Origin of the sequence: Segatella copri (assembly GCF_949820605.1) — a bacterium.
Taxonomy (GTDB): Bacteria; Bacteroidota; Bacteroidia; order Bacteroidales; family Bacteroidaceae; genus Prevotella.
This window is the reverse complement of record NZ_CATKVU010000006.1, coordinates 2,005,928-2,236,613: the sequence shown is the minus strand read 5'-3', so window position 1 is coordinate 2,236,613 and position 230,686 is coordinate 2,005,928. Positions and strand designations below refer to the sequence as shown.

At 46.3% G+C, this 230,686-nt stretch carries 186 protein-coding genes, 2 tRNA genes and 5 pseudogenes (2 of these 193 cut by a window edge); 118 read left to right on the top strand and 75 right to left on the bottom strand.

Annotation, left to right across the window (positions count from 1 at the left end):
• The 6 genes from xylE to RCO84_RS10485 form a co-directional block, all read left to right on the top strand.
• On the top strand, positions 1-189 hold the 3' portion of the coding sequence (gene xylE / locus RCO84_RS10510) for a D-xylose transporter XylE (RefSeq protein ID WP_144153745.1). Its footprint begins 1,263 nt before the window's first position; 189 of the gene's 1,452 nt are visible here — the last part of the coding sequence; its start codon lies beyond the left edge, outside the window; its stop codon occupies positions 187-189.
• Between the two features lie 950 nt (positions 190-1,139).
• Positions 1,140-1,721: an HU family DNA-binding protein gene (locus tag RCO84_RS10505; RefSeq protein ID WP_317585040.1), complete on the top strand. Its 582-nt coding sequence runs from the start codon at positions 1,140-1,142 to the stop codon at positions 1,719-1,721.
• 25 nt (positions 1,722-1,746) lie between these two features.
• On the top strand, positions 1,747-1,851 hold the full coding sequence (locus RCO84_RS10500; protein WP_181977238.1) for a smalltalk protein: 105 nt from the start codon (positions 1,747-1,749) through the stop codon (positions 1,849-1,851).
• Positions 1,852-1,861: 10 nt separating this feature from the next.
• On the top strand, positions 1,862-2,290 hold the full coding sequence (locus tag RCO84_RS10495; protein ID WP_144153688.1) for an N-acetylmuramoyl-L-alanine amidase: 429 nt from the start codon (positions 1,862-1,864) through the stop codon (positions 2,288-2,290).
• Between the two features lie 379 nt (positions 2,291-2,669).
• Positions 2,670-2,930, top strand: coding sequence for a hypothetical protein (locus RCO84_RS10490; protein WP_144153686.1), 261 nt, complete (start codon positions 2,670-2,672; stop codon positions 2,928-2,930).
• Positions 2,927-3,340 (top strand): type II toxin-antitoxin system VapC family toxin, encoded by a 414-nt coding sequence (locus RCO84_RS10485; RefSeq protein ID WP_317585037.1) that lies wholly within the window; start codon positions 2,927-2,929, stop codon positions 3,338-3,340. Before RCO84_RS10490 ends, RCO84_RS10485 begins: the two co-directional genes overlap by 4 nt.
• Before the next feature lie 248 nt (positions 3,341-3,588).
• Here RCO84_RS10485 and RCO84_RS10480 read toward each other — a convergent pair whose 3' ends face one another.
• Both RCO84_RS10480 and RCO84_RS10475 read right to left on the bottom strand, forming a co-directional pair.
• Complete coding sequence (locus tag RCO84_RS10480) at positions 3,589-3,966, bottom strand: helix-turn-helix domain-containing protein (protein ID WP_106812019.1); 378 nt, start codon at positions 3,964-3,966, stop codon at positions 3,589-3,591.
• Positions 3,967-3,968: 2 nt separating this feature from the next.
• The gene (locus tag RCO84_RS10475; protein WP_287829867.1) at positions 3,969-4,265 is read right to left on the bottom strand and encodes a type II toxin-antitoxin system HigB family toxin; all 297 of its coding nucleotides are present in this window, start codon (positions 4,263-4,265) and stop codon (positions 3,969-3,971) included.
• Positions 4,266-4,432: 167 nt separating this feature from the next.
• On the opposite strand from RCO84_RS10475, the gene RCO84_RS10470 reads away from it, so the two are divergent.
• The 3 genes from RCO84_RS10470 (at position 4,433) to RCO84_RS10460 (ending at position 6,079) form a co-directional block, all read left to right on the top strand.
• Positions 4,433-4,636, top strand: a complete 204-nt coding sequence (locus RCO84_RS10470) for a hypothetical protein (protein ID WP_317585035.1) — start codon at positions 4,433-4,435, stop codon at positions 4,634-4,636.
• 101 nt (positions 4,637-4,737) lie between these two features.
• Complete coding sequence (locus RCO84_RS10465; protein WP_264902519.1) at positions 4,738-5,364, top strand: hypothetical protein; 627 nt, start codon at positions 4,738-4,740, stop codon at positions 5,362-5,364.
• 1 nt (position 5,365) lies between these two features.
• Complete coding sequence (locus RCO84_RS10460) at positions 5,366-6,079, top strand: DUF3307 domain-containing protein (RefSeq protein WP_264902521.1); 714 nt, start codon at positions 5,366-5,368, stop codon at positions 6,077-6,079.
• Positions 6,080-6,342: 263 nt separating this feature from the next.
• Here RCO84_RS10460 and RCO84_RS10455 read toward each other — a convergent pair whose 3' ends face one another.
• Positions 6,343-6,486 (bottom strand): hypothetical protein, encoded by a 144-nt coding sequence (locus RCO84_RS10455; protein ID WP_186292272.1) that lies wholly within the window; start codon positions 6,484-6,486, stop codon positions 6,343-6,345.
• Positions 6,487-6,508: 22 nt separating this feature from the next.
• A pseudogene (locus RCO84_RS10450) lies at positions 6,509-7,588 on the bottom strand (BspA family leucine-rich repeat surface protein); the annotation flags it as partial.
• A gap of 589 nt (positions 7,589-8,177) precedes the next feature.
• Between RCO84_RS10450 and RCO84_RS10445 the strand changes: the two are divergent.
• Positions 8,178-9,425 carry an ATP-binding protein gene (locus tag RCO84_RS10445; protein ID WP_144153678.1) on the top strand — a complete coding sequence of 416 codons (1,248 nt, stop codon included), beginning with the start codon at positions 8,178-8,180 and terminating at the stop codon, positions 9,423-9,425.
• A gap of 361 nt (positions 9,426-9,786) precedes the next feature.
• On the opposite strand, the gene RCO84_RS10440 is transcribed toward RCO84_RS10445, so the two are convergent.
• Entirely contained in the window at positions 9,787-10,479 is a 693-nt protein-coding gene (locus tag RCO84_RS10440; RefSeq protein ID WP_144153676.1) for a DUF4840 domain-containing protein, read from the bottom strand.
• A 430-nt stretch (positions 10,480-10,909) separates the two neighbouring features.
• Between RCO84_RS10440 and RCO84_RS10435 the strand changes: the two genes are divergently transcribed.
• Positions 10,910-11,794, top strand: a complete 885-nt coding sequence (locus RCO84_RS10435; protein WP_144153674.1) for a DNA/RNA non-specific endonuclease — start codon at positions 10,910-10,912, stop codon at positions 11,792-11,794.
• A gap of 82 nt (positions 11,795-11,876) precedes the next feature.
• On the opposite strand, the gene RCO84_RS10430 is transcribed toward RCO84_RS10435, so the two are convergent.
• From RCO84_RS10430 to RCO84_RS10420, 3 genes are all read right to left on the bottom strand, one after another.
• A tRNA-Lys gene (locus RCO84_RS10430) sits at positions 11,877-11,949 on the bottom strand.
• Between the two features lie 78 nt (positions 11,950-12,027).
• On the bottom strand, positions 12,028-13,155 hold the full coding sequence (locus RCO84_RS10425) for an AI-2E family transporter (protein WP_144153672.1): 1,128 nt from the start codon (positions 13,153-13,155) through the stop codon (positions 12,028-12,030).
• A gap of 14 nt (positions 13,156-13,169) precedes the next feature.
• Positions 13,170-13,754 carry a thymidine kinase gene (locus RCO84_RS10420; protein ID WP_144153670.1) on the bottom strand — a complete coding sequence of 195 codons (585 nt, stop codon included), beginning with the start codon at positions 13,752-13,754 and terminating at the stop codon, positions 13,170-13,172.
• Positions 13,755-13,849: 95 nt separating this feature from the next.
• Between RCO84_RS10420 and rsmI the strand changes: the two genes are divergently transcribed.
• Complete coding sequence (gene rsmI, locus RCO84_RS10415) at positions 13,850-14,614, top strand: 16S rRNA (cytidine(1402)-2'-O)-methyltransferase (protein WP_117587406.1); 765 nt, start codon at positions 13,850-13,852, stop codon at positions 14,612-14,614.
• Positions 14,615-14,684: 70 nt separating this feature from the next.
• Positions 14,685-15,536, top strand: coding sequence for a Cbp1 family collagen-binding glycoprotein adhesin (locus tag RCO84_RS10410; RefSeq protein WP_144153668.1), 852 nt, complete (start codon positions 14,685-14,687; stop codon positions 15,534-15,536).
• Here the strand turns inward: RCO84_RS10410 and RCO84_RS10405 are convergent, their stop codons facing one another.
• Entirely contained in the window at positions 15,537-15,983 is a 447-nt protein-coding gene (locus RCO84_RS10405; protein ID WP_117587405.1) for a nucleoside deaminase, read from the bottom strand.
• 103 nt (positions 15,984-16,086) lie between these two features.
• Between RCO84_RS10405 and RCO84_RS10400 the strand changes: the two genes are divergently transcribed.
• Genes RCO84_RS10400 through pyrH form a run of 3 tightly spaced genes read left to right on the top strand, consistent with a single transcriptional unit; the run spans position 16,087 to position 18,006 of the window.
• Positions 16,087-16,464: a YraN family protein gene (locus RCO84_RS10400; RefSeq protein ID WP_144153666.1), complete on the top strand. Its 378-nt coding sequence runs from the start codon at positions 16,087-16,089 to the stop codon at positions 16,462-16,464.
• Positions 16,465-16,498: 34 nt separating this feature from the next.
• Positions 16,499-17,236 (top strand): biotin--[acetyl-CoA-carboxylase] ligase, encoded by a 738-nt coding sequence (locus tag RCO84_RS10395; RefSeq protein ID WP_317585028.1) that lies wholly within the window; start codon positions 16,499-16,501, stop codon positions 17,234-17,236.
• Positions 17,237-17,295: 59 nt separating this feature from the next.
• Positions 17,296-18,006, top strand: a complete 711-nt coding sequence (gene pyrH, locus RCO84_RS10390) for a UMP kinase (RefSeq protein WP_006847854.1) — start codon at positions 17,296-17,298, stop codon at positions 18,004-18,006.
• 135 nt (positions 18,007-18,141) lie between these two features.
• Here the strand turns inward: pyrH and pssA are convergent, their stop codons facing one another.
• Both pssA and RCO84_RS10380 read right to left on the bottom strand, forming a co-directional pair.
• The gene (pssA, locus tag RCO84_RS10385) at positions 18,142-18,870 is read right to left on the bottom strand and encodes a CDP-diacylglycerol--serine O-phosphatidyltransferase (protein ID WP_264902543.1); all 729 of its coding nucleotides are present in this window, start codon (positions 18,868-18,870) and stop codon (positions 18,142-18,144) included.
• A gap of 71 nt (positions 18,871-18,941) precedes the next feature.
• Positions 18,942-19,634, bottom strand: a complete 693-nt coding sequence (locus RCO84_RS10380) for a phosphatidylserine decarboxylase family protein (RefSeq protein ID WP_317585026.1) — start codon at positions 19,632-19,634, stop codon at positions 18,942-18,944.
• A 165-nt stretch (positions 19,635-19,799) separates the two neighbouring features.
• Between RCO84_RS10380 and dnaE the strand changes: the two genes are divergently transcribed.
• Positions 19,800-23,510: a DNA polymerase III subunit alpha gene (dnaE, locus tag RCO84_RS10375; RefSeq protein ID WP_144153658.1), complete on the top strand. Its 3,711-nt coding sequence runs from the start codon at positions 19,800-19,802 to the stop codon at positions 23,508-23,510.
• Between the two features lie 36 nt (positions 23,511-23,546).
• Positions 23,547-23,861: a thioredoxin gene (trxA, locus tag RCO84_RS10370; protein ID WP_118066009.1), complete on the top strand. Its 315-nt coding sequence runs from the start codon at positions 23,547-23,549 to the stop codon at positions 23,859-23,861.
• Between the two features lie 70 nt (positions 23,862-23,931).
• Here the strand turns inward: trxA and tsaE are convergent, their stop codons facing one another.
• Positions 23,932-24,342: a tRNA (adenosine(37)-N6)-threonylcarbamoyltransferase complex ATPase subunit type 1 TsaE gene (gene tsaE / locus RCO84_RS10365; protein ID WP_022122095.1), complete on the bottom strand. Its 411-nt coding sequence runs from the start codon at positions 24,340-24,342 to the stop codon at positions 23,932-23,934.
• 50 nt (positions 24,343-24,392) lie between these two features.
• Positions 24,393-25,946, bottom strand: coding sequence for a T9SS response regulator signal transducer PorX (gene porX / locus RCO84_RS10360; RefSeq protein ID WP_317585024.1), 1,554 nt, complete (start codon positions 25,944-25,946; stop codon positions 24,393-24,395).
• A 315-nt stretch (positions 25,947-26,261) separates the two neighbouring features.
• Here porX and RCO84_RS10355 point away from each other — a divergent pair, with 315 nt between their 5' ends.
• Entirely contained in the window at positions 26,262-26,573 is a 312-nt protein-coding gene (locus RCO84_RS10355; RefSeq protein ID WP_022122090.1) for a LysO family transporter, read from the top strand.
• A complete protein-coding gene (locus RCO84_RS10350; protein WP_317585022.1) occupies positions 26,570-27,172 on the top strand; it encodes a lysine exporter LysO family protein in 603 nt (200 codons plus the stop codon). Before RCO84_RS10355 ends, RCO84_RS10350 begins: the two co-directional genes overlap by 4 nt.
• A gap of 118 nt (positions 27,173-27,290) precedes the next feature.
• Here RCO84_RS10350 and RCO84_RS10345 read toward each other — a convergent pair whose 3' ends face one another.
• The 3 genes and pseudogenes from RCO84_RS10345 to RCO84_RS10335 form a co-directional block, all read right to left on the bottom strand.
• Entirely contained in the window at positions 27,291-27,386 is a 96-nt protein-coding gene (locus RCO84_RS10345) for a smalltalk protein (RefSeq protein ID WP_153092469.1), read from the bottom strand.
• 137 nt (positions 27,387-27,523) lie between these two features.
• Positions 27,524-28,087, bottom strand: coding sequence for an HU family DNA-binding protein (locus RCO84_RS10340; protein WP_317585021.1), 564 nt, complete (start codon positions 28,085-28,087; stop codon positions 27,524-27,526).
• Between the two features lie 448 nt (positions 28,088-28,535).
• Positions 28,536-29,512, bottom strand: a pseudogene (locus RCO84_RS10335) (IS982 family transposase).
• 402 nt (positions 29,513-29,914) lie between these two features.
• On the opposite strand from RCO84_RS10335, the gene RCO84_RS10330 reads away from it, so the two are divergent.
• The gene (locus RCO84_RS10330; protein ID WP_317585020.1) at positions 29,915-30,826 is read left to right on the top strand and encodes an Rpn family recombination-promoting nuclease/putative transposase; all 912 of its coding nucleotides are present in this window, start codon (positions 29,915-29,917) and stop codon (positions 30,824-30,826) included.
• An 82-nt stretch (positions 30,827-30,908) separates the two neighbouring features.
• Positions 30,909-31,052: a hypothetical protein gene (locus RCO84_RS10325; protein ID WP_217756644.1), complete on the top strand. Its 144-nt coding sequence runs from the start codon at positions 30,909-30,911 to the stop codon at positions 31,050-31,052.
• Between the two features lie 99 nt (positions 31,053-31,151).
• On the opposite strand, the gene RCO84_RS10320 is transcribed toward RCO84_RS10325, so the two are convergent.
• On the bottom strand, positions 31,152-31,670 hold the full coding sequence (locus RCO84_RS10320; protein ID WP_317585019.1) for a hypothetical protein: 519 nt from the start codon (positions 31,668-31,670) through the stop codon (positions 31,152-31,154).
• Between the two features lie 307 nt (positions 31,671-31,977).
• Between RCO84_RS10320 and RCO84_RS10315 the strand changes: the two genes are divergently transcribed.
• From RCO84_RS10315 to RCO84_RS10280, 8 genes are all read left to right on the top strand, one after another.
• Positions 31,978-32,208 (top strand): helix-turn-helix domain-containing protein, encoded by a 231-nt coding sequence (locus tag RCO84_RS10315; RefSeq protein WP_317585018.1) that lies wholly within the window; start codon positions 31,978-31,980, stop codon positions 32,206-32,208.
• Positions 32,209-32,216: 8 nt separating this feature from the next.
• Positions 32,217-33,230, top strand: coding sequence for a DNA cytosine methyltransferase (locus RCO84_RS10310; RefSeq protein WP_317585017.1), 1,014 nt, complete (start codon positions 32,217-32,219; stop codon positions 33,228-33,230).
• A 283-nt stretch (positions 33,231-33,513) separates the two neighbouring features.
• Entirely contained in the window at positions 33,514-34,749 is a 1,236-nt protein-coding gene (locus tag RCO84_RS10305; RefSeq protein ID WP_317585016.1) for a hypothetical protein, read from the top strand.
• Positions 34,746-35,342, top strand: coding sequence for a hypothetical protein (locus RCO84_RS10300; RefSeq protein ID WP_218434695.1), 597 nt, complete (start codon positions 34,746-34,748; stop codon positions 35,340-35,342). The genes RCO84_RS10305 and RCO84_RS10300 overlap by 4 nt, the downstream gene beginning before the upstream one ends.
• Before the next feature lie 265 nt (positions 35,343-35,607).
• Positions 35,608-36,111, top strand: coding sequence for a spore coat protein (locus tag RCO84_RS10295; protein ID WP_317585014.1), 504 nt, complete (start codon positions 35,608-35,610; stop codon positions 36,109-36,111).
• 18 nt (positions 36,112-36,129) lie between these two features.
• Positions 36,130-38,799, top strand: a complete 2,670-nt coding sequence (locus RCO84_RS10290; protein WP_317585012.1) for a hypothetical protein — start codon at positions 36,130-36,132, stop codon at positions 38,797-38,799.
• A 13-nt stretch (positions 38,800-38,812) separates the two neighbouring features.
• Complete coding sequence (locus RCO84_RS10285) at positions 38,813-39,373, top strand: DUF5675 family protein (protein WP_317585011.1); 561 nt, start codon at positions 38,813-38,815, stop codon at positions 39,371-39,373.
• Between the two features lie 61 nt (positions 39,374-39,434).
• The gene (locus RCO84_RS10280; RefSeq protein WP_317585009.1) at positions 39,435-40,433 is read left to right on the top strand and encodes a phage antirepressor; all 999 of its coding nucleotides are present in this window, start codon (positions 39,435-39,437) and stop codon (positions 40,431-40,433) included.
• Positions 40,434-40,602: 169 nt separating this feature from the next.
• Here the strand turns inward: RCO84_RS10280 and porW are convergent, their stop codons facing one another.
• From porW to RCO84_RS10255, 5 genes are all read right to left on the bottom strand, one after another.
• Positions 40,603-43,728, bottom strand: coding sequence for a type IX secretion system periplasmic lipoprotein PorW/SprE (porW, locus tag RCO84_RS10275; RefSeq protein ID WP_317585007.1), 3,126 nt, complete (start codon positions 43,726-43,728; stop codon positions 40,603-40,605).
• Between the two features lie 48 nt (positions 43,729-43,776).
• Entirely contained in the window at positions 43,777-44,577 is an 801-nt protein-coding gene (locus tag RCO84_RS10270) for a metal ABC transporter permease (protein WP_022122084.1), read from the bottom strand.
• Between the two features lie 66 nt (positions 44,578-44,643).
• Positions 44,644-45,027 (bottom strand): hypothetical protein, encoded by a 384-nt coding sequence (locus RCO84_RS10265; protein ID WP_317585004.1) that lies wholly within the window; start codon positions 45,025-45,027, stop codon positions 44,644-44,646.
• A 61-nt stretch (positions 45,028-45,088) separates the two neighbouring features.
• The gene (locus tag RCO84_RS10260) at positions 45,089-46,333 is read right to left on the bottom strand and encodes a 3-phosphoshikimate 1-carboxyvinyltransferase (RefSeq protein WP_317585002.1); all 1,245 of its coding nucleotides are present in this window, start codon (positions 46,331-46,333) and stop codon (positions 45,089-45,091) included.
• A 41-nt stretch (positions 46,334-46,374) separates the two neighbouring features.
• Positions 46,375-47,562, bottom strand: coding sequence for a zinc-dependent metalloproteinase lipoprotein (locus RCO84_RS10255; RefSeq protein WP_317572671.1), 1,188 nt, complete (start codon positions 47,560-47,562; stop codon positions 46,375-46,377).
• A 382-nt stretch (positions 47,563-47,944) separates the two neighbouring features.
• On the opposite strand from RCO84_RS10255, the gene RCO84_RS10250 reads away from it, so the two are divergent.
• Positions 47,945-48,451: a VCBS domain-containing protein gene (locus RCO84_RS10250; RefSeq protein WP_144153627.1), complete on the top strand. Its 507-nt coding sequence runs from the start codon at positions 47,945-47,947 to the stop codon at positions 48,449-48,451.
• 231 nt (positions 48,452-48,682) lie between these two features.
• Here the strand turns inward: RCO84_RS10250 and RCO84_RS10245 are convergent, their stop codons facing one another.
• From RCO84_RS10245 to RCO84_RS10225, 5 genes are all read right to left on the bottom strand, one after another.
• Complete coding sequence (locus RCO84_RS10245; protein WP_317585001.1) at positions 48,683-49,435, bottom strand: exodeoxyribonuclease III; 753 nt, start codon at positions 49,433-49,435, stop codon at positions 48,683-48,685.
• Between the two features lie 23 nt (positions 49,436-49,458).
• The gene (gene folE / locus RCO84_RS10240; protein ID WP_117727317.1) at positions 49,459-50,052 is read right to left on the bottom strand and encodes a GTP cyclohydrolase I FolE; all 594 of its coding nucleotides are present in this window, start codon (positions 50,050-50,052) and stop codon (positions 49,459-49,461) included.
• 109 nt (positions 50,053-50,161) lie between these two features.
• Positions 50,162-50,809, bottom strand: coding sequence for an SPOR domain-containing protein (locus RCO84_RS10235; protein ID WP_144151955.1), 648 nt, complete (start codon positions 50,807-50,809; stop codon positions 50,162-50,164).
• 145 nt (positions 50,810-50,954) lie between these two features.
• On the bottom strand, positions 50,955-53,048 hold the full coding sequence (locus tag RCO84_RS10230) for a BT_3928 family protein (protein ID WP_317584999.1): 2,094 nt from the start codon (positions 53,046-53,048) through the stop codon (positions 50,955-50,957).
• Positions 53,049-53,057: 9 nt separating this feature from the next.
• Complete coding sequence (locus tag RCO84_RS10225) at positions 53,058-53,606, bottom strand: DUF1599 domain-containing protein (RefSeq protein ID WP_228112588.1); 549 nt, start codon at positions 53,604-53,606, stop codon at positions 53,058-53,060.
• A gap of 187 nt (positions 53,607-53,793) precedes the next feature.
• Between RCO84_RS10225 and RCO84_RS10220 the strand changes: the two genes are divergently transcribed.
• The 17 genes from RCO84_RS10220 (at position 53,794) to RCO84_RS10140 (ending at position 79,222) form a co-directional block, all read left to right on the top strand.
• Entirely contained in the window at positions 53,794-55,236 is a 1,443-nt protein-coding gene (locus tag RCO84_RS10220) for a CCA tRNA nucleotidyltransferase (protein ID WP_022122075.1), read from the top strand.
• A 174-nt stretch (positions 55,237-55,410) separates the two neighbouring features.
• Positions 55,411-56,622 (top strand): efflux RND transporter periplasmic adaptor subunit, encoded by a 1,212-nt coding sequence (locus RCO84_RS10215; RefSeq protein WP_317584997.1) that lies wholly within the window; start codon positions 55,411-55,413, stop codon positions 56,620-56,622.
• A gap of 33 nt (positions 56,623-56,655) precedes the next feature.
• A complete protein-coding gene (locus RCO84_RS10210; protein WP_144151944.1) occupies positions 56,656-59,922 on the top strand; it encodes an efflux RND transporter permease subunit in 3,267 nt (1,088 codons plus the stop codon).
• A 27-nt stretch (positions 59,923-59,949) separates the two neighbouring features.
• Positions 59,950-61,344 carry an efflux transporter outer membrane subunit gene (locus RCO84_RS10205; protein ID WP_264902606.1) on the top strand — a complete coding sequence of 465 codons (1,395 nt, stop codon included), beginning with the start codon at positions 59,950-59,952 and terminating at the stop codon, positions 61,342-61,344.
• Between the two features lie 30 nt (positions 61,345-61,374).
• Positions 61,375-62,157 carry an acyl-ACP--UDP-N-acetylglucosamine O-acyltransferase gene (gene lpxA / locus RCO84_RS10200; RefSeq protein WP_118139306.1) on the top strand — a complete coding sequence of 261 codons (783 nt, stop codon included), beginning with the start codon at positions 61,375-61,377 and terminating at the stop codon, positions 62,155-62,157.
• 284 nt (positions 62,158-62,441) lie between these two features.
• Entirely contained in the window at positions 62,442-63,320 is an 879-nt protein-coding gene (locus RCO84_RS10195; RefSeq protein WP_144151940.1) for a cell division protein FtsX, read from the top strand.
• A gap of 26 nt (positions 63,321-63,346) precedes the next feature.
• Positions 63,347-63,577 carry a DUF3098 domain-containing protein gene (locus RCO84_RS10190; RefSeq protein WP_317584994.1) on the top strand — a complete coding sequence of 77 codons (231 nt, stop codon included), beginning with the start codon at positions 63,347-63,349 and terminating at the stop codon, positions 63,575-63,577.
• A 29-nt stretch (positions 63,578-63,606) separates the two neighbouring features.
• A complete protein-coding gene (locus RCO84_RS10185) occupies positions 63,607-64,452 on the top strand; it encodes an undecaprenyl-diphosphate phosphatase (protein WP_144151938.1) in 846 nt (281 codons plus the stop codon).
• 9 nt (positions 64,453-64,461) lie between these two features.
• The gene (truB, locus tag RCO84_RS10180) at positions 64,462-65,178 is read left to right on the top strand and encodes a tRNA pseudouridine(55) synthase TruB (RefSeq protein WP_153100972.1); all 717 of its coding nucleotides are present in this window, start codon (positions 64,462-64,464) and stop codon (positions 65,176-65,178) included.
• 13 nt (positions 65,179-65,191) lie between these two features.
• A complete protein-coding gene (gene queA / locus RCO84_RS10175) occupies positions 65,192-66,376 on the top strand; it encodes a tRNA preQ1(34) S-adenosylmethionine ribosyltransferase-isomerase QueA (protein ID WP_144151936.1) in 1,185 nt (394 codons plus the stop codon).
• A 93-nt stretch (positions 66,377-66,469) separates the two neighbouring features.
• Positions 66,470-66,877 (top strand): 2-amino-4-hydroxy-6-hydroxymethyldihydropteridine diphosphokinase, encoded by a 408-nt coding sequence (gene folK / locus RCO84_RS10170; RefSeq protein ID WP_144151934.1) that lies wholly within the window; start codon positions 66,470-66,472, stop codon positions 66,875-66,877.
• Positions 66,878-67,105: 228 nt separating this feature from the next.
• Positions 67,106-68,605, top strand: a complete 1,500-nt coding sequence (locus RCO84_RS10165; RefSeq protein WP_144151932.1) for a DUF3575 domain-containing protein — start codon at positions 67,106-67,108, stop codon at positions 68,603-68,605.
• A gap of 102 nt (positions 68,606-68,707) precedes the next feature.
• Positions 68,708-70,405: an Mfa1 family fimbria major subunit gene (locus RCO84_RS10160; protein WP_317572665.1), complete on the top strand. Its 1,698-nt coding sequence runs from the start codon at positions 68,708-68,710 to the stop codon at positions 70,403-70,405.
• Positions 70,405-71,457 (top strand): FimB/Mfa2 family fimbrial subunit, encoded by a 1,053-nt coding sequence (locus RCO84_RS10155; RefSeq protein ID WP_317572664.1) that lies wholly within the window; start codon positions 70,405-70,407, stop codon positions 71,455-71,457. Before RCO84_RS10160 ends, RCO84_RS10155 begins: the two co-directional genes overlap by 1 nt.
• Positions 71,457-72,320 carry a hypothetical protein gene (locus RCO84_RS10150; RefSeq protein ID WP_317584992.1) on the top strand — a complete coding sequence of 288 codons (864 nt, stop codon included), beginning with the start codon at positions 71,457-71,459 and terminating at the stop codon, positions 72,318-72,320. Before RCO84_RS10155 ends, RCO84_RS10150 begins: the two co-directional genes overlap by 1 nt.
• 208 nt (positions 72,321-72,528) lie before the next feature.
• Positions 72,529-73,941, top strand: coding sequence for a hypothetical protein (locus RCO84_RS10145; protein WP_317584990.1), 1,413 nt, complete (start codon positions 72,529-72,531; stop codon positions 73,939-73,941).
• Position 73,942: 1 nt separating this feature from the next.
• The gene (locus RCO84_RS10140; RefSeq protein WP_317584988.1) at positions 73,943-79,222 is read left to right on the top strand and encodes a hypothetical protein; all 5,280 of its coding nucleotides are present in this window, start codon (positions 73,943-73,945) and stop codon (positions 79,220-79,222) included.
• A 21-nt stretch (positions 79,223-79,243) separates the two neighbouring features.
• Here RCO84_RS10140 and RCO84_RS10135 read toward each other — a convergent pair whose 3' ends face one another.
• Entirely contained in the window at positions 79,244-79,429 is a 186-nt protein-coding gene (locus RCO84_RS10135) for a hypothetical protein (RefSeq protein WP_317584986.1), read from the bottom strand.
• Between the two features lie 86 nt (positions 79,430-79,515).
• The gene (rpsO, locus tag RCO84_RS10130) at positions 79,516-79,785 is read right to left on the bottom strand and encodes a 30S ribosomal protein S15 (protein ID WP_022122065.1); all 270 of its coding nucleotides are present in this window, start codon (positions 79,783-79,785) and stop codon (positions 79,516-79,518) included.
• Positions 79,786-79,969: 184 nt separating this feature from the next.
• Between rpsO and typA the strand changes: the two genes are divergently transcribed.
• Positions 79,970-81,772 carry a translational GTPase TypA gene (typA, locus tag RCO84_RS10125; protein ID WP_144151912.1) on the top strand — a complete coding sequence of 601 codons (1,803 nt, stop codon included), beginning with the start codon at positions 79,970-79,972 and terminating at the stop codon, positions 81,770-81,772.
• A gap of 6 nt (positions 81,773-81,778) precedes the next feature.
• Positions 81,779-82,741, top strand: coding sequence for a transporter (locus RCO84_RS10120; protein ID WP_317584985.1), 963 nt, complete (start codon positions 81,779-81,781; stop codon positions 82,739-82,741).
• Between the two features lie 21 nt (positions 82,742-82,762).
• On the opposite strand, the gene RCO84_RS10115 is transcribed toward RCO84_RS10120, so the two are convergent.
• The 3 genes from RCO84_RS10115 to RCO84_RS10105 all read right to left on the bottom strand — a co-directional run bounded on the left by RCO84_RS10115 (position 82,763) and on the right by RCO84_RS10105 (position 85,021).
• Positions 82,763-83,248, bottom strand: coding sequence for an S-ribosylhomocysteine lyase (locus RCO84_RS10115; protein WP_144151906.1), 486 nt, complete (start codon positions 83,246-83,248; stop codon positions 82,763-82,765).
• Between the two features lie 101 nt (positions 83,249-83,349).
• Positions 83,350-84,048 (bottom strand): 5'-methylthioadenosine/adenosylhomocysteine nucleosidase, encoded by a 699-nt coding sequence (locus RCO84_RS10110; RefSeq protein WP_317584983.1) that lies wholly within the window; start codon positions 84,046-84,048, stop codon positions 83,350-83,352.
• A 295-nt stretch (positions 84,049-84,343) separates the two neighbouring features.
• Positions 84,344-85,021, bottom strand: a complete 678-nt coding sequence (locus RCO84_RS10105; protein WP_317576328.1) for an outer membrane beta-barrel protein — start codon at positions 85,019-85,021, stop codon at positions 84,344-84,346.
• A 238-nt stretch (positions 85,022-85,259) separates the two neighbouring features.
• Between RCO84_RS10105 and RCO84_RS10100 the strand changes: the two genes are divergently transcribed.
• From RCO84_RS10100 to RCO84_RS10075, 6 genes are all read left to right on the top strand, one after another.
• The gene (locus tag RCO84_RS10100; RefSeq protein WP_317584981.1) at positions 85,260-87,767 is read left to right on the top strand and encodes a YfhO family protein; all 2,508 of its coding nucleotides are present in this window, start codon (positions 85,260-85,262) and stop codon (positions 87,765-87,767) included.
• A gap of 15 nt (positions 87,768-87,782) precedes the next feature.
• Positions 87,783-88,604, top strand: a complete 822-nt coding sequence (locus RCO84_RS10095; protein ID WP_317584979.1) for a GSCFA domain-containing protein — start codon at positions 87,783-87,785, stop codon at positions 88,602-88,604.
• Positions 88,605-88,631: 27 nt separating this feature from the next.
• Positions 88,632-91,109: a bifunctional UDP-N-acetylmuramoyl-tripeptide:D-alanyl-D-alanine ligase/alanine racemase gene (locus RCO84_RS10090; protein ID WP_317584977.1), complete on the top strand. Its 2,478-nt coding sequence runs from the start codon at positions 88,632-88,634 to the stop codon at positions 91,107-91,109.
• 236 nt (positions 91,110-91,345) lie between these two features.
• Positions 91,346-92,701 carry a PTS galactitol transporter subunit IIC gene (locus RCO84_RS10085; RefSeq protein ID WP_117695507.1) on the top strand — a complete coding sequence of 452 codons (1,356 nt, stop codon included), beginning with the start codon at positions 91,346-91,348 and terminating at the stop codon, positions 92,699-92,701.
• 27 nt (positions 92,702-92,728) lie between these two features.
• Positions 92,729-93,694: a 5-dehydro-4-deoxy-D-glucuronate isomerase gene (kduI, locus tag RCO84_RS10080; RefSeq protein WP_117695506.1), complete on the top strand. Its 966-nt coding sequence runs from the start codon at positions 92,729-92,731 to the stop codon at positions 93,692-93,694.
• A 111-nt stretch (positions 93,695-93,805) separates the two neighbouring features.
• The gene (locus tag RCO84_RS10075) at positions 93,806-95,269 is read left to right on the top strand and encodes an MFS transporter (RefSeq protein WP_287578254.1); all 1,464 of its coding nucleotides are present in this window, start codon (positions 93,806-93,808) and stop codon (positions 95,267-95,269) included.
• Between the two features lie 103 nt (positions 95,270-95,372).
• Here RCO84_RS10075 and RCO84_RS10070 read toward each other — a convergent pair whose 3' ends face one another.
• Positions 95,373-96,110, bottom strand: coding sequence for a nitroreductase family protein (locus tag RCO84_RS10070; RefSeq protein ID WP_317584976.1), 738 nt, complete (start codon positions 96,108-96,110; stop codon positions 95,373-95,375).
• A 370-nt stretch (positions 96,111-96,480) separates the two neighbouring features.
• Between RCO84_RS10070 and RCO84_RS10065 the strand changes: the two are divergent.
• From RCO84_RS10065 to dnaA, 5 genes and pseudogenes are all read left to right on the top strand, one after another.
• A pseudogene (locus RCO84_RS10065) lies at positions 96,481-96,939 on the top strand (adenosylcobalamin-dependent ribonucleoside-diphosphate reductase); the annotation flags it as partial.
• Between the two features lie 66 nt (positions 96,940-97,005).
• Positions 97,006-97,383, top strand: a complete 378-nt coding sequence (gene folB / locus RCO84_RS10060; RefSeq protein ID WP_022121401.1) for a dihydroneopterin aldolase — start codon at positions 97,006-97,008, stop codon at positions 97,381-97,383.
• 55 nt (positions 97,384-97,438) lie between these two features.
• The gene (locus RCO84_RS10055; protein WP_317584975.1) at positions 97,439-98,740 is read left to right on the top strand and encodes an N-acetylmuramoyl-L-alanine amidase family protein; all 1,302 of its coding nucleotides are present in this window, start codon (positions 97,439-97,441) and stop codon (positions 98,738-98,740) included.
• Positions 98,741-98,790: 50 nt separating this feature from the next.
• Complete coding sequence (locus tag RCO84_RS10050; RefSeq protein WP_144151875.1) at positions 98,791-99,690, top strand: MlaD family protein; 900 nt, start codon at positions 98,791-98,793, stop codon at positions 99,688-99,690.
• Between the two features lie 310 nt (positions 99,691-100,000).
• Complete coding sequence (gene dnaA, locus RCO84_RS10045; RefSeq protein WP_153082260.1) at positions 100,001-101,416, top strand: chromosomal replication initiator protein DnaA; 1,416 nt, start codon at positions 100,001-100,003, stop codon at positions 101,414-101,416.
• Between the two features lie 145 nt (positions 101,417-101,561).
• On the opposite strand, the gene pnuC is transcribed toward dnaA, so the two are convergent.
• Positions 101,562-102,155: a nicotinamide riboside transporter PnuC gene (gene pnuC / locus RCO84_RS10040; RefSeq protein WP_144151870.1), complete on the bottom strand. Its 594-nt coding sequence runs from the start codon at positions 102,153-102,155 to the stop codon at positions 101,562-101,564.
• 12 nt (positions 102,156-102,167) lie between these two features.
• Entirely contained in the window at positions 102,168-104,528 is a 2,361-nt protein-coding gene (locus tag RCO84_RS10035) for a TonB-dependent receptor (RefSeq protein WP_317584974.1), read from the bottom strand.
• Between the two features lie 308 nt (positions 104,529-104,836).
• On the opposite strand from RCO84_RS10035, the gene RCO84_RS10030 reads away from it, so the two are divergent.
• From RCO84_RS10030 to RCO84_RS09980, 11 genes are all read left to right on the top strand, one after another.
• Positions 104,837-106,159: a RagB/SusD family nutrient uptake outer membrane protein gene (locus tag RCO84_RS10030; protein WP_317584973.1), complete on the top strand. Its 1,323-nt coding sequence runs from the start codon at positions 104,837-104,839 to the stop codon at positions 106,157-106,159.
• A 500-nt stretch (positions 106,160-106,659) separates the two neighbouring features.
• A complete protein-coding gene (locus tag RCO84_RS10025) occupies positions 106,660-107,811 on the top strand; it encodes a helix-turn-helix domain-containing protein (RefSeq protein WP_317584972.1) in 1,152 nt (383 codons plus the stop codon).
• Between the two features lie 117 nt (positions 107,812-107,928).
• A complete protein-coding gene (locus RCO84_RS10020) occupies positions 107,929-108,189 on the top strand; it encodes a hypothetical protein (protein ID WP_317584970.1) in 261 nt (86 codons plus the stop codon).
• A 64-nt stretch (positions 108,190-108,253) separates the two neighbouring features.
• Entirely contained in the window at positions 108,254-110,002 is a 1,749-nt protein-coding gene (locus RCO84_RS10015; RefSeq protein ID WP_317584969.1) for a BspA family leucine-rich repeat surface protein, read from the top strand.
• A gap of 24 nt (positions 110,003-110,026) precedes the next feature.
• Positions 110,027-110,194: a hypothetical protein gene (locus RCO84_RS10010; protein WP_317584968.1), complete on the top strand. Its 168-nt coding sequence runs from the start codon at positions 110,027-110,029 to the stop codon at positions 110,192-110,194.
• A gap of 134 nt (positions 110,195-110,328) precedes the next feature.
• The gene (locus tag RCO84_RS10005; RefSeq protein ID WP_317584967.1) at positions 110,329-111,204 is read left to right on the top strand and encodes an Rpn family recombination-promoting nuclease/putative transposase; all 876 of its coding nucleotides are present in this window, start codon (positions 110,329-110,331) and stop codon (positions 111,202-111,204) included.
• Positions 111,205-111,544: 340 nt separating this feature from the next.
• Positions 111,545-114,523, top strand: coding sequence for a SusC/RagA family TonB-linked outer membrane protein (locus tag RCO84_RS10000; protein WP_317584966.1), 2,979 nt, complete (start codon positions 111,545-111,547; stop codon positions 114,521-114,523).
• Positions 114,524-114,535: 12 nt separating this feature from the next.
• Positions 114,536-116,062 (top strand): RagB/SusD family nutrient uptake outer membrane protein, encoded by a 1,527-nt coding sequence (locus RCO84_RS09995; protein WP_317584965.1) that lies wholly within the window; start codon positions 114,536-114,538, stop codon positions 116,060-116,062.
• Positions 116,063-116,120: 58 nt separating this feature from the next.
• A complete protein-coding gene (locus RCO84_RS09990) occupies positions 116,121-117,668 on the top strand; it encodes a glycoside hydrolase family 30 protein (protein ID WP_317584964.1) in 1,548 nt (515 codons plus the stop codon).
• Between the two features lie 42 nt (positions 117,669-117,710).
• Positions 117,711-119,066, top strand: coding sequence for a DUF5121 domain-containing protein (locus RCO84_RS09985; protein WP_317584963.1), 1,356 nt, complete (start codon positions 117,711-117,713; stop codon positions 119,064-119,066).
• Positions 119,067-119,338: 272 nt separating this feature from the next.
• Positions 119,339-121,012: a DUF6377 domain-containing protein gene (locus tag RCO84_RS09980; protein ID WP_317584962.1), complete on the top strand. Its 1,674-nt coding sequence runs from the start codon at positions 119,339-119,341 to the stop codon at positions 121,010-121,012.
• A gap of 58 nt (positions 121,013-121,070) precedes the next feature.
• On the opposite strand, the gene RCO84_RS09975 is transcribed toward RCO84_RS09980, so the two are convergent.
• Positions 121,071-122,357 (bottom strand): M18 family aminopeptidase, encoded by a 1,287-nt coding sequence (locus tag RCO84_RS09975; RefSeq protein WP_144153017.1) that lies wholly within the window; start codon positions 122,355-122,357, stop codon positions 121,071-121,073.
• A 125-nt stretch (positions 122,358-122,482) separates the two neighbouring features.
• Between RCO84_RS09975 and RCO84_RS09970 the strand changes: the two genes are divergently transcribed.
• From RCO84_RS09970 to uxuA, 9 genes are all read left to right on the top strand, one after another.
• Complete coding sequence (locus RCO84_RS09970; RefSeq protein WP_317584960.1) at positions 122,483-126,616, top strand: hybrid sensor histidine kinase/response regulator transcription factor; 4,134 nt, start codon at positions 122,483-122,485, stop codon at positions 126,614-126,616.
• A gap of 178 nt (positions 126,617-126,794) precedes the next feature.
• Positions 126,795-128,015: a glycoside hydrolase family 5 protein gene (locus tag RCO84_RS09965; protein WP_317584959.1), complete on the top strand. Its 1,221-nt coding sequence runs from the start codon at positions 126,795-126,797 to the stop codon at positions 128,013-128,015.
• A gap of 28 nt (positions 128,016-128,043) precedes the next feature.
• Positions 128,044-131,220, top strand: a complete 3,177-nt coding sequence (locus tag RCO84_RS09960) for a SusC/RagA family TonB-linked outer membrane protein (protein WP_317584957.1) — start codon at positions 128,044-128,046, stop codon at positions 131,218-131,220.
• Positions 131,221-131,278: 58 nt separating this feature from the next.
• Complete coding sequence (locus RCO84_RS09955) at positions 131,279-133,054, top strand: SusD/RagB family nutrient-binding outer membrane lipoprotein (RefSeq protein ID WP_317584956.1); 1,776 nt, start codon at positions 131,279-131,281, stop codon at positions 133,052-133,054.
• A 72-nt stretch (positions 133,055-133,126) separates the two neighbouring features.
• Positions 133,127-134,116, top strand: a complete 990-nt coding sequence (locus RCO84_RS09950; protein WP_317584954.1) for a hypothetical protein — start codon at positions 133,127-133,129, stop codon at positions 134,114-134,116.
• Positions 134,117-134,167: 51 nt separating this feature from the next.
• Positions 134,168-136,486 carry a glycoside hydrolase family 3 N-terminal domain-containing protein gene (locus RCO84_RS09945; protein ID WP_317584952.1) on the top strand — a complete coding sequence of 773 codons (2,319 nt, stop codon included), beginning with the start codon at positions 134,168-134,170 and terminating at the stop codon, positions 136,484-136,486.
• A gap of 192 nt (positions 136,487-136,678) precedes the next feature.
• Positions 136,679-137,992 (top strand): DNA recombination protein RmuC, encoded by a 1,314-nt coding sequence (locus RCO84_RS09940; RefSeq protein ID WP_317584951.1) that lies wholly within the window; start codon positions 136,679-136,681, stop codon positions 137,990-137,992.
• A 210-nt stretch (positions 137,993-138,202) separates the two neighbouring features.
• Complete coding sequence (locus tag RCO84_RS09935; protein ID WP_317584950.1) at positions 138,203-139,792, top strand: mannitol dehydrogenase family protein; 1,590 nt, start codon at positions 138,203-138,205, stop codon at positions 139,790-139,792.
• Positions 139,793-139,825: 33 nt separating this feature from the next.
• The gene (gene uxuA, locus RCO84_RS09930; RefSeq protein WP_317584948.1) at positions 139,826-141,097 is read left to right on the top strand and encodes a mannonate dehydratase; all 1,272 of its coding nucleotides are present in this window, start codon (positions 139,826-139,828) and stop codon (positions 141,095-141,097) included.
• A gap of 108 nt (positions 141,098-141,205) precedes the next feature.
• Here the strand turns inward: uxuA and RCO84_RS09925 are convergent, their stop codons facing one another.
• Both RCO84_RS09925 and RCO84_RS09920 read right to left on the bottom strand, forming a co-directional pair.
• Positions 141,206-141,625, bottom strand: a complete 420-nt coding sequence (locus RCO84_RS09925) for a hypothetical protein (protein WP_317584946.1) — start codon at positions 141,623-141,625, stop codon at positions 141,206-141,208.
• Between the two features lie 900 nt (positions 141,626-142,525).
• Positions 142,526-145,021, bottom strand: coding sequence for a GH36-type glycosyl hydrolase domain-containing protein (locus RCO84_RS09920; protein ID WP_153093248.1), 2,496 nt, complete (start codon positions 145,019-145,021; stop codon positions 142,526-142,528).
• A gap of 159 nt (positions 145,022-145,180) precedes the next feature.
• On the opposite strand from RCO84_RS09920, the gene RCO84_RS09915 reads away from it, so the two are divergent.
• Genes RCO84_RS09915 through RCO84_RS09905 form a run of 3 tightly spaced genes read left to right on the top strand, consistent with a single transcriptional unit; the run spans position 145,181 to position 152,642 of the window.
• Entirely contained in the window at positions 145,181-150,643 is a 5,463-nt protein-coding gene (locus tag RCO84_RS09915; RefSeq protein ID WP_317584944.1) for an alpha-2-macroglobulin family protein, read from the top strand.
• A 33-nt stretch (positions 150,644-150,676) separates the two neighbouring features.
• Positions 150,677-151,741: a DUF1573 domain-containing protein gene (locus tag RCO84_RS09910; RefSeq protein ID WP_317584943.1), complete on the top strand. Its 1,065-nt coding sequence runs from the start codon at positions 150,677-150,679 to the stop codon at positions 151,739-151,741.
• 13 nt (positions 151,742-151,754) lie between these two features.
• Positions 151,755-152,642 (top strand): 4-hydroxy-3-methylbut-2-enyl diphosphate reductase, encoded by an 888-nt coding sequence (locus RCO84_RS09905; RefSeq protein ID WP_144153077.1) that lies wholly within the window; start codon positions 151,755-151,757, stop codon positions 152,640-152,642.
• Positions 152,643-153,054: 412 nt separating this feature from the next.
• Here RCO84_RS09905 and cmk read toward each other — a convergent pair whose 3' ends face one another.
• Positions 153,055-153,747, bottom strand: a complete 693-nt coding sequence (cmk, locus tag RCO84_RS09900; RefSeq protein WP_317584941.1) for a (d)CMP kinase — start codon at positions 153,745-153,747, stop codon at positions 153,055-153,057.
• A 41-nt stretch (positions 153,748-153,788) separates the two neighbouring features.
• Positions 153,789-154,736: a type IX secretion system protein PorQ gene (gene porQ / locus RCO84_RS09895; protein ID WP_317584939.1), complete on the bottom strand. Its 948-nt coding sequence runs from the start codon at positions 154,734-154,736 to the stop codon at positions 153,789-153,791.
• Positions 154,737-154,838: 102 nt separating this feature from the next.
• Here porQ and RCO84_RS09890 point away from each other — a divergent pair, with 102 nt between their 5' ends.
• The 9 genes from RCO84_RS09890 (at position 154,839) to RCO84_RS09850 (ending at position 160,669) form a co-directional block, all read left to right on the top strand.
• Positions 154,839-155,564, top strand: a complete 726-nt coding sequence (locus tag RCO84_RS09890; RefSeq protein ID WP_317584938.1) for an energy transducer TonB — start codon at positions 154,839-154,841, stop codon at positions 155,562-155,564.
• A gap of 48 nt (positions 155,565-155,612) precedes the next feature.
• Complete coding sequence (locus RCO84_RS09885) at positions 155,613-156,587, top strand: polyprenyl synthetase family protein (protein WP_118416478.1); 975 nt, start codon at positions 155,613-155,615, stop codon at positions 156,585-156,587.
• Positions 156,588-156,620: 33 nt separating this feature from the next.
• Entirely contained in the window at positions 156,621-157,457 is an 837-nt protein-coding gene (locus RCO84_RS09880) for a TatD family hydrolase (RefSeq protein ID WP_317584937.1), read from the top strand.
• Positions 157,458-157,597: 140 nt separating this feature from the next.
• Positions 157,598-157,685: transfer RNA gene (locus tag RCO84_RS09875), tRNA-Ser, on the top strand.
• Between the two features lie 74 nt (positions 157,686-157,759).
• Positions 157,760-158,422 (top strand): MotA/TolQ/ExbB proton channel family protein, encoded by a 663-nt coding sequence (locus tag RCO84_RS09870; RefSeq protein WP_006847787.1) that lies wholly within the window; start codon positions 157,760-157,762, stop codon positions 158,420-158,422.
• A gap of 12 nt (positions 158,423-158,434) precedes the next feature.
• Positions 158,435-158,947, top strand: a complete 513-nt coding sequence (locus RCO84_RS09865) for a hypothetical protein (protein WP_264898516.1) — start codon at positions 158,435-158,437, stop codon at positions 158,945-158,947.
• A gap of 43 nt (positions 158,948-158,990) precedes the next feature.
• The gene (locus RCO84_RS09860; RefSeq protein ID WP_317584936.1) at positions 158,991-159,608 is read left to right on the top strand and encodes an ExbD/TolR family protein; all 618 of its coding nucleotides are present in this window, start codon (positions 158,991-158,993) and stop codon (positions 159,606-159,608) included.
• Positions 159,605-160,069 carry an ExbD/TolR family protein gene (locus RCO84_RS09855; RefSeq protein WP_144153054.1) on the top strand — a complete coding sequence of 155 codons (465 nt, stop codon included), beginning with the start codon at positions 159,605-159,607 and terminating at the stop codon, positions 160,067-160,069. The genes RCO84_RS09860 and RCO84_RS09855 overlap by 4 nt, the downstream gene beginning before the upstream one ends.
• 81 nt (positions 160,070-160,150) lie before the next feature.
• The gene (locus RCO84_RS09850) at positions 160,151-160,669 is read left to right on the top strand and encodes an Lrp/AsnC family transcriptional regulator (RefSeq protein WP_144153056.1); all 519 of its coding nucleotides are present in this window, start codon (positions 160,151-160,153) and stop codon (positions 160,667-160,669) included.
• A gap of 37 nt (positions 160,670-160,706) precedes the next feature.
• On the opposite strand, the gene RCO84_RS09845 is transcribed toward RCO84_RS09850, so the two are convergent.
• Positions 160,707-161,246 carry a dihydrofolate reductase gene (locus RCO84_RS09845; RefSeq protein ID WP_317584935.1) on the bottom strand — a complete coding sequence of 180 codons (540 nt, stop codon included), beginning with the start codon at positions 161,244-161,246 and terminating at the stop codon, positions 160,707-160,709.
• Between the two features lie 60 nt (positions 161,247-161,306).
• On the bottom strand, positions 161,307-162,722 hold the full coding sequence (locus RCO84_RS09840) for a methyltransferase RsmF C-terminal domain-like protein (protein ID WP_317584933.1): 1,416 nt from the start codon (positions 162,720-162,722) through the stop codon (positions 161,307-161,309).
• A 133-nt stretch (positions 162,723-162,855) separates the two neighbouring features.
• Here RCO84_RS09840 and RCO84_RS09835 point away from each other — a divergent pair, with 133 nt between their 5' ends.
• The 3 genes from RCO84_RS09835 to RCO84_RS09825 all read left to right on the top strand — a co-directional run bounded on the left by RCO84_RS09835 (position 162,856) and on the right by RCO84_RS09825 (position 164,658).
• Positions 162,856-163,590, top strand: coding sequence for a DUF6249 domain-containing protein (locus RCO84_RS09835; RefSeq protein ID WP_217313534.1), 735 nt, complete (start codon positions 162,856-162,858; stop codon positions 163,588-163,590).
• 86 nt (positions 163,591-163,676) lie between these two features.
• A complete protein-coding gene (locus RCO84_RS09830; RefSeq protein ID WP_317584932.1) occupies positions 163,677-164,216 on the top strand; it encodes an RNA polymerase sigma factor in 540 nt (179 codons plus the stop codon).
• Positions 164,206-164,658 (top strand): DUF5056 domain-containing protein, encoded by a 453-nt coding sequence (locus tag RCO84_RS09825; RefSeq protein ID WP_317584930.1) that lies wholly within the window; start codon positions 164,206-164,208, stop codon positions 164,656-164,658. Before RCO84_RS09830 ends, RCO84_RS09825 begins: the two co-directional genes overlap by 11 nt.
• A 66-nt stretch (positions 164,659-164,724) precedes the next feature.
• On the opposite strand, the gene RCO84_RS09820 is transcribed toward RCO84_RS09825, so the two are convergent.
• Both RCO84_RS09820 and RCO84_RS09815 read right to left on the bottom strand, forming a co-directional pair.
• Positions 164,725-164,817: a smalltalk protein gene (locus tag RCO84_RS09820; RefSeq protein WP_186292259.1), complete on the bottom strand. Its 93-nt coding sequence runs from the start codon at positions 164,815-164,817 to the stop codon at positions 164,725-164,727.
• Positions 164,818-165,036: 219 nt separating this feature from the next.
• A complete protein-coding gene (locus tag RCO84_RS09815) occupies positions 165,037-165,588 on the bottom strand; it encodes an HU family DNA-binding protein (protein WP_317584928.1) in 552 nt (183 codons plus the stop codon).
• Positions 165,589-165,956: 368 nt separating this feature from the next.
• Here RCO84_RS09815 and RCO84_RS09810 point away from each other — a divergent pair.
• The 7 genes and pseudogenes from RCO84_RS09810 to RCO84_RS09780 form a co-directional block, all read left to right on the top strand.
• Positions 165,957-166,070: pseudogene (locus RCO84_RS09810) on the top strand (transcriptional regulator); the annotation flags it as partial.
• On the top strand, positions 166,067-167,236 hold the full coding sequence (locus RCO84_RS09805) for a helix-turn-helix domain-containing protein (RefSeq protein WP_317584927.1): 1,170 nt from the start codon (positions 166,067-166,069) through the stop codon (positions 167,234-167,236). The pseudogene RCO84_RS09810 and the gene RCO84_RS09805, both read left to right, overlap by 4 nt.
• 116 nt (positions 167,237-167,352) lie before the next feature.
• Positions 167,353-167,598: a hypothetical protein gene (locus RCO84_RS09800; RefSeq protein ID WP_317584925.1), complete on the top strand. Its 246-nt coding sequence runs from the start codon at positions 167,353-167,355 to the stop codon at positions 167,596-167,598.
• 149 nt (positions 167,599-167,747) lie between these two features.
• Positions 167,748-168,401 carry a hypothetical protein gene (locus RCO84_RS09795; RefSeq protein ID WP_317584924.1) on the top strand — a complete coding sequence of 218 codons (654 nt, stop codon included), beginning with the start codon at positions 167,748-167,750 and terminating at the stop codon, positions 168,399-168,401.
• A gap of 51 nt (positions 168,402-168,452) precedes the next feature.
• Complete coding sequence (locus RCO84_RS09790) at positions 168,453-169,658, top strand: IS256 family transposase (RefSeq protein ID WP_287870909.1); 1,206 nt, start codon at positions 168,453-168,455, stop codon at positions 169,656-169,658.
• Positions 169,659-169,824: 166 nt separating this feature from the next.
• Positions 169,825-172,119 (top strand): BspA family leucine-rich repeat surface protein, encoded by a 2,295-nt coding sequence (locus RCO84_RS09785; protein WP_317584922.1) that lies wholly within the window; start codon positions 169,825-169,827, stop codon positions 172,117-172,119.
• Between the two features lie 22 nt (positions 172,120-172,141).
• Positions 172,142-172,285, top strand: coding sequence for a hypothetical protein (locus RCO84_RS09780; RefSeq protein ID WP_200757134.1), 144 nt, complete (start codon positions 172,142-172,144; stop codon positions 172,283-172,285).
• Positions 172,286-172,616: 331 nt separating this feature from the next.
• Here RCO84_RS09780 and RCO84_RS09775 read toward each other — a convergent pair whose 3' ends face one another.
• The 4 genes from RCO84_RS09775 to RCO84_RS09760 form a co-directional block, all read right to left on the bottom strand.
• A complete protein-coding gene (locus tag RCO84_RS09775; protein ID WP_144152810.1) occupies positions 172,617-172,826 on the bottom strand; it encodes a DUF4248 domain-containing protein in 210 nt (69 codons plus the stop codon).
• 352 nt (positions 172,827-173,178) lie between these two features.
• A complete protein-coding gene (locus RCO84_RS09770; RefSeq protein ID WP_317584920.1) occupies positions 173,179-173,448 on the bottom strand; it encodes a hypothetical protein in 270 nt (89 codons plus the stop codon).
• A gap of 183 nt (positions 173,449-173,631) precedes the next feature.
• Entirely contained in the window at positions 173,632-173,865 is a 234-nt protein-coding gene (locus tag RCO84_RS09765; RefSeq protein WP_317584918.1) for a VapE domain-containing protein, read from the bottom strand.
• Positions 173,852-174,256 carry a BT4734/BF3469 family protein gene (locus RCO84_RS09760; RefSeq protein ID WP_144152814.1) on the bottom strand — a complete coding sequence of 135 codons (405 nt, stop codon included), beginning with the start codon at positions 174,254-174,256 and terminating at the stop codon, positions 173,852-173,854. The genes RCO84_RS09765 and RCO84_RS09760 overlap by 14 nt, the downstream gene beginning before the upstream one ends.
• 177 nt (positions 174,257-174,433) lie before the next feature.
• Here RCO84_RS09760 and RCO84_RS09755 point away from each other — a divergent pair, with 177 nt between their 5' ends.
• From RCO84_RS09755 to RCO84_RS09745, 3 genes are all read left to right on the top strand, one after another.
• Positions 174,434-174,571 (top strand): hypothetical protein, encoded by a 138-nt coding sequence (locus RCO84_RS09755; RefSeq protein ID WP_317572611.1) that lies wholly within the window; start codon positions 174,434-174,436, stop codon positions 174,569-174,571.
• A 485-nt stretch (positions 174,572-175,056) separates the two neighbouring features.
• Positions 175,057-175,224: a hypothetical protein gene (locus RCO84_RS09750; protein WP_317572610.1), complete on the top strand. Its 168-nt coding sequence runs from the start codon at positions 175,057-175,059 to the stop codon at positions 175,222-175,224.
• A complete protein-coding gene (locus RCO84_RS09745) occupies positions 175,224-175,736 on the top strand; it encodes a DUF6169 family protein (RefSeq protein WP_317584916.1) in 513 nt (170 codons plus the stop codon). The genes RCO84_RS09750 and RCO84_RS09745 overlap by 1 nt, the downstream gene beginning before the upstream one ends.
• 123 nt (positions 175,737-175,859) lie before the next feature.
• On the opposite strand, the gene porE is transcribed toward RCO84_RS09745, so the two are convergent.
• On the bottom strand, positions 175,860-177,842 hold the full coding sequence (porE, locus tag RCO84_RS09740; RefSeq protein WP_317584914.1) for a PorE family type IX secretion system protein: 1,983 nt from the start codon (positions 177,840-177,842) through the stop codon (positions 175,860-175,862).
• Positions 177,843-177,848: 6 nt separating this feature from the next.
• Positions 177,849-180,008 (bottom strand): DNA topoisomerase 3, encoded by a 2,160-nt coding sequence (locus RCO84_RS09735; RefSeq protein WP_317584912.1) that lies wholly within the window; start codon positions 180,006-180,008, stop codon positions 177,849-177,851.
• Positions 180,009-180,478: 470 nt separating this feature from the next.
• On the opposite strand from RCO84_RS09735, the gene RCO84_RS09730 reads away from it, so the two are divergent.
• From RCO84_RS09730 to RCO84_RS09720, 3 genes are read left to right on the top strand one after another with little or no spacing between them, the layout of a single operon-like run.
• Complete coding sequence (locus RCO84_RS09730; protein ID WP_144152820.1) at positions 180,479-181,216, top strand: (Fe-S)-binding protein; 738 nt, start codon at positions 180,479-180,481, stop codon at positions 181,214-181,216.
• Entirely contained in the window at positions 181,213-182,586 is a 1,374-nt protein-coding gene (locus RCO84_RS09725) for a lactate utilization protein B (protein ID WP_317576369.1), read from the top strand. The genes RCO84_RS09730 and RCO84_RS09725 overlap by 4 nt, the downstream gene beginning before the upstream one ends.
• The gene (locus RCO84_RS09720) at positions 182,583-183,161 is read left to right on the top strand and encodes a LutC/YkgG family protein (protein WP_287587554.1); all 579 of its coding nucleotides are present in this window, start codon (positions 182,583-182,585) and stop codon (positions 183,159-183,161) included. Before RCO84_RS09725 ends, RCO84_RS09720 begins: the two co-directional genes overlap by 4 nt.
• A 49-nt stretch (positions 183,162-183,210) precedes the next feature.
• Here the strand turns inward: RCO84_RS09720 and RCO84_RS09715 are convergent, their stop codons facing one another.
• The 5 genes from RCO84_RS09715 to RCO84_RS09695 are packed head-to-tail and all read right to left on the bottom strand — an operon-like array spanning position 183,211 to position 187,902.
• Complete coding sequence (locus RCO84_RS09715) at positions 183,211-184,179, bottom strand: GNAT family N-acetyltransferase (protein WP_234564011.1); 969 nt, start codon at positions 184,177-184,179, stop codon at positions 183,211-183,213.
• Positions 184,142-184,552, bottom strand: coding sequence for a sugar 3,4-ketoisomerase (locus RCO84_RS09710; RefSeq protein ID WP_317584911.1), 411 nt, complete (start codon positions 184,550-184,552; stop codon positions 184,142-184,144). Before RCO84_RS09710 ends, RCO84_RS09715 begins: the two co-directional genes overlap by 38 nt.
• Positions 184,553-184,554: 2 nt before the next feature.
• Positions 184,555-185,736 (bottom strand): formate-dependent phosphoribosylglycinamide formyltransferase, encoded by a 1,182-nt coding sequence (gene purT / locus RCO84_RS09705; RefSeq protein WP_144152827.1) that lies wholly within the window; start codon positions 185,734-185,736, stop codon positions 184,555-184,557.
• Positions 185,737-185,790: 54 nt separating this feature from the next.
• Positions 185,791-186,414 (bottom strand): cytidylate kinase-like family protein, encoded by a 624-nt coding sequence (locus RCO84_RS09700; protein ID WP_287863140.1) that lies wholly within the window; start codon positions 186,412-186,414, stop codon positions 185,791-185,793.
• A gap of 33 nt (positions 186,415-186,447) precedes the next feature.
• Positions 186,448-187,902, bottom strand: a complete 1,455-nt coding sequence (locus tag RCO84_RS09695) for an MATE family efflux transporter (RefSeq protein WP_287863143.1) — start codon at positions 187,900-187,902, stop codon at positions 186,448-186,450.
• Positions 187,903-188,173: 271 nt separating this feature from the next.
• Here RCO84_RS09695 and RCO84_RS09690 point away from each other — a divergent pair, with 271 nt between their 5' ends.
• From RCO84_RS09690 to RCO84_RS09665, 6 genes are all read left to right on the top strand, one after another.
• A complete protein-coding gene (locus tag RCO84_RS09690) occupies positions 188,174-189,628 on the top strand; it encodes a S8 family peptidase (RefSeq protein WP_373690123.1) in 1,455 nt (484 codons plus the stop codon).
• A 49-nt stretch (positions 189,629-189,677) separates the two neighbouring features.
• Complete coding sequence (gene xseA / locus RCO84_RS09685; protein ID WP_317584909.1) at positions 189,678-190,976, top strand: exodeoxyribonuclease VII large subunit; 1,299 nt, start codon at positions 189,678-189,680, stop codon at positions 190,974-190,976.
• Between the two features lie 30 nt (positions 190,977-191,006).
• Positions 191,007-191,201, top strand: a complete 195-nt coding sequence (gene xseB / locus RCO84_RS09680) for an exodeoxyribonuclease VII small subunit (RefSeq protein WP_006847759.1) — start codon at positions 191,007-191,009, stop codon at positions 191,199-191,201.
• Positions 191,202-192,486: 1,285 nt separating this feature from the next.
• On the top strand, positions 192,487-193,251 hold the full coding sequence (locus tag RCO84_RS09675) for a type IV toxin-antitoxin system AbiEi family antitoxin domain-containing protein (protein ID WP_317584907.1): 765 nt from the start codon (positions 192,487-192,489) through the stop codon (positions 193,249-193,251).
• Positions 193,238-193,444: a hypothetical protein gene (locus tag RCO84_RS09670; RefSeq protein ID WP_287798329.1), complete on the top strand. Its 207-nt coding sequence runs from the start codon at positions 193,238-193,240 to the stop codon at positions 193,442-193,444. Before RCO84_RS09675 ends, RCO84_RS09670 begins: the two co-directional genes overlap by 14 nt.
• A 97-nt stretch (positions 193,445-193,541) precedes the next feature.
• Positions 193,542-196,094, top strand: coding sequence for an outer membrane beta-barrel family protein (locus RCO84_RS09665; RefSeq protein WP_317584904.1), 2,553 nt, complete (start codon positions 193,542-193,544; stop codon positions 196,092-196,094).
• Positions 196,095-196,535: 441 nt separating this feature from the next.
• Here the strand turns inward: RCO84_RS09665 and RCO84_RS09660 are convergent, their stop codons facing one another.
• The 13 genes from RCO84_RS09660 to RCO84_RS09600 all read right to left on the bottom strand — a co-directional run bounded on the left by RCO84_RS09660 (position 196,536) and on the right by RCO84_RS09600 (position 217,117).
• Entirely contained in the window at positions 196,536-197,279 is a 744-nt protein-coding gene (locus RCO84_RS09660; protein ID WP_287851809.1) for a hypothetical protein, read from the bottom strand.
• 48 nt (positions 197,280-197,327) lie between these two features.
• Positions 197,328-197,939 carry a polysaccharide deacetylase family protein gene (locus RCO84_RS09655; RefSeq protein WP_117694445.1) on the bottom strand — a complete coding sequence of 204 codons (612 nt, stop codon included), beginning with the start codon at positions 197,937-197,939 and terminating at the stop codon, positions 197,328-197,330.
• 73 nt (positions 197,940-198,012) lie between these two features.
• The gene (locus RCO84_RS09650) at positions 198,013-201,447 is read right to left on the bottom strand and encodes a glycosyltransferase family 117 protein (protein WP_288575427.1); all 3,435 of its coding nucleotides are present in this window, start codon (positions 201,445-201,447) and stop codon (positions 198,013-198,015) included.
• A 167-nt stretch (positions 201,448-201,614) separates the two neighbouring features.
• The gene (locus tag RCO84_RS09645) at positions 201,615-202,331 is read right to left on the bottom strand and encodes a metal ABC transporter ATP-binding protein (RefSeq protein WP_317584900.1); all 717 of its coding nucleotides are present in this window, start codon (positions 202,329-202,331) and stop codon (positions 201,615-201,617) included.
• A 27-nt stretch (positions 202,332-202,358) separates the two neighbouring features.
• Positions 202,359-203,264, bottom strand: a complete 906-nt coding sequence (locus RCO84_RS09640) for a metal ABC transporter solute-binding protein, Zn/Mn family (protein WP_317584899.1) — start codon at positions 203,262-203,264, stop codon at positions 202,359-202,361.
• Positions 203,265-203,317: 53 nt separating this feature from the next.
• Positions 203,318-203,770, bottom strand: a complete 453-nt coding sequence (locus tag RCO84_RS09635) for a YqaA family protein (RefSeq protein WP_264953405.1) — start codon at positions 203,768-203,770, stop codon at positions 203,318-203,320.
• On the bottom strand, positions 203,767-204,714 hold the full coding sequence (locus RCO84_RS09630) for a hypothetical protein (RefSeq protein WP_317584897.1): 948 nt from the start codon (positions 204,712-204,714) through the stop codon (positions 203,767-203,769). Before RCO84_RS09630 ends, RCO84_RS09635 begins: the two co-directional genes overlap by 4 nt.
• Before the next feature lie 118 nt (positions 204,715-204,832).
• The gene (gene purD, locus RCO84_RS09625) at positions 204,833-206,101 is read right to left on the bottom strand and encodes a phosphoribosylamine--glycine ligase (protein ID WP_006847735.1); all 1,269 of its coding nucleotides are present in this window, start codon (positions 206,099-206,101) and stop codon (positions 204,833-204,835) included.
• 74 nt (positions 206,102-206,175) lie between these two features.
• Positions 206,176-208,467, bottom strand: a complete 2,292-nt coding sequence (locus RCO84_RS09620) for a S9 family peptidase (RefSeq protein ID WP_373690150.1) — start codon at positions 208,465-208,467, stop codon at positions 206,176-206,178.
• A 125-nt stretch (positions 208,468-208,592) separates the two neighbouring features.
• Positions 208,593-210,173, bottom strand: coding sequence for a THUMP domain-containing protein (locus RCO84_RS09615; protein WP_317584895.1), 1,581 nt, complete (start codon positions 210,171-210,173; stop codon positions 208,593-208,595).
• Positions 210,157-211,098, bottom strand: a complete 942-nt coding sequence (locus RCO84_RS09610; RefSeq protein ID WP_287860900.1) for a serine O-acetyltransferase — start codon at positions 211,096-211,098, stop codon at positions 210,157-210,159. Before RCO84_RS09610 ends, RCO84_RS09615 begins: the two co-directional genes overlap by 17 nt.
• 162 nt (positions 211,099-211,260) lie before the next feature.
• Positions 211,261-215,700: an acyl-CoA dehydratase activase-related protein gene (locus RCO84_RS09605; RefSeq protein WP_317584893.1), complete on the bottom strand. Its 4,440-nt coding sequence runs from the start codon at positions 215,698-215,700 to the stop codon at positions 211,261-211,263.
• Between the two features lie 49 nt (positions 215,701-215,749).
• Positions 215,750-217,117 (bottom strand): MATE family efflux transporter, encoded by a 1,368-nt coding sequence (locus RCO84_RS09600; protein WP_287798338.1) that lies wholly within the window; start codon positions 217,115-217,117, stop codon positions 215,750-215,752.
• 173 nt (positions 217,118-217,290) lie between these two features.
• On the opposite strand from RCO84_RS09600, the gene RCO84_RS09595 reads away from it, so the two are divergent.
• A complete protein-coding gene (locus RCO84_RS09595) occupies positions 217,291-218,442 on the top strand; it encodes an N-acetyltransferase (RefSeq protein WP_287860905.1) in 1,152 nt (383 codons plus the stop codon).
• Between the two features lie 269 nt (positions 218,443-218,711).
• Here the strand turns inward: RCO84_RS09595 and RCO84_RS09590 are convergent, their stop codons facing one another.
• The 7 genes and pseudogenes from RCO84_RS09590 to RCO84_RS09560 all read right to left on the bottom strand — a co-directional run bounded on the left by RCO84_RS09590 (position 218,712) and on the right by RCO84_RS09560 (position 229,160).
• On the bottom strand, positions 218,712-219,917 hold the full coding sequence (locus tag RCO84_RS09590) for an IS256 family transposase (protein ID WP_287870909.1): 1,206 nt from the start codon (positions 219,915-219,917) through the stop codon (positions 218,712-218,714).
• 143 nt (positions 219,918-220,060) lie between these two features.
• Positions 220,061-220,243 (bottom strand): annotated as a pseudogene (locus tag RCO84_RS16940) (multidrug ABC transporter permease); the annotation flags it as partial.
• A 130-nt stretch (positions 220,244-220,373) separates the two neighbouring features.
• Positions 220,374-222,482 (bottom strand): TonB-dependent receptor plug domain-containing protein, encoded by a 2,109-nt coding sequence (locus RCO84_RS09580; protein WP_317584890.1) that lies wholly within the window; start codon positions 222,480-222,482, stop codon positions 220,374-220,376.
• An 84-nt stretch (positions 222,483-222,566) separates the two neighbouring features.
• Positions 222,567-223,283: a DUF5036 family protein gene (locus RCO84_RS09575; protein ID WP_144154182.1), complete on the bottom strand. Its 717-nt coding sequence runs from the start codon at positions 223,281-223,283 to the stop codon at positions 222,567-222,569.
• A gap of 182 nt (positions 223,284-223,465) precedes the next feature.
• Positions 223,466-225,079 (bottom strand): hypothetical protein, encoded by a 1,614-nt coding sequence (locus tag RCO84_RS09570; RefSeq protein WP_317584889.1) that lies wholly within the window; start codon positions 225,077-225,079, stop codon positions 223,466-223,468.
• Positions 225,080-225,829: 750 nt separating this feature from the next.
• The gene (locus RCO84_RS09565) at positions 225,830-226,468 is read right to left on the bottom strand and encodes a response regulator transcription factor (protein WP_287840135.1); all 639 of its coding nucleotides are present in this window, start codon (positions 226,466-226,468) and stop codon (positions 225,830-225,832) included.
• 88 nt (positions 226,469-226,556) lie between these two features.
• On the bottom strand, positions 226,557-229,160 hold the full coding sequence (locus RCO84_RS09560) for a DUF5686 and carboxypeptidase-like regulatory domain-containing protein (protein ID WP_260849711.1): 2,604 nt from the start codon (positions 229,158-229,160) through the stop codon (positions 226,557-226,559).
• 430 nt (positions 229,161-229,590) lie between these two features.
• On the opposite strand from RCO84_RS09560, the gene RCO84_RS09555 reads away from it, so the two are divergent.
• Both RCO84_RS09555 and RCO84_RS09550 read left to right on the top strand, forming a co-directional pair.
• Positions 229,591-230,133: a phosphatidylglycerophosphatase A family protein gene (locus RCO84_RS09555; protein WP_144154176.1), complete on the top strand. Its 543-nt coding sequence runs from the start codon at positions 229,591-229,593 to the stop codon at positions 230,131-230,133.
• A 74-nt stretch (positions 230,134-230,207) separates the two neighbouring features.
• On the top strand, positions 230,208-230,686 hold the 5' portion of the coding sequence (locus RCO84_RS09550) for a CDP-alcohol phosphatidyltransferase family protein (protein WP_317584885.1). It continues 190 nt past the right edge of the window; only the first 479 of its 669 coding nucleotides appear in the window; it begins with the start codon at positions 230,208-230,210; the stop codon falls past the right edge of the window.

Sequence of the window (230,686 nt, the reverse complement as noted above, 5' to 3'; positions counted from 1 at the left end):
TTCCAGTGGATTTTCAACTGGATTGTTTCTACCTCTTTCGTTCCGATGGCTAACAGCCTGGGCTATTGGTTCACCTATGGCCTGTATGGTGTTATCTGTATCCTCGCTGCCATCTTTGTATGGAAGCTCGTTCCTGAGACCAAGGGTAAGACGCTGGAGGATATGACCAAGCTTTGGAAGAAAAACTAAGTTCTTATTCTGTGAAATATCAAGACCGCCAGGCGTAGAAAGAAACGCCTGGCGGTTTTTCTTTATGCCCCCGGCTCGTCAGCTTAATCCATACCATGATATGATTTAATTTTTCCATTTTCGTTTTTCTCTTTAAATTGTTAGTGGCCTACCGATTGGGGCAAGCTCGGTGTCCTTCATCGGGAGGAGAATCACATTCTCCGCGCTTTCATGTTGCAAAAGTAATATTTATTTCAGACTTATGCAATTTTTTGAAGAGAAAAAATGCATTTTAATAGCTGATTTGTTGAAAAAAAATCTTTTTCCTCACGTATTACGTATAATGTAAAAAATGTAAACGTATATATATAATATACTTGGTATAATGTAGGGAAGAAAAACTAGCACCTAACTACCTGATATTCAGTGTTTTGTATTTTAAAGATTCTATCTGGTAGTCATTCGGGCATATTAGAAGACACAAGATTGGCTCTGATGGTACCTATTATTGAATCTGGTAGTCATTAAAAAAGGGTAATTCTCTCTGGTAGTCATTGCCCACCCAAATGAGGTGAAAAAATGATGTTCTTCCGTTTACCAACTGAAGCGGTTGCGTCGGGTTAAGGATATGGCTGCACTGGGTTACGCAGACGGCTGGACAAGGTTAAGGATTCGACTGCATCGGGTTAAGGATTCGACAACGTAGGCTAACGGAGTCGTATCCGTCGATTTATCGAGACGTCTTGACTCGCTGACAGAACCATCTGGAGTAGCTGACTGAACCATATCAGTATTCTGCTGCATACGCTTGCGTGCAAAAGTATACATAATTGAGCCAAATAGTGCACAACTGGTACTTATCGTACCAAAGTGGACAAGTGGGGCTCCGCCGATGTTGTATCTTTGTATCAGCATTCGGGAAGAGACCGGTGCACAACATGATTATTCACATTTTTAAAATTTTATGTATTATGGCAATTAATTACAGTTTAGTAAAGCTTGCGTCAAAATTTGGTGACAAAGCAGGAGTTCCTAAGTTCTATGCACGTGCTCAGATGAACGAGTCTATTTCGCTCAAGAAGTTTGCGAAGTTGATCGCTATGCAGACCACTGTATCCTATGCGGATGTAACAGCCGTTCTGATCAGTTTGCAGGAGAACATGGTCATCGAGTTGCAGCGAGGCAACCAGATTGATTTCGGCGAGTTGGGCAAGTTCCGCCTCCAGCTTACCAGTGAGGGTGCTGCAACCGCAGCCGAATTTAAGAGCGACATCAACATCAAGGGTGTGAACATCCAGTTTATCCCGGGCAGCGATCTTGCCAACATCTTCGTAGGTATGGAGTTTGAGCAGGTTGCATCACGTGCCGTACAGAAGGCTGCCCTCAAGGCTGAGAAGGAGGGTGCCAAGACCCTCGACATCGAGGAGGCTAAGAAAAAGCCTGCCAAGGACAATGCTTCTTCAGGCGGCGATACCACGGGTGGCAACACCTCAGGCGAGCAGACCGGCGGAACAGGCAGCACTGGCAACGGTGACACAGGCGGATTAGAATAATTAACCTTTTAAAACAGAATAGATTATGACAGAAAAGAACAAGCAGAAATGGAATGAGATTATCAAGTTTGCAGTAACCGTACTGACAGCTCTCCTCGGGGCGTTGGGCGTTTCGGCAGGTGGACTTTAGAAGGATGCCTATGAGAGATATCGATATGATAGTGGTGCATTGCAGCGGTAGCCGCTGCGATCACCGTTATACGATGAAGATGCTGCGCTACGACCATGTGCATAACAACGGCTGGACTGACATCGGCTACCATTTCTACATCACGCTGGATGGAGTGGTGCATGCCTGTCGCCCGGTAGAGCGTATGGGCTCTCATGCCCTCGGTTACAATGCGCACAGCATAGGCATCTGTTACGAGGGTGGTCTTTCGCCATCGGGCTGCATCAGCGACACCCGCACTCCTAAGCAGAAGGAGTCGATGAAGCATCTGATTCAGGAACTTCACCACCGTTTTCCGGGCATCCGTACCATCCTGGGTCATCGCGATTTGCCTGGCGTTCAGAAAGCCTGTCCGTGTTTTGATGCCACGAAGCTCCAGTACCTTCTGGATGCTTCCTGATTCTCTTCCATTAAGAGGGTTTTTCAAGAGCAGAATCCCTCCGATTTTATTTAACAAGTTAGGGCGCATTCAATCCGGATGCGCCCTTTTTCTTTGTCGTCATATTTCTTTCATTCAACACTCAATATTTAACATTAAAAAGCCCCATCTATCACCTCGTATAGATGCTCTTACTCTCATAGAAAGTGATTGCATCAGACATGCTATGTCCAAGAGCTGGCAATGTCTGTGTATAAGTATCGCCAAAGACAGCCTTGGTGTCATTCTGTTTAAAATAGCCAATTAGATTTCACATTCAATTAAAATAATCAGCAAAATTCTTGGCTGTTTTAAATAAAAGTTGTAGTTTTGCATTTGGAATAATATAAATATGTATGATATGACAACATTAGCTATTTATAAATTGTGGAGTTTCTTGCAGTCCCTTTCTTTGACAGCAAGTAATGAGCGTTGGTTGGCCGAACGTCTGTTGGAGTCAGCTAATGCTAAGTCTGTTACAACTGTAAAGGAGCAAGAGAATGCGTGGGCTAACTATCAGCTTTCGCCCGAAATACTTAAGATGACGCTTAAGAATCGTAAGCAAGTTTCAGATGCGATAGATGACTCATTGTATGAATCTTTAGAAGAAAAATACAAATGAAAGTATTCTTAGATACCAATATAGTCATAGATTTCTATGATCAGCGAGGTGATTTTTATTATCCCGCTGCCGTTATTTTTGACCTAGCCCATAAGAGAAAAATTCAACTTTATGTTTCTGCTATAACATTTGTCAATGCATTTTTTATCTTGCGCAAATCTTATTCTCGGGAAGAGTTGTATCAATCTATGTTAGGTCTTGCGTCTCTTTGTGAAATAACGAATGTGGATAAGGAGATTATAAAGAAGTGTCTATCATTTGAACGTAAAGATTTTGAGGATAGCGTGCAATATGAGTCTGCTTTGCTCCATCAAGTAGATGTGATAGTAACAAGAAATGTAAAGGACTTTAGGGATTTTGCAGAAAATGTGCAGACTCCTGCTGATTTTTTAGAATCGATATTAGTTTAAAATAAAAAACTGAGCCCCTTTTTAAAGTGGGCTCAACACTCAACATTTACCTCTCAACATTCACCATTCTCTAACTTTTTCAGAAACTTTTCCTAGAAAACTCTTGCAGATATGAAAATAAAACCGTAAGGATGTGGGTGATTTCTGATAAAAAGAGGGTGCGCCATAGACTTATGACACACCCTCCTCTTTTTCTTTGTCGCCATATTTCTTTCATTCAACACCAACATTTAACATTCACCATTAAACTATCCCAATACAACATTGGCAGGAACGCCGAGGTTGTGGTATATGTTTCTTGCAACATCAAAATTAATTGCACGACGTCCATGGAGAATATCACTTAATGCGGTTGTTGACACGCCTATAGCTTTTGCAGCCTCCTTTTGCTTGTAGCCTTTTTGGCGAAAAGCAACTTTGATGGCAGCTATGAGTGAAGGCTTAACTCGCCATGGATGGGGATCAACTTCGCATTCCCAATCGTAAGCAGCTTCGCTGAGGACCTTTAATTCTTCCTTTTCTACTTCGCTGAGAAAGTCCATGCCGCCCAATTGGGTGCCCTTTGCAAGCAGAGCCTCCATTCGCTCTTCAATTTCATTATATGTTTTTTCGTCTTTAATAGTCATAGTTATATATTTTTGATATCCTTAATCTTGTCATATTCAGCATGAGTTCCAACAAATCTAATATGTAGAAATCCTTGAAAGAACACAACGATAGTTACAAGCCTAAATTTATTGCTTGATATGTTGAAGACATATCTGTCATTCCCGACATAATCTGCCGAAGGAAATGCTTGCTTTAATTCTGCATGGCTTTTCCATTCTGTCTTTTCAACAAACTCTGCCCAGCGCATGAGCGGATCTGCTGCATCAGGATGTTTCCTTGCAAAATCTTTCAGCAATTTGAACTTTAATATCTTCATAATCGTTTATTTTTGCTGCAAAAATAGCGAAAAGTTCTCGATACAGAGAACTTTTCGCAAGAAAAGAAATAAATGTTTGCAATATTTAACTTATACGTACAGAAATCTCTTGCGGGTTTGAAAATAAAGTCGTAACTTTGCGCTATATAATTTTAAAACAGATGGTTATGAAGTACTTAGATCCTAAGGCAGACCTCACGTTCAAGAAGATATTCAGGAATCATCCCGATCGATTGAAAAACCTTCTGAATACCCTTCAGTCACTCAATGAAGATGAACTGATACAACAGCAACAATATCTGCCGACAACAGAAGAACTGGAGATTTCCGGCTTTGACGGGGCTGACGGCAGAGAAAATCAAATAAAATAGCTTGATTACGCAAAATCAAGGCAATATCTTTGATTTTTTAAAAGAAAAATATTATCTTTGCATCAGATTTAATCAAACTATTCAAGTTTATGATAAAAAGCGTGATTACAGGAGATCTAGTAAACTCCACAAATATTGCTGCAAAATGGAGGCAAACGGTATTGGATACATTGAATGTATGCGCTGCAGATTTTCAGCCTCTAACTCTCTGCAATTTGGAAATGTATCGTGGTGATAGTTTCCAAATAGTTGTTGATAAACCAGACTATGCCTTGGCTGTAGCTATTGCGCTAAGAGCAAAACTTAAAGCAATGACTCCAGGCAAACAGCAGCTTTGGGATGCTAGATTATCCATTGGTATTGGTGACATTTCTTTTGAAAGCGACAATATTGTAACTAGTGATGGAGAGGCTTTTAGATTATCTGGCCGTTCGTTTGACAATATCGGGAAAAAAAGACTGAGCATATCGACTACATGGCCTGATTTTGATAAATACATGGAGCTGGTCACTCGTTTTGCTGATGACGTAATTACGTCATGGACTGCTAAACAGGCAAAAGTAGTCTATCAGGCAATACTCTTTCCTAAACTTCAGAAAGACCTTGCTGAGGATTTGGGCATGACAAGACAAAACTTTAATTATCACTGGAGTTCTGCTAAGGGTCAGCTAATTCTTGACTATGTGGAATATTTCAAATCGTTAATTTCAAAATACAATAAGCAGTAACATGGAATCAATCATCATTTTTATAAAGTTACTCTGCGCCCATCTATGTTCTGATTTTATACTTCAGACTGATAGTATCAATAATGGGAAGCGCAAACCTGGTATTAAGGGGATTGGTTATCTGTTACTTCATAGTACCATACATGCATGTGTGGCATATATGTTGGTGGCGGATTGGTTATGCTGGCTTGTACCTTTGGTCATTTTTGCCAGCCATTTTATAATAGACTTGATTAAATGTAGGTGCTATCAGGATTCTCTTTCTACATTTCTTGCAGATCAGTTTTTACACATTATAATAATTGGAGTATTATGGTTCTTTTTCTACGGAGATGGTACCATTCTTTCATATATTGAGAACCATTGTTCTGCAAATGTTTGGTTGACCGTCGTGGCATATATATTAATGTTAAGACCATCTTCTATCTTATTGGGGTTGTTTCTTAATAAATGGACACCTGTATCTTCTAACGCACAGAGTTTACCTAATGCCGGACAATGGATAGGTTATATTGAAAGGATCATGATTCTGACATTCGTCCTTGTTGGCAGTTTCGAAGGAGTCGGCTTCTTGCTGGCAGCAAAGTCTGTTTTCCGTTTTGGTGAATTAAACAAAGCCAAGGAAATTCGCACAACTGAGTATGTGTTGATAGGCACTTTTTCTAGCTTCACTATAGCAATTCTTACAGGAATAGCAATAAAAAGTTTATTATAAGCATCCCTGATTCACAAAAAAAAGGTCTATATGTCACGATGCAGAGTGGCATATAGATCTTTTTGGGATGTTAATGCATGTAAAGAAAATCTAATTATCTGTTAGGGATAAGTTTCAGAAGGACCGCCCCTGGGCTAGGAGCTTTTGGGCCTTCAGCCCGTACTTGAACTACATACGAAAGTTCTGTGTTTAATGGTAAAAGCCCCCGAAGCGTATAGCACCAGGGGCTTCCTGAATTTTGCCGTTAGGCGTTATAATGACTGTTACTCACCATAATACCAGCCTTCTTCCAATTCTGGTTTATCATCGTCAATGCCTCCTTGACCCATAGTCGAGGCCGCGAGGAGGGTGCAAGAGGTGATATTTACCACCTGCATCTCTGGCTTTGTATATTCTTTCTTTTTCATATCCTTTTGATTTTAAAATTCTTTACTTAACCATGATTTTATAAGTCTTGCTGCCACGCTTCACGATGTTCAGACCCTTCTGCAGACCATTGGTACGACGACCATTCGCATCATAGTATTCTGTATTGGCATCGTTGCTGATAGCGTTGAGGTTGTCAATGGCAGTAATGCTATCACCCTTTCCGATGCTCAGCATGGCTGCTCTTGCCTGATATTCATTGACAGGATGGATGTATGCACGCATCGGTTTGATGCCCACACCCTTTCCACCCGTCAAGTCAGAGACACGCCAGAACTTATCCTTACCAATGATGTAGTCGTTTTCTGCAAGACCCTGATTGCCATTGCCGCCAATCTTGGTGAATGAACCTACGAGTTTGACATCTGTGTTTGTTCCAGCTACTGTTGGGGCAGTTGCAATTTCTGCATTGCTTGCAGAAAGACTAAGTGATGTCTTACCCTCATTCATCTTGAAGAGCACCGGAGTGCCGGCAGGGATTATGCCTTCTTCGCTACTCTCAAGAGTGATGCATTTATTATCCGCATTAATACCAGTAAGACTATAGAACTTACATTCTGTTTCTTGGCTCCGGTCAATGGCGAAAGGCAAGCAGGGCGTTCCCCAGGTGGAACCTTTAGGGATATCTCGGCAGTAAGATGCATCCTTGGCTGCGAACTGCTCATAAGCCACGAAGTCCTTGCCGTCTTCAAGAATAAGATTCTCCGCAGCAAGAGTTTCTCCCGCTGCTCCTATCATCTCCTCACCATTTTTACCTACCAGCTTGGTGAAGTAGCCAGTCTTGTAGTTGGCGTAGTGGTGGTCGATTTTGTCTGAGTTATTCATATAATCTATAAAACCTTTAAGGTTTGTGCAGCCAGAGAACATATCAGAACCATTTTTTACTTTTATTGTAACAAACTTGTCGCCGGCGTAGATGGTTGTAAGAGCGGAGCATGCATGGAACATGCTTTTCATATACCGCACCTTCTTTGTATTGAAATTAGAGAGGTCGAGCGAAGAGAGAGCTGAGCAGCCATAGAACATGTTTACCATACTCTCCACCTTCTCTGTATTGAAATGCGACACCTTTTTTAACGTATTTTTTTCATTTCTCGATGCGTTTTCCTGGTATTTATCGAAAAATGGTTAATCCTGCTTTTTATCATCTGGGGCTACATTTTCAGTCATTTTCTCCCGCCATTCGGCAGGAGTACAACCTTCTTTTAACTTGAAAATGCGGTACAGATAGGTGCGGGTAGAGAAGCCACAAAACGTACCTCGGCAAGCCTGAGGCGGAAGGTGGAGTTTAGGCATGAAGTGAAGTAGCGTGCCAATTCATCCTTGGAAATATCCAGCGAGCGCGACATGGTAACCATGATTCAATATGGTATCCCCCCGCCGGCGCACCAGTCTTCCAGTTTCTCTCACTTCTCCTTCCGGAGTCTTTCAGAAAGCTTCGGGTGTAAAGTCTTTTCCTTGTCAGTATATTCAAGTAACTTGCGAAACTTTAGTCACCATATAATCAAGGGTCTATACGCCACCTGTTCATCGTGGCATATAGACCCTTGCTGTTTTTTATTCATTTTATCCATCGTATTGAATAAAATCAGTACTTTTTTATTCAATACGAATGATATATTGAATATTTTTTGTATCTTTGCCCCTGTTTAATCAATTCATCTGAAGAGAAATGAGAACAATTATCAATAACCAGAAAAAGGAACGGGATATTCTGCTTTCCCGTCCTTATCTTACACGTCATACCCAATATGATGTGGATGAACTGTTGGCAAGCAAGCAAATCAAGTTGATAACGGGACCTAGAAGAACCGGCAAATCGACAGAGGCTTTGCTGATGCTGAAAGGCAGGAACTTTGCTTATCTGAATTTTGATGACGGCAAACTCCTGAGTACATGGGACGATGATTTGGTTTGGGAAACGCTACGTGCCGTTTATCCCGACTTCGAGTATCTTCTGCTCGATGAGGTTCAAAATCTGGATGGTTGGGATTTGTGGGTCTCCAAGCTTTACCGCATGGGAATCAACATGGTCATTACGGGAAGCAACGCCAAATTGCTGAGTAGCGAAATGGCAACATTGCTCACAGGCAGATATATACAGATAGAGATGCTGCCTTTCAGTCTTTCAGAATTCTTTATCTGGAACCACCGGAATCTTTCGGAAGTATCAGAGATGAAAGATAGCGCATCCGACCTCTCGCTTATAGCTGACTATCTGCACCATGGTGGTTATCCTGAGACTGTAGCAGCAAGAAGCCTGACCCAAAACTATCTCTCCACACTCTTCGATTCCATCATTTGGAAAGACATTGCCAAGCGCCATAAAGTACGCAATGTGGAGGATTTGAACAACCTGGCCATGTATCTGGTTTCTAACTTCTGCAATCCTTTCAGTGCCAACGAACTGACAGAAGCGCTGGGATTTTCGAGCGTAGCAACCACCAAGAAGTTCATGGGATTTTTAAGAGAATCCTATCTCCTGTATTATCTGCCACGTTACAACAACAAGTTGAAAATGATGAAGAAAGCTCCACAGAAAGTATATGTGGTTGACAATGGTTTTGTAGAAGCCAAGGCTTTTAGTGTGAGTGAGAACTTAGGCAGGTTATTGGAGAATCAGGTTTTTATCGAGTTGGTTCGTAGGGGATATCATGCAGAAACATCGCTTTTCTATTATCGCTCCCGTAATGACAAGGAAACTGATTTTGTTACAAGACAGGGTGCTCATGTAGAAAGTCTTATACAAGTATGTTATGACCTCTCTTCCGAACGAACACTCAAGCGGGAGATAGATAGCATCATAGAATGTGCGGGAGAACTCAAATGCTCCAATCTGATTATTGTCACGATGAATGAGGAAAGGGTAATTGAGAAAAATGGATATAAGGTCAAGGTTTTGCCTATATATAAGTTTTAACATTCTCTTGCGTTTCCGCATTTCAATCATAATCATATAGATGAGCCCACTTGAAAAAGTCATTTTTACGAAACGTACCATTGGTTGTCAATAAGTTACAAAGACAAAAAATATGATTCGGGACTTTTTTAAGTGGACTCAGTTAATAAAAACAAATAATAAAGTGTTTCGCAAGATTTTCAACTGAACTTTCATGAGTAATAAAAGCGTTCTTTGTATATATGCAACAAGGCGCAACCTTCTCACGAAGACTGCGCCTCTAATAGTTTTCTTTTTTTGTTTAATTTTTAAGAGAGTATTAACATATATATATATTTGTAAGTGTAAGTTTCTTACTTCTTTATTTCTTTTGCTCTGAGCTTTATGGCTCGAAGAACTTAATCTGTGTTCCATTTGACAACTGGGTTCCTGCCATATTAAAGTTGAATGCTGTAGGATTTGGTTTCTTCTCATCCTTTGGATCAACTTCGTAACCATAAACAACCAAATAAGCTTCAACCTTGCTTTTATCCTTGGTAACTTGTCCGAAAGTATATCGGCTGTTTCCGCTAGAATAGCAATAGAACTTAACCTTATGTTTAGCACCACCATATTCCAAATTTACAGAAATAGCATCTGGGTAGAGCATGAACTGGATAATTGGTGTCACTGTATAGTAATATACAACACTCTTGAAGCTAACCGGCATCTCATATTTCTTCAATGCTTCCTTCAGTTCTTTCGTGTCAGCATTTTCAGGAATATAACGGGCGAAGACCTTTACAGGGAAGTTGTTAACAGTCATTACAGTATCTTTGCCTTCTCCGTGGATAGATGTAACGACATCTAATGTGTCGTAATATTCCTTTTTTCCGTCTTTTGCTGTAACATGTTCATCGCTCATATAAGCGAGTTTGCGCATGCGGCTACCTGCTGTCTTGGAATAGCAGTTCTGCTTTTCTGCTTGTGTGAGCGGCTGATAATAGCTGTTGTTATCATCGCCTGTATTACAAGAAGTGAATGCGAAAGCTGCAACGAAGGCAGCTACAATTGAGAATAATTTGATTTTTTTCATTTTGCTATTATGTTTTGATTCTTATTTTTCTCATATTTCTCAGCCTAAATGTCCCCCGATATGGTTGCCCGAGGCTCTTCAGTCCTTGTATAAAACAAGAAAAGGCGGGAAACTTGCATCACTTTTAGTTAATTCCTGTTAATGTTCATCACTTGTCCATTTCATAGAGCACTTTTGCCAATGTATCGTAACCTCTGACTTTCAGTTCTTAGTTTTTTGAGCTTTTTACTGTGTTAAGTCTAGGTTTGTCCTACATAGCGATGCAAAGTTAGTGTTTTATTTTGAATTACGCAAGAAATTTATGTTTTTCTTTCTCTTTTTCGCATAAAAATACTACTTTTGTGGAGATTTTAGGGATTATTCACCTAAAAGCGGAATGAACAGTGTAGACTCTGAGTCTCATGGAAAATGAATTAATGATGAATCTGATATGAAAAAGAAAGTAGGTACATTTAAGATTTGGCTGTTGGCGATAGCCGCAGTAGTGGCGTTTTCTGTCTTGCCGAAGGTTTCTTCGCTGGCAACAGAAGATCAGGCACTTGTTGTAAAGGAGAATAAGCTGGAGACTGCTGATGCTGCGGGCGATGAATCGTCTGCAGAGAATAAGCAGGAAACTGCTGGAGAGCGTGCGAATCTGGAGGCGCAGGGCCTGGAGATTCCGGTATCTAAGGTTAAGGTATCTGAGACCATCAAGCATCGGCTGGCTTATACGGTATCTTATAATCATGATACGCGACAGCCGAATTGGGTAGCCTGGGCGCTGACGGGGGAGCATGCATCTGGTAAGTTGCCGCGCGGTAAGTTTGCTGATGATGAGGAGATGCCGGCACCCGTGGGTACTTTGGCGGATTATTATAACAGTGGATTGGACAGGGGACACATGTGTCCGGCTGGTGACAACAAATGGAGTCGGCAGGCGATGGATGAATGTTTCCTGATGACCAATATGTGTCCGCAGAACCACAGTCTGAATGCGGGGGTATGGAACACGATAGAGCAACAGTGCCGCAACTGGGCGAAGCAGTATGGTAAGGTTTATATTGTCTGCGGACCGATATTTCTGAATAAGGAGCATCGCAAGTTGGGTAAGAACAAGGTGGTAGTGCCTGATGCCTTCTTCAAGGTGGTTCTTCATACGGGCAAGAATCCGCAAGCCATCGGCTTTATCTGCCGTAACCAGTCGCAGAAAGGCAGAAAGAAGACTGAATTCGTAAATTCTGTAGATGAAGTGGAGCGTATCACCGGCTATGATTTCTTCCCTCAGCTTCCGGATGATGTTGAGAAGAAGGTAGAGGCTAAGGCTGAAATGTTTTAAAAAGGAATTTCTGCAGTATCTAGTAATAGGATATAACAAAAAAAGGCTTTCCGTAATGGAAAGCCTTTTCCTTGAAGATCTGTGACTCGCATGGGGCTCGAACCCATGACCCCAACATTAAAAGTGTTGTGCTCTACCAGCTGAGCTAGCGAGTCAATCTTCTGCTTTATGTTTCAAAAGCGATTGCAAAGGTACGGCAAAAATCTGAAATAACCAAATATTTTGCCATATTTTTACTGATTTTCTTCATTTTTATCCGAAATCGGGACATTTTCGCCCGTTTCTTCATGATATTGCGGCTTCTCCTTCGTTACATACCGCTGCCAGTAGGCTATGATGAGCGTTGTGAGCGGAAGGGCTACAATCAATCCCAGGAAGCCCAGAAGTGCACCCCAAACCGAGAGACTCAAGAGGAGAATGGCTGGGTTCAATCCCATCGCCTTACCCATAATCTTCGGGGTAACTACCATGTCGGTGATGATCTGTACCACACAGAACACCAAAAAAGCGAGACCGAATACCAGCCAGAAGTTCTGACCTGTGTCGGCAGCCTTCAGCATGGCAAGGAATGCCGTAGGGATGAGGGCGAAGGTATGGAGATACGGAACCAGATCCATGATGCCGATGAGAATGCCCAGACCTATCGCCATCGGGAAACCGATGATGGTAAAACCGATGCAGAACATGATGCCCATACAGAGCGCTACCAGTCCCTGACCACGGATATAATTGTTGAGCTCGCGCTCCACATCCTTCATCAGCACACTCCAGAACGGACGGTTCTTCTTAGGGAAGATTCTCACCCAGTTGGCTGTCAGCGTCTCGTAATCGAGCAGGATGAAGAACATATATAATAAGGTAATCATCGATGCTACGATACTCATCAGTACCGTTGCCGTCTGGCTGACTACCGAGAAGACCTTAGGCATGGTGGCCTTGATGGCATCGCTGAAGTCCTTGCTTTTCAGAAAATGCTCTATCTGCTCCTGGTTGGTCTGCAGCCAGTCTTTGATCAGCGCCGTCAGGTTGTTGGTATGAGTCGTCTGATGCAGCCATCGTGTCAACACTTCACCGAGTTTGTCAAACTGGTCAATCATCGGAGGGATGATGAGCCACAGCACGCCTCCTATAACAGCGATAGCCGTTCCCATGGCGATGAGGATAGACAGCGCACGTATTTTGATGTGGAGTTTGTTTTCGATAAACTTCACGACCGGATAGAGCAGGTAAGCGAAAAACCATGCAATGAAGAATGGCAGCAGTACGCTGCTCAGATAATTGGTCATGTAGAGCACGGCCAGTACGATGAGGGTAACCCCCGCCCATCTTATAAATTTATCAAATGTAATCTCCTTTCCCATAACTGTTCCTTTTGTTATAATTTTTCGTTAAGAATCGCTTTCTGGTAGCATTCTCTGCAGAGCGGCTCGTATTCATCTTTCTCGCCCAGAAGCACCCGTTTGTCGTTATTGATCAACCGGTGGCTCACATAGGCAACCGATCCGCACTTTACGCAGATGGCATGAACCTTGGTCACCTCGTCGGCGATGGCACAGAGCGCAGGAATCGGACCGAAGGGAACTCCCTTGTAGTCCATATCCAGTCCAGCCACGATGACTCTCACGCCACGGTTGGCGAGTTCGTTGCATACCTCTACGAGCCCATTGTCCAGGAACTGGGCTTCATCGATACCCACCACGTCGATATCAGAAGCCAATAGCAGTATCGATCCAGAGGACTCAATAGGAGTAGACCGGATAGAGTTCTGATCATGGCTCACTACATCTTCCTCGGAGTAACGAGTGTCAAGCGCCGGCTTAAAGATTTCCACCTTCTGCTTGGCGAACTTCGCACGCTTCATTCTTCGGATCAATTCCTCTGTTTTTCCGGAGAACATCGATCCGCACACCACTTCAATTCTTCCGGGACGGTGTGCCTCCCCAATTAGATTTTCTGTCATTTCGGGGGCAAAATTAATAATAAGGTTTTAAAAAATGCAAAGAAATGCGTTTTTTTTTTGCTAAGAAAGATTAATTAACTACATTTGCGGTCAGTATGGGCACATTATACATCGTTCCGACTCCAGTTGGTAACATGGAGGACATGACAATGCGAGCCATTCGCATACTGAAAGAAGCGGATTTGGTACTCGCTGAGGACACTCGAACATCGAGTGTTCTGCTGAAGCATTTCGATATCAGAAATCGATTAGTGGCTCACCATAAGTTTAACGAACATGGCACATCTTCTGCCATCGTAGAGCGACTGAAGGGTGGCGAAACCATTGCCTTGATCAGCGATGCCGGAACACCGGGTATCAGCGATCCTGGTTTTTACCTCGCCCGCGAGGCAGCCAAGGCAGGCATCACGGTGCAGACTTTGCCTGGACCTACGGCATGCATACCGGCCATCGTTTCATCGGGTTTGCCATGCGACCGTTTCTGCTTCGAAGGATTCATTCCGCAGAAAAAGGGCAGACAGACCTATCTTGAATCATTGAAGGATGAGGTGCGCACCATGATTTTCTATGAGTCGCCTTATCGTGTGGTGAAAACCTTGCAGCAGTTTGCCGAGGTTTTCGGGGATGATAGACAGGTGAGCTGTTGTCGTGAAATATCCAAACTCCACGAGGAGAGTGTGAGGGGTACGCTTGCCGAGGTTATCGCTCATTTTGAGGAGACAGAACCAAGGGGCGAATTTGTCATCGTATTGGCAGGAAAAGATCCTAAACAGCTCAAGGAGGAGATGAAGGAAAAGAAGCGTGAAGAGCGCCGGCAGAAGAAAAACGGGGCTCGCAGGGATGAAGACAGTAATGAATAATGTATAGGAAGCGACGCGTTTTACGCGAAAAGATAATTTTTTAAATCAAACATTAAAAAAGAAAATGATTATGAAAAAGCTATTATTTGCGGCATGTTTAGCTGCTTTTTGCTTGACCAGTTGCAACAACGGCAAGAACAACACCCAGGATTTGGCAAATCAGCAGAATGATTCGCTGAATAGTATCATCGCTCAGAAAGATAGCGAAATTAACGATATGATGGGTACATTGAATGAAATCCAGGACGGTTTGAACCAGATTAGTGAGGCTGAACACAGAGTAACTATTCTGAAGAACAGCGAGGGTGCCAGCAAGACACAGCAGCTTAAGGAGGATGTACAGTTCATCGCTACCCGTATGCAGCAGAACCGCGAACTTCTGGCTAAACTGCAGAAGCAGATGGCTAACAGTTCTTTGCAGGCTGATCAGTTGAAGAAGGCCATCGCAAACCTGCAGAAGCAGATTGCCCAGAAGGATAAGGAACTCCAGACGCTTCGCGAGGAGTTGGATAAGAAGGATATTCATATTGCAGCGCTCGACGAGACTATCAACAATCTGAATACAAAGACCTCTCGTCTTACTACTGAAAGCAGCCAGAAGACAGAGACAATCAATGCACAGGACAAGCAGCTCAACACTGCCTGGTACGTATTCGGTACCAAGAAGGAGTTGAAGGAGCAGCATATCATGGAAGATGGTAAGGTAATGACCGGTAATTTCAACAAGAGTTATTTCACCAAGGTTGATATCCGCAACATTTCTGAAATCAAGTTGATGTCAAAGTCGGCTAAGTTGCTCACTACCCACCCATCCAGTTCTTATGCATTGGTACGTGATGCCAATAAGCAGTATACTCTCCGCATCACCAATCCACAGATTTTCTGGAGCACCAGCAAGTATCTTGTAGTGCTCGTTAAGTAATTATCTCTTTCTCTGAAAGAAATCCTGCATGAGTGCGCGGCACTCATCTTCCAATACGCCCGATGTAACTGTCGTCTTAGGATGCAGTGCATCGGGCGCATATTTTGTATACCCCCTTTTCTCGTCGCTGGCACCATATACCACGCGGCTGATCTGTGCCCATCCCAGCGCTCCGGCGCACATCACGCAGGGCTCTACCGTAACGTAGAGGGTACAGTCTTTCAGGTATTTTCCTCCCAGCATGTTGGCTCCCGAAGTAATGGCCTGCATTTCGGCATGAGCCGTAACATCGGTCAGCATCTCCGTAAGATTGTGGGCACGCGATATGATCCGGTCTTTACAAACGATGATGGCGCCTACCGGAATCTCGTCTTCATCGAATGCCGCCTGAGCCTCCATCAGGGCACGGCGCATGTATGCTTCGTCTTTATTCTTAATATCTTCCATTGTTTTTCGTGCAAAATTACATAAAAAAGTTTGAAGTGTGGACTTTTTTTATTATTTTTGCAAGGTAAAAGCATCTTTTGATGCAAAATAAAGGAAATAGACTATGGCAGAGCATAATGAATTAGGCAAATGGGGAGAAGACGAGGCTACTCTCTATCTCGAGAATGAAGGCTATGTTGTCATCGACAGAGACTGGAAAGCCGGCAAGCGGGATCTGGATATCCTTGCCGTTTCGCCAGATGGTAAGACGCTGGTTGTGGTAGAGGTCAAGACCCGTTCGGGTGAAGAATACCAGCAGCCCGAGGAAGCCGTAGATGCCAGGAAGATGCGTAATCTGGCAATAGCCGCCAATACTTACGTCAAGGAACAGAAGGTGGGAAAAGAACTTCGCTTTGATATTGTTACCGTGGTAGGGGTAGGGCATCAGGTGAAACGCATCGAGCATCTTGTGGATGCCTTCAACCCGTTGCTGATTGGATAACCCGTTGTGATTCGCTATACATTATTATATAGACATGGAAAAGAAGATTATACGATTACAGGAAGTGGATTCCACGAATGCCTTCCTGAAGAATTTGGATACTTACGATGAAGATGCGCTGACCATTGCCATTGCTGATTATCAGACATCGGGCAGGGGACAGGGCGTGCATACCTGGGAGAGTGAGCCGGGTAAGAACCTCCTCTTCAGTATGATGATGTGTCCTAAGTGGGTACCTTTGCGCCAGCAGTTCCTCCTTTCCGAGGCTGGTGCGCTCGCCGTGAAGGACGCTCTTGATTCCTATACGGGCGGCATTACGCTGAAATGGCCGAATGATGTGTACTGGTATGACAAGAAGATTAGTGGCACGCTGATAGAGACTGTCATCGACTCCAAGGGCATCAAGCGCTGCATCTTCGGTATCGGCATTGATGTCAATCAGACTGAGTTCCACAGCGATGCGCCCAACCCTGTATCTCTGGCTCAGATTCTGGGACATGAGGTGGATAGGGAAGAGGTGCTGCAGAAGGTGATAGAGTCTTTCTGCAAATACTACGAACTTCTGCGTCGTGCCGACTATATGGATGTGTCGGGCATCTATCATCTTTCGCTCTACCGTCGCAAGGGTTACCATTGGTATGAGGATAAGGACGGTAAGTTCGAGGGTGCTTTCGTTGAGGTGGAGGACGATGGTCATCTCATCCTTCATGACAAGAAGGGAGTGATACGCTCGTATGCATTCGGAGAAATCAAGTTCCTAGTTAATAGTTAATAGTTAATAGGAGGCTACGCCCTATAAACTGTTAACTGTAAATTGTAAATTAAAATAAAATGGCAAAGTTTAAAAGAATTCTTTTGAAATTGAGCGGCGAGAGTCTGATGGGCAAGCAGAGCTTCGGCATCGACCCAGAGCGCCTGAGTGATTATGCTAAGCAGATAAAGGAGGTCCATGAGATGGGCGTTCAGATAGGCATTGTGATTGGTGGTGGTAACATCTTCCGCGGTTTGAGTGGAAGCCAGAAGGGTTTCGACCGTGTCAAGGGCGACCAGATGGGGATGTGTGCTACCGTTATCAATTCCCTGGCATTGAGCAGCGCACTCGGAGCCTTGGGCGTTAAGAACAAGGTGCTTACTGCCATCCGCATGGAGCCTATCGGTGAATTCTATACCAAGTGGAAGGCGATTGAGGCGATGGAGGCAGGCTATATCTGCATCTTCTCTGCAGGTACAGGTAGTCCATACTTCACTACCGATACCGGTTCTTCTCTCCGTGGTATCGAAATCGAGGCTGACGTGATGCTCAAGGGTACCCGTGTAGACGGCATCTATACCGCCGACCCAGAGAAGGATCCTACAGCTACCAAGTTCAAGGACATTACCTATGATGAGATTTATACCAAGGGCTTGAAGGTAATGGATTTGACTGCTACCACCATGTGTAAGGAAAACAACCTTCCTATCTACGTGTTCAATATGGATGTTGTAGGTAACCTCAAGAAGGTGATGGATGGTGAAGAGATCGGTACGCTCGTACACAACTAACCCTCTCTCAGCAGGTAGAAAAAGCAAATGCGACTGGATTCACATCTAGCCGCATTCTTTTTTTAAACAACTTTTTTTTCAAACAACAGTTTTAAAAAATATCCCAATAATCAACTTAAAATCGGGGAATTCTTCTTATTTCTTCTTCAGATAAATAATCGCCGAGATGATGACGTATGCCACGATGACAAGCCACCAGCCGGTGAGGAAACCGGTCAGACCATCAAGTGCTACCGAAGTAGCGAGGATGATGAGGGTGAGCGCGGCAAAGCCATATTTCACCTCATTGCCCTTGAACCCCCACTGCTTGAACTTCAAGGCGAAAAGAGGCATCTCGCAAACCAGCAGATAGCTGGTGATGAGAATCAGAGCCAGAATGATGAATACCGACCACGCATATCCTTCGAGCCAGCTTGGATTGAACACAATCAGCGAACCCCAGAACAGGGCGTTGGCTGGTGTAGGAACACCGATGAAAGAGGTAGTCTGGCGCTCATCAAGATTAAACTTAGCCAGTCGCAATGCCGAGAAGGCTGCGATGATGAAGGCTGCGTAAGGCAGCCATGGGCGCAAAGGCTCCAGAAAACCCGGATATTCCATCACAAAGAGTTGTGAGAATACGATGGTGGCAGGAGCCACACCGAAGGTTACGTCATCTGCCAGCGAATCAAGCTCCTTGCCTATTGGCGATGAAACGTGCAGCAGGCGGGCGCTCATGCCGTCAAAGAAGTCGAATACGGCTCCGATGATAATCCATAACAATGCCATCTTTGGGTTACCGCCGAAGGCAAACGATGTTGCGATGCAGCCCGAAACCAGGTTGCAGCAGGTTATCGTATTTGGAATATGTTTCTTGATACTCATTTCTTTCCAGTATATTATGATAGAGTGAAAGCCTGAAGTATGTTCCGGCTTGCCCTCTATCTGTCAATATGTTATTTCAATTTAGCGATGATGGTCTGGTCGCCAGTAGTTGACTGTCCCATCTTTACGCATACTTCTGTACCTACAGGCAGGTAGACATCCACGCGTGAACCCAGCTTGATGAATCCCAGGTGCTCGTCGATGAAGCATTCTTCCCCTTCCTTGGCATAGGTTACGATGCGGCGTGCTACTGCACCGGCAATCTGTCGGCAGAGTACATCCACTCCCGCAGGTGTGGTAATCATCACGTCGGCATGCTCGTTTTCCTCGCTAGCCTTAGGCAGCCATGCCTTGTGGTAGTTGCCGTCAACATGCTTCACGAATTTCACCTTTCCGTCTACCGGAAACCAGTTGGCATGAACATTCCAGAGGCTCATGAAGATGGAAATCATCAGGCGGCGGTCACCGAAGTAGGGAGCATTCTCCACCTCTTCTATCACCACAATCTTTCCGTCGGCTGGTGCTACTACCAGTTTCGAAGTATCCTCTACGTTGAGGTATCTGGTAGGACAACGGTAGAAGTTGAGCACGATACCATATACCGTACCGAACACAACAACAAAAGCCCAGAACGGAATCTTGTTGTCTAAGGTTGTCCACAATATAGCCGCAATGGCTACTAACGCTATCGCTCCGGTTACCAGCTGATCGGTACCTTCGCGGTGCAATCTTATCTTTTTTAATTTCTTTATTTTCTGTCCCATATAGTAGGATTAAGTTTTTATTGGTGCAAAGGTACGTCATTTTTATCACTTTTGCAAATTTTTTGTGGGTTTCTTTTACCTTTTTCAATATTTTCGCATATTTCTTTTGGCTTTTTCAATATTTCGCCGTAACTTTGTTGTCAAAATTCGAATTTTAAACAGATAATGGAAGATTTTGTTCATTTGCATGTACACACCCAATACTCCATCCTCGACGGTCAGTCGAAGATACCGCATCTGGTAGATAAGGCCATCAAGGACGGCATGAAGGGTATGGCGGTAACCGACCACGGTGTGATGTTCGGCATCAAGGAACTTACCGACTATTGCGGCAAGATTAATAAAGACCGCAAGAAGGAGGGACTCGAACCTTTCAAGCCTATCATAGGCTGCGAGATGTATGTGGCACGCCGAACCAAAGCCGACCGAGAGAAGGATAAGGGCGATATGAGCGGTTATCACCTCATTGTACTTGCCAAGAATTATAATGGATACAAGAACCTCATCAAGCTGGTGAGCAATTCGTGGGTGGATGGTTACTACATGCGCCCACGAACCGACCGTGCCGATCTGGAGAAGTATCACGAAGACCTCATCGTCTGTTCGGCATGTATTGCAGGCGAGGTGCCATCCAAGATTCTGCATGGTGACCTGGAAGGAGCCCGCGAGGCTTGCCAGTGGTACCACAACCTCTTTGGCGATGATTACTATCTCGAGCTCCAGCGCCATAAAGTGCCCGATGATCCAAGTCTGCTTGCCAACCGCGAGGCTTACGAGTTGCAGCAGCGTGCCAACAAGGAACTTATCAAGATGGCAAGGGAGTTTAACATCAAACTGGTGTGCACCAACGACTGCCACTTCGAGGATAAGGAGACTGCCGAGGCTCACGACCATCTGCTCTGTATCGCTACCGGCAAGGATCTCGACGACCCTAACCGTCTGCGCTATTCCAAGCAGGAATGGTTCAAGACCCGCCAGGAGATGAACGAGGTGTTCTCGGATATCCCCGAAGCACTTTCCAATACCCTCGAAGTATTAGATAAGGTGGAGATTTACAGCATCGACCATGGTCCTATCATGCCTTTCTTCCCGATTCCGGAGAGTTTCGGTACCGAGGAGCAGTTGCGACAGAAGGTATCAGAAGAAGACCTCTACAAGGAGTTTACCACTGATGAGAACGGCAAGAACCCGCTGCCACCAGAGGAAGGTCAGAAGGTAATCGACCGATTGGGCGGTTACGATAAGATATACCGTATCAAGTTTGAGGCAGAATATCTTCGCCACCTTGCCTACGAGGGAGCCAAAAAGCTTTATGGCGACCCGCTGCCCGAGAATGTTGACGAGCATGTAAACTTCGAGCTCCACGTGATGAAGACCATGGGTTTCCCGGGCTACTTCCTCATCGTATCAGACTTCATCAGGGCGGCGCGCGAGGAACTCGGCGTGATGGTGGGCCCGGGACGTGGATCTGCGGCAGGTTCGGTGGTGGCTTACTGCTTGGGCATTACCAAGATTGACCCATTGAAGTACGACCTCCTGTTTGAGCGTTTCCTGAACCCAGACCGTGTGAACCTTCCGGATATTGATACCGACTTTGATGATGACGGCCGAGGCAAGGTGCTGAGATGGGTAATGGATAAGTACGGTCATGAGAACTGTGCCCATATCATAACCTATGGTTCCATGGCGACGAAGAACTCCATCAAGGACGTGGCGCGTGTAGAGAAGTTGCCGTTGGATAAGGCGAATGCACTCTGCAAGGCTATCCCGGACCGTTTGCCTGACGGTGCCAAGATGAACCTGCCCAATGCCATCAAATATACCCCAGAGCTGCGCGAGGCTGAGTTCTCCAACGATCCCCGCGAGAGCAATACCATCAAGTATGCCAAGATGCTCGAGGGAACCATCCGAGGCACGGGTATCCATGCCTGCGGATTCATCATCTGCCGCGACCCTATCAGCAACTGGGTGCCTGTATCAACTGCCGATGACCCTGATTTCCCGGGACTGAAGACGGCGGTAACGCAGTACGACGGCCATGTCATCGAGACCACCGGTCTGATTAAGATGGACTTCCTGGGCTTGAAGACCCTCTCCGAGATGAAGGAGGCATGCAAGGTTATCAAGCAGACTACGGGCGATGTCGTTGACCTCGATACCATCCCTATCGATGACGAACTGACCTATCAGCTCTATCAGCGCGGTCAGACCATCGGAACCTTCCAGTTCGAGTCGCCGGGTATGCAGAAGTATCTCCGTGAGCTGAAGCCTACGGTATTCGAGGACCTCATCGCCATGAACGCCCTCTACCGTCCGGGACCTATGGATTATATCCCTGATTTCATTGCCCGCAAGAACGGCAAGCAGGCGATCACATACGATATTCCGTGTATGGAGAAGTATCTGAAGGATACCTACGGCATCACGGTCTATCAGGAGCAGGTGATGCTTCTTTCCCGTCAGTTGGCGAGCTTCACCCGAGGCGAGTCAGATGCCCTGCGTAAGGCGATGGGTAAGAAGAAAAAGGCTATCGTAGATGCGATGAAGCCTAAGTTTATCAAACAGGGACAGGAGAACGGCCACGACCCGAAGGTGCTGGAGAAGATATGGGGCGACTGGGAGAAGTTTGCTTCCTACGCCTTCAACAAGTCTCATGCCACCTGTTATTCGTGGGTAGCCTACCAGACTGCCTATCTCAAGGCACACTATCCTGCCGAATATATGGCGGCGCTGATGACCCGACGCTTTGCACAGATTACCGAAATCACCAAGCTGATGGAGGAGTGCCAGTCGATGGGCATCAAGACCTTGGGTCCGGATGTGAATGAGAGTTACCGCGTGTTCGGTGTGAACGAGCATGGAGAGATACGTTTCGGTCTTTCAGCCATCAAGGGTATGGGTGCTCCGGCAGCCGATGCCATCGTGGCAGAGCGTCTGAAGAACGGACCTTATAAGAGCATCTTCGATTTTGCCGAGCGTGTAGATTACTCCAGCGTGAACCGCAAGGCTTTCGAAACCTTGGCGCTGAGTGGCGGTTTCGACAGCTTTGGCATCCGTCGCGAGCAGTTCTTCGGCAAGAACAACAAGGGCGAAACTTTCCTTGATACGCTGGTGCGCTACGGTCAGCTCTTCCAGCAGGAGCAGCACGAGGCTGCCAACTCACTCTTTGGCGGTACCGAGGCGATAGAGATAGCTACGCCGCCTATTCCTGATGCAGAGAGCTGGAGCACCATCGAACGTCTGAACCGTGAGCGCGAGCTTGTGGGCATCTATCTTTCTGCCCATCCGCTCGATGAGTACAGCATCATCCTCAATTCCCTCTGCAATACCCATTGCTCTGAACTGGGCGACAAGCAGGAGCTGGCAAAGAAGGAGGATGTGGTGCTGGGCGGCATTATCACGGGTGTGAAGTCGAAGTTTACCAAGACGGGCAAGCCGTGCGGTTTCGTTACGCTCGAAGACTTTGAGGGTTCAGGCGAGCTGGCTCTCTTTGGCGAGGACTGGGGCAAGTGGCGCGGCATCATGGTTGAAGGCAGCACCATCTACATCACCGCCAAGTGCGTTTCCCGTTACGGCAATGCCAACTATCTCGATTTCCAGATAGGCAATGTAGAGTATCTGCAGACGGTCAAGGAGAACCGCATCGACCGCTTCACCATCAATGTGGAGAGCGATGCGATAGATGAAACGATGGTTAGCGACCTGCAGACCATTCTGGAGAATGACGAGGGCAAGGCGCAGCTCTTTTTCCAGATACATGATGTAGACAGCAATACCTATCTGCTGATGCGTGCCCGTGAGCATACGGTAGGCGTGGGCCATGCCCTCATTCAGTATATCGAGCAGCATCCTAAGATGAGCTATCAGATCAATTAGAGATAATTTTAGTTTAATATTTAAAAGTTTAGAAAAATGGAAGTAACAATTACAACCGAGAATTTCGAGAGCTACAAGAATGGCGAACTGCCATTGGTAGTAGATTTGTGGGCAACATGGTGCGGTCCTTGCCGCCAGATTGCTCCTATCGTATCAGAACTTGCTGAGGAGTTTGACGGCAAGTTGGTAGTAGGCAAGTGTGATGTAGAGGAGAACGACGACATCGCTATGGAGTTTGGTGTTCGTAATATCCCTACCATCCTCTTCTTCAAGGGTGGCCAGCTGGTAGACAAGTTTGTTGGCGCAGCCTCTAAGGCAACCCTCACCGAGAAGTTCCAGGCTCTCCTGTAATCAGCCTGGATAGGAAATGATAAAAGCATCTGGCTTGAGAAAATATGTTCTCAGCCAGATGCTTTTTTGTTTACCATTCTACGCTTCTTGTTCCGTCTTCTTCGACGGTGATAGTCACTTTGGTGCAGTCTTCCGGCAGCAGTTCTTCTATCAGTTCCGGCCACTCCAGGAAACAGAGGTTGCCGCTGTAGAAATAATCTTCGTAGCCCATATCGTATACCTCATCGAGTTTCTTGATGCGGTAGAAATCGAAGTGGTAGACAGGTGAGCCGTCGCCCGCTGTATATTCGTTTACGAGGGCGAAGGTAGGAGATGTGATGACATCTTCTACGCCCAGTTCTTCGCAAATGGCTTTTACAAATGTTGTCTTTCCGGCTCCCATCTTGCCATAGAAGGCAAAGACCTTGCCGTCGCCCATGTTCTGCAGAAATTCCTTGGCTGCTTCATGGATCGTGTCTAATGAGTCAATTTTTATCTTCATATATGTTTTCTATAAACTGTTAACTATCAACTATTAACTATTAACTGACATTACCTTTTTCTCGGTGTCAGTGTGATGAGCGGTATGAGCATTTCCTCCATCGAGATGCCGCCGTGCTGGAAGGTATCCTTGTAGTATTGCACATAATAGTTGTAATTATTCGGATAGGCGAAGAAACTGTCGCCTGTGGCAAATACATACGAGGTACTCAGGTTAGGTGCAGGCAACTGGGCACGCTGAGGCTCCTTGATGGTGAAAACTTCCTTGCTCTGGTAAGCCAGATTCTTGCCCAGCTTGTAGCGCAGGTTGGTGTTTGTATTGCGGTCGCCTACAATCTTGATTGGTTTCGATGCCCTGATGCTGCCGTGGTCGGTGGTGAGCACTACCTGGTAATCGCTCTGCGAAAGGAGCTTGAAGAGCTCGGAGAGAACCGAATGGCGGAGCCAGCTCTGCGTGATGCTGCGGTAGGCACTCTCGTTGTTGGCAAGCTCGCGCACCATCTTAGATTCGGTACGCGCGTGAGAGAGCATGTCGATGAAGTTAATCACCAGCACGTTCAAATCGTAGTTCCGGCATTCGTTATAATGCTCCAGGAAGCGGTCGGCACCCTGCGAATCGTTCACCTTGTGATAACTGAAGGTATGGTGCTTTCTGAATCGCTCTATCTGGGTCTGTATCAGCGGCGCCTCGTTGAGGTTCTTGCCTTCCTCCTCGTCCTCATCTACCCAGAGGTCAGGGAACATTTCGGCTATCTTGTTCGGCATCAGGCCGCTGAAGATGGCGTTGCGCGCATATTGCGTGGCGGTAGGAAGGATGCTCATGTAGAGCTGCTCATCGATGTCGAACAGGTCGCCGATGTCTTCAGCCAGCATGCGCCACTGGTCATAGCGGAAGTTATCTATCACAATCAGGAACACCTTCTTGCCTTCATCGAGCAGTGGGAATATCTTGCGCTTGAAGATGTCGGGACTCATCAGATGGCGGTCTCTGTTGTCGGGACTCACCCAGTCGAGATAGTTCTTGGCTATGTATTTGGCGAAACCCTGGTTAGCCTCTTCCTTCTGCATGCCCAGCATCTCTGCCATCGGACTTGCCGTATCGCTCAGCTTCAGTTCCCAGCTTACCAGTCGCCTGTAAATCTCCATCCAGTCTTCCGCACTTCTGCATTCCATCATCTGCATGGCTATCTGCTGGTACTCCTGCTGGTATCCGCTCTGCGTCACCTCCGCCACGATGTCTTTGCGGTGGATGTTCTTCTTGAGCGACAGCAGAATCTGGTTCGGGTTTACGGGTTTAATCAGATAGTCGGCTATCTTTGAACCGATTGCCTGGTCCATGATGTTTTCTTCTTCGCTCTTGGTGCACATCACTACCGGTGTGGCAGGCTGGATGTCCTTGATGCGTAGTAGGGTTTCCAGTCCGCTGAGTCCCGGCATCATCTCATCGAGCAGGATGAGGTCGAAGGTCTGTTGGCGGCAAAGTTCAATGGCATCAGGGCCGTTGCTTACCGTCTGCACCTCGTATCCTTTCTTTTCCAGAAAGATGATGTGTGCCTTGAGAAGTTCTATCTCGTCGTCTATCCAAAGTAATAATCCGTTGCTCATATTTTATATCCTTTTTCTTTTCGGGGTGCTAAAGTACAAAGAAAAATGGAATGAGGAACACGACTTCGTGTTAAAGAGAGTTAATGATGAAGATTCTTTGGTACTTTTTATGAAAACGTTTGTATTACCTTGTGACAAAACCTAAAAACATAGGTTAATTAAAACTTATTTGTATAACTAAACGTAAGCATTATGATCAGACGCAATTACTTGAAAAGTTTGCCTATTAAGCAATAATGCGACCGGGAATCCGTTTTTTACGGTAAAGTAATTCATAAAAACGAACAATAAAATAAAGAAGAAAAACAAGAAACAATGCTCAAGATAGTAATGATTATGCTATGCGGAATAGGTACCGGCTATCTGCTCCGCAACAAGAAAATGAGTTTTATCGGCCGTATTATCACGGCTCTGATATGGGTACTCCTGTTCCTGCTCGGTATCGAGGTAGGTTCTAACCCTCGTATCATCAGCGGTCTTCAGACCCTGGGACTTGAGGCGATAGCCCTGACCTTGGGAGGCAGTCTGGGTAGTGCACTCTTTGCTTGGGCATTGTGGAAGTATGTTACAGCAAAGCAGGCTAAATCGTCGGCTCACGCTGAAACCGGGAAAGGAGGCAAGGCATGAAAGGCAGTTTGATTATCGTAAGCTTCTTTATTCTGGGCATCATCGTAGGCTTGTGTGATGTGATTCCGGCAGGTCTTCTGGATAGCGACGTGAGCTATTATGCACTCTGCTGCCTGATGTTCTGCGTAGGTATCAGCATCGGTTGCGATACCTCTGTGCTGAAGAGTTTCAAGAAGGTGAATCCCCGTCTGATGATGCTCCCTGTGACGACCATTCTGGGTACGCTGGCAGGTTGTGCCGCCGTATCTCTCATCTTGAGCCACCGCCAGCTTACCGATTGTCTGGCAATCGGTTCAGGATTCGGATATTACTCACTTTCGAGTATCTTCATCACCGAATACCGGGGCGCCGAACTGGGAACCATCGCCCTTCTTGCCAACATCTGCCGCGAGATTCTCACCCTGCTGTGTGCTCCGCTGCTGGCAAAATACTTCGGCAAACTGGCACCTATCAGTGTAGGTGGAGCCACGACTATGGATACAACGTTGCCAATCATCACCCGATATTCGGGCGAGAGTTTCATCATCGTTTCCATCTTCCATGGCTTCTGTGTCGACTTTTCTGTACCCTTCCTGGTTACCTTCTTCTGTTCTTTGTAGAAATAACTAAAAGCAGTTCTTAAGACCTAAATAAAAAAGCCCCCGATGCGTTATGCACCGAGGGCTTTACTATGTCGAATCAAAATTTAAAAAACATCATTTTTTTACCTTTTTACCTTTAAAGGCTGCAGCTGGTAACTCCGAGCGTAGTAGCGATGGCTGTAAGGACGGAGATTGCAATCTGCAAAATCGTTTTCCAAGTATTTGCTTTCATAATCTTTATTTTAATGTTGAATGTTGAGTGTTGAATGTTGACTTGGTGGGGGAATGCGCTGGCTTCCGCTAGGTGTTAGGGAGAGACGCACCCCCCCCCGTTAGGCGCTCCTGCGGGGCGGCCCTCAGGCGAGGGCTTTATTCAAGCCCATCGCCGCTATCCTGAGAGCCGCCTCCGCCGCCTTCTTGGGTTCCGCCACCGGTAGTACCTGAGCCGCCCTGGCCGGTGTCAGAGCCGCTGCCCTGAGTTGTGCCGCCACCGCCTGTGGTGCCCTCCTCGTCGGTGCCGATATAGCCGCCGTACTCCTGAATCTTGCACTTCTTGCGCAGCTCGGCATTGCTCCAGCTCTTCGTGTTACGTACAATAAGATGTACGCCCTCCACGCTGGCAGCCGTCACCTTCTCCTTGGTGTCCTCCGCCTTGGAGCTCATACCGATGGAGAACAGTCCGAGGTCAGAGAGACGCACGCTCTTGCCGTCGAGAATCAGCTCCTGCAGATGGTCGAGTGCATCCATCAGCACACCGTGGATAGTACCACGAGAGTAAGGCGAGCCGTGGTCGGAGATATGCGATACGAATCCCTCGAAGTCCACTTCGCGGTCGGTTACCGAAGTTGCATACCACTTCTTCTTACCTGCGTTTTCACCAGTCTGAGGTGTGCGCTGTACTTTACGATATTTCAATGTTCCTTTTACTTCCATAATCTTAAATTTTTTAGTGTTGAATGTTGAATGTTGAATGTTGACTTGGTGGGGTGCACAAGCCTTTCTTGAATCACGATGCAAAGAAAGTGCAAACGAGAACAGAGCTAAGCTTGCTTAAGCTTTGTCGAGTGCAGCCTTTCTTCGAACGACAGTGCAAAGATACGCCAATTTCCCGATACCACCAAATTTCAGCGTGTGATAAGGCGCGATTTTCAGCACGCTTTCAATCCGAAACCTGTTAAACAATCTAACTCGCCGTTTTGCGCCCCGCAACTCATACTTTTTCAGAAGAGAAAACATAGAGTTAAAGAGAAGAAAACACAGCACCTTATTCAGTATTCAGTTATTCAGTTTTTTTTAATGGGTTACTTTTTACCCCCTTAAAAAGTAAAGTTTATATACTATCTATATATCTATATATAATATATAATACCCGTTGGCGGAATTAATTTAGCGCATACTTAACCCTGCCAATCGGTCTGTTGTTTACATAATTAATATATTGCAAGACTGTAAATGCGCTGATTTTCCCAATGATTCGGGTAAACAGTCCTGGTGTTTGCTTAGCATAGTTTCGGAAGAGCATGAAGTGATCACAAAGTTGAGAGAAATTTGTCTCGATTCTCTTCCTCGCCTTAGCATAAGGCTTAAATGTTGGTCGCCAATTCTTCATGTTCAAGCGATATGGAACTTCCAACTTGATGCCTACAGAAGAAAACAAGTCTTGCTGTAGTTCCGCACTGAGGTAAGCACGATCGCCAAGGATGCAACAGTCATGGAATTGAAACTTTACATCTTTAAGAAAATGAATGTCATGAACATTAGCTGGACTCAGGTCATACGAGTGGATAACTCCACTTAACCCACAGACAGCGTGGAGCTTATACCCAAAGTAGTATATCTTCTGAGTAGCGCAATAGCCAAATGCAGGAGAGTTTGTTACGTCTGTTCCTTTCATCTTGCAACGCAAGCCTCTGGACAAGCGACACACCTCTATTGGTTTGGAATCTATGCAGAAATATTCTTCTGCGCCATCCATCTTTGACGCTATGCGCTTACGAATCTTCTCACATAGTTCCGCAGTGAACTTTCGCCTGTCATTGAACTGGCGTCGAGAAATCAGATTTGGCATATCTGCCTTATACTCCTTCAGCCTATCGAACAAGTTGTTTTCACTGTCGATGCTAAGATGCTCGGCTGTCAAGCTCAAAGCAACAACTTCGAGGTCTGAAAAACGTGGTACGACTCCAGGGCGAGGAATATTTCCTAGCTCATTAACTAAATTTTTGGAGAAATCCTTGCATATCTCAAGAATTTTTACGAAATTTGCATACAAGTTGTGCATAGCGTGAAATATATAACTTTATAATTGGACACTACAAAGTTACTAAAAATCAACGAGATGCACAACTTTTTCTCCATAAAAATATACTAATTTTCAGGCGGTTTTTTAATTCCGCCAACAGGTTATATAATATAATATAATAACAAAAAATACATTACAAAATAACCAATCCCTTTCTTCCGGGTTTTCAAACCCTTTATCCATGTAAGGGTTAAAAAAAAAACTGAATAACTGAATACTGAATACGGATGGTGTCATTTGATACTTTCTTCATAATTCTTTTCTTTTGATTCTATGTCGCGAAGATACAAAAGAATCCGAATAATCGGATACCATTTCTTCTTTCTTATATTTTCGCACACTTATAAACATTCTCCCCTTGCCAGCAACTTTTTCTAAACTTTTCCCCGATTTTCTTGCATGTTTCGAAATAAAAGTTTATCTTTGCGGCAGATTTACAGAATCTAAATTGATAATTTATGGGTAGATACATCAACCCCTTTACCGATTGGGGCTTCAAGCGTCTCTTCGGTCAAGAGTTCAGCAAGGACTTGCTGATTAATTTTTTGAACGACTTGTTTGAAGGTGAGTTTCAAATCAAGGACGTAACATTCAAGGATAAGGAACAGCTTGGAGATACTAATGATCTCCGTGGCTGCATCTTTGACATCTATTGTGTTACCGACGATGACAAGCATTTCATCGTTGAGATGCAGAACAGATGGGTACCTTTCTTTGTGAATCGTTCCATCTATTATGCTAGTAAGGCTTTTATTGCCCAACGCAAGAAATTTGATGAAGCTGGTGTCCGCACAGCTATTTTATACCAGTTTGTACCGGTTTATGTGGTTTGCATCATGAATTTTATGCCAAAGGAGCATGAGGTGACAAAGTTTAGGACAGACGTTGCTTTGAGGGAGAAGTCTAGTGACTCGATGTTTTCTGACAAGCTTCGTTTCATCTATCTTTCTCTTCCTTTCTTTGATAAGAGTGAGGAAGAATGCGAGACAGGTTTTGAAAAATGGATTTATGTTTTGAAGTATATGGAAGTATTGGAAAGATTGCCTTTTACGGCACAGAAAAAGATATTCGATCATCTTGCTAAATTGGCGGATGTTCGTTGCTTGAGTAGTGAGGAGCAGGAAAAATACGATGAAAGTATTAAGGCCGCCGATGATTACTACTCCGGCCTTTATGGCTCTTATGTTGAAGGAGAGGAAAAAGGAATGGCTAAAGGTATTGCTAAAGGTAGAGCAGAAGGTAGAGCAGAAGGTGAATTATCTAAAGGTTTGACAATAGCCCGTAACTTGTTGGCAATGGGTATGTCTTGGTCGCAAATCATGCAGGCTACTGGATTGACAGAAGAAGAATTGAAGCCGCTTCAGGCGTAGTGTATATTTCGAAGTTTATACGATGGTGCGAAGATAAGAAAGAACCTGATAATTTTGCCCCGATATATAAAACTATAGGCTTATGGTACATGTAAATGAAACAATAGTTATAAAGAGCTCTTCTCCCAAGCTGGCAGAATGGGTAAAGAGGCTGAAGGCTCATAAGGCTGAGCAACTGGAGAAGTTGCGCAACGTGGAGAAGTGTGACTTTGAATTTCAGTTCTGATATTTGATGTCGCACGAGATATATGCGGATATAGCAGAGATTATCAGTAAGGACATTCATCAAGGCTTTGATAAATAAGCCTTAGTGAATGTCCTTGTTTTAGTATCCAATAAGTAAAATCCCTTTCAAAGGTAATTTGATTCTATTTGTAATATACATTGTTTCTAAGAACGGATAGATTCTTTCAAAATCATTGTGATTGCGATAAATATTTCTCACTGCAATCACTAAGTATTCCACGCTAAACATCATAGAAGCTTCGAAAATATCCTTTAAGAATTGGTGGTTCTCAGTGGCCCTGCCAGCTTCTACCTCGATAACAATTTTCCTGTCTGCACTAATGGCATCTGCATAAAAATGTTTGTCTATGTTGTTGTTGCATCCGAAAAGAACAGGTACTTTTATTTTTCCCTCATCCTTCTTGTTTTGTTCTACGCAATAACCGATTTTTTCGAGTTCCGGACGAACTATAGATAAAACACCATCAGACTTCAAGTCGTTTGTAGAAGACGAAATCTTATCTTCTGCTTTCTTAAATACATTGATAACTTCTTCCATAGGTTCGATTAATCCTATGGAACGTGGAAAGAATTGATATTGAATGTTTGTATCTTGCATAATTCAGAATCTTTTTTCTTGGCAAAGATAAGGTTTTTTGTCGATATGGCCAAGAGAAAATCCTATTATTTGTATAGCTATAACTATACATCAAGTAAACTTTTCTTATATTGTGACTTATTGGAAACCTTGTTTTTAGAATTCGTGTAAGATGCCGTTGTATACTTATTACTATAAGATTATCAGGTATTTGTATAGTTGTAGCTATACATTAACAAACTTTGGCCTTCTTTTGGCCTTTATTGGCCTTTTTCTTTACAGAATTATTTGTGCGGAATGTATCTTTGCAATCTAAAAATAACGAATTATGGAATTGCTGATAAAAGAAGTTTTAAAGCGCAAAGGTATATCTGTGAAGGAATTGAGCCAACTGTTGGGCGTAACTAGAGATGCTTGCTATAAATATATCAATGGGAATCCTACCATCAATGTTCTGGATAGGATAGCTAAAGTGTTGGATGTTGATGTAAGGAGTCTGATTAATGGCAGGGACGGGAAGGAGTTCTGTGCCTCAGACGATATTATGGGTAAGGCATAAGGATAGCTATGAATTTGATCAGTTTGTTTTCAGGAGCTGGAGGTCTTGATTTAGGCTTCCAGATAGCTGGTTTCAGGATAATGATAGCAAATGAAATTGATGCCAAGATTTGCCCCACCTTCCGTGCCAATTTCCCCGATGTTCATCTCATTGAGGGAGACATCCGGAAGCTGTCGCCTTCGGATTTCCCAGATGAAATTGATGGTATCATCGGTGGTCCTCCCTGCCAGTCTTGGAGCGAAGCGGGTTCGCTGAAGGGAATCAATGATGCACGAGGACAGCTCTTTTATGATTACATCCGCATATTGAAGAATAAGCAGCCACTCTTTTTCGTAGCTGAGAATGTGTCTGGGATGCTGGCTGCCCGCAATGCTGAGGCTGTTAAGAACTTCCTGGCTCTCTTCGATGAGGCAGGATATGATGTGAATCTTCAGATGTTGAATGCCAATGATTTTGATGTTCCTGAAGACAGAGACCGAGTGTTCTATGTAGGTTTCAGAAAAGATCTGGGTATCAAGGAGTTTATTTATCCTACACCGCAGAGTCATCGGCCAACGCTTCGTGAGGCAATCTGGGACTTGAAGGATTCGGCAATCCCTGCTAAGGAGAAGAATCATAGCAATGGTGATGCCTGCAAGGTGCCAAACCACGAATACTTTATAGGTGCATTCTCACCTATCTTCATGTCGAGAAACAGAGTAAGAGCATGGGATGAACCTGGATTTACGGTGCAGGCTAGCGGTCGTCAGTGCCAGCTCCATCCTCAGGCACCGAAGATGATTAAGGTAGAGAAGAATCTGCAGAAGTTTGTGCCAGGTAAGGAGCATCTCTATCGCCGTATGACGGTGAGAGAAGTGGCGAGAGTGCAGACGTTCCCCGATGATTTCAAGTTTATCTATACCGATGTGAATATGGGGTATAAGATGATAGGCAATGCCGTGCCCGTGAATCTGGCTTATCACATGGCTAAGCAGATTAAGAGGATGCTTGAGTCTAGAGGCATCAAGAGCAAGAAGGCGTAGGAAACATTTCTTTTTTCTGCGATTTTGATTATCTCATTGAGCCAATTTATAGGTATCAAATAATAGAGAAACGAAGAAAATGAGGTGAAAATAAAAAAAGTGAAATATTTTTTGGAGAATTAAAATAAAATCATTACTTTTGTGCCTCAATAACAACGAACGGAAGGCCCCACCAGGTGATGAGACTGAGCGCTCTAAACTTGGTGGGGCTTTTTCGTGCCTAAAAATTGAGATAATGGAAATGATAGAGAATATAATAGAAGAACATTTTGTAAGACCCTTAATGAAAATCTTTAGTGGCGAAGAAGCGCCAGTAGGATGGAATCTTCGTAAGACGGCAGAAGACTGGAACTGCTGTTTTCATGACCCGTACTGGAAGAAAATCTTTCATCAAGCGATGACACCTATTTATAGGCGGCTCCTGTCGGGAAACTATTCCGAGGAGGTCGATAGGGGTGAGGTACTCTTCCCTATAGCCCAATGGATGTATTCCTACGATGGGCTAGATAAACTTGTAGGCGAGCACAATATATTGGATGTACTGAATTCTGCGTATTACAAGTGGAAAGGTTCATATGAATTCTTTCGTTTGTTGCACAGCATTATGGCGCAGTCTTATCGCCCGTATATCCAGCAATGGCCAGAGGATACGATTAATGAAGAGATTGAGAAACTGGAAGTTAACGGTGATAGTGTGCGTGGAGAATTGCTGTGCATTATGTCTGCATATTTGATGATAGAGCATACGGATTTGTCGGAATCACATAAGGATTTCCTGGAGAAACAGCTGGATAAAAACTGGAGCTACTTGACACATGTGTATTCTTTTATGGTGAGAAGAATCGTAGGGTCTAATTTCAAAGGCTTCTTACAGATTATCAACAATGTGGCTATTTCGCCGTCTTGCCATTCCTATGTACACATATTCCATAAGGTGGTTCTGATGCGAAGGGATGAATTCTTTGATACTTCCAAGAAAAAAGAGAAACTGGCGAAGCACATGGCGAGATTGGAAAATATCATGAAGACTACACCGCAGAAGGATGATTTGGATGAGCTGTGTAATATCATCTTCGGTGCTGATTTTGAAGAGATGATGAAAAACAGATTCATGAGTTATGATGAACTGAATGAGAAGGCTAACCAGTTGCAGGATTCCGTGGAGAAGTTGTCTTCCGAAATGGAAAAGGCTACGAAGCAATTTGCTGAGGCTGTAGAGTCGCGTGTGTCGGTTGAAGTGATAGAGAAGCAGTTGCTGCGTATGAATCCTTCTTTGGCATCTGCCATCTTCGGTAATCTTTGCTTTATCTTGGCAAAAGACCCGGCATGGACTAAGATTCAGGCAGAACTGTCTGAGAAGATTATTCAGAAATCAGAACCTGAACCTTCTGTTATCAATTGTGGAACTTATTATGCTAAAGGTGCGAATCATGAAGATCATAGCCGTCAGCTCTATCTGACTACTGGCAATGATGCATCAAATAAAGAAATGTTGGATTCTAAAAACGATAAAAAATGAATGTATATTATGCGGGTAATGTCGTACACAACGACCATCATAAGGAACTGACTATTGGAGGTAACGTAACGTTTGAGGCTCTCCAGCAGATTGTGGCAGATTTCTTTAAAGATGAAGATGCCGAACCGGTGGATGATACGGAGAAATGTTCTGCTTCTGCTGATTCTGACTCTTCGGATGTCTCTTCTTCTGCCTCTGCAGGTAGAACTCCAGATGCGCTCTTTCTGGATAAGAATGGTAAAAAAGATTTAAAGCTGACGGCAAGGCTGGCTGGCATTTTCGTGAATTATCTTAAAGTGCATCACCTTTCTGGGGAACAACTTTCTACCAGTACCGGTCTGCTCAACAAGAGTGTGGTAGCTTTTTATCAACTTTGGCAGAAAGAGGGATATATCCGACCTGGGGTGCCGAATGGCTCCTCTGTTGCCCGGTTTCTGAATGAGGATTGTCATCTGCAATTGGGCGTAACCCGTAAATCTTATGCTGATTATATCAGAAAGAAAATCTCTCAGGGGAATATTGATTATGATGTTGAGGCGAAGGTAGACGATTATATGATGTCGCTACCCGAGTCTGATTCTTACGCAGAATAACGGGTGTTATTTGGCGTAAAGAAAAAAGTTTAGCTATTGAAAGTACCTGTTAAAAGGGGCATTCCGAAAAGTTTGCCCCTTTTCTTTTTCCGTCAAATGCTATTTCGCGTATTCGGCGGAAATGACGTAAAGAAACATTCTTCCTACCTTTGCCCCCGGAATTCAGAACCGATATGGTCTGAGTTTCGGGGGCTTTTGTGTATAGGCACATCAACCGTTGTGGGAGCGCCCAACTGTTTAAAAAGGAATTTATAAGATGAAAGCAATGAAACCTTTTTATTTTGCTCATCCGCAGTACGGAAAACTGAGGGTGGTGGTGATTGACGGGAAAATCTATTACTGTCTGATGGACGTAAAGAACATCTTCAAGAAGTCGGTACAGAAACTCTACGAGACGATTGCTGACTCGGAGGGGGAACTGAAAAATCTGAACATCGTGATGATGAAGGATATGAAAATCAAGTATAACCTCTTCTTCGAGAACCAGGAAATGGGGAAGGAAGAAGCGGAGGCTGAGAACGTGAATGCGGATATCAACTTCTGCGATGAACAGCTGGTGAAGGACCTCGTTGACAAGGATGTTGCTGCCGAGAAGATTGCGGCAAAATGGGTGCTAGGGTTCGTCAAGAGCAGACTGAATGATGCCGAGAATGCTTCGCTCTTCGAGGCGAACGGGGTTGACGAGATTTCGGATAACTCGCTGATTCTGCCTATCAATGTAAGTTATGGCTCAGGGTATATCATGATTAACAGCGAAGTATTCGATTAATAAAAATATGGAGGTAAAATGGAGATAGTACATGTAGTGGCAATTAATCCTTATCGTAAGGGAAATAAGGGGAAAGTTTTTTCTTACAATATCGATACTTATGATAAGGTCATCGGGTCGGAGGAAATCAAGAAGATGATTCAGCAGATTCGGGGTGAATTGCCGATTGACGGAGTGGATTTGAACGATGCGCAGACGGTGAAGAAGGCGCAGGAGAGGCTGAAGAGCGAGCTGCCTTTCTTCTGTCCGCACTACGGCATGTTCAAGAATAATGTGCGCAGACAGGAGAATGCCTTGCCGGAAAGCTTTCTCTTCCAGACGATTATCGATGTGGATGATAAGGAGTATGTGGAGAAGGCTATCGAAAAGGCGCGCGAGCTGAACTGCTCTTCCGGGATATGGAACGGCTCGTTGCTGCATCTCTGTTATAGCGCTCGCAAAAAACTGCATATCGGGATTAGAATGCCGGTGGGGATGACCATCGAGGAGACGCAGAAGGCGTATTGTGAGGCACTGGGTGTGCCTTATGATGAGAGCTGCATCACACCTGAGAGAATGATTTTCCTGACGGATAAGGACTCGGAAATCTACCGGTCTAAAATGTGGTGCGCAGTGCTGCCGGAGAGCGAAATACAGGCTCGCAGACAAGCGTTCCTTAATCGTGGGCTTACCGTGGACGGCCGCGGAAATGCGAAGAGCTCTTATAGCTTACTTGCCGGGGATTGCAAATCCCCAGGGACGCCTAGCGGGGATGCAATAGTTAATAGTAATCATAAAGTTCAAAGTTCAAATTTCAAAGTTCAAAGTAATGAAAACAATAGACTTTCGGGCAATCATGGCAATTATGCTGCTCCTGCTGGCACTGCTGTTCAGTCTGCCCAATCTGGTAATAGCAATCATGCTGATGATTCTCATCTCGGGAATCCTGGAGGCAATCGTGGCACTGGTGAACTGGGAGAGGCCAGTGAGAAGAATCTGATAGCCTTTGATCTGTTCGTGCAGTCGGCAGGGCTTGAAGGAATGGCGATTGATACCATTGGGTCTCGGCACTCTTCGCTCCTCGCTATCATGAGCGCAGGCGCATCGAGGGTGATGAGCGAAGAGGAACTGATGAAGGTGGTGAGGACGAAAATGCCGAGCTACTATCAGGAGCCGGATTGCCATCAGCTGATACATGATTTCTATGCGAAATATGCTGACAGCTGCAAGCCGATGTCGAGGGATGTGATAAGGGTGAATGCGCTGGCGGAAAAACAGGCCAGCAAGCAAGTTAATAGTTTACAGTTGAAAGTTAATAGGGCAGATGGTAATCATTCAGTTCAAAGTTCAAATCTCCAAGTTCAAAGTTCCGAGGAGGATTATCCTGACCCGCCGGAGATGCCGGAGAAACTGCCGAAACTGGTGGAACTGCTGATATCTCGGACACCGGAGATTTATAAGCCGGCAGTGGCGCACGCTATCTTCCCTCCGTTGGCTACACATCTCTGGCAGACAAGCTTCCGATATATTGATAATGTAGTGCATGAGGCTACATTGTCTACGTGCTTGCTGGCTGGTACGGGCGCTGGTAAATCTTCTGTGAACAAGCCGATTAGCTATATTATGGAGGATATCCGGAAGCGGGATGCGGAGAATCTGAAACGTGAGAAGGAATGGAAGGAGGAGATGACGCGCAAGGGCGCCAACAAGGACAAGCGTAAGCGACCGGACAACCTCGTTATACAGGAGATTGATGCCGATATGACCAATCCGGCATTCGTGATGCGAACCGCTGAGGCGCAGGGACGATTTCTTTACACTTCGCTCAATGAGCTGGATCAGTTTGATGCTCTGAAGGGTACCGGAAACCAGCATTTCCGTATCATGTGTCTTGCCTCAGATAGCGACAACCAGTACGGCCAGACTCGCGTGGGCATATCAAGCGTTACGGAGCGTGTAACCATCCGATTCAACTGGAACGCATCTACCACTATCCAGAAAGGACAGCGTTACTTCTCAAAAGTTTTGACAGATGGTCCGATAAGCCGCATCAATTTCTGTACCATTCCGGAGCGTGAAATCGGTGATGAAATGCCTGTCTTTGGTAATTACGATGATGCTTACCGAGAGGGGCTGAAGCCTTATATCGAGAATCTGAACAACGCCAGGGGACTGATTGACTGCCCTGAGGCATTCCAGCTTGCCCTCAAACTGAAGGATGAGAATGCGGAGTTTTCACGTCTGTCGCAGGATAGGGTTTATGAGAATCTTTCCTTCCGTGCCAACGTCATCGCCTACCTGAAGGCGTGTGTGCTGTATGTGGCGAACGGCTGTAAATGGGAGCCGGAGATAGATGAGTTCATCCGCTGGAGCGAGCGTTACGACCTCTACTGCAAGATGCGTTTCTTTGGTGATGCCATCAAGAGGGCGAACTTTTCGAACGAGAAATCGAGTAAGCGTGGACCGGCAAATCTGTTGCAGCAGTTGCCTGATGTCTTTAATTTCCAGCAGGCAGAATATCTCCGCTCGCAGTTGGGCATGGACAAGAAGGGCACTCCTTCGATGTTGCGTAATTGGGTGAACCGAAACTATATCCGGAAGATTCCGCCTAAGGGTGTAACGGGTGACGTAATCAGTATTCAGTTATTCAGTTTTGAAAAGCTACGTAACCGCAAGGATGGTAAAGAGGTAAAAATATTAGAATCTTAATGGAGTTTGAGTTATGGAAATAGTAGTAAAAAGAATAGCAAAGAAGAAGACTTATACGATAGGTCATCTTTATATCCTGAGCGATAAGGACGTGAAGCGTACCTGGCGTTCGGGGGTAAAAATAGGCGACAAGCGTATCTTTGAGCACAGCTTCGATAAGGCGAAGTTGGACAAGGAGCATTACTTCTGTGATACCCTGGAGCCTACGTGGAGAAACCTCCTGGGTGTCGAACTGAAACCGGAAGAGGAGGATGGACGGTACAGTAGGGTATCGGGTAAGAAAGCCCGCAAGATACTGGGGCATACGGCGATACCGGAGGGCTCGTATCCTGTTGTTATCTCGAAATCGCCAAGGTTTAAGAAGTGGCTTCCGCTGGTGCAGGGTGTTCCTGATTTTGATGGTATCCGCATTCATGCCGGTAATTATCCCGATGATACGCAGGGCTGCATTCTGGTAGGTGAAAATAAATTACAGGGTGCTGTCTTCAATTCCCGCATCTGGCTGCATCGGCTCATGAATGCCATTACCGCAGCAAGAGAACGGGAGGAGAGCGTTTGGATTACAATCATTTAATGTTGAATGTTGAGTGTTGAATGTTGAATTTTTAGTTATTAATTTTTAAAAACAAATTATTATGGTAAAGTCAGTTAATACAAATAAAGTAGAAATGGATAAGAAGGCAGCAGCTGCTGTCGTGTTTGAAAACCCTGAATTCGGTAAGATTCGTACCTTGACCGATGAGAACGGAGAACCTTTGTTCTGCGCAAAGGATGTCTGTGATGTGCTGGGGTATAAGAACCAGCGTGATGCCATCCAGCGACATGTTGATGACCCTTGTGTCGTGAAACACGACGTATGGGTAGTGACTGGCAAGAAGAAGGATGGAACCGCAGCAAATCGCTGGTGTCAGATGCTCTATGTTAACGAGAGCGGTTTTTATGCTTTGGTTCTCGGCTCTAAGCTTTCTACTGCCGTGAAGTTCAAGAACTGGGTTACGGCTGATGTGCTGCCACAGATTCGCAAGACGGGTGGTTATATCCCGGTACAGCAGGGCGAGAGCGATGAGGAGATAATCCGACATGCAGAAGAAATCCTCCGTGCTACGCTCAAGGAGAAGGAGAATCTGCTGAAGAAGCAGCGTCTGCAGATTGAACAGCAGAAGAAGCTTATCGGCGAACAGGATACGGAAATCCGCCGTTTGAATGATGTGGTGGATGAGCAGGTGGTTCGCATCGCTAAGAATGGTGATAACATCATCCAGTTGGAGAATCAGGTGGGTAATCTTCTGCCGAAAGCGCTCTATAGCGATAACGTGCTCGATTCCGTTTCCTGCTTCACTACTACGCAGATTGCGAAGGAACTCGGTATCACTGCCCAGGAGCTGAACCGCTCGCTCTGTGCTCTGCATATCCAGTATTACCAGAGCGGTCAGTACCTTCTCTATGCTGATTATGCTCACATGGGCTTGGCAAAGAGCCGTACCCGCTACAGCGCCTTCCTCGACCCGAAGAGCGATGGCAGACAGGAGAAGATGGGCAGAGCCTACACCCATACCTATCTCGTATGGACCGAGCGAGGACGAAAGTTCATCCATGACCTTGCCCATCGATATTGGGAACTCATTGAAAGGTAAAAAAGTAAAAAGGTAAAAAGGTAAAAAGAGCACCCTAGCTTAACATTCCGCTAGGCTCTTTTACCTTTTTACCTTTTTACTTTTTGGAAAGCGTGTGGGGCAAGACTTGTGAAACTTCAGTTATCTCAAAACATACTGACGAAATCATCATACTCCAGCTGACTGTCCACTAAAATCCATCTAAATCATATTCTTCACTATCCAAATCCAGACTGTCGTCGTTGTCGAAAGTTGTCTTTGGCGCTTTTTCTTCCTTTATATCCGCATCGGTTCCCTGGGTTCCGGTTGTTCCGTTTTCGGATGTTCCGGTTGTACCATTATCGAATGTTCCGGTAGTTCCGGTTTCTATTTCACCGGTAGTTCCTGTTTCCAAAGTTCCGGTTTCTTCTTCATTTTCTTCTGAATCATCAGTCTTTTCCTGCTGGATGATTTCCTCCGGTTCTTCAAGCAGTGGGTCCTTGCTGATTTTCAGCGGTGCCAGATGCTGGGTATAGAAGAGGGTATAGTCGTCGTAGCTCAGACTGGTGCCCAGCAGCAGGAGGTTTGGCTCGCTGATTACGATGCCTCGGGCTCCCTTTGAGAGGAGCTGGGTGATGGCCTGATGCTGGTAGATGTCGTTGGCATACTGGCGTGCTTCATCGTAATTGCGGAATCCCTTTACCTGCATGCGGTGCAGACCATTCTGCTCGTCAATGACGAGGTCGAAATTGCGAACGAGATAGGAGGTGAAATTATATTTCGCCATCTCGAAGAGCAACTGGTTCTCGTTTACAGAATCAGGAACGTAGGCGAGCATGAAGACGAACGGCTCGTTACGCTCAATGTTGAATACCTTGGCTTTGGATTTGATATCATCATTGAGTACGGCGTTGCGGCGTGACCATACATTGCTCAGGTCGAATGTGCCGCCCTTGAGCTGTCTGCCGGCTTTCACTCCGTTGAGAATCATTCCTGCCATCTCGCTGAGTCGGCTGTTCGGATATTTCTCTACCACTTGCTGCATATCATCAAGACAAGCCTGGATATTACCCTCGTGGAGCTGGGTGAGTCCGCCGATAAAGAGGAACTTGTCGCGGTTGGCTCCTTCAGGATAGCGCTTGTCAGAGATAGCCCTGTTGTGTACCACCTTATTATATAGGTTAGCCTTGAAGGCATCGTAGGTGGCAGCATAGAGCGAATCTTCGAGATGAATGCCCATCTTCGCATCTTCCTCATAATAAGGAGAGGTGAGTAGGGCGGTCCATTGGCTCTCCGGATAATTCGCTTTCAACAGGTCGAGATAGCGGCTGGCGATGGCTGGCTGCTTCCGGATGTTGTAGAGCAGGTAGAGGTGATAGTAGGCATCATCGAGATGTTCGTATGCTGCGTTCTTCTTCACCAGTCGCTGCAGCATGCGTTCGCTTTCGTCCAGATCATTGAGTTTGTCTTTCAGAATGATGCCGGCATGCAGCAGTCCATCGTCCAGAATCTGATTGCTTTCTGCCATCTTCTCTTCGGTGAGCGGAATCTGAGCGAGATAGTAGGCACGCTGATGCGGATCTTCCTCTGCACTCAGGTTCTTCTCTTTCTCCTTCTCAAGGTCTTTCTTCTGTGCCTCGTTGAGGAGCGAATCGCGCAGTTCATCTGTCATTTCTTCTACACCTTTGACATCGGCCACTACGGTCTGGTTGCTCCGCTGCCAGTTGTCTATGTTCTTTCGTTTGCCCCAGAGGCGCTCAAACTGCTGTTTGCCTTGGGCTACGGCAGATTGGGAATAGAAATACCAGGTATTGGTGTTGCCGAAACCGCCGTTGCCCATGGTTCCGTTTCCGAAGCCGGAAGAGGCATTGCTGTTTCCCTGATTTCTGTTGTTTCTGCTGTTATTATTGCCGTTGTTTCTTCCGAAGTCAGAGTTGCCCTGCTGTTCTGCCAGTTCCTGGTCGGCAAGTCTTCTCTTTTCTTCCTTTTCCTGCTTTTTCAGGGCATCTATTACCTTGTCAATGGCGACGTTTCTTTCTGTTTCGCTCATGCGGGCGAGTGATTGCAGGGAGTCCTGCAGATGGATGGCGTCGGTATAAGGCACCAGTTCATCGAGAACCTTCGAACGGTCGGAGAGCTGTTTGTAGTCTTTGCGGTCCTGGTCTAGGAGTCCGATGGCTGCATCATAGCATCGCTTGGCATCCCCATATCGGTGGCATTGCCAGTATACATTGCCCAGATGCAGCAGCAATACACCTTTCTCTACTCCGTTTCGGCTTGATTTCGCGGCACCCTTTTCGTATGCAGCAATAGCCTGAAGGGTATCGCCCTGGTTGAGATGTATGTTGCCGATGGCATAATAAACCTGGTCGAGATATTCCTGATTCTTGTCGCTCGCTGCCATTCGCTTCAATTTAGATACCATCTTCCGGGAGTTGTTGGTTGCCAGTACCTCGGTCATGGAGATGCGGGCATTGAACTCCAGTTCGTAAGGCGGATTGAGACGGATGACATGCTTGAAGGCACGGTAGGCATTCTGGGCATGTCCCTGTTGTGCTTCTACCTGTCCCATCAGATACCAGAGACGGGCTTTCTGCTTGCGTCGCATCTCATAGCCGATGGCTTTGCGGAGATACGGAACGGCCTCCTGATAGCGTCCGGTCTTCAGATAGTAGAGGGCATAGGTCTTGTCCCATTCCTTCTGGGCACGCCAGTGGATGGAATCGCGCTCGATATTACGGATTACATCTTCGGCATCGTATATCCATCCCGATTCGAGATAACTCTTGGCGAGCCAGGCACGTGCCTTGCCGTAAATGCCGGGTTGGGTAGCGTAGAGACGGCTCATATAGGCGAAAGTGGCTGCTGCCGACTGGAAATCGCCTTCAAAAAACTGGGAACGGCCCATCAGTATCCATGCCTTCCAGAGGAACGGATTATATTCACGGCGCTGCAGCCATTCCAGGTCTTTGGCAGTCTTGCGGCGTTTCTTGTCCCATACCGGGCGGCGCTTGATGCTATGCTGGTGAATGGCTTTCTCGCATTTCTCGATGGCGCGGTCGTAGTTCGACTTACCCAGTTCGCGGCTGTTCTTGTTGCTAACCGTATAATAAGGAATCATTTCAGAGTAATTGTCCTTATTTCCGTTTTCCTTTTCGAGCGAGCCTTCTATATAGGCTACGGTACCATTATAATAGGTGTTGTATCGGGCGTTGAAGGCATGCCACCATCTGCTCTTCGCCGTATTCTTCTGCGTAGAGCATCCTGCTATGGTCATTGCAAAGGCAAGGACAACCATAGCTGGCAAGAAGTTTCTGAATGGGAAATGCTTCAACATAAGTTTCTTCTTTATTTTAAAATTTTTCTTTCAGAGCGTGTGAAAGCCTTAGTGCTTTCTGGCTGCCAGTATCCTTGCTGCTGCAAACAGGATGATGCTGACGAAGATGATGGTTGCACCTGATGGCACATTGAGCAGATAACTGGCATAGAGGCCTACGATGCAGTCGATGCAGCCTATCACGATGCTGGCTCCTATCATGCGTTTGTAGCTGTAGGTGAAGAGGTTGGCTGTCATCTGTGGTATGGTGAGCAGACTGATGGCAAGTACGATGCCCACCATCTTGATGGTTGCCACGATGGTCATGGCGATGAGCGTCATCATCATATATTCTATTGCTGTAACCGGCAGATGTTGCGATTTGGCAAAGGTGCTGTCGAATGCGATGGTCTGGATAGGACGCAGCAGAAAGGTGAACAGCAATGCTACAAACAGGGTAAGACCTGCCAGAAGCCAGAGGTCTGTGCTGTCGATGGCAAGTATACTTCCGAAGAGGAAAGAGGGCAGGTCGGGCATGAAGCCAGGAGTAAGGAAACAGCAGATGATGCCCACGCTCATGCCAAGGGTCCAGAACATGGCGATGGCAGAGTCTTTGCGCACATCTTTCTTCCGTGATACCCATTGCACGCCGAAGGCACTCAAAATGGCGAATACCATGGCTGAGAGTATAGGGTTGATGCCTGCAAATACGCCGATACCGATGCCGCCAAAAGAGGCATGCGTAATGCCACCGCTGATGAAGACCAGCCGGCGGGTGACGATGTAGGTGCCTACAAAGCCGCACAGGATGCTTGCCAGTAGGGCGCCAATCAGCGCGTTCTGAAAAAATGTATATTGCAGTATATCCATGTTTTTACTTTGAACTTTAAATTTTTAACTTTGCGCATTGCATGTTACGCATTGCGCATTGCATGTTTAACTTAAAAAACTGATGACTTCGTCCTTAATCTGGTTGGGCAGGTTGATACCTCTCAGTATCAGACTTCGGTTCCATCCCGCCACTTCGTTTGGCTGCATCGTATAGAGCACTTCCGAGAATTCCTCTACCTCATCATCGGTATAGTCGTCGGCAGCTCTTCCTGCAAACCGGTCGAGTTCCTCGTCATCGTAGTATTCTATTTCCTTGGTGGCGGCTTCCATCATGCATTCCTGTTCGCATTTGGAGTTCTCTCCGTTGCAGGTATTGCACGAAACTCCTTCCTGCAGCGGTTCTTCGTCCTCCCCCTTGCGATGAGAGATGATGCCGAAAATGGCGCTTATCAAGCCTAGGACCACCAGGGCCAAAATCAGGTACAACATTTACTTTGAACTTTGAATATTGAACTTTGAACTTTATGATTAGCAAAGGCTGTTGAATTCTTCACTCTTCACTTATTTCAAATCCCACCTTTTTGAGGTCTTCCCAATAATGAGGATAGGATTTGCTCACCACCTCAGGATTGTTGATTTCAATCTGAGGAAACTTGAAGGCAAGAGGGGCGAAGGCAAGTGCCATGCGATGATCCTCGTAGGTGTCGATAGGCTCGAAACTAGGCTCGCAGGTCTCGCCATCCCAAATCAGCGTGTTGTCGTTCTCGGCATAAATCACGTAACCCACCTTCTTCAGTTCCTTCTTCAATGCCTCGATGCGGTCGGTCTCCTTGATCTTGAGACTGGCAAGACCGGTGAACTTAAACTTTACGCCCAGGGCACAGCAGGCTACAACGATGGTCTGTGCTAGGTCTGGAGAACCGCTGAAATCGTAGTCGAAACGAGACAAGGGACAGCGCTGGACTCTCAACTTGATAGGAGAAAGAACATCGTGGTTCTCAAATTCTGATTTCACGCCCAACAGACTGAAGATGTATTTCACGACAGAATCGCCCTGCTTAGAATTGTCGAACAAGCCTTCGAGTTTTACCTCAGAATCAGGGTTTCCGTTCAGCGCCATCATTTCATACCAGTAAGAAGAAGCGCTCCAGTCATTCTCGATGGTGTAGTCGGCTACGCAGCTGTAAGGTTGTGGCTTTACGGTGATGGTATTTACATCGGTCCATTCGGCACTGGCTCCGAAGTTCTGCATCGTCCACAGCGTAAGGTCGATGTAAGGATGGGATGCAATCTCGCCCGTCAACTTCAGTTCAAGACCGTTTTTCAGGATAGGACCAATCATCAGCAGTGCCGAGATATACTGCGAACTGATGTTTCCCACCACTTCGAGATGTCCGCCTTCCAATGGCTTACCAACGATGTGGAGTGGAGGATAACCCTCTTTCTTTTCATACTGTATATCAGCTCCGAGGTAACGCAGGGCATCTACCAGGATAGCAATAGGGCGGTTCTGCATGCGTTCGGTACCTGTGATGGTATGCTCGCCCAGTGTAGCAGAAAGATAGGCGGTCATAAAGCGCATGGCGGTACCGGCAGCCTTGATGTTGATGACATCAGGCATATCGCGCAGTGCTGCAATGATGACTTCTGTATCATCGCAATCGCTCAGGTTGTGTGGCTGCAACTTGCATCCCGCCATGGCATTGATTACCAATGCACGGTTGCTGATACTCTTGGAAGCTGGCAAGTTGATACTTGCATTGAGTTGGCGTGGAGCCTTGATTGTATATTTCATTTTCTTCTTGTTTCTATTTTTTTAATACTCTTCTAGTTTTGCTATTTCTCAGCCTTCAGTATCCGGATGTCCTTGATGCTGACAGCCTTTTCCTTGGCATATCGGATAGGGAGGTCATCTTCTGTTTCCGGCATCTCATCCCATGCACGGGTTCTTGGACGAATCTTCTTCGGACCCGGTATCAGGGGCGAATAATACAGAACCTGGCGGATGCGGTTTGCCTGTTCTGGGGTGAAACGCATGCTGTAACAGTAGAAGTAGTCCATCAGATTGTCTGACTGCCATTCTTCACCCTTGCTGTTGGTGCGTTTGGCCACATCTCTCAAGGTGAGAGAATCCTTCTTTATGGCTAGTCTCACCCATTTGCCGTATGCTATTCGGTTGTAGCTAGGCGTATCATCGCAATAGTCAGAGTCGTCATCATCATCGGCAGCCTCAGATTTGTCTTTCACGGTCTTTTCTGAGAAACTGTGGAAGAGACCCAGATAATGACCCAATTCGTGAGCCAGTGTAGCATTCGGATCCGCTGTGTTGGATTTATATTTCCTGTTATACTTGTCTTCTGTATACCGGGTTCCTTCTTTATCCCTTCCCACATAGATAGAATTAAGCGAAACGCAATATGGAAATTTGCCCGGTTTGCTCAACGGATAGTTCTTGCCATTGCTCAAACCTTCAATCTGTGGATAGCCGCCAACCTGATAAGGCAGATGACTGATGCCCAGCGTGGTGCTGTTCTCATCGGTCTTCTTGAAGGCATATACCATCACATTGATGTAGTTGTTCTGGTCCCAGCAGTACTGTACATACTTCTTGTCCTTCATGAAACTCTCGCAGTCGAACTCTGATTCTGAAACCTTGATATATTCTACACCCGGTGTGCTGAGTCTCTTGCCGCTCTCATTCTTCTCAGCCAGTTCGAACAGGATATGCAGGTTCTCGCTCGGGATGGTATCCATCTGATAGTTGTATACATCACCCTGATAAAGTTCGTTCACATTGGAGAGAATCTCCTTGAGGCGGGTATATTCGATGTATTGCGTGGTGTTACTGTAGAAGACATGGAAGATGACAGGCAGATGATAAACATAATCATCGCCCGTAATGGTATCTGTGTCACGGTCTTGTCCGTGGGATATGATAGGGTCGCCGATAGAGCCTTCGGTATCCTTGCATGATGCAAAGCTGAGGACGGTGAGGGCGATCATGAAATAAAGAATTTTTCTCATGCGCGTACCTTATATTATATATTTTCGTGCAAAAATACAAAAATAAAAGAAGATAGGCGAGAAATATTCTGAAAAAGTTTCTCGAAATGCCAAAAAACTTGTGCTTTTATCTTCTTGATGTATGTCAATTCAGTTACATTTTGTAAACTTGACTCCATGAAAATAGCGTTTTGTAAGGTATGTCTTCGTGCAATATGCAAAATTTTAGGCTATGAAATTGCAAATTGTAAGACTGCGTACGTCCAAAATCAAAAAGTATTACTTGCTCAAAAAATAAGATAAAATAGCGTTAAGGAATTATGAACTTTTCGGAAATCGTTGTATCTTTGCACCAGAAAAAAGAAACAAAGACAATTACAATAACATCCTAAAAATAAACGATATGAAACGAATGATATTATTCTCATTGATGGCTTTGATGACCATAGCAGCTTTCGGTCGTAAGCACGTAGAGAATGCAACAGTTGTAGCTGACACTATTTTCTATGCAGAAAATATGAGCAATGTAACCAGTGCAGATCAGGCTAGTTATTACAGACTGCTGATGACTACTGGTTCTGGTCTTAACAAGAAGGACGTTTTCCAGGACTTCTATATGAATGGTAATCTCCGTGCTGAAGGTGGTTATAGTTTTATCGACCTCGGCAACGATCGCAATACTATCTTTAATGGTGAGGTTACTACCTATTATAAGAATGGTAAGGAGAAGTGGCATGGCAAGTATATCAATGGTAAGCGCGAAGGCTACTTCACACTCCAGCTCCGTGAAGGCGGTGTAGCTGTCGTTCAGTTCAAAAATGGCAAGTCTGTTCACGATTACTTCATGGTAACTTACAAGGACGGTTCTTCTGAGAAGAGAAAACTCTCTGAGTTGAAGCAGTTCATGTAATCAGAAATAAGCAACTGTGTAGTTATGTTACTTCATTGAATTAGAAAAAAATCTCTCTTATATAAATTAAAATTTTATGTTGATATGACCAATATGGGGATGGCTTCCGTGAGGAAGGTGCATCCCCTTTTTTTATGACCTATATTTACCAACAACAAGAAGAGGGTGAATCATAAACTTATGACACACCCTCTTCTGATTATTCTTATTGATGTTGGCTGAAAGATAGGATTAGAACGTTAAGTCTACTTCTACCGGACAATGATCGCTGCCCATGATTTCAGTATGAATTTTAGCTTCTGTAATCTGTTCCTTGATACGGTCGGAGACAAGGAAGTAGTCGATACGCCAACCGGCATTCTTCTCGCGCCCCTTGAACCGGTATGACCACCACGAATAGGTTACCTCATCAGGATGGAGATAACGGAAGCTGTCGGTGAAGCCATCATTCAGAAGAACGGTCATCTTTTCGCGCTCCTCATCGGTGAAACCGGCATTTCGACGGTTGGTCTTCGGATTCTTGATATCTATCTCTTCGTGTGCTACATTCAGATCGCCGCAGATGACGACTGGTTTCTTGGCATCAAGAGATTTCAGAAACTTGCGGAAATCGTCTTCCCAGGTCATGCGATAATCCAGGCGCTTGAGCTCTGTCTGAGAATTTGGGGTGTAGCAGGTAACGAGATAGAACTGGTCATATTCCAGCGTGATGATTCTGCCTTCATGATCATGTTCCTCTACGCCCATGCCATAACTTACGTTTAATGGCTTGTGCTTGGTATAAATGGCTGTACCAGAGTATCCTTTTTTCTCAGCGTAGTTCCAATAACTCTCGTAGCCCTCAAACTGAAGGTCGAGCTGTCCCTCCTGCATCTTTGTTTCCTGCAGGCAGAAGAAGTCGGCATCGAGTTCCTTAAACTGGTTCTCGAAGTCCTTGCCTACGCAAGCGCGCAGGCCATTTACGTTCCAGGATATAAACTTCATCTTTTGTAATAATGTTGAAAAAATTAAATTCTCTTCGTTTCTCCTCTCAGCAGACTCATAAACTCCTGGCGGGTGTTCAGTGAATTGAAGACTCCGCTGTAGTCGCTGGTGGTGGTTATGGAATTCTGTTTCTCTACACCTCGCATCTGCATGCACATGTGCTTGGCTTCTATCACAACCATCACACCCTGAGGATTCAATGTTTCCTGAATGCAGTCTTTAATCTGCTGGGTAAGACGCTCCTGTACCTGGAGACGATGGCTGTAGATATCAACCACACGGGCAATCTTGCTCAGACCGGTAATCTTTCCGTTCGGGATATAAGCTACATGCACCTTGCCATAGAAAGGAAGCATGTGGTGCTCGCACATCGAGAAGAAATCAATATCTTTCACGATGACCATCTGGTTGTATTTCTCTTCGAAGAGGGCATCGGTCAATACCTTGTGTGCATCCTGTGTATAGCCGCGAGTCAGTATCTGCATAGCCTTGGCTACTCGCATCGGCGTTTTTACAAGTCCTTCACGTTCAGGGTCTTCTCCCAAGAGCTTTAATACTTCAGTATAGTGTTCTGCGAGTTCATCCAATCCCTCGCGAAATTCTGTTTCTGGATTCATATCTTATTTACTTTGAACTTTGAATTTTGAACTTTATGAATAGTAAGGCTGTTGAATTGGCTTTCCCTTCGGCCGCCGAACGTTGTTTCTTCACTATTCACTCTTCACTTTAGTACTGTACCGTAATCTGTCCCTTTACTAGGCATGCCTGTCTGTATCCCAGGGAACGAACCTTGGCGAGCATCTTCTGGGCTTCAGCTAAGCTGCGGAAGTTGCCCATTCGGCAAATCCATCTTGGAGAGTAGAAATGAACATAAACCGGCTGTTCAGGGAAATGAACTTTCAGCTGATTGCCAGTCTGTTCTGCTTTCAGGCGGTCGTTACGCGAATTGCCGCCAGCGAAAGCCTGTACTCTATATCCTGTAACCTTATAGCTTTTGCGCATCACTTTCTTGCGCATATCCACTACAGGTGTCTCTGTTTCTTCGTTTTTGTTCTCTGCCTTTTGGGCATTGTTCACGTGGGCATTCTCTCGGTTTGCCTCATGATGCTGTGGCTCAGTCTTCTTCAGGGAATCAGGCCCCTGCTTGCGCTGAGTTTCAGGCTCTTTTTCTTTTTTCTGTGGGGTAGTCTTAGTCTTGTCGTCTTGTGGAATCACTTGTTTGCCGTTTACCAGTTCATCAATCGCCTTACTTTGGTTCACGGTTACAACACCCTTTCCCGGTTCCTTCTGTTTGAGATGGTCCAGGTAGTTCTGCGCATTAGCTGTGAATGTTGAGCAGAGGATCATAATCAATAATGTGACGAATTGTTTCATGACTATTCCTTTTATTTTTTTGTCATCTTGTTTTAAAACAGCACCTTATTCTTGGATCTCTATATATAATAAGGTGTAATGAAGAATGAAGGGATGCGCTTCACGAAGAAGGCATCCCTTCGGGAAATGTAATATCCTTATGAGATTACTTCTTCCAAGCGTCGATGATACCCTTGAAGTCAGCAGCCTTCAAAGAAGCACCACCGATCAAACCACCGTCGATGTTTGGCTTAGCGAAGAGCTCAGGTGCGTTGCTAGCCTTGCAGCTGCCACCGTAGAGGATTGATGTATCCTCAGCAGCCTCGTTGCCATACTTCTCTGCTACGATAGAGCGGATGTATGCCAACATCTCTTCAGCCTGGTCAGAAGTAGCAGTCTTACCTGTACCGATAGCCCAGATTGGCTCGTAAGCGAGGATGATGTTCTTCCAAGCGTCAGCGCTCAAGTGGAATACTGAACCTTCCAACTCAGCCTTTACTACCTCGTTCTGCTTCTCAGCCTCACGCTCCTCGAGAGTCTCACCGCAGCAGAAGATAACCTTCAAACCGTTAGCCAAAGCCAACTCTACCTTCTCCTTCAGAATCTCAGCTGTCTCGCCATAGTACTGACGACGCTCTGAGTGACCGAGGATAACATACTGAGCACCTGTGCTCTTTACCATCTCAGCTGAAACCTCACCTGTGAAAGCACCCTTAGCCTTGTCAGCGCAGTTCTCAGCACCGAGACCTACTACCTTTGAATCCAAAACCTGAGCTACAGAAGCCAAGTGGATGAATGGAGTACAGATGATTACGTCACAGTTTGGCTTGTCTGCTACTAATGCCTCGTTGATCTCCTTAGCGAGAGCAACACCGTCCTGCAGGTTCATGTTCATTTTCCAGTTACCTGCTACAATTTTCTTTCTCATTTTTCTTTTCTTTTTAAAAGTTGATAATATTCTGTTCGAATTCTCTTTCTTTCTGATCCAGGCGCCCCAAGCCCAGAGCCGGTCGGCAATGGTGAGGAGTACCAGTGGAATGATGAACCAGGAGATGATGCCGGCTATCTTCTTGGCGGCACTTACTTCCGGCATCTTGCCTATCTCGGTCTTCTCCAGTGGCTTGTCGCCGATTTCTGCCATGTCAGGCAAATCGTTGTGGCTCCATTTCTGGATGATGGTTCCGTTCTTCAGCAGAAGAAGACCTGGGTTGCTGCGGATTACCGTCTTCAGCGTAGTCTCGTCTGTGACATAGAAGGGATATTCCGCTCCTGTTATGTCCTGCCAGTGCTTGATGGCTTTCTCCGTACTTGCCGTGAGGCAGAGAAAACGGTAGCCATGGTCGTTGGCATATTCGTAAATCTCATCGATATTGCCGAAGTTGCTGTCATCGGCAAATTCCAGATGTGGCGAAACCAGGAGGAAGGTGTAGCCTTTATCGTGAATTACTTCCTGGGTAATGTCTTCTCCCGTTTTGGCATCAGCTATGCTGAAGTCGTGTATTGGAGGTACGTAACCTTCTTCGGTCTGAATCGTCTTGCTGTCGATGAAGGTCCAGGTAGAGTCGGGATAGTTGTCTATTGTAAACTCCTTCCGCTCTCCGTTCTTCTCCAGGATGAAGGTGGTATCAAACTTGGGTTGCTTGGCTCCTTTCGGTATCTCCATGCCCTTGGCGATGTTGACACCTATATGATAAGGACGGAAGTCGAATTGCGGAAGATACCACAGACTCCAGATACTCATCACGATGGAGAAGAGGAAGGTGTAGTTGATCACCACCCACTGGGTCTGTCTCGAGATGAGTCTCTGCATCTCCAGCGGCTTTCTCCAAAGCAGGACGGCGAATATCAGGAGGATGATGTTCTTGATGAATGTCTCCATATTGGTGAGCACTACGGCATCGCCGAAGCATCCGCAATCCTTTACTGGGTCTGCGATGACAATCCACAGGGTAATCAGCGTCATCACGCTCATCACGGCAAGGGTGATCTTGCTCATCAGTCTCCGTCGGATGGCGAAGAGGAGGAAGATACCGATGGCAAACTCTGCAGTGGCTAGTAATACCGACATCACCAGGGTGCTCCAGTCGGGGAACATCCAGTCGATGTGCAGCGCCTCCAGATAGTCGGTTATCTTGTATTGCGTGCCTAATGGGTCAATTCCCTTCACAAATCCTGAGAAAATGAAGGTTATTGCCATCAGCAGTCGCCCGATATTGACCGCTATCTTTGTTAATATGTGAGTTGCCTTATTCTTCATCATTTTATATTTTTACTTCTCGCTCATTTTGATGGCACCGAAGACGGCATAGTTGATGATGTCCATATAGTTGGCATCAATACCTTCAGAAACGAGGGTAGCGCCTGCGATGTCTTCAATTTCCTTTACGCGCTGAATCTTGGTCAGGATGAAGTCTGTATAACTGCTGACTCTCATCGAGCGCCATGCTTCATCATAGTCATGGTTCTTCCTGAGCATCAGTTCCAGTGCCTCCTTTGCATGGAGGTCGTATAGTTTCATAGCCTCTTCGGGTGTCATATCCACCTCATCCACGAAAGGCTTTTCGAGCTGGATGAGTCCTATGATACCATAATTGATAAGGGCGATGAATTCCGGCCGGATACCTTCGCCAACCAAAGATTCTTTCTTGATTTCGAGCGAGCGGATGCGCTTCGCCTTGATATAGAGCTGGTCTGTCAGAGAAGAAGGGCGCAAGATTCTCCAAGAGGCTCCATAATCATGAAGCTTCTTCTCAAATAATGTCCTGCATTCACTCATGACATCCTTAAACTGCTGTTCTGTTTTCAATAAATCTGCCATAATAATTTCGAAATTCGGTGCAAATTTACGCATTTATTGTGAAATAGCCAAATATTTATTTTGTTTTTCGCTCATTTTGCAGTAACTTTTGATAAGTTACGCTGCACTCGGAAGAAAAAATAAATCGTGATTTATTTTGTTTTTCGCTCATTTTGCAGTAACTTTGCACCCCTAAAGTAAAAAGAGTATGAGAAATTTGACCAATGCCGAACTGGCACAGATACTGGATAAGGATATATTTCATAAGATTTCAGAGGCAGCAGATGGGCTGTCTGTGGAGTGTTATGTAGTAGGTGGATATGTGCGTGACCTCTTCCTGGAGCGACCTTCCAATGATATTGATGTCGTTGTGGTTGGTAGCGGTATAGAGGTAGCTTCTGCCTTGAAGAAGATGCTCGGAAGAAAGGCGCATCTCTCTGTGTTCCGTAATTTCGGAACAGCACAAGTGAAGTATCAGGATACAGAAGTGGAGTTTGTTGGCGCCCGTAAGGAGAGCTATCAGCGCGATTCCAGAAAGCCTATTGTGGAAGATGGAACGCTGGAGGATGACCAGAACCGCCGCGACTTCACCATCAATGCGATGGCTATCTGCCTGAACAAAGACCGTTTTGGAGAACTTGTAGATCCTTTTGATGGTGTCTACGATATGGAAGATGGCATTATTGCCACTCCGCTCGACCCGGATATCACTTTTTCTGATGACCCGCTGCGTATGATGCGTTGCGTGCGTTTCGCTACCCAACTCAATTTCCAGATAGAGGAGGAGACCTATGATGCGCTCTCCCGCAATGCCGAGCGCCTGAAGATTATCAGTGCTGAGCGAATCTGCGACGAGATGAACAAGATTATGCTCTCCAAGCACCCAAGCAGCGGTTTCTATTACCTGAAAGATACAGGTCTGCTCGATCTCATTCTGCCAGAACTGGTTGCGATGGACAAGGTGGAAACCCGTAACGGCAGGGCACATAAGAATAATTACGACCATACGATGGAGGTGCTCGAGAATGTGTGCAAGCATTCTGATAACCTCTGGCTCCGCTGGGCAGCTCTCTTCCACGACATCGGTAAACCGAAGAGCAAGCGCTGGGATAACAATATCGGCTGGACATTTCACAGCCATAATATAATAGGTGCAAAGATGATTCCGGGTATCTTCCGCCGTATGAAACTTCCGATGGATGCGAAGATGAAGTATGTGCAGAAGCTGGTAGAACTCCACATGCGTCCGATTGTGATTGCTGATGAGGAGGTTACCGACAGTGCCGTACGCCGCTTGCTGAATGATGCCGGCGATGACATCAACGACCTGATGACGCTCTGCGAGGCTGATATTACCAGCAAGAACCAGGTGCGCAAGCAGCGTTTTCTGGATAATTTCAAGATGGTGCGCGAGAAACTGGTTGATCTGCAGGAACGTGATTATAAGCGACTTCTCCAGCCATGCATCGATGGTAATGAGATTATGGAGATGTTCCATCTTACCCCTTGCCGCGAGGTAGGCACTCTGAAGCAGTATCTCAAGGATGCTGTATTGGACAATAAGGTGGCTAATGAGCGTGAACCGTTGATGGAGCTTCTGATGAAGAAGGCTCAGGAGATGGGATTGGTAAATGCAGAAAACTCAAAATAGAGAATAATTTTTGTTAAATAACGGCTCCTTGCGAGCCGTTATTCATTTATTATTAGTACTTTTGCAGCGCTTTTAAAACTTAAAGGCGTATGAAAGTTTTCGTTAGAGGACGAAAGAACTTTTGAATAAGAGAAGATAAAAGATTAAATAATAAATTTATAATATAAAATAGGTATGAAAATTAAAAGCGTTTTGTTTGTTGCAGCAGTTTGTGTTCTTGCTGCGTTGACATCATGTGGTGGAAGTAAGAAGGGCGGTCTGCCTAACTTCGGCGACGATGAGTTTGCCGTGGCTACTATCGGTACTTCCAGCGCCGCATTGCAGACTACCTATCCTGCTACCATCAAGGGTATCCAGGATGTTGAGGTACGTCCTAAGGTTTCTGGTTTTATCACTAAGGTTTTTGTACACGAGGGACAGACTGTATCAGCAGGTCAGGCTTTATTCTCTATTGATAGCGAGACCTATCAGGCTGCTGTCCGTTCTGCAGCTGCTGCTGTAAATACAGCTAAGGCACAGGCTAATACAGCCAAGTTGACCTATCAGAACAATAAGAAATTGTATGATAGCAAGATTATCGGTGAATTTGAACTCTCTACAGCAGCTAACAGCTATGCAACAGCTAAGGCTCAGGTAGCTCAGGCAGAGGCAGCATTGGCTTCAGCCCGCGAGCAGTTGGCTTGGTGTACCGTTACCAGCCCTTCTGCAGGTGTAGTAGGTAGCCTTCCTTTCAAGGTGGGTGCTTTGGTAAGCGCTTCTGGTCAGGCTCTGACAACCGTTTCCAACATCAGCACCATGGAGGTATTCTTCTCACTCTCTGAGTCTCAGATCTTGAGCATGTCTAAGACCAATGGTAGCATTCAGGCAGCCATCGCAGCGTTCCCAGCTGTTAAGTTGCAGTTGGCAGACGGTTCTATCTATAATCACCCAGGTAAGGTAGTCAAGATGAGTGGTGTCATCGATGCTACTTCTGGTTCTATCTCTCTCATCGCTCACTTCGCTAACCCAGAGAAGTTGCTGAAGAGTGGTGGTGCAGGTTCTATCGTTGTTCCTAACGATCATAACAGCGCTATCGTTATCCCTCAGGAGGCTTGCTCTCAGGTTCAGGATAAGATTTTCGTTTATATCGTAACCAAGGATAACAAGGTGAAGTATTCTGAGATCAAGGTCAATCCACAGGATGATGGCAAGAACTATATCGTAACTGCAGGTCTTCATGTAGGCGATCGTATTGTTTTGAAGGGTATCACCAAGTTGACCGATGGCCAGCAGATCAAGCCTATCACTCTGGAGCGCTACAATCAGAAGATTGCTGAGGCTGCCAAGTTGGCTGAGTCTCAGGATAACGCTCATGACTTCGCTACTGCTATGGGCGGAAAGAAGTAATATATAATAAGGTATAAAGAAAAATAGTAAATTATGTCATTTACAAACTTTATAAAGCGCCCGGTACTTTCGACGGTGGTTTCCATCTTCTTCGTCTTGCTGGGTATTATCGGCTTGGTATCGCTGCCTATCGAGCAGTATCCGAATATCGCGCCGCCTACCATCACGGTAACTGCTACCTATACGGGTGCAGATGCCCAGACGGTGTTGAACTCTGTCGTTGCTCCGCTGGAGGAGAGTATCAACGGTGTGGAGAACATGACTTATATGACCTCTTCTGCGTCTAACTCTGGTTTTGCTCAGATCACCGTTTACTTCAAGCAGGGTTCTGACCCTGATATGGCTGCGGTCAACGTACAGAACCGTGTGTCTCAGGCGCAGTCTCTGCTGCCTGCCGAGGTTACCAGGGTGGGTGTCACCGTAACCAAGCGACAGAGTTCCAACGTTATCATGTTCGCTCTGACTACAGACGATGGCCGTTACGATGACCAGTTTGTTACCAACTACGCCCTGATCAACGTTATTCCTCAGTTGAAGCGTATCAATGGTGTGGGTGATGTGCAGAGCCCTTCTACCCGTAACTACTCTATGCGTATCTGGTTGAAGCCGGAGAAGATGAAGGAGTTCGGACTGGTTCCTTCTGATGTTTCCCAGGCTTTGGCAGAGCAGAATATTGAGGCTGCCCCTGGTAGCTTTGGTGAAAGCTCTGATATGCAATATGAATATACCTTGCGTTACAAGGGTCGTTTGAAGACTCCAATGGAGTATGAGAATATCCTCATCAAGAGCAATACTTCCGGTCAGACTCTTCGTCTGGGCGAAATAGCCAAGGTTGAGTTGGGTGGTTTGCAGTATAATGTAAACCTGCTCAATGATGGTCAGCCTGCCGTGATGGGTATGGTTCAGCAGATTGCCGGATCCAACGCTACCCAGATTGCCAGCGACGTAAAGAAGACGTTGGATGAACTGGAGAAGAGTTATCCTCCAGGGTTGAAGAATGTCATCCTGATGGATGTTACCGAATTCTTGTTCGCATCTATCGAGGAGGTTATCTTCACCTTGATTATCACCCTGGTACTGGTGTTCATCGTGGTGTATATCTTCTTGCAGGACTTCCGTTCTACGCTGATTCCTATGATTGCCGTACCTGTGGCTCTGGTCGGTGCCTTCCTCTTCCTCTGGATTTTCGGCTTCTCCATCAACCTGCTTACGCTGTCAGCCCTGCTGCTGGCTATCGCGATTGTGGTCGATGATGCCATCGTGGTGGTCGAGGCGGTTCACGCCAAACTCGACCAGGGTTACAAGAGTGCCCTTACTGCAGCTATCGATGCGATGAACGAAATCTCCAGCGCCATCATCTCTATTACATTGGTGATGTCTGCCGTGTTCGTTCCTGTATCATTCATCGGTGGTACTTCCGGTTACTTCTACCGTGAGTTCGGTGTAACCATGGCGGTATCTATCGTTATTTCGGCTATCAATGCGTTGACGCTGTCTCCTGCACTCTGTGCCGTATTGCTGAAGCCACACGAGGAGGGTCACGAGAAGAAGATGTCTTTCATCGACCGATTCCACGCTGGATTCAACTATCAGTTTGATAAGATTACCAATAAGTATAAGGGTGGTGTCAAGTGGGTTATCAACCACGGCATTATCGCTGGTAGCCTCGTGGCTGTCAGCATCGTAGGTCTGGTTGCCCTGATGGGTACTACCAAGACGGGTCTGGTGCCTGATGAGGATACCGGTACTATCTTCGCTTGTATCTCTACAGCTCCTGGTACTTCTCAGGAACGTACAGCAGAGGTGGTAAAGCAGGTAGATAAGATGCTGGCTAGCAACCCAGCCATCGCAACCCGTAACGCCATCATGGGTTATAGCTTTATCGGTGGTGCCGGTTCTAACCAGGGTACCATCATCGTGAAGCTGAAGCCATTCGAGGAGCGTCCGGGTGGATTCTTCCACCGTATCAAGGCGGCTTGTACCGGTGGCGGTATTGAGGCACTGTTTGTCAACCCAATGGAATATACTTCTGTGTTGGGTATGATCTACAAGCAGACTGCTACCATCAAGGATGCACAGGTTCTTGCCTTTGCTCCACCTATGATTTCCGGTTTCTCCATGCAGAATGGTATTACCATGACCATGCAGGATAAGACCGGTGGCGACTTGAACAAGTTCTTTGATAATGTGAAGAAGTTCCTGGCTGAGTTGAACAAGCGTCCTGAGATTCAGACAGCCCAGACTCAGTATAACCCTAACTATCCTCAGTATATGGTAGATGTTGATGTTGCCAAGACTAAGCAGGCTGGTATCTCTCCATCAACAGTATTGTCTGTAATGCAGGGTTATCTCGGTGGTCTCTACGCATCTAACTTCAATGCCTACGGTAAGCTCTACCGTGTGATGATTCAGGCTGGTCCTGAGAGTCGTATGCGTCCAGACGATCTGAGCAAGATTTATGTACGTTGTGCAGATGGTACCATGTCTCCAGTAAGCGAGTTCGTGAACTTGAAGAAGGTTTATGGTCCGTCTAACATCACACGATTCAACCTGTTTACCTCTATGGATGTATCTGTAACTCCTAACAGCGGTTACTCTACCGGTGACGGTATGAAGGCGATTGCTGAGGTTGCCAAGGAGACATTGCCTGAGGGTTACGGCTATGAGTACTCTGGTTTGACCCGTTCTGAGGCTGAGTCCAGCAACTCTACAGGTTTGATCTTCGCACTCTGTATCGTATTCGTTTACCTCATCTTGAGTGCCCAGTACGAGAGTTACATCTTGCCATTGTCTGTAGTATTGTCTATCCCATTCGGTTTGGCAGGTGCGTTCATCTTCACTAACCTCTTCGGTCACTCTAACGATATCTACATGCAGATTTCGTTGATTATGTTGATCGGTCTGTTGGCTAAGAACGCCATCCTGATCGTACAGTTCGCCCTCGAGCGTCGTCGTACGGGTATGGCCATCAAGTACTCAGCTATTCTGGGTGCCGGTGCCCGTCTCCGTCCTATCCTGATGACCTCTTTGGCGATGGTTATCGGTCTGTTGCCTCTGATGTTCGCATCAGGTGTAGGTAAGAATGGTAACCAGACCCTGGGTGCTGCCGCCGTAGGTGGTATGTTGCTTGGTACTCTCTGTCAGATCTTCGTGGTTCCTGCTCTCTTCGCAGTCTTTGAGTGGTTGCAGGAGAAGTTGACTCCATTGAAGTTCGAGGACGAGATGAACGAGGAGGTAGCTGCCGAATTGGAGCAGTATGCCAACGCCGCTCACGAAATGAAGGGTATCGAGAAGAAGTAATAACGCAATGTAACCTCAAAGGAAACAATGAAAAAGAATTTAAATATCATCATATTGGGTCTCGCAGCGCTCTCTCTGAGCAGCTGCAAGACTCTCTACGGAAAGTATGAGCGTCCGGATGTGAAGATCAGCGGCATCGTACGTGATGTCAACTCTGCTACAGATACTTTGGCTGTAAAGGATACTACAACCTTCGCTAATATTCCTTGGCGCAGTGTCTTCACCGACCCTCAGCTTCAGTCGCTCATCGAGAAGGGATTGAACAACAATGTCAACCTCCTCAATGCGGCTTTGAACGTGAAGATAGCTGAAGAGCAGCTGAAGTGTGCCAAGTTGGCATTCGTGCCTGCCTTGTCTTTCACTCCTCAGGGAACCATCGCTTCCTGGGATGGTCAGGCTGCCACCAAGACTTACACGATGCCTGTTACAGCCAGCTGGATGGTAGACCTCTTCGGCAACTTGCTCTCTCAGAAGCGCAGTGCCCAGATGGCGCTGCTCCAGTTGCAGGATTATCAGGTATCTGTCAAGACCAACCTCATCGCCAACATCGCCAACATGTATTATACTCTGTTGATGCTCGACAAGCAGGTGGAGTTGGTTAACAATATGGAAGGATTGACCAAGGATACTTGGGAGACTATGCAGAAGATGCACGATCTCAGAATGGGTTACCGTACACCAGCCATCCAGTCTGCTGAGTCTAACTACTATTCTGTGTTGACCCAGAAGACCGATCTGTTGCGCCAGATTCGTGAGACAGAGAACTCTCTGAGTTTGCTCATCGGCGACCAGGCACATAGCATCGCCCGTGGCAAGTTGGATAATCAGAGTCTTCCATCTAATTTCTCAACCGGTGTAGGCATCCAGTTGCTCAACAACCGTGCTGATGTCCACGCAGCCGAGATGAATCTTGCCCAGTGCTTCTATGGTGTAGAGACCGCCCGCAGCAAGTTCTATCCATCTATCACCATTTCCGGTACAGGTGCCTTCACCAATTCAGGTGGTATGGGCATCGTGAACCCTGGTAAGTGGTTGCTCTCAGCTGTAGGTTCTCTTACCCAGCCAATCTTCCAGAACGGCCGTATCATTGCCGGTTTGAAGGTGGCTAAGATGCAGTATGAGCAGGCTTACAATACCTGGCAGAATACCGTGCTGAAGGCTGGTAGCGAGGTGAGCAATGCGCTTGTTCTCTACAACTACTCTGATGAGAAGAGCAAGATAGAGCAGAAGCGAATAGAAGTACTCGAGAAGAATGTAGAATCTACCAAGGAATTGATGGGTATTGCAGGCAGCTCTTACCTTGAAATCATCCAGGCACAGTCTTCACTCCTCAACGTACAGCTTTCTAAGGTAGCTGATGACTTCAACAAGATGCAGGCAGTAGTAAATCTCTACTATGCATTGGGTGGAGGAGCTAAGTAGTTTATAGTTAATAATTAATAGTTTATAGTTATGGCTAGTATAATAAGTCCAAAGGCAGAGGTTTCTCCAAAGGCTAAGATTGGAGACAACTGCAAGATATATCCATTCGCCTATATTGAGGACGATGTGGTCATCGGCGACAACTGTACCATCTATCCATTCGTGAGCATCATGAACGGTACTCGCATGGGTAATAATAATAAGGTGTTCCAGGCAGCCGTTATCGCTGCGCTCCCACAGGACTTCCACTTTACAGGTGAGGAGAGTGAGGTAGTAATCGGCGATAACAATACCATCCGTGAGAACGTGGTTATCAACCGTGGTACCCATAAGGGCGGCAAGACCGTTCTGGGCAACAACAACTTCCTGATGGAAGGTGCCCATATCTCTCACGATACCGTCATCGGCAACGGTTGCGTATTCGGTTATGGCACCAAGATTGCGGGCGACTGTGTGATTGGTAACGGTGTCATCTACTCAACATCTGTAGTAGAGAACGCCAAGACCCGAGTAGGCGACCTGGCGATGATTCAGGCAGGTACTACCTTCTCTAAGGATATTCCTCCTTATATCATTGCCGGTGGAAAGCCTGTGAAGTATGCAGGTCCTAACACCATCATCATGGAAGCAGCCGAGCTTACCGAGAAGGTTCGCAAGCATATTGCTAATGCCTACCGACTGGTATTCCATGGTCAGACATCCCTTTTCGATGCCATTAACCAGATCAAGGATCAGGTGCCAGATGGACCGGAGATTCAGAACATCATCCAGTTCCTGGAGAGTTCAGAGAAGGGTGTCATCACTAAAATGTAACGATGGTGTAATTATAGTGGAAAATTTCCTAAAAAAAAATATTTTCATTTAGTAAATTCAAGTCATACCTATTTGAATTTTACTTAGTATGTGAAGGGCTGGCCGTGAGGTTGGCCCTTTTCCTTTTCCAATTGAACTTAACTTTTGCCTGTGGTTCGATTAATTAATTGAATAAATGTAAATAAATGCAATTTTATTTTGTAATCTCTTCGTTTATGCGTATCTTTGCAGACAATTTGGGTCATTGTGCCCTTTTGGTTTTAAGTTAGTAAAGATTTTTTAAAATGAGAAAGAAACAATATAAGCCTAGCAATCATCGTGGATTGCAGGTCATTACTTTGTGTATCAGTACCGCTATGGTGCTCATTTTGTTGGGGTTAGTTATCTTCTCTGTCCTCATGGGACGCAATCTCTCTTCCTATGTGAAGGAGAATCTCGTGGTACAGGTGATGCTCGAACAGGATATGACTAACCCGGAGGGATTGCAGATGTGTAAACGCCTGAATGCAAGACCTTATGTCAATACGCTGACTTATATCACCAAGGAAGAGGCACTGAAAGAAGCTACCCGCGATTTGGGTACCAACCCGAGCGAGTTTGCCGGTGTCAACCCTTTCCAGCCTTCCATAGAGATTACGACGAAGGCAGATTACGCGAACAATGATTCATTGAAGTGGATTGCCAAGGAACTGAAGGCATATCCGCGTGTTACCGAGGTTACTTATCAGCACGACCTGATAGAACAGGTGAACAATTCGTTGGCAAAGATCAGTATCGGATTGCTGATTGTAGCAGCCCTGCTCACCTTCATCTCGTTCTCGCTGATTAACAATACGGTGCGTCTGGGCATCTATGCCCGCCGTTTCTCCATCCATACGATGAAGCTGGTAGGTGCATCCTGGGGCTTTATCCGTCGTCCGTTCCTGCGCAAGGCTGTGCTTGTGGGCGTTGTTTCAGCCCTGCTGGCAGATGGCTTTCTGGGCGGTTGTCTCTATGCATGGTCGCTTCACGAACCGGAACTGATGAATGTTTTGGGCTGGCAGGAACTTGCCATCACCGGCGGTTCCGTCTTCCTCTTCGGTATCATCATCACCGCCTTCTGCGCCTGCATCTCAGTCAATAAGTTCCTGAAGATGAAGGCGGGAGACTTGTATAAAATTTAAACATTACACATTAAACATTAAAAATAATGGATAAGAAGAATTTAGCATTCGACAAGATGAACTTTATCTTGTTAGGCATCGGAATGGCGATTATCATCATCGGTTTTCTGCTGATGAGTGGCGCCGGTTCTAACGAGCATACCTTCGATACTGATATTTTCAGTGCCCGTCGCATCGTTGTAGCACCAACCGTAACATTGATTGGTTTCCTTTCAATCATCTATGCGGTGATTCACAAACCGAAAGACAATGAATAATTTATAATTAATATACATATTATTATTAGATGGATTTTATTCAGACTATCATTATCTCTATCGTAGAGGGACTGACCGAGTTCTTGCCTGTGTCCAGTACGGGCCACATGATTATAGCAGAAAACTTGCTGGGTGTAGATATCCAGGATAAGTTTGTCAACGCCTTTACTGTCATCATCCAGTTTGGCGCCATCCTGTCTGTCATCTGTCTGTATTGGAAGAGATTCTTCTATCCTGAGGCTGTGAAGACCGGTGAGAAGACCTATTGGAAGGCGATGTTCGATTTCTATGCCCGTCTGGTTGTAGGTACCGTGCCTGCCGTGGTATTGGGCCTTGCCTTCAATGATTTCATCGAGTCAAACCTTGGCAATGTACAACTGGTGGGCTGGATGCTTGTCATCGGCGGTATTTTCATGCTCTTCTGCGATAAGATATTCAATAAAGGCAGCGAACAGACCAAGCTTACTTACAAGCGTGCCCTGATTATCGGTTTCATCCAGTGTATAGCGATGATTCCTGGTGTATCGCGCTCTATGTCAACCATCGTGGGTGGTATGTCCCAGCGTCTTACCCGCAAGGCAGCAGCCGAGTTCTCATTCTTCCTGGCAGTGCCAACCATGTTTGGCGCCACCTGTCTCGAGGTTTATAAGCTCATCAGCCATGGCGGCGGCTCATTGCTCACCCAGGGCAACAACCTGTTCACATTGATATTAGGCTCAGTGGTAGCATTTATCGTTGCCATTCTCGCCATCAAGTTTTTCATCAATTATGTCACCAAGTACGGTTTTGCAGCTTTCGGCTGGTACCGTATCGTAGTAGGACTTATCATTATCATCTGCGGCCTTTGCGGTGTAGATATGCAGATGGTTGACTAAATATAAACTATGGATTTCAGAAAAGGAGAAATTATTGCCATCGACAAGCCTTATCGCATGTCGAGTTTCGGAGCCCTGGCGCATGTTCGCTATCTGCTCAGTAAGAAACTCGGTTTTAAGGTAAAGATAGGACATGCCGGTACGCTCGATCCCCTTGCCACTGGCGTGCTGGTGCTCTGCACCGGTAAATGTACGAAGCAGATAGAACAGCTGCAGACCCACACTAAGGAGTATACAGCTACCCTGCAGCTCGGTGCTACTACCGCCAGCTACGATAAGGAACACAGCGTGAATCACACCTATCCTACGAAGCATATCACCCGCCAGCTGGTGGAGGAAACGCTCAAGCAGTTTGTGGGCGAGATTCAGCAGGTTCCGCCTACCTACAGCGCCGTAAAGGTGAATGGCGACCGTTCTTATGCCTTGCGCCGAGCAGGCGAAGAGGTTCTGCTTAAGCCGAAGACCGTGCGTGTAGACGAGATAGAACTCACCGATTATAACGATGAGGAGAAGACCGCCAGCATCCGTGTGGTTTGCGGCAAAGGTACTTACATCCGCTCCCTCGCCCGTGATATCGGCAGGGCTCTCGATAGTGGCGCCTACCTTACCGCCCTCCGCCGTACCAAGGCTGGAAGTTTCGCAGTAGAAAACTGCATCAGTTTTGATCATTTCCAGGAATGGCTTGATGAGCAGCCTCTCGAAGACAGCCTTCAACCATCCAAGTAATAAAAAATATAACATGAAGCTATCACAATTTAACTTTAAGTTGCCAAAAGATCAGGTGGCACTTTATCCACATAAGGCAAAGCACGTGGTAAAAACGGCTAGTGGTGAACGTACATTCGAGATTACTCGCCGCGACGAGTCCCGACTCATGGTTCTCCACAAGAAGTCAGAAACCATCGAGATGTACAAGAAAGATGCGAAAGGCAAGGATATGGTTGATGCCGATGGTAATCCAGTATTCCTGCAGTTCAAGGATATCGTGAATTTCTTCGAAGAGGGCGATACCTTCATCTTCAACAATACCAAGGTATTTCCAGCCCGTCTTTACGGCACCAAGGAGAAGACCGATGCCAAGATTGAGGTGTTCCTGCTCCGTGAGCTCAATCCTGAGATGCGCCTTTGGGACGTATTGGTAGAGCCTGCCCGCAAGATCCGTATCGGTAACAAGCTTTTCTTCGATGATGTCAACGAGATGGTTGCCGAGGTTATCGACAATACCACCAGCCGTGGCCGTACCCTCCGTTTCCTCTATGATGAGGATGGCAATCATGATGTCTTCAAGCGTTCGCTCTTCGCTCTGGGCGAGGCTCCGCTTCCTCGCTACGTTATCGATGCACGTGAGGATCATCACGCTACAGAGGATGATATGGACGATTTCCAGTGTGTTTTCGCTGAAGTAGAGGGTGCTGTTACTGCTCCTGCTACCGGTCTTCACTTCTCACGCGAGCTGATGAAGCGTATGGAGATTAACGGTATCAACGAGGCTTATATCACCCTGCATTGCGGTTTGGGCAACTTCCATGATATCGAGGTTGAAGACCTTACCAAGCACAAGATGGATTCTGAGCAGATGATGATCAGCCAGGAGGCATGCGATCTGGTTAACAAGACCAAGCTTGCCGGCCATCGCGTCTGCGCTATCGGTACCAGTGTGATGAAGGCTACAGAAACGGCTGTTGGCACAGATGGTATGATGAAGGCTTTCGACGGATGGACCAACAAGTTCATCTTCCCTCCATACGATTTCGGTCTTGCTGACTGTGCCGTAGCCAATTTCTATCATCCGGAGTCAACCCTGATGATGAGTACTGCAGCCTTTGGCGGTTACGACCTGGTTTACGAGGCATACAAGATGGCTGTGAAGAATGGCTATATGTTTGGCTGCTATGGTGATTCTTTGTTGATGCTTCCAGATTAAACAGAGGTATAAACAGTTTATATACACATATAAATTGTTTATATTCTTTGTTTTAGCTTAGTTATCCACAATTTTATGAAAGTGTGAATAAGTATGTATCAGGTATATTTAAGTCTCGGTACGAATTTGGGCAACCGAAAGCGCAACATTCGCGAGGTAATAGAAAAGATAGGAGAGCAGATTGGTGTGGTAGAGCGCCAGTCTGCTCTTTACGAAACCAAGCCTTGGGGTTATTCATCGCCCAACGACTACATCAATGCCTGTGTGCTGGTTCTCACCACGATGGCACCGCGCCAGGTGCTGGAGGCTACGCAGCACATAGAGCGCGAAATGGGGCGCACCATGAAGTCGGTGGATGGCGAATACCAGGATCGCATCATCGACATTGATATCCTGATGATAGATGACTTGGTGATAGATGAGCCCGATTTCAAGGTTCCCCATCCGTTGATGGAGGAGCGTGAATTCGTGATGAAACCTTTGAAGGAAATACTCAGGTGATTTATTATAATTCAGGCAGAAGGAGAAAACTTTCTGCCTTTTTTAATTGCTTTTGCTTACTTTAACTCGTTTCATAAGTGTTTTTTGCAGTTTTTTTATTATTTTTGCACCCGAAATTAAAGTTAGCAGTAATATAGCTTAATTATTAAGCAGTAAAATAACAAAAATATTCAGCGGAAAATAAAAGTAAGTAAAAAGATATTTGTATATCAGGAGGTATAAGTGAATATGAAAGTAAATAAGTTTATGGCTGTAGCCATTATGATGTGCCTTTGTATCCAATCAATGCAAGCACAGCAGATAGGCTTCAAGACTAATATGCTTTATTGGGCTACTACCACCCCTAATATGGGAATGGAAATGGAAGTAGGCAAGAAGCATACAGCTCAGGTATTTCTGGGCTTGAATCCCTGGAGGCAGAGTGGAGGAGATCAGTCTAGGCTCCGACACTGGTTGGTGATGCCGGAATATCGTTACTGGTTCAACCGAAGCTTTGATGGATGGTTTGTGGGTGCCCATGCCTTGGGCGGTCAGTATAACGTGGGCGGCGTGAAGTTTCCTTTCGGATTGTTGAAAGGATTGCGCAACCATCGCTATGAAGGTTGGTATGTCGGAGGCGGCATCACAGCTGGAAAACAATGGAATCTTTCAAAGCACTGGAACTTCGAGGCTTCGCTCGGATTGGGTTATGTCCATACATCCTACGATAAATTCGAATGCGGAATGTGTGGCGAAAAGCTGAAAACTGCCCACAAAAATTATGTGGGTCCCACCAAGGTGGCTCTCTCCCTCATCTATTTAATCCCTGGCAAGGCTGAAGAGAAGCACGAAAACGATATGCCTCAGATTATCGAGACCATTCAGCAGCCTAAGCAGAATGTACTGAAGCCGGTGCTTCAGTTGCAGGCAGTAGTAGCCGAAGCTCCGAAGATTCGCCATTTGGATAAGCGAGCCTATATCGACTTCCCAGTGAACAGGATAGAGCTGCGTGCCGACTATCGCCGCAATCCGGCACAGTTGGATAGCATCATCACTACCATCAAGGCATTGAAGGCGGATAAGAACCTGCAGGTGATGGCAATCAATATCCATGGTTTTGCTTCACCGGAAGGCACGTATCAGCACAACGATTACTTGGCAAAGAACCGTGCCCGCACTTTGGCGGAGTATGTTCGCAAGATGGTGCAGCTGCCCGACAGCATCTTCACCATATCATCCACTGCCGAGGATTGGGATGGCTTGTGTGAACATATCCAGCAGAGCGATTTGGAGAAGAAGCAGCAGATTTTAGCGATAGCGCAGGATGAAACCCTGACCCCAGATGCCCGAAATGCGAAAATGAAGAAACTATATCCGGCGCAATATCGCACCCTGCTCACCCTCTGTTATCCGGCTCTCCGCCATAGCGACTACCACATTACATATAAGATTAAGCCATTTGATGTGGAGGAGGCAAAGCAGATCATGAAGACCAAGCCGCAGCTGTTGTCGCTCAACGAGTTGTTCATGGTAGCCCAGACCTACAAGGTGGGTTCCAGGGAGTTCAACGAGGTGATGGAGCTGGCTGTGCGCATGTATCCGGAGGATGAAACCGCCAATCTGAATGCCGCCATCATCCGCCTGAACAATGGTGATGCCGAGGCTGCCAAGCCTTATCTGGATAGAGCCGGCGATTCCAAGGAAGCCGATGCTGCAAGAAAAGCGTATCAGGTGCTGACGATTCAATGAAGCTATAAATATAGACTATAGGAATAAAAGCTATAAAATTACGATAAATACAGCAGAAAATATAAATAAAAAAGTAATAAATACGATTTAAACTATAAAATTATGAAGAAATTCAGAGTGCTTTCATCTGTGCTGGCATCAGCATTGATGATGACGGTGATGTCTTGCTCAAGCAGCGATGACTTGAATGGTGGCGGTCCAGATAATGCTAACGATAAGTCTTATCTCGCCATCAGAATAAATAATGTAGGTTCTGCTTCCGGTTCCCGTGCAGAAAGTGATTATGAAGCAGGTACGGCAGATGAGAACTATATTGAGAGTGTAAGATTCTATTTCTTCCATGCTGATGGAACTCCTTATATGCTGAAGAATGCTGGTCAGTCTACCGGTAAAAACTGGCTGGAGAAGAACCGTGATTTGAATACAGATAATAAGGAAAATCCAAATGTGTCTATGATTTCCAATCCTCTTTTGGTTATCGAGGGCAATACCGGAGCTTCACCAGCCGTGATGATTGCAGTCATCAATCCAAATTCATTGGATGGAGATAAGCTCGGAGATGGTGCCAAGACGTTGGATGATGTGAAGCGTTCTGCTGTCTTCTCTCAGTTCTATACCACTGGCAACAAGAACTTTGTGATGAGCAATTCTGTTTTTGTAGCCAATGGTGTGGAGAAATGTGCTTCTGTCGTCACAGGACATGTTGCTACCACAGCAGATGAGGCCAAGAAAAAACCTGTAGAGATGTTCGTTGAGCGAGTAGTGGCTAAGGTTCAGCCTACTATCGATGCTAATTACACTGCTACTGATGGCAGAAAATGGACAAAGATTGATGGCAAGGATGCCATGAAGGTGGGTGTTTATGGTACCAATGATATCTATGCCGTAGTTGATGGATGGGGTGTTGCTGATGAAGATGGCAAGGCCGAGCTGGTAAAGCAGGTAAATACTACATGGAATGATGAAAACCTGGGTATCAACGTATGGACTTCTTCTGACTACAATCGTTGTTTCTGGACTTCTTCCGTACCCTTTGCCGCTGGTGGTGCAGACGGTAATAAACCGGTTAATCATACTTACAATGATTATGCTGCCCGCAAGTTAACTGATTGTGCCTACACCTTGCCAAATGCGCCAATAACTGTAGATCTAGACCCTTATGCCAGCACTTTGACCAAGATGGTACTTGTAACTCATCTGGTTTACAAGGATGGAACGGATTACAAAAAAGCAGAAATCTGCCAGTATCGTGGTCAGGAATACCTGCATGTCGATGATGTGAAGACAGAAGTTGCCAACAGCTTTGCCGATTACTATATCAGTAAGGGCAATACCCGTACCAAGTTGCAGCCATCTGATATCGAGTTCACTACCGCGGCTACTGGTATCAAGGATTATCAGGTAGTGGCCACCTTGCGTACGTTGGCTACAGACGAGTCTTTGCAGAAGAAAACGGGAATCACAGAAGATTCATATACAGGTGTAACCCGGGAAGCTCTCCAGGCCGAGATGAACAAAGAGCCAGCTCAGATCCGCAAGGAGGGTAGGGCATATTACTTCATCCCTATCCGCCACTTGGGTACAGATTCAACGAAGGTGGGCTACTACGGCATCGTGCGCAACCATGTGTATAGCATCAACATTCAGAATATGTTCGGATTCGGTACACCGGTTTATGATCCAAACAAGGTTATCGACCCAACCATTCCATCTAACGATGCTACCTATCTTGCAGCCCGCATCAACGTGCTTTCATGGCGAGTTGTAAAGTATAACGCAGATTTGGATAAGACAAAATAATGAAGATACAGACTCGTACCCTTACATGGGGCACTTTCTTATCTTGGTTGTTGCTGCCACTGAGCCTGACCCTCGTGTCATGTTCCTGGTGGCACGACGACCAGGAAGGGTGTGAGGCTACCAGGCGTGTTCGTTTTGTTTACGATATGAACATGCTCTATGCCGATGCCTTTGCCCATGAGGTGAAGACCGTCACGCTTCATGCCTTTGATTCGGAGGGAAAACTGGTCTATTCCAAGACTGCTCCAACTTCAGAGATTCTATCCGAAGAGGGAATGAATGTGGATGATATGCCGTCAGGGGTATATGATCTTCAGGTTTGGGCTGAAGGTGAAGAACGCCATTCCAATTCCTATATATATAAAGGTGAAGATGGAAAGGAGAGCTGGGGAAAGGCCAGCATGGGAGATTTCCAGGTTCTTGTGAATCGTGATGATAACCATCAGGTAAACCACGACCTTACTCCCCTGTTTCATGGCATCCTGCGAAATGCCGACCTCACTGCTGTTTTTGGCAAAACCAAAACAGTAACCGTCAGACTCACCAAGGATACCAACCATTTCAAGATCATATTGCAGCATCTTTCTGGAAAGAGCCTGAGGGCTGAAGATTTCGACTTTGTCATTACGGATAACAATGGCTATCTGGATTACGACAACAGTCTCCTGGCAGATGATGAACTATCCTATTCTGCATGGAGCAAGTATGAAGGCATGGCTGGTGTAAACGGGAATACGGGCGAGCAGACCTCCGTATCTGCAGCCTTGGCAGAGTTAACCACCTGCCGCCTCGTGAAAGGCCATCAGATGCGCCTGCATGTATATGAGCATTCTACAGGCAGAAGCATTATCAATATTCCATTGATAGATTATGCCTTGCTGGTAAAGGGAAATTATCAGAGCAGGATGGACGACCAGGAATATCTTGACCGCCAGGATTCATATAATCTCGTATTCTTTCTCGACGAGAAGGCTAACTGGCTGGCTACAACCATCTATATCAATTCGTGGAGAGTGGTATTGAATAATTCGGATTTCGGACCTTCAAAATGATGAATATCAATAAGATCTTTCAATATCTGCTTGCCCTGGCAGGTGTAATTACCTGCATGGCATGCAGCGATTCCGCCGACCGTGTGTCGGATGACGGCTATGTAAGGGTGGTATTCCAGCTATATATGCCATCCTCTACGGTGGTGACCCGTGCGGGGGACAGCGATTGGGAATATGCCATCGACAAGAGCCGATTGCATGTAGTTTTCTATAGTCAGGATGGCCGTGCCATCGGCGGGGTGGAGCATCTGGTACTTCTGCCTACCCAGAAGGAGAATGAATATCAGGTTACCGGATCCATCAAGCTGGATAAGTTGCAGATGACTAACAGTGGCTTTTCCGGAAAGGTGATGGTTTATGCCAACATCAATGGCGTGGACGAGCAGGCAGATTTCTCGGAAGATAATCTGAACCGCCTGACCTTCAGCTATCAGCCTACCACGCCCCATTTCATTCCGATGTGGGGGGTGAAGCAGCTTGAAAACATTCCTTTCGAGGCAGGAAAGCAGTATGACATCAAGACCATCAATCTGCTCCGTGCAGAAGCCAAGATTCATGTTTCGCTTCGCCAGGATATGATAGATGCGGGATATACGCTCACGCAGGTAAAACTCCTGGGGCATCAGCAGCAGGGCTATTGTCTGCCGCCGTTTGCCAGTGTTGCCCATCTGGAAGATGCCAACCGGCTTTCTGATGCGGATATGGGGCATTTTCACGAAGCCACTCCTTCTTTGGATCCTGTTGATATGTTGCAGGGTGATGTCTATGTTCCTGAATATCGGAATAGCGGAGAGGGGGGGGGCTACGCCTGCCGTCATCAGTCTGCGGCTCAGAGACCGGTTTGGAAAGGAATCAGATTATAAGCTCAAGTTTGTGGATTATGATGATGCCAGCGGGGCTCCAACCTCCCGGGCAGTAGATATCCTCAGAAATCATTACTATCAGTTTCTGTTATATAAAGGCGAAAATGATATCCTGCATGTTAATTTGAATGTGCGAAAGTGGTATTACACTGAGCACGACCATATTATCATGTAAGAAATATCGTCTTAAGTGTTATAATGTAAATTCATGAAGAAATTATTATCATATATTTGTTGGGTGCTTGCCATCTTCTGTTTGATGGGGTGCGGTTCCGATGGCGGTGCGGAAATGATTCCGGAACTGCCTGCGGCTGAATGCGTTTCCGTGAAAATGCAGTTGGGCGTTTCTGAAAGCAGGGAGGCTACCCGAGCGGGATATAGTGATAGCTTGAATTCTTCGGGAGAATGGATGAAAAACTGGTTTGTGGTAATCGCCAGCAACCATCAGATAGACACTATCATCACCAATCATCCTTATGGTTCGGGCGAACAGGAACGTGCCTTGGACGATTGCTGGGTGAGACTGAAGCCGGGCAAGCATGTGTTCTATTCCTTTGCTAATATTCAGCCTGCCGAGCTGGGCTTGCAGGGAAAGAAGAAGGGAGATGATCTGCCAGCAGACTTTGACCGCTATAAGTATCATGTAGAGATACCGAAACTTGCCTTTGCCGACCACTGGACCGACTTCGGGGATGAATCCCAACCGTTCTTCAAGAACGGAATCCCCATGAGCAACCGCCAGGAGATAGATATCGATAGCAACACCAGATCCATCAACCTTGAAGTAATCAGAATGGTGGCGAAAGTGCAGCTCAGTATCACCAATACCTCCAGTCATCCCATTACCATCAGGAAAGTGGTTCTCTCCGACCAGACTCCCAATTCTATGGAGAACCTGATGCTTTTCCCTGCTGCCGATGAGGTAGATAACCAGGGAGTAGCCCATGTGGGCAAACCGAACCTCTGTACGCAGCAGAAGCAGGTGGTTACCTACGAGGGACTGAACAACGGGGAAGGCTATACCGTGAGTGCCCATGGTGGCAAGCAGTATATCCGCTTCTATGTGAACGAAAGTGAGGCAACTGACGAGAATAAGTATTTCGTGCTCCAGTTGCATACGGATGATGGCAACGGAGGGGAACTGACCCGCCGCTATGCGATGCTCAACTGGCGACAGATGTGTCGCAACGATTTCCGCATGATTCCCATTCAGTTGGACGATTATGCCATCGAGTGGCAGGTAGAGGCGTTTTCACCTATCGGTGTGCTGCCGCAGGTAAAAGAGGATAACAGCAATCTCACAGTTACCTTCGGCTATTACGGCGAGTTCCATATCATCCCGAAAATCAGGAAGATAAGCAATCAGCAGCTGGTGGATTCCTGGAATATCAGCAACCAGCAGCTTACGGAAGTGGTTTCTACGCCAGCAGGCGATGCAGGAACCTGCATCTTTGATGCCAAACCTTATTGGAATGCGACAGCCAAGCGTATTGAATGCGAGATGGGCAACCGGTCGGGCACCTCTGTCTATCAGCTGAGAATGACGCTGGATGTGAATGGCGACAGGCTGACTCTGTCACGTAAAGTGAGATTTGTGATGAATTCGGTTAATTTAAAATAGAATGAAAGGAAACAGTTTATTTTCAAAATACATTTTGTTCATCCTGGGTATCATCTCTTTGATGCCTGGGATGGCTTATTCCCAGATCTTTAAGCATTATCAGGGCATCGCCAATAAAGCTGGCGATTACGAGGTGATAGATGCCGCCTATGACTGTCTCCGACAGAAAACGCATGTGTATGATTATTATATCGCCCTGCCTAGCGGCGGAAGCAAGGAATTGTTGCTGCCGCTTGCCAGCTATTCGGGCAATGGTGAACTTCTGGAACCTAGAGGATATTTCAGATGGTATAATTACGATACCGATAAGGCTTCTGCTCAGCTGAAGGCTTATTCTACCAGCACCCTGCTGCAGCACATGAAAGATGATCATGGAATAGATAAAGGTTTGATGGCCTATAATCTTTCTGCCAATCCCAATCGTAATTTGGTGGGTACCATTTATACACGTCCTGCTGATTCTTCCTGGAGCGGTGAGACCATTGCCTGCGATGTGAGCAGATACGTGGATGGCTGCAACGGAACAAGCTTTGAGCATGAGCCAACCCTTTCTATCCGATATATCTTCCATATCATGCCGGCAGAAAAGATGGCGGATGATATCAAGCGGAAACTCCTGGAAACAGGAAGAGACAGGGATTACACTTATGAAGATGGAAAGGGCATTTCGGTGGGATTGAAAGACAGAGAGGCCACTATAACATTCCGCCTCAATCTGAATGATGTGACCAACTATTATTTCCATCCCATGAACTATGTAAATAGGCATCATATTTTTGCTGAAGATGAGGAGCATCAGATTAAGGAGACTGATTTCTATCCTTCAGTGGTGCAGCCTAACGGGGTGCAGTGGCGTGTCTATAATTCCGATAAAACCAAGTTCGCCTGGTGGACTTATCGAGGAAAGGATTCCCGTTTCTTTGATTTGAGCTTGAAAAAACTAAATGAAACGTCTCTTAGCTCATGGCACAATCTGGATGGCAAAAACGGACTCAGCAGCCAACCGACCTTTAAGTATGGCGACCGTATCTATGTGGTGGCAATAGCCATTTCAGAAAAAGGTGAGAGGTGTCCTATCGCCAATTTCTCCTGCCAGCTATTCAATCAGTATCCGATGACTATTGATGAACTGAAGGCGGAAAACCAGAATACACGATTGAATTCCTATCTGGATGATCATTATCGCTCTGTCAATATCGTCTCTTTTGATCATGATAATGATGAACAGACCCTCCTGGCTCCTACAGGGCCAGATGATAACCAAGACCAGTTGCCTTCTAAATGGAGCAAACGAAGTTATGGCTTTGTCTATCGTGATTTGATCAATTCCGCTCCGGCTGGCAATATGTATGTAAATCCTAAGCATTCACCGCTGCATGGAGAGTACGGACTCTATAAGTCGGCAAATGTACCTGGATGGTCTGGAAGGGGAAACTCTGGTACAGATAACTACCTGTGGTGGCCTACTGCCCAGCTCTACGACCGCACCTACGAAAAAACGAATGGTACGCAATATGGTCATTTTCTCTATATAGATGCCGCCGATGAAAGCCGACAGATTGCCGAAGCAGATTTCAAAGCCGACCTCTGTGTGGGTTCGCAGGTGATTTTGAGTTCTGCTATTGCCGATATGACCACCGGTTCACAGCGCCCGCAGTTGCTGTTTAAACTCTATGGAGTGAATTATGATGAGAACAATCAGGAAACGGAGCGCAGGTTGCTGCACTCGTTCTCATCTGGTAATTTCTCGGGAAACCGTGTGGGAGGTGATGCGGCTAATGTAGGAAAATGGTATCAGGTTTACGGAAAGATGGTGTTGCAGAAGGAGAGTGGAGTGAATAATTTCACCGACTTCAAACTGGTGGTGGATAACATGTGTAAATCTACCTCTGGTGCCGACTATGCCTTCGATGATCTTCGCATCTATACCAAGGCTTCCAAGGTGGATGTTATCCAGAGCTCGCCTATCTGTCCTGGCAAGAATACTGCAAAGGATGCTTCTCTTTCCACTTCCATCCTCATTAAGTTGAGGGCTTTGCAGGAAACCATGGTGGCGCTTGCCGATCATGCAGAGCAGAAAACGCTCTACTTCCGATTCGTAGATGCCGATGGTAATCCGGTGAAGAACGTGAACTATGGAACGGCAGAGAAACCTTGCTATGATTGGGGAACTGCCACCATCTATAATTATGTGGATGAGAGCCGAAAGGTGGATGGAAAACCGATGTACGAGAAACTCAATGACGAGTGGAACGTGGTGCTTGCCAACAGATATTTCAATCTGCAGTCGAATCAGACTTACTATGTAAGTTTTGCTTTCGATGAGGATGGGGTAACGGATAAGAACCAGCTTTCGTGGGGAAAGCCTTCGGATGTATGTTCTCTCTATAGCGAGAATTTCCAGATGGTGCAGCAGAAGGTGCTGGTTACCGATGCCAATGGTAGCATCACCACCACCGTCACCATTCCTTGCGATGACAAGGCTATGCCTGAATATAACATCAAGGCACAGTTGCAGACTGTGGACCAGAATAATGGCGGTAGCATCCAGTTGAATGGTGTGCTTTATGATTGGTATGTGGATGATGCTAAGACTCCGATATTGGAAAACAGCGCCGAGTTCAAGAACATTCCGCTGGGTGTGGGCGATCATACTATCCGCGTGATTCCTACCAGCACGTCTTCTACCATCACGCAGGGTGGAGTAGATTATCAGATTTGTCTTAGCGAGATGTCGTTCAAGCTTCGTGTTGTCAAGAATGGTCCGCAGTTGAGTCTGGGTGTTCCGGGTGTGGCATATCCTAACAATTATGTCAGCACGGTTCGCATCGGTTTGCCGCAGGTAGCCCATCTGGCTCAGCAGGAAGCCAAGAAGGGCAAGGGCGGATATTTCTGCGTGCCTATCAGCGGTGAGAACCTGGTGGCAGATAATTCCACCCGTCTCTACTTCGTGAAGGCGGGCGGTAAGGATAAGTTGGATCCGTCGCAATATACCAATGTAATGTATCTTTCGGATACCAACGACCCTGCCTATCAGAATAGGATAGGGGAAAGCTTAACGCTGGCTACGCTTCAGGATAATTACATCATGAGAAAATCCAGCCAGTTGAAACTGAAGTTTACACCGCAAACGGGAAATGAATCTGCCACATCTTCTGCGGGTTCCAAGAATGTGCAGTTGCATGAGGGATACTGGTACGAAGGTGTGTTGATATTCCGTGAAGATGGCTCCAAGGGAACCACGGTGCTCTGTTCGGGTGAAACCTACATCCGCTTTGCGGTGGTGCCGGAATATGCCATCTGGAATCCTACGGCCAATAACAAGATGAGTGCGGCATGGAACAATGATGCCAACTGGCGCCGTTCTGTACGTAATGAACTCTATAAAGAGGAGAACCAATATACGGATTATCCGGGTGGCGGATACGTGCCGATGAAGTTTACCAAGGTAACGATACCTGATTTGAGCGGCTTATATTTCCCGTCTTTGGGATACATTGCCTATCAGAAATCCCCGCGCATCGCCACCAAACTGAGCAATGCCAAGGGCGATGCAGCAACGCCGAATATCCAGTATGACATGCTTGCCCGGTGGGATGCCAATGTCGCAGACCACGGACTGGATGCCGACGGCAATCTGGCGTGTGAACCTTTCTATGGCAACACCTGCGACCAGATTTACTTCAAGCCGGGAGGCGAACTGCTCAACCAGTGCTATCTCATCTACAACAAGGCTTGGGTGGAGAAGCAGATGAAGCCAAACACCTGGTATGCCCTCACCTCGCCTTTGCTGGATACCTATGCGGGCGACATCTATGTGCCGGCTGCATCGGGCAGACAGGAGACGGAGGCGTTCAAGCCAATCACGTTCTCCGCTTCAGTAAACAATCGTGTTACCAGTCCTGTATATCAGCGAAGCTGGGATGATGCTTCTGCTGAGGAAGTAACCTTGGGCGGCAGCTACGATGCCTACGACTATGCAGGTACCGGCATCACATTCGAGAATCAGAATCTCAATGCGCTTTCAGCCCACTGGAGCCACGTATATAATCAGGTGGACAGGAAATATCAGCCTCTGGAGGGCGTGGCTATCAGGATGGGAGATAAATATATGGTGGGTGTATCCGAAGTGTTGCTCCGATTGCCGAAGGCAGATACGCAATACGCCTATGTCTCGGCTTCTCAGCAGCAGAGTTCGCTTTCGGTGAATGTGGATAAGCAGAATGCCCATCGCCTGGTAGTGAATGCCGATGCTCAGGAGAATGCTTTGGGCAAGATGAGTTATTCGCTGGTACAGTTGCAGGATGGCAACAATTATTATCTGGTGGGCAATCCTTATATGGCTACGCTCAGCATGTACAAGTTCCTGAAGGCGAATCCATCGCTACAGTCCAGCTTCTATGTTTACGAGGATGGCGTGCTGAGGCTTTATGATAAGCTCGATATGTCGACCACCACGTATGAGTCGAAGAACGACGTGAAGATTTCGCCGATGCAGGCGTTCTTTGTCCGTCTGAAGGATGGACAGAGTGCATCGCAGCTCAACTTCACTTCTGCGATGACGGTAGATAGAGAAGTGTTTGGCGGTGTGAAGACGACATCGGATGAGGAGCAGAATCTCACGACACTTACCCTTACGGCTGCTGCATCGGGTTATCGCAGCCGTTCGAAGATTGTGATTGATGCCGCTGCCTCTGAGAATTATGATGAGACTGAAGATGGCCAGCTGCTCTATGATGCCCAACTCCAGGATGTACCGGTGGTCTATACGGTGGCTGGCGATGAGGCTGTAGCGCTGAATACCCTGCCGGATGTGGATTGGTTGCCACTGGGCGTGGTAGGCAAATCCTCTTCTGTTGGATTGAAAATTGATGGTATCTCTCGTCTTTCTTCTCCTCTTTACCTCTATGATGCTGCCACCCGGAGGTATCAGGAGATAAAGGATGGTGAGGAAGTGAAGGTAATGGCGAACGAGCACGGCAGATACTTCCTCACGCAGACTCGCAGTACCACTGGCATCGAAGATGCCGAGGTGGGCGAGAGTGACGTGAAGATCTATTCTCCAGCCCGGGGATTGATAGTAGTATCCAAGGTTGGGGGACCTCTATTAAATAAGGTGGAGGTTTACACCCTCGATGGAAAACTGGTGGCAGCGAAAAAGGCTGAAGGTGCTGTTTCTGTCAGTATCCCGGTTTCCTCTTCGTCCCAGACTGTCTATATTATCAGAGTATCCCTGATGGATACGCAGACTGTAATAACAAAAAAGCTTTCTCTCCGTTGAGAGAAAGCTTTTTTGTGTTTCTTATCTTTCTTTATTCCTGCTGCTGAGCATCATTCCGCCTGCCATCAGTCTTTTAGATCTGCGGAAAGTTTTGTAAACGGCCGTATCAGATGTCTGGTAGAGCAACAGGATGGTTGCCAGCGTCAGATAGATGATGCTGGTTATGGTTACAAGTTCTACAAAGTGCTGTTCTAAGAAATGAATCATATTCTTTTTTTTATGCAAGAAAAATCCCATCGCTCTTGCGAACGATGGGATTCTGTTCTGTTAAGCAATGTGTCTGCCTAAGCTGATTACTTACGAAGACCGAGGGCCTTGATGATAGCACGATAGCGATTGATGTCGCGATCATACAAGTAATCGAGCAATGCACGACGCTTTCCTACAAGCTGTGTCAACGCACGTGTTGTAGTATAATCTTTACGGTTCTTCTTAACATGTTCCGTCAAATGAGCAATACGGTATGAGAACAATGCTATCTGGCTCTCAGCAGAACCAGTATCAGAGTTAGACTTTCCGTACTTGCTAAAGATCTCTTCTTTTTTTGCTTTGTCTAAATACATAGCTGTAAAAACTTAATTTAATAAAATATGAATATGTTTAATTTTGTGCATCTGATGACCTTCCTCACGGTGGTTTCATTAAAAATGCGGTGCAAAGTTACAACTTTTTGGTGAATTATGCAAACATTTCGGGATTTTTTTGTAATTTTGCACCCAAATTTAAGTATTTAAGGTAAAAATTAAAATGCAAGACATTAGAAACATTGCAGTTATTGCACACGTTGACCATGGTAAGACTACATTGGTCGACAAGATGATGCTCGCCGGTAAGCTGTTCCGCGACGGCCAGGATAACAGTGGCGAAGTGCTCGATTCCAACGACTTGGAGCGCGAGCGTGGTATAACCATTCTCTCAAAGAATGTATCTATCAATTGGAAAGGTACTAAGATTAATATCCTCGATACTCCTGGACACTCTGACTTCGGTGGTGAGGTTGAGCGCGTGCTCAACATGGCTGATGGATGCCTCCTCCTCGTCGATGCTTTTGAGGGTCCGATGCCTCAGACCCGTTTCGTGCTCCAGAAGGCATTGCAGCTCGGACTGAAGCCTATCGTTGTTGTTAATAAGGTAGATAAGCCTAACTGTCGCCCAGAAGAGGTGTACGAGATGGTGTTCGACCTGATGTGCGACCTTGATGCTACAGAAGACCAGCTCGACTTCCCAGTAGTTTACGGTTCTGCCAAGAACGGCTGGATGGGCGAGGACTATAATCATCCAACAGACAATATCGATTATCTGCTCGATAAGATTATTGAGGTTATCCCTGCTCCTAAGCAGCTCGAGGGTACTCCACAGCTCCTTATCACATCGCTCGATTACAGCTCTTATACTGGTCGTATCGCCGTAGGTCGTGTTCACCGTGGTACATTGAAGGACGGCATGAATGTTACCATCTGCCACCGCGACGGAACCCAGGAGAAGACCAAGATCAAGGAGCTCCACACCTTCGAAGGTATGGGCCACAAGAAGACCGATCATGTAGATTCTGGCGATATCTGTGCCGTTATCGGCTTGGAGAAGTTCGAGATTGGTGATACCATCTGCGACTTCGAGAATCCTGAGCCACTGCCTCCAATCGCTGTCGATGAGCCTACCATGAGCATGCTCTTCACCATCAACGATTCACCATTCTTCGGTAAGGAAGGCAAGTTCTGTACATCACGCCACATCCAGGAGCGCTTGAACAAGGAGCTCGAGAAGAACCTCGCTCTCCGCGTACAGCCTTACGAGGATTCTACCGATAAGTGGATTGTATCAGGCCGTGGTGTGCTCCATCTCTCTGTACTCATCGAGACCATGCGCCGCGAGGGCTATGAACTCCAGGTAGGTCAGCCTCAGGTTATCTATAAGGAGATTGACGGTGTGAAGTGCGAGCCTGTAGAGGAGTTGACCATCAACGTACCAGAGGAGTTTGCTTCTAAGATGATTGATATGGTAACCCGCCGCAAGGGTGATATGACCTCTATGCTGAACATGGGCGAGCGTGTAGACATCGAGTTTGATATCCCATCACGTGGTATCATCGGTCTGCGTACCAACGTGCTTACCGCTTCTCAGGGCGAGGCTATCATGGCTCACCGCTTCAAGGAGTATCAGCCATACAAGGGTGAAATCAGCCGTCGTTCTAACGGTAGCATGATTGCGCTCGAAACCGGTACTGCCTTTGCTTACGCCATCGATAAGCTGCAGGATCGTGGTAAGTTCTTCATCGACCCGGGTGAGGAGGTTTACGGCGGCGAGGTTGTTGGTGAGCATGTTCACGAAAACGATCTGGTAGTGAACGTAACCAAGGCTAAGCAGCTTACCAACGTGCGTGCTTCCGGTTCTGACGATAAGGCCCGCGTCATTCCTAAGACCGTGATGAGTCTTGAGGAGTGCCTGGAGTATATCCGTGAGGACGAGTACGTAGAGGTAACTCCAAAGAACATGCGTATGCGCAAGATCGAGCTCGATCACCTGAAGCGCAAGCGCAGCAACAAAGACTAAACAGATATGTTTTTGTGGAGATTTTTTAGAAAGTTTTCATTGCCCTGCTCCCTGGTTCTGGGAGCATTGGGCTACCTGATATTCGCCAATGTGCCCTTTCTGGTGCCCATTGGCGATTATTGTGGTCCGAGGTTGGTAAGTCTGATGCCGGTAGTGCTGTTCTCCCTGCTCTATGTTACTTTCTGTAAGATAGAAATCAAGGAGATGAAGCCTAAGGCGTGGCATTTCATCCTCCAGCTCATCCGCACCTCGCTGGCATTGGCGATGGTAGTGCTCCTCTTCGAGTTCGGTTCTGATTACAGTACCAAACTGATTCTCGAGGGTGCCTTCATCTGCTTCATCTGTCCTACGGCAGCCGCCGTGGCTGTGGTTACGGAGAAGTTGGGCGGTAGTATCGGTTCGCTGACCACCTATACGGTCATCGCCAACATTTTTACGATGATTATCATTCCGAGTCTTTTCCCGATGGTAGAGAAAGGGGCAGACGTATCGTTCCTCATGATGAGTGCGATGGTGTTCCGCAATGTTACTACCGTGCTGGTGGTGCCTCTGCTGCTTGCCTTGCTGAGCCGCAGGTTTCTTCCAAAATGGGTGGATAAGGTGAAGAATGTAAAGGATCTGGGCTTTTATATGTGGTGTTTCAACCTCACGATACTGATGGGCGAAACGGTTCGCAACATGCTCCATGCCGAGGTATCGGGCGTAACGATGCTTCTGCTGCTCTTTGTGCCGCTGCTGGTATGTCTCCTCCAGTTTGCCATCGGCAAGGCGGTAGGCAGGCATTTCGGTGCGAGTATCAGTGCCGGTCAGGCGTTGGGACAGAAGAATACGGTAGTGGGCATCTGGCTCACCCTCACTTTCCTGAATCCTCTTGCTGCCGTAGCACCGGGTGCCTATGTAGTATGGCAGAATCTGGTCAATGGCTGGCAACTTTGGTATAAAGAAAAATATGGCAAGCTTAAGTGGTAAGCTTGCCATATTTTTTTGTTTCTAATCCTGGGTAGGGTAGATGAGGTTTTCTTCCCTGATGCAGCAGAGCACCTCATCCAGATATTTCCTGGCTTCATATTTCGCCATAGGCAGGTCGTGGAGCAGGTAGTTGCCGCAGTCCTTTGCCGCCTGTCCCGGAATCTCACCCTCGAAATCGGCGATAAACTGAAAGGTGCGCTTCATCAGTTCCACGATGTCCTTGCTCTCCACGTCGCCCTTGATAAGGAGATAGTTGCCCGTGAGGCATCCCATCGGTCCCCAGTAGATGATGCGGTCCTTCCACTCCTCGTCGTTGCGCAAATAGGTGGCAGCCAGGTGCTCAATGGTATGGATGGCGCCGTTGTGCAGACAAGGCTCCTGGTTAGGCACCTTCATGCGGATATCGAATGTTGTGATGACTTCTCCGCCTACTTCGTCCTTACGGCTCACGTAGATGCCGCGGAGCAGCTTATTGTGATTGATTGTAAAACTTGGAATCTTATTCATCTTTTTTATAATGTTGAATGTTGAGTGTTGAGTGTTGAATGTTGAGTGTTAAATATTGAGTGAAGAATCATTCAACATTCAACACTCAACATTCAACACTTCTAAAGACTTTCGAGGAAAGCCTTGGTAACATAGAAAGAGCCTTCAGCCATTTTAGCCCAGAAGTCGAAATACTGCTGTGCCTTGGTATCTTTCAGCGGTACATCGCTGATGATGCGGAAGGAGATGAAAGGCGTCTTGTAGATGTGGCAGGTCTGGGCGATAGAGCAGCTCTCCATATCCACCGCCATCGCCTGAGGGAAGTGTTCCAGGATAGAGCGCATCTTCTCCTTGCTGTCTACAAACCATTCGCCGCTCACAATCTGTCCGGCGTGGATCTTCGGGTGCCTATTGCCCGGCAGGTTATTGATGGCGAGTGCCTTCTCCACATATTCCTTAGGTGTTTTGAAGGAAGCAGGCATGCCCAGAATCTGTCCGAATTCGCATTCCTCGCCGCAGTAGGCATCGTGGTAAACGCAATTGGTAGCCACTACCACCTCAGTCACGTTGAGGTTGATATCAGCGCCTCCAGCCACGCCAGAAGAGATAACAAGGTCTGGGTGATAGTTGTCAATCATTTCCACGGCACCTATGGTACTGTTCACCTTACCGATGCCGCATTGTTGCATCACCACCTCGTTATAGCCTATCTTTCCGATAACGAAGTCCTTATAGTTTTTTCTCTCAACCTGCGATTCGGTCAATAATGTTTTGAGTTGCGCGAACTCCTTGTCCATCGCAACGATAATTCCTATTTTCATATTGTATACTAACTTTTGGGTGCAAAGTTACTAAAAATATTGCAGAGAGTAGCAAAGTTTAAGGAGTTTTTAAGGAAAAAGGCATTTAAAGGTAAAAAGGTAAAAAAGTAAAAAAGTAAAAAAGGTAAAAAGAGCCTTAACTCTTTATAACCCCATTCCCTCGTAAATTTATATAGCCCCTGGTGTGTTTTTGCATCAGGGGCTTTTAACATTACGGGGGACCAGCGATGGAATCGCTGGGGACGGGGGCGCGAAGGGGGTAAGGCTCTTTTTACTTTTTTACCTTTAAACGTTTCTAGAAGTTAACTCCGAAATTGAGCTGGAGGGCTCCATTGCGCGATTTGTCGAAACTGTCGTGGCAGATGTTGGCAAGACCGATGTCGTAGGTGAGATCGGCATAGAACATGTCGTAGCCGATGCCGCAGCCGATGCGGATACCACCATCAAGGCGGCGGAAGTTTGCATCCTTGAATGAGCTCTCTGCTTCACGCTCGGCAAAGTTCTTGATCTTGCCTCCTACACCAACGGCAAAATAGCCGCCTACCTGAGGCTGGATGGAGAAGTGATCGTCTACTTCGTACTTGTACTTCAGTACGGCTGGAATCTCAAGATAATTGAGGTCGTAGGTCATCTTCTTGCCTTCAGGAAGATCCTTCTTGCCACCTTTCTCTATATACGAAAGTCCGGTCTCGAGATAGAGTGGGGCGCTGTCGGTCAATGGGATGCCGGCTACTACGCCCACATTCAGACCGGTCTGCCAGTCGCCACCATCCAGACGGGAATCGTCGGAATTGACAAAGGTGAAGGCAGGACCGATGCGGAATCCGTAATACGGGCTGCCGTAGTTGTGGTTGTAATGGTAGTCGAGACGGTCTGTCTTGCTGTTGTAATATCTGCTGTCACGATAATTCTGTGCTGCTGCCGGCATCAGAGCCAGAAGCAATGCCATCATGATGAATGCTAATCTTTTCATAATTCTTATTCTTTTATACATTAATATATTCTGTTTGAAGAAACTTGTTTTACAATGCAAAGGTACGGATAAAAAACGCAACGGCAGCGAGTGTTTCCCTAAATGATAGAGGGGAACCCCTATTTCTGACCTAATACAACTTTCTCAACAAAAAAAATATAAATTTTTGCTATATTTTTTGTTTTGTCTCCAATTTATGCTATCTTTGCCTTCAAATTATAAACGTTTATATAGAAATATGAAATTTTTGAAGAAGTATCTACTGGATATTCTGGTAGTTATTGCATTTGCAATCATCTCCTTCGTCTACTTTATGCCAGCCGATATGGACGGACGAATCCTCTTCCAACATGATGCAGCGGCAGGAAAGGGACTGGGACATGAAAAGGAACTCTTCCAGCAACAGACGGGAGAAACTACACGATGGACGAACTCGGTGTTTGGCGGTATGCCTACCTATCAGATGTCGCCTTCGTATGACAGTAATCAGGTGCTCAGCCAGATTGTGAAGGCATATCATCTGTGGTTGCCAGACTATGTATGGTATGTCTTTGTATACCTTCTGGGCTTCTATATCATGCTGCGTGCCTTCAACTTCAGACAGTCGCTGGCGGCGCTGGGAAGTATCATCTGGGCATTCTCGTCCTACTTTTTCATCATCATCGCTGCCGGACATATCTGGAAGGTATGGGCGCTGGCTTATCTGCCTCCGATGATTGCGGGCGTGGTGCTTGCCTATCGGGGCAAGTATCTCAAGGGACTGCTCCTTACTGCCATCTTCTCGGCTTTCGAGGTGCAGGCTAACCACGTGCAGATGACTTATTACTATCTCTTTATCATCCTCTTCATGGTGATTGCCTTCCTGGCAGATGCCATCAAGAAAGGTGAACTCGCACGTTTCGGAAAGGCTACGGCGGTATGCGTGGTGGGTGCCCTTATCGGTATCTCGCTCAACCTCTCGAACCTTTATCATACCTGGCAGTACGGTCAGGAAACCATGCGTGGAAAGAGCGAACTCGTAAAGAAAAATGCGGCTAACCAGACCAGCAGCGGTCTGGATAGAGACTATATCACACAGTGGAGCTATGGTATCGACGAAACCTGGACGCTGATGATTCCGGATGCCAAGGGCGGTGCCTCCGTGCCGCTGGCGCAGAACCATCAGGCGATGGAGAAGGCGGATCCTAACTTCGTTCAGATTTACCAGCAGCTGGGACAGTACTGGGGCAACCAGCCGGGAACGAGCGGACCGGTATATGTAGGCGCCTTCGTCTGCATGCTCTTTATCCTGGGTCTGTTTATCGTGAAGGGTCCGATGAAGTGGGCGCTGCTTGCAGCCACCATCCTGAGCATCCTGCTCGCCTGGGGTAGAAACTTCATGCCGTTTACCAATTTCTTCCTCGATTATGTGCCGATGTATGCCAAGTTCCGCACGGTGGCATCTATCCTGGTTATCGCAGAATTCACCATCCCGCTCCTGGCGATGATGGCGCTGAAGAAGATTGTGGATGAGCCGGAGATTCTGACAGAGAAGATAAAATATGTATATGCCAGTTTCGGTCTGACAGCAGGTTTCTGTCTGCTCTTCGCCATCATGCCGGGCGTATTTTTCTCTGATTTCGTATCGGTACAGGAGACACAGGCGCTGCAGCAGTTGCCTCAGGAGTATATCTCTCCAATCATGAGCAATCTGACGGATATCCGTAAGGGCATCTTCACATCCGACTGCTGGCGTTCGTTCTGGATCATCCTCATCGGTTCGGCACTGCTGATGCTCTTCAAGATGAAGAAGCTGGGCAAGGAATATATGATTGCCGGTATCGCCGTGCTCTGTCTGGTGGATATGTGGATGGTGAACAAGCGCTATCTCTACGATGATATGTTCGTAGACAAGGCGCAGCGCGATACACCGCAGCAGATGACCGAGACCGATAAGATTATCTGCCGTGACAAGTCACTCGACTACCGTGTGCTGAATCTGGCATCGAATACATTCAATGAGAACGAGACCTCTTACTACCACAAGAGCATCGGCGGTTATCATCCAGCCAAGCTCCGTCGCTACCAGGAGATGATTGATGCACATATCGCTCCTGAGATGCAGAAAACGATGCAGGCGGTAGCTGCTGCGGGCGGCGATATGACCAAGGTGAACGGCGACAGTATCTATCCAGTATTGAACATGCTGAATACCAAATACTTCATCATGCCGCTGAAGGGCGGACAGACCGTTCCGGTTCAGAATCCGTATGCCTACGGCAATGCATGGTTCGTAGACGAGGTGAAGTATGTGAACAATGCCAACGAGGAAATCGATGGCGTGGGCAAGGTGAACCTCCGACATGTGGCTGTGGCTGATGCCAAGTTTAAGGAACAGCTGGCGCAGAGCGTGAAGCAGGATGATACTTCGGTGGTGAAGATGACGCAGTATAAGCCGAACAACCTGACTTACGAGGTGAAGTCGAGCAAGGGTGGCGTGATCGTATTCTCTGAGATTTACTATCCGGGCTGGACGGCTACGGTAGACGGACAGCCGGCTGAGCTGGGCAGAGTGAACTATATTCTGCGTGCGCTGAACGTGAAAGCAGGCAGCCATAAGGTTGTGCTCGATTTCCATCCTCAGTCGCTCAAGAATACCGAGACGGTGGCTTACATCGGTTATGGTGTTCTGGCTCTCCTTATTATAATAGGTATAGTGGTTGAGGTGAGAAAACGCAAGAAGGCTTCTCCGGAAGTGAATGAATAAAAAAGAGAAAGACTTATGCTGTTTCGCACAGAAATAGATATTCCGAAGGCCGACTTCGAGATAGGGGCGGCAGAGCGGATGCTCTTTGTGGGCAGTTGCTTTGCCGACAATCTGGGTAGGCGTTTTGTGGAGAACCGCTTCCGGGCTACGGTGAATCCCTTCGGGGTGATGTATAATCCGGCAAGCATTCTCCATACGGTAGAGAAATGTTCCGAGGTGCGTCCCCGGGTGGCTGTCTTTACGCTGGGTACCAACCATGTGTATATCCTGAAGGAGACGGGCGAGATAGTGGACAACTGCCAGAAACGCCCGCAGCGCCTCTTCGAAGAGCGGGAACTGAGCGTGGACGAATGTGCCGGCTATCTGCAGAAGGCTATCAATCTGCTGAAATCGCAGACCGCAGCATCTGATGGCAGTGAAGACTCGCTGAAGGTCATCATCACGGTAAGTCCTATCCGCTATGCGAAATACGGCTATCACGGGAGTCAGCTTTCGAAGGCTACGCTCCTGCTGGCAGCCGATAAGCTGGTGAAGGAGAATCCCGGAGTGGTGAGCTATTTTCCGGCTTACGAGATCATGAACGATGAACTTCGTGACTATCGCTTCTACAAGGAAGACATGCTGCACCCGAGCCAGCAGGCTGTAGACTATATCTGGGAGCGGTTCCGGGCAACTTACTTCGGCAAGGCAGCGGAGCAGTTTCTGGAAGACTGGCGGCCTATCCGCGAAGCACTCGGCCATAAGCCCTTCCATTCCGAGAGTGAGGAACACCAGAAGTTCATCGCCAGGACGGAAGAGAAGAAAAGACAATTTGAGGAGAAATATCATCTCTTATAAAATAAAGAATATTTAAATAACAAGACAATGACATATACTATTGAAAAGGTAACCACACTGATAGGTGCGCGTCGCTATGGAGACAATGATACCAACATCGGTTTTATCCTGACCGATAGTCGTTCACTTTGTTTCCCAGAGGAAACTCTGTTCTTTGCGCTCAAGTCGGAGCGCAATGATGGTCATAACTACATCCCTGAGCTGTATCGCAGAGGTGTGAAAAACTTTGTTGTAACGAATGTGCCTAAGGGCTATGCTTCTGATTATCCGGGAGCCAACTTCCTGAAGGTAGTAAACACGCTCGAGGCTCTCCAGCGTCTGGCTGAGCGCCACCGTGACGAGTTTAACATCCCTATCGTAGGCATCACGGGTTCAAACGGAAAGACCATGGTCAAGGAGTGGCTCTACCAGCTGCTCTCGCCAAGTATGTTTGTTACCCGCAGTCCGCGCAGTTACAACTCTCAGATAGGTGTGCCATTGTCGGTATGGCTGATGAACGAGCAGACCCAGGTGGGCGTTTTCGAGGCAGGTATCAGTATGCCTGGCGAAATGCTTGCCCTGCGTGACATCATCCAGCCAACCGTCGCCGTACTGACCAATCTGGGTGCTGCGCATCAGGAGAATTTCTCTTCCATGGAGGAAAAATGCCGGGAGAAACTCATCCTCTTCCATGATGCAGAGACCGTAATCTATGATGGCGATGACGAGGTTATCAACAAGGTGATGGCCGAATATCCCGACTATAAGGGCGAGAAACTCTTCTGGTCGCTCAAGAATGCGGAGGCTCCTTTCTATGTGAAGAACATCGAGAAGCAGCAGAGCGTGAGCGTGATTACCTATATATATAAAGGTGAGGAAGACAGCTTCTCTATCCCGTTCATCGACGATGCATCTGTACAGAATGCCATCATCTCTGCCGTCGTGGCATCGAAACTTGGTCTTTCGGCTGAAGATATCGACAAGCGCATGGCACAGCTCGAACCTGTGGCAATGAGACTGGAGGTGAAGGTAGGACAGCACGGATGTACGCTGATCAACGACAGCTACAACAGTGATATCAATTCGCTTGATATCGCCCTCGACTTCATGAACCGCCGTCCAGACCATCGCGGTCGTCGCCATACGCTGATATTGAGCGACATCTACCAGAGCGGTCAGGAACCGGAGGCATTATATAAAGAGGTGAGCGATTTAGCCCGTAAACGTGGCGTGGTAAAGTTCATCGGTATCGGTCCTGAGCTCTGCAAGCAGCACGATGTGATTCAGATTTCAGAGAAGTTCTTCTTCCCGAATGTAGAGGAATTCATCGCCAGCGAGGTGTTTGCTTCCCTGCGCGATGAGGTGATTCTGCTGAAGGGCGCCCGTCAGTTTGGCTTCGACCAGCTCACCGAACTGCTGGTACAGAAGGTACACGAGACTACGCTAGAGGTGAATCTGAACGCCGTGGTAGCCAATCTGAACTACTACCGTGCGTTTATGAAGCCGGAAACCAAGCTGGTATGCATGATCAAGGCAGACGGCTACGGTGCAGGTGCCGTGGAGATAGCCAAGACCCTGCAGGATCATCGTGTAGACTATCTGGCTGTGGCTGTAGCCGATGAGGGCGTTACGCTGCGCAAGAACGGCATCACCAGCAACATCATGATCATGAATCCGGAGATGACCGCCTTCAAGACCATGTTCGATTACGACCTGGAGCCGGAGGTTTACTCTTTCCGTCTGCTCGATGCGCTCATCAAGGCAGCTGAGAAAGAGGGAGTAACCGGTTTCCCTGTCCATATCAAGCTGGATACCGGCATGCACCGCATGGGCTTCGACCCGGAGAACGATATGGAGGAACTCATCGGCAAGCTGAAGCACCAGAATGCCATCATACCACGTTCTGTGTTCTCTCACTTCGTGGGCAGCGATGACGACAGTTTCGATGATTTCTCAGCTCATCAGTTTGAACTCTTCGACAAGGGCAGCAAGCAGTTGCAGGCAGCCTTCGACCATAAGATATTGCGCCATATCTGCAATTCGGCAGGTATCGAGCACTTCCCGGAGCGCCAGCTGGATATGTGTCGTCTGGGACTCGGACTCTATGGCATCAATTCGCGCAACAACAAGACCATCAACTGCGTGAGCACCCTGAAGACAACCATTCTGCAGATGCACAACGTGAAGGCAGGTGACAGTGTGGGCTACAGCCGCAAGACAATTCTCGACAGAGACAGCGTCATCGCAGCCATCCCTATCGGATATGCTGACGGACTGAACCGCCGTCTGGGCAACCGTCATGCCTACTGTCTGGTGAACGGTCAGAAGGCAGATTATGTGGGCAACATCTGTATGGATGTGGCTATGATAGACGTGACCGACATCCCTTGCAAGGAAGGAGATTCGGTAGAAATCTTCGGCGAGCATCTGCCTGTCCAGACACTGAGCGACATCCTTGAGACCATCCCTTACGAGGTGCTGACCACCATCAGCAACCGTGTGAAGAGAGTTTACTTCCAGGACTAGGAAGTGAAGAGGGAAGAATGAAGACCGATTCGGTAAAAAATCATTTTAAAACGTATAAAATAGAGAAATCCTATCAGAAATGTTCTGATAGGATTTTTTTTGCGTAAATTTTTCCATCAAAACGTATTGTAATTGAAGAAAAAAGTGTATCTTTGCACACAACAAATCATTAAAAGACAAAAGAGGGTGCTCTTTGTCGTGTATTTTCTAACAATTAAACAATACTACAAATTAAAATGGAACAAGTATTTAGCTATATTATCAGTCTCGGTGCGAGCGTGATGATGCCTATCATCTTCACGGTTATCGGTCTGTGTATTGGCATGAAATTCGGAAAGGCTTTGAAGTCGGGACTCTTCGTAGGCGTGGGTTTCGTAGGCTTGGGCGTGGTAACAGCATTGCTGACTACCAACTTCAACGACCCATTGAAGGCTATTTCTGACATCTACCACCTACAGTTAAACGTTTTTGACATGGGATGGCCTGCAGCTGCAGCTGTAGCTTACAATACAGCAGTGGGCGCATTGATTATCCCAATCTGTCTGGGTGTCAACTTTCTGATGTTGATTACCAAGACAACACGTACCGTAAATATCGACCTCTGGAACTACTGGCACTTCGCCTTTATCGGTGCAGTGGCTTACTTCGTGATGGGCCAGAGTTTGCTTTGGGGCTATTTCGCAGCTATCGTCTGCTACATCAATACGCTGGTTTGTGCAGACCTGACAGCCGATAGATTCCAGAAATATTACGATTTGGATGGTATCTCAATTCCGCAGCCATTCTGCCAGAGTTTCATGCCATTCGCAATCGTTTTCAATAAACTCTTCGATATGATTCCGGGCTTCTCTAAGCTCGATATCGATGCAGAGGGACTGAAGAAGAAGTTTGGTGTGCTCGGTGAGCCACTGGTACTCGGTGTTATCGTAGGTGCCCTGATAGGTTGGGCAGCCCAGCTCGATATCAAGAAGATTCTCTTCCTGGGTGTAACGATGGGAGCCGTGATGGAGCTGATTCCTCGTATTACAGCCCTGTTTATCGATGGTTTGAAACCTATCTCAGAGAAGACACAGGAGTTGGTGAAGACCAAGTTTAACGGCAAGAAGGTTCATATCGGTATGAGTCCTGCCCTGGTAATCGGTCATCCTACTACCCTGGTAGCATCTGTGATTCTGATTCCGGTTATCCTGGCTATCGCAGTCTTCCTGCCAGGCAACCAGTTCTTGCCTTTGGCATCGTTGGCAGGTATGTTCTACCTCTTCCCAATGATTCTGCCGTTTACAAGAGGTAATGTGGTGAAGACGCTTATCATTGGTCTGGTAACTCTCGTCATCGGTCTCTATTTCGTTACCGATATGGCACCAGACTTTACGCTGGCAGCCAACCAGGTTTATGCAGCTACAGGCGATAATGCCGCTCATATCCCTGACGGATTCTCTGGCGGTGCACTCGATTTCGCATCCTCTCTCTTCGGATGGGTTATCTATCGCGGTGTGAAGCTTTCATACGTAGGTATGGGTGTTCTCGCAGTCATCACAGTAGCCATGATGGTTATCAACCGTCAGCGCATCGTGAAGGAAGAAAAAAAGTAAAAAGGTAAAAAATAAAACAAGATAATTATGAAGAAATTAACATTAATATTAGCAGCAATGGTATTAACAGCAAGTCAGGCTTTTGGCCAGTGTGGAAAATGTGGTTATGAAGTGAAGGCGGAAAATGCCTACACTAACTACAACGTTCGTTATGCAAGCAATCCGATGGATGCAAAGCACTATACAACAGACCGTCTTCGCGGTGAATTCGCTATCGAGAAGGTGTTTGCTCCAGGCGAGGTAAACTGGACATACACCATGTTCGACCGCTTCCTCATCGGTGGTGCTGAGCCAACAACCGCTCCTCTGAAGCTGACTTCTATCGCTCCTCTCTATACAGACAAGCCAAACGATCAGAAGAATCTGCTCGACAACCGCGAGTTGGGTATCATCAACATCGGTGGCGAGGGTACTGTTACCGTTGACGGCAAGAAGTATACACTCGGTTTCCAGGAGGCTCTCTACGTAGGTCGTGGTGCCAAGAACATCGAGGTAAGCAGCAAGGATGCAGCTAAGCCAGCTAAGTTCTATATGAACAGCGCTTGTGCTCATCAGACATATCCTACCAAGAAGGTTACCCTGAAGGATGCCAACAACATTAAGGCTGGTAGCCTGAAGGAGAGCAACGACCGCGTAATCCACCAGTTGATTATCGATGGTGTAGCCGGTGTTCGTACCTGCCAGTTGCAGATGGGTGTTACTGAGTTGAAGGAGGGTTCTGTATGGAACACCATGCCAGCTCATACTCATCTCCGCCGTATGGAGACTTACCTCTATTATAATGTACCAGAGGGTCAGAAGATTCTCCACGTAATGGGTGAACCACAGGAGACACGTCCTATCTGGTTGAACAACGAGCAGGCTGTGATTGCTCCAGAGTGGTCTATCCACTGTGCAGCAGGTACCAGCAACTATACCTTTATCTGGGGTATGGCAGGTGAGAATCTGATCTACAACGATATGCAGGTAGTAAAGATTCCTACATTGGAATAATAAGATACATGATATGGCAACCTGGCTTATGATTAATATGAGCCAGGCTTTGCCGTCTAAATAGTAATCTAAAATAAAAAAAAAGTATAACGCTTAAAAACTTTTTGCAAAATGAGTCCTATTACAACAAGCAAAATGTCCAACTTCCGTTGGGTAATCTGTGCACTGCTCTTCATCGCAACCACAGTCAATTACATGGACCGTCAGGTTCTCTCTTTAACATGGAAAGACTTTATTGCTCCAGAATTCCACTGGACAGATGATCACTATGGTACCATCACCGGTCTTTTCTCAATCTTCTATGCCATCGCCAACCTCTTCGCAGGTAAGTTTGTTGACTGGATGGGCACCAAGAAAGGTTATCTCATTGCCATCTTCGTATGGTCAACAGGTGCTGTGATGCACGCCGGTTGCGGTTGGGTAGCTATGCAGATGGAAGGTTATGATTCTATCGAGGCACTCCGCATGGTACAGGCAGGTAGTGATGCAGCTGTAGCGATTGCTACAATCAGTGTATGGCTCTTTCTCTCTTGCCGTTTGATTCTTGCTGTGGGTGAGGCTGGTAACTTCCCAGCAGCCATCAAGGTAACAGCAGAGTATTTCCCTAAGAAAGATCGTGCTTTCTCTACCGCTATCTTCAACAGTGGTGCATCTGTAGGTGCTTTGGCAGCTCCAGCTACCATTCCATTGTTGGCTCGCAGCATGGGTTGGGAGTGGGCATTCATTATCATCGGTGTGCTCGGTTACGTATGGATGGGCCTCTGGGTATGGCTCTATGACAAACCATCTAAGAGCAAGCATGTAAACAAGGCTGAGCTTACTTATATTGAGCAGGATGAGGACCTCGAAAAGGTTGAGGCTGAGAAAGAGACAGAAACTGCCGCTGAGGAGAAAACTATCGGCTTCCTGAAGTGCTTCAGCTACCGTCAGACCTGGTCATTCATCGTAGGTAAGTTGATGACTGATGGCGTTTGGTGGTTCTTCCTCTTCTGGGCACCAGCTTACTTCTCTGACCAGTATGGTTATTCTTCAGATTCAGGTATGGGTATCGCCCTCATCTTCACTCTCTATGCTATTGTAACCGTATTGAGTATTGGTGGTGGTTACTTGCCAACGTACTTTGTAGACAAGAAGGGTATGAATCCATATATCGGTAGAATGCGTGCGATGTTGATTTTCGCTTGCTTCCCATTGCTCGGTCTGATTGCCCAGCCTATGGGTGAGTACAGTGCATGGTGGCCAGCTATCATCATCGGTTTGCTCGGTGCAGGTCATCAGGCTTGGTCTGCCAACCTTTATTCTACTATCGGTGATATGTTCCCTAAGTCAACTGTAGCTACTATCACCGGTATTGGTGCAATGGCAGGTGGTATCGGTTCCTTCCTGATCAACAAGGGTTCCGGTATGCTCTTCACCTATGCAGATGGTCAGGGTTCCGCCTTCAGCTTCATGGGCTTCGATGGCAAGCCAGGTGCCTACATGATTGTATTCTGCATCTGTAGTGTTGCTTACCTCGTAGGCTGGTGCATCATGAAGGCATTGGTTCCTAAGTACAAGCCAATCGTTGTAGAATAATGAAAAGGTAAAAAAGTAAAAAGGTAAAAAAGCCTAGCGGAATGTTAACCAGCGAGGTGCCCTTTTTACCTTTTTACTTTTTTATCTTTTTACTATTTTACCTTTAAATAAATCCTTGTTGTTTGAGGGCTTCGAGGAAACCTTGGCTCATCGCCTCGCAATCCTTCTTCGTGTATCGGATGTCGGTGAAAACCTGGGCTAGGGTCTCTACGTTGTTGATGCGAACGAACTCCTTGTTCTCTTCAAGAGCTTCCTTCTCTGCATAGAAGTCGTCAATCTTCTCTAGGGTATAATCCTCGAAATGCTCGTGGTGGATGATGCTGCGCAGAGGGAGACGGTCGCTCAGGGCTGGATGTTCTGCCGGCCAGCCGATGGTCAATGTGGCTACTGGCATTACGAGCTTAGGGAGCTTCAGGGTGTCGATGATCATCTTTGGCATATAAACCGTAGTTCCCAGGAAACAGGTGCCTAAACCGGCTTCTTCTGCCAGATTGGTAAAGGTCTGGGTAAAGAGAAGGGCATCGGTAGCTGCATTCATAAAAGAGAGAATGTTGTCATAGCCCGGGGTTCCCTTGCGGTTCTCTGCCCAGAGGGTTGTGCGGCGATAATCGGCACAGATGGTGAGGACGACAGAGGCTTCTGTTACCATCGGCTGGTTGAAGTGGGCTGGTGCCAGCGCCTTCTTTCCTTCTTCACTTCTTGTTACCACAACGCTGTAAAGCTGCAGGTTTCCCATTGTCGGGGTGCGCTCTGCCTCTTCCAAAAGGCGGTTCAGGAGTTCTTCAGATACTTCCTTCTCTGCATATTTTCTGATGCTTGTTCTGTTCTTAATCGATTCCATATCTTTTTTATTTTATCATTATACCTTATTATATATATAGGAGTTCTGTTCCATTTCAGAACCCTATTTTTGCTGCAAAGTTAGTGAAAGTTTCCCAAAAAGTTGTCTTTCTTTCGCTTTTTTAGTGAAATATATGCCAAAACGTTTCAGATTTTAGAAATAAAAGTTTAATTTTGCACCAAAATATGAAACGTTTGATATGAAATATACTGAAAATATGACTTTTGAAGAGGCTTCCAAGGCTCTTATAGATGAATTGAATGCTAATCTGGCAACACTTCATCAGAATTATCATGTAGAACAGTCTGATTGGAATAAACTCTATGATCAGATAGCCAATGTTGTTTCAGAGGAAACTCATCTTCCTGTTTTCTCTCCTGAAGTGATGGAGGTGCGACCTCGAGAACTGGAATGCGATGTGGTGCGATTCCAGAATAATAAGGAGAAATGGGTGGCTCTGGTAGGACTGCTCGATGGTCATCCATACGAAATCTTCACGGGTTTGCAGGATGAGGACGAGGGTATCATGCTGCCTAAATCTGTAAGCAAAGGCAAGATTGTGAAGACCATTCTGGATGGAGGCTTGAAGCGATACGACTTCCAGTTTGTGAACAAGCGAGGCTATAAGATTACGGTTGAGGGATTGAGCGAGAAGTTTAATCCTGAATACTGGAACTATGCCAAGCTGATTTCCGGTGTGCTGCGCTACCGTATGCCTATCGAACATGTCATCAAGCTCGTTTATCAGCTCCAGCTTACTTCAGATAACATCAATACCTGGAAGAAAGGTGTTGTGACAGCCCTGAAGAGATATCTGAAGGATGGTAGCCTGATGAAACTTTACGATGATAGCGATTCCGAATCCTAATCCCCAAGATAGAAACTGATATAAACTATGCTTTTCCGTAGTAAGATATACTTGAAGAATGTCCGTTTTCATGCATATCACGGCGTTCTGCCACAGGAAACCCAGGTGGGCAACGACTATGTGGTGAATCTGGATGTGAGCTATGATTTCTCCAGAGCCATGGAAACCGATGAACTGGCTGGAACCCTCAACTATGCAGAACTCTATGAACTCGTGAAACAGGAGATGGAGATACCTAGCAAACTGCTGGAACATGTAGCCGGAAGGATAGGAAAGCGACTCTTTGCAGAATATCCGACTATTCAGAAAATACAACTCGCCATTACCAAAGTTAATCCTCCTTTTGGAGCTGACTGTGACGGCGCAGGGGTAGAAGTTGTATTAACAAATGATAAAACTTTATAGTAGATTTAGGTTTTCTGATACAAAAGTAGTAATTTTGCAAAATCATCAGAAAGATATGTTGAAGAAAATAACACTCATATTGACCCTATTGTGTATGTTGGTGCTGACAGCGACAGGTGCCAACCGCCGTTTCACGCTCGTTATCGACCCAGGTCATGGCGGTCATGATGCGGGTGCACTTGGTGCTATTTCCAAAGAAAAGAATATCAATCTCTCTGTGGCATTGCAGTTTGGCAAATATGTTGAGCGCAATATGCCGGATGTGAGAGTCATCTATACCCGCAAGACGGATGTCTTTATTCCTCTGAAACAGCGTGCCAACATTGCTAACCGCGCCAATGCCGACCTGTTTATCTCGGTACATACCAATGCGCTGCCAGCCGGTAAGATAGCCCGCGGTTTTGAAACCTATACGCTCGGTATGCACCGTGCCAAGGATAATCTCGATGTGGCTATGCGAGAGAACTCCGTTATCTCGATGGAGAAGGGCTATCAGCAGACCTATCAGGGTTTCAACCCAAGATCTTCTGAAAGCTACATCATCTTCGAGTTCATACAGGGTAAGAATATGGAGAGAAGCGTAGAACTGGCGCGCAATATCCAGCGAAAGGTATGTTCCGGTGCCAACCGTCCGGATAAGGGCGTGCATCAGGCTGGATTCCTGGTTCTCAGAGAAACCTCGATGCCTAGCTGTCTGATAGAGCTCGGTTTCATCACTACTGCCGATGAAGAAAGACTGCTCAACGATGCCAGCAGGGTGGATGATATCGCCCGAGGTATCTACGAAGGTTTTGCGCAATATCGCAATAAATACGATAAATCCATCTCGGTTCCTTATCGAGCTGCGGATACAGAATCGGTGCCGGTTGCCAAGATAGTTTCTGATACGAAGCAGGAGAAGGACGAGCGCCGTGCTGAGGAGACGGATACTGCGCCGGGAAGAACGGTGAAGCAGGTGGAAACCAGAGCAACAAAGGCTAAAACGGCTCAGCAGAGCAGACAGGCGCAGCGGAGCAGACAGACGCAGCAGAACAGAACTGTAGCTCAGAACAAGCCGGCACAGCAGAAAGCCAATGTAGCCGATGCGCCTGTCTTCAAGCTTCAGATATTTGTCAGCAACCGCACGCTCCGCAAGGGCGATGCCCATTTCAAGGGCGAAACCGGTTATGACAGTTTTCAGGAAGGCAATATGGTGAAATATACGATGGGAGCCTCTACCAACTATAATGAGATTTTCCGCTTGCGCAAGACGCTTGCCGAGAAGTTCCCGGAAGCTTTCATCATAGCTTTCAAGAATGGAAAGAAATATGATGTGAATCAGGCGATACGTGAGTTCAAACAGAACAGAAACCGCTGATTGACCTGAGTAAGGATAAGATATAAGCACGAATATATAAAGAGATAAATATGAAGCTAACAAAAGAAATCAAGATAGCTCTTGTAGCTATTGTCGGTATTTTGGTTATGTATTTCGGAATCAATTTTCTGAAAGGCATGAATCTGTTTTCTACCAACAACGCCTACTATATGACGTTTGATGACATCCAGGGACTGGGTGCCTCTACGCCTATTTATGCGGATGGTTATAAGGTAGGTACCGTGGATGGTTTGGAATATGATTACAAGGAGAATGGTCCTATCAAAGTAAAGGTGGATATTATCAAGGATTTGAGAATCCCGCAGGGCAGTAAAGCCGAAATAGTAAAAGACCTGATGGGTAACCTGCAGGTGAATCTGCTTCTGGCAAACAATCCGCGCGAAAGAGTAGAACCGGGTGGTATCATTCCGGGTGCTGTAAACGGAGGCATGATGGATAAGGCTGCCAACCTGGTTCCGGTAGTGGAAAAGATGTTGCCTAAGTTGGATTCTATCCTTACCAGCGTGAATGCGCTGCTGGCTGACCCGGCTCTGGCTGCTTCGCTGCATAATGTGGAAACCATTACAAGCAACCTCACCGTTTCTACACGTGAACTGAATACCCTGATGGCAGGACTCAACAAACAGGTTCCGGGTATGATAGGAAAGGCAAATGGCGTGCTGGATAATACCAACCGCCTCACAGCTAATCTGGCCAGTCTTGATGTGCAGGGCACTTTGAACAAGGTGAACCAGACTTTGGAGAGTGCTCATCAGTTTACTGAGAAGCTGAACAGTAACCAGGGCAGCCTCGGATTGCTGATGAACGATACCAAGCTGTACGACAATCTGACGTCAACCATGAGTCATGCCGACTCTCTGGTTATCGACTTGAAGGCACATCCGAAACGCTATGTCCATTTCTCTGTTTTCGGCAGAAAAGACAAGTAAAAAGAGTCCGAGCTAAATAAATTTAGTCTAAATAAGATTCGGTATGTTTCACGCCCCGAAATGACTCGCAAACTGTTTGTTTGTTAGCCGTTTCGGGGACGTTACATTATTGTTTCACTGAATTTCAGTCTGCTATATTTGTATTTTAGACAAGTGTTTGGTATTCAGTAATTTAAAGTCTATCTATTAAAATGTTTTAAATAAGGAGATTTGCATTTCTCCTATTTTTTTTGTAACTTTGCACATGATTTCGCATCTTTTGGTGCGTCCCGTCATTTGTGAATTAAAGTATTAATAATATAAGTAATCAATGTTAGCAAGTCCAAAAGCCCTCTGGGACAACAGTCTTTTGCTCATAAAGGACAGTGTAACAGAGCAGCAATATAACACATGGTTCAAGCCAATCGTCTTTGAATCGTACAAGCCGTCGACAAAGACTTTGTTGGTGCAGGTTCCGAGTCCGTTCGTATACGAGTACTTGGAACAGAACTTTGTTGACTTGTTAAGTAAGGTGCTGCATCGTAATTTTGGTGAAGGAATCCGTCTCACTTATCGTGTTGTAACCGATAAGGAGCATAAGCTTTCTCAAGATATAGAGGCAGATCCAGACGATGCTGATATGGCAAAGCAAACTCGTGAGCGTGCCCAGCAGACGGCTGCCCAGCCTGCCGCTCCCCAGCAGCAGGAAGACATTGATACACAGTTAGACCCGAAGCTTACTTTCAACAATTATATGGAGGGTGACAGCAATAAACTGCCTCGTTCCGTAGGATTGTCTATTGCCGAGCATCCAAACACCACCCAGTTTAACCCAATGTTCATTTACGGACCTTCGGGTAGCGGTAAGACGCATCTGGTGAATGCCATCGGCCTGAAAGCGAAGCAGATGTATCCTCAGAAGCGTGTGCTCTATGTGAGTGCCCGTCTTTTCCAGACCCAGTATACTGATGCCGTGCTCCATAATGCGAGCAATGATTTCATCAACTTCTATCAGTCTATCGATATGCTGATTGTGGATGATATCCAGGAGTGGGCTGGTAAGGCGAAGACGCTGAACACCTTCTTCCATATCTTCAACCACCTCTTCCGCAACGGAAAGCGTATTATCCTGGCGTGCGACCGCCCTCCGGTAGAGTTGAAGGATATGCCAGACCGTCTGCTCACCCGTTTCTCTTGCGGTCTGGTCTGCGAGTTGGAGAAGCCGAATATCCAGTTGTGTGTGGATATCCTGAGCAATAAGATCCGTCGTGACGGTTTGAAGATTCCGGTAGATGTCATCTCTTTCATCGCCCAGACCTGTAACGGAAGTGTGCGCGATTTGCAGGGAGCCATCAATGGTCTTCTGGCTTACAGCATCGTTTATAACAGCAGTATTGATATCCGGCTTGCCGAGCGCGTCATCAAGCGTGCGGTGAAGGTCGATGATAAGCCGCTCACCATCGATGACATCGTTGAAACGGTTTGCCATCATTATAATGTAACGGTTACTGCCGTGAACAGCAAGAGCCGTAAGCGTGATTATGTCGTGGCAAGACAGGTAACGATGTATCTGGCACAGAAATATACCAAAATGCCTGCTTCGAGAATCGGCAAACTCGTTGGTAATCGTGATCATAGCACAGTTATCCACAGTTGTACAAAAGTGGAAGAAAGACTGAAGATTGATGCTGGATTCAGCGATGAACTGGTTAGTATCGAAAACGGATTAAAGGTGAAAAGGGCATAAAGGATGTGCTTTTCGCTGATAGGATAAGTTTAAGCGCGGAACCTTGGTATAGTGGTTCTTGTTTATATAAATGAAATAAAGGAAGCCTGGCAAGTTTGTTTTTGCCTTGGCTTCCTTTTTACGTCTATAATATCTGAACTATTAACTAGCAATCCTTTTTTATCATCTTCTTCCATTTAAAGTATCCGGCTACGGCGATGATGACGTAGAGACCGTAAAGTCCTGCCTTGAATGGGATGCCTTTGATGATATAGAGATAGAAGCAAACGGCATCTACGATAATCCAGAAGAACCACTGCTCGATATATTTGCGTGCCAGCGCCCAGAGACCCACAAAGCTCAGGGCATTGGTGAAACTGTCTTGCAGAGGAACCGTAGAGTTGGTGAAAGTTATCAGTATATAATAGGTGATGCCCCAGGCTGCCAGGAAGAACAGAAGAGTAGGGAGATAGAGCGACTTCTTCATATAGGTAATCGGAAGTTCTTCTTTCTCCTTCTGGTTGTGCTTCTTGCCATATTTCCATACGGCATAACCATATATACCGGCTATCGTATAGTAGACCGCCATACCCGCATCGCCGTAAAGACCATGACTCCAATAGAGCCATACGTCCAGGGCAGGCATGATGATGCCTACCAGCCAGAGCCAGATACTGGCACGGTACTCCAACAGGATATAAACCAGTCCGAGTACCGTGGTAAAGATGTCTAAACCATGTGATGCAATATAATCCATCATGATGATTTCTGATTAGAACTTCAATGTAAGATGCGTCATCCAGGTGGTATCTGCCATCGGGATGTAGGCTATCTGCTTGAATCGGTTGTCCAATGTATATCCGTAACCGATAGCATTGCCCCAGGTGAATGCGCTGGCTGCATAGTGGCGGTTGAAGATATTGTTGATGTCCACACCGAAGTTTACCTCCTTGATGCCGAGTGCCTTAGTTACCTTAGCACTGTAGTTCAGGCTCAGGTCGCTCTGTGAATAGCATGGCAGCGAGAAGTCGCGGTCTTCTGTGTTGGTAATATACTGGCGACTTACAAAGTTGGTGTGCCAGGTAGCTGAGAAACCGGCATAGTGGATGTCGATGAATCCGTTCAGGATAGCTGATGGAGAATAAGACAGGGTTGAGTTGTCGTAATGTACTACGCCTGGCTTCGTTTCATCATCCCAGTTGCTTACATACTCATCAAAGTCCTTGATCTTGTTCTTGCTCAAAGCGGCATTTCCTTCTACAGACAACCATGACAATGGTGCCCAGCCGGCTGTCAGCTCTACGCCCATACGGTAAGAATCCTTGATGTTGGTGGTCAGCGCCTCGCCGATGTCACTCAACTGTCCGGTCTGAGCCAGCTGGTTGTCATAATCCATATAGTAGAAGTTGGCGCCTGCATGCCAGTTGTCGCCCTGATACTGATAGCCGAACTCTACATCGAGCAGCTTCTCCTCTTTAGGGAATGGATAGTTGAAGTTGTCGGTAAAGTTATTGCGCTCTGGCTCGCGGTTGCTGTAGGCTACAGATGCGTATGCCTTGTGGCCATCCTTGTTGAAGCTGATACCTGCCTTAGGGTTGAAGAAGTTGTACTTCTCGTTGATGTTCAGCTCCTGGTTCTTGTAGCTGCCATCTGCCTGGGTGATAAACTTATCGTTGATACCGTCGGTCTTGTATTCTACACGGCGATACTGCAGGTCAGCGAAGGCATTCCAGTAGTCTGCAAAGCGATAGCTTGCCTTGACGAAGGCGCTGTAGTCATACTTATGGGCATCAGAATCATAGTACTTATACTTTCCGTTGTTGCCGAAGAATTTCTTCTCGGCATCCTGGTTGGCGATATAAGTAAGGTATCCCCAGTGGTTGCCGCGGAACTGCTGCAGGTTCAATCCGCCGATAACATCCCAGTGCTCATCCTTGTAGTTGGTATTGTATACCATGCCGTAGGTATGCTGGGTGAGTCCCTTCTTGCGGATGAAGTCAGACTTCTTAATCTTGTTGCCCTCTGCATCCTTGTAGACGAGTCCGAACTTGGCAAACTTGGCGTTGTTCTTAAACTCCTTGTAGTAGCCGTAGCCATAGGTGTAATGCAGTGAGAGGCTGTGGCTCCAGTGGCTGCTTGGTGTCCAGGTAGCCGAAAGGATGTTGTGGTTCTGATAGAAGTTATCAGTAGTCTTGTCCCATTTGCTTCCGTCGCGCAGGATATAAGGAGTGATGGTATAATCGCCCTTGTCGTTGCGAACCATATCGCCTGTCAGCACGTTAAACTTATCCAGACCAGCCTTATACATATCTTTATAAGTGCGGATGCCATCCTGAAGGAGGCTGAAGTTAGAGTTGTAATCTCCACCCAGCACACCGTTCCAAGCCTGACCGGTCTTCTCGAAGTTGCCGATGTTCTTGTAGCTTATCTTGAAGTTATCGCCCAGCCAGGTCAGGCCGCCATAGTAAGAACCTGAGCGGCCTGCTGTGCCGTCTACATAACCGTCGGTAGCTGTCTCGTGATAAGCACCGTCAAAAATCAGATGCTTGCCGAGCAGACCTGTAGAGAAGCTGGCGCCTGTATGATAGGTATTGTAGGAACCGAAAGAGCCGGTAACTTCTGCAGTAGGGGTGAGCGAAGGAGCAGCTGTAGCCATAGAGATGCTTCCACCGAAAGCACCGTCGCCATTGGTAGAAGAACCTACGCCGCGCTGTACCTGGATGCTGCCCAGGAGCGAAGAATAACTGTTCATGTTAGCCCAGAAAACGGTCTGGTCTTCCGGTGAGTTGAGAGCCACTCCGTCGAGTGTTACATTGATGCGACTTCCGGCAGCGCCACGAATGCGCATATAGGTAGTACCGGTGCCGATACCATTCTCACTCCAGGCGAGAATGCCCGGTGTACGAGAAAGGAGAAATGGCAATTCCTGACCTGAGCAAGAGAATTGTTTGAGTTCTGATTTCCTGATGTTAGCCACGGCGTATGGAGCTTCCTTTGCGGCACGTACGCCTTTTACAATCACTTCATTCAAATTCTGCACCTTCAAGGTGTCGATTTTTGTCTGTGCCAGTGCAGCCTGGCTTGCCAAAGAGCAAAACGCTACACTGAGTGCGATCCCGTTGAATCTTTTCATTTATTTAATTTAAAAAACATCTATATAAGGGGGGAATGTGCCTTATTTTCCTACGCCAGCATTATCTGGTTCAGGTCGATGGGTATATTCTCAGCATCCGCTTTTTTCTCTTTTCCGGCGGTAGCACCCCTTAGTTAGCTCTCTGCTAACCGGGTGCAAAGGTACAAATAAATTTTAATCCCGCAAAATTTACGTAGATTTTTACTATATTTGTGTCCTTTTATCATTCTTTTTTCTTATATTTGCAGTCGGATTGCTGTTATTTGCAGTCTTGACAGTTTGAAACCTAAACTTCATGTGATATGGTTATGAGACGATATATTTCACATTTGTTCACGTGGGTCATCTCTTTCCTGACCCTGTTGGCATTCTCATCGTGCTTGAATGAGCATCCTAAGGATCAGTTCGATGGGGGTGGCAGCAATGGTTCTGCGTCTGAAATATTCGATACGACCATAGCTCCTTTATATGATTTTATGGGTGGAGCGATAGATGGGGAAGGCATCCGCAATATTCAGCGTCTTGACAGTCTGCTTTCTCTTTCTCCTGATGATGAGCAGCTTTATTCTTCCTGGCAATATCTTTATCGGGCTATCGGCATGTGCAACAAGTCGCTGGATATGATTGATTTCCAGTCTGTACGCCTTACCGATAACCAGAAGGCGCAGTTCAAGGCTGAGGTGCGTGCCATCAGAGCCATGATGTATTATGAGGCGATGGATTTGTATGGCAGGATTCCGGTACTCCTGTCTTCGGCAGAATCACTCATCTATGAACCGGCTTCGGGCTCTTCGGTTACCGATGAAAAGCTGTCGGCTCAGAGCGAACGGAGCGAAATCTTCCATTTCATCTTCAGCGAATTGCAGCAGGTGTTGCCTTATCTTCCTCAGACGTCAAGTTTGGAGGAAGGCTCTCATTATGGGCGCATCACGCAGCCTGTGGTTAACTTCCTGCTGGCTAAGCTGGCGCTGAATGCTGAAATCTATATGTACAACGATTGGGCGCAGGGTTACAGGAAGCGTCCGAAGGGTAGGGACCTGGAATTTATGGTGCGTACTGCCGATGGCGCCTCGCTCATTACGGGCGGCAAGGCTAGTGAGAACCGCAGCAGGATATTGAATGCTTGGGAAACCTGCATCTTCTATTGCAACAGATTGGCTGATGAGGGCTGCAGTTTAGAGGAGGATGAAATCTTCAACAGTTCTGCGCGTTATCAGATGCCGAAGGATGCGCTGGTGATGGATGAGGCTGATTCTGTTCTGCATTCCCGGCCAGCCAAACCTCTGTTCCGTTTCCGTTATGCTGATGTGTTGCTGATGAAGGCTGAGGCGATGGAGCGCAACGATGGGGATGGCAGGGCAGAGTATAATATGGTTCGTGCGCATGCCGGTTTGCCTGCGCGCAAGTCTTCGCTTGCCAATATTCTGGAAGACCGTCAGGTTGTGCTGGTGGGCGAGACCTGTCACCGTCAGGACCTTATCCGTTTCGGCAAGTTCCTCAAGTCCTCGCATCTTCGCCGTTCTGTTCAGTCCGCTCTTACGTTCTGTTCCATCGTCTTCCCGATACCTCAGCGAAGCCTTGCCTTCAATGGCAAGTTGGTTCAGAATAAAGGATATGAGGCAATGGAATAGCCCAAAACTCTTCACTCTTCACCCGATAGCTCGAATCCCCTTTATATAAAGGTGTTGCGGAGGGTGAAGAGTTTTTTGTAACTCTTCACCTCTCTTCACCCACTCTTCACCTCTCGAATCCCCTTTATATAAAGGCATTCCCAGCGATTGGGTGAAGAGTGAAGAGTAAAATCAATTTTTCTTCTTCTTTTCTGATATCAGCCGGAACCGGTGTGATATTTCGGTTATTTAAAAACCTGGCAAACCGGTTTTCATTCGCTGTTTGGCTCAGACAGCCCACTGTTCTGCCTATCGCTAGTCTGCTGTTCTAGTTTCGCCAGTCTGCTGTTCTAGTTTCACTCGTCAGCTGTCCCCGATAAATAAAACATTTTTTTCTTTTAAAATATCACTTTTTCCCTTATTTTTACCCTCATTTCAAAATAAAAATTGTACTTTTGCATGCATATTAAGACGATTAAACAGTAATCTTGGCAGATGCCAAATACAAAAATAAGAACGAAATGGATACATTATATTTATTGCAGTTCGCCTGTTTCCTATTTATGCTCGTCAATATCCTCATCCTGGGTATTACCCGTCTGCACATGAAGTGGATGAACCGGCGATATGAAGTTTCACGATGGCTGATTATCGGAGCCATGGTAGGATTGGCCATACAATTTCTCATGCAGATGCTTCTGGGCTTCCGGGCTCAAGACGCTGCTGTGGGAGCCGTTTTCAACATTCTGGTCTATCCCCCTTGCTTCTCGCTCATCTCTATTGGCATTTACAATATCGAGGCAACGCATGCCAACCGCCGGAAGATGAGCATCGTCTGCGCCAGCATTTATGCCGCCATATTGGCAGCCTTCTGCATCGGCTTTATCCAGAGCGGAAACTTCCATATCGGCAGCTGGATTTATGTGATGATAGTCCTGTTCGGCATCAACATAGCCTATTGCATCTATATGATAATAGTGGAAATCAGAAAGCGCAGGAGGATGCTTGAGGTGATGACTGGTTACGATATCCTGCCTTACGTGAGATATGCGCGAGCCAGTGTGTTCTTCGTTTTCTTTACTGCAGTATCTCTGCCTTTTGCAGTTCTTTCCACCAAATCTCTATATGTAATCGGACCTCTGGGACTGCTTGCTGTCTTTTTCTTCACGCTCAGTTTCATGGCTTTGGGCTATAATTACGTGCCTACCGAAGAACTCTTGGATAAGGAGGAAGAAGAGAATGCAGTAATGAAAATCTGGGGAGACGCTGCCGATTCTGAACTGCAGGATGAAGAACTTGATGATAAGAAAGAAACTTTACAATCGCAGCGTTCAGAAAGACGGCAGAAGATCATCCGTGAGAAGTTGGATGAATGGTGTGCTGCCAAGGGTTATAGGGATACGTCGCTGAATATGATTACCCTGTCACGTTCGTTGGATATCAACAGATACGAGTTGTCGCGCTACCTCTCATCCTGTCTCAATACCACCTTCCGCCTCTGGCTTGCCGAGGTGCGTTTTGAGGCTGCCAAGAAGATGATGTTGGATAACCCCGACTTCGGTAATGACATCATTTCTGCCGAGTGTGGCTTCTCTTCCCGTACCCATCTCTACCGTATGTTCAAAGAGAAAGAAGGCTGCTCTCCTACGGCTTGGAGAGAGAAAAACTGTTAAAAAGTATGTATTAGGTGTCTCCTTCCCCCACGAAGGAGACACCTTTTTTGTAGGAATGCGACACCATTGTGGGGGAATGCGACACCTTGTTTCAAAGAAAAACACTATATTTGCACCATGAAAAGTATCATAGAATTATTAGCCAAAGAAGAACAGGCTATCCTGATAGTAGCTTTGTTTCTCCTCATTTATGTTGTCATCATGATTAATGTCATGGTGAGGGAATATAGGACCTATCTTGATGATTACCCGATGTATCATTTCAGCTTGGGTGATTTCATCAGGAGAGGGCGTTTCTATATCTGCCTCATTCTCGGCGTAGTGTTTATCACGTTCGTGTGTCTGGCAGTCAGTCTGATGGCAATCAGTATTCAGTAATTTCTTGATAAAATATAATAACAAAACATAACATTTATGATGAAAAGATTTACAAATCAATCCAATGGGTCGCAAGCCGGCCGTATGTACAATGGGGGGGGCGATAATCCGTAGATTCGCCCTGTTCCCATTGATGTTGCTCATGTTGTTGCTTCTGCCAGCCGGCATGGTTGCGCAGAAGGCAGCTTCCAGTTCTAAGTATATAGCAACGTATGAATCCTCTACCCAAACTTTGACTTTCAAGAAATTTGTGGGTGAAACCCTTCCTGAAAATAGTGCTTGGGTGGAAGATAAACAGACGGTGGCTGCTATCAATACAAAATTAGGAAATGGCACAATCGTGCACATTGTTTTCGATAAGAGCTTTAGCTCATACACTCCTACATCGTTGTACTATTTCTTTGAGCGTCTCACAAAACTGGAAACAATTACAGGCCTGGAATATCTGAATACAGCGAAGGTGACAGATATGCGCTACATGTTCAATAACTGTTCAAAACTCACCTCTCTCGATGTTACCAACTTCAATACCGCAAAGGTGACGGATATGAGCTACATGTTTTCTAGCTGCAAATCTCTCACCTCTCTCGACGTCACTAAGTTCGATACGAGGAATGTAACGACAATGGAAGGCATGTTCTCATCCTGTTCAAAACTCCCCTCTCTCGACGTCACTAACTTCAATACCGTGAATGTGAAGAATATGATGAAAATGTTCGCTGGCTGCAAAGCTCTCACCTCTCTTGACGTTACAAACTTCAACTCAGAAAATGTGACTAATATGAACAGGATGTTCTATAAATGTTCAAAACTCACCTCTCTCGATGTCTCTAATTTCAATACAAAGAAGGTGACAAATATGAGCTTTATGTTCTCTTATTGCTCAACTCTCACAACCATTTACGTCAACGACAAGTTTGTAATAGACAAGGTAACTAACGGTTCTTACATGTTCGATAATTGCACAAACCTCAAAGGTTTTATAGATAATAAGAATAACTCAGACAAGACTGACCACATCTTTGCCAACTACAAGACTGGCTACTTCACCAAGCTGGTAGGCAAGAATGGCGATGAGAAGATAGGAGCAACGGGAGAACCTCTTGCTACGGATAATCTCGTACTTGACGACGATAAGGATTTCGTGGCTTACGAGCCATTCGCAGCCAAGGCTGCATCTTATAGCCGCAAGATGAAGGAAGGTACTACATGGGCAACGCTCTGCCTGCCATTCGAGGTATCTCTCGCCGACAAGAACTTCCGTGCCTTCAAACTCCTTTCAGCTGATGATGTTACAGAAACCGTAGAACTCGAAGAGATTGAGGGAAGCATCGCTGCTGGTACTCCTGTTATCATCAAGATGAAGGATGGAGCAACAAAGCTCAGCATCTCTGAAGCCGACAAGACGATAGCAAAAGATGTTCAGACTGCTGAAACTGCTGACGCCAACTACAAACTCCAGGGTATCTACACCAAAAAGGAGTTCAGCAAGGATACTGATAACAACTGCTACATCGTGAAGGGCGACAAGCTGATGAACCCAGCCAAGCTGTTGGGTGAAACAAAAACAGAGTCTGTGGGCAGCAAGCCTTTCCGTGCTTACATGGTAGATAATTCTTCTGCTCCTGCCGCAGGTGCCAGAATGTTCAGCATCAGCGTCGGCGGCAGCACCACAGCCATCGAGCAGTTGGAGACTACAGCAGATAGCAAGGCAGAATACTACGATCTCCAGGGCCGTCGCCTACAGAATTTGCAGAAGGGTGTGAACATCGTGAAGCGTGGCGGCAAGACCATGAAGGTTATCATCAAGTAATAAAAAATAGTAATAAAAACAGATATGAAAAAGAAAAGATATATCAAGCCAGTTGTTAGCGTCATGGAAATGGAAACCACAGCCATCCTCGCCGGCTCTGTTATCCGGAAGGCGGGAGAAGCGGATTACAGCGACGAAAATGTGAAGGATTTCTGGGATAATTCAACAAATAAGGGAATTTGGGCAGACTAGCCCCAGATTCTCTATCGTACCCCCAGGCAGCACATCTGATGCTTGGCGGCTTTTTCTTAATTTTTATCAGAAATCTCTTGCTGATATGAAAATAAAATCGTAACTTTGCGGTATCATTTTAAAACAGAAAGGTTATGAAGTACTTAGACCCTAAGGCAGACCTCACGTTCAAGAAGATATTCGGCAATCATCCTAAAAGACTGATCAGTCTCCTGAACGCACTCCTGCCACTCAGCGAAGAAGAGCAGATACACGAGATAGAGTATCTGCCAACGGAACTTGTGCCCCAGCTAGAAGGGGGCAAGAACACCATAGTTGATGTACTCTGCACCGACGTCAGAGGCAGGAAGTTCTGCGTGGAAATGCAGATGGAATGGTCTGACGCATTCCAGCAGCGAGTACTGTTTAATGCATCCAAGCTCTATGTGAGTCAGGCTAAAAAGGGAGGAAGATACAGCGAACTGCAACCCGTGTATTCTCTCAACCTGATAAATGATATCTTTGCGCATGATACTCCGGATTTCATCCACAACTACCGCATCGTGCACGATAAGGACAGCAATAAGGTTATCGAGGGCTTGCATTTCACCTTCATAGAACTCCCTAAGTTCACTCCACATTCCATCGCTGACAAGCGCATGATGGTCTTGTGGCTCCGTTTCCTGACAGAAATCAATTCCAACACGAAGGAGATTCCTTCCGACCTGCTCAATGATCCAGAGATTGGAAAAGCCGTAGAAGATCTTGAAGTTTCCGGCTTTACAGATGCCGAGCTCCGTGCCTATGACAAATTCTGGGATTCGGTAAGTGTTGAAAGAACCCTCCTCGATGACAGGTACCAGAAAGGAATGGAAGAAGGCATGGAAAAAGGCATGGCAAAAGGCGAAGAAGTAGGCAAAAGCCAAAGAAGTATTGAGATTGCTAAGAATATGCTAGCAAAAGGTATGGATGAGGCGACAATCCAGGAAATAACTGGTTTGACGGAAGACCAGATACTGCAGATTCAGTAGATACAATGCCTGGTGATAAATACGGAAAACCCCCGATGCGTATAGCACCGGGGGCTTTGTTATTCCCATATTACGTATAGTGTATTACAAATTTCTTCTATAATTGTACCTTTTACTATTATAAATCTACCACTTATTTTTAAAACTATGAAAAATGTAAAGTCCTGATAATCAAATGCAGTTGTAAAAACAGGTGGTCATTTTTACCACTTAATTATTTAATCAACCAACAAATATCAGACATTTTATATACTTTTGCAATCGGAAACCAATCATGGATGGGTTCCCGACTATCAGACAACAACTTTAAACATAAATGATAATAACTAAAGTTTAAATTATGAGAAAATCAAAAAGTAATGCGATGTTGCGAGGACTAGCAGCCTCAGCACTCGTCCTAATGGTCTCGGCGACAGCTTGGGGACAGAAGGTGAAGATTACGGGTACTGTAATCGACAATACCAATGAACCCGTTATCGGAGCTTCGGTTCTGGAGAATGGTACCAAAAATGGTGTTGCTACTGACCTGGATGGTCACTTCACCATCGAAGTACAGCCAGGTGCCAGACTCAAAATTTCTTATATAGGTTATAAGAATAAGGAAGTGAAAGCTTCTAACGGCGTACAGATTATGCTCGAAGAAGAGTCTAATATGCTCAACGAAGTGGTGGCTATCGGTTATGGCTCTGTCAAGCGTAAGGATGTGACTACTGCCGTATCCAGTGTGTCAGCCAAAGACCTTGATACCCGTCCTATCGTATCTGCCGCAGCAGGTATGCAGGGAAAGGCAGCCGGTTTGCAGATTAAGCAAGCCAACGGTCAGCCAGGTGCTTCACCAACCATCCGTGTGCGTGGTACCACCTCTTTAAATGGTAGTAATGATCCGCTCTATGTAGTAGATGGTGTGCCAATGACCAATATTGACTTCCTGGCAGCTGATGATATTGATAATATCCAGGTATTGAAGGATGCTTCTTCAGCTGCAATCTATGGATCACGTGCAGCCAATGGTGTCATCATTATCGGTACAAAGCAGGGTAAGGCTGGCGTAGCCAAGGTTTCTCTGAATGCTCATTATGCATTTAATACTGTACGTGACAACCAGGAATCTCTTAATGCGGCTCAGTATAAGGAACTGATGGATGAGATTGGTCTGGTGAAACTGCCTGAAGGCTTGAAAGACCAGACCGACTGGAAAGACGAGGTGTTCCGTACGGGTAATGTACAGGACTACCAGCTTTCTATTACCAATGGTACCGACAAACTGAGATACTTTATCTCGGGTGGCTATACAGGCGAAAATGGTGTTATCAAGAAGTCAAGCTATCAGCGTTACAACTTCCGAGCATCTGTAGAGAACGATATACGTAAGTGGTTGCGACTCAATGCCAGTGTAACTTATTCTGATTATACCAACAAGGGTACAGGTATCATTTCGGGTGCCGGTTCTAACCGAGGTGGCGTAGTAACCGCTATCGTCAATACGCCAACCTATGCACCGGTATGGAACCCGGAGAATCCTAGCCAGTTCTACAACAACTTCTATGGCGTGAACATTACCTCGCCAGCAGAGAATATCGCCCGTACTCAGAATAATAAGTCGGCTTACAACCGATTGCTGGCAACAGGAAAGGCTACTGTCACCTTTATGCCAGAACTGACTTATAACACATCTCTCTCGTTCGACCGTACACAAGGAACAACCACCAAATTCCTTGACCCGATATCTACCACCATCGGCCGTCAGGAATTCGGTACAGGCTATGATGGCAGAAACATCAGTAGCGTTATCGTATGGGACAACGTATTAAACTATAAGAAGGCATTCGGAAAGCACAGTCTGGATGCGATGGCTGGTAGTTCCTGGACACAGAGCAAGTGGAGCCAGAACTATATCAACGGTAGCAACTATGCCAACGATCTGTTCCCAACCTTGAATGCAGCCAACAAGATTTCCTGGACAGGAACCGGTTCATCAGCTTCTGATTGGGCAATTCTCTCAACATTCGCCCGTTTGCAGTACAACTGGAATGATACCTATATGGCAACTGCCAACATGCGTGCTGATGGTTCTTCCAAGTTGGCACCTCATCACCGTTGGGGCTACTTCCCATCATTCTCTGGTGCCTGGCGCGTAAGCAATGAGAAATTTATGAAAGATATCAAGTGGATTGACGACTTGAAGATTCGTGGAGGCTGGGGACAGACCGGTAACCAGAGCGGTCTGGGCGATTACAGCTATCTGGCAAGATACAAAATCAATCGTGTGCAGTGGTTTGGCGAGGGAAATGATGCCAATGCTACTCCTACTTTCTCACAGGGCAACCTGAGCAATCCTGAACTGACTTGGGAAACAACAACCCAGACCAACATTGGTCTTGACTTGACCGTACTGGGCAACCGCCTCACCTTCTATGCCGATTACTATTATAAGAAGACCAAGGATATGTTGATGAACATCACCTTGCCGGCAGGTAGTGCAGCAGCAAGAAACCTGACCTATAATGGTGGTTCGATGATTAATAAAGGCTGGGAGTTTGCCATCTCTTCACAGAATCTGATAGGCGCCTTGAAGTGGAATACAGATTTCAACATCTCATTCAACAAGAATAAGTTGGAGAGCCTGTCTCTGACTCAGGTATATTATGAAGCCACGACTACCGATTTCGTCAATGAACAGGTGGTTCGCAATACGCCAGGTAAGCCATTGGGCAGTTTCTGGGGATATGTAGCAGAAGGTGTGGATCCCGAGACCGGTGATATGAAATATAAGGACGTGACCGGTGATGGTCTGGTATCAGCCAGTGACCGTACTTATATCGGTGATCCGAACCCAGACTTCACCTTCGGTTTGACCAATACCTTCTCTTATAAGGGTTTGAATCTCAGTATTCTTATCCAGGGAAGTTATGGCAACGATATCTACAACGTTTCACGTATGGAAACCGAAGGAATGTATGATGGTAAGAACCAGAGTACTAAGGTGCTTGCTCGCTGGAGAGTTCCTGGGCAGATTACCGATGTGCCAAAGGCTAAGTGGGATATCCGCAACTCAACCTACTTCGTAGAAGATGGCAGTTATCTCCGTGTAAAGGATATTTCTCTCTCTTACGATGTGCCTCGCAAACTGATTTCCCGCTTCGGGCTGACCCGTCTGCAGCCATACGTATCAGCAACCAACCTGCTAACCCTGACCGACTATTCCGGTATGGATCCGGAGGTTAACCAGTATGGCAACAGTGGTAGTGTGCAGGGCATTGACTGGGGTACCTATCCACTCAATAAGAGTGTAGTATTAGGTGTAAAAGTAGAATTCTAAACATCGACAACAATGAAAACATATCATACAATCAAGACATTGGCGCTCGGTGGCATCGCAATGTTCTCTTTGGCAAGTTGCTCTCTCGACTACGAGCCATTATCAGAGCCATCAGAAATAACACAGGGCGGTCAGACAGAGACCTCAACTGCCGTATTGAAGGACAAGGCTGCAGCAGATGCACAGCTCAAATCGCTCTATGAGTTGTTCCGCAACCGCCAGGAGCATACCCATCTCGACTATCTTCTGGTAGGCGATTCACATAGTGATAATGCTTATGCCGGAACTACCGGTGCAGAGGTGGTACCTTATGAGACCAACTCTATCGATGCCAGCAACTCGGTATTGAGCCGTGACTGGAACCGCTATCTGGAGGATATCGCCAAGGCAAATGTGCTGATCAATGGTGTTGAGCAATTGAAGGAGAACGGTCAGATATCAGAAGCAGAATATCATTCCTATAAGGCACAGGGCGAAATCTTCCGTGCCCTGATGATGTTCCGAATGGCTCGTCTGTGGGGTTCTTTCCCAGTCATTACGACCATCGCAAAGACCATCACATCCGAGAATATCAATGAGGTATATCCTACCTATTATCCTCCTCGCAAGACTCCGAAGGAATGTTATGAGCAGATTATTGCCGACTTGACGGATGCTGAGCAGTATGCACCCGATAATGACAACTCAGACCGCACCAAGATGACCAAGACCGTGGCTCAGGCTATGCTTGCCAAGGTTTATGCCGAAAAGGAAGTGCAGGATTATGACAAGGTAATCGCTTATGCCGAAAAGGTGATGAATACAACCGGTGTTGAACTGGAAGACAGTTATGAAACACTTTGGGGCTATGATGAGACCGCGAAAGACTGCATGAAGCGCAATACCAAAGAAGGTATTCTGGAGGTGCATTGGACAACCGGTAGCGGAAACTGGGAAACCTGGATGTACGGCCGTCAGTTAGACAACTGGGACTACTACTTTACCTGGGCAAAGTGGATTACTCCTTCACGAGACATCATCAATGCCTTTGACAAGGAGGGTGATGAGGTCCGTAAGAATCAGGCTATCGTATATTATGCCTGTACCTGGAGCAACTACTATCCAGCTTCCAACTATCCGTTCATGTATAAGTTACGCTCTTCATATAATAATATTTACTGGGTTCGCCTAGCTGATATTATCCTGATGAAGGCTGAGGCAGAAGCCTATAAGGGAAATCTTGCCGAGAGTGCGAAACTCGTGAACCAGATTCGCAAGCGTGCCAAACTGAAGGAACTGACATCCGACAAGACTGGCAGCAAGGAATCTATGATAGAGGCTGTTCTCCATGAGCGCCGTCTGGAACTTGCCTTTGAGGGAGAACGCTGGTTCGACCTCTGCCGCAACAACAAGGTCGAGAAGTATCTCAACGGAATAGATAACCGTGACAGCGGACGCATCAGACAGGTGAAACAGTTTGACAGCAATTCATACCTGTTGCCAATTCCACAGACCGCTCTTGACCAGAATACCAATCTAGAGCAGAATCCAGGTTACTAAGCTAACCTGGATAGCTTTCAACTCAAACCGTTATTAACAAATAATAGAAGAAACGAATATGAAATACTATAGCAGTAAACTGATGATGCTGGTCTGCGCAACAGCTTTCTCTGTGACAGCTTGCAGCAGCAGTAACTCATTCTCAGATCCTGTAGACTTTGATACTCCTAGTGAGGCACCAAATCCAGTACCGGCACAAGGAACAGCCAAAACTTTCATTACCACAGCCGATGGAGTCTATTCATTGGCACAGGGTGAGGTAAAGTTGTATAATGGAGTATCTATGGCACCAACCACCATCGAACTCGATTTGAACAAGAAGTATCAGATGATTGATGGATTTGGTTATGCCATCACTTATTCATCCTGCTATAATCTGATGCAGATGAACCCAGAGGCGCGCCTGGCTCTTTTGAAGCGTATTTACTCTACCACAGAGGGTTATGGCGTAAGTTATGCCCGTATCTCTTTGGGATGCAACGACTTTTCTAGTACTGAGTATACCTATTGCGACAAGAAGGGCAGCGAGGCTGATCCTATCAGCAACTTTGCGCTCTATAGCGATGAGAACGATTATGTGATTCCGGTATTGAAGGAGATTCTTTCCATCAATCCTAATCTGAAGATTATTGCAGCTCCCTGGACTTGTCCAAAATGGATGAAGGTGACAGATATCAACACTAAGCAGCCAAAGGATTCATGGACTGATGGTCATCTCAATCCGGATTATCGCGAGGCTTATGCCAAGTACTTCGTGAAGTTTATCAATGTGATGAAGGAGAAAGGCATCAATATCTATGCTGTGAGTCCTCAGAATGAGCCTTTGAACAAGGCTAACTGTGCTTCACTCTATATGCCTTGGCAGGAAGAGGCTCCTTTCGTAAAGGAATTGGCAGCGCAGTTTAAGAAGAATAATCTGCAGACCAAGATTTATGTCTTCGATCACAACTACAACTATGACAAGATTGCCGATCAGGAAGATTATCCTGTGAAACTCTACAATGCTATCGGTGATAACTTTGAGGGTTCAGAGTTGGTTGTCGGTGCTGCTTATCATGATTATGGCGGCAACAACAGCGAGTTGACTGATATCCACAACCAACGTCCTGACAAGGAACTGATATTCTCAGAAACCAGCATCGGAACTTGGAATAACGGACGTGACTTGAGTAAACGACTGATGGCAGATATGAAGAATGTAGCGCTCGCTACGGTAAACCAGTATTGCAAGGCTGTACTTGTATGGAATCTGATGCTTGACAATAAGATGGGACCTAACCTGGATGGCGGATGCCAGACCTGCTATGGTGCTATTGATATCAATCAGAATGGTTACAACCAGTTGAGCTACAATTCTCATTATTACATCATCAACCACATGTCTAGTGTCGTTGCTCCTGGTGCGGTTCGTGTTGGTAATACATCCCGCACCGTTAATGACAGTAAGATTACACATGCTGAGTTTGTTAATCCTGATGGTAGTTATGCGGCAGTCATCATCAACGAGGGAGATGAGGCTAAGTCAATCAACCTCAGTGATGGAACTCATAATTTTACCTGCAAGGTTCCTGCAAATGGTGTCATCTCATGCAAGTGGAATAAGTAATCCATAAACTATTGTAAATGATTCATTAAAGATACGACCATTATGAAACATATCAGATATTATATCATGGCGTTGCTCGCCCTGCCACTGATGGCATCTTGCGGTGATGATGATTACAGTGCGCCTACTCCTGCCGGTAATCCAGTGATGAGCTATACGGCTCCTGCTGCAGCTGTATGGATGGGTGATGAAGTGGAGGTGAAAGTAAACTGCAAGGATGACGGAGGAGTGGCTCTCTCTACCTTGAAGGCAAATCTTCTGTTTAGCGGGCAGAGTGTTGATGAAACTACCATCCGTACCAAGGAGGCTGGTGAATATACAGTTAAACTGAAAGTGCCTTATGCACAGAATGTTCCTGATGGAAAGGTGGATATTCAACTTACTCTGCAGAATGTATCAACCAAATCGAATACAGAGACCTTGTCGTTTGATATCAAGCGCCCTCACTTCAACAATCTGCAGTTTGTGAGTGCTGACGGTATTAAATATGACATGACTGAGAAGAGCGCCTTTGTTTATCAGGCTGTTCTTCCTAGTAGCAAGAAGACCTTCAAGGGATATTTTGCAACGAAGGATGGAAAGTTTGTCTTCGGTTCCAGCACAGGTAAGGATATCAGTTTGGGAGAAACAGGCAACTTCAACTTCACTTCTGAGAATATGAGCGATGTAGTTGTCACTTTCGATGCCAAGAACTATACGGCTGGTCCTACCGATGTATTGCCGGTTACTATCCTCGATTTTGCCGATTCTGATGCAGGCAAGACTTGGGTGGGTGATATCAAGCAAGGTGCTACCTGTAACCTTACTATCAACGGCAATAATCTGCCAGATGACTGGTATTATGACAGCGACTGGTTCCAGAAAGAAGAGGATGGAAGCTATACTTTCAAGGCTATTACCGGCAGATATACCATTCAGGCAGACTTTACCCATAAGTCATTCCGCATCTGGACTATGAATGGAAATGAGCCTATGTCACTGAATGGCGATGGTACTGGTGCACTCTGGATCATCGGTAATGAAGGTGTCAACAAGCCAACTTGGGATGCTGTTAATCATGGCTGGTGGACAGGTGTAGATTCTGATGTCTGTCTCACTCCAATCAAGGATAAGGTATATCAGGTTACACTCACCGTAGGCAAGCAGCTCAGAGCTACTGACGTAAACTTCAAGTTCTTCGGTCAGGCAAACTGGGGTATTGAGTTCAAGGGTAAGGATAACAGCCATATCATCTCAACTGAGAGCGAGGTATTCGGCATCGGTGACGGTAACGGTCACGACAACGGCAATGTTTACCTGAAAGATGGAGTAGAACTGAAGGATGGCGAGACATACGTTCTGACTGTAGACTTGACTGCCGGTGTAGACAAGGCAGTTCTTAAAGTAGAAAAGAAATAATATGTAGGTTTATAATCATTCATAAGCATTTTAGGTTTTAGTTTGATAATTTAGGTATAAAGCTTTGTTTAAGGCTGCTCCAAACCTTTTGGGGCAGCCTTTTTTTGAGAGGTGCAAGGATGTAAGAACAACAAAAGTAAAAAAGAATATCAAAAAAATGCTTGAAAATTTGGAAATGTACCCAAAAAGCTATACCTTTGTCTCTTGAATGTCCTATACAGCAATAAGGGCTGGATTCAATGATTACCTATACATCAAATTATTATCAACTTATGCCAGAAAGATTATTATCTATATTGTATATCTGGTGTTTCGCTACACTTACATCATGCTTTGCTCAGAAGGAAAGCATCAGTGAACTGTATACTCAACTTGATCGGGCTATAGAGAAATCCCAGCACTATACCAAACTGAAAGAAAGCAGCATCACTCAGTTGAAGGAATTGATTCATCAGGAGAACAATCCGAAGTTGCTCCTCAATACTTATCGCAAGATCTATTCAGAATATAAGTCCTATCAGAGCGATTCAGCTGTGGCTTATATTCAGAAAGCCATTGTGTTGGCTCAGAAGGAAGGGCTTTCGGCCGAAGTTGCTGGGTTGAAAAGTCAGTTGGCTTTGCAGTATTCTACTGCAGGAGCTTTTGCTGAGGCTTTGGAGGTGCTCAATCATATAGATAAAAAGACATTGGATGAATCGAACCGGAAAGATTATTTCATTGCCTATTACCATGTCTATGGTGAGTTGGGCTTTTCTAATATGCATGTAGATACCGATTTAAGTCAGAATTTCTTTAGGCGTCAGAATGCATATCGGGATACTTTGTTTGCTATCCTTCCACATCATAGCGAAGATTATCTCATGCGTAAAGAGGTGATGCTTACCAGTCAGAATAAATGGGATGAAGCACTGAAGGTGAATGATGAACGGTTGAAATTATGTAAGGAGGGAAGTCATGAATACGGCATCGTAGCCTACTATCGCTATCTGATTTACCGTTCTCTGAAAAACGAAGAAATGAAGAAATATTGGTTGCTAAAATCTGCCATTTGTGATGTGAAGTGTGCTATCAATGATCAGGCTTCGCTTTGGATTCTTGCTGACTTGTTGAGTCAGGAAGGCAATGTTGAGCGTTCTTATAAATATATCAACTTCTCTTGGAATGCCAATAAGAGTTTTTGTACGCGTATTCGCAGTTGGCAGATTTCGCCAGTGCTTGGTACCATCGATCATAATTATCAGGCACAGCTCAAGAAGGCAAACCAGCGTCTTGTCTTTGCCATCATCTGTGTCAGTCTTCTGGTTCTTTCTTTAGGTGTTCTGGCTTTCTATGTCAATAAGCAGAAGAAATATGTTACCATAGCGAGAAATGAACTGAAGAAAACGAATGAACAATTGGAGGAACTGAATAAGAAACTTTCTGCTACCAACGAAATGTTGAAGACTTCGAATGATAAACTGAATGAGTCAAATGGTGTGAAGGAAGAATATATAGGCCAGTTCCTGGGAGCATGTTCTCATTATATAGACAAACTGGATAAGTTGCGTCTCCATGTCAATAAGATGGTAAAGAACCGTGAATATCAGGAACTTTATTCAATGACGAGAAGCAGTGAACTGAAGGAACACGAGTTGGGAGAACTTTATGCAAATTTCGATAAGGTCTTTCTGCATCTGTTCCCTGATTTCGTGGAAGACCTCAATAGCCTTCTGAAGCCGGAGGCACAAATCCATCTTACTGATGCAACAAAGTTACCGGCAATGGTGAGGGTATTCGCCTTGATAAGACTGGGTATTGATGACAGTACGAAGATAGCAGAATTTCTACATTATGCAGTTAATACGATATATAATTATCGGGCAAAACTGCGTAATGGAGCTATTGGTGAAAGAAATGAATTTGAGAAGAATGTGAAAGAATTAGGAACGATAAAAGGAAAAGAATAATATATAAAATCAAAGGAGGGTGTGTCATAAATACAGACACATCCTCCTTTGTTTTTTATTACAACTGATAGAACTTGGTGAAAGCCTTCACGCAATATTCGTGGTCGATAACGCTACCGGTTTCGCGGCAACTGTGCATAGCGAGGATGGCATTGCCCATATCCACACCCTTCAATGGGATGGAAGAGGCGAGGATATTGCCCAATGTGCTGCCACCTGCTACATCGCTGTGGTTTACGAAACGCTGGCATGGTACACCGGCTGCATCGCAGATGTTGGCGAAGATGGCTGCTGATACAGCATCGCTCGCATACTTCTGGGCTGCATTGAACTTGATGACCGGACCACCGCCCAACTTAGGATGATTCGTAGGGTCGAACTTTTCGCTATAGTTAGGATGCCAGGCATGCGCATTATCGGCTGAAATCATGAAGGCACGCTCTACTGCCTGATAATAAGCCTCTTCTGTATGGCTCTGAGCCAGGGCGATGCGCTGGAGCATATATGAAAGGAATGGACTTCCGGCTCCCTGTTTGGTCTGAGACCCCGTTTCTTCATTATCGAAGATGGCGAGAACCTGGGTGGTATCATTGGCATCAGATGCAATCATCGCCTCTACACCAGCCCAGCACATAGACAGGTCATCGAGTCTGCCTGAAGAGATAAACTCATCGTGTACACCGAAGGTGCAGGCTGGAGTGGCATCAGCCAGATAGAGATCGAAGTCGAGAACATCTTCTTTCTGGATATTCAGTTCGCCGGTTATCACATTCATCAGGAGATTACCCTTCTCCAGTTCATCATTGATGATGCCGAGGATAGGGAGCACATCCTTCTGCTTGCTCAACTTCACACCATCATTCACCTGACGGTTGAAGTGGATGGCGAGATTGCTGATCTGCAGCAATGGGCGCTTCACATGAAGAAGGAGCGTCTGGGGATTCATTGCATTCTCGCCCTTCACGATAACTCTACCTGCCAGGGTGAGCGGACGGTCGAACCAGGTTGACATGATAGGACCACCATAAACCTCAGTATTCAGTTTTACGATACCGCCCTCGCAAAGCATCTCAGCATTTGGTTTGATGCGGAAGGTAGGCGAGTCGCAGTGGGCGCAGATCATGTGGAAACCGGCATCTGCCAAAGGCTTCTTTCCGATTTGGAAGGCGTAGATGGAAGAGTCGTTCTTGGTAACGAAGAACTTTTCACCCGCTTCAATCTTGCCCAAAGGCTCCTGTGGGTTCATACGGCGGAACCCGTTCTTCTCCAATTCCTCGGAGATATTCTTTACTGCCAGGAAATTCACTGGCGATGCGTCTAGAAAGGATAATAATCTTTTGATCATAGTCTATATCTTTATATTAATGTGTTGCAAAGATAATAGATTTTTTTCATTTTATCTCATTATTCTATTTGTTTTTCATTTTTTTGTATTATCTTTGTCCCCCAAATAATATCAATGAAAGAATTATGAAACGATATAAATCCTGCACTCTCATTATATTGCTGCTGTTGGCATCGGCTCTTCAGGCATATGCGCATATTTCCAGAAATATGTTCATGCTTTCCAATCTCAATGCTGACAATGGTCTTTCCAGCCCTCGTGTTTATTCTATTGTCGAGGCAGAGGATGGTGCCATGTGGATAAGTACTAAGCGTGGAGTTGACCGATATAATGGGCAACAGGTAACCAATTATACTTTATACACAGAGATGCCGTATAGTGATGCTAGTGGTAGAAGTATTAAACTGACTAAGGATGTGCAACATCTGATTTACGCCTACGACAACAAGGGAAAGGTGTATATATATGATAAGAGGAAAGATGCATTTGTTTTGAAATGTAATCTTCAGAATATTTTAGGTGGAAGTATCGTGTTGAACGAACTGTTGGTAGATGAAAAGGGCAATTTCTGGTTAGCTATGGATAGAGGCATTTATTGCTTATCAGCAGCTACTGATGGAAAGGAGATCGTTCGGGAGACAGCTAAGGGTAGGTTTGTATTGAAAAATACCTATATTAATCATATCCAATTTATAGGTCAGAAACTCTTGATAGGAACATTTAAAGATGTTTATTGCTATTCGATGTCTGCCCGGAAGTTAGAAAAGAAGATTAGTGGCAGTTCTGTAGTATCCTCTTATCATGATATTGCGGGACATCGTATCTGGCTGGGTACTTTTCACGAAGGAGTTAAAGTAGTGGATGATCGTACTTGGAAGCTGATAAAATCTGCTGATTTCCAATCTTTGCAAAACATTCCTAAAATTCCAGTACGTTCAATCATTTTATATGATAAGCAGACTCTTCTGATGGCTGTAGATGGAGCTGGAATATATGCTTATGACAGTTCGAATAAACAAACCAAGCTCTTGCTTGATACAGATGGACGTCCGGGTAACGTGCTGAATGGTAATGGATTATATACCTTGTGCTGCGATCGTTTCGGCGATTTGTGGACAGGCTCTTACTCGGGAGGAGTAGATTTGGCAATACCGATGAAACATACATTGGAGTATATCACACATGAATATCTCAACAATCAATCACTGATAGATAATTGTGTGAACGATGTTTTCCAAAGCCGTGATGGGAAAATATGGTATGCCACAGATAAAGGAGTAAGTGTTTATGATGCGCAGACTCGTCTTTGGCATCATGGATTATATAATAAGGTGGCGCTTACGATTTGTCAGACTGTAGACGGCAGAATTCTGGTTGGTACCTATGGTAATGGCGTATATCAGGTTCATGCTGATGGCACTAGTATGCCTGCTTATTCTGTGGAAACAGGAATGTTGAAGAGTGATTACGTATTCAGTCTTTTTACTGATAGCGATGGTAATATTTTGGTGGGATGTTTGGATGGAGATATGGCTTGTTTCCCTTCAGATAAATATAATTTGAATGGAACGGGAAAGTCGGTATTCTATCTGCCTGTCAACGAAGTGCAATGCATCACGGAATCACCGGATAAGCGTTTTATTGCTGTAGGAACTTCGCATGGAGGCTATTTGATTGATAAGCGCGAACCTTTGCATCCTCGTCGTTTCTTTTATCCTGAACAGTATCCCGGTAAAGACATTAATTTGTTTGTCAACAGTATGGCTTTTCAGGATTCCCGTCATATCTGGATTGGAACGGATGGAGGAGGACTCTATGATTATGATTTCCTGACAAAGAAGTTTAAGCGTTATACTAATCAGGACGCTTTGCCTTCTAATACTGTTTATGGACTTATAAAAGGTATTAATGGCAATTTGTGGATCAGTACGGATAAAGGATTGGCGTTCATGAAACAGGGGAAGATAGTAAACCTCAACATCTTTAAGGGAATGGAACGTGAGTATAACCGAATGTCTGTTGCGTGTACTTCAGATGGCAGGGTGCTTTTTGGCAGCAACGATGGAGTTGTCGCTTTGACTCCTATGTTTGCCAAAGGTTTGAATTATGCCGCTCCACTTCGTATTCATAGTGTTGAGGTTGAAGGTGTCGAACGTTCCGATTACTGGAATGAATGTCTCTTTGAAATGTTGAAGGAAGGCAAATTGAAACTTAGCCATAATGAGAATACGCTGGTTGTTTCTTTCGAGAGTATTAATTATCAATACCAGTATGATATCCAATATCGATATTATTTGGAAGGATACGACCGTAATTGGAGTAAACCATCTTCTAATCAGTTGGCACGATTTGTAAATTTGCCTTCGGGCAGCTATGTGCTTCATGTAAAGGCTATCTGCAGAAGTAATGGTAGAGAATTGGGAGAAACAACTTTGGAAATTCATATAGCCCAACCTTGGTGGAATACCTGGTGGGCATGGATTATCTATCTCTGTATTTTTGCTGCCATCTTATATTTTGTCTGGCAGTATTACAAAGAGCGCTTACAGCGAAAGTATTATGATGAGAAAATCAATTTCTTCGTTAATACAGCTCATAACATACGTACTCCTTTGAGTCTCGTGTTGGCTCCTCTTGATAATCTGGCTAATGATTCCAACTTGAGTGAGAAAAGTCGTGGATTCTTGGATATGGCGCATCGCAACGGCAACAAACTATTGAAGATGGTTACAGAATTGCTTGACTTCCAAAAGGTAGAGCAGTCTGCCGAACAGGTTCGCCTGCAAGATATAGAATTGCCGATGCTTTTACGTGTGCAGTTGGAAAAGTTTGTATTGGCAGCTCAGGAGAAGCATATTCAACTGTGTATTGAAATGTGTCCGCAGCAACAGATTCATTCTGATGTCAAAATGATGGATCTGATATTGGAAAATCTTCTCTCGAATGCTATCAAATATACACCTCAAGGTGGAAAGGTTACGTTGTCGGCTTCTGTTGAAGGCAAGATGGCTATGATTCATGTATGTGATACAGGTATAGGTATTCCAAAGGCCGAAATTAAGAGTATCTTCAAGACCTTCTTCAGGGCTTCTAATGCGATAAATTCTCAGGAAATGGGAAGTGGATTAGGACTGATGCTTACACGAAAGCTTGTAGAGAAATTAGGAGGAAAGCTTAGTTTCGTAAGTGAGGAAGGAAAGGGTACTACTTTCTGTGTGAAGATGCCATTAGGTAATGTAACAGATTCTTCTGTCCGGCTTGTAGGAGAAAAGAAAAATGTTGCAACTGAATCTTCTTTAGCTGAAGATAAGCATGATGAAACTTGCCAGACTGTGTCTTCTACGGTTCTGCAGGATACTGATGTTTCAACGGATACACTTCTTTTTGTCGATGACAATGAAGATCTTCGCAAATATATCAGAATGACTTTTGGTGATTCTTATCAAGTAGTTGCTGTGGAGAGTGCAGAGGCTGCCTTGAAATATTTGAAAGAGGGTGGGGTATGTGATATCGTTGTTTCTGATGTCATGATGCCGGGAATGCACGGAGATGAGTTCTGTCGCAGCATCAAGGAAAATAAGGAAACATCATGGCTGCCTGTTATCCTGCTGACTGCTAAGGCTGGTCGTGACTTTATGATAGAGGGACTCGGACTTGGTGCTGATGACTATATAGCCAAGCCATTCGATACTGCTATTCTTGCGAGTAAGGTTGCCAGTATTTTGAAGAATCGTCGCCGGTTGAGTCTGTATTATATGGACAGAAGCCTTGCTCTTGTTAGAGGAGAGGTTGCTTCTGAGTCTGCTTCTTCCGAGCAGATTGTGGGTTCTGATTCTTCCAATGAACACTTGGAACCTACTGGAGCTTCTGAAGAGAAAAAGGATGATACTGTCTTGAATAAGCAAGGCCAGACATTCGAAAATGTGGCAGAAGCTGTTCTGGATCCGCAAGACCAGGCTTTTGTAGATAAAGCTACCCGTTTGGTGTTGACTCATCTGAGCGACACAGACTTTAATATCGACCGACTCTGTAGAGAGATGGCGATGAGCAGAACGCTTTTCTATGGTAGGCTGAAGACTCTTACGGGTCAAAGTCCGCAGGATTTTATGCGTTTGATACGTCTGGAGCAGGCTGCAATCTTCCTGAAACAGGGGGATAGTGTGCTGGATGTCTCTGTGAAAGCCGGTTTTGTAAATGTGAAGTACTTTAGTACTGTATTTAAAAAGCACTTTGGGGTTTCTCCAAGTAAGTATCTGTAAATTAGAGTTTTAAATTCAAGGAAAAGGTTTCTGTTTAGACGATATGTCTGAATTGAAACCTTTTTTGTTTGTTATCTAACCCTCTGAAAGTTCCTTTTCTTTATCTTTGCAACCAGATTCTGTTAAGTAAGTCAAACAGTTATTTAAAAAACGAAACAATAACAATATAAACATAAAAATGAAAAGGAACTTTTTGAAAATTAGCCTCTTTTTAATAGGCGTCTTCACATGTTTCTCATGCGAAGCAAGTACGTTGCCCTCATCCGGCAGTTCTGATGGTGTAGGCGAATCCATACCTACTGCCCAGCAATGGAATAAAGACGTTGTGGGGTGGAATCTTGGCAACGAATTCGAGTGCTCAGCTCCTGGACAGGATGGTGAGTCGATGCAGATTGGTAACCCTGATGGTTCTATCCATGCAGAGACAGCCTGGGGCAATCCCGTTGTTACCAAGAAGATGATACAAGCCGTGAAGAAGGCTGGTTTCAATGCCATCCGTATTCCTATCCGTTGGCAGTGCCACATTACCAACGCTCAGGCGATGAGCATCGACAAGGCTTGGATTGCCCGTATCAAGGAGGTGGTGGGCTGGTGCCTTGACAACGGTTTGAAGGTTATCATCAATGTGCATCATGAAAAATGGCTCGAAGGTCGTCCTACCTATCAATATAAGGAAGAAAACTGCCAGAAGCTTGCGCTCCTCTGGATGAATATCGCCTCTGAGTTTGCCAATTATGACAGTCGCTTGGCTTTCGCCGGTACCAATGAGGTTCACATCAGGGACAACTGGGGCAAGCCTACTGCCGAGAACCTCGAAGTGCAGAATGCTTACAATCAGATATTCGTGGATATGGTTCGTGCCACAGGCGGCAACAATGCCAAGCGCCACCTCATCTTACAGACTTACGTTTGTAACCCATGGTTTGGCATAGAGAATGGAGATTTCATCATTCCGAAGGATGCCGAAGGCAATGACAACAACTATATGAGTGTGGAATTTCACTACTATCAGCCATGGAGCTACGCCGGCGATTGCACCTACGATTACTGGGGTGATGCCTACAAGGATGCTGGCAAGATACCTGCAGAAAACGAGAAGACGATGACGGATTTCTTCGACAAGGTGGTGAATACCTGGAGCAACAAAGGACTGGGTATCGTAATAGGAGAGTGGGGAGTAACCGATCACTATAAGTCAAACTCAGAGAAAGTGCATGAAAACATGACCTACTACTGTAAGTTCTTGACTACGGAGGCTCGCAAACGAGGCTTCTCTACTTTCGTTTGGGACAACAACCACTTCGGCAACGGCTCTGAGAAGTATGGCATCTTTGACCGTTTCAAGAGTATGAAGGTGAATGCTCCTTGGATTCTCGAAGGAATCTTTGGGAAAGAATAATGTTAAACTAAAAACAAAAATATCAATTATGAGAAAGAAAACTATGTTTCTCGGCCTGCTCGGTGCAGGTTTGATGTGGATGCCTGCTTCTGCCATTCTCGCTGCCCAGATGAACAATGCAGCGATGAGCGTTCAGCAGAACCAAGGCATCAAGGGTACAGTGGTGGATGCCACTGGCGAAACCTTGATTGGCGCTAGCGTGAAGGTGGCTGGTACAACCAATGGTGCCGTTACCGATCTGGATGGTAAATTTACGTTGAACTGCAAGCCTGGAGTAACGCTCGAAGTGAGCTACATCGGTTACAAGACGATGACCGTGAAAGCTGCTAATGGCATGAAAATCACGATGCAAGAGGATGGTAAGGCCTTGAATGAGGTCGTTGTTACCGCCCTTGGTATCAAGCGCGACCGCAAGGCTTTGGGCTATGGCTTGGAGGAGGTTAAAGGTGAGGAACTCACCAAGGCGAAGGAAACCAACGTCATCAACTCTCTTTCAGGTAAGGTGGCTGGTCTCGTTGTGCAGAACACCGCTGGCGGTGCTTCTGGTTCTACCCGCGTACTTCTTCGTGGTAATACAGAAATGGCAGGCAATAACCAGCCTCTTTACGTGGTGGATGGTGTGCCTTTGGATAATACAAACTTTGGCAGTGCTGGTGAAGCTGGTGGTTATGACCTCGGTGATGGTATCTCTGCCATCAACCCTGATGACATCGAGACGATGACCGTATTGAAAGGTCCTGCTGCCTCTGCCCTCTATGGTAGCCGTGCTTCCCATGGTGTTATCTTGATTACGACCAAGAAGGCGGAGAAGGATAGAATTTCCGTGGAGTACAATGGTTCTTATACTATCGATACCCAGTTGGCTAAATGGGATGACATCCAGGAGATATACGGTGCTGGCTACAATGGCGAGCTTCCTAATGCGAGCACTTCTGGTACCAATGCCAGTTGGGGACCTAAGGCCGATGACTTCATGTTCAAATATTTCGATGGCGAGGAGCGTCCATTCATGATGCATCCTAACAATGCTTCTGGTTTCTTCCGTACAGGTTTCACCACCCAGAACTCTGCCATCCTCTCAGTTAATTCCGGTAAGACGGGTATGCGTTTCTCTGTTACGGATATGCGCAATAAGGATATCTTGCCAAATACCAATATGAGTCGTGACAACTTCAACCTCCGTGTGAATACCTCAGCAGGTCCTGTTGACTTCGACTTCACCGCCAACTATACTCGTGAGAAGGTAAAGAACCGTCCTGCCCTTGGTGACTCTCAGAGCAACGTGGGTAAGAACCTCATGACCCTGGCGGGTACCTACGACCAGGCTTGGCTGAAGCACTATGAGGATGCCGACGGCAACTACTCCAACTGGAATGGTAACGATCAGTATAACAAGAACCCATACTGGGATCTCTATAAGAACAGCAATACATCCGACAAGGACGTGTTCCGTTTTACGGGTAAGGCAATCTGGAACATCAACAAGCACCTCAAGTTGCAGGGTACTATCGGTACCGACATCAACAGCATGAACTTCGAGGACTTCATCGCCAAGACAACTCCAGGAACTCCTGCCGGAAAGCTTACCGACCAAATCTTCAACAACCGCACACTCAACGCCGAGATACTCGCCCTCTACAACAACTCATGGGGCGACTTCGATGTCAACGCTACCGCTGGTGGTAACATCTTCAAAGTGAACAACAAGACCACTACCAACGTCGGTCTCAATCAGCAGATGAATGGCATCAAGAACATCATGAACTATCAGGAACAGAACACTCGTGAGAGCATGTACAAGAAACAGATCAGCTCTCTCTATGCCAGCGCAAGCCTCGGCTACAAGCATACTTACTATTTGGAGGGAACCCTCCGTGGCGATAAGTCGTCTACGCTCCCTACAAATAACAATACATACGTATATCCATCTGTATCGGGTAGCTTGGTTTTCTCTGAGTTTATCAAGAACAAGAAGTTCATCAATTATGGTAAGATTCGCGCATCTTGGGCAAAGGTAGGTAGCGATACCGATCCATACCTGTTGGCACTCAACTATACCACGGGCAAGTACAGCTACTCTGGTTATACCATCGGTATGATAGCCAACTCAACACAGCCGAACAAGGATTTGAAGCCTACAATGACAGGTTCTTACGAGGTAGGTTTGGAGATGAAGTTCCTTAACGGACGCTTGGGCTTGGATGCCACCTATTACAACCAGAACTCCAAGAACCAGATTTTGAGTTTGGCTTCAACCACCACCTCTGGCTATGCTTACCGCCTCATCAATGCCGGTGAGATTCAGAACCAGGGTGTCGAGATTGCCCTCAATGCCCGTGCCTTGCAGATCAAGGACTTCGCTTGGGACTTGGGTGTCAACTTCTCGAAGAATACCAACAAGGTGAAGTCGCTCACCGATGGCATGGACTACTTCGAGTTGGCGAAGGCATACTGGTGCGGTGTTTCTGTAGGTGCCAAGGTAGGTGAGAACTATGGAGCTATCCGTGGACACGACTTCCTCTACAACGACAAGGGACAGGTGGTTGTCGATGCAGCTACTGGTCTTCCAAAGGTTGACCAGGAAATTAAGACCATCGGCAACTCTACTTGGGACTGGACAGGTGGTTTCTACTCAACCTTCAGCTACAAGAACTTCCGCCTCTCTGCATCCTTCGATGTGAAGGTAGGTGCCGACATCTACTCTATGTCCATGCGTTCTGCATACGAGACAGGTAAGGCAAAGGGAACATTGGCAGGCCGTGAGGAGTGGTACACTTCTGAGGAGGCCCGCAAGGCTTCGGGTATGGACCTTGCCGCATGGCGTGAAGCAGGTAACTGCAAGGGATTTGTCGTAGATGGTGTCATCGACAATGGCGACGGTACTTATCGCAAGAACGACATCGCCGTGAACCCTGAAGATTACTGGAAGCATGTGGCAAAAAGCGTGCAGAGTGCCTTCGTTTACGACAACTCTTACGTGAAGTGTCGTGAGATTACTTTCGGCTATACCTTCCCAGAGAGCATCCTGGGCAAGTATGTCAAGGGCTTGACCGTATCCTTCGTGGCTCGTAACCCATTCATTGTTTGGAAGAACATTCCTAACATCGACCCAGACTCCAGCTACAATACCTCAGGTCTCGGTCTGGAATATGGTTCCCTGCCATCTCGCAAGAGTTATGGTTTAAACGTGAACGTGAAGTTCTAGTCTCGAAAAAATGAATCAATTTCTTTAGAAGAGTTCTAATATATAATAAGGTAAGAAAATGAACAATATAATCAAGAAATATATAGGTAAGAGCAGCCTGATGATGGCTTTCGCCCTGATGGCAACCGGCACTGCGATGACTTCTTGCTCTGATGATACCTTGAGCAACATCAATACCGACAAGACCAAGGTGAGCGAGCTCGACCCTAACGCACAGTTGACAACAGCTTTGCTGCAGACTTACGGTGACTTCAGTCTGATGGATACCTACCGTAACTATATATCTGGTTTTCCACAGTATTTCGCTGGTGGTTGGAATGTAACCAATTACGCTGGTTCTAATTTCAGAGAAGATGATATATCCCGTAAAGTTTGGGACCGCTATTATGAAATCAGTATCAAGAACCTTGTGGATGCCATCCACAAATCTGCTGACAAGGCAAACTTGAATGCGGCACTTCGTATCCACCGTGTCTATCTCACGGCAGTTTTGGCAGATACCTACGGTGACGTGCCTTGTTCGGAGGCAGGTCTGGGTTATATCTCAGGTATCTCCAACCCTAAGTATGATACCGTAGAGGAACTCTACAGCTGGTTCTTCGAGGAACTTGACGCTTGCGAGAAGCAGCTTGGCACAGGTACCGACCACATTTCTGGTGATGTCACCAGCATGGGTGGTGATGTAGCTAAGTGGAAGAAGTATGCCAATGCACTCCGTATGCGCTATGCCATGCGCATTTCCGATGTTAATCCACAGAAGGCAAAGGAGGAGTTTGAGAAGGCTGTGGCTGCCGGTGCTATCGCCAGTGCAGCCGATGATGCTTATATCAAGTATGCTGATGCACCTTATACATATTATGATGGTGCCAATGATTATGATTTCCGTACCAATGCCTTGGGAGAGATTCTCTATAGTCAGAATGCTACATCGCCTACCATGATATGCTCTACCTTGTTCTATCAGTTGCAGAATACCAACGACCCTCGTCTCTATCGCATCTGCCGTCACTACTACAATATCAAGCGTAGTCAGGTGAAGCCAGATAAGGAGCAGAACATCGACTTGACCGATGATTTCCTGGCTTACTTCAAGAGCAAGGAACTCGGTGAGGAGCCTTGCAACCCTGGTGCAGCCTGGTACACAGACTGGATGAATCCAGCTACGTTGGATGACCTTCCTACCTTGAAGAAGTATGCAGAGATAGACGAGAACACTTATGCCAGCTCTGATTATATAGCCCGAGCTGGTCGTCCTTGCCTGAACATCGACTTCGAGATGCCTTCTTGTCCTGGCGACTTGATGAGCTATGCCGAGGTAGAGTTCCTCAAGGCTGAGGCTGCAACCAAGGGTTGGAATGTTGGTGGTGGTGATGCTGAGAGTCACTACGAGGCTGGTGTTCGTGCCAGCATGGAGTTGCTCAACAACTACTATCTTACATCCAACAAGATTTCCAAGGAAGAGATCAATGAGTTCATTGCCAACAACAAGTTGGGTGACAATCCTAAGGAGACCATCAACACCCAGGCTTGGATTCTCCACATGATGAACCCTTCTGAGGGTTGGGCTAACATGCGCCGCTCAGACTATCCTGCCATCTTGAATCGTGATCGCTTGACCAAGAATGGTTTCACTTATACGGATCCCGATTGGTCAATGCCTGTCCGCTTGCAGTATCCTGAGTTGGAAGCTCAGTACAACAATGCCAACTACAAGGCTGCCGTCGACCGCATGGGGGGTACCGACAACTGGCACAAGCGTCTCTGGTGGGACAAGGCTGATGTAAAACTTCAGTCAGACTTCAATCCTCCATTCGGAAAGGGATATAGCAAGTAGTGTTTAATGTTAAGTGTTAAATGTTAAGTCTTATAGGACAATAGAATAGAATAAATAATTATGAATAAGACAATGAAACAATATAAGGGAAAAGTCTTGAAGGCTATGATGATGCTCTTAGCCGTGGGTTTCGCACTGGCTAGTACATCTACCTTGTCTTCTTGCTCTTCTGACGATGAACCATACTTCACTGTCAGCGAAGATGACAATCCACGTATCTTGAACACCGACTTGGCTGATTCCAAGATAGACCGCAAGACTAATTATAAGTTGGAAATCAAGGTGACTCCTGCTCACTACACCACTGTGACATGGTTGCTCGACGGCACTAAGATTGCCGAAGGTAATACTATCGACCAGACTTTGCCTTTAGGTGATCATGAACTGAAGATTGTGGCAACCACCACCAAGAATAAGACCACATCCCGTACCTTGAAAGTTACCGTGACTCCTGCTGCTGATGATCCAGCCTTGGGTACCAATGCCAGCGAGCTTTGGGTAGCTCCGGGAGAAACTACAACCATCCGCAACTGCAAGAACCTGGTGGATCACGTTAAGAAAGTACTCATCGCTGGTAAGGAGGCTGCCTTCGAAGTTCTCGATGAGGGTAAGGCATTGAAAGTTACAGCTCCTTCTGACCTCGCCAATGGCGATTACGACATTACATTGGTAGATGGCAGTGGTGTAGAGTTCCCTTGCGGTAAAATCAAGGTAACTACAGAGCCACGTCCATCTATGGAGAATACCCTCTGGGAAGGTGAGTTCCCTGTAACATGGGGCACTCCTTTCGATGCCTTGAGGGAAACCTTCCTCTCAAAGGTGAAGGCTGGCACCATCCTCCGTGTCTATGTAGATGGAAATGGCCAGGGTACTGCTGCTACCAACTGGTGGAGCAACATCCTTACTGGTAAGAAGGACCCTGAGCGTGGCGACATCATGGTGAATGGTCCTGCTACATGGAAGTTTGAACTGACCGACCTCTCTATCAAACTCTTGACAGAGCAGGATGGTTTCCTCCTCGTGGGTGATGGTTACACCGTAAAGAAAGTAACTATTGAATAATATATTAGAAAGATTTCCGTTTTTATCATAAAACGTCAAACCTTTGAATTTATGAAGAAAATTTTATTATCTATTTCATTGTTGGCATTGACTTATACAGCCAGTGCCAATGTTCCGGTTATCAAGAGCGACCCTAAGATTGAGGCTCAGGTAGAACAAACCCTGAAGAAACTCACCTTGGAGGAAAAGATAGGTCAGATGATGGAATTGGTGACCGACCTCTTTGGTGCCAACGACAAGAACGGTGTGTTCTATATCGACGAGCACAAGACCGATTCTATCCTTTCCCGCTATAAGATTGGCTCTATCCTCAACGCTCCAAATACCTGCGCACCAACCGCCAAGCAATGGGAGAAGTATATCTCTCAGATTCAGAAGATCTCGATGAAGCGCATCGGCATCCCTTGTGTCTTCGGTCTCGACCAGAACCACGGTTCTACTTATACACAGGGCGGAACCCTCTTCCCGCAGAACATCAATGTGGCTGCCACTTTCAATCGTGAGGTGGCTCGCCGTTCGGCTGAGGCTACCGCTTATGAGACTCGTGCGGTGAGCATACCTTGGACTTACAGTCCTACCGTTGATCTCGGTCGTGATGCCCGTTGGCCTCGCATATGGGAGAACTTTGGCGAGGATTGCTACCTCAGTTCAGAGATGGGCAAGGCGATGGTCTATGGTTTCCAGGGCGAGGACCCAAACAACATCGACCAGTATCACATTGCCACTTCAATGAAGCACTTCATGGGCTATGGTGTGCCTTGGACCGGTAAAGACCGTACGCCAGCCTATATCTCTCCTGCCGACTTGCGAGAGAAGCACTTCGCTCCTTTCCTGGCGGGTCTGCAGGCTGGAGCCTTAACCGTGATGGTGAATTCCGCTTCCGTCAACGGTATGCCGATGCACGCCAACAAGGAATTCCTGACAGGATGGCTGAAGGAAGAGACAGGATGGGATGGTGTGCTCATCACCGACTGGGCAGACATCAACAATCTCTATACTCGTGAGATGGTGGCAAAGGACAAGAAGGATGCGCTCCGCATTGCCATCAATGCCGGTATCGACATGATTATGGAACCTTATTCTTGCGATGCTTGTGGCTATCTTGTAGAACTGGTGAAGGAAGGTAAGATTCCGATGAGTCGCATCGACGATGCCTGTCGCCGTGTGCTTCGCATGAAGTACCGTCTCGACCTCTTCAAGAACCCAACCCAGAAACTGAAGAATTATCCTAAGTTTGGTGGTGAGGAGTTTGCCAAGCTCGCCTTGGAGGGAGCTACCGAGAGTATGGTGCTCCTGAAGAACGAGGGTAATATCCTTCCTTTGCAGCATGGCAAGAAGATTCTCCTTACGGGTCCTAATGCCAATCAGATGCGCTGTCTGGACGGTGGATGGAGCTATACCTGGCAGGGACATCGTGCCGATGAGTTTGCCGGCAAGTACAATACCATCTATGAGGCATTCTGTAATGAGTATGGCAAGGAGAATGTCATCTTGAACCAGGGTGTTACCTATAATGAGAAGGGAAAATACTGGGAGGAGAATGAACCTCAGATTCAGGGGGCGGTGGCTGCAGCGAAGGATGCCGACGTCATCGTGGCTTGCATTGGCGAGAACTCCTATACAGAGACTCCGGGCAATCTGACCGACCTTTGGCTCTCAGAGAACCAGCGTAATCTGGTCAAGGCTTTGGCTCAGACAGGCAAGCCTGTCATCTTGGTGCTGAATGAAGGTCGTCCTCGTCTCATTGCCGACATTGAACCATTGGCACAGGGCATCATCAATATCCTTATCCCTGGCAACATGGGCGGCGATGCCTTGGCAAACCTGGTATCGGGCAAGTCAAACTTCAGTGGCAAGATGCCTTACACCTATCCTAAGGAAATCAATTCGCTCGCCAACTATGACTTCAAGAAGAGTGAGGAGGTGGGTACGATGGAAGGTGCTTACGACTACAATGCGAAGATTACCCAGCAGTGGGGCTTCGGATATGGTTTGAGTTATACCTCTTACAAATATAGCAACCTGAAGGTTTCTCAGTCTGATTTCCGCCACGGCGACATCATCAAGGTGAGCGTGGATGTGAAGAATACGGGAAAGGTGGCAGGCAAGGAGAGTGTTCTCCTGTTCAGTAGCGATCTCATCGCTAGTATGGTGCCTGATGGCCGTCGTCTCCGTGCCTTCGACAAGGTGGAACTTCAGCCTGGTGAGACCAAGACCGTGACATTTGAATTAAAGGCAGACGATTTGGCCTTCGTAGGTTGGAATGGCAAATGGAGATTGGAGGAAGGCGACTTCAAGTTGATGATTGCCGACCAGAGTGCCGATATCCATTGCACTGATACTTATCAGTGGCCTACTGCCAACCGATAATGTATATTTAAAAGATGATTTAAAGAAAAGAGCGTGCCAAGAGTGGTGCGCTCTTTTTGTTTGCATAGTAAAATGCAGAAGAGTTAAATATCTACAAGAATCCCCCATGATGTTTGGTGTTATGTCTTGAAATGATTACTTTTGCAAATCATAATTTTTGCAGATTTACAGAATCATTCAAAACAAGGATAAATGGAAATAGTAATTGGAATCATCATAGGGCTTGCCATCGGATTCTTCGTAGGGAAACTGATGGAAGCAAAAAGTGCGGGAGAGGAGAAAACACAGCTCGTAGCGAAGGCTCAGGTGCTGACGGCTAACATCGAACAGATAAAACTGCATCATGCTTCTGAGGTTCAATCAATGAAATCTCAAATGGAGAACGAGCGGCTGTATGCGGCAAAACTTAGGGCGGAAAGCGACCAGCAGTGGGCACAGAAACTCGAGAGCCTGAAGCAGGAAATGCAGCGAATGACGATAGAACAGCAGAAGGTGGCGGCTGAGCAGCTGGCTGCCAAGCAGTCGGCTCTGCAGGAAAACAACCGTCTGCAGATGGATGAACTCCTGAAACCTATCAAGGAACAGTTTGCTGATTTCAAGAAATCGGTAGAGGAGAGCAAAACCCAGAACGAGGTGAACAAGAAGGAACTGCAGAACACCTTCGAGGTGACGATGAAACTCTTCCAGCAGGAACAGCAGCAGGCTGTACTGAACCTGAAGGAGCAGACCGAGAAGATTGGCTCCGATGCTGCCAACCTGACCAAGGCATTGAAGGGCGACAGCAAGATGCAGGGCGACTGGGGCGAGATGGTGCTGGAAACCATCCTGGAGAACAGCGGACTTCGTAAAGATGAGGAATTCTTCATTCAGGAGAATACGAAAGATGAAGAGGGAAAGAACTATCGTCCGGATGTCATCGTCAGATTCCCGGAAGGCAGAAGTGTGGTCATCGATTCCAAGGTTTCGCTTACCGCCTATTCCGATGCTCTGGCAGCTGAAGATGAGGCTGAACAGGAACGCCTGATGAAGGCACATGCGCTGAGCGTAAGAAGGCACATCGATGAACTGGCAGCCAAAGACTATTCCAAACTGGTGGATGATGCTATCGGCTTCGTACTGATGTTCATCCCTAACGAGACCAGCTATATCGCAGCGATGAAGCAGCAGCCTGATCTCAGTCGCTATGCTTACCAGAAGAAGATTATCATCATCTCGCCAAGCAATCTGCTTATGGCACTCCAGCTTGCCTATAATCTCTGGCAGTATGACCGGCAGAACAAGAATGTGGAGAAAATCGTGAAGACGGCTGCTGACCTGTATGATAAGGTGGCTGGCTTCGAAGATACTTTCCTGGGCATCGGCGATTTGATAACCCGCCTTTCGGGTACTTTTGATAAGGCAAAGAAGCAACTCTATGATGGAAGTGGGAATGTGATGAGAAGAGTAGAGAGCCTGAAAGGGCTCGGTGTAACACCAAAGAAGCAGATTAAAGCTTTGGAAGAATAAAAAATATCATGCCCAAGCAGAAATAACTTGTTTGGGCATTTGCTTTTTTGTTCAAATGTGTTTGCAAATTGTTCATTTTCCGAAAATATTGCCCGAAAAGAACAGATGTTTCGGAATTTCTTTGTACTTTTGCAGGCGACAATTCGTTGGAAATTTACGAAGCAATATACGAAGTAAAAACATAGAACAATCAAAAAATACTGTATAATCATGAAACTAAACGAAATTCTTTCTGACAGCTTTAATGCTGCAGAATGGGAAGCTAAGGGTTATGAGCTTCCTAAGTATGACATCGCAGCCGTAGCTAAGAAGACTCACGACGAGCCTACTTGGGTTCACTTTGGTGCAGGTAACATCTTCCGTGCGTTCCCTGCTGCTATTCTTAACGATGCACTTAACACCGGCAAGTACGATCGTGGTGTTATTGTGGCAGAAAGCTTCGACTACGAAATTATCGACAAGGCTTATCGTCCTTACAATAATCTCTCTCTTCTCGTCAGCCTCCAGAGCAACGGAACCATCGAGAAGAAGGTCATCGCTTCTATCACAGAAAGCCTCAAGGCGGATAAGCAGTTTGGTGAGGACTGGGCACGATTGGTCCAGATTTTCCAGGCTCCAAGTCTGCAGATGGTAACTTTCACCATCACAGAGAAGGGATATTCTTATAATGATGCAGATCTGGCACGTGGTCTTGATGCAGTATTTGCTATGGGTAAGCTTACCGCTCTTCTCTATGAGCGTTATAAGGCAGGCAAGTTGCCACTTACTCTTCAGTCTACCGACAACTGTTCTCACAATGGCGACCATGTTAAGGCTGGCGTAAAGGCTTATGCAGAGCGCTGGGCACAGGATGGTATCGTAGAGGCTGGTTTCGTAGATTATATCAATGACAGCAGCAAGATTACCTATCCTTGGTCTATGATTGATAAGATTACTCCTCGTCCTCACGAGAAGGTACAGGCTATGCTGGCTGAGGATGGTTTCGAGGATAACAATACGATTATCACCGAGAAGCATACTTTCACCGCTCCTTTCGTAAATGCCGAGGAAGTGCAGTATCTCGTTTGCGAGGATACTTATACCAACGGTCGTCCGCCATTGGAGTTGGGCGGTGCGCTCTATACATCCCGCAAGACTGTAGATGAGGTTGAGACCATGAAGGTAACCACCTGTCTGAACCCTCTCCATACAGCGATGTCTATCTATGGTTGCATGCTCGACTATACCTTGATTTCTGCCGAGATGGCTGATGAGGACCTTCGTGCCTTCATCCAGAAGATCGGTTATATCGAGGCAATGCCAGTGGTTACAGATCCAGGTGTATTGAACCCATACGAGTTTATCGGCACCGTTATCAACAAGCGTCTGCCTAACCCGTTCATGCCAGATGCTCCTCAGCGTATCGCTACCGATACCAGCCAGAAGCTCTCTATCCGTTTCGGTGAGACTATCAAGAAGTATATCGACCGCGGTCTCGACAAGAGCAATCTCGTGTTGATTCCTTTGGTATTGGCAGGTTATGCCCGTTATCTCAAGGCATTGGATGATAACCTGAAGCCATTCGAGCCATCTTCTGACCCATTGTTGGCAGAACTCCAGGCTATCGTAGCTCCTCTTGAAGTAGGAAAGGCTGATCAGGACTACTCTTGCCTGAAGAATCTCTATTCCCGCAAGGATGTATTCGGACTCGATCTCTACGAGGCTGGCTTCGGCGAGCAGATTGAGGGCATGGTAAAGGAACTCTTTGCAGGTAAGGGTGCTGTAAGAGCGACATTGCATAAATATGTTTCTGCAAGATAATTCATTTTTAAACTTATACATTATATAATATATATGGAAAGAACATGGCGCTGGTTTGGCAAGAAAGATAAGATTACACTTGCACAGTTGAAACAGATTGGTGTTGAGGGCATTGTTACCGCATTGCACGATGTTCCTCTGGGTGAAGTTTGGACACGCGAGAAGATTCATGAACTCAAGGAGTACATCGAGTCTTATGGTATGAAATGGAGCGTGGTAGAGTCTTTGCCTGTGGTTGAAACCCTGAAATATGGTGGTCCTGACCGCGACCATCAGATTGAGGTTTACAAGGAAAGTCTCCGCAACCTGGGCGAGGAAGGCATCAAGTGCATCTGCTACAACTTTATGCCAGTCTTGGACTGGGCACGTACCGATTTGGCACACGAGAATCCTAACGGAGCCAATAACCTCTATATGAACTGGGGCGAGTTTGCCTACTTTGATATCTATATCCTGCAGCGTGAAGGCGCCCGTGAGGATTGGACTGAGTTCTCTAAGGAACACAAGTGGGGCAGAGACCTCGTGACTGAGGCTGATGAAATCAAGAAGACTTCTACACCAGAGCAGGATCATGCCCTGGTAGAGAATATCATCATCAAGACCCAGGGTTTCGTATCGGGTAACTTCAGCGAGGGCGATTCAGCTCCTGTCCAGAAGTTCCGCGACCTCTTGAAGCTTTATGATGGCATCGACAAGAAGAAGTTGCAGGAGAACATGAAGTACTGGCTGGAGGCTATCATGCCTATCTGCGATGAGTACGATATCAATATGTGTGTTCACCCAGACGATCCTCCTTATCCTGTATTCGGCTTGCCAAGAATCATCGGTCGTGCCGAGGATATCCAGTGGATGCTCGATGCTGTGCCAAACAAGCACAATGGTCTGACTTTCTGTGCAGGTTCATTCTCTGCCGGCGAGCACAACGACTGTGTGGCAATGGCTAAGCAGTTTGCTGACCGCACTCATTTTGTTCATCTGCGCTCTTGCTACATCTTCCCTAACGGCAACTTTACAGAGGCTTCTCACTTGGGTGGTCGCGGCCATCTCATTGAACTTTGCCGCATCTTCGAGAAGGCTGAGCAGGAAGGCAAGTGCAATTCCGGCCGCAGATTGCCTATGCGAGTAGACCACGGTATGACCTTCACTGATGAGCCAGGTGGCGTATTCGATGAGAGCAATCATGGTCACAATGCCGGTTACACTCTCCTCGGCCGTATGTTTGCCATGGGTCAGATTCAGGGTGTCATCGCAACAGTAGATGATGAACTGGGCATTGAGTATAAACAGCCGGGATTCTATGATTAGTGATTAATAATTAGGCTATTAAGCGATTTGAAATTCAGGTTAGATAAAATACGAAAAAGGCTAGCGTGCGTTTTTGCATGCTAGCTTTTTTTGTGTGCTTGGGGTGCTTTATTCTTTTGTTTTGAGCTCCACTTCCTCCACATATTTCACCAGTGAATCCTTGCCGTTATGCAGATAGAAGTCTACACGAACCACATGGTTGATGTCGGCATTGCCCTTCACCTTTATGTGTCGTGTCTTGCTGTACATCATCGTGTCGCGGCGTGAAGGATAGGATACGAGCTCGAGGAGGTCTTTGGTAGAATTGCTGCCCACATAATAGATGCCTATACTGTCTTTTCCGTTCTTGATGGCAGCAATCTTCGCCATTTTCTTGGCATGAGCCGCAGAGGTATCTATCGGATAAAACTCGCTGGCAGCTACCGTGTCGCCGTCATGCTGGTCTGGTGCAAACTTGCAGCTGGTACCCGTCGTAGTGATAATGGATGCAGCAGCCAGGGCTGCCACAAAGTATAATATTTTCTTCATTGTTATTTCCTTTCTTTTCTTTAAAGAATCCTGTTTTGTTCGCAAAATGCGTTATCGGCTGCAAAAGTACAAAAAATAACTCGAAAAGCCATACCTTTTTTATCTTTTTCCTTTTAATACTTCGGATGGAGAGACGTGTGCTGAAACTGGGCGGGAGGAGTTATGGGGATAGTATGGAAGAAGTTATGGGGATGGCATGGAAGGAGCGGTATGGAAGGAATTGAAAGGTATGGGTGGAATGGATGGAATTCCGTGCAAAGATACAACTTTTCTCTGATACTGCCAAATTTGGGGGCGTGATAAGGAAATGTTTGAAATGTGCTTTCAGATTGAAAGTAGTTAAACTTCCTTACTCATAGTTTTGTGGGTGACAACTCATAGTTTTACGGGTAACAACTCATAGCTTTGCTCTCTTAAAGTATAGAGTTACGCAGTAAATCAGGTGTTTACGAGGATTATGATGTTTTTACTGCAATAACTCAGTTCCTCAGTTCCTCAGTTTTTCTCTGACCCTTCACTTTTTCTTTTATTTAGAAGTTTATTATATATATAAAAAAAATATATATATATAATAATATATAATATATAACAATTTAAACAACTTTGAACTATAAGGGCTATATACCCCTTAGAAAAAAACTGAGGAACTGAGGAACTGAGGAACTGAGGAACTGAGTCAATGATAGAGACTTAGAATCTTACTCTTGATACTGTTGAATATGTGCTTGTATTAAAAGTTAAGTGGTAGATTATCAGACAGATAAGATACTTGACGCCCTAAAATAGGGCGTCAAGGTTTTATTGTGATACCCATACGTTGTGAAACACGACGTATGGGTATGAAAAGGAGTTTCGTTACATTGAACTTTCAAATCGTAACTTGATGAGATTTGGCTGATTTTACATCTCAACCACTACTTCATGCTTGCCTTCAGCGCAAGGAATGATGGTGCCTGAGATAGGAGTGCCATCCACTGTAATCTGCTTCACGCCCTTCTGGTTTCCGCTAGGATTCTTTACTGTGATATGGTATTCGCCACCACGGAACTTGCGGGTTACCTCATACTCCTTAGCGGTGCTTGGGAGACAAGGATCGATGAGCAAACCTTCATAATCTGGCTTGATGCCGAGGATGAATTCTGATACCGTATACCACATCCATGCCGCTGTACCGGTGAGCCAGGAGTTCTTTCCTTCGCCCGGTTTGGCTGCATCCTTACCGGCTACCATCTGGCAGTTTACGTAAGGTTCTACCTTGTGAAGTGTCTGATATTTTTCCTCTACATAGCTAGGTAGAATCTTGGTATAATGGCTCCAGGCATCGTTGCCTCGGCCGGCTACAGTCTCTCCGATGATGACCCAAGGATTGTTGTGGCAGAAGATGCCGGCATTCTCCTTGTAGCCTTCAGGATAAGAAGAAATCTCACCCATTTCTACATGATAGGTAGTGTAGGCTGGGTTGTTCAGTACCAGTCCGTGCTCGCATTCCAGTCGTTTCTTGCTGCTGTCCAGTGCTTTATCGCAGAGTCCTTCTTCCAGACCGATACCAGCCATCGTACACCAGCCCTGGCTCTCGATGAAGATTTTGCCTTCCTCGTTCTCATCACTACCAATCTTGTTGCCGAAGAAATCGTAAGCGCGGAGGAACCATTCACCGTCCCATCCATGCTGCTTCACAGCCTCGTTCATCTCATCTACAGCCTGCTGCATGCGTTCGGCTTCTGTCAAATAATCTTCCTCTGCAAGACCGGCTATTTCGCCCTCCTTGCTTTCCATAGCTTCCTTGGCAAGCTGCTTGCACAGAGCCACATAATCCTTGCCGGTAACAACGAACAGACCGGCTATCATCAGACTCTCTGCCTTGCTTCCTTCGCCCTTGTTTTCGGTGGTCTGGAAACTCTCGTTAGGGTCCCAGGAGAAGCAGTTCAGGTTCAGACAGTCGTTCCAGTCGGCTCTTCCGATGAGTGGCAACTTGTGTGGACCCAGGTTGTTGATAACATGGTTCATTGAAATCTTGAGGTGCTCGAAGAGGCTTACTTCTGTGCCTGGCTGGTTGTCGAAAGGCACCTGCTCAGCGAGGATAGAGAAGTCGCCCGTCTCCTTGATATAGGCTACGGTACCGAAGATGAGCCAGCAAGGGTCGTCGTTGAAACCGCCACCGATATCGTTGTTGCCGCGTTTTGTGAGCGGCTGATACTGGTGGTAGCAGCCACCGTCAGGGAACTGGGTGCTGGCGATATCGATGATGCGCTGGCGGGCACGGGTAGGAATCTGATGAACGAAGCCTACGAGGTCCTGGTTGGAATCGCGGAAGCCCATGCCTCGACCGATGCCGCTCTCGAAGAAACTTGCCGAACGCGACATGCAGAAGGTAATCATGCACTGATACTGGTTCCAGATGTTCACCATGCGGTCTAACTTGTCGTTGCCGCTCTTCACGGTGAAGATGTTCAGCAGGTTATCCCAGTATTGGTTGAGTTCTGCGAAGGCAGCATCCACCTTTTCGGTGGTATCAAACTTGGCGATAAGCTGATGAGCTTTCTCCTTGTTGATTACCTTCTTGGCGCTGAACTTCTTGTCCTGCTCGTTCTCCACATATCCCAAAAGGAAGATGAGGTCGCGGCTCTCGCCTGGTTGCAGGGTAACCTCGATATAATGAGATGCGATAGGGCTCCATCCGTGTGCAAAACTGTTGCGTGGCTTGCCTTCCATCACAGCCTCAGGCTCGGCAAACTCGTTGTAGAGTCCGATGAAGCTCTCGCGGTCGGTATCATATCCCTGAATCTCTGTATTCACGGTGTAGAAAGCGTAGTGGTTGCGGCGCTCGCGGTATTCGGTCTTGTGATAGATGGTAGAACCCTCTACCTCCACCTCGCCCGTAGAGAAGTTGCGCTGGAAGTTCTCCATGTCGGTAGCAGCATTCCAGAGGCACCATTCGGCAAAGGAGAATACCTTGAGGGTCTTCACCTCCTTAGTCTGGTTCTTCAGCGTCATCTTCTGCACCTCAGCCCATGTATGGAGCGGAACGAAGAAGAGCACACTCGCCTCCACGCCGTTCTTGCTGCCCGTGATGCGGGTATAGTTCATGCCGTGGCGGCACTCGTAGCTGTCGAGTGGTGTCTTGCAAGGTTTCCATCCTGGGTTCCATACGGTATCGCCATCTTTGATATAGAAATAGCGACCGCCGTTATCCATCGGCACACCGTTGTAGCGGTAACGTGTGATGCGACGGAACTTGGCATCCTTGTAGAAAGAATAACCACCTGCTGTGTTTGAGATGAGCGAGAAGAAATCCTCGTTACCCAAATAATTGATCCAAGGCCATGGGGTCTTTGGGTCAGTAATCACGTATTCGCGATTGGCGTCATCAAAATGACCATACTTTTTTTCTGCCATTGTTTTTTTAATGTTTATTTCTAGGTAAAATATATTATTTTCGTGCAAAGATAGTAAAAAGTTTCAGTTTCGGGGTTAGAAAACAGTTTTTTTTTGTATTTTTGCAATGAAAAGTTTGATGATTATCATCATTCTATTAACATTTTATACAGTTGGCTTATGAAAAGAAACATTTTATCACTTCTGATAGCCCTCTTTGCTACGATGCAGGTAGCGGCTCAGACATACGACAACTTGTGGAAGCAAGCTGAAATCATTGCTCAGAAGGACCAGCCTAAGAGCGAAATCGCGGTGATGAAGAAAATCATCGCCAAGGCTTCGGCTGCCAAAGATTACGGGCAGTTGCTGGCGGCTGAGACAAGACAGATGACACTCTGGAATGAGATTTCGGCTGACTCGCTGATGCCTAACGTGAAGCGGATGGAAGCAGAGGTGCTGAAGGTGAACGACCCCGCATTGAAGGCGGTGAGATATGCCGTGCTGGGCAAGGTGTACTGTGATATGAACGAAAAGAAAAGCCAGGAGTTCTTCAAAAAGGCCTTGGAACAGCCTGAACTTCTTGCTCGACATACATCTGCAGAGTATGTTCCATTGACGCTGAAGGGCGTGGATGGCAGTTCCTTTAACAACGATCTGCTGCATCTCATCGGATTCGAGGCAGACAGCAAGGAGGCGTATCTGCAGCTGTACACCTATTATAATAAGGTGGGAAATAGGGGCGCGGCTTGTCTCTGTGCCTATAAGCTCATCGAGAAATACCGCCAGGACGACGTGAGAGAGGTGAAGAAATCGAAGTATCTGCAGACCATCGACTCGCTCATCCAGGTTTATCAGGATATTCCGGAGGCAGGCGAACTTGCCGTGGAGCATTTCCGCTTCATGGAAGGTGCTACTGATGCCAAACCGCAGGATAAGCTCAACTATATCAACTATGCGCTGAGCCGCTGGGGAGGATGGTCGAGAATGAACGAACTGAGAAATGCACAGAAGCGACTCACCGAACCGATGTTCCGGGTGAAGAATATGCCGCAGGTGTTGCGACCAGGAGAGAAGGCGTGGGTGCATCTGAACGTGCGCAATCTGCAGAACCTGAAAATCAGTATCTCCCGCCTCAATATTACGGCAGATAACGATTATAATGCCCAGGATGAGGCTACCTACAAGATGCTCCTGAAGAAGACTACGAAGCTGCATCAGAAGGATTTCAGCCGCAACTACTACGGTCGGCCGGATTATGAAACGGTGAAGGATTCCATCGAAATCGGTGGCAATCTGCCGCTGGGTGCCTATCTGATGGAGGTAACTTCGGATAATACCGGCATCGCTCCGCAGCGAGAACTCTTCTATGTGAGCAATCTGGCGGTGATGATCCAGCAGTTGCCGGATGACAGGCATCGCTATGTGGTGGTGAATGCTACAGACGGACAGCCTATCGCCGGGGCGAAGATAGAACTCTATAACCAGCGGTATGATTTCAAGACGAAGAAGGACAAGCGACTGGTTCATGCCCGGTTGACGACCGATGAGAACGGCGAGGCTTACTTCAAGAACGTGGATGGAGAGGTATTGATTTCTACCAACAGCGACAAGTTTATGCCTGCCAAGTACATCTATCTCAGCCGTACCCGCTATTATGAGAAGAAGGATAATGAATCCAAATATCAGGTTTATACCGACCGTGCTCTCTATCGCCCAGGACAGAAGGTGCATGTTACGGCTATAAATTTTGTCAATATGAAGGGTATCGATGCAAAGGTGCCTGTTGGCAGAGAACTGGGTTTCCAACTCGTTAATGCCAGTTGGAAAGAGGTGGAGATGAAGAAGGCGAAGATTGACGAGTATGGCACGGCTTCGGTAGATTTTGAATTGCCGAAGGAGGGTCAGACAGGCATGTATCATGTATCCGTGAATGACCAGGTAAACCGCTTCTTCCGTGTGGAGGAATACAAGCGTCCAACCTTCGAGATTACCTTCCCGAAGGTGAATGAGAAATATAACTGGGGCGATACCGTGGTGGTGAAGGCTTCGGCAAAAACCTATGCCGGAGTGCCGGTGCAGGGTGCCAAGGTGGAGTATCAGGTGACTCGCAGAAACCAACTCTGGTGGTGGGGCGCAGGCTCTGCCGGACAGTTGGTGAAGACTGACAGTTGCGTGACTCGTGAGGACGGAACCTTCGACGTAGAGATTCCGCTGGAGGCTTCCTTGTCAGGAAAAGACGAGGCTGATATGAGCGATTTCATGCGCATCGCCCGTTTCTTCAACTTCGAGGTCTCAGCTATCGTTACCGACATCAGCGGCGAGAGCCACGAGGGCGTGATGAGTCTGCCTCTGGGCACCAAGCCAACCATCCTCACGGTGAATCTTCCTAAGCGTATCGAAACAGACAGTCTGAATACGGTGACCTTCGCTTACCGCAATGCCAGTGGTATGCCGATTTCGAGCAGGTTGAAATATCGCATTGATGAAGGCGAATGGAAGGATGCCGAGGCGAATGCACCGGTTTCTATCAAGGAATATGCTTCTTCCTCTGCCTCTTCTTCCCTCGTTTGGAAATCTGGCGTTCATCAGTTGGAGGCAATCTGCGGACAGGATACCCTACAGCAGAAGTTCACGCTCTTCAGTATGAAGGATACCCATCCGGTGGAGCCAACTACCGAATGGTATTATCAGACGGCGAAGACTTTCCCTCGTGATGGCAAGCCGGTCTATATCCAGGTGGGCTCTTCGGAGAACGGAGCGCACATCGTATATTCCATCATCGCCGGCAACAAACTACTGGAGAAGGGCGCCTGGGAGTTGGGCGATAGTATCGTAACTCTGCCTTTCACCTACAAGGAGGAATATGCGTCGGGCATCGTACTGAACTATAGTTTCGTGAAGCAAGGCAAGTGCTATACCCGAATGATGAGCATCGCCCGTCCTTTGCCTGAGAAGAAACTGAACATCGCCTGGAAGACCTTCCGCAACCGTCTGACCCCTGGACAGAAGGAGGAGTGGACGCTGAAGATTACCACCCCTGACGGCAAGCCAGCCAAGGCGCAGCTGATGAGCGTACTCTATGACAAGTCGCTCGACCAGATAGCCCCACATTCCTGGAATTTCTCCCTGGGCTTCTATCAGAGTTTGCCAAACTGCTACTGGAAGCACAACCTCACTTTCCGTTCATTTTACTTGAATGGCGTTTATCCTACCAAGTATTATGACGAGAAGCAATTGGATGTAGATAAGTTTGATGGCAAATACTTTAGCTATTATGCTTATATGCAAGCGGTGGAGCTGAGCAAGTTGGAACGTTCTTCTGGCGGAACCGTTGAGTCTGTTCGTATACAAAAAGACGAGGTGGTTCGAGAAGAAGCGAAAGTCATCAGGATTCGCGGCTCTAAAATGACTCGTGTCGGAGCGGCTGCTCCATCTGCCAACAAGGTTTTTGATGTAGTAGAGGAGATGCCGCAGTTTGCCGGTGGTTCTGGCTCAGATGCAGGACAATTCCTCGACAAGGTACAGGTGCGTGAAAACCTGAACGAGACCGCCTTCTTCTATCCTGCCTTGGAGAGCGACAACAATGGCAACGTTGCCATCAGGTTTACCCTACCAGAGAGCGTGACTACCTGGAAGTTCATGGGATTGGCGCATGACAAGGAGATGCGCAATGGTTTGCTGGTGGATGAGGCTGTGGCTCAGAAGATCGTGATGGTGCAGCCTAACATGCCTCGCTTCCTGCGTGAGGGCGATAAGAGCACCATCGTGGTGAAACTCTTCAATACTTCCGACAAGAAGGTGAGCGGCAACACCCGTATGCAGATTCTTGACCCGGAGACCAACAAGGTGGTTTGGCAGAAGACGCAGAACTACAGCATCGATGCCGAGGGCTCTGCTACCATCTCCTTTGATGTCCAGGGACTGAAAGAAGGCGTATATATTAATAAGGTGGTGGCTGCCGGAAACGGGTACAGCGATGGTGAACTGCACTATCTGCCGGTTTTGAGCAACCGTGAACTCGTGGTGAACACCCTGCCTATCACCCTGCATCAGAAGGGTGAGCAGAACTTCGACCTGAGCAAACTCTTCCTGAACAAGGAGGGCAAGCAGGCGAAGGGCGCTGAAGAGGCAAAGGTAACCATCGAGTACACCAATAACCCAAGTTGGCTGATGGTGAAGGCGCTGCCAGCTATCAGTAATCCGGATGAGGAGAACGCCATCTCGCTGATGTCTGCCATCTATGCCAATACCATCACAAACCATGTGCAGAAGCATCTCTCGCTGGAAAATCTCTCTCAGGAGAGCATCCGTCTGCAGAATCAGGTGGAGAAGCTGAAGAAGTTGCAGAACCCTAACGGTTCCTTCTCCTGGTGGAAGGGCATGAAGGGCAGCCGGTATATGACTACATCGGTAGCCGAAATGATGGTTCGATTGAATGCCGTTGCCGGTGTTCAGAAATCCACCGCCAAGATGCTGACTTCCGCCATTGATTATCTCTCCTGGCAGACAGCACAGGAAGTAAGAGGGATGAAGAAGCAGGAGGAGAAAAAGCAGAAGGTGAGTCCTAGCGAACAGGCGCTGCATTATCTCTACATCCTTTCGATGGATGGCAGAAAGATGAAGCAGAATCTGGAAGCTGACAAGGCTTATCTCCTGGACAAGATGTCGAAGATGACCGTTGATTTCTCCATCTATGGCAAGGCGCGTGCTGCCGTGGTACTCGCCAGAAACAGTCAGCAGAATGCTGCTTACCGCGAGAAGGCTGGCGAATATCTGCAGAGCGTGAACGAATATGCCGTTTACCGCGAGGAGATGGGCCGCTACTACGATACCCGCAAGGCACTCTACAGTTGGAGAAACTACAAGATTCCTACCCAGGTATCTGTGATAGAGGCGATGCAGATGCTGAAGCCGAACGACAAGCAGACCATCGAGGAACTGCAGCGCTGGCTCCTGATGTCGAAACGCACCCAGGTTTGGGATACGCCAGTGAACACCGTGGATGCTGTTTACGCCTTTATGAAAGGCAATGAGAGCAACTGGAGCAGGAAGGCTGAGAATGCCGTGCTGAAACTGGATGGCAAGCTGCTGCCGATGCCGCAGGATTCCACTACTTTGGGCTATGTGAAGACCGAAAAGACGGGCAAGGCATCTAAGCTGAGCATCGACAAAAAGAGCGATTATACCAGCTGGGGAGCCGTCTATGCAGAGTTTAAGCAGCCTATCAGCGAAATCGGTTCCATGGAGTCGGGCATCAAGGTGCGCCGTGTCATCGTTCCTGCCGAATCTGAGGGCAAGGGCAAGGCGCAGGCGCAGGTAGGCGAGAAGGTGAAGGTAACGCTCATCATCACCGCCGACCGTGACTACGACTTTGTGCAGATTACGGATAAGCGTGCGGCATGTCTGGAGCCGGTTAACCAGTTGAGCGGTTATCAGTGGGGCATAGGCTGCTATGTTTCTCCAAGAGATCATGCAACAAATTTCTATTTCGATCGTTTATCTAAAGGTAAGCACATCGTAGAAATGGAGTATTACGTGGATAGAAAGGGCGACTATCAGAGCGGAACTTGCACCGCTGAGTGTACCTACAGTCCGGAATTTGGTGGCCGCACAGAGACTTATGAATTGAAAGTTAATAATTAAAGTTTATAGATTGATAATTTAAAATAGAATAGTATGAAACGGATGAATATATGGATGCTCTCAGCGCTGTTGGCGCTGCCTGCATCAGCACAGAAGATTACAACCCAGCACGAGGTGGTAGACTGCGGACAGGTGGTGTTCCGCAAGCCTGTAACTGCCGAATTCGTGCTGAAGAATGACGGGCACAAGCCTTTGGTTATCAACAATGTGTTGAAAAGCTGCGGCTGTACAGAGGTGGATTATCCGAAGACGGGCATTGCTGCCGGCGAAAGTTTCGTCATCAAGGCGGTATACGATGCCAAGCAGATGGGTACTTTCACCAAGCAGGTTTGCCTCTATACCAATGCGGATGAAGAGCCGTTCATCCTCTCTATGAGGGGAAAGGTAGTGGGCAGCGTAGTAGATTTCGCTGGTTCTTACGATGAGATGCTGGGTGTCATCAAGAGTGATGCCCAGGAGGTGGAGTTTGATGACGTGAACCGTGGCGACCGTCCGGTTCAGCGCATCCATATCTTCAATCCTACCGACGAATTACTGGAGCCGGTAGTGATGCATCTTCCAGACTATCTTCATGCTTTCGTATCGCCTTCCAAGGTAGCTCCGCGTCATTCAGCCGAAATCAGTTTCGTGCTGGATTCCAAGAAACTGCGTGACCTGGGCTTGAACCAGACATCGGTTTATCTCGGTGAGCGTCCTGGCGATAAGGTTGCGCCTGAGAAGGAAATCGTGGTATCAGCCGTTCTTCTTCCTGGTTTCGAGAACATGACTCCAGCCAAGAAGGCACTGGCTCCGAAGATAGAGATGTCTGCCACCGACCTCAATCTGGGTAGTTTCAATGGAAAGAAGAAGCTGAAGGGTGAGATTCTGATTACCAATAAGGGTAAGTCGGAACTGGATATCCGCAGCATGCAGATGTTTACGATGGGCTTGCAGGTGAACCTGAAGAGGAGTAAGATTCAGCCAGGAGAGACCGTTAAGATGAAGGTGACGGCTGTGGCTGCCGACTTGAAGAAATCGCGTGTCAGACACCCTCGTATCCTCATGATTACGAATGATCCTGACCATGCTAAGGTGGTGGTGAAGATTAATGTACAATGAATTTAAAACGAATATCGTGCAGATAGAAATAGATAACGGCAGTGGGTTCTGCTTTGGCGTAACCACTGCCATCAAGAAAGCTGAAGAGGAGTTGGCTAAGGGCGGTAAACTTTACTGCCTGGGCGATATTGTGCATAATGGTATGGAGGTGGAGCGCCTGCATGAAGCGGGACTCATCACGATAGACCATGAGCAGATGGAGGAACTGCAGGGCGTAAAGGTCTTGCTCCGTGCTCATGGTGAACCGCCTGAAACTTATGCCCTTGCCGAGCGAAACAACATTGAAATCATCGATGCTACCTGTCCTGTGGTGCTCCAGTTGCAGCGCCGCATCAAGAAGCAGTATGTCAACAATCCGGAGGCACAGATCGTGATTTTCGGCAAGAACGGGCATGCTGAGGTGCTCGGACTGGTGGGGCAGACGGAGAGTCATGCCATCGTGGTAGAGAAGTTTGAGGATGTGAAGCAGCTGAAGGAAAGCGGTCAGTTGGATTTCTCTAAAGATATCTATCTTTACTCCCAGACTACCAAGAGTCTCGATGAGTTCCACCGCATTATCGAATACTGCCAGGAGCATATTGTTGAGGGTGCTGTCTTCAAGAGTTTCGATACCATCTGCCGTCAGGTGGCTAACCGCATGCCTAACATCGCTGCCTTTGCCAGCAAGCATGATGTCATCCTCTTTGTGAGTGGCAGAAAGAGCTCGAACGGTAAGGTGCTTTTCAAGGAATGCAAGAGTGTGAATGCCAACAGCTACCAGATAGAAAGTGCCGACGAGATAGATATGAACTGGTTCAAGGATGTGGAAACGGTAGGTATCTGTGGTGCTACCAGTACGCCGAAGTGGCTGATGGAAGAGTGCAGGGAGAAGATTATCAACGATAGTTCTGCTCTTTTATAGTAAAAGTTAAGGCTTTGATTATCAGTTACTTGATATACTTGATACGGTGTTTCACCGTATCAAGGGTAGAGGGTAGTTTTATCGTTGATTGAAAAAAATAATATGTTGGTTATTAATTAGTTAACCCATTTGATGCTGTGTTTTACAACGTCAAATGGGTTTATCTTTTATAAACTGTCTGAAAATAAAACAGGTGATAAATCTTCTCCCGAAGACCTATCACCTTCAAAAAACAGTAATTAACTCAAAATTTATAATCTATATCATTACTACCTTGTTAATATGGTTACAAAGATACTAAATTGAAGTTTTTTTTCCAAATCTTTTTCATCGAATACGATAAATTTATCGGCAAAAATAGTATATTTAACGTATTTTTAAACAAATAACCCGGCAGTCTCTTTTCTGTAGCTTATTTTGCTATTGCTTTTTGATATTGTTCCATCAGCCATACCTTCTGTTCAGGAATGGTCATGTTGCTGTTGTCGAGCGTGATGGCATCATCAGCCTTTCTGAGTGGGGAAGTCTCGCGGTGGGTATCGATATAGTCGCGTTCCTCTACATTCTTCTGAATCGCATCGAAGTCGGCTGGCATTCCTTTCTCCTTCAGTTCATCGAAACGGCGCTGTGCTCTCACCTGTGAGCTGGCTGTAACGAAAATCTTCAGTTCGGCATTAGGGAACACGGTGGTACCTATATCGCGACCATCCATCACTATGCCCTTGTCTTCGCCCATCTTCTGCTGCTGCTTTACCAGCGCCTCTCTGACGAAAGAAACGGCGGCAATCGGACTAACGTGGTTGGAAACCTCTAACGAACGGATTTCCTTTTCTACCAGTTCGCCGTTCAGATAGCAGTCTGGGCGACCGGTTGTTTCATTAAACTTGAATGAGATGCTGATGTTCTTCATCTCCTTTTGCAGTTCTTCTGTCTTTACGGCTCCATCTGCTTCGAAGAGCTGATGACGCAGCGCATAGAGGGTTACCGAGCGGTACATGGCGCCCGTATCTACATAAACATAACCTATTTCCTTGGCAAGATCCTTTGCCATTGTACTCTTACCGCAAGAAGAGTATCCGTCTATTGCTATTGTTATTTTCTTCATAATTTCGAACTAACTTTAATGTATAATTTATAGTGTACAATTTATAATCTGTAACTTACGTTCAGCATGAGACTGCAGCTACTGACGTGATATTTGCCGTAGGCAACGTTCAGATGGAAGCGCTCCAGGTTGATACCGCCACCCACAGAGAAACCGGCTCCATGACTGCTTCCTTCATCTTCTGAGGTGCTGATTTTCATCTCGTTGGCTCTCCTGAAGTTGTAGCCGGCACCTATCCACAGGCTCTCCGAAAGCAGAATGTCGGCACCTACTACGGCATGATTGCGAAGACCGCTGTCCCAATGGTTTAGGTTGACCAGTGTGGCTGATACCCTGAACGGTGCGTTGGCAAAGCGTTTCGTCACACCCAACTGCAGGTCGATCGGCATCTTCTCATATTCATTGTCGTAAGCTTTCAGCTGTCCACCCAGGTTCTTTGCCACGCAAGAAACCGACCATTCCGTTTCAGGGTCGTAATAGTTGATGCCCAGATCCACTCCCACAGCGATAGAATTGTAATCGCCAATATACGAAGTGATGAATTTGGCGGCAATACCACCCGCAAACTTTTCACCGAGCATATAAGAGAAGTAACCCGCAACGGCAATATCCTTTGCCGAGAACTCACCCATCTGGATGTTGTTCTCATCCGTCTCTTTCATCTTGCCGTAGTCAACAAGCTGAGCCGAAACAGCCCACGAAGCCTTGTCGTTGACAATACGGTTGAAACTAGCCGAGGCAGTGTTCACCCCCGACATATAGTTCATATAATTGAGATTGACCGTCTTGTCGTTTACTGATGACAGGAGAGCCGGATTATGGAATATGAGTGCCTCATCATCTTCTATCAAGGTGATGTTGTCGCCACCCAGAGCAGCTGCGTGAGCACTCACCGGCAAGCGAAGGAAATTATACCCCGTTTGGCTCTCTTGAGCATCAATAATTGTCGCAAAAAGCGTCAATATTGCGGAAATTACATATTTTTTCATTTAAATTTTCTAATTCTTTGGCAAAGATACTGCTTTTTTCAATAATAAGAAGTAAATTTGCAATGTTTTCGTAGGAAATAACGATTTTAAACGGTTTTTATTGTGGAAATTAAGAAATCAAATAGCGCACAACTGGAAGATAAGCGGGTTACATTTTTCCTGCTAGGGTTGCTGTTGGCTTTTACTTTCATCTTCGTAGGACTCCAATATCAGAGAGGTCCGCAGGGAGATGATGACTTGTCGGAATCGATGGAAGATCTCTCACAGGATCTGGAAATGTCGGCTCGTCCCGACCAGAAAGATATGGTGAGTGCAGAAGCTGTTTCGGCTCCTGCTTCTAAGTCGATTACTCAGGAAGTGAAGGCTGCCGAGCAACAGACTCAGAAGGCACCGCAGAAAATCAGTTCTACAACCAGCGAACTGGTTATCGGCGACGGCTCGGGTGTAGTGGATGGAGCAGAGGTGAAGGAAGCGGTTCCTGAAACTCCCATTGAGAATCCGGGAGCTGAGGCTCCTATCAAACTGACCGTCGTGCAGAAGATACCGCAGTTTCCTGGTGGCTGGTCTGCCTTCATGCAGTGGCTTACCAAGAACCTGAAGTACCCTATAGCTGCCCAGAAGAGCAAGATTCAGGGAACCGTAGTGGTATCCTTTATCGTAAACAAGGATGGAAGTGTTGCCAATATCAAGGTAAGCACTTCGGTAGATCCATTGCTCGACAACGAGGCTTTGAGGGTGATGAAGATGATGCCGAAGTGGAAACCGGGCATCGATAAAGGTAAGGTCTGTCGCACGATGATTGCCATCCCGGTAGTGTTCCAGCTATAAATTATAAATTGTTCATTGTAAATTATACATTATAAATTATACATTATTATGAAGACAGCAGATGAAATTTTAAGCATGGTAAATGAGTTTCTGGCTAATTTGCCTTACGAAAGAAAGCCAAAGTCTCTTTATGAGCCTATCAGATACGTACTTTCTATGGGTGGCAAGCGTATTCGTCCTACGCTCATGCTTCTGGGCTACAATCTTTTCAAGGACAATCCTGAGAAGATTCTGATGAATGCCGTTGCTCTGGAAACTTATCATAACTATACTTTGCTGCATGATGACCTGATGGACAATGCTGATTTGCGTCGCGGTCATGAAACGGTTCATAAGAAATGGGATGCCAATACGGCAATCCTTTCGGGCGACAGCATGCTCGTTCTGGCTTATGAGCGTATGGCTCAATGTGATGAAAAGCATCTTGCCAAGGTGTTGAAACTCTTTACGACCACTGCCCTGGAAATTGGTGAAGGTCAGCAGTTTGATATGGAGTTTGAAAACCGTAACGATGTGAAGGAGGAGGAATATATCGAGATGATTCGCCTCAAGACCAGCGTTCTCCTGGCTTGTGCCCTGAAGATGGGTGCTATCCTTGCCGATGCTTCTGATGAGGATGCAGAGAACCTGTATAAGTTTGGCGAGCAGATAGGATTGGCGTTCCAGTTGCAGGATGATTACCTCGATGTTTACGGCGATACCAAGGTGTTCGGTAAGGAGATTGGTGGCGATATCACATCCAACAAGAAGACTTACATGCTCATCAATGCCTTCAACCATGCCAACGACGCTCAGCGTGCAGAACTGCAGAAGTGGGTTGATGCCAAGGATTTCGACCGCAAGGAGAAGGTGGCTGCCGTTACCCGTCTATACAACGAGATAGGTATCGACAAAATGGCGCAGGATAAGATTGCTTATTATTTCGAGCAGAGCAAGAAGTATCTGGATGCCGTGAATGTGCCTGCTGAGCGTAAGGAAGAACTGGCTAAGTATGCTCAGAAAATGATGAAGCGACAGTACTAATCATAAAGTTCAAAGTTCAAAGTTCAAAGTTCAATGTTCAAAGTCATAGATACACATACGCATTTTGATGCGGAGGAGTTTGATGAGGATAGGGCGGAGGCTTTCGCCCGTGCCAAGGAAGCGGGGGTAGGCAAGGTGTTCTTGCCTGCCATCGATGTGAAGACCACACACGCGGTACTGGCATTGGCTAAGGAATATCCGGGCTACGCCTATCCTATGATTGGCTTGCACCCTGAGGAAGTGAAGGAAGACTGGAAGGAACAGCTGGCTGAACTCCGGAAGATACTGGAGGAGCATCGCATGACCGGTAATGCCAGTCAGGCGGGTTCTCCTCAGTTTTCAGACTTGATTGCTATCGGAGAGGTAGGACTTGATTATTACTGGAGCCGTGAGTTCGAAAACGAGCAGCTCGAGGCTTTCGAGGAACAGGTAAAATGGTCGGTAGAAACCCAGCTCCCGCTGATGATTCATTGCCGCAAGGCGCAGAACGAGATGGTGCATCTGCTCAGAAAGTATGAGAAAGAACTGCCGGGTGGCGTCTTCCATTGCTTTACGGGCAATCAGAAGGAAGCAGAAGAACTGCTCTCCTTCGATAAGTTTGTATTGGGCGTCGGTGGCGTATCTACTTTCAAGAGCAGCCATCTGCGTGAAGACCTCCCTGCCGTAGTTCCTCTGGATCGCATCGTTCTGGAGACCGACAGTCCGTATATGGCTCCCGTTCCATACCGCGGAAAACGCAACGAAAGTGCTTTCGTGGTAGAAGTGATGAAGACGCTCGCCAAGGCTTATGGCATAAGCGAAGAGGAGTTTGCCCGACAGACCAACCTCAATGCAGAGCGGGTTTTTCCGCTATCCGTATCGCAAGTATAGGACGCAAGCGTTCAAAACTCCTTAAATAAACATAAAAAAACAATGAAAGTTATGGTATTTCGGAGGAAAAGCAATAATTTTGCACTTCGAAATTGTTGCAGCAGCATGTTGCGGCGATTAAGAAGAGTTCTTCGGAATATGGAAAGGTGCTCGAGTGGCTGAAGAGGCACGCCTGGAAAGCGTGTAACCGGCAAAACCGGTTCGGGGGTTCGAATCCCCCTCTTTCCGCTTTTATATATATAATAAGGTATATGAAGAAAAATACAGCTATTGCACGTTTTGCAATATTGGTTTTCACATGGATGTGTTCTCTGCCTATGATGGCTCAAGAAGAGAACATGGGATTTCATCAAGCTCTTAAGACAAAGTTTATAGAGGGTAATGCGGGATTTATGTCTCTCGTTGCCATCGCCCTCATCGTGGGTATGGCTTTCTGTATCGAGCGCATCATCTATCTGAGTCTTTCTGAAATCAACGCCAAGAAGTTGATGCAGGATATCGACCAGAAGGTGTCGGCGGGAGATGTGGAAGGGGCTAAGACGCTCTGCCGGAATACCCGCGGACCGGTGGCTTCTATCTGCTACCAGGGTTTGATGCATATCAGCGAGAGTCTTGATGACATTGAGCGCTCGGTAAGCGGATATGGTACCGTTCAGGCGGCTAACCTGGAGAAGGGATGCTCCTGGATCAAACTCTTTATCGCTATGGCGCCATCGCTCGGATTCCTCGGAACCGTGATTGGTATGGTCATGTCGTTCGACCAGATTCAGCAGGCGGGCGATATCAGTCCTACTATCGTTGCTTCGGGTATGAAAGTGGCGCTCATCACTACTATCTTCGGTATCATCGTAGCCCTCATCCTTCAGGTTTTCTATAACTACATCCTTTCTAAGGTAGAGCACCTGACAAGTCAGATGGAGGAGTCGGCGGTTACTTTAATGGATATTATTGCCAAGAATAAATAAACGAAGAGAGAAATGGTTAAATTTCAATTTTCAAAGCAGAAGACGAAATCGGCCGAAAAGATATCGCAGCAGGTGTTCTATATCATGATAGGACTGGCGGTGCTGGTTTTCGGTCTGTTCTTTTTGGTAGGCTACGATTTGCCTTTCGAAGAGAACCCCGACTTTAATGCGCCTCTCTTTACCGATGTGCTCATCCTGCTGATGTGGCTCTTCCTGATAGGAGGTGTGGGTCTGGCAGTCTTTTCGATGATCAGAGATTATCGCAGCAGCAAGTCGGAGGCTGTAGTGAATGGCATTCCCGTGCGTCGCATCTTCCGCATCACATGGATCGGAACTTTGGCAGTTTTGCTGCTTACCTTCTTTTTGGGCGGTTCTGCTCCGATGCTCATCAATGGCGAGAATTATGCCGACTGGCTCTGGCTCAAGCTTTCAGATATGTTTGTCATCACATCGCTCCTGATGCTGGTGGCAGGAATCGGTGCCGTCTGTTTCGGTGGCACACGTTATATTCGGAAGAAAAACTAAAGAGAGTGCTTTGGGCTCTCTATTCTATAAATAAGGATTAAATATGCTGATTAGAAGGAAGCAACACGAAACCCCGGGACTGAATACCACATCTACAGCCGACATCTCGTTCATGCTGTTGATATTCTTCCTTGTCACCACATCAATGGATGTGGATAAGGGACTGTTGCGCCAACTCCCTTTACCTGAACCGCAGAAGAAGGAGCAGCAACAGTCGGTGGTAGACAAGGCTAACCTGATGGCACTGCGCCTGACGGCTGGCGATACGCTTTTGGTTAATGGTAAGCCGATGCAGGTGAGCCGGCTCAAGGAAGAAATCATCCGCTTTGTTCACCGCCTGGGCAAGAAACATCTCATCTCTATCGAGAGTGACCGCGATGCCGACTATAATCTCTATTTCCAGATGCAGAATCAGCTGATGGAAGCATACAGCCAGCTACGCAACGAAACAGCCCAGAAGAAATATCACAGGAATTATGCCCTTTTGAACAATGACCAGAAAGAACAGGTGCGCAACATCTGTCCGCAGCGCATCACAGAGTCGTATGCCAACGCAATGACTCAAACCGACCAGCGTGTTGATGCCAATGCAGAAGAAAAGCAGGGAGAAGAGAAAACGGCAGAAACAGCTACAGAACAGCAGAAAGGAGGTAAACAATGATGAATTTTCATAAGAAATCGCATGAAGTGCCAGGGTTGAATACATCTTCTCTGCCAGACCTCATTTTCTCCGTACTGTTCTTCTTTATGATTGTTACCCACATGCGCCAGGTTACCTTGAAGGTAGACTGCCGTTTGCCACAAGGCAAGGAACTCACCCGCCTGACCAAGAAATCGGCGGTGAGCCATATTTATATAGGTAAGCCAACCAAAGAGATGCAGGCAAAGTATGGTACAGGTACCCAGATTCAGTTGAATGATAAGTTTGCTTCGGCTCCCGAAGTGATGGATTATATTTCGGCAGAAAAGAAACGTATGTCACCTGAAGACCAGAAGCTGATGACCGTATCAATCAAAGCAGATCAGGAAACCAAGATGGGTGTGATAACTGACGTAAAGCAGGCTTTGCGCCAGGCAAAAGCACTAAAAATCAGTTATTCTGGCACAGAAAAAGGAAAATAATATTAATTTATCATGTTTTTCTCTTAAAAAATTGCTTTTATTAATTTTTTGTATTATCTTTGCAAGCAAATTATTAGTATTATGTCAAAACAAATTTTAGATTCATTAGATAGGCAGATTCTGAAGCTGATTTCTCAGGATGCCCGTATTCCATTTTTGGAAGTGGCACGCGCTTGCAATGTGAGCGGTGCTGCCATTCATCAGCGTGTTGCTAAACTTACAAATCTTGGTATCATCAAGGGTTCACAATTCATCATTGACCCAGAGAAGATAGGTTACGAAACTTGTGCCTATATGGGACTCTATCTGAAGGAGCCTGAGAAGTTTGACCAGGTTGTAGAGGAGTTGAAGAAGATTCCTGAGGTTGTAGAGTGCCACTATACTACAGGTGGTTTTGATATGTTTATCAAGATTTACGCGCTCAACAACCACCATCTCCTGGAAATCATCCATGATAAGTTGCAGCCATTGGGATTGTCTCGCAGCGAGACCATCATTTCTTTCAATGCATCTATCAACCGTCAGCTTTCTATGCAGGATCTCAAGAGTTTCAACGATGATGAAGAGGAAACTGATGAGGAGGCTGCAGTAGAGAAATAAGATATAAAAAGAAAAAAAACAGTAGCTCCCTGCGGGATTACTGCTTTCTATAAAGAGCGAGGAATGTGAATGGTAAGCCGTTTTCATTCCTCATTTCTTTTTCTGTCACTTCCCATTCTGCCGGATTGATTTCCGGAAAGAAGGTATCGGCATGTTCAGGTTCCTTTTCAACGATTGTGAGATAAAGCTTGTCTGCAAAAGGCAAAGCCTGTTCATATATGCTGGCTCCTCCGATGATGAAACATTCTTCTGATGCTTCTTTGCTTCCAACCGTTTTTTTGCTTGCTGCCGCTTCTTTGCTTCCAACCTCTTCTTTCCTTGCTGCCAGCGCTTCTTCCAGAGAGGTGTATACTTCGCACCCTGTTATCTGCTCTTTTGTCTTCGAGATAACAATATTACGGCGGTTGGGCAAGGCTCCGTTCGGCAGCGACTCAAATGTCTTCCTGCCCATGATGATCGTATGTCCAGTTGTGAGCATACGAAATCGGGTCATGTCCGATGGGATGGCGTAGAGCAACCGGTTCTTGTACCCGATAGCTCTATGCACTTTTGATATACAGGCGATGATGCTGAACATTTTTATTTAGAATGTTAAGTATTAAATGTTGAATTATTCATTCTTGCTGTAAACTGTTAACTATAAACTATTAACTATAAACAGCTCTCCCGTCCCGTGGCTGCTCTTGATCTTCCACTCCTGCGGATAGAGGTTGTTGGCACGGTTGCCAATGTTCTTTTCCCAGCCTATCGGAACCTGTCTGTAGGTTACCAGTACATAACCCTTAGGCGTATCGGCAGGCAGATTCACAGCCTCCTTGCGAAGGTAGCGGATGGCATCATCGTAGGATAACTCCACCTGTGGAAAGTGATCTTTGTTGAGCATCGTAGAGAGAGCGAGAGCCTGGTCGGGAATGAGACCCTTTCCCTTGTCTGTTCCCAGTTTCACACCTGCATGCAGCACCTTCAGGTTCTTTTCTGCCTGGTCGTAGATGTCTTTCCATCTGCCCGGAATGGCGTAAACCGTCTCGTTGCTCTCTGCAGGTATCCATTCCGTATCAGTCTTCAGCCAGCCGTCCGGAATCTCCGGTCCCTTTCCTTTAGCCACCTTCTTGTCTTTCTTCTTCTTATCCTTCCTGTTCTCCTTGGCTGAAGAACCTGCTTCCCATTCGCCCTCTTTCTTCAGAATCGCCATAAACAGACCTTCGCCTCGCGAAACGCCAGGAATGAACCGGTAAACCGGAAAGTCGCTGCCCGTGAGGTTGCGGGTGATGTTCCATGTATCTTCTACACCCTCCAGTGCCATCACTTCTGCGCCAAGTTCTTCGCATATCCAGTCCACGTTCTCCTCATCTTCGTGCGCATTGAAGGTGCAGGTAGAGTAAATCAGGATACCGCCTGGCTTCAGACAGTTCCAGATATCCGATACGATTTCGCGCTGCAGCTGCCAGCAGTTGTTCACATTCTGGGTACTCCATTCGCCGATAGCCCCTTCATCTTTGCGGAACATTCCTTCGCCGGAGCAGGGAACATCGGTAAGAATCACATCAAACTGCAATTTCGATTTCTTGTAATCGCGGGGATAGTTGTTGGTAACAATCATATCCGGATGACCGAACTTCTGTACGTTTTCGGCAAGAATCTGCGAGCGGGTGCGCATCGGTTCGTTGCTGAAGAGCAGACTCCCTTCCGGCAAGGCAGCCCTTACGGCAGTCGACTTTCCGCCAGGGGCAGCACAGAGATCCAGCATCATCACCGGTTCTTTTACGTACTGTCGGATAGCCATATCAACAAACATGGATGAGGCTTCCTGTACATAATATAAGCCGGCATGCAGCAGCGGATCGAAGGTGAATCCGGGACGGGTAGAGAGATAACGTCCGGTTTCCGGACACCAGGGAATCGGTTCGCCATCAGCATCCTTGCATTTAAAAGGATTGATGCGGATACTGGTTGGTGCCTCCTCTCCAAGGATAGCATGCTCCAGACGCTGATACAGCTTTTCGCCCATCAGTGCCTGCGTATATGTTCTGAAATCTTCAGGTAATGTCTTCATTCTGTTTCTTTTTCTTTAATTTGTTTGCAAAAATAAGAAATTTTTCGTTTCTTTGCAACTAAATCGCGAAGAGATGCGTCTAAGAAGCAGAAATTTTTCAAATAACAAGGTAAAAACAATAAAAAATAATGATATGAAGAAAGCAATATTGGCATTAGCGCTCGTTATGAGCATCGGAGCCACCCAAGTGTCTTTGGCGTCTTCTGCTCCAAAACATCGTTATCATCCAACTACCCAACAGGTAGACCCCAAGGCTGCTCCTGCATCTGCCGCACAGCCATCTGCTTCGAAGGATAAAGACGACGAGGCGTTGGAGGCTTATTCTGATACAACCAGTACAGATTCGGCCAACTATGATGATTATGATGAGAATGATAATAGATCTGTTCATTCTAGATACAGTTTAGACAACTATGATGATCCGTTCGATTTCATCGGTTCGGTATTTGGTGGCGGAGCGCTGGCTGTTATGATCATTTTCTGTATCATCTTCGGTCTGCTGTTTGTCTTTGCTCCGCTGATCATCGTATTTCTGGTTATCAGATATCTGATTCGCCGCCACAACGACCGGATGAAACTGGCGGAGATGGCGATGGAGAAGGGCATCAATGTTCCGGAAAGCGACCGTCCGATAGACAAGCAGAGCGATGAATATCTCGTGAAACGGGGATTGAGAAATGCCTTCCTGGGAGCCGGCTTATGCGCCATGTTTGCCTGGTGGGATGTTGATTTCCTGGCTGGCATCGGAGCCCTGGTCTTCTTCTATGGCATCGGTCAGACCGTTATCGGCTCGCTTCCTGCCATCAAGGACTGGTGGAAAAACCGTCACGGCGACCAGGGCACGGGCTATAATGGTACTCCGGTCTAGCAGCCGACATTCAATATATCATGGCTTCTCAATAGGAGAGGAAGTCACAAGGAAAAGAACAACAATTATTAGTTAATATATATAAGGTGGAAAAGTTATCCGATATCTCTCTCGTCACGAAGGTGGTGATGCTTCATGACCGCAAGTCGTTCGACCTGCTGGTCAGGAAGTATCAGTCACCCATTCGTGGTTTTTTCCTGCGGCAGACGCTGGGGGATGCACAGCTGAGTGACGACTTGGCGCAGGATACCTTTGTCAAGGCATATACCCATTTGTCCGGTTTCAGGGGTACAGCCTCTTTCTCCACCTGGCTCTACCGCATCGCCTATAATGTATGGTATGATTATACCCGCAGTCATAAGGAGACGCAGGATATCGATACGCCTGCTGTTTCCAGTAAGAATGCACAGGACGCCCATGCCGGATTAAAGATGGATTTGCTCAAGGCATTACAGATATTGAATGAAAATGAACGTACATGCATCACGCTGCAGCTGATGGATGGACTCTCTATAGATAAGATTGCAGAGGTGACGGGAATGGTGCAAGGCACCATTAAGTCGCATCTCTCTCGAGGAAAACAGAAACTTGCAAGTTACTTAAAAAAGAATGGTTATGACCGATAAGATAAATGATAAGAAGTTGGAGAGCATGAAAGTGGAACCATTGACCCCTCAGGATGAAGAACTCTTGAAGATGTTCTTTTCCAATTGCCAGATGTCAGAGATTCCTGATGACGGATTCTCCGACAGGGTGGTGCAGGCATTGCCGGCTTTACCCGAAACTGATACAACGATGTCGCTGGTCAAGCGCCAGCGCCTGGAACATTTATGGACGGCAGCCTGTGTGGCAGCAGGCATCATCATAGCAGTAGTCTGTCAGGGATGGGAGCAGATTCAGGAATGGCTTTTCTCTATGAAGATAGATTTCCTCCTTTCCGGTTCGCGTGCGCTTACGCATGTGGCAGATTCCATCGCCCACTCTCAGAATCTCCTGATGGTGCTGGCTGGCATCGTTGTCCTCATCATGGTTTGGGGATATAATGAACTGGCTGATGCACGTCAGTAGGGATATAAATATAACTGAACTTGCTTCTTGTGTTTTTCATGGTACTGAATCTTTAAAGGGTTGATACTACTTGCAGCTCTGCACGCAGAAGGCAGAGGCTATGGCGGTGAGAACGGTAATGACGAAATTCAGAATTTTCTTGAGTGTTTCTCTTTTCATTTTCATTTGATTTTTAAGGTTAATAAATGGATTGGGGGTTCGGATTTCCTATATCCGGGCGATACTTTTGAGAAGGAAGGCTGACAGGATGAGCAGATGGGCTTGATAGCGCGTGTTTCAATGATGCTTGCTATATTGATGAATAGCCGGGGGTGCTATAGCCGAATCCCGGACTGCATCCTGCCTAAAACCTTCTTTCTTCATCTACTGGCGAGGGGGTTACTCCAGGCCATCGCTACCATCGGAGCCGCTGCTCCCGTTGTTGCCTGATCCGCCAGTCTGTGTTGAGTCGCCACCCTGGTTTGTGCCGCCACCATGGGTAGTATCGCCTGTGTTGTCCTTGCCGCCGTCTGGTGGAGTAACATCTCCTGTTACGGCTGTGGCCTTCTTCAGGGATGCATCGAGGTTCAGACTGTTTGCCTTGAACTCACCGGTGCCACGGGCACGGAGTTTCAGTCCGGCAATGTTCTTGGTGATGCTGAACTCCTTCTCGGAGGCAGCACCTTCCTTGTTCTTGATGCCGATGCTGAAAATGGCGAGGTCGGGAATCTTCACGGCGATACCCTGCAGAACCAGTTCTCTTACGCAGCTCACCATGTCGGTGAGCATACCCTTGATGGCTCCCTTTGAGAACGGTGTGTTGTGACTTTCCATGTGCTCTGCGAGTTCATCAAGACCATAGGTCTGGGTGATTACAGGGTAGGCGAAAAACTTGCCGTAAGCGGCGCTCAACTTCTCGTTGACATACTTCTTCAATGTGTACAGAATCATAGTGTCTTCATTTTTAAGGTTAATAAATTGTGTTTGTGTAGTAGGGGGCGCTGCGCATTGCCTCTTGGTGGTATGAGATGTTATCTCTGAACCACAATGCAAAGATACGGAATCGGTGAGGTGTCAACTCACAGTTGCTCATACTTGCTCATGTTTTATCATACTTTTTCATAGATTCTTTTTTTCTGGAGTTTATAAGCCCACTGAACTTTCGCAAGTAAGCTCCACACCCTCTTTTGGGCCTTCAGCCCGTACTTGAACTACATGCGAAAGTTCAATCAATTATTTGCATGTTTTCGTAAATGTTTTGAGAATATTTTACCTTTTTCTGAAATTATTTTCGTACTTTTGCAAGCGGATTTACATGATCTAAATGGTGTACAAACACTTGCCAACCAGATTTGGAAACCTTAATACGGATTTCTGATTTGCTGAAAGTGGATGTAAACGATTTGTTGAACAAAAAATGTATCAAAGAATGATGGACTCTTTATATTTCCTTCAGTTTGCATGTTTCATCTTCATGCTCATCAATGCCCTTATCCTCGGCATCACCCACCTGCACATGAAGTGGACCAACCGACGCTATGAGTGGTCACGTTGGCTGATACTTGCAGGTATGATGGGACTTGCCATACAATATCTCTTGCAGATGCTCTTGGGTTTTCGTGCGAAAAGCGATGACTTGGGAGCTATTTTCAACATTCTTGTCTATACCCCATGCATCACCACTATCGCCATGGGCATATACAACATTGAGGCGACCCATGCCAACCGCCGAAAGATGAACATCGTCTGCGCTTGCATTTATGCCGCCATCATAGCAGTTTTCTGCATAGGCTACAGCAATAGCGGAAGTCTTAACATTGGCAACTGGCTCTATGCGATGCTCGTATTGTTCGGCACAAACGTAGCGTATTGCATCTATATGATTATGATTGAGATGCGGAAACGCAAGAAAATGTTAGAGCTGATGACTGGTGGCGACATGCTGCCCTACGTGCGATATGCCCGAGCCAGTGTCTTCGCCCTGTTCTTCTCTACCCTTACCATGCCTTTCGTCATCCTCTCTACCACCTTATTATATATAATAGGACCGTTGGCTTTGCTCTCAATTCTTTTCTTCAACCTGAGTTTCGTGGCATTGGGCTACAATTACGTTCCTACCGAGGAACTCTTGGATAAGGAAGCTGAAGAATGTGCAACCATAGCAGATGAAGAAACTGAAAATGGGGGAGCATCTTTGGAAAGCTCCGATGGGCAGGATGCAGAACCTATAGACGATAAAGAAAATTTACAGTCAATTTCTCAGGAGCGTCAGGCATTTATCAAGGAGATGCTCGACAAGTGGTGTGCTGATTTGGGTTACAAAGACACCACAGTAAACATGTTCACCCTGTCACGCTCGCTGAACATCTCCAAGAACGAGCTGTCACGCTACTTCACTGCGTGCCTTAACTCCACCTTCCGCATCTGGCTTGCCGAGGTACGTTTCGAGGCAGCAAAGAAGATGATGCTCGACTATCCCGACTACAACAACGACATCATTTCTGCCGAATGTGGCTTCTCTTCACGCTCCTATCTCTATCGCATATTCAAAGAGAAAGAAGGTTGCTCCCCAACTGTCTGGAGAGCGAAAATACAATAAAATCACGCCTTAGGTGTCTACTTCCCCCACCAAGTAGACACCTATTTTGTAGGAAGTAGACACCTAAGTGGGGCAAGTAGACACCTTTTTCCGATGAAAAACACTATCTTTGCGCCATGGAAAATATAATTCAGACTTTCATGAAAGAGGAACAGGCTATTTTTATAGTGGCATTGGGTCTTCTGTTGTTCGCCATAGTCATGAGCTATGCCATGGTTCAAGACTACAGGATATATCTTGATGAAAACTACAAGGCTCGCTACAGCTTCTGTGATTTCATCAAGAGAGAACGCTTTTATATCTATTTGCTGTTTGCATCCATATTTATCAGCCTGAAAAATCTCTTGTATTTTCTGGAGTGAACTTAACAATAAGCAGACGAATTTAAATAACAAATATAACATTAAATTATGAAAAAAAATACCAATCAATTCAATGAGTCGCATGCCGACCGTATGAACTATGGGGGGGTAAGTTCCGAAGGATCGCTCTGTTCCCATTGATGTTGTTCATGTTGCTGTTTGTACCTGCACGTATGGTGGCGCAGACAGACCCCCGCTGTGCTTTGTTCAATAGCTTGGATGGTATAACTGATGTTACCATTACTGACAATGGTGATTATCCTTGGCAGATGATGGACTTGAAAGCCGAAGGAATGACAGATATTAGCTTCGAAATTCCAGAAGGAAGCACAGGACTGATGTCAAGTAATTATAATGTGGAAGGGGTAAGTACTTCAGAGACTGTAGTCAACTTCAAAGTAGAAAAGCCCATATTCTTGACATTCAAGCATCTCGTTTCTTCTGAATCTTATTGTGATAAAGCCACTATTACTATAGATAACAAAAAGTTTGAGGAGATTAGCGGAATAAGACAAATAGAGATAAAAGAATCTTTATCTGCTGGCGAGCATACTTTGAAGTTGTCTTACCAAAAAGACTATTCAGGAAATAATAATGCTGACCGCACATTCATATACGATCTGAAAACAGCGACCTCTATTTCTGACAATAATTATATTGCAGAGTACAATGCTAAGAACACTACATTGACTTTCAAGAAAGTTATTGATGCTAATATATCAGATATAGGAAACAACAGTGTCATTGTAGAAAAATATAATAATGTGGGTGAAATTTGCAAAGCTTTAGGAAAGAGAGTGTAAACTAAACTGTGTCAAGCTACAATAAAAGTAGTTTAACACAGTTTTTATATTATGGACAACTTAGAAATTGATTACAAGAAAGCAGCTCAGCAGTTGCGTAGTGGTGAAGCCTTATTTGGCAAGGACGGAGCATTAGCTCCATTGTTAGAGCGTATTCTCAACTCAGCTCTCGAAGGTGAGATGGACGCTCATTTAAGTGAAGAGGAACGCTCTTCCGGCAATCGTCGTAATGGTAAGATGAGTAAGAAGGTTCAAACAAAATATGGTGAGGTCACTATAGAGACTCCTCGTGACCGAGACGGAACTTTCCAACCTGAGACCGTAAAGAAGCGTGAGACTATTCTTGCCAATGGCATGGCAGACCAGATTATTGAGATGTACGCCATGGGCACCAGCACACGTGACATCAGCAGCTACTTTGAGCGTGAGTTCAACACAACTCTATCAGCCGATACTATCAGCTCTATAACAGACCGTGTATTACCCGAAATCACCGCCTGGAAGTCTCGCATGCTCGATCCTGTATATGCCATTTGCTGGCTTGATGCTATCCATTATAAGGTAAAGGATGAGAATGGCAGAGCTGTCACACGAGCCATTTACAACATTCTTGGCATCAACAAGGAAGGCCAAAAAGAACTGTTAGGTATGTATGTGTCTAAGAGTGAAGGAGCTAACTTCTGGCTAGAAGTTCTTACGGATCTTCAGAACCGTGGTGTTCGAGACATCTTGATTTGTTGTATTGATGGTCTCAAAGGCTTCCCGGATGCCATCCAAAGCGTATTTCCTGAGAGTTCTGTGCAGCTCTGTATTGTCCATCAGATACGCAATTCTATCAAGTATGTTGGCAGTAAGCATCAAAAGGAGTTTATCAAGGATTTAAGAACAGTATATGGTGCAGTAAACAAAGACTCCGCTGCTGCTAATTTAGACCTGTTAGAGTCTAAGTGGGGAGAGATGTACCCAATTGTCATCAAGTCATGGCGTGACAATTGGGAACGTCTGACAGAGTATTTCCAATATACTCCAGCCATCCGTAAACTCATTTATACGACCAATACGGTTGAGGGGTATCACAGACAGGTAAGAAAGGTCACAAAGACTAAAGGGGTCTTTCCTACGGATAATTCTTTGGAGAAGCTTGTGTACTTAGCTTACCGCAACATCCGTAAGAAATGGACTATGTCACTGGCAAATTGGGGACAAATTTCTCAACAATTGGCAATAAAATTTGGAGATAGATTTAAAATTATGTAACTTTGCAGCCGAAAAGGCTTCCCTGCTGGGGGCATGCCCCCAGCAGGGAGTGGGAATGAAAGTTAAGAACAAGCCTTGACACAGTTTAAATTACACCCCCTTAGGAAATGTTACTATCAAGAATATAGTTTTCGAAGAGAGTTTCAAGACATACGCTCCTACATCATTGAAAGAATTCTTTTATAACTGCAAGACATTGGAAACGATTTCAGGCCTTGAATATTTGAATACAGCGAATATTACGGATATGAGTTCTATGTTCCAGGAATGCTCCAATCTTAAATCTCTTGACTTCACTAACTTCGACACCAAGAATGTATCGAACATGTACTTTATGTTCAATGGATGCTCCACTCTCATCTCGCTCGATCTCACAAACTTCAACACCAAGAATGTATCGAACATGTATGGTATGTTCTGTGACTGCTCAAAACTCACCTCGCTCGACCTCACAAACTTCAACACAGCGAAAGTGACGGATATGGGCTATATGTTCCTTGGTTGCTCCAATCTCACCTCGCTCGACCTCACAAACTTCAACACAGCGAAGGTGACGGATATGCACGGTATGTTCAAAGGTTGCTCTGCTCTCACCTCGCTCGATCTCACAAACTTCAACACAGCGGAGGTGAGGGATATGAACCGTATGTTCTATATGTTAGATGAATCATCCACCGCTCTCACAACCATCTACGTCAGCGATAATTTTGTAACGACCAATGTACAAAATGGTGAGAATATGTTCAAAAATTGTACAAAGCTCAAAGGTTTTAAAAAGTATTTCTTGCTCGCTACCGACCACCAATACGCCAACTACAAGACTGGCTATTTTACTTCTGGATGTGGGTATGCTGAGTTTGACGATGCTACTGGGACTCTTACATTCAGATACAAGGCAGTCAAGCCCAAAGGAGCTTATGATCTAAATGTGCAGGCATTTACGCCACAATGGAATAAATTAGGGACTAATGTGAAGAAGGTGGTCTTCAATGCTTCGTTTGCCAATGCAAGACCAACAATTTGTTATGCGTGGTTCTATAACAGCTCTAATCTGACCACAATAGAAGGCCTTGAGTATCTTAATACCGAGGATGTGACGAATATGGGATTTATGTTCGATGGCTGCTCTGCTTTGAAGTCTTTGAATCTCTCAAAATTCAATACTGCCAAGGTTACTTCTATGAAAAATATGTTCAATAATTGTTCTGCTCTCAAATCATTGAATCTTTCAGGATTCAATACGGCGAAAGTGACAGATATGAACAGTATGTTCCGTTCTTGTTCAGCTTTGGAGTCTTTGGATCTCTCAATGTTCAATACGGCAAGTGTGGGATCAATGCCGTCAATGTTTCGTGGTGCCACTAAGCTCAAGACTCTAAACGTGTCTAGTTTCAATACTGAGAAAGTCAACAATATGGGACACATGTTTGCCTATTGCCCTAACCTGACCTCGCTCGACTTGAGCAGTTTCAATACGAAAGGAGTTGAGTATGTGGACAATATATTCAAGAATTGCTCCAACTTGACCACGATTTATGCAAGTGAGAATTTTGCTTTTGGAAGTGGATTGAAAAATGGTGCAGATATGTTCCTTGGTTGTGATAAGCTCAAAGGTTTTATTGAGTATAACAAGAACACGGACACGGACAAGAACAACAGTAAATTCGCCAACTACAAGACTGGCTATTTCACAAAATTAGTAGGCAAGAATGGTGATGAGAAGATAGGAGCTGTAGGAGAAATTCTTACTGCGGAGAATCTCACTCTTAACGACGACAAGGACTTCGTGGCGTACGAGAAGTTCGCAGCCAAGGATGCAACTTACAACCGCTCGATGAAGACTGGCACCACCTGGGGAACGCTCTGCTTGCCTTTCGCCATTGACCAGAGCAGGGAAACAGAATGTAAGTTCTACAGTCTCACAGGTATTGACAATGATAATGAATGCATCACTCTTGAGAGTTATGAAGGAGCAGAAATCCCTGTCGGCACTCCGGTGCTCTTCAAGATGAATGAGGGTGAGCAGAAACTCAGCATTTCTGCACAAAATGCAGAACTCGTTAAAGAGCCAGTAGCTGGAACAAACACAGATGTCAACCTCGTAGGTTCATTCACCAAGATTGGCGGCAAAGACAATCAGGGTCTTACAGACACCGACTACATCATCGGCAAGGATAAGTTCTGGCTTGTCTATGAGTTGAAAAAAAATGGCAATAGCAAGGGCGTGGGTATCAAACCGATGCGTGCATACATCCATCCAGCCACAGTATCTCAGGCAAGAGCAGCCATGCTGAGCATCGGAAAGGGTGATGGCACTACTGCCATTGACAACCTCAACGCTATCAGCAACGATGCCAATGCAGAATACTATGATGCGAATGGTCGTCGTACCAATGGTCTGCAGAAGGGTCTGAACATCGTGAAGCGTGGCAGCAAGACTTATAAAATCATGGTTAAGTAAAGAATTTTAAAATCAAAAGGATATGAAAAAGAAAGAATATACAAAGCCAGAGATGCAGGTGGTAAACATCACCTCTTGCACCCTCCTTGCAGCATCTACTATGCAGCAAGGAAAAGGTGACAGTGGTAGACCAGAAATGGAAGACGACTGGTATTATGGTGATTAACAGTCATTATAACGCCTAACGGCAAAATTCAGGAAGCCCCCGGTGCTATACGCATCGGGGGCTTTTACCATTTAATCTATTATATTCCATACTGTTATGTTTTATTATTATCGTTCACAAAGATAATCTTTCTGAACTATAATTCCAAATATTTGAGCAACAATTAGTTGCTTGTTATTGTTATTTAACTCTTAATCGAAATCATTAAGTAGTATTTGCATGTTCTTTATCTTCATATAAAGAAGATTCTTCGGTGAAAAGCAAGTTGCCAAAGGATTTAATATCCTTGTTCTCCTTTTGTTGGTTCATTTTCAGATTAGGCGGAACAGGGTTAGGGTTCACCGAGGAAGTAGAGGATGTGGGAGACTTGCATCGGGGTGAACTCCTTGCAGTTCTTGCCGTAACCGGTGGCGGCGAGCTTCTGGAGAAGGTCGGGGATGCGCTGGATCCATCGCATCAGGTGAGCACTGGCTACCGCTGGAGTAGCATCGGGAAAATACAGGAGAGCTAGCTCTTGCTTGGTATAACTTCTTAAATCCATAGTTTTGTTTGATTTTTATGAGGGTTATGAATGAGGATGCGGTTCATAAGCTACTGACTTTTGCATCGTAAGTCTCTGACTTTTTCATCGTAAGTCTCTGACTTTTGAACTATAAGTCTCTGACTTTTGCACCGTAAGTCCTTGGTTTCCGTTTCGGAAGTAACTGGCTTCCGGGTGACAGGGTGACAGGGGTGACAGGGAATTCTGAAGATTTACTCTCGCGCGGGCAGGCAGGAAAAATTAGGCCGAAAGTTCCTGCCTGCCCGCGTGCGAGGCGAAATGTTGAAAAACTCGTGTCACCGTGTCACCGTGTCACCCTGAACCGGATGGAACCGATGGTTTGGAGGAACGGCTAGAAGGGGGCATCATCATCGCATTGCTGCGAGTTGATGCAGAGGGATACCTGGTAAGCCTTGATTTCCTCGGCAGTACGGATAATCGCCCTGTAACCACGGTTGTAGGTGGTGCGCATCTTTTCGAATCCGAGATCATTGAAAGCCTTGCCCAGTTTCGAACTGTTCAGCTTCTGTGAGAGGTTGCAACTGATGATCTGCATCGCTCTGGCTATGGACACGAACTCCCCTGTCTCCGCCTCCGTTGGCTTTCGGAAGTAGAGATCCACAAGTTCCTGTTCTAGTCTGGGCGCCTCAAAAGCGCGGTTGTGCCGGTTCTGCTTTTCTATCTCCTCGTCGGTGAACCAGTAGCGGAAATCACTCTTGTAGAGGGCGTAAGCCTGGGCGTAGATGCCTTCGTAATTGAACGGATGCTCACGGGGTGAGAGGATGCTCTCTATCTCGTAGGGCAGCTAGCGACGGTTACCGGTAGGGTCGCTCAAAAACTCGGGATTGTTGCCCGTGCCGCAGAAGGTGTTGATATGCTTGCGCTGCTCGGCATAATGGCCGTATGCCGCTCTTTCGTTGGTATACTGCATCGTTACCACAGCCTTCAGCTGGTTCAGTTCCGACGGATTCATCGTGTCGAGCTCTTCATAACAGATGAGTGCATACTGTGAAAGGGCGATGATATCATCCTTCGTCATGCGCCTGGCATTCGCCTTCGTAGCGGTAGATGACGCGCAGTCCGTTGCCGCTCATGGTAACGTAGCAGAGCAGGGTGTGGGCATCGTGGCAGATTCTCTCTTTGAGCGAGTGCAGGGTGCCGTCATCCGGTTTTTCTGTGATGTGGTCGAAGTCGACCAGCGACAGATGTGTGAGGCTCCGGATGTTGTCCTTGCCTTTTCCGCCTTCGAAGATGCAGGCTACGGCGAAGAGAGGTGCATCGTGTTTGTACGACTTATTCCCCGTTTTCCGGTAAGACTCGGTGAAAAACCTGAGTTTCTCATCTTCCTTCATGAAGGTTACCAGGCCTTCCAACTGGCCAGGTGAAGGAATCTTGCTGGCCATGTTAATGAATGTACTGATGTTCATCATCTCCTAAAAATTTTATATTGTTATACTATATATGTATCAGTTATTCGTTTTATTATAGGTAAGCAGATTGTTGAATCTGTTTTACATGGTGCAAAGATAATAAAAAGAAAATAAAAAAGAGTTCCCGTAGTGGGAACTCGTATACAATAATTATAAACAATTTTAAAAAATTAAACAATGAAGATTGTTAATTTTCTAGCAGACAACAGCCGTTTCGGTGTTGTTCTGAGTGAAGAGATGAAGAACCATCATGTATCTGGTTCTGATCTGATGTTTTATGCTGGGATGCATAAGGAAAACATTTATGCAATCTAAAAGGGTAAGGGCGATCATGCGCTCAGTGTTTATGTGAGGATTGTTTCAGCTCTTCGGTACTTTATCGAAGACTCGGCAGAATACGCCCGAGTAAAGCAACGACTTATCGAAGCAGCCTTCGATGATGGTTACTTTTTTAATAAATAATACTTTTGAATTGGATTTTTAAATTAAAAAGTGGAATCCGGCGGTTGCCGGATTCCACAGATATCGTAATGTTTTCGACGTTTCGCAAGTTTATGCCCCACACGCCCTGAACCAATGGTCACCGGCCGAAGGGAACGGTAAAGGGCAGAAGCTTCTGGAGCTTTTGGGTCTTCAGCTCGTTCTTGAACCACATGCGAAAGTTCAGCAGTTTATGTTCGGGGGATTTGCTGGTAATTCGCTGATAACTTGCAGATTTGTTGCGATTTTCTTGGTGGTTTCGAAGAAAAAGTGTATTTTTGCGGCAGATTACAATCAAAGAATTTTAAAAAAGAACTGTTATGGATACATTGGATAAAGAATTTTGGGAAAAACGTGAAGCAGTTATGAAAAGATTTATGGCAGCTAAAGAACGTAAAAAGGCTCGTGTAGCCGAAATCACTAAGAGCCTTTGTGAGGAATATAAGGAGCGCACGGGAGTATATCCTAAATATATAAATGTTTGGTAATGAAACCACTTTCTTTGGATATAATTAATGCTTCTGCTCCTTATGAGGTTTATTGGCATGAAAAGTCTCGAACTTATCGCTTTAAAAGTGATTTTGGTGTGGTACTTGCCATTGGTTTTGATGATGATGACATAATTGAAAATGCAGAATCATATGTCTTTTCTATCATCAATGTAAATAAAATACCTTCTCCACGAGACCTGAAAATGCGTGATACCATGATGCTTATCATTGAGAACTTCTTTAATATAAATGAAGCTGCTCTCTTGTATATTTGTGAGAATGGAGATGGTAAACAGCTTATGCGAAGCCGCCTGTTTGAATATTGGTTTTCTTCTTATCAAATGAAAGATAAGTTTATCTTAATGCCTGTCAGCATCGAAGATATGGATGGTGTTGAAAACTTTGCTGCTTTAATTATTAGAAAAGATAATCCGAATATTTTAGATATTGTAGCAGAATTTTCAAACACTGTGGCTATGCTTAGGGTAAAACCTAATAGTCAGGATTAACTTCTTGCTATCCATATACACCAATTGTGATAAAAACACGTAAAAGAAGTAGGGGGCATAAACTTAAACAGACCGATGTGAACGAGAGTTCATCTCGGTCTGTTTAAGTTTATGCCCTTCCTGTCAAAACAATTTATAGGTAGTGCGTAGCACTTTGAACTCGGTTCGGCGGTTCAGCTGGTTGCAGATTTCCTGATGCTCCTTGCTCTGCTTCAGGATAAATTCTTCGCTGAGCACATCGCCTTCTTTGAGCCAAGGATACTTCTCGGTAAGTTTCTTGCGCACATTCTTCGGCTTCTCCTTGCCGTAGCCCACAGGGGTGAGGCGCTCTTTCTCTATGCCGTGTTTTATCAGATAATCTACTACCGATTGGGCGCGGCGCTGAGACAGATGTTTGTTATATTCGCTGTTTCCCTTGTAGTCGCAATGGGCGCTGAGTTCGATGGTAACGTGCGGGTTCTCTTTCAGCAGCGTTACCAGCTGGTCGAGGGCTGTTGTACTGGCTTCGGTAAGGGTTGCCTTGTCGAAATCGTAGAAGATGTTGTCGATGAGTACAGGGGCTGTGATGGAAGCCAGCGGGAACTGGAGCACGTATTCCTTACTCTCTTTAGCCGAATCAACCCGAAGTTCTTCCTTGTGGTTGAGGTAGCCTTTGCAGGATGCCATCACCAGGTAGTCGACATGCGGATTGATAGGGAGGATAAACGAACCGTCGCCCTTGACGGATAGTTTCCTGTTTGTTCCGTCGTTGCCTACGATTCTCACCTCGGCGGCAGGCAGTTCATAACCGTCTTTCTCGTAAACCCATCCCTTCATCGTGGTAACAATCTCCGGATTCTCGAAGGAGTAGATATGATCGTAGCCTCTTCCGTCTTTTCTGTTAGAGCAGAAGAAACCCTGGTTGTGGAGCCCCTCGAAAGTCATTCCGAAGTCATCGGCTTCTGTATTCAGCGGATAGCCGGGGTGGGTGAGTTCATATTTCCGGGTGAGGGAATTTACTTTGGCGATATAGATGTCGAGTCCGCCCATTCCTACATGACCATTGCTGCTGAAGTAGAAGTCGCCGTTAGGACGGAAGGTAGGGAACATCTCATCGCCTGGGGTGTTGATAGGCTCGCCCAGATTCTCTACGCCGCCCAGTCCGGCAGGGGTGATGCGCACTCGCCAGATGTCGAGACCGCCCTTTCCGCCCGGCATGTCTGATACGAAATAGAGCCATTCGCCATCAGGAGAGATGGCTGGATGGGCAAAGCAACTGAGTGTATCTTTGCTGATTTGCAGATTTGTAGGCTTGCTCCAGGCTGCATCTGAGCGGTTGGAGGTTACTATCTGGGCTAAGCGGGGCGAAGTGGGATCGGTGGTACACTGGGTGAGGTACATCTGCTTGCCGTCTGGGGTAAAGCAGCATGCGCCCTCTTCGTAGTCGGTATTGAGACCGGTTCCGATGGCTTCCGGCTTGCTCCATTTGCCTTTGTCGTTCTTTTCAGAGAAGAAGATGTCGGCAGATTTCGTTCCCGTCACTCCGTTCAGGTCGTTGCCCTGGGCTTCGTTGCGGGTTGAGGTGAAATAGAGCTGACTGTTGTCATCGCTGAGGAACATCGGCGAATAGTCGTCTCTTCGGGAGTTGAAAACATCCATCCGCTTTACCTTGTACCGGCTTCCTTCCTTCTTCCAGACTGGGGCTTTTCGTGCCGATTCGAGTCCGTTCTTTACCAGCATGTTGTCGGGCATGGAATCGAGCAGGAATTCGAATTCCTTGGCAGCCTGTCTGTAACTTCCGTTCTTCAGGAGAAGCCGGGCGTAAGCCAAGCGGTCGTTGAGGTCTGCCTGCTTGTATCGGATGGCATTGCTGTAGGCTGCCAGTGCCTTTGGCGTACTGTTGATTTTATCATAGCAGCGTGCCATCTTCAGAGCCACCTTGCCCCGGGCAGCCCGCTCTTTTGCAGGTGTCTTGGTGTACACCTTTTTATATTGGGTTGCCGCATCGTAGTATTCGCCTAAAGAAAGATGCTTGTCTGCTTTCTTCAGGTTCTGGTCAATGCCGCAACTTATCAGAAAGAGGCAGCTGATTGCTGTTATGATTTGATAAAATCTTATTTGTTTCATATTGATTTACATCTGCGAGAATGGCTGACGATATTGGCAGCCTGCCTTCCAGTTGCTGCAGCCATAGGCGGTCTTGCCCTTGATGATGACGCCCTTGCCACAGAGCGGACATGGTTTGCCAACCATTGGGTCGGCAGCTGGATCCGGCTGAGCAGGAGCATTCTGAGAATCTGTATTCTGTGCTGCAGCCTTATCGGCTTTCTTGGCTGGAGCCTTTCGGGCAGCCGGTTTCTTGGCAGCTGGTTTCTTCTTGAGGTCTTCCTCTGTCATGATGGTCACTCTCCGGTTGCTGTTGTCTGACAATACATCGAGGACAATCTTGTTGATCTGTTCTTTCAGTCCGTTGATGAAGTCGGCAGGATCGTAGGTCTTGTGTTCGATGTCGCGGAGTTTCTTCTCCCAGATACCGGTCAGCTCGCAACTCTTCAGCAGTTCCTCATGGATGGTGTCAATGAGTTCGATGCCTGTCGGGGTTGCCATCAGATTCTTGCGCTGGCGACGGATGTAGTGGCGTTTGAAGAGGGTCTCGATGATGCTGGCACGGGAGGAAGGTCGGCCGATTCCGTTCTCCTTCAATGCAGCACGCAGCTCTTCGTCTTCTACGAATTTACCGGCTGTCTCCATCGCACGCAGCAGGGTTGCCTCGGTATAAAACTTAGGTGGCGTGGTCCATTTCTCCGTCAGGGTAGGCTGATGTTCTCCCGATTCGCCTTTTGTGAAGGATGGGAGGGTTCTTTCTTCTACCACTTCCTTCTTGGCACCATTACCTGAGTCTGCATTTCCGTTGGCGTTATCTGAAGCATCATCGTCATCAGCATTCTTTACATCCTTGGCATAGACTACTCGCCAGCCTGGTTCGAGAATCTCCTTACCGCTCACCTTGAACTCTATCTTCTCCGGTTTCGGTCCGTCTTCGTTGATGACTTCGCCCAAAACGGTGGTGGTGGAGAATTTACAGTCCGGATAGAACACGCTGATGAAACGCTTGGCGATGAGATCATACACGTTTGCCTCCATATCGGTGAGTCCGGTTGGCGGAACACCGGTTGGGATGATGGCGTGGTGGTCGGTTACCTTGCTATTATCGAAAACCTTCTTGCTCTTCGGCAATTTCTTGCTGATTGTTGCGAGCTGCTGGATAAGCGGGAGGTATTTCTGCTGACTCATGATCTTTGCCTGACTCACTCCGTTCAGAATCTGCGGACATTTCGGATAGATATCGTCGGTCAGGAACTGGGTGTCTACACGAGGATAAGTGGTGTACTTCTTCTCGTAGAGACTCTGGATGAGCTTCAGCGTAATATCGGCAGAGTAAGCAAACTTCTTGTTACAATCCACCTGCAGCGAGGTGAGGTCGTAGAGATGAGGTGGCGCCTCGTTTCCCTTCTTCTTGCTTACATCTGTAACCGTGAAGGGTTTGCCAGCGATGGTGCTGAAAGCCTTCTCGCCTTCCTCCTTGCTGGTAAACTTGCCGCTGGTGGCGGTAAACTGAGTGTCGCGGTAGATGGTGGCGAGTACCCAGTAAGGTTCGGAAACGAAGTTGTCGATTTCCTTCTGTCGGTTCACGATGAGGGCAAGGGTAGGGGTCTGCACCCGGCCGATGCTGAGCACCTGTCGGTTCTGACCGTATTTCAATGTGTAAAGTCGGGTGGCATTCATACCGAGAATCCAGTCGCCGATGGCACGGGAAAGTCCGGCAAGATAGAGTGACTGATATTCTCCCTGGTCTTTCAGTTCCTGGAAGCCCTGCTTGATGGCTTCATCGGTCATGGATGAAATCCACAGTCTCTTGACCGGGCATTTTGCCTGTGCCTTCTGCATCACCCATCTCTGGATAAGCTCTCCTTCCTGCCCGGCGTCACCGCAGTTGATGATGCTGTCGGCAGCCTGCATCAGTTTCTCGATGGTAGCAAACTGTTTCTTGATGCCTTCATCGTTGATGAGCTTGATGCCGAATCGCTGTGGAATCATCGGCAACGCCGCAAGGCTCCAATGTTTCCACATCGGAGTATAATCATCCGGTTCCTTCAGCTCACAAAGGTGGCCGAAGGTCCATGTTACTTGGTAACCATTACCTTCCATATAACCGTCGCGTGCCGTGGTAGCCCCGATGATTCGGGCGATATCCTTAGCCACGCTCGGTTTCTCTGCTATACAAACTATCATGTTTTATTCTTATTTCTGTTTGCAAAGGTACAATAAAATAATGAGATAGCCATCATTTCGCCTCCTTTTTCTCATTGCCGGGAATAAAATAAAAGCCCTATAAGGCTTGGAGGGTGTGGCATAATATAGAAAAGGCACGGATTACTCGTACTCCTGCCAGCTCTTAATCTGAAGCTGGTCCTGGCTCAATGTGCAGAATGCCTCGATGAAGGCGGAAGCCAGACGGGCATTGGTGAACAGGGGAATGTTGTGGTCGATGGCGCCACGACGGATTCTATTTCAGAATGCAAAGTTACGCTATTTATTGATTATTCCAAATTTTCAGCAATTCTTTACAGTTAAATAACATCAATTATTATTATTTCTTCTCTAGAATGTCGTATTTTTGCAATTATTTTGTTACTTTTGCAACGGCTTTTAGTCATGTAGAAAAAGAATAAAAAATAGCAAACAAGATAAATATAACAACAATGAAAGTCGGATTATTCGTCCCTTGTTATGTGGATGCCCTTTACCCTGAAGCGGGTGTGGCTACATACAAGTTGCTTAAGCATTACGGACTAGACGTGGGTTATCCCGAAAAACAGACTTGCTGCGGCCAGCCAATGGCTAATGCCGGTTTTCAGGACAAGTCGGAGAAGGTCATAGAGACATTTGATGAGCTGTTCAAGGATTACGATTATATCGTAGCTCCTTCTGCCTCATGTGCCGCTTACGTAAAGGTGTATTATCCTAAAATCCTTGAGGGTAAGCACGAGTGTATTTCCTCAAATAAAATCATGGATGTTGTGGAGTTCCTTCACGATGTGCTGAAGGTGGATCATGTGCCGGGAAAGTTCCCGCATGTGGTGAGTGTACACAACAGTTGTCACGGTGTGCGCGAACTGGGATTGTCATCTCCTTCTGAGCGCCACATCAAGCCGTTCAACAAGATTATCGACCTTTTAAATATGGTGGAAGGCATTACCATCCACGAACCGGAGCGCAAGGATGAGTGCTGCGGATTCGGCGGTATGTTCTCTATTGAGGAACCTGCCGTTTCTACCCGTATGGGCGAGGACAAGATCAAGCGCCACATGGCTACAGGCGCTGAGTATGTAACGGGTCCGGATTCTTCCTGCCTGATGCACATGGCGGGAATCGCCAAGAAAGAGAATATGCCGATCAAGTTTATTCATGTTGTTCAAATATTAGCTGCAGGACTATGAGTACAGAACATTCCAAGAGAGCTGCGAAGTTTACGCAGAATGTAGAGAAGACCACCTGGCACGACGCTACCTTCTGGTCTGTTCGTCAGAAGAGAGATAAAATGGCGCAGGAACTTCCTGAGTGGGAAGACCTACGTGAGCATGCGTCTGAAATCAAGATGCACACGATTACCCATCTTGCCGATTACCTCGATATGTTTTCCAAGAATCTGGAGAGCCGTGGTGTAAAGGTTCACTGGGCAAAGGATGCGCAGGAATTCAATGAGATTGTGCTCGGTATCCTGAAGGATCATAACGTGAAGAAGATGGTGAAGTCGAAGTCGATGCTCACCGAGGAGTGCGAGATGAATCCTTATCTGGAGCAGCACGGTATTGACGTGGTGGAGACCGATCTGGGTGAGCGTATCCTCCAGCTTCTGGGTCAGAAGCCTAGCCATATCGTGATGCCTGCCATCCACCTGAAGCGTGAGGAGGTAGGTAAGATGTTCGAGGAGAAGGGTATCTCCAAGGAAATCGGCAACTACGATCCTACTTACCTGACCCGCTGTGCACGTCATCATCTTCGCGACCAGTTTATGGAAGCTGGAGCAGGTATGACCGGATGTAACTTCGGTGTGGCTGCCACTGGCGATTGCGTGGTTTGCACCAACGAGGGTAATGCGGATATGACCACTTCCATGCCTAAGCTCCATATCGTAGCGATGGGTATTGAGAAACTGGTTCCTGATTATAAGTCATTGGCTGTGTTCCAGCGTCTGCTTTGCCGCTGCGGAACCGGTCAGCCTACCACCGCCTTCACTTCTCATTTCCGCCAGGCTCGTCCGGGTGCCGAGATGCATGTGGTATTAGTGGATAACGGCAGAAGTGATATTCTCGCCGATAAGGACCACTGGCAGACGTTGAAGTGTATGCGCTGCGGTGCCTGCATGAACACCTGTCCGGTTTATCGTCGTTCAGGCGGTTACAGTTACACCTATTTTATACCGGGTCCTATTGGTGTGAACCTGGGTATGCTGAAGAATCCTCAGAAGTACAGCGACAATGTTTCTGCCTGCACCTTGTGCTTGTCTTGCGACAATGTCTGTCCTTCCAAGGTAGGACCGGGTTCGCAGATTTACGTATGGCGCCAGAGTCTGGAGAAGTTGGGCAAGGCAGATCCTGTGAAGAAGGCGATGTCGAATGGTATGGAGTATCTCTTCGACCGTCCTGCGCTCTACACCACAGCCCTGAAGTTTGCGCCACTCGCCAACCTGATTCCTGAATGCTGTACGCACTTCAGCAATTGGAATGCCTGGGGCATCGGTCACGCCATGCCTGAGTTTGCAAAGAAGAGTTTTCATCAATTATGGAAGGAGGGGAAAGTAAAATGAAGAAAGAAGATTTCCTGAACAAGTTGCGTAAGAATACGCACGTTCAATTCGATATGCCTGCCGTAGATGTGAAGGGTATCCAGTATGAGGATACGCTGAAACAGTTTATTGAGATGACGGAATCGGTAGGTGGCCATGTGATAGAGGCGAAGGAGGGTGAGAGTCTGGATGAGCTGGTGAAGAAGGCTTATCCGGAAGCCAAGGTCTTTGCCTCTCATCTGCCAGAAATCACGATTGCCCAGAAGAATCCTGATACGGTGGCTGAGGCTAATGACCTGAATGGTACTGATGTGGGTATTGTTCGTGGTGAAGTGGGTGTTGCCGAGAATGGTTGCGTCTGGATTCCTCAGACCATGAAGGAGAAAGCGGTGCTTTTCATCTCGGAATACCTTGTGATATTCCTCGAAAAAGAGAAGATTGTGAACAATATGCATGAGGCTTATGCCCGTATTGAGATGGATCCGAAGTACAATTTCGGTATTTTCATCAGTGGTCCTTCCAAGACTGCCGATATTGAGCAGGCTCTGGTTATGGGTGCGCAAGCTGCTCGTGGTGTGACAGTTATACTCTTGTAAAAGGCAGAAATCCCGAAGCTCACTATCGTGTGAACTTCGGGATTTCTCTTTATACTGTCCATTCATAGGTGTCGTAAACCACGCCTCTTCCTCCGTAACCTTCCTTGTGGGCGATGAGGCCTTCGTTGATCCAGGCTCCCTGCTGTTCCGTAGAACTGCCGAAGTCCAGATAGGGATAATCGGGGTAATCATGATACATAATCTGTTCGTAGATAGCCTCCATGGCTCCGAATTCCTTTCCCTCATCGTTGGTAGAACTATATTGTCCGTGTACCACTTGCTGGGTAATATAAAAGGTGAGGCCTCCTATAATGTGCCCGTTGCGATAAGCATTGTATTGGATGATATTCTCGGGGAATCGACTTTTCAGAAGTTCCATTTCCTGAAGCGTGTGTACCGGTTTGGCACCAAATCGCTTTTCCAGGTTCTCATTCAATACCTCCCAGAATTCCGACAGGCTTGCATCTCTCACTACGGTCACTCCATTCTGATGAGCCTTCTTCAGGCGGCGCAGGTGGTCTTTGCGCCAGCGCAATTTCTGCTGCATGAAGATGGTTGTGCCGATATTGCGGAGCGAAAGATAGGCCTTGCATTTCCAGAAGATGGCGTAGAGATCTTCTTCTGAAGGATGGAGATGATAGATCCAGGGAATAGGACGATACTGTACCTTCTCGAAACCCTGAAGACGCAGATACACATTCAGTTCCTCAAAGAGTTGGCAGACATCTGAAATCGTGACGTGGATGTTCATGATCAGTCCGCCATAGGTGAGTCCGAAATGTGAGCAGAGGGTCTTGCCTACCTGATGGGCTGGCAGGATGGAGTGGAGCTTCCCCTTCTTGAAGAATAGGAGAGAATAGTCCTTGAACCTATCGGAATGGTAATCCATATAGTTGCGGTAAAAGAGAAACGTAGCGTTTCGGGCTTTTGCCACATACTCATCCCATTGCTGGCGATATTCGGGGGTGTATTTGATGATTTCAAACATGATGTCTTGCATATCTGAGGTATTCGTCATATTCGCGTATGTAGTCTTCTTCCTTAAACTTTTGGGAAGCCAGAACCAGACACAATGAGCCGGAAGAGAAATCATCCAGTGTTCGCCAGATATTGACATCTACGAACAGTCCCTCCCAAGGGTGGTTGAGATGATAGGTCTTCTTCTGTTTTCCATTATCCAGTGTTACCGAAAAGGAACCGCTGGCTGCTATGATGAATTCCTGGCATTCCTTGTGAGCATGGCCACCGCGACTTTCTCCGCCCGGAACATCATAGGTCCAGTAGGTACGGGCAATGGCAAAGGGAATATGCGTCTCTCCCTCTGCCACTGTCAGGTTGCCTCTAGGGTCGAATATCTTGGGTAATGTGATAATTCTTCCTAATTCTTTCATGTCTATTTCTTCATGTATGGGTCGGTTCCCAATACAGTCTTTGCCAGACGCTTTGCCTTGTCGCGAAGCTGGTTGAGGTCATCGCCCTTTTCGCCGTAGCAGAGTACGACGCCCATGCGGCGACCTACGTGAGCCTCTGGCTTGCCGAAGATACGGATGCGGGTGTGGTCTTCCTTCAGCGCATCGAGCATATTGTAGTTTAATGGCTCGGTGCTTTCCTCTGGTGAGAGGATGACGGCAGAACAGCCGATGTGCTCCAGATGGATTCCGGCGATAGGCAAGCCCATCACGGCACGGAAGTGGAGCTCAAACTCGCTCAGGTTGGTGGTGTGACCGAGGGTTACCATACCTGTATCGTGTGGACGAGGACTCAATTCTGAGAAGATGACTTCGCCCTGCTTGCTCAGGAAGAACTCTACGCCCCAGAGACCGGCACCTGTCAATGCCTTGGTTACTTCGCCGGCAATGTGCTCAGCCTTCTTCAAAGCCTCTTCAGAAATCTGGAATGGCTGCCAACTCTCGCGGTAGTCGCCGCCCTTCTGTACGTGGCCGATAGGTGGACAGAAGAGGGTAGGACCGTCTTTCTGGGTGACGGTGAGCAGGGTGAACTCAGAATCGAAGTCGATAAATTCCTCGATGATTACTTCCTTCACGTCGCCACGACCTTCTTCCATTGCTTCCTTGTAAGCCTCCTTCAGTTCATCATCGTTGTGAACATAGCTCTGACCATGGCCGCTTGAACTCATCAGAGGTTTCACTACGCATGGGAAACCAATTTCATCGGCAGCGTTCTTAAATTCCTCGAAGGTCTTGGCATAGAAATACTTGGCGGTGCGCAGACCCAGTTTCTTGGCGGCAAGGTCGCGGATGGCACGGCGGTTCATGGTGTAGTTCACGGCACGGGCAGAAGGCACAACCTGGATGCCCTCCTTCTCGAAGTCGAAGAGTCGCTCAGTGCGGATAGCTTCAATCTCAGGCACGATGATGTCTGGGTGATGTTTCTCTACCACTGCGGTCAATGCGTCGCCATCGAGCATCGAGAACACTTCCCGCTCGTCGGCTACCTGCATGGCTGGTGCATTGTCATACTTGTCGCAAGCGATGACGTACTGTCCTGCTCGCTTTGCGGCGATGGTAAATTCTTTGCCCAGTTCGCCTGAGCCCAAAAGCATAATCTTCTTCATTTATATGATGTTTAATATTTTATGTCCCTAAAATTAATCACTAATCACTAATAATTAATCACTAAGTCCGAACTTCTTTCTGATAAATTCTGCGATAAACTTCTCTGTTTCTTCGATTCCCAGATGGCTGCTGTTGATGCAGAGGTCGTAGCTCTCGCTGTGTCCCCACTTCTTGCCTGTATAGTAATCGTAGTAAGATGCGCGCTGCTCCTCATGGCTTTCGATGAACTTGCGGGCGGAGGCTCTGTCAATGTCCTTTCGCTTGCACACTGCCTTGATGCGGTCGTCGAAGTTGGCGGTGATGAAGATATTGATCACATTCTTGTAATCACGCAGCACATAGTCGGCGGTTCTGCCCACAAACACGCAGTTGCCCTCATCGGCAGCCTTTCTGATGGCGTCGCTCTGGAACTTGTACAGACCTTCCTGCGAGAAGTCGTTGTGATAGAAATTGTTATCGCTCAGGAAGGGCAGATGGGTATGGAAGAGAGACTTGAAGAATCCCTTCTGCTCATCGTTCTGCTCGAAGAATTTCTCAGAGAATCCACTCTCCTTGGCGGCAAGATTCAGCAGCTCACGGTCGTAACATTTGCAACCGAAATCCTCCGCCAGCTTCTCGGCGATGATATGGCCGCCGCTACCTATCTGGCGACCTACGTTTATGATAATCTTTTCCATTTACTTTGAACTTTGAGATTTGAACATTGAACTTTATGATAAGCCTTTGTTACTTTGAACTTTGAGATTTGAACATTGAACTTTATGATTAGTAAAGCCGTTGAATTCTTCACTCTTCACTCTTCGTTCTTCACTTTCTCTATGTTGTCTTTTCAACTTGTTCATGTACCATGACATTACGATGGCAGCGATGACTGCGGCTGAGAAGTCGGAGATAGGCATACTGTACCATACACCATCAATGTCCCATATCATCGGCAGAAAAGCCAGGAGCGGCAGAAGGATGAGCAACTGTCTCGACAAGGAGAGGAAGATACTGATCTTCACCTTTCCGATGCACTGGAAGAAGTTGGTGATAACCATCTGGAACCCGATGACCGGGAAGCAGAACATCACTACTCTGATTGCCTTAATGCCCAAGTCTATCAGTTGCTTATCGGTAGTAAACATTCTCGCGCAGTAGTAAGACAGGAACATCGCTATCAGCCAGCCCGTTACCATAATGGCGGTGGCGGCAATGATGCTCAGGTTCAGTACGCGAATCAGTCGGTCCAGTTTCTGGGCTCCATAGTTGTATCCGGCTATAGGCTGCATTCCCTGGTTTACGCCGAATACGAACATCACGAACACCATTGCAATACCATTGGCTATTCCGTAGGCTCCCACGGAGAGGTCGCCTCCGAACCGTACCAGCTGGTTGTTGATGAAGATGACGATGATGCAGGCGCACACGTTCATCAGGAAAGGCGAAATGCCGATGGCAAGGATATTATCCACGAGTTTCCTCTTCAGTTTGTAGATGCCTTTCTTGAAGTGGAGCAGTTCATTCTTGTTTCTGAAGAGCTTGATTTGCCACATCAGCGCCATCAGCTGCGATAGGATGGTGGCGATGGCGGCACCCTGTATTCCCCATTTGAAAACGAGGATGAAGAGGGCATCGAGTATCACGTTCATCACAACCGTAAAGATGGTGGCAAACATCGCCTGCTTGGGTTTGCTCGCGGCTCGGAGCAGGGCATTCATACCGAAATACATGTGGCTCACCACATTGCCCAGCAGGATGATGACCATATACTCATGTGCATAGATGAGCGTCTGGTCGCTGGCTCCGAAGAATCTCAGGATAGGGTCGAGGAAGAGCAGGCAGATGATGCTTAGTCCGATACCGATGATGAGATTCAGAGAAATCGTATTACCCAGAATGTTTTGCGCTGTGGCATAATCTTTTTGTCCCAGCTTCACGCTGATGGCAGTAGACGCTCCTACGCCCACACCGGCTCCGAAGGCTGCGGTGAGGTTCATGAAGGGGAAGGTGATGGCGAGACCTGAGATGGCCATGGCTCCCACACCCTGACCGATGAATACTCGGTCAACGATGTTGTAGAGTGAGGCAGCGGTCATCGCAATCATCGCTGGCAAGGCATACTGAACGAGCAGCTTGCCCACCGGCTTGGTTCCTAATTCTAATGTCGCTTGTTTATTTTCCATTTATATCTGTTTTTTCCTCATAGCCGCTCGCCCAGCTTCTTTCAGAATGCAATTGCAGCGGCTACTTGTCTGCAAAAGTACAAAAAATATCTGATACCTTATTATATATATGAGAAAAACTTGCATTTCATGATAAAAAACTTCCCTTTTCCTTTGGTGTTTTCGTACAATTTCTGTACTTTTGCACTTCAGAATAAACAATTCAACTCATTAACAAATGCAATACAGAAATATTGCAGCAACAACAATAACAAACCGGACTACCGATATAATGATGAAAAAATTTTTGATGCTTTATGCATTTTTAATGACCGCTCTTTCTTTGTTTGCTCGCGAAGACAGGGTTAGCAATTTTGAGCAACTGATGCGGTTGCCCCGCATCGCCGAAACCGATATGGTGTCGTATCCGGGAGGCAAGTGTATGATGTATCGTCTTTATCTCAGAGACAAAGACCTCAATCACACTCCCTTTTCGGTAAGTCGCCCGGCAGATTTTCTCTCTCCCCGTTCCATTGAGCGCAGAAAGAGGCAGAATCTGCCCATCGATGTTACTGATTTGCCTATAGCTCCTGCTTATGAGCAGGCTGTAAGCGAGGCAGGCATCGAGATTGTGGGCAAGAGCAAGTGGAACAATACCCTGCTGGTCCGCATTCATAAGGAGAAGGAACTACGGAAACTGGATGATCTCGATTTCATCACCCGGAAGATGAAGGTCTTCTCTGCTCCCGATTCTGTCAGTCAGCGCATCAGAAGTACCGTTCGCAGGGAATTGAACGATTGGACTGGTGGAGTAGGCGAATATGGTGCTGCCGATGCGCAGATCAAGTCGCTCAACGGCAAGCGGCTGCATGGAACCGGACATTTGGGCAAAGGAATGATGATTGCTGTCTTCGACGGCGGATTCATGAATGTGGATAAGATTCCGGCGCTGCATAATATCAGATTGGCGGGCGTTAAGGACTTTGTGGTTCCTCAATCCAAGAATATTTTCGCCGAGATGGAGCATGGAACGATGGTGCTTTCTACGATGGCTGCCAACGAACCCGAAAGATTCGTGGGGGTGGCGCCTGAGGCTCAATATCTGCTGGTGCGCTGTGAAGATGAGCGCACAGAGAGTCTGGCAGAAGAGGATTACTGGGCTTTTGCGGCTGAATATGCTGACAGTTGTGGCGTGGATGTCATCAACTCTTCGTTAGGCTATCATGGCTTCGATGATGCGTCTACCAACCATCATTATTATGAGCAGGACGGTAATTCTACCCTCATCTCCCGCACCGCTTCGATGTGTGCTGACAAGGGAATCATCTGTGTCAATTCTGCAGGAAACGACGGAATGGGAAGTTGGAAGAAAATCAATTTCCCTGCCGATGCACGCAATATCCTTACCGTGGGCAGCGTAAACGAAATGGGCGAGAATGCGGCTTTCAGTGCTGTGGGACCTACTGTTGACGGCAGAATCAAGCCTGATGTGATGGCTTACGGAAGTCCTACCTGTGTGATTACGGGCCGTGGAAATATCATCAATGATAACGGAACGTCTTTCTCTTCTCCGCTCATCGCCGGAATGGTAGCGTGTCTCTGGCAGGCTTTGCCTCAGAAGACGGCTAAGCAGATTATGAAACTCGTGAGATTGGCTGGTAATAATCAGCATCATCCCGATAATGTATTCGGATATGGTGTGCCTGATTTCTGGAAGGCTTATCAGACGGGGAAAGCGATTAAGTAAGTGAAAAGTGAAGAACGAAGAGTGAAGAATTTAGAGTGAAGAGCAATATATGAAGCAAAGGTTATCTCTCTATGAATTAAACTCCATAGTCCGTGAGGTCATTTCGATGTCCTTGCCCGACAGCTATTGGGTGGAAGCGGAACTCTCCGAGGCTCGCGAGGGCTACGGCGGGCACTGCTATCTGGAACTCATCGAGAAGGATGAGCGGTCTAATACGCCCATTGCTAAGGCGCATGCCTCCTGCTGGCGAAACCGATGGATGTTCATCAAACCGAATTTCGAGCGCATCACCGGACAGCGCATTCATGCCGGTATGAAAGTGCTACTCAAGGTACACGCGCAGTTTCATGAGAACTATGGCTTCTCCTGGATAGTAGATGATATTGATCCTAACTATACGATGGGCGATATGGCGCGCAAGCGGCTGGAAATCATCAATACGCTGAAAGCAGAGGGCGTATTCGAACTGCAGAAGGAGTTGGCGCTCCCGATGTTCTGCCAGCGCATCGCCGTCATTTCCAGTGCTACGGCAGCAGGTTATGGTGATTTCTGCAACCAGCTTGCCGATAACGATTATGGTCTGCAGTTTCAAACCCGCCTCTTTCCGGCTACGATGCAGGGCGAGGGAGTAGAGCAGAGTGTGATAGCTGCCCTCGACAGTATCAATGCCGAATGGGAACAGTTTGACTGCGTAGTCATCATCCGAGGCGGTGGCGCTACGAGCGATCTCTCGGGTTTCGACACCCTGGCGCTTGCCGAGAATGTGGCAAACTTCCCGCTGCCTATCATCACGGGAATAGGACATGAAAGGGACGAGAGTGTGCTGGATATGATTTCTTTCCAGCGTGTAAAGACACCGACAGCCGCTGCTGCCTTCCTCGTCAACCATCTTACCGAGGTTTATGCCCGTGTAATGAATGCGCAAGAGGCTATCGTGCAGAATGTGAAGCACCGTCTGCAGGTGGAGAAGATGAGGCTCGACAGACTGAGCAACACGATTCCTGTCAAGTTTTCGCTGGTGAAGACGAAGCAGGGAGCCTATCTCGACCGTCTGATGAGCCGTTTAAACACGAATGTCCAGTCGAAACTATCGGAAGCCCAGCGCCATTTCGAGATTCTTTCTCAGAATATTCAGCCGATATTGGAAAGGAAGATGCTCAACGAGAGTCATCGTCTGCAGCTTCTTTCCCAGCGCATCCAGGCACAAGACCCCGAATTGTTGCTGAAACGTGGCTACAGCATTACGCTGAAAGATGGCAAAAGCATCCGCTCTGCCTCGCAACTGAAGTCTGGCGACATCATTGAAACGAGGTTGGCCGAGGGCAGCGTGAAGGCAAAAGTTGAATAAAACTCTGTTACCCCAAAGCAAAATAAAAATATGGAAAAAGAAGAAATGAAATACGAACAAGCCGTAAGAGAGCTTGAAGAAATCGTAGAAAGAATGGAGAATGATGAACTCGATATTGATCAGCTCTCCGAGCAGTTGAAACGTGCCAAAACCTTGGTGAAACTCTGTAAAGACAAACTCACCAAGACCGATGAGGAAATCAAGAAACTCCTCAGCGAGGATTGATTTTCTGAGTGGCGGGCCGATTTTTCTTTGATTCTTCATTGGATTCTATGGATTTTAAAGGGTTAATGTTTAGTTTTGCACACGGATCTCACGGATCTCACGGATTTCGGCTCCTTCGGAGTTTTGGCTGTGAGTCTTAGTGAGTACCGTTGCTTGCAACGAAGAAGATCCGTGAGATCTGTGAGATCCATGTGAGACTTCTCTTTCTGAATCACATTGCAAAGATACAACATTTCATTTTCCCAACTCACCGATGCTCACTGTTGCTCACCGATACTCACCGATTTCGACTTCTTTGGAGTTTTTCCATTAAGACCAAATGAGAATACCCGTTGCTTGCAACGAAAAAAATAAATCCGTGAGATCCGTGTGCGACTTAAATACTATCCGTAACCATGATACTTAGCCATCGTAACCATGATACTTAGCGGTCGTAACTATCTTGTTTACGGCCGGGGGGTAACTAGGGTGAGTAGGAAATCGATTTTTCTGGGAGCCTATATATATACTATATCTTTCCTATAGTAGACGAACCTTTACATAAGGAAACTCTTAGAAAGTACCCTCCCTTTACTTACCCTACCCACCCCTAGAAGGGCAGGTCGGGGGCGGTATCCTGCTGCGAATAGTCGTCCTCTGCCCTTGGCGATGAAGTCAGTGATGGGTGAACCCTGATGCCAACCTTTAGCGTTAATAATGTGTTAAAAACACTATATAACCCATTATAATATAGACTCTTATATTTCTAGCATGCGCTGTATATACAAAGTTCTTTTTATTAGGGTTCACCCCTGAGCCGAAAAGGTGAATGCTTGGGGCAAGTGTTCACCCCGCTGTTTACCATTCGGTAACTATCGACAAAGATACGACAAAAGGGCGATATAGAAATTCGGAATTTATCATATTGTAGTAAAAATTAAAAAAATAAAAAATAAATCTTTTAAAAAAGGGAACGATGAAAAAAAAATCCTTCTTTCTGTCGATGAGAAGTCTTGCTCTCCGAGTTTGTTCGTTTTACCAATTGGATTTTCACCCATTATACTAGCGAGGAGGTTCGCCTGAAGGTATGGATGGGTATTGGCCGGTGTTGTTCTGTCACACGAAGGAGAACGCCGATTACGGTTGGCATCCTTTTGGGGTACTCCCAAAAGAACTTGCCTGTCGGTGATTTGTTCCTCCGTAGTCGGATAATTAAGATGGAAAGAACATATAAAAAAGCATAAAAAGTTTCTGATTTTTCTCATAAATAAATTAGATTTTATATTTTTGTGCAAAATTAGAAACAATGACAGAACTATTGAGTATATTATATAAGCTGCGGATATTCACTTCGGATGAACTTTCTGAGGCTCTGAAAGGCAAGGTGAAATCGGTGGAAGCGTTGCTTGCTCGGTACAAGCAACAAGGGTGGATTGTGGCTATACGGCGCAATACCTATTGCATGAAGGATATTGCATCTGGCTTACCTGTTTGCGACAAGTATGAGATAGGAAGCCACTTGTCACATACAGCTTGCATCAGTTATCACACAGCATTGGAATTTCATGGATTGGCTCATCAACCCTTCAATGAGGTTTTTGTGAAAAGCATGCCTCGCTTCAATTCCTTTTCTTTCGACGATGTGGATTACACCTATTGCCGACAAACAAAGGAAATCGTTGGTATGATGACTCCCAAGGGAAACCCTTATGTACGAGTAACGGATATGGAGAGTACGTTGTTGGATTGCTTTGACCGTATCGACCGAGCTGGGGGCATTGAGGAATTGCTGCATTGCATGGAGGGTATCGTCTTGCTCAATGAGGAAAGGCTCATCGATTATCTTGCAAGGTACGACAAGGCATTCCTGTACCAGAAGACAGGCTATCTGTTGGAGCGAATCAAGGAACAAGCCAACATCTCAGAATCCCTCTTGGAGCTGTGCCGAGCCAAGGGAACCAAAAGCGTCAAGTGGTTGACTAACAACGAAGAGTCGGATACATTTGTAAATAAATGGCGCATGTATGTGCCGCAAGAACTAACATCAAAGGAAGAATATGAACTCATATAACAAACAAGCTCTTGACATCATCGCCAAGGAGCAAGGCTTTATTCGCGACAACCTCGAAAAGGTGATGCGATTGGTGGAGATACTTATTTCCATGACAGTCCTTTGCTGTCTAAATCTGCTGTTCGAGGATAAAGAGATGGTCAATAGAATCAAATTTCATCCTATGGTTTTGTGGAAGACAAGGAGTCGTTGAATGTTTTTCTGTAAATTTTGAAAAAAGTTGTTGTTTTGCTTAGTTTTTTGATTCCCTCAACTGTATATACAATATATTATAAAACAGAGAATAGGCTATGAGTAAATATCTGATAAGTTTGATTTTGCTTTCGGTGATAAGTATGGGCGTTTCTGCCCAACGTATCACTCGACAATATAATAATGTGTCATTTTCTGCGGCATTGAAGGATTTGAATGCTCGACAGGATAAGTATGTCATCAACTTTGTGTATGACGAGTTGGAGGATTTCAAGGTGACGAAGAGCATCAAAAATGAAAGTGTTCTAGATGCCATCATGAACTTGATAGGTTTTTACCCTATCAAGATGAAACAAGTGGATAATATTATCATTGTAGAATGTATTCAAAAGACTTCTAACAGAATGATGGGACGCATTGTAGACACTCACCATCAACCAGTCGATTTCGCCAATGTCGCTTTGCTCAATGTTAGTGATTCCAGTTTAGTCACGGGTGGTGTGACAAATGAGAATGGTCAGTTCGTAATTCCTTGCGAGGTGAAAAAGGCAATTGTGAAAGTAAGTTGTGTGGGCTACAAAACTTATTGTAATGCATATCGTACCGGTGAGGTTGGTGCCATAACCTTGGAGGATGCAACAATTAATCTGCAAAAAGTTATGATTAAAGGTCATCGCAAATATATATCAAGAGAAAACGGTAAACTTACGCTTGACGTTCAAAATTCCAATTTGAAAAATATTGGCAAGGCAACAGATGTTATCAAATATATTCCTGGGATGCTCTATACAAATGGAAAGTATGAGGTGTTTGGTAAGGGTGAGCCTGTCATCTATATAGATGGAAGAAAGCAGACTAATACTTCAGGGTTGTCACTTCTTTCTTCAACCAACGTGAAGTCTGTACAGCTCATAACAAACCCTGGGGTAGAATACGATGCAGAAACAAGGAGTGTCATAAACATCACTACCGTACACCATTCCTTGGATGGACTTTCTGGTATTGTGGGTGCGGAAATCTCCAAACATAAGAATTTGTCTAACAACGAGGAGGTCAACCTCAACATCCACAAGGGAGCTTTGGATGTATTCCTCGCATATCAATATGACAATACGAGAAGTGACATCAGATATGATGTTAACCAGTTCAATTACGAGCAAGATACATTTCATGAGATTTCTGCTTCTGAATATTCCGACCGCTCTCGCTCTCATGACTATAATGTTGGTATGAATTATGCCATAAACAAGAATCACACTATCGGCGGAAGATATTTGGGAAGCATCTCCAACTACAAGATGCTCGACTCTCCTTTCGACTATATGCAGACGTACAAGAATGATGAACTGCTGACATCTACAGACAATAAGACTGAAGAATCTGAAAAGGAAAGGTTTCACAATGTCAATCTGTATTATATCGGCAAACTAACAGACAACCTACAGCTCAACTTGGATGCCGACTATGTTTATGCTCAACTGAAACATAAGCAACAAGTGAGCGAGACAAGTAGAATAGATGCAGTCTCAGAAATCACGCATATGCGAAACGACCAGCGAAATCGTGCGACTGCACTCAAAGGGGTGTTTGCTTGGAACATGAATAAGAATGATAGGCTTGATTTCGGAACGGATTTCAGTAAAATCAGTTCATGGGGTATGTCTGTAAACGAAGAAGGGAAGATAGCCGATGACCAATTCAAGAATAAGGAAACCAAGTATGCAGGATTTGCCACCTTTAGTTTGTCTGCCTCCAAATGGAAAGGAAGCATCGGGCTTCGCTATGAGTACATTCATGCCATCAACACAGACCAAGGAGAAGTAAAGAACAAGACCAATTATTCGGACTTACTTCCATCCCTTTTTCTTTCCACTATGTTTGGGAGAGTGGGGATGAATCTTGATTTCAGTAGCAGGGTCACCCGTCCTTCGTTTCGTCAGTTGAACAACAGTGTGAGCTACAACAATCAATACCATTATGAGCAAGGCAACATTTATCTGAAACCGCAATACGTGTATGATACAGAACTTAGTGTGAATTATAGCATATTCGACTTCAAGTTGGATTATCAGTATATCAAGGATTACATCCATCCGACTGTCGTTGCTGTATCCGGCAAACCTGGAACGGTAACTTGGATGTCAACCAACGCCAAGGATTTCCAGCAACTAGGAGCGCAATGTGTTGTTTCACCTGTTTTTGGTTGTTGGCGACCGACTTTGACGGTGGGTGTCTATAAACCTTATTTCACGCTATCATACAATGGAGAGCAATTAGACTACAATCATCCATACGGTCTCTTCGCTTTCCAAAATGTAGTGGCACTAAGGAACGATTGGCTTTTTCGATGTGATTTCTTTTGGAACATTAAGGGACATCATGGCATCTACGAGCAAAACGGTTATTCGTCATTCAATATGATGGTACAGAAACAGTTACTTAAAAAGAAATTGACGATAACATTGAAAGCAGAGGACTTGTTTGATAGCTTGAAGTTGAATGATGTAAAGAGGGTTAATTTTGTGGTGCAGAACAGAAAGGTGAATAACTTCAATCGCTGCATCATAGCTTCCATTAGTTACAACTTCAATAGTTTCAAAGATAAATACAACGGAAGCGGTTCTGCTGAGGATGAGATTAATCGTTTTTAGAAAAGTATTGGTTTTCAAATCAACCTTTAAAATGCAATACCCAAATTCTGTGTGATGAATATCTCAGGATTTATTAACCGAGATGTTCATCCACAGAATTTTCACTTATCAATATCAATCGTTAAAAAACATACATTTTATTGTGTATCCAATAAATTGTTATATTTTTGCAAACGAAAAGAGTTGTTTGACAAGCAAACATATGCACATTGCAGAAATTAGAACCGTTGCTAAATTATTACCTCTATTGAGGTAAAACACTCATAAATCGCTCATTTTAAGCTACGTTGTCTCCTGCATAATACATTTCTCTCAATAGGCAAAAGCACCAACAACCCCATTATCGGCAGCCTTGGATTCTGTAATCAAGCCACTTGACAGGGCACGGTAGATAAGGTTCTCGAATCTGGTGCTGTGCTCGTCATCAATGATGCTTTTCTGTTATTCTTCTGCCAGTTCTTTCATCGCATCGTTTAATGTGTTGAAAAGAACGTTGATGTTTTCTTCTTCATTCTTGCATGCCTCCTTGAAGAGGGCTACAGGATCTTCGGTGCTGCTCTTGAGCGGAGTCTCGTTGAGCAGGATGTTGACATTGTTCAGCAACATGCCGTGAAGGGTAGGCATGTGGAGCTGGTGCTGTTCGCCCTCCTTGCTACCACATTTCAGTCCGGCGGCGTATGCCTTTACGATGATGCGGACCAGGAGATGGATGGCCATCGGCTCGTCGGCGAGGCTGATGAGAATGCCGTGGGTGTAATCGCGTATATGCTCTTCAAGAGTGGTAAACTTACCTTGAAGAAGCCAGGTGAAGTTACGCTTGTATTCTGATTCCATCGCCTTGTAAAGCTGGTTTGATTTGCAGGCTATGCGCAGGTAGTCGAGCATGGTTGGCTCAAAGGTCGGGTCAGCCTGTTTCATGCTGTCGAAATTCTTCTTCATGCGCTCGTTGGCTTCCTCGGCAGTCTTGTAGTTGAGGCGTACGAGGGTAGAGAACATGATGTCGAAGAAGTATTGGTTTACCTCGCCATAGTGCTCCAGCATCATCTGCTTGATCTGTTTCGGGTCGTTCTTCTTGCTGAAGTCATTGCCTTCGATGGTAGCATCGATGATGCCACGTGCGTAAGCTTCGAAGAAACCTCTTACAAATGCAGCTACTGCCTGATAACTGTTGATTCTTTTGCTCATTTCTTGTCTGTGTTTATTGGGCTGTTCCTGTTTGGGAATAACAGCTTCTTATTCAAAAGTCTTAAATTCATAACCCTGTTCCATGAGCCATTCTATGGCCTGAGGGAGCGCTGTCTTCAGCTTTTCAATGCTCTTCAGCGAGTCGTGGAAGGTGATGATGCTGCCATTGCGGGCATATCGCTTCACATTGTTCACCACATCTTCTGCCGTCATCCATTTGGAATAGTCGCGCGTCACCACATCCCACATGATGACTTTGTAAGTGCGGTGCAGCCACCAATACTCACTTGGTCGCATCCAGCCGTGAGGTGGACGGAAAAGATGGGCATGGATGATATCGTTCGCCTTATTGGTGTTGAGCACGTAGGAAATGACACGGTGCTTGAAGGCACCGATATGATTGAATGTATGGTTGCCTACCTGATGCCCCTCTGCCACAATCTGGTTGTAGAGGTCATGATTGCGCAATACATTCTCGCCTACCATAAAGAAAGTAGCCTTGATATTGTACTTTCTCAGGGTCTCTAAGATGAATGGAGTTGACTCTGGAATTGGACCGTCATCAAATGTAAGATAGACAGAATGGTCTTTCTTGTCCATTCTCCAGATGGCCTTTGGATATAACCATCTGAGCCATTTGGCTGGTTGCTCTATGAACATGGATAAAACAGGTTTATATGAATAATGAAAAGTTTGGTGTCGTGTTTCGCGACACCAAACTTTTTTCTATTTTTTACTGATTGCCTTCCGGCATTCTGCCACCTCTGCCATGATAGAGACGGTAGAGGTTGTTGAGCTGCTTCTCATACTTCTGCTCCAACTGTGGACTCACCATTCCGGCAGCCTCGCAGATGCTCTGCATGATCATAATCTGACGGATGCAATCGTGCTCTGACTGGAGGAAACGGTCGTTTGGCAGCGAGAGATAGTAGTTGAGGTATTGTGAAGCATTCTTCCATACCGCTTCTATATATTCCTTGCCCTTGGCTTTCTGACCGGTCATCAGCCAACCGCGAGCCATATCCAAGCCACCGCTCATGTAGTCGAGCGTAACATTGTAGGCAGGAATCTCGGTATCAGCCTTCTTCAGGATGTTGATAGCCTTCTGTTTCTTGCCTTCGGCGATGAGCTGGAGGGCTGTCTGGGCGAGCAGACGACGGTGGGTATAGCACATGCGCATGGTTGTCTCGTCGATGTAGAGTCCCTTCTGCTTCAGGTTGCCGAACTTGAATCGGGTCATGATGTTGTGATAAGCCTTCTCTGTATCGAAGTTCTTGGCACCTGGCTTGTTGGTGGTGAACGGAGTGATACGGTTCACAAGTCCCTCCTGTACGAAGTTGTCGCCGAGGTTCATATAGTTCTCTTCGCCTACGGTGAGTGCTACGTAGAGCGGACGGGTCCAGTTGCACTGTGCCAGCATTTCGAGCATCATGAGGTCGTTCTTGTAGAGTGCGCTCTTGCCGGCAAGCGAGATGACCATCTTGTCTGGAATAGAATCTGATGCCATCATCATGCCGCTCTTCTTTACAGCCTCCTTGTCGATGGTGACATAGAGGGTATCCGTAGGGATGAAGTGCATGTCAGGATTCTTGCTGCGTACCCAGTTCTTCAGGATGTTCTTGAGCTCGAACGGTTCGGCACCAAACTGCTTCTTGGCATTCTCTGGATCCTGCTTGTAGAAGTCGAGAATCTGCTTCTTTGCCTCAGGCTCAACAGATACATATTCGTTGGTACCTGAACAGTAGTCGAGACGTGGCCAGGTGATTGGCACAGATGGTGAGTTGTATGCAGGACGCCTCATCTGGTCGATATACCAGTCGGTCTGCAGGTAGCTCAGGTTACATACACGGGCATCAGTTCCTACGCCTTCTACCTCCTGGTTGTACCAGAGTGGGAAGGTATCGTTATCACCATTGGTAAAGATGATAGGGTTGCCCTTCTCCTGGAGCGACATCAGGTAGTTCTGACCGAAGTCACGGCAGGTGTAACGGTTTGAGCGGTCGTGATCATCCCAGGTCTGTGATGCCATCTGGATAGGTACGAGAAGTGTGATGACTGCTACGATGGCTGTTACGGCAGTACCGCTGAGTTTCATCTTGCGCTTCAGGATGTCGATGATGGCGAGTACGCCGAGACCGCACCAGATAGCGTATGCATAGAATGAGCCGGCATAAGCATAGTCACGCTCACGTGGCTGCATCGGTGTCTGATTCAGGTAGATGACGATGGCAAGACCTGTCATGAAGAACAGGAAGAATACAATCCAGAACTGCTGGATTCCGATAGGGAGGAGTACTTCCTCTTCCTTGCCGTTCTTCATTACCTTCTTCTTGCGGGTATACCAAGCCTGCCAGAAAAGTCCGACGAGACCGAGAATCAGCGGCATGCAATAGAATACATTGTGGCCCTTGTTCTCCTTCAGGTCGTCTGGCAATTTGCTCTGGTCGCCATATAGTGAATCATCGATGAATGAGAAACCGGTAATCCAGTTTCCGTGCTCTGGCTCACCATTGCCCTGGATGTCGTTCTGACGGCCGGCAAAGTTCCACATGAAGTAGCGCCAGTACATGAAGTTGCACTGATAGGAAAGGAAGAAGCGGATGTTGTCAAACTGTGACGGCATCTTTACCATCATACTCTCTCCGCAGCGGTCGTAAGGAATCTCTGTGCCTTCTACACCGCCCATCCAGTCTTCGTATGCCTGGGCATGAGCCGAACTGTACATACGAGGGAAGAGCATGTTCTGGGCATAGATATACTGATTCTTGTGACTTACTACGAAGTAAGAGTCCTTCTCATCAGCCGAAGCCTTCTCCTTGCGCTGGTAAACCGGTGCGCCTTCCTTCATGACAGGCTTGCACATGTTGCCGTCTACTTCGAGGGCTACCTGTGATGTATAAGCCTGTCCATAGAACAGAGGACGGTCACCATACTGGTCGCGGCTCAGATAACTTCCCAGGGTAAAGATGTCCTCAGGAGAGTTCTGGTCCATAGGAGGGTTAGCAGAAGAACGGATCACGATGAGTGCGTAGCTGGAATAACCAATCATCAGCATCAGCATGCAGAGCAAGGCTGTATTCTTGACGCGTGCAGAGATGAGCGGCAGAAGCTGCATCTTCTTCTTGGCGATGCCTGTAGATTCATCAACGCCTGTTACTACTTCCTGCTTGCGCTTGTAGCCGAGTACGAACCAGAGGATAACCAGCACGATGATGCCGGTGATGGCAGCTGTCCAGCCATATCCGTAGAATGGGATGCCGAGCATGCCGAAGCCGAGAACGAAGGCGATATTCTGCTTCTTCTCGTTCTTCTCAGAAGCATGGCAGGTTTCGTAGATACCCCAGATGACAGAAGCTACAAGACAAATGATGTATACGATTTCACCGGTATTGAACGGACAGCCGAGGGTGTTGACAAAGAACAGCTCAAACCAGCCGCCTACGGTGATGATACCTGGAACCACACCATACAGTACGGCTACCACTACGAGGAATGAAAGGAACAGCGCCAGGATCGAGCCCTTGAGGTTGGCATGTGGCACCTTCTTGTAGTAATAAACCAATACGATGGCTGGAATACAGAGCAGGTTGAGCAGGTGGACACCGATACTCAAACCGGTCATATAGGCGATGAGCACAAGCCAACGGTCGCTATGAGGCTCGTCAGCATGGTCTTCCCACTTCAGAATGAGCCAGAATACCACAGCGGTAAAGGCAGAAGAGAACGCATAAACCTCACCCTCGACAGCTGAGAACCAGAAGGTATCGCTGAAGGTGTAGATGAGTGCGCCCACCATACCGGATGCCTCGATGGCAATCAGCTTACTGGTGGTCAGTTCTTTCCAGTCGCTGATGACGAGTCGGCGAGCCAGGTGGGTGATGGTCCAGAAGAGGAACATGATACAGACGGCGCTCAGCAGGGCGCTCATCGTATTTACCATCTTGGCTACCTGGGTAGTGTCGCTGGCGAAATGTGTGAAGAAATTGCCTAAAAGCATGAAGAATGGTGCCCCTGGTGGGTGACCGATCTCCTGCTTGTAAGCAGTCGTAATAAACTCAGGACAGTCCCAGAAACTGGCTGTCGGTTCAATTGTGGAACAATAAGTGAACGCCGCAATGATGAATGCGACCCATCCGAAGATATTGTCCACTAATCTGTACTGTTTCATTATTGTTTAAACTTTAATGTATTATATTTCTTTCTGAATGCTTTCTCTGTTTCAGAGTGCTTTCTCTGTGCCTTTCTAGGAAGGCACATTTCAGTTGCAAAGATAATAAAAAGATGAGATAATATGGATTTTTGCACCTGTTTTTTAGGCATTATTATATAATAAGCCTATACATTTAAGAAATGCTCTTCCAGTTTCTCTCTCGGCATATCGGCCGTATCGTGGTAGTGGAGATGATGATTTACGCAGGCGATATGCTTTACGTTATTGAGCACTTCGGCTACATCATGACTTACGATGATAATGGCGCACTCCCGGTTGATCTGTTCCAGCATCTCGTACATCTGCTTCTGGGAGCGGCGGTCGATATAGGTGTTGGGCTCATCCAGTATTACTACATCGGGTTTGGAAACAATGGCGCGGGCGAGGAGTACTCGCTGAAGTTGCCCGCCGCTCAAGGCTGCGATATGGCGGTCTTTCAACTCTGTGAGCTGCATCTGTTCCAGACAGTCGAGAACCTGCTGGTGCTGTGCCTGTGTGTATCTCGAAAAGAGACTTTTGGTCTTGCTGAGTCCTGAGAGTACCACTTCATAAACGGAGATAGGGAACTGTTTGTCGAGATGATTGTATTGGGGCAGATATCCCATACTGATTTCCCTTACTTCCTCCCCGTCTTTATAAAAGCGGATGCTGCCGTCTGTGGGTTTCATCAGTCCCAGGATGAGGCGCATGAGGGTTGTCTTGCCACCACCGTTGGGACCGATGATGCCAAGATAATCGTCTTTGTAGACGGTGAGGTTGATATCGTGGAGCACATCCTTGCCTTCGTAACCAGCCGAAAGATGCTCTATCTCTATTAACTTTGAACTTTGAACTTTGAACATAGAACTTTTATGATTAGTTGTTGTTCTTTATTTTCCTACCACAATTTTCTTGCCCTGTACCGCCAGAGATACTTCTTTCATTGCATTGGCCCAATCTGCCTGCAATGGGTTGATATCCATCGCCTTGGTATGGCTTTCCTTGATGAATGTCGTGGTGTTGCGGTTGGCAAATTCAGCCTGTATGAGACAGTATCTGATTTTTTCCTTCCTGGCTCTTTCGATGAGACTCTTGAGCTGGGCGGCGCTTGGCTCCCTGCCTTCTTCCTCGATGGCAAGCTGCTCCAACTGGTAATCGCGGGCGAAGTAGGTGAGGATAGGGTGATAGATGACGAACTTGCGAACCATCTCCGGATTATCCTTGAAACTCTTTCTGATGATGCTATCCTGCCTGTCGATGCTGCAGAGCAACTGCTGATAGTTTTTCTGGAAGAAAGTCTTGTTTTCCGGTTCCAGTTGGCAGAGTGCCTTGAAGATGTTGCTGGAGATGATGCGGGCGTTTTTGCAACTCATCCATACATGCGGGTCGGTATTGCCGCCTGGTGTCTTGGCGGGCGTGATGCCTGTGGAGGTATCTATCACCTTCATGTCAGGAGCGTTGTCCTGCAGCTTCTTCATCCAGGTCTGTTCGAAACCGATGCAGCCCACTTTCAGATAGAGGGCACTCCTGGAGAGTTCCATCATCTGCTGGGCATAAGGCTCGTAAGTTTCTGGATTGTTGCCGTTGGATACCATCACGTTGACATCCACCTTATCTCCGGCAATCTTATTAACGAAAAACTTGTAGGGAGGGATAGTTACGGTAACAGCAGGTTTGCCATCGCTGTTGGCGACAGATTCCTTTCCGTTACTTTCTGCTGTGTTACCTTTCTGCTGGCTGCCTTTACAGCCCGTGAAAACCACACATAATATAATAAGGTATAAATACTTTCTCATAAGCAGTCAATCTATATGAATCAATTCTTTGTTTTCTTTCTTATGATGCTGACTTAAAAGATGAAACTCAGTCCGTAAACCAGCAGAACATATCTCAACATCTTTCCGATGGTGATGCTGATGACAGAAATCACGATGTTGGCTCTCGTCAGTCCCAAAACGATGGTGATGGCACTTCCCAACAGGGGCAGGAAGGCGAAGAATCCCATCCAGGCTCCTCTGTCGGCCATGAAATGCTGAGCCTTGTCAAGACTCTCTTTCTTTACATGCAGATATTTCTCTATCCATTCCAACTTGCCCATCCGTCCTACGCCATAGTTGAACATAGAACCGAGCACATTGCCGATGCTTCCATACAGTACGAGCTGGATAGGTTCCAGTCCGGCAGCCTGTAAGCCCGACATCACCACCTCGCTGCTGAAGGGAACGAAACTGCCGGCAAGGAAGGCTGATACCAGCATGCCCCAGTAGCCCCAGCTCATTAAGAAATCTATTATCCAACTCATAGTAATATGCTCTCTGGTACGAGTATGTTGTAAGCCATGATAAGTACCAGCATGATGAGCAGCAGGATGAAGGAGATGTTGGTAAACTTACCTCTGGTGAATGTGATGAAATGGGCGATAAGCGGTGCTGTATTCACAATCAGGATGCCGCCCAGTTCCTGTATATGTCGAGGCTGGAGGACGATGAAGATGATGCAGGCAACCGATATCATGATAAACGTTTCGTAGATCATGCGGGTGCGTATCTTGTCGCCGTAGCTGGTGCGTATGAAGTGGATGGAACCGATGATGGTGAGCAGGGTAACGAAACTCAGGTTCAGTACCTGATGGTCGGTAACCTGCGAATAATCAAAGAGTTCGCTGTAGTTGATGAATTCGCAGTAGTGGTCAGCCAGACCCTGTATGTTGTCGGTATAGAAAAAATAACCGGCTGCAAACCAATAGGGCACGATGAGACCTACCAGGGATGCAAAGAATGTCTTTACGCTAAACGAGAGGGTAAACACCATCATCATGATCCATAGGATAGGCATGAAATAGCCTATCTGCACGAAAACCATTGATGCCAGACCGATGCAGGCAAAGGCGTAGAAAGTCCAGCCTGTTGAGCGTTTATCCTGGTAGCAATTCCAGATAATGAGATAAAAGGCGATGAAACACATCGTCACAATACTGCTTTTTAAAGAGAGTTGGGGGAGTCCTGCCATCGTCAGTAATGCCAGAAAACTGCAAGATACCATTCGGCTGTAGGTACGCATCAGGGCATTACGGTTGTTCAGTTCCACCATCAGCAGGGTACACATGGCTGTGAAAGCAAATTCTACCCAGATATTGGATACCAATAAACCTACTGCAACCCAAACCAGCGTGGCAAGGGTTGCAGTAATAGGTAAAGAGTAGCGGCTAGCCGCTACTTTATTTTGAAAAGTTTTCTTTCTTAACATCTAATTCAATGTTGAATGTTGAATGTTGAATGTTAAGTGTTGAATGTTGAATTAGGCTAGCGCCCTTGAGTCCGTTAGGCAATTCAACATTCAACATTCAACATTCAACATTAAAAAACTAAAGGTCCTGTCCGATATCAGAACGGAAGTACTTGTCGGTGAACTGGATCTTCTGTGCCTCAGCAAAGCTCTTCTTCAAGGCTTCTTCCTTGTTCTTGCCGTAGCTGCTTACGCAGATGACACGACCACCGTTGGTTACTACCTGACCATCCTTCATGGCTGTACCGGAGTGGAATACTACCGAACCTTCTACATCGTCGATGCCCTGGATAGGATAACCCTTCTTGTAAGCCTCAGGATAACCGCCGCTTACGAGCATCACGCAGACTGCTGCACGCTCATCAAACTCGATGCTGCGCTTGTCCAAATCGCCTGCTGCTACACCTTCGAAGAGATCCACGATGTCGCTCTTCAGGCGGAGCATCACGCTCTCTGTCTCTGGATCACCCATACGGCAGTTGTACTCGATGACCATAGGCTCGCCTTCAACGTTGATCAGACCGAAGAAGATGAATCCCTTATAGTCGATATTCTCCTCAGCAAGTCCTTCTACTGTAGGACGGATGATGCGCTCGTCAACCTTCTGCATCCACTCCTTGGTAGCGAATGGTACAGGGGTAACGCTACCCATACCGCCAGTGTTCAGACCGGTATCGTGCTCGCCGATGCGCTTGTAATCCTTCGCCTCAGGCAGAATCTTGTAGTTCTTGCCGTCTGTCAATACGAATACAGAGCACTCAATGCCACTGAGGAATTCCTCGATGACTACGCGTGCAGAAGCGTTGCCGAACATACCGCCGAGCATCTCCTTGAACTCTTTCTTAGCCTCTTCCAGGGTAGGGAGGATAAGAACGCCCTTACCGGCGCACAAACCGTCAGCCTTCAATACATAAGGAGCCTTCAGTGTCTCCAGGAATTTCAAGCCTTCCTCTACGTGCTCGCCGTCGAAAGTCTCATACTGGGCAGTAGGGATGTTGTGGCGTTTCATGAACTTCTTGGCGAAGTCCTTGCTGCCTTCCAGTACGGCGCCAGCCTTTGATGGACCGATGACAGGGATGTTCTGGGTGCGAGGATCGTTCTTGAAGTCATCGTAAACACCCTTTACCAATGGGTCTTCCGGACCAACTACTACCATATCAACGCCATTTTCTACAGTGAAGTTCTTGAGCGCCTCAAAGTCGTCTGCCTTGATATCTACGTTCTCGCCGACATTCTGTGTACCGGCATTACCAGGAGCGATGAAAAGTTTCTCACACTTCTCGCTCTGAGCGATTTTCCATGCTAAGGCGTGCTCGCGGCCACCGCCTCCTAACAATAAAATTTTCATTTGCTGTAAGTTATTGTTTGTTATTTGATGTAGAAGTAAACTCCCCTTTTCGGGGGATGTTTACTCCTAGATATTTACTTGAGATAATCGAAGAAATAATTGCTGATGCGCTCATGCAGATGAGTGCTCTGATGACCTCTCATGTTGTGAGGCTCGCCAGGATAGACGAAGAAGTCTGGCTGGGTGCCTGCTGCGATGCAAGCCTTGAGGAAGGTGAGGCAGTGCTGTGGCACTACAGTCACATCGTTCAAACCCTGGATAATCTGCAGCTTGCCCTTCAGGTTCTTTGCCTGATAGAGCAGGGAGGTCTTTTTGTAACCCTCTGGGTTGGTCTGTGGGGTGTCCATATAGCGCTCGCCATACATCACCTCGTACCAGTGCCAGTCGATTACCGGGCCGCCTGCTACGCCTACCTTGAACACATCAGGGTGGTTGGTCATCAGTGAGATGGTCATGAATCCGCCGAAGCTCCAGCCGTGAACGCCAATCTTGTCAGCATCTACGTAAGGAAGCGTCTTCAGATATTCCACACCCTTCATCTGGTCTTGCATCTCAATCTGTCCGAGCTGACGGAAGGTAGCCTGCTCGAAAGCCTTGCCACGATTCTCGCTTCCACGGTTGTCGAGAATGAAGAGCAGATAGCCCTTTTCTGCCATGTAGGTTTCCCAACCCCGGCTAGAGTAGTTCCAGCGGGCATCTACGTTGTGGGCATGAGGTCCACCATATACATATATAATGGTAGGATACTTCTTGTTTGGATCGAAGTTTACCGGTTTCACCATTCTCCAGTAGAGGTCTGTTTCGCCATCGGCTGCCTTGATGGTACCGCAGCTGTACTCAGGTACATTGTAGCCCTTCCAAGGGTTCTCGGCAGTGAAGTAAGCGGTGCGCTTGCCGTTCTCGGTATTCACGAGGGCAATCTTGCGAGGAACGGTAGGAGTAGAGTAGTTGTCGAAGACATACTGTCCGTTCTCGCTCAAAGTGGCGCTGTGCCATCCCTTGCCGCAATCATCTACCAGCGTACGCTTGCCGGTTTTTGTATCTACGGCAAAGATGTTTCTCTGGATAGGCGATTTCTCGTTGGATGCGATGATGATACTCTTGCGCTTGCTGTTGAAACCGAGCACTTCCATCACTTCCCATTTGCCGGAAGTCAACTGCCGGATTGAAAGTGAAGAGTGAAGAGTGGAGAGTGAAGAATTCTCTTGCTTTTCTGATGAAGATTTGGCATTTGAATTCTTCGTTTTTCGTTCTTCGTTCTTCACTTCACAGAGATAGAGATGGTTGTAACCATCCTTGCGGGACTGCATGATGAAACTGCTGCTGTCCCAAGGCAGGAACTGGATAGGATGACATGGTTCTACATATTTCTCATCGGTCTCGCGATAGAGTTCGCCTGTCTTCTCGCCGGTTTCTGCATTGTAGGCAGTCAGACGGCAGTCGTTCTGGTCGCGGTTCAGTTCGAACATATAGATGGTCTTGCTGTCCGGACTCCATGCGATGTTGGTGAAGTAGCGGTCGGTTGGGTCGCCAGCCTTCAGATAGACGGTCTTGCCGGTCATGCAGTCGAACACGCCTACGGTTACCTTGTGTGATGTCTCGCCAGTCATCGGATACTTGTCTGGTGCAGGCTTTGCGCAGCAGGTCTGGGTTTCAGGATGATTGAAGTAATCAATCTCCGGGATGTCGACCTGCGGATAGTCGGTTACCATACTCTGGTCCATACGATAGAAGGCGAGCAGTTCGCCGTTCGGACTCCAGAAGGTTCCCTTGCTGATGCCGAACTCATCGCGGTGAACACTCTGTCCATAAACAATTTCGCGGCTTCCGTCCTTTGAGAGTTGGAAATCGTGAGATTTCTTTTCTTTTGTCAGGGCGTTGCTGGTTACATCGAAGGTACGCACATAGAGGTTGCTGCCCTTCAGATAGGCGAAGGCGTTCTGCTGGGCGTTGGCCTCCAGGAGGTTCTCGCCGTCAGCAAAATCCATCTCGCTCAGCAGCTTATGCTTCTTGAAGTCTACGGTATAAGTCTTGCTGCCGTTGCTTACCATCACGATGCTCTTGCCAGCAAAAGGGAAGAGAGCATTGTAGAGGGCTCTTACCTTGATGTCTTTGGTAGGAGCAATCCACTGGTTGATGTCATTGATGCCGAAGAGTTTGGTCTCCTTGCCTGTCGTCTTGTTGACGAGATAGCAGGCATCCACATCCTGGCGAACGAGTTCATTGCCCCACCAGGTGCACCAGCGGTTCTTAGCCACCATGTTACGATAGTTGTTGCCGCCGAAGTTCAGGTCTTCCAATGTAAAGGTTTTCTCGCCTTTCTGAGCAGGAACCACGCCCTGAGCCTGTAAGTCGGTTGCATTCATAGCCATCATGATCATAGCAGCAAAAGATAATTTATAAATTGAATTCTTCAGATTCATTATATTCTTTACTTTATCGGGTTTAACACCCATGCGTCGTGAAACACGATGTATGGGTCGATATGTCTTTAATCCTCGTCGTTGAAGTCAACGCTGAAGTTCTTCTTGCCTCCGCGCTTTCCTCCGAAATCACGGCCACCACGTTTGTCGCCCTTGAAGCCACCACGCTTGTCGCCTTTCTCGAAACGCTTTCCGTCGCGCTTGCCACCGAAGTCACGGCCACCCTTGCGGTCGCCCTTGAAGCTGCGGCTGCCACGCTTGTCATCGTCGTCATCATTGCGTCGACCGCCACCGATACGTGAACGGCCGCTCTTATGGAACTCAGCACGCTTCTTCTCGAAGTCTTCCAGACGGTGAGTATGGAACTTGAAAGAACGGATGTCGTCCTCCTCGTTTTCAGTCTCCTCGCTTACACGCTTCTTGAATTCACGCTCCTTCTTGAAACGGTGCTTCTGAGCCATCTCGCTCTTCTCGCGCTCAGTCTTCACAATACCGCCTTCAGAACGGAAGTCCTTCATCTTGCCGTCGAACATCACATACTTGCGGAATTCGCACTCCAAGCTTCCGTTGAATACAGGAATCTTGATAGATGGTTTCAGACCAATCTGCTCGAAGCACTCCTCGCGGTAGCTCAATACCCAAGCCTCGTTGCCGGCAAAAGCCTTCTTGAAGCGCTCACCTATCATCTTGTAGGTGTTCAGGAGGTTAGGGGTAGAGATGCGCTCACCGTATGGAGGGTTCATCACGATGATGCTCTTCTCTGCAGGCTGGGTGAAGTCCTTGAAGTCCTGCTGGGCGATGGTGATGTCCTTGCTAAGACCGGCAGCACGAACGTTGAGATTAGCTGTGTTCACCGCCTTCATATCTACATCATATCCGTAGATGTGGAGCTCGAACTCACGCTCCTGAGAGTCGTCGTTATAAATCGTATCGAAGAGATCCTGGTCGAAATCGTTCCACTTCTCGAAGGCAAACTCCTTGCGGAATACACCTGGAGAGATGTTGCGGGCGATGAGGGCAGCTTCGATGGCGATGGTACCTGAACCACACATCGGGTCGATGAAATCGCATTCGCCCTTCCAGCCTGTCATCAGAATCATACCTGCAGCGAGAACCTCGTTCAGAGGAGCCTCTACCTGCTCCTGACGGTAGCCACGGCGGTGCAGACTCTCACCACTCGAATCGAGACTCAAGGTGGCATTGTCTTCTGCAATGTGGATGTTGAGGCGGATATCCGGGTTAGATACGCTGATATTTGGACGTGTACCCTGCTTCTCGCGGAACCAGTCAACAATCGCATCCTTTACCTTGTAGGTTACGAAGCGTGAGTTGCGGAACTCCTCTGAGTAGACTACTGAGTCAACAGAGAAAGTCTTCTTCACGTCTAAGATGTCATCCCACTTGATCTTCTGGATCTGATCATACACCTCTTCAGCGCTTCTAGCCTTGAAGTGCTTGATAGGCTTTAAGATACGGATGGCTGTGTGCAACTGGAAGTTAGCACGATACATCATTTCCTTGTCGCCTGTGAAAGACACCATGCGGCGACCGATCTGTACATTATTGGCACCCAACTGGGTGAGCTCTTCAGCCAAGACAGGCTCGAGACCCATGAAGGTCTTGGCAATGAGTTCAAATTCCTGTTCCATTATTGAATTCTATATCTAATAAACTTTGTTTTTCTTTTTTATATTTCTTTGTTTTCGGTTTCATATCCTTGGTAACCCATACGTTGGCTCCCACTACGCAGCCTTCTCCGATGGTGATGCGACCGAGGATGGTGGCATTGGCGTAGACGATGACATCATTTTCTAGGATAGGGTGGCGAGGGATTCCCTTGATAGGATTGCCGTCCTTATCGAGAGGGAAACTCTTGGCTCCGAGGGTTACACCCTGGTAGAGTTTCACATTGTCGCCGATGATGCAGGTAGCTCCAATCACCACACCCGTACCGTGGTCGATGGTGAAGTGCTTGCCGATGGTAGCCTCCGGGTTAATATCAATACCGGTTTCCGAATGAGCCAGTTCGGTCATCATTCTCGGAATGAGCGGCACTCCCAGTTCGTGCAGTACGTGGGCTATGCGGTAGTTGGTAATCGCCTTGATGACCGGGTAGCAGGAGATGATTTCTCCGTGACTCATAGCTGCCGGGTCGCCCTCGTAGGCAGCCTCTACATCGGTAGCCAGTATCTTGCGCAGTCTTGGGAAATCCATGATTGCCTTGGCTGCAATCACGCCTGCCTTGGCACGCTGGTGCTGCAGTTCAGCCTGGGTTTCCGTTTCGCAGTCGTTGGCGAAGCAGAGACCGGCGAGAATCTGCTCTGACAGCATCTCATAGAGTTTCTCTACTCTTACTCCAATATGATATTTGATGGTTGAGATATTTACCGAAGAATTGCCGAAATATCCCGGAAAGAGGATAGAACGGGACAAACTGATGATTTCTTCGAGCGCCTTGCCCGAAGGAAGTGGATTCCCGTCTCGATGCTGATGGAAGAGACCCTTCAAAGATTCGGCGCTCGAAAGCTCCTCGATGGTCTCTGTCAGCTGATGAGTTAATGTATCTTTACTCATTTTCTTAATGTCTCAATAAAATTTGAGTGCAAAGATACGATTATTTTCTTGAATGACAAAGAAATAGCTATGGTTTTTTGTATTTTTTAGAGTGATTTTTTGGGGGATGAAAGACGGAAAGACCCATGTACGGTGTTTTACCGTACATGGGTCTGGCTTGTCTTATTTTGCGATGCTGTCCAGGAAGAGGAGCAGTCGGTTGGTGACGTTTACCTCTGAAACACCGGAATCGAAGTCGAGCGATACGAGGTTGAGCGTAGGGAAACGGTCGTGGAGACGTTTCTCGATGCCCTTGGAAATCACGTGGTTAGCGATGCAGCCGAAAGGCTGGAGCGAGATGATATTGTTCACGCCATCACGGATGTAACCTACGATGTCGGCAGGCAGAAGCCAGCCTTCTCCAAACTGGGCTGCGAGCGAAACCAGTCCCTGTACGTCCTTCGCATCATCATAGATATTGGTGAACGGACGGAAGTAGCGGAACTTGCCGGCTGCCTTGTTTACCTGGCGCAATCTTCTGCCTATCAGCGCCTGATAAGCGCCCTTGATGATGAAATCGGGCACTTTGGTGCAACTCAGCCGCATGTGTTTCTGTATCTCTACATTCACAAATTCCTGCAGGAAGAAGGGGGCAAGCAGAGGCGGAACCACCTCTATGCCGCGCGAGATGATGTTCTGCTCCAGGAACTGGTGGGCGAAAGGATTGAACTTCAGGAAGATTTCGCCTACGATTCCTACCTTCGGCAACGTTCTGTCGAGGGTCATCTGGTTGAATTCTTCGGCTGCCTGTTCCAGGAGTCGGATGAGTCCTTTGGCTGAATTCTGGGCGATAGGTCCGTCTATCAGCTGCATATATTTATCGCGCAACTCTCTGGCAATGCCCGGTTTACGCTCTCTTACGATGCAGGCATTGTACATTTCGTTGATTGCATCGCCATAGAAAATGGCGGTAACGATAATCTGACTGTATTTCAGCCAAGGCACATTGAAGCCGTCCTGCTCGTTATAGTCTTGCTTGTCGTCTGTTGAGCCTGATGCTTCGCCTGTTGAGGCTGTTACACCGAGTGTGAGCAGCGGAATGTCCTGGAATCCATTGGAAATCATCGCACGCTTGATGAGACCGGCGTAGTTGGTTGCGCGGCACTGGCCGCCCGTCTGACTCATCACTACCGCCGTATTATTCAGGTCGTATCTGCCTGATTTCAAGGCTTTGATGATGTCGCCGACGATAAGGGTTGCCGGATAACAGACTTCGTTGTTGGCAAACTTCAAACCGAGTTCGGCGCTTACCTCATTGCTCATCGGAAGTACCTCAACATCATAGCCTATCAGTTTCAGGATAGGCGGAATGATAGGGGTGAGGTATTCGGTCATGAAAGGAGCGAGAATCTTGCGATGAATATCCTGCTTGGTGAATACCTTGGTCTGCTGTAAATGTTGAATGTTGAGTGTTGAATGTTGAATTTCTTCAGCTGATGAATTTTTCACTCTTCGTTCTTCACTCTTCACTTCCTTTACTCCCTTCAGGCTTTCTATCAGCGAGCGGACACGGAGTTTCAGGGAGCCGATATTGCTCACATCATCTATCTTCAACAGCGTGAACGGCTTGTTGTGGCGCTTCATGATGTCGCGAATCTCGTCCTGGATAAAACTGTCAGGACCGCAGCCGAAGCTGGTCATCTGGACGAAATGAACCTCATCGCCCTGTTCGGCAGCCCATTGCGCTGCCTTCAGAATGCGGTTCATATACGCCCATTGCTTCACGAGATAAGTTTCTGGCTGACAGTTGTATGCTTCGTTGTTGTCTTGGCTGGCTAAAGCTGCCTCATTTCTTTCTGCCGCCAGATTCTCCAGATTGAAGTCTTTGAAATCTGCAAAGAGATTACCCCGGGCGATGTCTTCGCTGATGACGTTGACTCCCAGATTGGCAATCATCTCGCTCAGCTTGTGCTGAATCAGCGGGTCAGTATGATAAGGACGGCCCGCCAGCAGAATCGTAAGTCCCTTGTTTGGCTTCAGAATCTCCCAGCCCTGTTTTTTTATCTCAGCTGTATATACTGCCTGAGCATAGAGGGCCTCTCTCAGCGCTTTATGGGCAGTCTTCTTGCTTACTCCCAGTTGCTTGAGATAATCGGTAATCTGCTTTTCCAGCGCCTTAGGCTGGGCAAAGTTGATGACGGGCGTATCGATCGGTTTCTTCAGATTGATGACCGACTTGATGACATCGCTGTAGCCCGAAACGACCGGACAGTTGAAGCTGTTCAGCGTATTCTTCGGGTCGTCATTATGTTCATAAACCACGTATGGCATGAGGATGCGGTCAACCTTCGGGTTCTCGTTGAGTTCCTTCAGATGACTGTGAGCCAGTTTAGCCGGGAAGCAGATATTGTCGCTCATCACCGTATTCAAGGCTCCTTCATACTGGCTGAAAGTGGAATCGGAAGAGAGAATCACGCCCAATCCGGCTGCCCGGAGCAGCGCATTCCAGAACGGATATTCCTCGTACATATTGAGGATGCGAGGAATACCTACCCATGTACCGTGAAATGCGGTAGCAGGTTGGTTAACTGTCTCTCTATCAAAGAGTAAACTATATTTGTATTCGTAGATATTCTTGCCTTTTATCCCGTTTGCTCCCTTGTTGTTGAACACACGCTCACACTTGTTTCCGGAGTAGAATCGGTTGCCGCCGGCAAAGGTGTAGCGGGAAACATAACAATGGTTTTCGCAGCCTTTGCATTGCAGCTGTTTGGTTTCATAATGAGCCAGATTCTGGAGATCATCGATGGTTCTTGATGAGGCAGGGTACTCGTCTTCTGCAGATGTGCGATGCTTGTAATCTGCCGCCGCATGAAGGGCACAGCCGTAGGCGCCCATCAGTTCAGGCATGTTGCTTCGTGCCACTTCGGTATGGGTGAGCAACTCAAATGCTCTTACCACCGCATCGTTTCTCATTGTACCACCCTGCACAACGATTTTGCCTCCAAGGTTCTCATTACCATGGAGTTTCAATACCTTATAAAGACAGTTCTTGATGACCGAATAAGAGATTCCGGCAGAAATATCAGCTACAGAAGCGCCCTCTCTGAGCACCTGTTTTACCTTCGTGTTCATGAAGACGGTGCAGCGGGTTCCCAGGTCGCAGGGAGCCTTCGACTGGCAGGCGAGTTGAGCAAAATCGCCTACAGAATAACCCATATTGTTGGCAAAGGTCTGGATGAATGTTCCGCAGCCCGAACTGCACGCCTCGTTGAGTTCCATGCGCACCACAGCCCCTTTCTCCACGAAGATAGCCTTCATGTCCTGTCCGCCGATGTCCAGGATAAAACTCACGTCGGGCATGAGTGAGGCAGCCGCTCTTTCGTGCGCCATTGTTTCGATAATGCCGCTGTCTAGGCCGAAAGCCGCCTTGATGAGTTCTTCGCCGTAACCTGTAGAGCAGGAGCCTACGATTTCCAGTTCAGCACCTCGCAATGCTGCTTCCTGCTTCAGGGCGTTCAGTCCATCCGCTACAGCCTTGATCGGATTTCCCAGATTCAGACGGTAATTGGTAAAGACAATATCTCCAGTAGGCGCCTTCGCATTCACCCTTACCGCAACAATCTTCGTCGTAGTAGAGCCCGAGTCAATACCAATCACAACCTGCTGTTTTCCTTTATTCAGCGGTTGGGTTTCGGTAGCGAATTTCGCCTTTGATTTGAGCCATTCCTGGTGCTCTTTCTCATTCTTGAACAGAGGCAGCAGGCTGCTGGTCCATTCCGTTTGTATTTCTTTTTTCATCCGGCTTCTGAGAACTGATACTGAGGCTGCAGAATCTGCCGATTTAGCCCGGTAAGCACAGCCCAGAGCCGGAATGAGATTGCTGTTTCCGGATACGATGAAATCGTTTGGAGAGAGATGGAGATAATCGCAGAAAGCCTTGCGGAGAGCCGGAAGAAAGGTCAGCGGACCGCCGCAGAGCAGGATAGGAGCCTCGAAGCTGATGCCGTGAGAAAGCGTTACCACCGTCTGTACGGCGATGGAATGGAAGATGCTGGCTGCAATATCTGCTTCGGGCAGATTGCGCGCCATCAGGTTCTGGATGTCGGTCTTGGCGAATACGCCGCAGCGGGCAGCCATCGGATAAACGTGCTCTGCCTTCATCGCCAACTCGCTCATCTTCTGGTTTTCTACGCCCATCAGCACACTCATCTGGTCGATGAAAGCGCCCGTTCCGCCGGCACAGTTGCCGTTCATGCGCAGTTCCATATTTCCGTTTTCCTTGAAGAAGATAACCTTCGCGTCCTCGCCACCAATATCGATGAGCGCTTTCGCCTCAGGATGAGCCGTACGGGCATAGACCGATGCTGCCACCACCTCCTGTACAAACTCCGCCTGGAGCTGTTCGGCAGTAGCCATTCCTACGCTTCCCGTTACGCAGATTCTTGCCTCTGCATCGCCCGTGAGGGCTAAAATCTCATCGAAATATTGTGACACAAGTTCGTTGACACGAGCGTTGTGGCGTTCGTATTTTGAGTAAATTACCCGATTATCGCTGTCGATAACGGCTATTTTGGCTGTCGTAGAGCCAACGTCCAGTCCTATGTAATAAGTCTTCTCCATTTCTCTTATCTCAAGTGTTTTCTTTTATCTTCTAGTATCTTCTTATCTTCTAGTGGCTTTTCCCAAGTTCCATCTGCTCTCTTCTCATATCCCTGAAAGCGCTCCAGGCTATCGGAACCGCTACGGCAAACGAGCAGCAATCTGCCCACATCTGACACATCTCCACGCCCAGCAGTCCGAAGAAATAGGGAAGGATGAAGATGAGCGGAATGAAGAAAAGTCCGCTGCGTGCTGCCGCTACGATGTTGGCTCTCACCGGTTTACGGATGGTCTGCATCAGCATGTTGGTGAGCACGATGCTGGCTACGAGCGGAAAACTGAGCACCTGCCATCGCAAAGCCACCGAACCTACGGCTACAACCGCTGCATCATCGCGGAAGATGCTGATGATGGAAGTTGAGAAGATGAAGCCGAGAAGGGCACAGACGCTGAGGAAAACCGTGCCGCATTTGATGCAGAAAAAGAAGGCTTCCTTTACGCGCCCATAGAGTTTGGCTCCGTAGCAGAATCCGCAGAGCGGCTGGAATCCCTGACCCAGACCGATGACCATCGCATAGGTGAAGAAGGAGATGCGGGTAACGATGCTCATACCTGCAATGGCTGCATCGCCAAACGCACCTGCTGCCACATTGAGCATCAGCGTAGCGATACTTCCCAGTCCCTGTCTTGACAGCGAAGGGGTTCCGCCGAAGATAATCTCCTTGGCAAAGGCGCGGGTAGGGGTGAAATTGCTGAGACGGATGCGGATGTTCTCGCCTTTATGCGTCATCCAGAAGAGCATGGCGCAGCCGAAACACTGGCTGATGAGGGTGGCTACGGCGGCTCCGGTAATGCCCAACTGGAAGTAGAGAATGAGCAGAGGAGCCAGAATCAGATTGAGCAGCACCCCCGACATGATGCCCTTCATCGCATACATCGCATTGCCCTGGAAGCGCATCAGGTTATTCAGCGTAAGCGAGGTGGTCATAAAGGGAGCACCCAGCAGGATAATGCCCAGATAACGCTCTGTATAAGGAAGAATGGTGGGCGTAGAACCCATCAGAAGGCAGAGCGGAGTGAGGAAAAGATGACCCAGAATGGCGATGAGGAGACCGGTAAGAAAACTCAGCACAAAGCCCGTGGCTGCCATCTTCTGTGCCTCTTCCGTATGCTTGGCGCCCAACTGTCGCGAAACATAATTGCCTGCACCATGGCCAAACAAGAAACCAATCGCCTGGATAACAGCCATTGCTGCAAAGGCAACGCCTACCGCTGCCACACTCTGCGTGTTGATGCTGCCCACGAAATAGGTGTCGGCGAGATTGTACATGCTCGTCGACAGCATACTGATAATCGTTGGTATGGCCATCGTAAAAATCACATGATGCACAGGGGCATGAGTGAGGAACGTATAGTTGTCTCTTTTCTCTTTCTTCATAACTTTATGATGCTCTTTTGGGGCATTTCGACCTGCAAAGGTACATAAATATCCACAAAGTTGGACAATTATGAACCAACTTTTATAAATTTATAAGAAAAGAGTTGCATTATTCATAAATTTATTGTATTTTTGTGCCGCAATTGAATATATATACATAAAACAATATACTAATGAATGATGAGATAAGAATCATACCGATAACGACTAAAAAAGGGCTGAAAACCTTCATTCAGTTTCATTATGATCTCTACAGAGACCATAAGTTTGCCATTCCCTTTTTGCGTTTCGACGAGATGAATACGCTGGACCCAAAGAAGAATCCTGCCTTCGAATTCTGCGAGGCACAATACTTTCTGGCGGTTGACAGCGAGGCTCGTATCGTAGGTAGAATTGCTGCCATTATCAACCATCGTGCCAACGAAGAGTGGAACAAGAAGCAGGTTCGCTTCGGCTGGTTCGATTTCGTGGATAATGTAGCGGTTTCCTGTGCCTTGTTGCGCGCAGTAGAAAACTGGGGCAAGAGCAGGGGAATGAACGAATGCGTAGGTCCGCTCGGATTTACGGATATGGACCGTGAAGGCTTGCTCATCGAGGGCTTCGACCGGAAGTCTACGATGTATATCAATTACAATTATCCTTATTACAAGACGCATCTGGAGAGTTATCCGCTCTATGAGAAGGATAACGACTGGCTGGAGTACCGCATCAGGATTCCGGAAGTGACGCCGGCTAAGTTTGCCAAGACTGCCCAGATGATAGAGAGCCGATATAATCTGCATGTTCATAAGTTCACCCGCCGGGAACTGACCTCGGGAGGAATGGGTAGGAAGGTGTTCGAAATAGTGAACGAAACTTATAAGAATCTCTATGATTTCCAGCAGCTTACGGAGAAGCAGATAGATGAATATGTAAATACTTATATCAAGAAGGCTGACTTGAACCTGGTAACGGGTGTGGTAGATGGCAACGCTGGCAACAAACTGGTAGCCTTCGGTGTTTCCTTCCCTTCGTTTACCGATGCGCTGCGCGAGATAGGCGATGGCAAGCTTTTCCCTACGGGTTGGCTAAAGGTGCTGAAGGTTCTGAAGTGGCACAAGACGGATACGGTAGATTTGCTCTTGATTGGTGTTCTTCCGGAATATCGCAAGAAGGGAGCCAATGCGCTTATTTTTGCCGATCTGATAGAGCAGTATCGCCGTTATGGCTTTAAATGGGCTGAGGCAATGCCGCAGATGGAGACCAATACCGGTGTTCAGAGCCAGTGGCAGTATCTGGAGAGCGAACAGCATCGCCGTCATCGCTGCTATAAGAAGAAGATTTAAAAGTCTCTGTTTTGGGCCGTTTAGGCGCAAAAAAAATAGAAAATGGGCTAAAAAGTTAATAAAACTAACTCGCTCTAAATTGGACTTTGATTGAATATCAAGAACTTGGGCGTTTGCCTTTATAATATAGGTAACAATATGGAAACGAGCGGAATTCTGCCCGTTTCTGGGGGGTGTAATTTAAACTGTGTCAAGGCTTGTTCTTAACTTTCATTCCCACTCCCTGCTGGGGGCATGCCCCCAGCAGGGAAGCCTTTTCGGCTGCAAAGTTACATAATTTTAAATCTATCTCCAAATTTTATTGCCAATTGTTGAGAAATTTGTCCCCAATTTGCCAGTGACATAGTCCATTTCTTACGGATGTTGCGGTAAGCTAAGTACACAAGCTTCTCCAAAGAATTATCCGTAGGAAAGACCCCTTTAGTCTTTGTGACCTTTCTTACCTGTCTGTGATACCCCTCAACCGTATTGGTCGTATAAATGAGTTTACGGATGGCTGGAGTATATTGGAAATACTCTGTCAGACGTTCCCAATTGTCACGCCATGACTTGATGACAATTGGGTACATCTCTCCCCACTTAGACTCTAACAGGTCTAAATTAGCAGCAGCGGAGTCTTTGTTTACTGCACCATATACTGTTCTTAAATCCTTGATAAACTCCTTTTGATGCTTACTGCCAACATACTTGATAGAATTGCGTATCTGATGGACAATACAGAGCTGCACAGAACTCTCAGGAAATACGCTTTGGATGGCATCCGGGAAGCCTTTGAGACCATCAATACAACAAATCAAGATGTCTCGAACACCACGGTTCTGAAGATCCGTAAGAACTTCTAGCCAGAAGTTAGCTCCTTCACTCTTAGACACATACATACCTAACAGTTCTTTTTGGCCTTCCTTGTTGATGCCAAGAATGTTGTAAATGGCTCGTGTGACAGCTCTGCCATTCTCATCCTTTACCTTATAATGGATAGCATCAAGCCAGCAAATGGCATATACAGGATCGAGCATGCGAGACTTCCAGGCGGTGATTTCGGGTAATACACGGTCTGTTATAGAGCTGATAGTATCGGCTGATAGAGTTGTGTTGAACTCACGCTCAAAGTAGCTGCTGATGTCACGTGTGCTGGTGCCCATGGCGTACATCTCAATAATCTGGTCTGCCATGCCATTGGCAAGAATAGTCTCACGCTTCTTTACGGTCTCAGGTTGGAAAGTTCCGTCTCGGTCACGAGGAGTCTCTATAGTGACCTCACCATATTTTGTTTGAACCTTCTTACTCATCTTACCATTACGACGATTGCCGGAAGAGCGTTCCTCTTCACTTAAATGAGCGTCCATCTCACCTTCGAGAGCTGAGTTGAGAATACGCTCTAACAATGGAGCTAATGCTCCGTCCTTGCCAAATAAGGCTTCACCACTACGCAACTGCTGAGCTGCTTTCTTGTAATCAATTTCTAAGTTGTCCATAATATAAAAACTGTGTTAAACTACTTTTATTGTAGCTTGACACAGTTTAGTTTACACTCTCCGTTTCTGTATTTTTCAATAACCAAAGAACGCCTCAATTCGGGGACAAAGATACTATATTTTTCTAAATATCCCATAACATGGTCTATGACCACAATTTGGTCGGCATTCTTCACCGTACTTAGGCGATGAGCCACAATCACAACCGTCTTGCCCTTATAGAATTTATTCAAGTTCTCCACGATGCTCCTCTCGTTGTTGGCATCAAGCGAGTTGGTCGCCTCGTCAAGGAAGATATAGTCAGGATTCTTATAATAGGTTCTGCTGTGTCCAAGATAAATCTTAAGTTCCGAATTACTTTGTTCACCACCCATAATTTTAACTTGCTGAACCTCGTTCAACAAATCCGTCACATTAACTTTTCCATTGTCTAAATATATTTAATTACACGTTGGACTATAAAAGTCCCTTACCTTTTTTATTTTCATTCATAAACAATTCCTTATATTCATTTCGATGAGTTTTCTTTCTATTGTCCAAACGAAAGCGAACACGCAATAACAAAGTATTGTCATAAGTTCTCATAGATTGTCTTTTTTGTATATCCATAAAGTCTGTGCTAATCACAGACTTTTGCTCTCGCCTTATTCCAAAACGAAATGGTGGAATATACATAAGTGACACACTTACCCGGTTTTTCCAAAACATTTTATTTACTGCAGCCTGCCACAAATCCTGTCCATAATGCTCCCATCCATCAAGTAGCGGATTCTTTATCATCTGATGTCTATATTCTAATGAAAAATTTGTTCTCATTTTATCACTCCACCAACTCAAAGTACTAAGATATGACAAATTAGAGCATTTATTATTCAACCTATCCAGATATACCTTTAAAATCTGTCCACTTATCGTATTTTCCCATGTCAGATTTTTCAAGATATCCCAACTATATGATACCCATAAGCCAAATCCTTTCTTGTTGGCATTAGCAAAGGTTTGGACATAGGTATTATCCGTTTCCTTATTATATAGTTGTTCAATACTATTATGCTCATATTCATATAGTCCACCCACTTGTAGCTTGTCCCAAAACGTCCCCATTATAGAAAAGCTATGACTTGTCGAAGCTTTTAGGCTAGGATTGCCCTGTGACTTCAACCATGTATCTACAGATGTCTTATTCGTAGACAACTGATATAGCTTAGGAGCCGCAACAGTTGTTTGATAATCTAACGAAAGTTGCATATTGTCATTTGGAACAAAAGATACAGACACTTGAGGCAAAAGTATCCACTTCTTCCAATTTGTTTCCATCCCTGTTTGGGAGACATATCCCAAGCCTGTTCCCAAATGAGCTAAAAGTCTTTCCGACATCTTGTAATCAAAATAAGTATAGAACACTTGATGGTTATTTGCATTTTCCAAAAGACTCAACCATTGTTCTGCATCACTTACCTCATACTTACAAAAAGAGCCTATATAACCAAAGTTAAAGGATAACGCATCTGTCATCTGACTTTTGGCATCAAACTCTCCATGAATATAACGCTTACTATTCTTACTATATAGCGAAGATGTCAACAATCCATTTTCCAAGAATGTATTTCTTTGTTTACCAGACAAATACTCTACACCAAGAGATGCATACACATTCAACTTATCAAGCATGGAATTTTTATAAATCACATAAGACTTTATGTCTGAAGATTTCAAACTTTCAGCATTTTGCTCATCAATAGAAGCAATTTTCCCCGTAGATAGCCATTGAGTACCTGTATATTTTTGCTCATCAAAATTTGAATTCCATTCATAATTACCACTTACTGCTATTTGTTGTTTCTTACCGATTCTCCAATTTAAATTAGCAGCTACATTGTGAGTAACATTACCTTTGTGTTCATTCGGCTCATCCTCAAAAGTATCAAATATTTTTTGAGTTACTACACCAGCATATTGTTTTGAATATGCAACAGGATAGTTCCAATGAATTGTCGCCATACCGTACCCTGCATTGAAATCTATATTCTTGTTTGAATATAGATATCTCATATTAGGTTGTTCATTAGCGATAATATTGTTACCATTTTCCGGAGACACAATAGTAAAATTATTAAATGCAATAGCACTTCCCTTATAATCATCTTTCAAAGCTATGCGAATTGTGTAATGATAGCCTAATATCTTATATCTAGCCGAAGGAAGCCTTACTACTTCTATTTTTGCCACATCCGTAGGAGCCAATGCCTGGAGATAGTCCTTGGAAGCAGGCACACCATTCACTTCAATTATTACTTTTGCATCCGAATAAACAGATATAGCATTAGCCAATTTATTGTAATCTACACCTGGTAATTTCGCCAACAAGTCATACACAGACATAGTTCCCTTTCGAATATCTGGATTTATATAATAGACATCCGAATACAGATTATGCTTCTTAGCTTTTACCACAACCTCGTTGAGAGTGACAGACTTAACAGTGTCTATTCTTATAGAATCTTGTCCCAAACAAACATTGCTGCTATTCAGGACAAAAAGAAGAACACATATTATCAACTTCATTTCACTTATCTTCTTTTGTTATACAATAACATCTAATATCATTTTGAAAATGAGCATCATGGGAAATCCGTTGTTAAACATAAGCTAAAGATTGACATCAAATGTCACTTTAGTATACACATTGCCTTTGCGTAGATATATCGAATATTTGCCATAAGGCCCATAGAGTTCATTTGGAGACTTACGCAAAGCCACTTTCAAATGTCCATTAGACAGACTTATTGCAAAGTCTTCACTCTTTCCGAAAAAACAATATTCTTCTGCACCAAGAGCATCAAACGACAATTGGTCGTCTAGTCCAAACAAGTTACCTATGTTAGTATCTTTTTGAGGCAATTCATTTTCATTAGACCAAGACGACATATATTCTACGACAGCGCCAATTTTGCCAGTTTCTTTCTCTAAGAAAGAAGATACCACAAACTGATAATATTTGCATCCTATCTCATATGCATTCTTATGAGAAGGAAAAGTCAAAACATTTTCGGTATTACAACATGCATACCGGTGATTTGGCAATACGCTTGTTTCGTTTGACAAGTTATCCAAATTTGGCATCGTCTTACTCGGGAAACTTGAAGAGATTCCCAAATCAACTACTTGCCAACTATCAGACCGGAAATTCATCGAGCCGTTTATATAAACTCCCGTTTCACCTAACAGGGTCTTGCCATGATTCTCATCGAGCATATTCAGTGAGGGAAAAGATACCTGTGAAGTTTCATCTTCACTGCAACTTGTAGCAAACAGAGTAATGCACAAACTCAATGCCAACAAAACAAACATTTTTACATTCTTCATAACCTTGCCATTTAAATTGTTATTAATCACGGCTGCAAAATTACCCGTTTTTCCAATACATTCCTAATAAACCAGGTCTATTTCATTAACATCTCACATATTGCATATAATTCTAAGATCTAAGCACTTACAGTTGCCGCCTTGATTTTCGAGGTCTAAAAAACGCCATATAGCCCCTATCTCTAGAAGTTTTCTATGTAGTTACGAAGCGAAAAATGCTCATTTTTAATGCCAACCTTATCCTTGTACAAGAACAATTTTTGCTTAATTGCTTTCTCGCTAATACAATAGATAGAAGCCAACGCTTTTTGCGACAGCTTTAAACGCAACAGCATCATTAGACGTAAATCGGTCTTAGATAAATTCGGATGTTTTTGCTTGAGTCGTTTTACAAATAGGTTTTCCACACTATTTAAAAACACCTCCAATTCGTCCCAATCACTCTCTGGCAACACAATGTGTTTATTCTCATTTGGAACTATCGAATTTAATTTTTCTACAACATCTATTTTCTTTTGTAAATAATTACGCATCACAGATAGTTGAATCTCTTTATGCGAAAGTTCCTCTTGGTGTATTTTTTCCTGCATTTGTTGCTTTTGGAGAAGAACCTCTCTTTCATGCTCCATACGTAGTTTTATCTGGTGCTTATATGATTTATAAACATATAAAATAAATATGACTACTATAAAACACAATAAGACAATCAAACTAAATACCCACTGCTGCATTTCTGCTTTACCTTGCATTTTTGCCCTTTCACTTTCTTTCTTCAAAAAAGAAGAATAATAGTAAATCTTGGCTTTGGATGCTGTCCGGTACATATCCTCCAAATAATGGTACGCCGAATCGCTAAAACTTTTAGCAGACTTGAAATCATGCGCTTTCATAGCTGCTTGACTTTGAAAATAAAACACAGAATAGCGGTCTTCTGCTGTTTTTGGCATTGCTTGTTTTAATAAACTAAAGGCTTGGTTTAACGAATCTACAGAGATATAAGCAGAAGCAAATGTCAACAGACAAGAGAATCTATTTGCTGCATTCAAGTCATAAGCCAATCGTGCATAATATAAACAACTATCTTTTTCACCCATCTCCTTAAATGTACTAGCTAGATCTTGCCTTACATAAGACAACAAGTAGCTATCGCCAGCTTTCATTGCCATTCTATATGCTTTTCTCTCTTCTTCTAAAGCATGCTGCACGCTATCAACATAAAAGAAGTTCTCACCCAATCTCAAACGTGCTGCCACCTTATTATATATAGTAACATTTGCCATAGAATCATACATCTTCACCAAAGCTTTAGCATAGTTCAAAGCTTTGTAAGGTGCCAGCTGTTCTTCTACTTCAATCAGCTTATCCAATGCCAAGCATTTTAAATTCATATTATGGAGGCTGTCAGATATGGAATACGACTTTTCCAGGCAACTCTTTGCCTGCTCCATACTATCATTCAGCAGAAAGCATTTTCCCATATAATACAAGGATGAAGCATAAAGAGAATCTTCTTGGTGACCCTCATACCAATCATACGCTATGCGAATCAAGGAATCGTTATCTACATCCAAGCCCGACTTATCTTGTGCCATATAATAAATGAGGGCATACTTCGCCATATCTTTATCTGAGAGTTTACCTTGATTGATACGGTTCAAAAAGGCCAAGGCACTATCAGGCTTAGACTCTGCCAACGTATAAGCTAAGTCTAACTCTCTCTTATGACTTTGATGACATGATACCAACACCGAAAGCATCATAAAAAACAATATCGTAAACGAAATACTTCTTCCCATATTTAGTATAATTACATTCTGGGCGCAAAAATACAAAATATTTTTCAATATTAGAACTAAATACAGTCTAAAATACAAAGTCTGCAGAAAAACACAATACAACTGATTATCAGGTATATGTATTCTATTTATAATAAAATGGGGTCTAAATAATAGTAGTATTTTCGCATTATCAACCGTTCTGCATCAGGTAAAAGAGTCTTGCGTTTGGCTGCGTTAGAGCTTTATGTTAGCGAATCTAACTCATAGTTTTGTGGTTCTCAACTCATAGTTTTCCGGTTAGCAACTCATAGCTTTCCGGTTGAAAAAATTAAGAATGCATCGCGATATGATGAAAAATGGCTGTTTTTTCCGTCGCGATGCATTATTTTTTCCGTCGCGACGCAAAATTATTTCCGTCGCGACGCACCAATTCTTCCGTCGCGACGCATTAATTGTCCCCTCGTGAGGCGTCATTGAAGCCTCCTGCTGGTCATCATTTAAGCCTCTTATCGGTCTTAATATAAGGCACTTATCTGTCTTAATATAAGGCACTCGTCAAGATAAAAAGATGTGCTCTGGAAAGAGAAAATTAAGATGGGGGTTAACAGGTTAACAGTTAACACCCCAAAAATGCATACTTCCATCCACACACTTATATAAAAATAAGTATATATATATATTATTATATAATAAGGTACGCGAGGGGAACTATGCAAAAAACAGCTGTTAACTGTTAACCCTGTTAACCCCCCAATGAAAAGTTGATAGTTAAATATAATATTCTGCCGAATCAACCAAACCGGCTCTCAGCGCATATTTCGTAGCCTCGTGAACGTTGTTTACGCCCAGCTTGCGGAAGATGTTCTTGCGGTGGGTATTGACCGTATGGAAGCTGGAAAAGCGCTTCTCGGCTATTTCTTTCGTCGTCATTCCCAGCGCAATGTCCTTCAGAATCTCTGTCTCGGTCTTGGTGAGGTTAATTTTCTCCTGCTCCTCCTGTTTCGGAGCCAGAAGAACCTCCATCATGCGCTGGCAGACAAAACGGTTGCTTGCCACACAAAAACGTATCGCCTCCTTGAGTTCCATTAGCGAACACTCCTTCAGCACTACGCTGAACTGCGTACTGCTGGCGATGAGAATCTTAACGAAATCGGTACTTAAATCCTCACTGAACAGTAGCCAGCGCGTGTATGGGAAACGCTGGTTTAAAATAAGTAACTCGGCAGCATCATTGATGTCGAAAAGGGTGTAGTCGAGTATTACGACCGTATCCTCATTCTCCCTCAAGGCAAGCAGCAGGTCTGCCTTGTCTTCGACGGTCCGGGTTTCCAACCCCTCCATCTTACTGATCACATAGCTCAATCCGGCTCTTGTAATATCCTGTTTGTCTGCTAATAGAATCTTCATTGTGTTTACTCTCTTATATGTTGTTTATATATGTACGCAGATGCCTTGATGCAATAAAAAAACTGCATCAAGGCATCTTTTTTTCTTATTAGAATGACATGAGGAAGCCCATACGGATGCCCCATTTTGAGATGTTTGCATGGTCATAATAGTTGAGGCGGCGAACATAATCGATTCCGAAGAACTTGAAGATGTTGTGCACGCCGGCTACAAACTCCCAGTATGGCGTCTTGCCAAAGGTATAGGAGTTGGTAGGGAATTTGAAGAGCTTCTCATCATTGAGGTTCTTGCCCGGGTCGTTCTTGCTGGTCAAATCGCCCCAAACACCCTTGATGGCTACATATTCACGCCACTTCAGCTTCTTGATGAGCGGAATGCGGTTGAGCAGCTTGCCGTTCATATCCCAGGCTACTGACCAGAACAGCTGGCGGTCGCTCAGGAACTCCCAGTCCTTCATCATGCTGATGGTTGCCTCCTGCTCAAAGATAGAGAGGTTGACCGGTGGCTGGATGAGCATGGTGAAAGGCACTTTGCTCCACTGCGCCTTGCCCACGATGTTGAAATCCATATAACCGAAGCTTCCCAGCCACTGGCGCTTGTAAATGCCCAGCGTGGTGAGGTTGCTCTGATACTGGCCGCCCATGAATCCGTCTAAGCCCATGGTGTGGCGAAGCGAGATCTCAGGACTGTCGAGGTTGATAGGCAGGCGCTGCTGCTTGGTGTTGACATAGGTGACACCTGGGTTGTAATCTAAGCCTACACTCGCCTCTGTGGTGCGTATCTTGCGTATTTCCTCACCGTTGCTCACCCTGTAGTAGTGGAGATTGCCCACGGTGCGGTTGCTCTGCCAGCGGAGGCTGGTGTCGAAGCGGAAACCCCAGTCGGTTTCGTAGGTGAAGGTCACCTTCTGGCGGTGATACTGATACATCTGGTCCTGCGTAGTGGCACGGAGGGTCATGAAGAAGTTGTCCTTGTTGTGCAGCAGGTTATCATCGGATGGAGATGTAATATCATGCCCCAGTTCGAAGGTAAGCTTGCGCATCGGGAACTCGAACGGACTGTTCTTCTTCTTGTTGAACGAATAGGTGAGCACATGGCCGTAATACCACTTGTTGCTCTTCAGACCATAGGCGCCGTAACCATCCCAGAAGAAGTGTGGGTTGAGGGCTGCCATCGTTCTGCCCGCCAGGCGCAGGCGCACACCGTCTACGTAGTTGTTGGAGAGGAACGTGTTGATAGGTCCGAGGTCGAAGAGACTGCGGCGGTCGTTGATGATGCTGTCTCTTTCAACGCCCAGACTGTCTTTCACCGTTACCTTTTTACCCTTGGTATGAGCCACTTCCACATAGTTCTCCATCAGGGCTCTCACACCGAAGATGATGTATTTGAATCCCTTGGAGTTCTCCATGCGGTGGATAAAGCTGTCCATCGACGATTCGCTCTTCGTGAGGCCCACCTGCCGGTATTTGTTCCAGTAAGCCTCATCGCGGTTCATCGCGTCCATATCGTGCCTGATCTTCGCCTTGCCCTTGAAGAGCTGCTTCGGCAAGGCATCGAAGGCATAATCGGTGATTCGCGTGTTTCGCACCACCAGCAGGTCTTGAAGGAGCTTGTTGACGTGCAGTTCGGCTATCATATCGTCTTTAGAGAGTACCCACTCGCCGTTGTCGAGCTTGGTGTACTCCTGTTCAATCTTCATGTCAGTAACCCAGTTTACATCGCTGTTGTGAGGCATGTAGAGGTTACATTTCTTCACGTGCAGGCTGCTGTCGGCAAGCACATAGAGTTCGCCTCGGAATCCGAAGTCCTGGCTGTTGGCTGGGATAAACTGCAGATGGTAGCACAGGTCTCTTTCCACATACACCGTATCTTCGATGTAATAATGGTAGAAGCTGATGGCTGTTCTACCGATAGGAGACGGGAAGGGATACTGCAGCAGGCGCACGTAATCATCGTAGATGTCCACATCGGTGAACACCTCTTTCAGGGCGGTGTTGAGAATCTCTCCAGTCTGGATTACCTGTCCGATTCCATTGCTCTGCTGACCCTTGATGATGTCCTTTTCGGTCTTCGGATCTTTGCGGTAAATATGCTGTGAAACAGTCTCGTCGATGCTGACAGGCAGGGTGAGCTTTCCGTTGTACGGAGAGGTTTCTACCTGGTCGAGGAGATACTGGCGGCGCTGGAAGAACTTGCTCTCGAGCTGTTCTTTCTTCAGGTCGTTGAGCGCGAGTGTAATCTTCTGATACTTATCATATTGCACATAGTCGTGGTTGCTCAGATCGCTCTTTTTCTTGGCAGCAATCACGCGCCGCATCAGTTCTACGGCAGGATTATCCTTACGCTTGTAGCGGCCTTTTTTCGATTTCACCACCACTTCGGTAAGTTTGTGCGTATCGTCTTTCAGTTTGATTTCCAGAAAGTTGGTCTTTTCGTCAACCTTCACCGATGTGCTCTTGTAGCTCAGTGCGCTTACGGTGAGCATGAGTCCCGGCTTCTTATCAATGGTAAACTTACCTTCTCCGTTGCTGGAAACCGCGATTTTATGTCCTTTGTATTGCACGCTTGCATACGGTACGGCAAAACCGTCGTCATCGATGACACGGCCTGTTATCTTCTGCTGAGCCATCATCTGAAGCGTAGAAATCATCAGAAGGATGACTGTAAAATATAACTTTTTAATACCTTTCATTTTTTATACCTTATTATATATAGGGGCTCTCCGCCCATGATTTAATCTATTATCTGTCAAATTCCTCACCCCACATGCCCCGCAAGAGCCGAAGTTTGAGAATGCTTTATTGGCTTTCAGGATGCAAAGTTATAACATTATTCGTAAATAGACGCAAAAACCTATTCATTATTTCAGTTTTTTATGAGATTTTCAGAAAAAGGCTTCCATGCAGTTCCTTCTGCTGCCTGTTCTTGCTCTTCGCCGTGCGAGCCTGAGTGGTATAAAACCCCTTGATATTGCTCTATTTCACCTCTTTATCTGTCAATATATGATGAAATTCCGAAAAATATGAGAAAACTATTTGGTTAATTTAATTTTTTAGCGTAATTTTGCACACTGAAATTTAAAGAAGAAACGCCCTTCTGCGGGCTTATTAAACATCAAGCGAATGAATAACAAGGGAAATCTTACCGACGAGCGGCCTCCTTTGCTGCCCGTCATCATAGGTACCGGTTTCGGCAGTGGCTTCTGGCCTTGGGGACCGGGAACGGCTGGCTCTGTATTGGCAACCCTCATCTGGGCAGCCTTGGCTTACGGACTCGGTATTACGGGCGAGAGCTTGCAGAGTATCACCTTCTTTCTCGTCATTGTTTCCACTATTCTGGGCACTTGGGCAACAGCTCAGTTGCAGCCTTACTGGGGTGAGGATCCCAGCCGTGTGGTCATCGACGAGATGGCTGGCGTGTGGATTCCCCTGTCGTTGCTGACCCCGCTTACGGCACAGGGCGAAGTGAAAGATGCCTGGTGGTGGGCATTGGTGGCACTTGTTCTCTTCCGCTTCTTTGATATGGTGAAACCGCTGGGCATCAAGAAACTGGATAACAGGCAGAGCGCCTTCTACGTGATGGCTGATGATCTGCTGGGCGGCCTCTATGCAGCCGTTTCTTTAATCATCATCAAGATCATACTGGTTTCGGCTGGAATCATCTAGTCTGGCATTTCTTAAAGCAGACAATTTCTTAAGCAAGCGTTTTCTTAAACAGACAATAAAAAATAGATTAAAATATGAATTATAGAGATTTCTTACAAAAAGTTATCTATGCCATCATCAATCCACTTATCAAGGGGATGATAGCAGTAGGTATTACTCCTAACATTGTTACCTTCGTAGGATTCCTGGGCAATATTGTGGCAGCCGGTTTCTTCCTCGATGCTGCATGGATGCTCGGAACTGAGCAAGCTGCTTATGCATCTTGCATGGTTACTGTAGGATGGGGTGGATTCATCATCCTCGCAGCCGGTCTCTTCGATATGATGGATGGCCGATTGGCACGTTTGAGCGGCAAGAGCAGTCTCTTCGGTGCACTCTGGGATTCTACACTCGACCGCTACAGCGAACTGGTAAGTCTCTTTGGCATCTGCCTCATCTTCGTACGTATGCAGGGCGATATGATCTGGTTCTGGATGGGCGTAGTCACCTTTGCAGCGATGATCGGTTCTGTGATGGTAAGTTATGTCCGTGCCCGTGCCGAGGGCTTGGATAT

Coding starts and splice junctions, on each gene's coding strand:
- RCO84_RS10505 (WP_317585040.1), top strand. CDS start 1,140: ATGGCAATTAATTACAGTTTAGTAAAGCTTGCGTCAAAATTTGGTGAC.
- RCO84_RS10500 (WP_181977238.1), top strand. CDS start 1,747: ATGACAGAAAAGAACAAGCAGAAATGGAATGAGATTATCAAGTTTGCA.
- RCO84_RS10495 (WP_144153688.1), top strand. CDS start 1,862: ATGAGAGATATCGATATGATAGTGGTGCATTGCAGCGGTAGCCGCTGC.
- RCO84_RS10490 (WP_144153686.1), top strand. CDS start 2,670: ATGACAACATTAGCTATTTATAAATTGTGGAGTTTCTTGCAGTCCCTT.
- RCO84_RS10485 (WP_317585037.1), top strand. CDS start 2,927: ATGAAAGTATTCTTAGATACCAATATAGTCATAGATTTCTATGATCAG.
- RCO84_RS10480 (WP_106812019.1), bottom strand. CDS start 3,966: ATGACTATTAAAGACGAAAAAACATATAATGAAATTGAAGAGCGAATG.
- RCO84_RS10475 (WP_287829867.1), bottom strand. CDS start 4,265: ATGAAGATATTAAAGTTCAAATTGCTGAAAGATTTTGCAAGGAAACAT.
- RCO84_RS10470 (WP_317585035.1), top strand. CDS start 4,433: ATGAAGTACTTAGATCCTAAGGCAGACCTCACGTTCAAGAAGATATTC.
- RCO84_RS10460 (WP_264902521.1), top strand. CDS start 5,366: ATGGAATCAATCATCATTTTTATAAAGTTACTCTGCGCCCATCTATGT.
- RCO84_RS10455 (WP_186292272.1), bottom strand. CDS start 6,486: ATGAAAAAGAAAGAATATACAAAGCCAGAGATGCAGGTGGTAAATATC.
- RCO84_RS10445 (WP_144153678.1), top strand. CDS start 8,178: ATGAGAACAATTATCAATAACCAGAAAAAGGAACGGGATATTCTGCTT.
- RCO84_RS10440 (WP_144153676.1), bottom strand. CDS start 10,479: ATGAAAAAAATCAAATTATTCTCAATTGTAGCTGCCTTCGTTGCAGCT.
- RCO84_RS10435 (WP_144153674.1), top strand. CDS start 10,910: ATGAAAAAGAAAGTAGGTACATTTAAGATTTGGCTGTTGGCGATAGCC.
- RCO84_RS10425 (WP_144153672.1), bottom strand. CDS start 13,155: ATGGGAAAGGAGATTACATTTGATAAATTTATAAGATGGGCGGGGGTT.
- RCO84_RS10420 (WP_144153670.1), bottom strand. CDS start 13,754: ATGACAGAAAATCTAATTGGGGAGGCACACCGTCCCGGAAGAATTGAA.
- rsmI (WP_117587406.1), top strand. CDS start 13,850: ATGGGCACATTATACATCGTTCCGACTCCAGTTGGTAACATGGAGGAC.
- RCO84_RS10410 (WP_144153668.1), top strand. CDS start 14,685: ATGAAAAAGCTATTATTTGCGGCATGTTTAGCTGCTTTTTGCTTGACC.
- RCO84_RS10405 (WP_117587405.1), bottom strand. CDS start 15,983: ATGGAAGATATTAAGAATAAAGACGAAGCATACATGCGCCGTGCCCTG.
- RCO84_RS10400 (WP_144153666.1), top strand. CDS start 16,087: ATGGCAGAGCATAATGAATTAGGCAAATGGGGAGAAGACGAGGCTACT.
- RCO84_RS10395 (WP_317585028.1), top strand. CDS start 16,499: ATGGAAAAGAAGATTATACGATTACAGGAAGTGGATTCCACGAATGCC.
- pyrH (WP_006847854.1), top strand. CDS start 17,296: ATGGCAAAGTTTAAAAGAATTCTTTTGAAATTGAGCGGCGAGAGTCTG.
- pssA (WP_264902543.1), bottom strand. CDS start 18,870: ATGAGTATCAAGAAACATATTCCAAATACGATAACCTGCTGCAACCTG.
- RCO84_RS10380 (WP_317585026.1), bottom strand. CDS start 19,634: ATGGGACAGAAAATAAAGAAATTAAAAAAGATAAGATTGCACCGCGAA.
- dnaE (WP_144153658.1), top strand. CDS start 19,800: ATGGAAGATTTTGTTCATTTGCATGTACACACCCAATACTCCATCCTC.
- trxA (WP_118066009.1), top strand. CDS start 23,547: ATGGAAGTAACAATTACAACCGAGAATTTCGAGAGCTACAAGAATGGC.
- tsaE (WP_022122095.1), bottom strand. CDS start 24,342: ATGAAGATAAAAATTGACTCATTAGACACGATCCATGAAGCAGCCAAG.
- porX (WP_317585024.1), bottom strand. CDS start 25,946: ATGAGCAACGGATTATTACTTTGGATAGACGACGAGATAGAACTTCTC.
- RCO84_RS10355 (WP_022122090.1), top strand. CDS start 26,262: ATGCTCAAGATAGTAATGATTATGCTATGCGGAATAGGTACCGGCTAT.
- RCO84_RS10350 (WP_317585022.1), top strand. CDS start 26,570: ATGAAAGGCAGTTTGATTATCGTAAGCTTCTTTATTCTGGGCATCATC.
- RCO84_RS10345 (WP_153092469.1), bottom strand. CDS start 27,386: ATGAAAGCAAATACTTGGAAAACGATTTTGCAGATTGCAATCTCCGTC.
- RCO84_RS10340 (WP_317585021.1), bottom strand. CDS start 28,087: ATGGAAGTAAAAGGAACATTGAAATATCGTAAAGTACAGCGCACACCT.
- RCO84_RS10330 (WP_317585020.1), top strand. CDS start 29,915: ATGGGTAGATACATCAACCCCTTTACCGATTGGGGCTTCAAGCGTCTC.
- RCO84_RS10325 (WP_217756644.1), top strand. CDS start 30,909: ATGGTACATGTAAATGAAACAATAGTTATAAAGAGCTCTTCTCCCAAG.
- RCO84_RS10320 (WP_317585019.1), bottom strand. CDS start 31,670: ATGCAAGATACAAACATTCAATATCAATTCTTTCCACGTTCCATAGGA.
- RCO84_RS10315 (WP_317585018.1), top strand. CDS start 31,978: ATGGAATTGCTGATAAAAGAAGTTTTAAAGCGCAAAGGTATATCTGTG.
- RCO84_RS10310 (WP_317585017.1), top strand. CDS start 32,217: ATGAATTTGATCAGTTTGTTTTCAGGAGCTGGAGGTCTTGATTTAGGC.
- RCO84_RS10305 (WP_317585016.1), top strand. CDS start 33,514: ATGAAAATCTTTAGTGGCGAAGAAGCGCCAGTAGGATGGAATCTTCGT.
- RCO84_RS10300 (WP_218434695.1), top strand. CDS start 34,746: ATGAATGTATATTATGCGGGTAATGTCGTACACAACGACCATCATAAG.
- RCO84_RS10295 (WP_317585014.1), top strand. CDS start 35,608: ATGAAACCTTTTTATTTTGCTCATCCGCAGTACGGAAAACTGAGGGTG.
- RCO84_RS10290 (WP_317585012.1), top strand. CDS start 36,130: ATGGAGATAGTACATGTAGTGGCAATTAATCCTTATCGTAAGGGAAAT.
- RCO84_RS10285 (WP_317585011.1), top strand. CDS start 38,813: ATGGAAATAGTAGTAAAAAGAATAGCAAAGAAGAAGACTTATACGATA.
- RCO84_RS10280 (WP_317585009.1), top strand. CDS start 39,435: ATGGTAAAGTCAGTTAATACAAATAAAGTAGAAATGGATAAGAAGGCA.
- porW (WP_317585007.1), bottom strand. CDS start 43,728: ATGTTGAAGCATTTCCCATTCAGAAACTTCTTGCCAGCTATGGTTGTC.
- RCO84_RS10270 (WP_022122084.1), bottom strand. CDS start 44,577: ATGGATATACTGCAATATACATTTTTTCAGAACGCGCTGATTGGCGCC.
- RCO84_RS10265 (WP_317585004.1), bottom strand. CDS start 45,027: ATGTTGTACCTGATTTTGGCCCTGGTGGTCCTAGGCTTGATAAGCGCC.
- RCO84_RS10260 (WP_317585002.1), bottom strand. CDS start 46,333: ATGAAATATACAATCAAGGCTCCACGCCAACTCAATGCAAGTATCAAC.
- RCO84_RS10255 (WP_317572671.1), bottom strand. CDS start 47,562: ATGAGAAAAATTCTTTATTTCATGATCGCCCTCACCGTCCTCAGCTTT.
- RCO84_RS10250 (WP_144153627.1), top strand. CDS start 47,945: ATGAAACGAATGATATTATTCTCATTGATGGCTTTGATGACCATAGCA.
- RCO84_RS10245 (WP_317585001.1), bottom strand. CDS start 49,435: ATGAAGTTTATATCCTGGAACGTAAATGGCCTGCGCGCTTGCGTAGGC.
- folE (WP_117727317.1), bottom strand. CDS start 50,052: ATGAATCCAGAAACAGAATTTCGCGAGGGATTGGATGAACTCGCAGAA.
- RCO84_RS10235 (WP_144151955.1), bottom strand. CDS start 50,809: ATGAAACAATTCGTCACATTATTGATTATGATCCTCTGCTCAACATTC.
- RCO84_RS10230 (WP_317584999.1), bottom strand. CDS start 53,048: ATGATGAAGAATAAGGCAACTCACATATTAACAAAGATAGCGGTCAAT.
- RCO84_RS10225 (WP_228112588.1), bottom strand. CDS start 53,606: ATGGCAGATTTATTGAAAACAGAACAGCAGTTTAAGGATGTCATGAGT.
- RCO84_RS10220 (WP_022122075.1), top strand. CDS start 53,794: ATGAGAAATTTGACCAATGCCGAACTGGCACAGATACTGGATAAGGAT.
- RCO84_RS10215 (WP_317584997.1), top strand. CDS start 55,411: ATGAAAATTAAAAGCGTTTTGTTTGTTGCAGCAGTTTGTGTTCTTGCT.
- RCO84_RS10210 (WP_144151944.1), top strand. CDS start 56,656: ATGTCATTTACAAACTTTATAAAGCGCCCGGTACTTTCGACGGTGGTT.
- RCO84_RS10205 (WP_264902606.1), top strand. CDS start 59,950: ATGAAAAAGAATTTAAATATCATCATATTGGGTCTCGCAGCGCTCTCT.
- lpxA (WP_118139306.1), top strand. CDS start 61,375: ATGGCTAGTATAATAAGTCCAAAGGCAGAGGTTTCTCCAAAGGCTAAG.
- RCO84_RS10195 (WP_144151940.1), top strand. CDS start 62,442: ATGAGAAAGAAACAATATAAGCCTAGCAATCATCGTGGATTGCAGGTC.
- RCO84_RS10190 (WP_317584994.1), top strand. CDS start 63,347: ATGGATAAGAAGAATTTAGCATTCGACAAGATGAACTTTATCTTGTTA.
- RCO84_RS10185 (WP_144151938.1), top strand. CDS start 63,607: ATGGATTTTATTCAGACTATCATTATCTCTATCGTAGAGGGACTGACC.
- truB (WP_153100972.1), top strand. CDS start 64,462: ATGGATTTCAGAAAAGGAGAAATTATTGCCATCGACAAGCCTTATCGC.
- queA (WP_144151936.1), top strand. CDS start 65,192: ATGAAGCTATCACAATTTAACTTTAAGTTGCCAAAAGATCAGGTGGCA.
- folK (WP_144151934.1), top strand. CDS start 66,470: ATGTATCAGGTATATTTAAGTCTCGGTACGAATTTGGGCAACCGAAAG.
- RCO84_RS10165 (WP_144151932.1), top strand. CDS start 67,106: ATGAAAGTAAATAAGTTTATGGCTGTAGCCATTATGATGTGCCTTTGT.
- RCO84_RS10160 (WP_317572665.1), top strand. CDS start 68,708: ATGAAGAAATTCAGAGTGCTTTCATCTGTGCTGGCATCAGCATTGATG.
- RCO84_RS10155 (WP_317572664.1), top strand. CDS start 70,405: ATGAAGATACAGACTCGTACCCTTACATGGGGCACTTTCTTATCTTGG.
- RCO84_RS10150 (WP_317584992.1), top strand. CDS start 71,457: ATGAATATCAATAAGATCTTTCAATATCTGCTTGCCCTGGCAGGTGTA.
- RCO84_RS10145 (WP_317584990.1), top strand. CDS start 72,529: ATGAAGAAATTATTATCATATATTTGTTGGGTGCTTGCCATCTTCTGT.
- RCO84_RS10140 (WP_317584988.1), top strand. CDS start 73,943: ATGAAAGGAAACAGTTTATTTTCAAAATACATTTTGTTCATCCTGGGT.
- RCO84_RS10135 (WP_317584986.1), bottom strand. CDS start 79,429: ATGATTCATTTCTTAGAACAGCACTTTGTAGAACTTGTAACCATAACC.
- rpsO (WP_022122065.1), bottom strand. CDS start 79,785: ATGTATTTAGACAAAGCAAAAAAAGAAGAGATCTTTAGCAAGTACGGA.
- typA (WP_144151912.1), top strand. CDS start 79,970: ATGCAAGACATTAGAAACATTGCAGTTATTGCACACGTTGACCATGGT.
- RCO84_RS10120 (WP_317584985.1), top strand. CDS start 81,779: ATGTTTTTGTGGAGATTTTTTAGAAAGTTTTCATTGCCCTGCTCCCTG.
- RCO84_RS10115 (WP_144151906.1), bottom strand. CDS start 83,248: ATGAATAAGATTCCAAGTTTTACAATCAATCACAATAAGCTGCTCCGC.
- RCO84_RS10110 (WP_317584983.1), bottom strand. CDS start 84,048: ATGAAAATAGGAATTATCGTTGCGATGGACAAGGAGTTCGCGCAACTC.
- RCO84_RS10105 (WP_317576328.1), bottom strand. CDS start 85,021: ATGAAAAGATTAGCATTCATCATGATGGCATTGCTTCTGGCTCTGATG.
- RCO84_RS10100 (WP_317584981.1), top strand. CDS start 85,260: ATGAAATTTTTGAAGAAGTATCTACTGGATATTCTGGTAGTTATTGCA.
- RCO84_RS10095 (WP_317584979.1), top strand. CDS start 87,783: ATGCTGTTTCGCACAGAAATAGATATTCCGAAGGCCGACTTCGAGATA.
- RCO84_RS10090 (WP_317584977.1), top strand. CDS start 88,632: ATGACATATACTATTGAAAAGGTAACCACACTGATAGGTGCGCGTCGC.
- RCO84_RS10085 (WP_117695507.1), top strand. CDS start 91,346: ATGGAACAAGTATTTAGCTATATTATCAGTCTCGGTGCGAGCGTGATG.
- kduI (WP_117695506.1), top strand. CDS start 92,729: ATGAAGAAATTAACATTAATATTAGCAGCAATGGTATTAACAGCAAGT.
- RCO84_RS10075 (WP_287578254.1), top strand. CDS start 93,806: ATGAGTCCTATTACAACAAGCAAAATGTCCAACTTCCGTTGGGTAATC.
- RCO84_RS10070 (WP_317584976.1), bottom strand. CDS start 96,110: ATGGAATCGATTAAGAACAGAACAAGCATCAGAAAATATGCAGAGAAG.
- folB (WP_022121401.1), top strand. CDS start 97,006: ATGCTTTTCCGTAGTAAGATATACTTGAAGAATGTCCGTTTTCATGCA.
- RCO84_RS10055 (WP_317584975.1), top strand. CDS start 97,439: ATGTTGAAGAAAATAACACTCATATTGACCCTATTGTGTATGTTGGTG.
- RCO84_RS10050 (WP_144151875.1), top strand. CDS start 98,791: ATGAAGCTAACAAAAGAAATCAAGATAGCTCTTGTAGCTATTGTCGGT.
- dnaA (WP_153082260.1), top strand. CDS start 100,001: ATGTTAGCAAGTCCAAAAGCCCTCTGGGACAACAGTCTTTTGCTCATA.
- pnuC (WP_144151870.1), bottom strand. CDS start 102,155: ATGATGGATTATATTGCATCACATGGTTTAGACATCTTTACCACGGTA.
- RCO84_RS10035 (WP_317584974.1), bottom strand. CDS start 104,528: ATGAAAAGATTCAACGGGATCGCACTCAGTGTAGCGTTTTGCTCTTTG.
- RCO84_RS10030 (WP_317584973.1), top strand. CDS start 104,837: ATGAGACGATATATTTCACATTTGTTCACGTGGGTCATCTCTTTCCTG.
- RCO84_RS10025 (WP_317584972.1), top strand. CDS start 106,660: ATGGATACATTATATTTATTGCAGTTCGCCTGTTTCCTATTTATGCTC.
- RCO84_RS10020 (WP_317584970.1), top strand. CDS start 107,929: ATGAAAAGTATCATAGAATTATTAGCCAAAGAAGAACAGGCTATCCTG.
- RCO84_RS10015 (WP_317584969.1), top strand. CDS start 108,254: ATGGGTCGCAAGCCGGCCGTATGTACAATGGGGGGGGCGATAATCCGT.
- RCO84_RS10010 (WP_317584968.1), top strand. CDS start 110,027: ATGAAAAAGAAAAGATATATCAAGCCAGTTGTTAGCGTCATGGAAATG.
- RCO84_RS10005 (WP_317584967.1), top strand. CDS start 110,329: ATGAAGTACTTAGACCCTAAGGCAGACCTCACGTTCAAGAAGATATTC.
- RCO84_RS10000 (WP_317584966.1), top strand. CDS start 111,545: ATGAGAAAATCAAAAAGTAATGCGATGTTGCGAGGACTAGCAGCCTCA.
- RCO84_RS09995 (WP_317584965.1), top strand. CDS start 114,536: ATGAAAACATATCATACAATCAAGACATTGGCGCTCGGTGGCATCGCA.
- RCO84_RS09990 (WP_317584964.1), top strand. CDS start 116,121: ATGAAATACTATAGCAGTAAACTGATGATGCTGGTCTGCGCAACAGCT.
- RCO84_RS09985 (WP_317584963.1), top strand. CDS start 117,711: ATGAAACATATCAGATATTATATCATGGCGTTGCTCGCCCTGCCACTG.
- RCO84_RS09980 (WP_317584962.1), top strand. CDS start 119,339: ATGCCAGAAAGATTATTATCTATATTGTATATCTGGTGTTTCGCTACA.
- RCO84_RS09975 (WP_144153017.1), bottom strand. CDS start 122,357: ATGATCAAAAGATTATTATCCTTTCTAGACGCATCGCCAGTGAATTTC.
- RCO84_RS09970 (WP_317584960.1), top strand. CDS start 122,483: ATGAAACGATATAAATCCTGCACTCTCATTATATTGCTGCTGTTGGCA.
- RCO84_RS09965 (WP_317584959.1), top strand. CDS start 126,795: ATGAAAAGGAACTTTTTGAAAATTAGCCTCTTTTTAATAGGCGTCTTC.
- RCO84_RS09960 (WP_317584957.1), top strand. CDS start 128,044: ATGAGAAAGAAAACTATGTTTCTCGGCCTGCTCGGTGCAGGTTTGATG.
- RCO84_RS09955 (WP_317584956.1), top strand. CDS start 131,279: ATGAACAATATAATCAAGAAATATATAGGTAAGAGCAGCCTGATGATG.
- RCO84_RS09950 (WP_317584954.1), top strand. CDS start 133,127: ATGAAACAATATAAGGGAAAAGTCTTGAAGGCTATGATGATGCTCTTA.
- RCO84_RS09945 (WP_317584952.1), top strand. CDS start 134,168: ATGAAGAAAATTTTATTATCTATTTCATTGTTGGCATTGACTTATACA.
- RCO84_RS09940 (WP_317584951.1), top strand. CDS start 136,679: ATGGAAATAGTAATTGGAATCATCATAGGGCTTGCCATCGGATTCTTC.
- RCO84_RS09935 (WP_317584950.1), top strand. CDS start 138,203: ATGAAACTAAACGAAATTCTTTCTGACAGCTTTAATGCTGCAGAATGG.
- uxuA (WP_317584948.1), top strand. CDS start 139,826: ATGGAAAGAACATGGCGCTGGTTTGGCAAGAAAGATAAGATTACACTT.
- RCO84_RS09925 (WP_317584946.1), bottom strand. CDS start 141,625: ATGAAGAAAATATTATACTTTGTGGCAGCCCTGGCTGCTGCATCCATT.
- RCO84_RS09920 (WP_153093248.1), bottom strand. CDS start 145,021: ATGGCAGAAAAAAAGTATGGTCATTTTGATGACGCCAATCGCGAATAC.
- RCO84_RS09915 (WP_317584944.1), top strand. CDS start 145,181: ATGAAAAGAAACATTTTATCACTTCTGATAGCCCTCTTTGCTACGATG.
- RCO84_RS09910 (WP_317584943.1), top strand. CDS start 150,677: ATGAAACGGATGAATATATGGATGCTCTCAGCGCTGTTGGCGCTGCCT.
- cmk (WP_317584941.1), bottom strand. CDS start 153,747: ATGAAGAAAATAACAATAGCAATAGACGGATACTCTTCTTGCGGTAAG.
- porQ (WP_317584939.1), bottom strand. CDS start 154,736: ATGAAAAAATATGTAATTTCCGCAATATTGACGCTTTTTGCGACAATT.
- RCO84_RS09885 (WP_118416478.1), top strand. CDS start 155,613: ATGAAGACAGCAGATGAAATTTTAAGCATGGTAAATGAGTTTCTGGCT.
- RCO84_RS09880 (WP_317584937.1), top strand. CDS start 156,621: ATGTTCAAAGTCATAGATACACATACGCATTTTGATGCGGAGGAGTTT.
- RCO84_RS09870 (WP_006847787.1), top strand. CDS start 157,760: ATGTGTTCTCTGCCTATGATGGCTCAAGAAGAGAACATGGGATTTCAT.
- RCO84_RS09865 (WP_264898516.1), top strand. CDS start 158,435: ATGGTTAAATTTCAATTTTCAAAGCAGAAGACGAAATCGGCCGAAAAG.
- RCO84_RS09860 (WP_317584936.1), top strand. CDS start 158,991: ATGCTGATTAGAAGGAAGCAACACGAAACCCCGGGACTGAATACCACA.
- RCO84_RS09855 (WP_144153054.1), top strand. CDS start 159,605: ATGATGAATTTTCATAAGAAATCGCATGAAGTGCCAGGGTTGAATACA.
- RCO84_RS09850 (WP_144153056.1), top strand. CDS start 160,151: ATGTCAAAACAAATTTTAGATTCATTAGATAGGCAGATTCTGAAGCTG.
- RCO84_RS09845 (WP_317584935.1), bottom strand. CDS start 161,246: ATGTTCAGCATCATCGCCTGTATATCAAAAGTGCATAGAGCTATCGGG.
- RCO84_RS09840 (WP_317584933.1), bottom strand. CDS start 162,722: ATGAAGACATTACCTGAAGATTTCAGAACATATACGCAGGCACTGATG.
- RCO84_RS09835 (WP_217313534.1), top strand. CDS start 162,856: ATGAAGAAAGCAATATTGGCATTAGCGCTCGTTATGAGCATCGGAGCC.
- RCO84_RS09825 (WP_317584930.1), top strand. CDS start 164,206: ATGACCGATAAGATAAATGATAAGAAGTTGGAGAGCATGAAAGTGGAA.
- RCO84_RS09820 (WP_186292259.1), bottom strand. CDS start 164,817: ATGAAAAGAGAAACACTCAAGAAAATTCTGAATTTCGTCATTACCGTT.
- RCO84_RS09815 (WP_317584928.1), bottom strand. CDS start 165,588: ATGATTCTGTACACATTGAAGAAGTATGTCAACGAGAAGTTGAGCGCC.
- RCO84_RS09805 (WP_317584927.1), top strand. CDS start 166,067: ATGATGGACTCTTTATATTTCCTTCAGTTTGCATGTTTCATCTTCATG.
- RCO84_RS09800 (WP_317584925.1), top strand. CDS start 167,353: ATGGAAAATATAATTCAGACTTTCATGAAAGAGGAACAGGCTATTTTT.
- RCO84_RS09795 (WP_317584924.1), top strand. CDS start 167,748: ATGTTGCTGTTTGTACCTGCACGTATGGTGGCGCAGACAGACCCCCGC.
- RCO84_RS09790 (WP_287870909.1), top strand. CDS start 168,453: ATGGACAACTTAGAAATTGATTACAAGAAAGCAGCTCAGCAGTTGCGT.
- RCO84_RS09780 (WP_200757134.1), top strand. CDS start 172,142: ATGAAAAAGAAAGAATATACAAAGCCAGAGATGCAGGTGGTAAACATC.
- RCO84_RS09775 (WP_144152810.1), bottom strand. CDS start 172,826: ATGGATTTAAGAAGTTATACCAAGCAAGAGCTAGCTCTCCTGTATTTT.
- RCO84_RS09765 (WP_317584918.1), bottom strand. CDS start 173,865: ATGACGAAGGATGATATCATCGCCCTTTCACAGTATGCACTCATCTGT.
- RCO84_RS09760 (WP_144152814.1), bottom strand. CDS start 174,256: ATGATGAACATCAGTACATTCATTAACATGGCCAGCAAGATTCCTTCA.
- RCO84_RS09755 (WP_317572611.1), top strand. CDS start 174,434: ATGAAGATTGTTAATTTTCTAGCAGACAACAGCCGTTTCGGTGTTGTT.
- RCO84_RS09750 (WP_317572610.1), top strand. CDS start 175,057: ATGGATACATTGGATAAAGAATTTTGGGAAAAACGTGAAGCAGTTATG.
- RCO84_RS09745 (WP_317584916.1), top strand. CDS start 175,224: ATGAAACCACTTTCTTTGGATATAATTAATGCTTCTGCTCCTTATGAG.
- porE (WP_317584914.1), bottom strand. CDS start 177,842: ATGAAACAAATAAGATTTTATCAAATCATAACAGCAATCAGCTGCCTC.
- RCO84_RS09735 (WP_317584912.1), bottom strand. CDS start 180,008: ATGATAGTTTGTATAGCAGAGAAACCGAGCGTGGCTAAGGATATCGCC.
- RCO84_RS09730 (WP_144152820.1), top strand. CDS start 180,479: ATGAAAGTCGGATTATTCGTCCCTTGTTATGTGGATGCCCTTTACCCT.
- RCO84_RS09725 (WP_317576369.1), top strand. CDS start 181,213: ATGAGTACAGAACATTCCAAGAGAGCTGCGAAGTTTACGCAGAATGTA.
- RCO84_RS09720 (WP_287587554.1), top strand. CDS start 182,583: ATGAAGAAAGAAGATTTCCTGAACAAGTTGCGTAAGAATACGCACGTT.
- RCO84_RS09715 (WP_234564011.1), bottom strand. CDS start 184,179: ATGACGAATACCTCAGATATGCAAGACATCATGTTTGAAATCATCAAA.
- RCO84_RS09710 (WP_317584911.1), bottom strand. CDS start 184,552: ATGAAAGAATTAGGAAGAATTATCACATTACCCAAGATATTCGACCCT.
- purT (WP_144152827.1), bottom strand. CDS start 185,736: ATGAAGAAGATTATGCTTTTGGGCTCAGGCGAACTGGGCAAAGAATTT.
- RCO84_RS09700 (WP_287863140.1), bottom strand. CDS start 186,414: ATGGAAAAGATTATCATAAACGTAGGTCGCCAGATAGGTAGCGGCGGC.
- RCO84_RS09695 (WP_287863143.1), bottom strand. CDS start 187,902: ATGGAAAATAAACAAGCGACATTAGAATTAGGAACCAAGCCGGTGGGC.
- RCO84_RS09690 (WP_373690123.1), top strand. CDS start 188,174: ATGATGAAAAAATTTTTGATGCTTTATGCATTTTTAATGACCGCTCTT.
- xseA (WP_317584909.1), top strand. CDS start 189,678: ATGAAGCAAAGGTTATCTCTCTATGAATTAAACTCCATAGTCCGTGAG.
- xseB (WP_006847759.1), top strand. CDS start 191,007: ATGGAAAAAGAAGAAATGAAATACGAACAAGCCGTAAGAGAGCTTGAA.
- RCO84_RS09675 (WP_317584907.1), top strand. CDS start 192,487: ATGACAGAACTATTGAGTATATTATATAAGCTGCGGATATTCACTTCG.
- RCO84_RS09670 (WP_287798329.1), top strand. CDS start 193,238: ATGAACTCATATAACAAACAAGCTCTTGACATCATCGCCAAGGAGCAA.
- RCO84_RS09665 (WP_317584904.1), top strand. CDS start 193,542: ATGAGTAAATATCTGATAAGTTTGATTTTGCTTTCGGTGATAAGTATG.
- RCO84_RS09660 (WP_287851809.1), bottom strand. CDS start 197,279: ATGAGCAAAAGAATCAACAGTTATCAGGCAGTAGCTGCATTTGTAAGA.
- RCO84_RS09655 (WP_117694445.1), bottom strand. CDS start 197,939: ATGTTCATAGAGCAACCAGCCAAATGGCTCAGATGGTTATATCCAAAG.
- RCO84_RS09650 (WP_288575427.1), bottom strand. CDS start 201,447: ATGAAACAGTACAGATTAGTGGACAATATCTTCGGATGGGTCGCATTC.
- RCO84_RS09645 (WP_317584900.1), bottom strand. CDS start 202,331: ATGTTCAAAGTTCAAAGTTCAAAGTTAATAGAGATAGAGCATCTTTCG.
- RCO84_RS09640 (WP_317584899.1), bottom strand. CDS start 203,264: ATGAGAAAGTATTTATACCTTATTATATTATGTGTGGTTTTCACGGGC.
- RCO84_RS09635 (WP_264953405.1), bottom strand. CDS start 203,770: ATGAGTTGGATAATAGATTTCTTAATGAGCTGGGGCTACTGGGGCATG.
- RCO84_RS09630 (WP_317584897.1), bottom strand. CDS start 204,714: ATGTTAAGAAAGAAAACTTTTCAAAATAAAGTAGCGGCTAGCCGCTAC.
- purD (WP_006847735.1), bottom strand. CDS start 206,101: ATGAAAATTTTATTGTTAGGAGGCGGTGGCCGCGAGCACGCCTTAGCA.
- RCO84_RS09620 (WP_373690150.1), bottom strand. CDS start 208,467: ATGAATGCAACCGACTTACAGGCTCAGGGCGTGGTTCCTGCTCAGAAA.
- RCO84_RS09615 (WP_317584895.1), bottom strand. CDS start 210,173: ATGGAACAGGAATTTGAACTCATTGCCAAGACCTTCATGGGTCTCGAG.
- RCO84_RS09610 (WP_287860900.1), bottom strand. CDS start 211,098: ATGAGTAAAGATACATTAACTCATCAGCTGACAGAGACCATCGAGGAG.
- RCO84_RS09605 (WP_317584893.1), bottom strand. CDS start 215,700: ATGGAGAAGACTTATTACATAGGACTGGACGTTGGCTCTACGACAGCC.
- RCO84_RS09600 (WP_287798338.1), bottom strand. CDS start 217,117: ATGAAGAAAGAGAAAAGAGACAACTATACGTTCCTCACTCATGCCCCT.
- RCO84_RS09595 (WP_287860905.1), top strand. CDS start 217,291: ATGAATGATGAGATAAGAATCATACCGATAACGACTAAAAAAGGGCTG.
- RCO84_RS09590 (WP_287870909.1), bottom strand. CDS start 219,917: ATGGACAACTTAGAAATTGATTACAAGAAAGCAGCTCAGCAGTTGCGT.
- RCO84_RS09580 (WP_317584890.1), bottom strand. CDS start 222,482: ATGAAGTTGATAATATGTGTTCTTCTTTTTGTCCTGAATAGCAGCAAT.
- RCO84_RS09575 (WP_144154182.1), bottom strand. CDS start 223,283: ATGAAGAATGTAAAAATGTTTGTTTTGTTGGCATTGAGTTTGTGCATT.
- RCO84_RS09570 (WP_317584889.1), bottom strand. CDS start 225,079: ATGGGAAGAAGTATTTCGTTTACGATATTGTTTTTTATGATGCTTTCG.
- RCO84_RS09565 (WP_287840135.1), bottom strand. CDS start 226,468: ATGAAGATTCTATTAGCAGACAAACAGGATATTACAAGAGCCGGATTG.
- RCO84_RS09560 (WP_260849711.1), bottom strand. CDS start 229,160: ATGAAAGGTATTAAAAAGTTATATTTTACAGTCATCCTTCTGATGATT.
- RCO84_RS09555 (WP_144154176.1), top strand. CDS start 229,591: ATGAATAACAAGGGAAATCTTACCGACGAGCGGCCTCCTTTGCTGCCC.